The sequence below is a fragment of the Fictibacillus sp. 26RED30 genome (assembly GCF_015903845.1).
GTDB classification, from domain to species: Bacteria; Bacillota; Bacilli; order Bacillales; family Fictibacillaceae; genus Fictibacillus; species Fictibacillus phosphorivorans.
This window is the reverse complement of the sequence record NZ_JACZDV010000001.1, coordinates 633,400-864,085: the sequence shown is the minus strand read 5'-3', so window position 1 is coordinate 864,085 and position 230,686 is coordinate 633,400. Positions and strand designations below refer to the sequence as shown.

229 protein-coding genes, 2 tRNA genes, 1 other RNA gene, 1 pseudogene, 1 riboswitch and 8 other annotated features (2 of these 242 running past the window's edge) are annotated in these 230,686 nt (G+C 39.9%); of the genes and pseudogenes, 22 read left to right on the top strand and 211 right to left on the bottom strand.

Annotated features, from left to right (window positions below):
- The 3 genes from IHV11_RS04280 to sigK form a co-directional block, all read right to left on the bottom strand.
- On the bottom strand, nucleotides 1–1,642 hold the 5' portion of the coding sequence (locus IHV11_RS04280; protein ID WP_197193796.1) for a M3 family oligoendopeptidase. It extends 140 nt beyond the left edge of the window; only the first 1,642 of its 1,782 coding nucleotides appear in the window; the start codon lies at nucleotides 1,640–1,642; the stop codon falls past the left edge of the window.
- A gap of 291 nt (nucleotides 1,643–1,933) precedes the next feature.
- Nucleotides 1,934–2,215, bottom strand: coding sequence for an alpha/beta-type small acid-soluble spore protein (locus tag IHV11_RS04275; protein WP_197191426.1), 282 nt, complete (start codon nucleotides 2,213–2,215; stop codon nucleotides 1,934–1,936).
- Between the two features lie 87 nt (nucleotides 2,216–2,302).
- Nucleotides 2,303–3,010: an RNA polymerase sporulation sigma factor SigK gene (gene sigK / locus IHV11_RS04270; protein WP_066237772.1), complete on the bottom strand. Its 708-nt coding sequence runs from the start codon at nucleotides 3,008–3,010 to the stop codon at nucleotides 2,303–2,305.
- Nucleotides 3,011–3,186: 176 nt separating this feature from the next.
- Between sigK and IHV11_RS04265 the strand changes: the two genes are divergently transcribed.
- Both IHV11_RS04265 and IHV11_RS04260 read left to right on the top strand, forming a co-directional pair.
- Nucleotides 3,187–3,516, top strand: coding sequence for an aminotransferase yhxA (locus IHV11_RS04265; protein WP_370568621.1), 330 nt, complete (start codon nucleotides 3,187–3,189; stop codon nucleotides 3,514–3,516).
- A 12-nt stretch (nucleotides 3,517–3,528) separates the two neighbouring features.
- On the top strand, nucleotides 3,529–3,927 hold the full coding sequence (locus tag IHV11_RS04260; protein WP_197133361.1) for a DUF350 domain-containing protein: 399 nt from the start codon (nucleotides 3,529–3,531) through the stop codon (nucleotides 3,925–3,927).
- A 30-nt stretch (nucleotides 3,928–3,957) separates the two neighbouring features.
- On the opposite strand, the gene IHV11_RS04255 is transcribed toward IHV11_RS04260, so the two are convergent.
- Complete coding sequence (locus IHV11_RS04255; protein ID WP_231620187.1) at nucleotides 3,958–4,404, bottom strand: RNA helicase; 447 nt, start codon at nucleotides 4,402–4,404, stop codon at nucleotides 3,958–3,960.
- 82 nt (nucleotides 4,405–4,486) lie between these two features.
- On the opposite strand from IHV11_RS04255, the gene IHV11_RS04250 reads away from it, so the two are divergent.
- Complete coding sequence (locus IHV11_RS04250) at nucleotides 4,487–5,728, top strand: glutathionylspermidine synthase family protein (protein WP_197193794.1); 1,242 nt, start codon at nucleotides 4,487–4,489, stop codon at nucleotides 5,726–5,728.
- Nucleotides 5,729–5,756: 28 nt separating this feature from the next.
- Here IHV11_RS04250 and IHV11_RS04245 read toward each other — a convergent pair whose 3' ends face one another.
- Nucleotides 5,757–5,909: a YrzI family small protein gene (locus IHV11_RS04245; protein ID WP_137788799.1), complete on the bottom strand. Its 153-nt coding sequence runs from the start codon at nucleotides 5,907–5,909 to the stop codon at nucleotides 5,757–5,759.
- A gap of 518 nt (nucleotides 5,910–6,427) precedes the next feature.
- On the opposite strand from IHV11_RS04245, the gene menA reads away from it, so the two are divergent.
- Nucleotides 6,428–7,318, top strand: a complete 891-nt coding sequence (gene menA, locus IHV11_RS04240) for a 1,4-dihydroxy-2-naphthoate octaprenyltransferase (RefSeq protein ID WP_197193793.1) — start codon at nucleotides 6,428–6,430, stop codon at nucleotides 7,316–7,318.
- A gap of 39 nt (nucleotides 7,319–7,357) precedes the next feature.
- On the opposite strand, the gene IHV11_RS04235 is transcribed toward menA, so the two are convergent.
- The 27 genes from IHV11_RS04235 to IHV11_RS04105 all read right to left on the bottom strand — a co-directional run bounded on the left by IHV11_RS04235 (nucleotide 7,358) and on the right by IHV11_RS04105 (nucleotide 33,286).
- Nucleotides 7,358–8,149 carry a glucose-1-dehydrogenase gene (locus IHV11_RS04235; RefSeq protein WP_197193792.1) on the bottom strand — a complete coding sequence of 264 codons (792 nt, stop codon included), beginning with the start codon at nucleotides 8,147–8,149 and terminating at the stop codon, nucleotides 7,358–7,360.
- A gap of 14 nt (nucleotides 8,150–8,163) precedes the next feature.
- On the bottom strand, nucleotides 8,164–9,018 hold the full coding sequence (locus IHV11_RS04230) for a GRP family sugar transporter (protein ID WP_197193791.1): 855 nt from the start codon (nucleotides 9,016–9,018) through the stop codon (nucleotides 8,164–8,166).
- A 291-nt stretch (nucleotides 9,019–9,309) separates the two neighbouring features.
- A complete protein-coding gene (locus tag IHV11_RS04225) occupies nucleotides 9,310–9,546 on the bottom strand; it encodes a YrhC family protein (protein WP_191751792.1) in 237 nt (78 codons plus the stop codon).
- A 447-nt stretch (nucleotides 9,547–9,993) separates the two neighbouring features.
- Nucleotides 9,994–11,127, bottom strand: coding sequence for a bifunctional cystathionine gamma-lyase/homocysteine desulfhydrase (locus IHV11_RS04220; RefSeq protein ID WP_197193790.1), 1,134 nt, complete (start codon nucleotides 11,125–11,127; stop codon nucleotides 9,994–9,996).
- A 2-nt stretch (nucleotides 11,128–11,129) separates the two neighbouring features.
- A complete protein-coding gene (locus tag IHV11_RS04215) occupies nucleotides 11,130–12,053 on the bottom strand; it encodes a PLP-dependent cysteine synthase family protein (RefSeq protein WP_197193789.1) in 924 nt (307 codons plus the stop codon).
- Nucleotides 12,054–12,065: 12 nt separating this feature from the next.
- Nucleotides 12,066–12,533 carry an S-ribosylhomocysteine lyase gene (locus tag IHV11_RS04210; protein WP_197133381.1) on the bottom strand — a complete coding sequence of 156 codons (468 nt, stop codon included), beginning with the start codon at nucleotides 12,531–12,533 and terminating at the stop codon, nucleotides 12,066–12,068.
- Nucleotides 12,530–13,234: a 5'-methylthioadenosine/S-adenosylhomocysteine nucleosidase gene (mtnN, locus tag IHV11_RS04205; RefSeq protein WP_197193788.1), complete on the bottom strand. Its 705-nt coding sequence runs from the start codon at nucleotides 13,232–13,234 to the stop codon at nucleotides 12,530–12,532. Before mtnN ends, IHV11_RS04210 begins: the two co-directional genes overlap by 4 nt.
- A 15-nt stretch (nucleotides 13,235–13,249) precedes the next feature.
- Nucleotides 13,250–13,888: a class I SAM-dependent methyltransferase gene (locus tag IHV11_RS04200; RefSeq protein WP_197193787.1), complete on the bottom strand. Its 639-nt coding sequence runs from the start codon at nucleotides 13,886–13,888 to the stop codon at nucleotides 13,250–13,252.
- Between the two features lie 676 nt (nucleotides 13,889–14,564).
- A complete protein-coding gene (locus IHV11_RS04195) occupies nucleotides 14,565–15,200 on the bottom strand; it encodes a YrrS family protein (protein WP_197193786.1) in 636 nt (211 codons plus the stop codon).
- Between the two features lie 95 nt (nucleotides 15,201–15,295).
- Nucleotides 15,296–17,041 (bottom strand): peptidoglycan D,D-transpeptidase FtsI family protein, encoded by a 1,746-nt coding sequence (locus IHV11_RS04190; RefSeq protein ID WP_197193785.1) that lies wholly within the window; start codon nucleotides 17,039–17,041, stop codon nucleotides 15,296–15,298.
- Nucleotides 17,042–17,147: 106 nt separating this feature from the next.
- A complete protein-coding gene (greA, locus tag IHV11_RS04185; protein WP_144698889.1) occupies nucleotides 17,148–17,624 on the bottom strand; it encodes a transcription elongation factor GreA in 477 nt (158 codons plus the stop codon).
- Between the two features lie 151 nt (nucleotides 17,625–17,775).
- A complete protein-coding gene (gene udk / locus IHV11_RS04180; protein ID WP_153237761.1) occupies nucleotides 17,776–18,417 on the bottom strand; it encodes a uridine kinase in 642 nt (213 codons plus the stop codon).
- A 30-nt stretch (nucleotides 18,418–18,447) separates the two neighbouring features.
- Nucleotides 18,448–19,092 (bottom strand): O-methyltransferase, encoded by a 645-nt coding sequence (locus tag IHV11_RS04175; RefSeq protein ID WP_231618308.1) that lies wholly within the window; start codon nucleotides 19,090–19,092, stop codon nucleotides 18,448–18,450.
- A 187-nt stretch (nucleotides 19,093–19,279) separates the two neighbouring features.
- Nucleotides 19,280–20,416, bottom strand: a complete 1,137-nt coding sequence (gene mltG, locus IHV11_RS04170; RefSeq protein WP_197193784.1) for an endolytic transglycosylase MltG — start codon at nucleotides 20,414–20,416, stop codon at nucleotides 19,280–19,282.
- 119 nt (nucleotides 20,417–20,535) lie between these two features.
- Nucleotides 20,536–20,835 carry a DUF1292 domain-containing protein gene (locus tag IHV11_RS04165; RefSeq protein ID WP_197133401.1) on the bottom strand — a complete coding sequence of 100 codons (300 nt, stop codon included), beginning with the start codon at nucleotides 20,833–20,835 and terminating at the stop codon, nucleotides 20,536–20,538.
- A 22-nt stretch (nucleotides 20,836–20,857) separates the two neighbouring features.
- Nucleotides 20,858–21,277: a Holliday junction resolvase RuvX gene (gene ruvX / locus IHV11_RS04160; RefSeq protein WP_197193783.1), complete on the bottom strand. Its 420-nt coding sequence runs from the start codon at nucleotides 21,275–21,277 to the stop codon at nucleotides 20,858–20,860.
- A gap of 1 nt (nucleotide 21,278) precedes the next feature.
- Nucleotides 21,279–21,554 carry an IreB family regulatory phosphoprotein gene (locus tag IHV11_RS04155; protein WP_144698881.1) on the bottom strand — a complete coding sequence of 92 codons (276 nt, stop codon included), beginning with the start codon at nucleotides 21,552–21,554 and terminating at the stop codon, nucleotides 21,279–21,281.
- A gap of 78 nt (nucleotides 21,555–21,632) precedes the next feature.
- Nucleotides 21,633–24,269, bottom strand: a complete 2,637-nt coding sequence (alaS, locus tag IHV11_RS04150) for an alanine--tRNA ligase (RefSeq protein ID WP_197193782.1) — start codon at nucleotides 24,267–24,269, stop codon at nucleotides 21,633–21,635.
- 446 nt (nucleotides 24,270–24,715) lie between these two features.
- Nucleotides 24,716–24,937, bottom strand: a binding site (T-box leader).
- 39 nt (nucleotides 24,938–24,976) lie between these two features.
- Nucleotides 24,977–26,050, bottom strand: coding sequence for an AI-2E family transporter (locus IHV11_RS04145; RefSeq protein WP_197133407.1), 1,074 nt, complete (start codon nucleotides 26,048–26,050; stop codon nucleotides 24,977–24,979).
- Nucleotides 26,051–26,106: 56 nt separating this feature from the next.
- A complete protein-coding gene (locus tag IHV11_RS04140) occupies nucleotides 26,107–26,286 on the bottom strand; it encodes a hypothetical protein (RefSeq protein WP_066396448.1) in 180 nt (59 codons plus the stop codon).
- Nucleotides 26,287–26,321: 35 nt separating this feature from the next.
- Complete coding sequence (locus IHV11_RS04135; protein WP_066240196.1) at nucleotides 26,322–26,519, bottom strand: hypothetical protein; 198 nt, start codon at nucleotides 26,517–26,519, stop codon at nucleotides 26,322–26,324.
- A gap of 145 nt (nucleotides 26,520–26,664) precedes the next feature.
- Complete coding sequence (gene recD2, locus IHV11_RS04130) at nucleotides 26,665–28,995, bottom strand: SF1B family DNA helicase RecD2 (RefSeq protein WP_197193781.1); 2,331 nt, start codon at nucleotides 28,993–28,995, stop codon at nucleotides 26,665–26,667.
- Nucleotides 28,996–29,007: 12 nt separating this feature from the next.
- On the bottom strand, nucleotides 29,008–29,667 hold the full coding sequence (locus IHV11_RS04125; protein ID WP_197193780.1) for a tetratricopeptide repeat protein: 660 nt from the start codon (nucleotides 29,665–29,667) through the stop codon (nucleotides 29,008–29,010).
- Between the two features lie 234 nt (nucleotides 29,668–29,901).
- On the bottom strand, nucleotides 29,902–31,029 hold the full coding sequence (mnmA, locus tag IHV11_RS04120; RefSeq protein ID WP_197193779.1) for a tRNA 2-thiouridine(34) synthase MnmA: 1,128 nt from the start codon (nucleotides 31,027–31,029) through the stop codon (nucleotides 29,902–29,904).
- 40 nt (nucleotides 31,030–31,069) lie between these two features.
- Nucleotides 31,070–32,209, bottom strand: coding sequence for a cysteine desulfurase family protein (locus tag IHV11_RS04115; RefSeq protein WP_197193778.1), 1,140 nt, complete (start codon nucleotides 32,207–32,209; stop codon nucleotides 31,070–31,072).
- Nucleotides 32,210–32,223: 14 nt separating this feature from the next.
- The gene (cymR, locus tag IHV11_RS04110) at nucleotides 32,224–32,643 is read right to left on the bottom strand and encodes a cysteine metabolism transcriptional regulator CymR (RefSeq protein ID WP_144698865.1); all 420 of its coding nucleotides are present in this window, start codon (nucleotides 32,641–32,643) and stop codon (nucleotides 32,224–32,226) included.
- Nucleotides 32,576–33,286, bottom strand: a complete 711-nt coding sequence (locus IHV11_RS04105) for a YczE/YyaS/YitT family protein (protein ID WP_328084053.1) — start codon at nucleotides 33,284–33,286, stop codon at nucleotides 32,576–32,578. The genes cymR and IHV11_RS04105 overlap by 68 nt, the downstream gene beginning before the upstream one ends.
- Before the next feature lie 155 nt (nucleotides 33,287–33,441).
- Here IHV11_RS04105 and IHV11_RS04100 point away from each other — a divergent pair, with 155 nt between their 5' ends.
- Complete coding sequence (locus tag IHV11_RS04100; protein WP_197193777.1) at nucleotides 33,442–34,776, top strand: AAA family ATPase; 1,335 nt, start codon at nucleotides 33,442–33,444, stop codon at nucleotides 34,774–34,776.
- 124 nt (nucleotides 34,777–34,900) lie between these two features.
- Entirely contained in the window at nucleotides 34,901–35,746 is an 846-nt protein-coding gene (locus tag IHV11_RS04095) for an RsfA family transcriptional regulator (protein WP_197193776.1), read from the top strand.
- Between the two features lie 316 nt (nucleotides 35,747–36,062).
- Here IHV11_RS04095 and IHV11_RS04090 read toward each other — a convergent pair whose 3' ends face one another.
- The 12 genes and pseudogenes from IHV11_RS04090 to IHV11_RS04040 all read right to left on the bottom strand — a co-directional run bounded on the left by IHV11_RS04090 (nucleotide 36,063) and on the right by IHV11_RS04040 (nucleotide 49,888).
- Complete coding sequence (locus IHV11_RS04090) at nucleotides 36,063–36,830, bottom strand: tRNA threonylcarbamoyladenosine dehydratase (protein ID WP_197131234.1); 768 nt, start codon at nucleotides 36,828–36,830, stop codon at nucleotides 36,063–36,065.
- A gap of 117 nt (nucleotides 36,831–36,947) precedes the next feature.
- A non-coding RNA gene (ssrS, locus tag IHV11_RS04085) (6S RNA) lies at nucleotides 36,948–37,128 on the bottom strand.
- A gap of 91 nt (nucleotides 37,129–37,219) precedes the next feature.
- Nucleotides 37,220–38,998 (bottom strand): aspartate--tRNA ligase, encoded by a 1,779-nt coding sequence (gene aspS / locus IHV11_RS04080; protein ID WP_197189507.1) that lies wholly within the window; start codon nucleotides 38,996–38,998, stop codon nucleotides 37,220–37,222.
- 14 nt (nucleotides 38,999–39,012) lie between these two features.
- Nucleotides 39,013–40,281, bottom strand: coding sequence for a histidine--tRNA ligase (gene hisS / locus IHV11_RS04075; RefSeq protein WP_197131238.1), 1,269 nt, complete (start codon nucleotides 40,279–40,281; stop codon nucleotides 39,013–39,015).
- A 32-nt stretch (nucleotides 40,282–40,313) separates the two neighbouring features.
- Nucleotides 40,314–40,439, bottom strand: coding sequence for a hypothetical protein (locus IHV11_RS21340; protein ID WP_255520105.1), 126 nt, complete (start codon nucleotides 40,437–40,439; stop codon nucleotides 40,314–40,316).
- A 146-nt stretch (nucleotides 40,440–40,585) separates the two neighbouring features.
- Nucleotides 40,586–40,818, bottom strand: a binding site (T-box leader).
- A gap of 43 nt (nucleotides 40,819–40,861) precedes the next feature.
- Complete coding sequence (locus tag IHV11_RS04070; protein ID WP_197131240.1) at nucleotides 40,862–41,035, bottom strand: hypothetical protein; 174 nt, start codon at nucleotides 41,033–41,035, stop codon at nucleotides 40,862–40,864.
- A 66-nt stretch (nucleotides 41,036–41,101) separates the two neighbouring features.
- Complete coding sequence (gene dtd, locus IHV11_RS04065; RefSeq protein ID WP_197193775.1) at nucleotides 41,102–41,545, bottom strand: D-aminoacyl-tRNA deacylase; 444 nt, start codon at nucleotides 41,543–41,545, stop codon at nucleotides 41,102–41,104.
- 22 nt (nucleotides 41,546–41,567) lie between these two features.
- Complete coding sequence (locus IHV11_RS04060; protein ID WP_197131245.1) at nucleotides 41,568–43,751, bottom strand: RelA/SpoT family protein; 2,184 nt, start codon at nucleotides 43,749–43,751, stop codon at nucleotides 41,568–41,570.
- A 357-nt stretch (nucleotides 43,752–44,108) separates the two neighbouring features.
- A complete protein-coding gene (locus IHV11_RS04055; protein WP_066239566.1) occupies nucleotides 44,109–44,621 on the bottom strand; it encodes an adenine phosphoribosyltransferase in 513 nt (170 codons plus the stop codon).
- Between the two features lie 20 nt (nucleotides 44,622–44,641).
- A complete protein-coding gene (gene recJ / locus IHV11_RS04050; RefSeq protein ID WP_197193774.1) occupies nucleotides 44,642–46,993 on the bottom strand; it encodes a single-stranded-DNA-specific exonuclease RecJ in 2,352 nt (783 codons plus the stop codon).
- Nucleotides 46,994–47,064: 71 nt separating this feature from the next.
- Nucleotides 47,065–49,279 (bottom strand): annotated as a pseudogene (gene secDF / locus IHV11_RS04045) (protein translocase subunit SecDF).
- Nucleotides 49,280–49,627: 348 nt separating this feature from the next.
- Nucleotides 49,628–49,888, bottom strand: coding sequence for a post-transcriptional regulator (locus tag IHV11_RS04040; protein WP_197189512.1), 261 nt, complete (start codon nucleotides 49,886–49,888; stop codon nucleotides 49,628–49,630).
- Between the two features lie 99 nt (nucleotides 49,889–49,987).
- On the opposite strand from IHV11_RS04040, the gene spoVB reads away from it, so the two are divergent.
- A complete protein-coding gene (gene spoVB / locus IHV11_RS04035; RefSeq protein WP_197193773.1) occupies nucleotides 49,988–51,538 on the top strand; it encodes a stage V sporulation protein B in 1,551 nt (516 codons plus the stop codon).
- A gap of 19 nt (nucleotides 51,539–51,557) precedes the next feature.
- Here spoVB and IHV11_RS04030 read toward each other — a convergent pair whose 3' ends face one another.
- Complete coding sequence (locus tag IHV11_RS04030; protein ID WP_197193772.1) at nucleotides 51,558–52,217, bottom strand: DUF421 domain-containing protein; 660 nt, start codon at nucleotides 52,215–52,217, stop codon at nucleotides 51,558–51,560.
- 196 nt (nucleotides 52,218–52,413) lie between these two features.
- On the opposite strand from IHV11_RS04030, the gene IHV11_RS04025 reads away from it, so the two are divergent.
- Nucleotides 52,414–52,803, top strand: coding sequence for a TIGR04086 family membrane protein (locus tag IHV11_RS04025; RefSeq protein WP_231618360.1), 390 nt, complete (start codon nucleotides 52,414–52,416; stop codon nucleotides 52,801–52,803).
- A gap of 24 nt (nucleotides 52,804–52,827) precedes the next feature.
- Here the strand turns inward: IHV11_RS04025 and yajC are convergent, their stop codons facing one another.
- The 12 genes from yajC to nadB all read right to left on the bottom strand — a co-directional run bounded on the left by yajC (nucleotide 52,828) and on the right by nadB (nucleotide 64,289).
- Nucleotides 52,828–53,097 carry a preprotein translocase subunit YajC gene (yajC, locus tag IHV11_RS04020; protein ID WP_197131260.1) on the bottom strand — a complete coding sequence of 90 codons (270 nt, stop codon included), beginning with the start codon at nucleotides 53,095–53,097 and terminating at the stop codon, nucleotides 52,828–52,830.
- 44 nt (nucleotides 53,098–53,141) lie between these two features.
- Nucleotides 53,142–54,284, bottom strand: a complete 1,143-nt coding sequence (gene tgt / locus IHV11_RS04015) for a tRNA guanosine(34) transglycosylase Tgt (protein ID WP_197193771.1) — start codon at nucleotides 54,282–54,284, stop codon at nucleotides 53,142–53,144.
- Between the two features lie 17 nt (nucleotides 54,285–54,301).
- Nucleotides 54,302–55,330 (bottom strand): tRNA preQ1(34) S-adenosylmethionine ribosyltransferase-isomerase QueA, encoded by a 1,029-nt coding sequence (queA, locus tag IHV11_RS04010; protein WP_197131265.1) that lies wholly within the window; start codon nucleotides 55,328–55,330, stop codon nucleotides 54,302–54,304.
- A gap of 18 nt (nucleotides 55,331–55,348) precedes the next feature.
- The gene (locus IHV11_RS04005; protein ID WP_197193770.1) at nucleotides 55,349–55,540 is read right to left on the bottom strand and encodes a DUF2905 domain-containing protein; all 192 of its coding nucleotides are present in this window, start codon (nucleotides 55,538–55,540) and stop codon (nucleotides 55,349–55,351) included.
- Entirely contained in the window at nucleotides 55,537–56,538 is a 1,002-nt protein-coding gene (ruvB, locus tag IHV11_RS04000; protein ID WP_197193769.1) for a Holliday junction branch migration DNA helicase RuvB, read from the bottom strand. Before ruvB ends, IHV11_RS04005 begins: the two co-directional genes overlap by 4 nt.
- A 14-nt stretch (nucleotides 56,539–56,552) precedes the next feature.
- The gene (gene ruvA, locus IHV11_RS03995; RefSeq protein ID WP_197193768.1) at nucleotides 56,553–57,146 is read right to left on the bottom strand and encodes a Holliday junction branch migration protein RuvA; all 594 of its coding nucleotides are present in this window, start codon (nucleotides 57,144–57,146) and stop codon (nucleotides 56,553–56,555) included.
- 285 nt (nucleotides 57,147–57,431) lie between these two features.
- Nucleotides 57,432–58,019 carry a YhcN/YlaJ family sporulation lipoprotein gene (locus IHV11_RS03990; protein ID WP_197193767.1) on the bottom strand — a complete coding sequence of 196 codons (588 nt, stop codon included), beginning with the start codon at nucleotides 58,017–58,019 and terminating at the stop codon, nucleotides 57,432–57,434.
- Between the two features lie 72 nt (nucleotides 58,020–58,091).
- Nucleotides 58,092–59,027, bottom strand: a complete 936-nt coding sequence (locus IHV11_RS03985) for a phosphotransferase (RefSeq protein WP_197193766.1) — start codon at nucleotides 59,025–59,027, stop codon at nucleotides 58,092–58,094.
- Between the two features lie 37 nt (nucleotides 59,028–59,064).
- Nucleotides 59,065–60,687 carry a LysM peptidoglycan-binding domain-containing protein gene (locus tag IHV11_RS03980; RefSeq protein ID WP_197193765.1) on the bottom strand — a complete coding sequence of 541 codons (1,623 nt, stop codon included), beginning with the start codon at nucleotides 60,685–60,687 and terminating at the stop codon, nucleotides 59,065–59,067.
- Nucleotides 60,688–60,822: 135 nt separating this feature from the next.
- The gene (gene nadA / locus IHV11_RS03975) at nucleotides 60,823–61,920 is read right to left on the bottom strand and encodes a quinolinate synthase NadA (RefSeq protein ID WP_197193764.1); all 1,098 of its coding nucleotides are present in this window, start codon (nucleotides 61,918–61,920) and stop codon (nucleotides 60,823–60,825) included.
- Complete coding sequence (gene nadC / locus IHV11_RS03970; protein ID WP_197194913.1) at nucleotides 61,895–62,755, bottom strand: carboxylating nicotinate-nucleotide diphosphorylase; 861 nt, start codon at nucleotides 62,753–62,755, stop codon at nucleotides 61,895–61,897. Before nadC ends, nadA begins: the two co-directional genes overlap by 26 nt.
- A complete protein-coding gene (gene nadB, locus IHV11_RS03965) occupies nucleotides 62,709–64,289 on the bottom strand; it encodes an L-aspartate oxidase (RefSeq protein ID WP_197193763.1) in 1,581 nt (526 codons plus the stop codon). The genes nadC and nadB overlap by 47 nt, the downstream gene beginning before the upstream one ends.
- 97 nt (nucleotides 64,290–64,386) lie before the next feature.
- Between nadB and IHV11_RS03960 the strand changes: the two genes are divergently transcribed.
- Together IHV11_RS03960 and IHV11_RS03955 are read left to right on the top strand one after the other, a co-directional pair.
- The gene (locus IHV11_RS03960) at nucleotides 64,387–65,538 is read left to right on the top strand and encodes an IscS subfamily cysteine desulfurase (protein WP_197193762.1); all 1,152 of its coding nucleotides are present in this window, start codon (nucleotides 64,387–64,389) and stop codon (nucleotides 65,536–65,538) included.
- Nucleotides 65,535–66,062, top strand: coding sequence for a transcription repressor NadR (locus IHV11_RS03955; RefSeq protein WP_197193761.1), 528 nt, complete (start codon nucleotides 65,535–65,537; stop codon nucleotides 66,060–66,062). The genes IHV11_RS03960 and IHV11_RS03955 overlap by 4 nt, the downstream gene beginning before the upstream one ends.
- A gap of 39 nt (nucleotides 66,063–66,101) precedes the next feature.
- Here the strand turns inward: IHV11_RS03955 and IHV11_RS03950 are convergent, their stop codons facing one another.
- The 20 genes from IHV11_RS03950 to IHV11_RS03855 form a co-directional block, all read right to left on the bottom strand.
- On the bottom strand, nucleotides 66,102–66,548 hold the full coding sequence (locus IHV11_RS03950; RefSeq protein ID WP_137788756.1) for an ACT domain-containing protein: 447 nt from the start codon (nucleotides 66,546–66,548) through the stop codon (nucleotides 66,102–66,104).
- Nucleotides 66,549–66,663: 115 nt separating this feature from the next.
- On the bottom strand, nucleotides 66,664–67,950 hold the full coding sequence (gene obgE / locus IHV11_RS03945; protein WP_197131287.1) for a GTPase ObgE: 1,287 nt from the start codon (nucleotides 67,948–67,950) through the stop codon (nucleotides 66,664–66,666).
- An 18-nt stretch (nucleotides 67,951–67,968) separates the two neighbouring features.
- Nucleotides 67,969–68,505, bottom strand: a complete 537-nt coding sequence (locus tag IHV11_RS03940) for a Spo0B domain-containing protein (protein WP_171005400.1) — start codon at nucleotides 68,503–68,505, stop codon at nucleotides 67,969–67,971.
- A 128-nt stretch (nucleotides 68,506–68,633) separates the two neighbouring features.
- Nucleotides 68,634–68,924, bottom strand: a complete 291-nt coding sequence (gene rpmA / locus IHV11_RS03935) for a 50S ribosomal protein L27 (protein ID WP_066239506.1) — start codon at nucleotides 68,922–68,924, stop codon at nucleotides 68,634–68,636.
- Nucleotides 68,917–69,270: a ribosomal-processing cysteine protease Prp gene (locus tag IHV11_RS03930; RefSeq protein ID WP_137788753.1), complete on the bottom strand. Its 354-nt coding sequence runs from the start codon at nucleotides 69,268–69,270 to the stop codon at nucleotides 68,917–68,919. The genes rpmA and IHV11_RS03930 overlap by 8 nt, the downstream gene beginning before the upstream one ends.
- 5 nt (nucleotides 69,271–69,275) lie before the next feature.
- Nucleotides 69,276–69,584 (bottom strand): 50S ribosomal protein L21, encoded by a 309-nt coding sequence (gene rplU, locus IHV11_RS03925; protein WP_066396525.1) that lies wholly within the window; start codon nucleotides 69,582–69,584, stop codon nucleotides 69,276–69,278.
- A gap of 14 nt (nucleotides 69,585–69,598) precedes the next feature.
- Nucleotides 69,599–69,671 (bottom strand) — a sequence feature (ribosomal protein L21 leader region).
- A 46-nt stretch (nucleotides 69,672–69,717) separates the two neighbouring features.
- A complete protein-coding gene (locus IHV11_RS03920) occupies nucleotides 69,718–71,193 on the bottom strand; it encodes an Rne/Rng family ribonuclease (protein WP_197193760.1) in 1,476 nt (491 codons plus the stop codon).
- A 42-nt stretch (nucleotides 71,194–71,235) separates the two neighbouring features.
- Nucleotides 71,236–72,087 (bottom strand): site-2 protease family protein, encoded by an 852-nt coding sequence (locus IHV11_RS03915; RefSeq protein WP_197193759.1) that lies wholly within the window; start codon nucleotides 72,085–72,087, stop codon nucleotides 71,236–71,238.
- Nucleotides 72,080–72,808, bottom strand: coding sequence for a M23 family metallopeptidase (locus IHV11_RS03910; protein WP_197193758.1), 729 nt, complete (start codon nucleotides 72,806–72,808; stop codon nucleotides 72,080–72,082). The genes IHV11_RS03915 and IHV11_RS03910 overlap by 8 nt, the downstream gene beginning before the upstream one ends.
- Nucleotides 72,809–73,439: 631 nt before the next feature.
- Nucleotides 73,440–74,234 (bottom strand): septum site-determining protein MinD, encoded by a 795-nt coding sequence (gene minD, locus IHV11_RS03905; RefSeq protein WP_197131308.1) that lies wholly within the window; start codon nucleotides 74,232–74,234, stop codon nucleotides 73,440–73,442.
- 15 nt (nucleotides 74,235–74,249) lie between these two features.
- Complete coding sequence (gene minC, locus IHV11_RS03900) at nucleotides 74,250–74,927, bottom strand: septum site-determining protein MinC (protein WP_197131311.1); 678 nt, start codon at nucleotides 74,925–74,927, stop codon at nucleotides 74,250–74,252.
- Nucleotides 74,928–74,990: 63 nt separating this feature from the next.
- A complete protein-coding gene (gene mreD, locus IHV11_RS03895) occupies nucleotides 74,991–75,512 on the bottom strand; it encodes a rod shape-determining protein MreD (protein ID WP_197193757.1) in 522 nt (173 codons plus the stop codon).
- Entirely contained in the window at nucleotides 75,509–76,381 is an 873-nt protein-coding gene (gene mreC / locus IHV11_RS03890) for a rod shape-determining protein MreC (protein ID WP_197189526.1), read from the bottom strand. The genes mreD and mreC overlap by 4 nt, the downstream gene beginning before the upstream one ends.
- Before the next feature lie 14 nt (nucleotides 76,382–76,395).
- Nucleotides 76,396–77,433, bottom strand: coding sequence for a rod shape-determining protein (locus tag IHV11_RS03885; RefSeq protein ID WP_137788747.1), 1,038 nt, complete (start codon nucleotides 77,431–77,433; stop codon nucleotides 76,396–76,398).
- Nucleotides 77,434–77,505: 72 nt separating this feature from the next.
- On the bottom strand, nucleotides 77,506–78,177 hold the full coding sequence (gene radC / locus IHV11_RS03880) for a RadC family protein (RefSeq protein WP_197132108.1): 672 nt from the start codon (nucleotides 78,175–78,177) through the stop codon (nucleotides 77,506–77,508).
- Nucleotides 78,178–78,209: 32 nt separating this feature from the next.
- Nucleotides 78,210–78,800, bottom strand: a complete 591-nt coding sequence (locus IHV11_RS03875) for a Maf family protein (protein ID WP_197193756.1) — start codon at nucleotides 78,798–78,800, stop codon at nucleotides 78,210–78,212.
- A 619-nt stretch (nucleotides 78,801–79,419) separates the two neighbouring features.
- Nucleotides 79,420–80,415 carry a hypothetical protein gene (locus IHV11_RS03870; RefSeq protein ID WP_197131321.1) on the bottom strand — a complete coding sequence of 332 codons (996 nt, stop codon included), beginning with the start codon at nucleotides 80,413–80,415 and terminating at the stop codon, nucleotides 79,420–79,422.
- Between the two features lie 110 nt (nucleotides 80,416–80,525).
- Entirely contained in the window at nucleotides 80,526–82,247 is a 1,722-nt protein-coding gene (locus tag IHV11_RS21125) for a GGDEF domain-containing protein (protein WP_197193755.1), read from the bottom strand.
- A 108-nt stretch (nucleotides 82,248–82,355) separates the two neighbouring features.
- Complete coding sequence (locus IHV11_RS03860; RefSeq protein ID WP_231620185.1) at nucleotides 82,356–83,654, bottom strand: bifunctional folylpolyglutamate synthase/dihydrofolate synthase; 1,299 nt, start codon at nucleotides 83,652–83,654, stop codon at nucleotides 82,356–82,358.
- 75 nt (nucleotides 83,655–83,729) lie between these two features.
- Nucleotides 83,730–86,378 (bottom strand): valine--tRNA ligase, encoded by a 2,649-nt coding sequence (locus tag IHV11_RS03855; protein WP_197193754.1) that lies wholly within the window; start codon nucleotides 86,376–86,378, stop codon nucleotides 83,730–83,732.
- A 265-nt stretch (nucleotides 86,379–86,643) separates the two neighbouring features.
- Nucleotides 86,644–86,866, bottom strand: a binding site (T-box leader).
- Nucleotides 86,867–87,035: 169 nt separating this feature from the next.
- On the opposite strand from IHV11_RS03855, the gene IHV11_RS03850 reads away from it, so the two are divergent.
- Nucleotides 87,036–87,230, top strand: coding sequence for a hypothetical protein (locus IHV11_RS03850; RefSeq protein ID WP_066396554.1), 195 nt, complete (start codon nucleotides 87,036–87,038; stop codon nucleotides 87,228–87,230).
- Nucleotides 87,231–87,538: 308 nt separating this feature from the next.
- On the opposite strand, the gene ysxE is transcribed toward IHV11_RS03850, so the two are convergent.
- The 9 genes from ysxE to hemA form a co-directional block, all read right to left on the bottom strand.
- Nucleotides 87,539–88,612 carry a spore coat protein YsxE gene (gene ysxE / locus IHV11_RS03845; RefSeq protein ID WP_197193753.1) on the bottom strand — a complete coding sequence of 358 codons (1,074 nt, stop codon included), beginning with the start codon at nucleotides 88,610–88,612 and terminating at the stop codon, nucleotides 87,539–87,541.
- A complete protein-coding gene (locus IHV11_RS03840) occupies nucleotides 88,609–89,526 on the bottom strand; it encodes a hypothetical protein (protein ID WP_197193752.1) in 918 nt (305 codons plus the stop codon). Before IHV11_RS03840 ends, ysxE begins: the two co-directional genes overlap by 4 nt.
- A gap of 14 nt (nucleotides 89,527–89,540) precedes the next feature.
- The gene (locus IHV11_RS03835; protein ID WP_197193751.1) at nucleotides 89,541–91,139 is read right to left on the bottom strand and encodes a LysM peptidoglycan-binding domain-containing protein; all 1,599 of its coding nucleotides are present in this window, start codon (nucleotides 91,137–91,139) and stop codon (nucleotides 89,541–89,543) included.
- Nucleotides 91,140–91,284: 145 nt separating this feature from the next.
- A complete protein-coding gene (gene hemL / locus IHV11_RS03830; RefSeq protein ID WP_197193750.1) occupies nucleotides 91,285–92,571 on the bottom strand; it encodes a glutamate-1-semialdehyde 2,1-aminomutase in 1,287 nt (428 codons plus the stop codon).
- Nucleotides 92,572–92,587: 16 nt separating this feature from the next.
- Complete coding sequence (gene hemB, locus IHV11_RS03825; RefSeq protein WP_197193749.1) at nucleotides 92,588–93,559, bottom strand: porphobilinogen synthase; 972 nt, start codon at nucleotides 93,557–93,559, stop codon at nucleotides 92,588–92,590.
- 1 nt (nucleotide 93,560) lies between these two features.
- The gene (locus IHV11_RS03820) at nucleotides 93,561–94,313 is read right to left on the bottom strand and encodes a uroporphyrinogen-III synthase (RefSeq protein WP_197193748.1); all 753 of its coding nucleotides are present in this window, start codon (nucleotides 94,311–94,313) and stop codon (nucleotides 93,561–93,563) included.
- Nucleotides 94,313–95,245: a hydroxymethylbilane synthase gene (hemC, locus tag IHV11_RS03815; protein ID WP_197193747.1), complete on the bottom strand. Its 933-nt coding sequence runs from the start codon at nucleotides 95,243–95,245 to the stop codon at nucleotides 94,313–94,315. The genes IHV11_RS03820 and hemC overlap by 1 nt, the downstream gene beginning before the upstream one ends.
- A gap of 19 nt (nucleotides 95,246–95,264) precedes the next feature.
- Nucleotides 95,265–96,083 carry a cytochrome C assembly family protein gene (locus IHV11_RS03810; protein WP_197131374.1) on the bottom strand — a complete coding sequence of 273 codons (819 nt, stop codon included), beginning with the start codon at nucleotides 96,081–96,083 and terminating at the stop codon, nucleotides 95,265–95,267.
- 38 nt (nucleotides 96,084–96,121) lie between these two features.
- Complete coding sequence (gene hemA / locus IHV11_RS03805; protein WP_197193746.1) at nucleotides 96,122–97,489, bottom strand: glutamyl-tRNA reductase; 1,368 nt, start codon at nucleotides 97,487–97,489, stop codon at nucleotides 96,122–96,124.
- A gap of 234 nt (nucleotides 97,490–97,723) precedes the next feature.
- On the opposite strand from hemA, the gene IHV11_RS03800 reads away from it, so the two are divergent.
- The gene (locus IHV11_RS03800; protein WP_197189532.1) at nucleotides 97,724–98,200 is read left to right on the top strand and encodes a LiaI-LiaF-like domain-containing protein; all 477 of its coding nucleotides are present in this window, start codon (nucleotides 97,724–97,726) and stop codon (nucleotides 98,198–98,200) included.
- Nucleotides 98,201–98,630: 430 nt separating this feature from the next.
- Here the strand turns inward: IHV11_RS03800 and yihA are convergent, their stop codons facing one another.
- From yihA to IHV11_RS03560, 48 genes are all read right to left on the bottom strand, one after another.
- Nucleotides 98,631–99,218: a ribosome biogenesis GTP-binding protein YihA/YsxC gene (gene yihA / locus IHV11_RS03795; RefSeq protein WP_197131383.1), complete on the bottom strand. Its 588-nt coding sequence runs from the start codon at nucleotides 99,216–99,218 to the stop codon at nucleotides 98,631–98,633.
- On the bottom strand, nucleotides 99,215–101,533 hold the full coding sequence (gene lon, locus IHV11_RS03790) for an endopeptidase La (RefSeq protein WP_197189533.1): 2,319 nt from the start codon (nucleotides 101,531–101,533) through the stop codon (nucleotides 99,215–99,217). Before lon ends, yihA begins: the two co-directional genes overlap by 4 nt.
- A 194-nt stretch (nucleotides 101,534–101,727) precedes the next feature.
- Nucleotides 101,728–103,395 carry an ATP-dependent protease LonB gene (gene lonB / locus IHV11_RS03785; RefSeq protein ID WP_197131389.1) on the bottom strand — a complete coding sequence of 556 codons (1,668 nt, stop codon included), beginning with the start codon at nucleotides 103,393–103,395 and terminating at the stop codon, nucleotides 101,728–101,730.
- A 576-nt stretch (nucleotides 103,396–103,971) separates the two neighbouring features.
- Entirely contained in the window at nucleotides 103,972–105,246 is a 1,275-nt protein-coding gene (clpX, locus tag IHV11_RS03780) for an ATP-dependent protease ATP-binding subunit ClpX (RefSeq protein ID WP_197193745.1), read from the bottom strand.
- 331 nt (nucleotides 105,247–105,577) lie between these two features.
- Nucleotides 105,578–106,870 (bottom strand): trigger factor, encoded by a 1,293-nt coding sequence (gene tig / locus IHV11_RS03775; protein WP_197193744.1) that lies wholly within the window; start codon nucleotides 106,868–106,870, stop codon nucleotides 105,578–105,580.
- Between the two features lie 106 nt (nucleotides 106,871–106,976).
- Complete coding sequence (locus IHV11_RS03770; protein WP_197193743.1) at nucleotides 106,977–107,996, bottom strand: tetratricopeptide repeat protein; 1,020 nt, start codon at nucleotides 107,994–107,996, stop codon at nucleotides 106,977–106,979.
- A gap of 235 nt (nucleotides 107,997–108,231) precedes the next feature.
- A complete protein-coding gene (gene ilvA, locus IHV11_RS03765) occupies nucleotides 108,232–109,185 on the bottom strand; it encodes a threonine ammonia-lyase (RefSeq protein WP_197193742.1) in 954 nt (317 codons plus the stop codon).
- A gap of 43 nt (nucleotides 109,186–109,228) precedes the next feature.
- The gene (gene leuD, locus IHV11_RS03760) at nucleotides 109,229–109,822 is read right to left on the bottom strand and encodes a 3-isopropylmalate dehydratase small subunit (RefSeq protein ID WP_197193741.1); all 594 of its coding nucleotides are present in this window, start codon (nucleotides 109,820–109,822) and stop codon (nucleotides 109,229–109,231) included.
- A complete protein-coding gene (gene leuC, locus IHV11_RS03755; RefSeq protein WP_197193740.1) occupies nucleotides 109,809–111,245 on the bottom strand; it encodes a 3-isopropylmalate dehydratase large subunit in 1,437 nt (478 codons plus the stop codon). Before leuC ends, leuD begins: the two co-directional genes overlap by 14 nt.
- A gap of 14 nt (nucleotides 111,246–111,259) precedes the next feature.
- On the bottom strand, nucleotides 111,260–112,354 hold the full coding sequence (leuB, locus tag IHV11_RS03750) for a 3-isopropylmalate dehydrogenase (protein ID WP_197193739.1): 1,095 nt from the start codon (nucleotides 112,352–112,354) through the stop codon (nucleotides 111,260–111,262).
- Nucleotides 112,355–112,372: 18 nt separating this feature from the next.
- Nucleotides 112,373–113,914 (bottom strand): 2-isopropylmalate synthase, encoded by a 1,542-nt coding sequence (locus IHV11_RS03745; RefSeq protein ID WP_197193738.1) that lies wholly within the window; start codon nucleotides 113,912–113,914, stop codon nucleotides 112,373–112,375.
- Nucleotides 113,901–114,926: a ketol-acid reductoisomerase gene (gene ilvC / locus IHV11_RS03740; protein WP_197131416.1), complete on the bottom strand. Its 1,026-nt coding sequence runs from the start codon at nucleotides 114,924–114,926 to the stop codon at nucleotides 113,901–113,903. Before ilvC ends, IHV11_RS03745 begins: the two co-directional genes overlap by 14 nt.
- A gap of 15 nt (nucleotides 114,927–114,941) precedes the next feature.
- Entirely contained in the window at nucleotides 114,942–115,460 is a 519-nt protein-coding gene (gene ilvN / locus IHV11_RS03735) for an acetolactate synthase small subunit (RefSeq protein ID WP_066396617.1), read from the bottom strand.
- On the bottom strand, nucleotides 115,457–117,175 hold the full coding sequence (gene ilvB / locus IHV11_RS03730) for an acetolactate synthase large subunit (RefSeq protein ID WP_197193737.1): 1,719 nt from the start codon (nucleotides 117,173–117,175) through the stop codon (nucleotides 115,457–115,459). Before ilvB ends, ilvN begins: the two co-directional genes overlap by 4 nt.
- 147 nt (nucleotides 117,176–117,322) lie before the next feature.
- Nucleotides 117,323–117,587 (bottom strand) — a binding site (T-box leader).
- 3 nt (nucleotides 117,588–117,590) lie between these two features.
- On the bottom strand, nucleotides 117,591–119,258 hold the full coding sequence (gene ilvD / locus IHV11_RS03725; protein ID WP_197193736.1) for a dihydroxy-acid dehydratase: 1,668 nt from the start codon (nucleotides 119,256–119,258) through the stop codon (nucleotides 117,591–117,593).
- A gap of 24 nt (nucleotides 119,259–119,282) precedes the next feature.
- On the bottom strand, nucleotides 119,283–120,185 hold the full coding sequence (ilvE, locus tag IHV11_RS03720; RefSeq protein ID WP_153237714.1) for a branched-chain-amino-acid transaminase: 903 nt from the start codon (nucleotides 120,183–120,185) through the stop codon (nucleotides 119,283–119,285).
- Nucleotides 120,186–120,772: 587 nt separating this feature from the next.
- Nucleotides 120,773–121,297, bottom strand: coding sequence for a GNAT family N-acetyltransferase (locus tag IHV11_RS03715; protein WP_197193735.1), 525 nt, complete (start codon nucleotides 121,295–121,297; stop codon nucleotides 120,773–120,775).
- Between the two features lie 5 nt (nucleotides 121,298–121,302).
- The gene (locus IHV11_RS03710) at nucleotides 121,303–121,458 is read right to left on the bottom strand and encodes a hypothetical protein (protein WP_197193734.1); all 156 of its coding nucleotides are present in this window, start codon (nucleotides 121,456–121,458) and stop codon (nucleotides 121,303–121,305) included.
- Nucleotides 121,459–121,678: 220 nt separating this feature from the next.
- The gene (locus IHV11_RS03705) at nucleotides 121,679–121,855 is read right to left on the bottom strand and encodes a hypothetical protein (RefSeq protein ID WP_197193733.1); all 177 of its coding nucleotides are present in this window, start codon (nucleotides 121,853–121,855) and stop codon (nucleotides 121,679–121,681) included.
- Nucleotides 121,856–121,866: 11 nt separating this feature from the next.
- Nucleotides 121,867–122,718, bottom strand: a complete 852-nt coding sequence (locus IHV11_RS03700) for a peptidoglycan recognition protein family protein (protein WP_197193732.1) — start codon at nucleotides 122,716–122,718, stop codon at nucleotides 121,867–121,869.
- 19 nt (nucleotides 122,719–122,737) lie between these two features.
- Nucleotides 122,738–122,986 (bottom strand): BhlA/UviB family holin-like peptide, encoded by a 249-nt coding sequence (locus IHV11_RS03695; protein WP_197193731.1) that lies wholly within the window; start codon nucleotides 122,984–122,986, stop codon nucleotides 122,738–122,740.
- A gap of 13 nt (nucleotides 122,987–122,999) precedes the next feature.
- Nucleotides 123,000–124,142 carry a siphovirus ReqiPepy6 Gp37-like family protein gene (locus IHV11_RS03690; protein WP_197193730.1) on the bottom strand — a complete coding sequence of 381 codons (1,143 nt, stop codon included), beginning with the start codon at nucleotides 124,140–124,142 and terminating at the stop codon, nucleotides 123,000–123,002.
- A 14-nt stretch (nucleotides 124,143–124,156) separates the two neighbouring features.
- A complete protein-coding gene (locus IHV11_RS03685; RefSeq protein ID WP_197193729.1) occupies nucleotides 124,157–124,417 on the bottom strand; it encodes a hypothetical protein in 261 nt (86 codons plus the stop codon).
- Nucleotides 124,417–124,725, bottom strand: coding sequence for an XkdW family protein (locus tag IHV11_RS03680; protein WP_197193728.1), 309 nt, complete (start codon nucleotides 124,723–124,725; stop codon nucleotides 124,417–124,419). Before IHV11_RS03680 ends, IHV11_RS03685 begins: the two co-directional genes overlap by 1 nt.
- Nucleotides 124,726–124,736: 11 nt before the next feature.
- Nucleotides 124,737–125,663: a hypothetical protein gene (locus IHV11_RS03675; RefSeq protein WP_197193727.1), complete on the bottom strand. Its 927-nt coding sequence runs from the start codon at nucleotides 125,661–125,663 to the stop codon at nucleotides 124,737–124,739.
- 13 nt (nucleotides 125,664–125,676) lie between these two features.
- On the bottom strand, nucleotides 125,677–126,501 hold the full coding sequence (locus IHV11_RS03670; protein WP_370568619.1) for a phage tail family protein: 825 nt from the start codon (nucleotides 126,499–126,501) through the stop codon (nucleotides 125,677–125,679).
- A gap of 37 nt (nucleotides 126,502–126,538) precedes the next feature.
- Nucleotides 126,539–128,605 carry a phage tail protein gene (locus IHV11_RS03665; RefSeq protein ID WP_197193726.1) on the bottom strand — a complete coding sequence of 689 codons (2,067 nt, stop codon included), beginning with the start codon at nucleotides 128,603–128,605 and terminating at the stop codon, nucleotides 126,539–126,541.
- Between the two features lie 54 nt (nucleotides 128,606–128,659).
- Entirely contained in the window at nucleotides 128,660–128,932 is a 273-nt protein-coding gene (locus IHV11_RS03660) for a hypothetical protein (RefSeq protein ID WP_197193725.1), read from the bottom strand.
- Between the two features lie 19 nt (nucleotides 128,933–128,951).
- On the bottom strand, nucleotides 128,952–129,260 hold the full coding sequence (locus IHV11_RS03655; RefSeq protein WP_197193724.1) for a hypothetical protein: 309 nt from the start codon (nucleotides 129,258–129,260) through the stop codon (nucleotides 128,952–128,954).
- 82 nt (nucleotides 129,261–129,342) lie between these two features.
- On the bottom strand, nucleotides 129,343–129,759 hold the full coding sequence (locus IHV11_RS03650) for a phage tail tube protein (protein ID WP_197193723.1): 417 nt from the start codon (nucleotides 129,757–129,759) through the stop codon (nucleotides 129,343–129,345).
- Between the two features lie 4 nt (nucleotides 129,760–129,763).
- Nucleotides 129,764–130,150, bottom strand: coding sequence for a DUF3168 domain-containing protein (locus IHV11_RS03645; protein ID WP_197193722.1), 387 nt, complete (start codon nucleotides 130,148–130,150; stop codon nucleotides 129,764–129,766).
- A 15-nt stretch (nucleotides 130,151–130,165) separates the two neighbouring features.
- The gene (locus IHV11_RS03640; protein WP_197193721.1) at nucleotides 130,166–130,507 is read right to left on the bottom strand and encodes an HK97-gp10 family putative phage morphogenesis protein; all 342 of its coding nucleotides are present in this window, start codon (nucleotides 130,505–130,507) and stop codon (nucleotides 130,166–130,168) included.
- The gene (locus tag IHV11_RS03635; protein ID WP_197193720.1) at nucleotides 130,507–130,803 is read right to left on the bottom strand and encodes a phage head completion protein; all 297 of its coding nucleotides are present in this window, start codon (nucleotides 130,801–130,803) and stop codon (nucleotides 130,507–130,509) included. Before IHV11_RS03635 ends, IHV11_RS03640 begins: the two co-directional genes overlap by 1 nt.
- The gene (locus IHV11_RS21450; protein WP_197193719.1) at nucleotides 130,800–131,117 is read right to left on the bottom strand and encodes a phage head-tail connector protein; all 318 of its coding nucleotides are present in this window, start codon (nucleotides 131,115–131,117) and stop codon (nucleotides 130,800–130,802) included. The genes IHV11_RS03635 and IHV11_RS21450 overlap by 4 nt, the downstream gene beginning before the upstream one ends.
- Before the next feature lie 205 nt (nucleotides 131,118–131,322).
- Nucleotides 131,323–132,111 (bottom strand): N4-gp56 family major capsid protein, encoded by a 789-nt coding sequence (locus IHV11_RS03625; protein ID WP_197193718.1) that lies wholly within the window; start codon nucleotides 132,109–132,111, stop codon nucleotides 131,323–131,325.
- A gap of 74 nt (nucleotides 132,112–132,185) precedes the next feature.
- Nucleotides 132,186–132,794, bottom strand: a complete 609-nt coding sequence (locus IHV11_RS03620) for a DUF4355 domain-containing protein (RefSeq protein ID WP_197193717.1) — start codon at nucleotides 132,792–132,794, stop codon at nucleotides 132,186–132,188.
- 230 nt (nucleotides 132,795–133,024) lie between these two features.
- Entirely contained in the window at nucleotides 133,025–134,071 is a 1,047-nt protein-coding gene (locus tag IHV11_RS03615) for a minor capsid protein (protein WP_197193716.1), read from the bottom strand.
- 24 nt (nucleotides 134,072–134,095) lie between these two features.
- Nucleotides 134,096–135,403 (bottom strand): phage portal protein, encoded by a 1,308-nt coding sequence (locus IHV11_RS03610; protein ID WP_197193715.1) that lies wholly within the window; start codon nucleotides 135,401–135,403, stop codon nucleotides 134,096–134,098.
- A gap of 63 nt (nucleotides 135,404–135,466) precedes the next feature.
- A complete protein-coding gene (locus tag IHV11_RS03605; protein ID WP_231620263.1) occupies nucleotides 135,467–136,693 on the bottom strand; it encodes a PBSX family phage terminase large subunit in 1,227 nt (408 codons plus the stop codon).
- 58 nt (nucleotides 136,694–136,751) lie between these two features.
- A complete protein-coding gene (locus tag IHV11_RS03600) occupies nucleotides 136,752–137,330 on the bottom strand; it encodes a GIY-YIG nuclease family protein (protein WP_197193713.1) in 579 nt (192 codons plus the stop codon).
- 340 nt (nucleotides 137,331–137,670) lie between these two features.
- Entirely contained in the window at nucleotides 137,671–138,126 is a 456-nt protein-coding gene (locus IHV11_RS03595; protein ID WP_197193712.1) for a hypothetical protein, read from the bottom strand.
- 66 nt (nucleotides 138,127–138,192) lie between these two features.
- On the bottom strand, nucleotides 138,193–138,372 hold the full coding sequence (locus IHV11_RS03590) for a hypothetical protein (protein WP_197193711.1): 180 nt from the start codon (nucleotides 138,370–138,372) through the stop codon (nucleotides 138,193–138,195).
- A gap of 5 nt (nucleotides 138,373–138,377) precedes the next feature.
- Entirely contained in the window at nucleotides 138,378–139,823 is a 1,446-nt protein-coding gene (locus IHV11_RS03585) for a hypothetical protein (protein ID WP_197193710.1), read from the bottom strand.
- A 387-nt stretch (nucleotides 139,824–140,210) separates the two neighbouring features.
- On the bottom strand, nucleotides 140,211–140,597 hold the full coding sequence (locus IHV11_RS03580; protein WP_197193709.1) for a hypothetical protein: 387 nt from the start codon (nucleotides 140,595–140,597) through the stop codon (nucleotides 140,211–140,213).
- 73 nt (nucleotides 140,598–140,670) lie between these two features.
- The gene (locus tag IHV11_RS03575; RefSeq protein WP_197193708.1) at nucleotides 140,671–141,372 is read right to left on the bottom strand and encodes a BRO family protein; all 702 of its coding nucleotides are present in this window, start codon (nucleotides 141,370–141,372) and stop codon (nucleotides 140,671–140,673) included.
- A 20-nt stretch (nucleotides 141,373–141,392) separates the two neighbouring features.
- Nucleotides 141,393–141,611 (bottom strand): helix-turn-helix domain-containing protein, encoded by a 219-nt coding sequence (locus IHV11_RS03570; protein ID WP_197193707.1) that lies wholly within the window; start codon nucleotides 141,609–141,611, stop codon nucleotides 141,393–141,395.
- A gap of 414 nt (nucleotides 141,612–142,025) precedes the next feature.
- Nucleotides 142,026–143,156, bottom strand: a complete 1,131-nt coding sequence (locus IHV11_RS03565; RefSeq protein ID WP_197193706.1) for an AimR family lysis-lysogeny pheromone receptor — start codon at nucleotides 143,154–143,156, stop codon at nucleotides 142,026–142,028.
- Nucleotides 143,157–143,400: 244 nt separating this feature from the next.
- Nucleotides 143,401–143,766 (bottom strand): hypothetical protein, encoded by a 366-nt coding sequence (locus IHV11_RS03560; protein ID WP_197193705.1) that lies wholly within the window; start codon nucleotides 143,764–143,766, stop codon nucleotides 143,401–143,403.
- Nucleotides 143,767–143,920: 154 nt separating this feature from the next.
- Here IHV11_RS03560 and IHV11_RS03555 point away from each other — a divergent pair, with 154 nt between their 5' ends.
- Nucleotides 143,921–144,142, top strand: a complete 222-nt coding sequence (locus IHV11_RS03555; RefSeq protein WP_231620184.1) for a helix-turn-helix domain-containing protein — start codon at nucleotides 143,921–143,923, stop codon at nucleotides 144,140–144,142.
- A gap of 32 nt (nucleotides 144,143–144,174) precedes the next feature.
- Here the strand turns inward: IHV11_RS03555 and IHV11_RS03550 are convergent, their stop codons facing one another.
- From IHV11_RS03550 to IHV11_RS03440, 23 genes are all read right to left on the bottom strand, one after another.
- On the bottom strand, nucleotides 144,175–144,501 hold the full coding sequence (locus IHV11_RS03550) for a hypothetical protein (RefSeq protein WP_197193704.1): 327 nt from the start codon (nucleotides 144,499–144,501) through the stop codon (nucleotides 144,175–144,177).
- A 128-nt stretch (nucleotides 144,502–144,629) separates the two neighbouring features.
- Complete coding sequence (locus tag IHV11_RS03545; RefSeq protein WP_197193703.1) at nucleotides 144,630–145,205, bottom strand: replication-relaxation family protein; 576 nt, start codon at nucleotides 145,203–145,205, stop codon at nucleotides 144,630–144,632.
- Nucleotides 145,177–146,436, bottom strand: coding sequence for an FtsK/SpoIIIE domain-containing protein (locus tag IHV11_RS03540; protein ID WP_197193702.1), 1,260 nt, complete (start codon nucleotides 146,434–146,436; stop codon nucleotides 145,177–145,179). Before IHV11_RS03540 ends, IHV11_RS03545 begins: the two co-directional genes overlap by 29 nt.
- Nucleotides 146,437–146,986: 550 nt before the next feature.
- Nucleotides 146,987–147,514, bottom strand: a complete 528-nt coding sequence (locus IHV11_RS03535) for a hypothetical protein (protein WP_197193701.1) — start codon at nucleotides 147,512–147,514, stop codon at nucleotides 146,987–146,989.
- Nucleotides 147,504–147,656 carry a hypothetical protein gene (locus IHV11_RS03530; RefSeq protein WP_197193700.1) on the bottom strand — a complete coding sequence of 51 codons (153 nt, stop codon included), beginning with the start codon at nucleotides 147,654–147,656 and terminating at the stop codon, nucleotides 147,504–147,506. Before IHV11_RS03530 ends, IHV11_RS03535 begins: the two co-directional genes overlap by 11 nt.
- Before the next feature lie 106 nt (nucleotides 147,657–147,762).
- Complete coding sequence (locus tag IHV11_RS03525) at nucleotides 147,763–147,909, bottom strand: hypothetical protein (protein ID WP_197193699.1); 147 nt, start codon at nucleotides 147,907–147,909, stop codon at nucleotides 147,763–147,765.
- A 24-nt stretch (nucleotides 147,910–147,933) separates the two neighbouring features.
- Nucleotides 147,934–148,743, bottom strand: coding sequence for a helix-turn-helix domain-containing protein (locus tag IHV11_RS03520; RefSeq protein ID WP_197193698.1), 810 nt, complete (start codon nucleotides 148,741–148,743; stop codon nucleotides 147,934–147,936).
- Between the two features lie 160 nt (nucleotides 148,744–148,903).
- Complete coding sequence (locus IHV11_RS03515) at nucleotides 148,904–149,872, bottom strand: tyrosine-type recombinase/integrase (RefSeq protein ID WP_197193697.1); 969 nt, start codon at nucleotides 149,870–149,872, stop codon at nucleotides 148,904–148,906.
- A 94-nt stretch (nucleotides 149,873–149,966) separates the two neighbouring features.
- A tRNA-Arg gene (locus IHV11_RS03510) sits at nucleotides 149,967–150,043 on the bottom strand.
- Nucleotides 150,044–150,231: 188 nt separating this feature from the next.
- Nucleotides 150,232–150,305: transfer RNA gene (locus IHV11_RS03505), tRNA-Gly, on the bottom strand.
- 81 nt (nucleotides 150,306–150,386) lie between these two features.
- Nucleotides 150,387–150,917: a metallophosphoesterase family protein gene (locus tag IHV11_RS03500; RefSeq protein ID WP_197189543.1), complete on the bottom strand. Its 531-nt coding sequence runs from the start codon at nucleotides 150,915–150,917 to the stop codon at nucleotides 150,387–150,389.
- A complete protein-coding gene (locus tag IHV11_RS03495) occupies nucleotides 150,902–151,510 on the bottom strand; it encodes an XTP/dITP diphosphatase (RefSeq protein ID WP_197193696.1) in 609 nt (202 codons plus the stop codon). Before IHV11_RS03495 ends, IHV11_RS03500 begins: the two co-directional genes overlap by 16 nt.
- 130 nt (nucleotides 151,511–151,640) lie before the next feature.
- Nucleotides 151,641–152,678 (bottom strand): GerMN domain-containing protein, encoded by a 1,038-nt coding sequence (locus IHV11_RS03490; protein WP_137790655.1) that lies wholly within the window; start codon nucleotides 152,676–152,678, stop codon nucleotides 151,641–151,643.
- A gap of 196 nt (nucleotides 152,679–152,874) precedes the next feature.
- Entirely contained in the window at nucleotides 152,875–153,669 is a 795-nt protein-coding gene (racE, locus tag IHV11_RS03485) for a glutamate racemase (protein WP_305069349.1), read from the bottom strand.
- Between the two features lie 213 nt (nucleotides 153,670–153,882).
- Entirely contained in the window at nucleotides 153,883–155,595 is a 1,713-nt protein-coding gene (ptsP, locus tag IHV11_RS03480) for a phosphoenolpyruvate--protein phosphotransferase (protein WP_197193694.1), read from the bottom strand.
- Nucleotides 155,595–155,861, bottom strand: coding sequence for a phosphocarrier protein HPr (locus IHV11_RS03475; protein ID WP_066396644.1), 267 nt, complete (start codon nucleotides 155,859–155,861; stop codon nucleotides 155,595–155,597). The genes ptsP and IHV11_RS03475 overlap by 1 nt, the downstream gene beginning before the upstream one ends.
- 13 nt (nucleotides 155,862–155,874) lie before the next feature.
- On the bottom strand, nucleotides 155,875–157,947 hold the full coding sequence (gene ptsG / locus IHV11_RS03470; protein ID WP_197193693.1) for a glucose-specific PTS transporter subunit IIBC: 2,073 nt from the start codon (nucleotides 157,945–157,947) through the stop codon (nucleotides 155,875–155,877).
- 195 nt (nucleotides 157,948–158,142) lie between these two features.
- Nucleotides 158,143–158,997: a glucose PTS transporter transcription antiterminator GlcT gene (gene glcT / locus IHV11_RS03465; protein ID WP_197189545.1), complete on the bottom strand. Its 855-nt coding sequence runs from the start codon at nucleotides 158,995–158,997 to the stop codon at nucleotides 158,143–158,145.
- A gap of 149 nt (nucleotides 158,998–159,146) precedes the next feature.
- Nucleotides 159,147–159,371, bottom strand: a complete 225-nt coding sequence (locus IHV11_RS03460; protein WP_066243534.1) for a helix-turn-helix domain-containing protein — start codon at nucleotides 159,369–159,371, stop codon at nucleotides 159,147–159,149.
- Nucleotides 159,372–159,526: 155 nt separating this feature from the next.
- Nucleotides 159,527–159,994, bottom strand: coding sequence for an acyl-CoA thioesterase (locus IHV11_RS03455; RefSeq protein ID WP_197193692.1), 468 nt, complete (start codon nucleotides 159,992–159,994; stop codon nucleotides 159,527–159,529).
- Nucleotides 159,995–160,096: 102 nt separating this feature from the next.
- A complete protein-coding gene (sdhB, locus tag IHV11_RS03450; protein ID WP_144698733.1) occupies nucleotides 160,097–160,852 on the bottom strand; it encodes a succinate dehydrogenase iron-sulfur subunit in 756 nt (251 codons plus the stop codon).
- Between the two features lie 2 nt (nucleotides 160,853–160,854).
- Nucleotides 160,855–162,615, bottom strand: coding sequence for a succinate dehydrogenase flavoprotein subunit (gene sdhA / locus IHV11_RS03445; protein WP_066396656.1), 1,761 nt, complete (start codon nucleotides 162,613–162,615; stop codon nucleotides 160,855–160,857).
- A 15-nt stretch (nucleotides 162,616–162,630) separates the two neighbouring features.
- Nucleotides 162,631–163,239: a succinate dehydrogenase cytochrome b558 subunit gene (locus IHV11_RS03440; protein ID WP_197131456.1), complete on the bottom strand. Its 609-nt coding sequence runs from the start codon at nucleotides 163,237–163,239 to the stop codon at nucleotides 162,631–162,633.
- Nucleotides 163,240–163,543: 304 nt separating this feature from the next.
- On the opposite strand from IHV11_RS03440, the gene IHV11_RS03435 reads away from it, so the two are divergent.
- On the top strand, nucleotides 163,544–163,990 hold the full coding sequence (locus tag IHV11_RS03435) for a YslB family protein (protein WP_197189546.1): 447 nt from the start codon (nucleotides 163,544–163,546) through the stop codon (nucleotides 163,988–163,990).
- 40 nt (nucleotides 163,991–164,030) lie between these two features.
- Here the strand turns inward: IHV11_RS03435 and IHV11_RS03430 are convergent, their stop codons facing one another.
- From IHV11_RS03430 to zapA, 14 genes are all read right to left on the bottom strand, one after another.
- Nucleotides 164,031–165,269, bottom strand: a complete 1,239-nt coding sequence (locus IHV11_RS03430; RefSeq protein WP_197132112.1) for an aspartate kinase — start codon at nucleotides 165,267–165,269, stop codon at nucleotides 164,031–164,033.
- Nucleotides 165,270–165,430: 161 nt separating this feature from the next.
- Nucleotides 165,431–165,619: riboswitch (Lysine riboswitch) on the bottom strand.
- A 65-nt stretch (nucleotides 165,620–165,684) separates the two neighbouring features.
- A complete protein-coding gene (gene uvrC / locus IHV11_RS03425; protein ID WP_231620262.1) occupies nucleotides 165,685–167,436 on the bottom strand; it encodes an excinuclease ABC subunit UvrC in 1,752 nt (583 codons plus the stop codon).
- Between the two features lie 214 nt (nucleotides 167,437–167,650).
- Nucleotides 167,651–167,962 carry a thioredoxin gene (gene trxA / locus IHV11_RS03420; protein ID WP_137788705.1) on the bottom strand — a complete coding sequence of 104 codons (312 nt, stop codon included), beginning with the start codon at nucleotides 167,960–167,962 and terminating at the stop codon, nucleotides 167,651–167,653.
- A 114-nt stretch (nucleotides 167,963–168,076) separates the two neighbouring features.
- Nucleotides 168,077–168,673 (bottom strand): histidine phosphatase family protein, encoded by a 597-nt coding sequence (locus IHV11_RS03415; RefSeq protein ID WP_231620181.1) that lies wholly within the window; start codon nucleotides 168,671–168,673, stop codon nucleotides 168,077–168,079.
- Nucleotides 168,674–168,741: 68 nt separating this feature from the next.
- Complete coding sequence (locus tag IHV11_RS03410; protein WP_197189547.1) at nucleotides 168,742–169,713, bottom strand: electron transfer flavoprotein subunit alpha/FixB family protein; 972 nt, start codon at nucleotides 169,711–169,713, stop codon at nucleotides 168,742–168,744.
- Between the two features lie 12 nt (nucleotides 169,714–169,725).
- Nucleotides 169,726–170,496, bottom strand: a complete 771-nt coding sequence (locus tag IHV11_RS03405) for an electron transfer flavoprotein subunit beta/FixA family protein (protein ID WP_197193691.1) — start codon at nucleotides 170,494–170,496, stop codon at nucleotides 169,726–169,728.
- A 14-nt stretch (nucleotides 170,497–170,510) separates the two neighbouring features.
- On the bottom strand, nucleotides 170,511–171,284 hold the full coding sequence (locus tag IHV11_RS03400) for an enoyl-CoA hydratase (RefSeq protein ID WP_197193690.1): 774 nt from the start codon (nucleotides 171,282–171,284) through the stop codon (nucleotides 170,511–170,513).
- 26 nt (nucleotides 171,285–171,310) lie between these two features.
- On the bottom strand, nucleotides 171,311–171,913 hold the full coding sequence (locus IHV11_RS03395; RefSeq protein WP_197131467.1) for a TetR/AcrR family transcriptional regulator: 603 nt from the start codon (nucleotides 171,911–171,913) through the stop codon (nucleotides 171,311–171,313).
- A gap of 204 nt (nucleotides 171,914–172,117) precedes the next feature.
- Entirely contained in the window at nucleotides 172,118–173,809 is a 1,692-nt protein-coding gene (locus tag IHV11_RS03390) for a long-chain-fatty-acid--CoA ligase (protein ID WP_197193689.1), read from the bottom strand.
- Between the two features lie 565 nt (nucleotides 173,810–174,374).
- The gene (locus tag IHV11_RS03385) at nucleotides 174,375–174,779 is read right to left on the bottom strand and encodes a DUF350 domain-containing protein (protein WP_197189549.1); all 405 of its coding nucleotides are present in this window, start codon (nucleotides 174,777–174,779) and stop codon (nucleotides 174,375–174,377) included.
- Nucleotides 174,780–174,822: 43 nt separating this feature from the next.
- Entirely contained in the window at nucleotides 174,823–177,180 is a 2,358-nt protein-coding gene (locus IHV11_RS03380) for an endonuclease MutS2 (protein ID WP_197193688.1), read from the bottom strand.
- A 31-nt stretch (nucleotides 177,181–177,211) separates the two neighbouring features.
- A complete protein-coding gene (gene polX / locus IHV11_RS03375) occupies nucleotides 177,212–178,927 on the bottom strand; it encodes a DNA polymerase/3'-5' exonuclease PolX (RefSeq protein ID WP_197194907.1) in 1,716 nt (571 codons plus the stop codon).
- A gap of 411 nt (nucleotides 178,928–179,338) precedes the next feature.
- The gene (locus IHV11_RS03370) at nucleotides 179,339–179,875 is read right to left on the bottom strand and encodes a CvpA family protein (RefSeq protein WP_197189551.1); all 537 of its coding nucleotides are present in this window, start codon (nucleotides 179,873–179,875) and stop codon (nucleotides 179,339–179,341) included.
- Between the two features lies 1 nt (nucleotide 179,876).
- On the bottom strand, nucleotides 179,877–180,140 hold the full coding sequence (gene zapA, locus IHV11_RS03365; protein ID WP_144698705.1) for a cell division protein ZapA: 264 nt from the start codon (nucleotides 180,138–180,140) through the stop codon (nucleotides 179,877–179,879).
- Nucleotides 180,141–180,296: 156 nt separating this feature from the next.
- On the opposite strand from zapA, the gene rnhC reads away from it, so the two are divergent.
- The gene (rnhC, locus tag IHV11_RS03360) at nucleotides 180,297–181,241 is read left to right on the top strand and encodes a ribonuclease HIII (RefSeq protein WP_197189552.1); all 945 of its coding nucleotides are present in this window, start codon (nucleotides 180,297–180,299) and stop codon (nucleotides 181,239–181,241) included.
- A 287-nt stretch (nucleotides 181,242–181,528) separates the two neighbouring features.
- Here rnhC and pheT read toward each other — a convergent pair whose 3' ends face one another.
- The 3 genes from pheT to IHV11_RS03345 all read right to left on the bottom strand — a co-directional run bounded on the left by pheT (nucleotide 181,529) and on the right by IHV11_RS03345 (nucleotide 186,103).
- On the bottom strand, nucleotides 181,529–183,952 hold the full coding sequence (pheT, locus tag IHV11_RS03355; RefSeq protein ID WP_197193687.1) for a phenylalanine--tRNA ligase subunit beta: 2,424 nt from the start codon (nucleotides 183,950–183,952) through the stop codon (nucleotides 181,529–181,531).
- Between the two features lie 18 nt (nucleotides 183,953–183,970).
- Complete coding sequence (pheS, locus tag IHV11_RS03350) at nucleotides 183,971–185,005, bottom strand: phenylalanine--tRNA ligase subunit alpha (RefSeq protein WP_197131483.1); 1,035 nt, start codon at nucleotides 185,003–185,005, stop codon at nucleotides 183,971–183,973.
- Between the two features lie 42 nt (nucleotides 185,006–185,047).
- Nucleotides 185,048–185,269, bottom strand: a binding site (T-box leader).
- A gap of 66 nt (nucleotides 185,270–185,335) precedes the next feature.
- On the bottom strand, nucleotides 185,336–186,103 hold the full coding sequence (locus IHV11_RS03345; protein ID WP_197193686.1) for a TrmH family RNA methyltransferase: 768 nt from the start codon (nucleotides 186,101–186,103) through the stop codon (nucleotides 185,336–185,338).
- 105 nt (nucleotides 186,104–186,208) lie between these two features.
- On the opposite strand from IHV11_RS03345, the gene sspI reads away from it, so the two are divergent.
- Nucleotides 186,209–186,415 carry a small acid-soluble spore protein SspI gene (sspI, locus tag IHV11_RS03340; RefSeq protein ID WP_066396708.1) on the top strand — a complete coding sequence of 69 codons (207 nt, stop codon included), beginning with the start codon at nucleotides 186,209–186,211 and terminating at the stop codon, nucleotides 186,413–186,415.
- A 52-nt stretch (nucleotides 186,416–186,467) separates the two neighbouring features.
- On the opposite strand, the gene IHV11_RS03335 is transcribed toward sspI, so the two are convergent.
- Both IHV11_RS03335 and IHV11_RS03330 read right to left on the bottom strand, forming a co-directional pair.
- Nucleotides 186,468–186,962, bottom strand: coding sequence for a dUTP diphosphatase (locus IHV11_RS03335; protein ID WP_197193685.1), 495 nt, complete (start codon nucleotides 186,960–186,962; stop codon nucleotides 186,468–186,470).
- A gap of 381 nt (nucleotides 186,963–187,343) precedes the next feature.
- Nucleotides 187,344–187,946 (bottom strand): TVP38/TMEM64 family protein, encoded by a 603-nt coding sequence (locus tag IHV11_RS03330; protein WP_197189555.1) that lies wholly within the window; start codon nucleotides 187,944–187,946, stop codon nucleotides 187,344–187,346.
- A 147-nt stretch (nucleotides 187,947–188,093) separates the two neighbouring features.
- Here IHV11_RS03330 and IHV11_RS03325 point away from each other — a divergent pair, with 147 nt between their 5' ends.
- On the top strand, nucleotides 188,094–189,434 hold the full coding sequence (locus IHV11_RS03325; protein WP_197193684.1) for a cytochrome ubiquinol oxidase subunit I: 1,341 nt from the start codon (nucleotides 188,094–188,096) through the stop codon (nucleotides 189,432–189,434).
- A 16-nt stretch (nucleotides 189,435–189,450) separates the two neighbouring features.
- Nucleotides 189,451–190,476: a cytochrome d ubiquinol oxidase subunit II gene (locus IHV11_RS03320; protein ID WP_197131498.1), complete on the top strand. Its 1,026-nt coding sequence runs from the start codon at nucleotides 189,451–189,453 to the stop codon at nucleotides 190,474–190,476.
- 3 nt (nucleotides 190,477–190,479) lie between these two features.
- On the opposite strand, the gene IHV11_RS03315 is transcribed toward IHV11_RS03320, so the two are convergent.
- The 26 genes from IHV11_RS03315 to IHV11_RS03190 form a co-directional block, all read right to left on the bottom strand.
- Nucleotides 190,480–190,731: a DUF1294 domain-containing protein gene (locus IHV11_RS03315; protein WP_269148762.1), complete on the bottom strand. Its 252-nt coding sequence runs from the start codon at nucleotides 190,729–190,731 to the stop codon at nucleotides 190,480–190,482.
- A gap of 71 nt (nucleotides 190,732–190,802) precedes the next feature.
- A complete protein-coding gene (gene rplT / locus IHV11_RS03310; protein WP_066291543.1) occupies nucleotides 190,803–191,162 on the bottom strand; it encodes a 50S ribosomal protein L20 in 360 nt (119 codons plus the stop codon).
- Nucleotides 191,163–191,200: 38 nt separating this feature from the next.
- Nucleotides 191,201–191,404: a 50S ribosomal protein L35 gene (rpmI, locus tag IHV11_RS03305; RefSeq protein WP_066243622.1), complete on the bottom strand. Its 204-nt coding sequence runs from the start codon at nucleotides 191,402–191,404 to the stop codon at nucleotides 191,201–191,203.
- 24 nt (nucleotides 191,405–191,428) lie between these two features.
- The gene (infC, locus tag IHV11_RS03300) at nucleotides 191,429–191,932 is read right to left on the bottom strand and encodes a translation initiation factor IF-3 (RefSeq protein WP_066396718.1); all 504 of its coding nucleotides are present in this window, start codon (nucleotides 191,930–191,932) and stop codon (nucleotides 191,429–191,431) included.
- 72 nt (nucleotides 191,933–192,004) lie between these two features.
- Nucleotides 192,005–192,149: a sequence feature (ribosomal protein L20 leader region), on the bottom strand.
- Nucleotides 192,150–192,434: 285 nt separating this feature from the next.
- Complete coding sequence (gene thrS, locus IHV11_RS03295; RefSeq protein WP_197131501.1) at nucleotides 192,435–194,345, bottom strand: threonine--tRNA ligase; 1,911 nt, start codon at nucleotides 194,343–194,345, stop codon at nucleotides 192,435–192,437.
- Between the two features lie 64 nt (nucleotides 194,346–194,409).
- Nucleotides 194,410–194,639: a binding site (T-box leader), on the bottom strand.
- Nucleotides 194,640–194,703: 64 nt separating this feature from the next.
- A complete protein-coding gene (gene ytxC / locus IHV11_RS03290; protein ID WP_197193683.1) occupies nucleotides 194,704–195,588 on the bottom strand; it encodes a sporulation protein YtxC in 885 nt (294 codons plus the stop codon).
- Nucleotides 195,589–195,677: 89 nt separating this feature from the next.
- Nucleotides 195,678–196,331 (bottom strand): amino acid ABC transporter permease, encoded by a 654-nt coding sequence (locus IHV11_RS03285; protein ID WP_197131504.1) that lies wholly within the window; start codon nucleotides 196,329–196,331, stop codon nucleotides 195,678–195,680.
- An 18-nt stretch (nucleotides 196,332–196,349) separates the two neighbouring features.
- Nucleotides 196,350–197,141 (bottom strand): basic amino acid ABC transporter substrate-binding protein, encoded by a 792-nt coding sequence (locus tag IHV11_RS03280; RefSeq protein WP_197194906.1) that lies wholly within the window; start codon nucleotides 197,139–197,141, stop codon nucleotides 196,350–196,352.
- A gap of 257 nt (nucleotides 197,142–197,398) precedes the next feature.
- Nucleotides 197,399–198,505 (bottom strand): cyclic dehypoxanthinyl futalosine synthase, encoded by a 1,107-nt coding sequence (gene mqnC, locus IHV11_RS03275; RefSeq protein ID WP_197131506.1) that lies wholly within the window; start codon nucleotides 198,503–198,505, stop codon nucleotides 197,399–197,401.
- Nucleotides 198,506–198,629: 124 nt separating this feature from the next.
- Complete coding sequence (dnaI, locus tag IHV11_RS03270; RefSeq protein WP_197193682.1) at nucleotides 198,630–199,574, bottom strand: primosomal protein DnaI; 945 nt, start codon at nucleotides 199,572–199,574, stop codon at nucleotides 198,630–198,632.
- A gap of 11 nt (nucleotides 199,575–199,585) precedes the next feature.
- Nucleotides 199,586–200,974: a replication initiation and membrane attachment family protein gene (locus tag IHV11_RS03265; protein WP_197193681.1), complete on the bottom strand. Its 1,389-nt coding sequence runs from the start codon at nucleotides 200,972–200,974 to the stop codon at nucleotides 199,586–199,588.
- Nucleotides 200,975–201,129: 155 nt separating this feature from the next.
- Nucleotides 201,130–201,591, bottom strand: a complete 462-nt coding sequence (nrdR, locus tag IHV11_RS03260) for a transcriptional regulator NrdR (protein ID WP_066396742.1) — start codon at nucleotides 201,589–201,591, stop codon at nucleotides 201,130–201,132.
- Nucleotides 201,592–201,663: 72 nt separating this feature from the next.
- Nucleotides 201,664–202,059 (bottom strand): cytosolic protein, encoded by a 396-nt coding sequence (locus tag IHV11_RS03255; protein ID WP_197193680.1) that lies wholly within the window; start codon nucleotides 202,057–202,059, stop codon nucleotides 201,664–201,666.
- Nucleotides 202,060–202,164: 105 nt separating this feature from the next.
- Nucleotides 202,165–202,548: an adenosylmethionine decarboxylase gene (gene speD / locus IHV11_RS03250; protein WP_197193679.1), complete on the bottom strand. Its 384-nt coding sequence runs from the start codon at nucleotides 202,546–202,548 to the stop codon at nucleotides 202,165–202,167.
- 321 nt (nucleotides 202,549–202,869) lie between these two features.
- Nucleotides 202,870–203,910 carry a glyceraldehyde-3-phosphate dehydrogenase gene (locus IHV11_RS03245; protein WP_197131514.1) on the bottom strand — a complete coding sequence of 347 codons (1,041 nt, stop codon included), beginning with the start codon at nucleotides 203,908–203,910 and terminating at the stop codon, nucleotides 202,870–202,872.
- 144 nt (nucleotides 203,911–204,054) lie between these two features.
- A complete protein-coding gene (gene coaE, locus IHV11_RS03240; RefSeq protein ID WP_197193678.1) occupies nucleotides 204,055–204,651 on the bottom strand; it encodes a dephospho-CoA kinase in 597 nt (198 codons plus the stop codon).
- A gap of 16 nt (nucleotides 204,652–204,667) precedes the next feature.
- A complete protein-coding gene (ytaF, locus tag IHV11_RS03235) occupies nucleotides 204,668–205,309 on the bottom strand; it encodes a sporulation membrane protein YtaF (protein WP_197131520.1) in 642 nt (213 codons plus the stop codon).
- A gap of 61 nt (nucleotides 205,310–205,370) precedes the next feature.
- On the bottom strand, nucleotides 205,371–206,192 hold the full coding sequence (gene mutM / locus IHV11_RS03230; RefSeq protein WP_197193677.1) for a DNA-formamidopyrimidine glycosylase: 822 nt from the start codon (nucleotides 206,190–206,192) through the stop codon (nucleotides 205,371–205,373).
- A 59-nt stretch (nucleotides 206,193–206,251) separates the two neighbouring features.
- Nucleotides 206,252–208,894, bottom strand: a complete 2,643-nt coding sequence (polA, locus tag IHV11_RS03225; protein ID WP_197193676.1) for a DNA polymerase I — start codon at nucleotides 208,892–208,894, stop codon at nucleotides 206,252–206,254.
- A gap of 210 nt (nucleotides 208,895–209,104) precedes the next feature.
- Nucleotides 209,105–210,835 (bottom strand): two-component system histidine kinase PnpS, encoded by a 1,731-nt coding sequence (gene pnpS, locus IHV11_RS03220; protein ID WP_197193675.1) that lies wholly within the window; start codon nucleotides 210,833–210,835, stop codon nucleotides 209,105–209,107.
- Complete coding sequence (locus IHV11_RS03215; protein WP_197190328.1) at nucleotides 210,835–211,545, bottom strand: response regulator transcription factor; 711 nt, start codon at nucleotides 211,543–211,545, stop codon at nucleotides 210,835–210,837. The genes pnpS and IHV11_RS03215 overlap by 1 nt, the downstream gene beginning before the upstream one ends.
- Nucleotides 211,546–211,911: 366 nt before the next feature.
- Complete coding sequence (locus tag IHV11_RS03210; protein ID WP_197193674.1) at nucleotides 211,912–212,388, bottom strand: MaoC family dehydratase; 477 nt, start codon at nucleotides 212,386–212,388, stop codon at nucleotides 211,912–211,914.
- A gap of 82 nt (nucleotides 212,389–212,470) precedes the next feature.
- On the bottom strand, nucleotides 212,471–213,409 hold the full coding sequence (gene mdh, locus IHV11_RS03205; RefSeq protein ID WP_066396759.1) for a malate dehydrogenase: 939 nt from the start codon (nucleotides 213,407–213,409) through the stop codon (nucleotides 212,471–212,473).
- Nucleotides 213,410–213,484: 75 nt separating this feature from the next.
- Nucleotides 213,485–214,753 (bottom strand): NADP-dependent isocitrate dehydrogenase, encoded by a 1,269-nt coding sequence (gene icd, locus IHV11_RS03200; RefSeq protein WP_197131549.1) that lies wholly within the window; start codon nucleotides 214,751–214,753, stop codon nucleotides 213,485–213,487.
- A gap of 115 nt (nucleotides 214,754–214,868) precedes the next feature.
- The gene (gene citZ, locus IHV11_RS03195; protein ID WP_197131552.1) at nucleotides 214,869–215,984 is read right to left on the bottom strand and encodes a citrate synthase; all 1,116 of its coding nucleotides are present in this window, start codon (nucleotides 215,982–215,984) and stop codon (nucleotides 214,869–214,871) included.
- A 249-nt stretch (nucleotides 215,985–216,233) separates the two neighbouring features.
- Nucleotides 216,234–216,695, bottom strand: a complete 462-nt coding sequence (locus IHV11_RS03190) for a DUF441 domain-containing protein (RefSeq protein ID WP_197131555.1) — start codon at nucleotides 216,693–216,695, stop codon at nucleotides 216,234–216,236.
- Between the two features lie 54 nt (nucleotides 216,696–216,749).
- On the opposite strand from IHV11_RS03190, the gene ytvI reads away from it, so the two are divergent.
- Nucleotides 216,750–217,868 (top strand): sporulation integral membrane protein YtvI, encoded by a 1,119-nt coding sequence (gene ytvI / locus IHV11_RS03185; protein WP_231620178.1) that lies wholly within the window; start codon nucleotides 216,750–216,752, stop codon nucleotides 217,866–217,868.
- 300 nt (nucleotides 217,869–218,168) lie between these two features.
- Here the strand turns inward: ytvI and IHV11_RS03180 are convergent, their stop codons facing one another.
- The 8 genes from IHV11_RS03180 to dnaE form a co-directional block, all read right to left on the bottom strand.
- Nucleotides 218,169–218,564, bottom strand: a complete 396-nt coding sequence (locus tag IHV11_RS03180; RefSeq protein ID WP_197193672.1) for an FxsA family protein — start codon at nucleotides 218,562–218,564, stop codon at nucleotides 218,169–218,171.
- A 101-nt stretch (nucleotides 218,565–218,665) separates the two neighbouring features.
- Entirely contained in the window at nucleotides 218,666–220,420 is a 1,755-nt protein-coding gene (gene pyk / locus IHV11_RS03175) for a pyruvate kinase (RefSeq protein ID WP_197194905.1), read from the bottom strand.
- 91 nt (nucleotides 220,421–220,511) lie between these two features.
- On the bottom strand, nucleotides 220,512–221,471 hold the full coding sequence (pfkA, locus tag IHV11_RS03170) for a 6-phosphofructokinase (RefSeq protein WP_137788670.1): 960 nt from the start codon (nucleotides 221,469–221,471) through the stop codon (nucleotides 220,512–220,514).
- Nucleotides 221,472–221,589: 118 nt separating this feature from the next.
- Nucleotides 221,590–222,567, bottom strand: coding sequence for an acetyl-CoA carboxylase carboxyl transferase subunit alpha (gene accA / locus IHV11_RS03165; protein ID WP_197131565.1), 978 nt, complete (start codon nucleotides 222,565–222,567; stop codon nucleotides 221,590–221,592).
- 3 nt (nucleotides 222,568–222,570) lie between these two features.
- On the bottom strand, nucleotides 222,571–223,425 hold the full coding sequence (gene accD / locus IHV11_RS03160) for an acetyl-CoA carboxylase, carboxyltransferase subunit beta (RefSeq protein ID WP_197193671.1): 855 nt from the start codon (nucleotides 223,423–223,425) through the stop codon (nucleotides 222,571–222,573).
- 16 nt (nucleotides 223,426–223,441) lie between these two features.
- Nucleotides 223,442–224,092 (bottom strand): FadR/GntR family transcriptional regulator, encoded by a 651-nt coding sequence (locus IHV11_RS03155; protein WP_197193670.1) that lies wholly within the window; start codon nucleotides 224,090–224,092, stop codon nucleotides 223,442–223,444.
- 20 nt (nucleotides 224,093–224,112) lie between these two features.
- Entirely contained in the window at nucleotides 224,113–225,354 is a 1,242-nt protein-coding gene (locus IHV11_RS03150; protein ID WP_066396784.1) for an NAD(P)-dependent malic enzyme, read from the bottom strand.
- Between the two features lie 113 nt (nucleotides 225,355–225,467).
- Nucleotides 225,468–228,851: a DNA polymerase III subunit alpha gene (gene dnaE, locus IHV11_RS03145; protein ID WP_197193669.1), complete on the bottom strand. Its 3,384-nt coding sequence runs from the start codon at nucleotides 228,849–228,851 to the stop codon at nucleotides 225,468–225,470.
- 161 nt (nucleotides 228,852–229,012) lie between these two features.
- Between dnaE and IHV11_RS03140 the strand changes: the two genes are divergently transcribed.
- From IHV11_RS03140 to IHV11_RS03130, 3 genes are all read left to right on the top strand, one after another.
- The gene (locus tag IHV11_RS03140; RefSeq protein ID WP_197131579.1) at nucleotides 229,013–229,345 is read left to right on the top strand and encodes a YtrH family sporulation protein; all 333 of its coding nucleotides are present in this window, start codon (nucleotides 229,013–229,015) and stop codon (nucleotides 229,343–229,345) included.
- Nucleotides 229,345–229,857: a sporulation membrane protein YtrI gene (ytrI, locus tag IHV11_RS03135; protein WP_197131582.1), complete on the top strand. Its 513-nt coding sequence runs from the start codon at nucleotides 229,345–229,347 to the stop codon at nucleotides 229,855–229,857. The genes IHV11_RS03140 and ytrI overlap by 1 nt, the downstream gene beginning before the upstream one ends.
- Before the next feature lie 129 nt (nucleotides 229,858–229,986).
- Nucleotides 229,987–230,172 (top strand): hypothetical protein, encoded by a 186-nt coding sequence (locus IHV11_RS03130; RefSeq protein WP_066396796.1) that lies wholly within the window; start codon nucleotides 229,987–229,989, stop codon nucleotides 230,170–230,172.
- Between the two features lie 47 nt (nucleotides 230,173–230,219).
- Here the strand turns inward: IHV11_RS03130 and IHV11_RS03125 are convergent, their stop codons facing one another.
- A protein-coding gene (locus IHV11_RS03125) for a DHH family phosphoesterase (RefSeq protein WP_197193668.1) crosses the window boundary here: on the bottom strand, nucleotides 230,220–230,686 show its final stretch. The gene runs 481 nt beyond the window's last position; the window shows 467 of its 948 coding nt (coding positions 482–948); its start codon lies off the right edge, out of view; the stop codon is at nucleotides 230,220–230,222.

Below are 230,686 nucleotides of genomic sequence, written 5' to 3'. Positions count from 1 at the left end.
GTAGGAGTGCAATATATTTTTCTTCGAATGAAGGGCCTTCTTCTTTCGCTTTTGCATAGATCCCTGCAGAGAACAGATAACCGAATGTATACGGGAAGTTATAGAACGGTACGTCTGTAATATAGAAATGAAGCTTAGACGCCCAGAAGTAAGGATGATACTCATCGAGTGCACCGTTAAATGCTTCTTTTTGAGCCTCTTCCATCAGTTCACATAGACGTTCAACTGATAACTGACCCGCTTTTCTTTCTTCGTACATTCTCGTTTCAAACAGAAAACGAGCATGAATATTCATAAAGAAGGCTACGGAACGTTGAGCTTTATCTTCTAAAAGCGCAATTTTCTCTTCTTTCGATTTTGCGTTTGAAACTGCTGCATCAGCAACGATCATCTCTGCAAAAGTGGAAGCTGTTTCAGCAACGTTCATCGCATAATTTGTTGCATAGTATGGCATCTCTTTTAACACATCCGTATGGAACGCATGACCAAGCTCATGTGCTAACGTAGAAACATTGCTTGGTGTTCCTGAGAACGTCATAAAGATTCTTGTTTCTTTCTTAGTTGGGAACCCGGTACAAAATCCTCCTGGTCTTTTCCCAGAACGATCTTCTGCTTCAATCCAGCCGTCTAGGAATGCCTTTTCAGAGAAATCAGCCATCTTAGGTGCGAGCGTACGGAAATGCTCTACGATAAATTGAGCCGCTTCGTCATAACTCATCTTGCTGTTTGCAGAAGATAATGGTGCATCAACATCAAACCAGCTTAATTTATCTAGACCTAAAAGTTTAGCTTTTCGATCTAAGTATTTAACGAAGATCTCTTTTTGAGAAGAGATCGCGTTCCACATCGCTGAAAGAGTCTCTTCCTTCATACGATTGATCGCAAGAGGCTCTTTTAATGTTTCTTCCCAGCCTCTGTGCTTATAGATCTCGTTTCTAAATCCTGCAATGTGATTTAGAGAAGCCGCACAAAACTCACCTTCGTGATCCCAAGCTTGAACAAATTTTTCAAACGTATCTTTTCTTACGTTGCGGTCAGGACTTGAAAACTTATTCTCCGCTTGCCCTACAGAGAGTTCTTCTTCCTTTCCATCAATCTCAACTTTGATCGAGATTCTACCCACCACTAGATCGTATAACGTTGACCAAGCATGATAGCCGTCTACAGCTAGATCATTGATCAATGATTCTTCTGAGATACCAAGCTTTTCTTTTGCATTCATTCTTCTCTCGTTCAAAGAGAACGCAATATGTTCGTACTCAGGAAGACTCATCAGATCTTTCCATGCATCTTCAGAGATATCCATTAGCTTTTGATCGATAACTGAACCCACGTTAGAGAATGCTGCGTATACCGATTCTAATCTACCACGAAGAGCCATCGCCTTCTTGTCTTTTACATCTTGAGCGATCAAACAGCCAATGAAAGCTCCAGCAGTTGATAATCTTTCAGAAAAACTTTGTAGCTCTTTGATCAATGATAAGAAAGTTTCGTTTGAAAACGTGAAGGAATCTGCTTTTTTTGCTAATTCTTTCGCTTCGTTCTCCGTCCAATTTATTTCAGCTAATAGTTCTTTCGATTCACTACCACCAGGAAAAACGGAATCAAGTTCCCATGTTTGTCTTAAATCTTGTAATAACATTATTTCTCCCCCATATGTACATATTTCCACTCTTTTCTTATTATAAAAAATATTCAAACAAAAATCGACCATGAAGTTTATTTTTTTGATTTATTTTTTTATGTAAATCTTACGAACATAAAAAATGAAGCTCTCCTTAGCAAGGAGAGCTTCACATTATTCTGCGATTGAAACATAGACAAAATAGGCCAGCATTACTACGAATGATCCATAAAGTACAGCGTCTTGCATAAGAACCCCTCCTGGTTTTTTTCCTATTCTATTCCCTATTTTGTATATCTAAACACCAAGTTATCGTACTTGCTTGCCTAAATTCGCTTTTGCCTGCTGAATGAGTTCTTTTACCATTCTCCCGCCAATCTGTCCGCCTACTTTTCCGGCGTCTTTTGACGTGATCGTACCGTTATATCCTTTTTGCAAGTTCACACCCATGTCTCTTGCTACTTCATACTTCACATCATCTGGTGACTGATCTGAAACGTTGTAACCTGCTTCTCTCATCACTTTCGCTTTTAACCGATCAAGCCCTTCTCTAGCTTCTGGGACGATGGGTTGACGCTTTCTTCTTGCCATATATAAAAACTCCTTTTTTTCTTTAGTTTGTCCGAATAAAAAAATAAAAAGACTGTAATTGTTACCAGTCTTCTTAAAGATAAATAACTATCGTTCTGATTGCTGTCGGCTGCGGTAGAATTCATGAAAAAGCTTCATGAGCGCTCGCTTTTCGATTCTTGAGACATAACTTCTAGAAATCCCTAGCTGTTTTGCGATCTCACGCTGTGTTTTTTCTTTTTGAAGATCGAGTCCAAATCGTCCTACGATCACTTCTTTTTCTCGGTCATCTAATACATGAATGTAGTCGTATATTTTCTTTTTCTGCATCTTTAATTGGATGGCATCAACAACATCTTCAGTTTCCGCTTTTAACACATCGATCAATGTGATCTCATTTCCCTCTTTATCCGTTCCGATCGGGTCATGAAGGGAAACATCTTTCTTCGTTTTCTTTAGAGCTCTTAAATGCATTAAGATCTCGTTCTCTATACACCGAGCTGCATACGTAGCAAGCTTCGTACCCTTTCCTCTCGAATAGCTCTCAATAGCTTTTATCAATCCGATCGTCCCAATTGATATTAAGTCTTCCGTATCTTCACCTGTGTTTTCAAATTTTTTCACGATATGCGCAACAAGCCTTAAGTTGTGCTCGATCAACATGGCTCTAGCATGTTCGTTTCCTTCGGCCATCTCTTTTAAGTACTGCTTTTCTTCATTTTCAGACAGGGGCTGGGGAAATGCATTATTTTTAACGTATGATACAAAAAGCATAACTTCCTTAAAAAAGTAAGCCAACACACCTACTAATGACATGACAGCACCTCCAAGACGATTCTCTATTCCCTTAACAGTATGCGGTGCTGGGCTTGGGTGTGTCTGTACATCTTTAAAAACCTGGGAACCTTTTTATTTTTTAAATCGTACTAGAAATAAATGGTTCAATTATGAAGAAATCCATACTATAATGGAGCATGGAATGAGGTGAAGATATGAATAAAACAAAAAAGCTTATTGCAGGTGTATCCTCTGCATCTGTTGCAGTTATGCTCTCTGGCTGTAACGACCAAGCACAAGATATCCCACCAGAGCCAACTGATACGGAATGCCAAGATTGGGAATGGGATGAAGACGATGGGGTATATGAATGTGATGATACCGGTTCTCGCTATTTCGGTCACTATTACCACGGCGGAAGTTACTACAAAGGAAAGAACAGCTTATTAAAAAGTTCTGCTTATAATCCTACAAAAGTAGTTCGAGTTTCAAAGGCGGTGGATCTGGCTTCGGAGGAAGTAAAGGATTTGGCGGATAAATCATGAGGAGTTGTGAAGATGGAGAACTTATTTCTTAATTTTGCCCTTTATGCGGCAACAGGACTTGGATTACTTTTTGTCGGCTTTATTATATTTGAATTAACAACAAAAACGAAAGAACTTCAATTAATCAGTAAAGGAAATTGCGCAGCTGCTTTATCACTTGGCGGTCGACTTTTTGGCCTTGCTTTTGTCATTGGATCATCGATCGCAAATTCATTGAGCATTGTTGATTTGCTGATTTGGGGATCAGTGGGAATCATCGCTCAGATCGTAGCTTTATTCGTAGCAGAACACCTAGCGATTCGTTCAAGCATCTCAAAAGCAATCGATGCGGATAATAAAGCGGTTGGACTTCTTGTCATGTTTTTAAGTATTTCCGTTGGTTGGGTTATCGCTCAGTGTCTTACATATTAAAAGAAAAAGCATGTGGCATCTGCCACATGCTTAAATTTTATCTCCGACATACATCACATAAACAGCACGGTCTTCATCTATTTCAGCTGAATCACGTAAATACTGTCCATTACCAGGTATATCTACTACGTCTTTTAATAAATAACGGATAACATCCCAATGGCTGTTTAAAGCTTGCGTATGAAGTACAGGCATATCTCCTGAAGAGTTATAAGAGCGGAATTCTAAAAATATTCCTCTTCCTTTATAACTCATTTCCTCTGTAAATCTTCGCGCTGCTCCTACTTCTTTTATGATTAAGATCTCTTCGCTACCTTTCATCTCATTCGATTGAAGCTCGTACTCTTTTCCACCTGTTACAAAAAATTCACAGAGCTGCCGCGCATATTTTTCATCGTTATGCATGTTTTCAGGAATCTTATACGTTAAGAAGGCTTCATATTCGTTGTCTCTTTCGATAAAATAAGTGAGTTCCATTATTTTCATCCTCTTTATAATTTGTTATGTTTATCATACCAGTTTACAGTTCTAAATGTATGTTTTGGAGGTAATCACACGCATGACCTATATAGATAATAGACAAAAATTTTATAATCAGCTACCTGAATTTTGGGCCGATATGTATGGCCAAGAATATGCTTTATACGAACCAGCTGAAATTTCAGAAGACGCTGTAAATGATGCGAAACTGCTTGGCGAAAGAGGCGGTCATATCCTGTTTAAGACCGCTTCCCTCCTGCAATCTGAAAATATTGAAGATGATACCTTGCAGCTTCTAGGTTTCCCAGAGGTTCTTAATTCGTTTCTACGCTATCAAACGCCATTAGCGAAAACGGTAATTGGTAGGATTGATTCGATCGAAACACCTGAAGGACATAAGATAATGGAGTTTAACAGTGATACGCCCACATTTATTTATGAATGTTTTAAGGTGAACGGATTGATCTGTAAACAACACGGATATCGCGATCCTAACGAAGACAAAGAAAAACAATTAAAGGACGCTGTACGCTCCTCCATCTTGAGTGCGTATCGACACTTACAAACAGAGCATGCCCCACATATCGTTTTTACAGCACATGAAGAAAACATCGAAGACAAACAAACTGTTCTTTATTTAAAGAAACTTTCAGGATTTCCTTCTCAGTTTGTCCCTTTAGAAGAATTGGTCATACGAAAAGGAATTGGTTTATTCGATCAAAACGGGAAAAAAATTGATGTTTTATATAGACAAACATTTCCGATCGAGCTTCTTATTCAAGATGTAGATAAAGTAACAAACGAGGATATAGGGTTACAGTTAACACAGCTTGTGGTTCAAAACAAATTGGCTATCATTAATCCACCATCAGCCTTTTTATTACAGAGCAAAGCCATCTTAGCCGTCATATGGGGATTACATGAGGCACGATCTCCTTACTTTTCTAGTGAGGAACACGAATGGATCGAACGCTATTTTTTACCTACTTACCTTGAACCTGATCCATTTTTGAAAAACAAAGAAAAGTATGTGCAAAAGCCCGTTTTTGGTAGAGAAGGAGATACAGTTCGTATTTTTGATGGTGTCGGCAGCATCATTGATCAAGACAAACATCAGAGTTATGACAACTATGTAAGTGTTTATCAAAAGCATGTACCACTTCCTAAGATGGCTTTCCAATCTCATAAAGGTGTTCAAGAAGGCTACCGAATGACAGGTACATTTATCATTAACGGAAAACCAAGCGCTTTTGGATATCGTATTGGAAATGCGATAACCGATAACCTATCTTATTTCTTGCCTTCTTGTATAAAAAAATAGCGCATGCCGAACCGGCACGCGCTACTTTTTACAGCCATGAAGACAAATTATTAGATGCTTTTTCTTTAGCACGATCATAAAGTGTTTTTACTTCCCTATCACGAGCGTAAAGCTCATCAGATCGACTGTTCCTCTTAATAGAAAAGGTAATCGTTACAAAAAACAAATGTAGTGTAAACATATCTTTTTTAGCTCCTTCGTTTCAATCGTATTTTTTCCCTCAGGTTGAATCTTTCTCCGTTAAAAGCCAAGTCAGCAGTGTAATTCCAATCATTATCATTTTCTTCTCCTCCTTTAAGTTGTATAAAAAAACACCGCAGAATAACCCCTGCGGTGTTAAAAAAGCACACAAAAAACCGCAGGCATTCGACCTGCGGTGTCTTTTAAATAAGTTAAATAGACATACTGCTCTGATTGGCGGTCGAACGTAAAAATTTATTCAGTTGGTAGATCGGATCAATGTACATCATCATTTTGTTCAACCTCCTTTTTTATAAATTACTTTACTTAGAAAACCTTACACTATTTACCAAGTTGTGTAAAGAGTTTTTTTATCCTAGATAAGTATATGCATGTGAAATCGAAAGTTCACAAAAATTGGATAGGTTTTCTATAAATAGGCAATACCTACATAAGATAATTATGTGTACACTTTCACAAACTTTTACTATAATTATGAGTGTAAAGGGGGAAACACAAATGATACATCCTAAGGTCATCTTTGCTTCAACACGGCCTTTTTCATTAACAGCATCTGTCATTCCCGTTATCTTCGGGACAATTCTTGCATTGCAGTGGACAAGCATTCATTGGACTACTTTTTTTCTAACACTTATTGGTGCTGTTTTTCTACAGTGCGGAACGAACTTAGTGAACGATTATTTTGATCATGTAAAAGGTGCGGATATTCCTGGTTCGTTGAGCCCATCAGGCGTCATCGACCGAAAAGAGATGACTCCGCGGCAAGTATATATCACAGGACTTATTTTCTTTGGTCTAAGTATTATTGTGGGACTTATTTTAACTGCACTTACCGGCCCTGTTGTTCTTTATTTCGGGATTCCTTCATTACTTGTAGGGTACTTTTACACAGCTACTCGTTATGCGCTTGCTTACAACGGACTAGGTGAGATCGCATCTGGAAGTACGCTAGGTATTCTCGCAGTTGTTGGTTCGTTCTACACACAAACATTAACGTTAAACACAGAAATCTTTTTAGCTGCTATCCCTAACGCTCTTCTTGTTATGGCTATCCTTCATGCTAACAACTTGCGTGATTTCGATACAGATAAGCAGATCGGCAAAACCACTATCGCTGGTTTGATCGGAAGAAAAGCATCACGACTAGAATACTATGTCTTAATGCTTGGTACGTACGTAAGTTTATTAGCTCTTATATTCTTAGACATCTTACCGCTTTGGAGTCTAATCGCGGCGATTACCCTTCCCATCGCGTTAAAAGGGTTAAAGATTGCGATATCCACATGGGATGCTAAAGAGTTAAACAAGGCGCTTGGTTTAACTGCACTTCTTCATATGGCTTTTGGTATTTTACTTTGTTTAGGTACGTTAACTGGAATCCTATTATAAACGTGAAAAAGTCCACTTCTATAAAGTGGACTTTTTCTTTTACCCTTTTCCAGCTTGAAACCCTGGATATAATGTCATTCCGCCATCGGCAATTAGTGTTAGACCTGTAACATAACTTGCTTGGTTTGAGGCTAGCCAAACTGCGGTCGCTGCAATTTCCTCTGGCTCCCCGATATAGCCCATAGGTATTAACTTTAAAACGCCTTCTTTTTGTTTTGGATCTGAAAACTTTTCTGCATTAATCGGTGTATTGATGGCACCCGGCGCAATGCCGTTGATTCGGATACGCTTAGGAGCATATTCAAGTGCGAGGGTTTGTGTCATCAGCTTTATTCCGCCCTTACTTGCTGCGTAATGTACAAAATGTGGCCATGGAATGATCTCATGTACACTCGACATATTGATTATAGCTCCTTGGATGTCATGCTTCAAAAAATAGTCAATCGCTTCTCTACAACCTAAAAATTGACCTGTTAAATTCGTAGATATGACTTTGTTCCAATCCTCTAATGTGAGCTCATGTGAAGGAACTTCATTTTCAATTCCAGCGTTGTTAATCATAATGTCTAGCGACCCAAACTCATTGATTGTTTTCTCAATCAGGTGTTTGATGTCACTTTCTTTTGTTACATCCCCTTGAACAGCAATTGCATTTCCACCGCTATTCTTTATCTCCTTAATCATTTCATTCGTTTCTTTAATCTGTTTATCTGAATGAAAGTTAATGACAACATTAGCTTCTTCTTGTCCGAATCTTAGTGCACATGCTTTACCGATGCCTGTTGCTGCACCTGTGATTATAACCGTTTTTCCTTTTAAATCTGGATACATCCTCTTCAGCTCCTCTATGATTTTGTAAATCCTAACATGACACCACCCGCTATGATAAGTACACAACCTGAGATCACCCAGATGATCTCTTTCTTACTTCTTTTTTCACCTAATAAAAAGATTCCTCCGAGTGTTGATATGATGATACCGGTCTGTGAAAGCGAAAAGCTTGTCGCGATTCCAATCAGAGGCAATGACAGCAGTAAAGTCAGATTACCAGTGCTCCAAATCAGTCCTGTTAAAATATTGCGCACAGAATACTTATTAAACGGTTTATGTTTAAAAGATAAAACGAGCGCGCCAATAAACATCCCTACGGCTTGAGGTAAGATAGCTTGCCATCCGTTTACTTCAAACCATCTGATAATAACGACATATGTAACATATCCGATCGTTGATATAAGAAGGATGGTGAGTCCTTTTTTAAAGTTTTGTTTATCTTTTTGGTCACCTTGTTCACTTCTTCTTGATGTTAATAACGCTCCTGCTATGATTGCACAGATTGCAATGATTCCGATGATAATTTCTGTTGTTGTTTTCCATTCATGAAAAACGATAACACCAAACAATGTTGTTCCGAACAACTGCATACCTGTTGAAAGAGGAACGATTTTAGAAACCCCTAAATAATCAACACTAGCAAATTGGTTTCGCTGTCCGATCACCCAGAAGATCCCTGAAACGATACCGATCGCAAAAACTGTAATATCAAGATCCGGCTGAACGATAAAGAATGCAACAATTGAAAACAGTAGAGCTCCTAATGTCATTCCAAATGTTTGACTGTGAAAATCTCCGCCAAGTTTTTCGCTCACTAAGACGATACTTCCCCAGCAGACTGCTGTAATAAGTGCCCAGATGATACCCACTAACTCCACTTCTTTCTTTAATATAGATTGTTAAAACTTATTATGACCTTCTTCGGCCGTTCTGTATCCATACCCGATTGTTCTAACGGAATAAACTAGTTAAACTAAAACTTCTTTAGGTGACATGAAAGACTGAAGAATTAAGCTTTGTTAACGATTTAGTTCAAGTGATTGCGTAATCGCTTTCTTTTTATGAGGTGTAGCGAGTGAAGACACTTTTTCAAATACGATTAAGAACATAAAAAATACCGCCCCTGCTTAAGGGACGGTACATGAAATTATTTATATGGTTTATTCACTTAATTCTTGTAATTGTGTTTTGCACTTTCTTACAACGTTATACATAAGTGCAGTGAATCCCAAACATGTTGTCGATGCAATACCTAATGTGATGGATTGAACAAAGTTTTTGTCTTCAACAGGAAGTACTAGTCCTAAATAAAAGAACGTGCTAACAGCCAATAAAATAAAACCGAAGCGCTGGTAGTCAGCGATTTTCTTTTGAATGAATTCAGCATTGTTTTTCATAGCGGTGTCTACCTCCTACTCCTAATCTCTATATAAAGGATAACATAGGTAAGACCCTATTCTACCAAGTAGATTTTGACAAAAGCGTGAAGTAAATTTGTCTAAATTGTGATCAAAAATTTGCATCGTATGCCTTAAATGGAAGGTGAATATATCTTTTATTAATTAGAATCAAAATGGTTCAAAGGGCCTCTAAAACTGTTAGCAGTGTACCCTGCGGGGGATTCAAAGTAATAATTCAGCAAAATCTTGAATTATTACTGAAAATTTTGGAATTAATCCGGCGAGTTTACATATTTCTTCAGTTGTAATGTATTTTATACCCCTCACCTATGCAATCGAAAAGGCTTTTTTCATTCTTCCATAGATGTTGACTTATCAACACACGCAAACAAAAAAAGAACAAGTGCCGGTTAAAGCACTTGTTCTACCCTTTGTGTTCCTCATTTAACTTAAAGCATTTTTCAGATCATCGATCAAATCGTCAGCATCTTCAATACCAACAGAGATACGGACCAATCCATCTGTGATTCCTAGTTCTGCTCTACGTTCTGCGGGAATAGATGCATGTGTCATACGAGCAGGAACGGAGATCAAACTCTCAACTGCTCCTAAGCTTTCTGCAAGTGTGAAGTATTTTACCTTTTTCAGAAGTGCATCAGCATTCGCTTGTGAACCAACATCAAAGGATACCATACCACCCAAACCACCAGATTGTTTCTTAGCAATCTCGTGCTGAGGGTGATCTTCTAGTCCTGGGTAATAAATTTTCTCTACCGCTGGGTGAGATTTTAAAAATTCAACGATTTTTTTCGTATTGTTTTCGTGAGCTTCCATACGCAACCCAAGTGTTTTGATACCGCGAATGAGCAACCATGAATCTTGTGGCCCCAGAACGCCGCCTGTTGAGTTTTGTATAAAATGAAGGTCTTCTCCTAGCTTTTCGTCGTTTACCACGACTAGGCCAGCTACAACGTCACTATGGCCGCCGATATATTTCGTTGCAGAGTGAAGAACAATATCTGCACCTAATTCGATCGGATTTTGCCAATATGGTGTGTTAAACGTGTTATCTACCATGAACAGAAGGTTTTTCGCTTTTGCCCAAGAAGCTACAGCTTCAATGTCTGTAACCTTTAATAGTGGATTTGTTGGTGTTTCTACATAGACCGCTTTTGTGTTCGGTTTTAATGCCGCTTCGATCTGTTCAATGTCTGTTGTATCCACGAACGTTGAATCGATTCCAAGACGGTTTAATACCTTCGTCATCACACGATACGTACCGCCGTATACATCATCTGTTAGAATAACATGATCACCAGAATCAAATAACATCATAACAGCTGTAATAGCAGCCATACCAGAACCAAACGCAAACCCGCGTTTGCCTCCTTCTAAGTCTTTAATCAGTTCTTCTAACGCATGTCTTGTAGGATTTCCTGTACGAGAATATTCAAATCCGCTATGCACTCCTACATCTTCTTGCTTGTATGTGCTTACTTGATAGATCGGAAAAGACACAGCTCCTGTTGTCTTATCAGAAGGAATGCCTCCGTGGATCAATTTTGTTTTACGTTTCATTATCAGATGCCTCCTTCATAAATTTTCTTGCTTAAATATCGCTCTGAGCTGTCAGCAAATATCGTGACAATATTTTGTCCTCGTTGTGCTGTTTGTGCTTCAATTAGGGCTGCGTGTAACGCTGCTCCTGAAGAACTTCCGACAAGAAGACCTTCTTTTTTAGCTAGTTCAGCGACTCTTTGGAACGCATCTACATCCATGACTGTATGGATGCTTTTGAAATAGGATGGGTCCATATAGTCGGGCAGAAATTCCATACCGATACCTTCTGTCTTATGAGGTCCGGATTCTCCACCATTTAGAATAGAGCCTTCAGGTTCAACTATAACCGTCTTCACGTTTTCGTTCTTTTCTTTTAAATAGCGAGCTGTACCCATGAACGTACCACCTGTACCCGCCCCGGCTACAAAAACATCTACATGACCATCAAGCGCATCCCAGATTTCTGGACCTAATGTTTTGTAGTAAGTGTTTGGGTTATCCGGATTAGAAAATTGAGAAGGAGAAAAAGAATTCGGAATCTCATTCAGCAATTCCTTTGTTCTTTTTATCGCTCCTTTTATTCCATCGACAGTAGGAGTATGAACGATAGTCGCACCCAATGCTTTCATAAGCTCTTGTTTTTCAATACTAAATTTTTCTGGAATAACAAAGATTACGTTTATACCCTTATTGATCGCAGCAAGAGCTAGACCGATCCCAGTATTTCCTGCTGTAGGCTCGATGATCGTTCCACCTTGCACAAGATCACCTTTAGCTAGGGCTGCATCTAACAGCTCCAAACCTAACCGATCTTTCACACTTCCACCAGGGTTCATGAACTCCAGCTTTGCAAATAAACGAACACCTTCTGGAAGTGAAAACTGAGTGATCTCCATAAGAGGTGTATTACCGATCATCTCATGCACGTTTTTAAAATATTTCATTGAAATCGTCCTCTATTCTCCGAAAACAATATGCCACTCGTCTTTTTTAGCAAGCATCTTGCGCGCGATCTCTTTCGCACCTTCAAGACTATGGTTAGCTGCCCAGCCACATTGTACTTCATTACATGCAGGTACTTCAGTAGCTTCTAATACATCGTGCAACGTCTTTTCTAGAACATCTAAAATCTCATCATAGTTATCATGGTTGATCACAGATAGATAAAAACCAGTCTGACAACCCATAGGGCTGATATCCACTACAGTAGAATGGTGATTTCGAATGTTTTCTGCCATCAAATGTTCAATGGAATGAAGTCCTTCCATCGGCATATGATCTTTGTTCGGCTGACAAAAACGGATGTCATACTTATGGATAATATCTCCGTTAGCACCTGTTGTCGTACCTGCTAAACGGATATATGGCGCGACTACTTTTGTATGATCAAGGTTAAAGCTTTCTACATTCATTTTCTTTGTCATAATGATTTCAGCTCCTCAACAATTTTTTGTACTAATTCTGCCGAGTTCTTAGATGCTGTTTGTAAGAATTGGTCATAAGAAACACGTGCATCTTTTCCTGCAATATCTGATAAAGAGCGGATGATCACAAAAGGAATGTTGAATTGATAACACGTTTGAGCGATAGCTGCGGCTTCCATTTCAGCTGCAAATAGAGCAGGAAACTTGCCTCTGATATCTTCTACCCTAGCATGGTCACTCATAAACGAATCTCCTGAAGCGATCAAACCTTTTGCAACTTGTATGTTTTCTACTCTCGCTCCAGCTCTCTCAGCTACATTCACAAGTTTTTCGTCAGGAAGGTAGTTCGGAGGCATCTGTGGTACTTGACCGTGCTCATAACCAAAGATCGTTGCATCCACATCATGATGGCGCACATCAGTTGAGATGACTACATCACCGACGTTTAGATCCGAATGAAAACCTCCTGCAGATCCCGTGTTCAAAATAGCGTCCGGTCCATAAAGCTGGATCATTAACGTAGTACCGATCGCTGCGTTTACTTTTCCGATTCCTGATTTTAATAACACGACTTCTTGACCACCGAGTAAGCCTTTGTAGAATTCACAACCTGCTAGCTTATTTTCTTCTAGATCTTCTAATTGCTCTCTCAACAGAACAACTTCTTCTTCCATTGCACCGATAATTCCAATTCGCTTCATAATATTCTCCAATGTCTATTTTTTTACCGCTTCCATCAGCCAGACATATTCATTAAGTTTTTTGAACGAAACCCCAAAGTCATGTTTCTTAAATAGATCTTCTAGTACTCCGAGGGTTGTATAATACTCAGTCTGCAAATCTTTTAACAAGTTAAGAAACCCTTGAGATCTTACTTTTTCATGACGCTCTTTTTTATCATCTTCGTGAAGATAAGCGGTATCTGCAAATACAATTTTACCATTCTTTTTAAGCAGCTGGCTATACTGTCCGATTGCAATATCCTTTTCTTCATCTGTTAGGTGGTGGAACGCATAAGTGCTTACGATAGTATCAATCTCTTGATCGAGTTTTGGAAAAGATAAAAAGTCACCATCATAAAGTGTTAGATCTGGATGACGGTCGGACGCTTTTTCACGCATCCCTTTTGACGGCTCAATGCCAATCACTTGTTTACCGCTTTTAAGTAATTTCTCGCTTAAGTTGCCTGTTCCAACTCCGAACTCCAAGACAACATTTCCTGAACGTTGAACAACCGTTTCTAATATTTCATCATATTTATGAAAAACTTCCTTATATTCCTGATCATTTCCTGAAACCGTTTCGTCATAAGAGGAAGACCACTCATCAAACAGATCAATAAATTCTCGTCCCATTTTTCACACTCACCTTTTAATTTATATAATTCCTATCAATATACTATGAATTAAAATCTTACAGGTTCCAAATTATCATAATTACTAAAAATTTTCAAATGAAAAATCTTTTTCTATTGGCAAAAATTACAGATACATTTCGACTTTACGAATGGAGTTAGGTGATGGCCAGCTCTCTGCAGCTGGCATTTGTGCATGGAAAATGGAGTCATGGTGGTCGGCCTGCTGCTAAAAATACACCATCCTATAAAAATGGAGTAACATCACATAAAAAAGAGCAGGCATCACATAAAAATTTTAGGTTATCACATAAAATTTGCCCTTAATCATATAACAATAAATTTCAACTCATAACGTGTACACTCCAAAAAGACACTGCCACCTAAAGTGACAGGGCCTTCTCATTTCGATCCAGCATTCTCTTTAAAGCAGCTCGCTTTCCACATTTCAAACTGCCTGCCTTTATGCTCCTTGCTCTTGCGTCTACAAGTTAAATGCTAGCGGAGTAAGCTCCCTCGTCCCATGCCATGGAAGATGTATTTCAGGTGGTAAGCACGCACCTTGCACTCCAATCAATTTTCAAAGGTGACAAGGAGTTCAAAGCAACAATCTTTTTGAAAAGAGTGTTAAACAAAAAAAAACAACCTGTAATATTAACAGGTTGCTTTTCTTCGTTTTATTGAACAGGTGTCACACTCGTTGGCTGCCATCCTTTTTCAGGAATCCATTGAAGCATAACATCATATTTTTTACCATCGGCTTTCGATTGTACGGTACCTTTTGAAAGATCAGGACCTCCACCATTTCCTAACCAAAAAATGGTCATCTGATCTTGTGGAATGCTGGTCGCATAAGAAAGGGCTTGGACCATCTCGTTCCAGTCTTGTGAACCATCATCATACGTCTTTGTATGAGGTTCTGTTTGTGAAGTTCCGATTGGTTGCCATGGACCTTCAGGACCTCCACCTTCAGGCGTTTCTGATTCTGTCTTTTCTTCTTCTGTTGCTTCTTCATCTGCTTTGTCTTTATCTTCAGCTGATTCTTCTTTATCCTGAGACTCAGAATCCTCATCATTAGCTTTTGACTTTGAATCATCCGTTTCCATCTCAATTGAACGGTTATTGGATTCGTTGTTTTCAGTTGTTTCTTCAGAATTAGATTTGTTCGTGGAAGCTGTTTCGTTATCATCGCCTGAGAAAAGATTAAATGCAACAACAACAATCAGCAAAACAACTAACCCGATTGCTATGTTTAAAAAACGATTTTGTTTTCGTTTTTCTAGTCTTGATTCATAACGTTGGTTTCGTTTCATAATATCCTCCTCAGTAAAATACTTTTTTTATTTTACCACGAGGAGGAGGTGTAGGAACACTATTTCCTATTACTCTTTTTTGATTATCTCTTCCATCAATTTGATTTTTCCATAATTTCAGTTGCGATGTCCCTAAATACAGGAATCGTGCGATTAATGGTATCGTGTTTTAAATCTACGATAACAAGTGCAAAACGGGGTTGACCCGCCGGAAAGTATCCTGCAAACCATTTATTGTTATACCGTTTATCGTCTCCTTTTTGGGCGGTTCCGGATTTTCCTGCAACTTGAAAGGGCAGTGCCTGTAAAGCGTGTGCTGTACCTTTTTCGTTCTTAACTACGTTTAACAGTAAGGATTGAAGTCTCATAATCGTATAAGGAGATAACTTTTCATCTTCTTTCTTGTGTTCTTCAAACTTAATCAGTTCGGTACCATTAGCAAAATTGACACTTTTAGCTGCCTTTACTTCATAACTGACCCCGCCCCTAGCAATCGTTGCCATCATATTTGCCACAGCAAGCGGTGTGATCTTAACATCAAGCTGACCGATGGCAGTTTGTGATACCGCCAAAGTATTTTCGTAGTCAGATACTTTCTTTTTCGAGTTGTAGATCTGACCCGCTTCTTCTTTATAGAAATGTGAGAATGCTTCTAGATGATAGACTTCACCTTGCCATCCATTTTGCGTAAGTAGACCTAACTTTTCTGCATATTTTTTCATATAGTCTGAATCTGTTTTTTGCAATTCATTCGCTAGATCTCCAAACGTTCTATTGCAGCTCTGGGTAAAGCTGTCTTCAATATTTAACAAACCTAGCTGCCTTTCATCTCTCTTACCGTAGATGTTAAGGTTACAATCATACATCTTACCGTTTTGCAGCTTATTCTCTTCAATAGCAGCAGCTGCTGTCACAATTTTAAATACAGAACCAGGAATTTGTTGAGATGTCATATGATCTACATGTTTATAGATAGTCTTACTTGAAAATAAGGGTCTGCTTGACATCGCCAACAGTTCATTGGTTTCAATATCAAGCAAAACAGCTCCGCCTTCTTCAACACCATGAATATCAAGTGCTTTTTCTACCGTTTCCTGCATCTTCTTATCTAGCGTCGTTTTTACGTGAAGAGGATATAGGGGGTTCGATTGCGAACGGAATTTAACATCAAGTCCAAACAACGGATGTCCTTGACGATCCACATGATAGATATATTCTGTTTCTCCTTCCGAAATTAAAAAAGGATCAAACGTATATTGCATTCCGTTCTTACCTGTTTTTGTGCTTATCGTAACCGTGCCTTTTTTTAGTTTATCTTCATACTTTCTTTTGATCAGGTCCGGATCTTGTCCAACCGCTCCAATGATATGATTTGCGAAAGGAGTTGGATTTCGTTTTGTAACAAGCTGAGCGTAGAGTCCAGGAACCTCTAGTTTATTAATCTCATTCATCTGCTCTATACTGATTTCTTCTGAAAGAGAGAGTGCAGATGGTTTCTTTAGATCACTGATTTTTTTTGTAAAGTTACTTGTTGGTATATCCAGTATGCCAGCAATAGAATCAATCGGCCATTTACTCGAGTAAAGATTAGGAAAGACGATGACCTGAGCTGTTACATCTGTTGAAAGCAGCTCACCATTTCGATCAAGAAAATAACCTCTACCATCGTTGATCGTAAAACGGTGTGTACGCTGATCAACACTTTCTTGTATGAGATTCACTTTATTCTTGGAAAAGGAAGTAGTCGAAATCAGCTGTATATCAGCTAACCGATATGTGAGAAAAAGGATAAGGAATAGGAAAAAAAGTGCTACTACCATCGTTCTTTTCTTCGATAACACACACTCACCACCTTACACCTATTCTCACCCAGTCGTTTTGATCCTAAACGGCTGCAAAAAAAGAAGACTTGCATATTTCTGCAAGTCTTCCAATAGGTTGAAACGTTTATTTTACTTCTAATATAACAACACTGATTTCCCCACCAGGCGTTTGAACAGAAACTTTATCTCCCGGTTTTTTACCTAGAAGACTTTTTGCCATCGGAGAATCGTTAGAAATCTTCCCTTCAAACGGATCCGCTTCTGCACTACCTACGATGATGTAAGTTTCTTCGTCACCGTCTGGAAGCTCTTTAAACTTAACTGTTTTCCCGATGGAAACGTTATCAGATTGGTCTTTATTATCTTCAATAATAACAGAATCACGAATCATTTTTTCTAATTGAACGATACGAGCTTCTACAAATGCCTGCTCGTCCTTTGCTGCATCATACTCAGAGTTCTCGGAAAGGTCTCCAAAACTACGAGCTACTTTAATTCGTTCAACAACTTCTTTTCTTCGTTCTGTTTTTAGAAACTCTAGTTCGTTCTCTAACTTCTCTTTACCTTCTAAGGTCATATAGTGTTTTTTCTCGTCTGCCATTGTTTTTTCACTCCTTAAATAATCAGTACCCTTGTTACGTTATATGATAATTCGGCTAGGGTATGTATAAAATATGGGTTATTAGTTGATTGCCAAATGGCTTAAAACTGAAATTTGTCACTGTATACCGAAAAAATGAGGATGATGTTCCTCATTTTTTCAATAATGCTTTGTCTTCCAATATCGTCTTAATCTTTGTTACCATTAAGTCGATCGCTACAAGATTCTGACCGCCTTCTGGGATAATGATATCCGCATATCGTTTCGTTGGCTCTATGAATTGATTATGCATCGGCCGAACCACTGCAGTATATTGATCGATAACAGATTCAAGTGTTCTTCCACGGTCTCGGATATCTCGAACCATCCTTCTAATAATACGAACATCTGCATCCGTGTCTACAAACAGCTTGATGTCCATCAAATCACGTAGTCGTTCGTCTTCAAGGATCAAAATACCTTCCAGTATAATGACATCTTTAGCATCAACTGGGATAATTTTATCACTTCTTGTATGTGCTGTATAGTCGTACACTGGTTTTTCGATGGAATCGTATTTTAGAAGTGAAGAAATGTGCTGGATTAACAGATCATTATCGAAAGCAAGAGGATGATCATAGTTCGTATCCAATCGTTCTTCCATCGATTTTTCTGATTGATCTCTGTAATACGCATCTTGCTCTATGATTAAGATGGATTGGTTAGCAAACTGCCTGTAAATTTCTTTCGCTACCGTCGTCTTACCTGATCCAGATCCACCTGCAACCCCAATCACTATTGGTTTTTGTGCCATTTTGATTACTCCTCCAAACTGCATGTCCCATTAAGAATTTCTAATACTCACCATCATTCCATCTCCAACCGGTAAGATTGAAGACTGATAGTCAGGATGCTGCATCATGTATTCGTTAAAACTTCTAATTTTTTTTACTAGAGAACGAAGTCTTCTACTCTCTAAGCCGCTTTCATCAGCGACATACCCTCTAAAGAGAACATTATCTGTGACGATGATGCCATCAGGAGACAGCATGGAGGAATAATGATCAAAAAAGTTTTGATATTGTCCTTTTGCTGCATCTATAAAAATAAAGTCATATGGGGCATAGTTTTCTACTTGGCTCTGCAATTCATTCGCATCTCCAAATAACAAGGTAATTCTGCTCTCTAGATGAAAGGATCTGACATTATCTTTTGCTATATTGTACCGTTCTTCATCTCTTTCAATACTAATAACTTCAGCATTCTCACATGCAAGAGCCATTCGGATGGCGGAATATCCAATCGCTGTTCCTACTTCTAATATACGTTTCGGTTTTTTTAATCTAACATAAGACAAAAGCGTCTCCATACCTGTTAGATCCATGATCGGCACATTATGCTCTTTCGCGTATTGCTCCATTTTTAGTACTTGTTCAGAGCGCGTTGGAATAATTTTTTCGATATATTGGTTCAATTCTTTTGAGACCAAAGTAACACGCCTCCTTCACACTAACCGGTATATTGTAACATAATCTTTATTTGAAGGCGAGAGTCCTATTTCTTTATGAGTGTTTTCTATGGAATTAAAGATCGTACACTCTTCATAGGCTTTCTTAACAAGTTGATCGTACAGCATAAAAAAAAGAGAATACCTACTAGTATCCTCAGAAACATTCCTAATTATTGTCTTTTTCTTGCCAAACCTTCCATTCGTCTCTGTATTTTTTATATACAGCATTATGTTCGCTTAATGTTTTTGTGTAGATGACTTCGCCGTTGGGTCTTGCATAAAAGAAAAGCTCCTCCATCTTAACAGGTTTCAATGCAGCTTCAATCGCTTTTTCACCAGGTGAAGTGATAGGTCCAATCGGAATACCTTTATAAAGATACGTATTGTACTTTGAATCATACTTTAAATGTTCGTATAAGACTTGCACATCAAAATTCTTTCTTGCGTATTTAACAGTTGGATCGGAGTCTAGTTTCATATCTTTACTTAAGCGATTATAAAAAACACCTGCAATTTTTTTTCGATCTTCTTCACGCTGAGATTCTTCTTCTATAAGAGAGGACAAAGTAATGATTTGAAAAAGGGAATAACCGCTATTCTTTATTTCTGTTTCATGTTTAGTTAAAACAACAGAAGATTGTTCGACCATCTTATCAATCACATCTGTTAGTTCCGGTTTTTTTACATCAAAATCGTAAGTTGCAGGAAACAAAAATCCTTCTAGAGGGTAATAAAGTCCCTCCTTCATCAAATCATCAGGTAAGATCGGGTACTTTTCTTGAAGCTGTTTCAGATAAGATTTATCAGTCATTTTTTTGATAATATCTGCTTCACTATAACCCGTTTTCTGACTGATTAATTTTGCGATCTGTGGAACATTATATCCTTCAGGAATCGTTAATGTTAGAGCTGGCTTCTTAAACATCTTTCCGTCTTTAAGTGCTGAAATAATTTCAGAAAGGTTCATGGAAGGAGTTAGTTCGTAAATGCCCGCTTGAAAGTTGCCTTCTCCTTTAACTCTTGTGTAGAGTCTGAAGAAATCACCGTTGTTGATCAACCCTTTATTTTCAAGCTCTTGCCCTATTTTTGAAGAGGAAGAACCAATTGGAATTTCCACCGTAATTTTTTCATTATTAGCTGAATCGACCGGTCCAATATTTTTATTGTAATAATAATATGCACCTATAGCCACAGCAATGATTAGAGCAACAATTAGAAACAAAATGGATAGAACTATCGTTTTGGTACGCTTTTTACTTTTATTTTCATTTATGTAATTCCCAGATGACTGGAGATGTAACATGATATTTCCCCCTTTCCACCTGTTTAATTATACGTTTACTAGCAGAAATTGTCGAGATTGGCCGTAAAATGGAATAAAAAAAGAAGTTGGTTAGAAAACCAACTTCCGTTTTGTTTCATCTATTGTTCTGTTTCGTACTCGTCATCTTGAAATGTGTTTAGCATTTCTTCAATCATGTCCCATTCTTCATCTGACTCAAGTGGGAATAGAGCAAGATCGTCTTCTTCTCCATTTTCTTCATAACGGAAAGGGAAAACTTCTACTTCATCCGTATCATCATCTTCTGAATCAGCTACAGGAATAGTCACCATGTATGATTTTCCAGTTTGATCCACATCAAATTTGAATAGAACTTCAAATAGATTTTCGTCTCCATTCTCGTCTGGAATAACGATGCGTTCGCGTTCTTCTTTTGCCATAATTGGCTCACCTCTACTTTTCTTATTGTTGGCTGTCCAAATAACCTTGCAGAATGATTGAAGCTGCTAGCTTATCGATCACCTGTTTTCGTTTCTTTCGGCTCACGTCAGCTGAAATCAATGTTCTTTCAGCTGCCATGGTGGTCAGCCTCTCATCCCATAGGATAACCGAAAGACCTGTCAGACTTTCAATATCTTTTGCAAAGTTTTGACAAGCTTCTCCGCTGGGACCGATCGTACCATTCATGTTCTTTGGAAGACCTACTACGATCTTACTGATATCATGCAACTGAATCAGCTCTTGGATCCTTGCATAGTCTTCTTGGGGCTTGTTAGGACGGCGTCGGATCGTTTCGACTCCTTGTGCTGTCCATCCCAATGCATCTGAGACGGCAACACCTATTGTCTTCGTTCCAACATCCAGTCCGATTGTTTTTGTCAAATTAACGACTTCCTTCTTTTTGAGTGGATAGATATGATTTTACAAGCTCCTCAATAAGCTCATCTCGCTCCAGTTTTCTAATCATGCTTCTCGCATCATTATGACGAGGAATATAAGCCGGATCCCCTGAAAGCAAATAACCTACAATCTGATTGATAGGGTTGTATCCTTTATCCTGCAGGGCGTCATAAACAGAAAACAGGACAGTTTCTACATTCGTCTTATAAGCATCTTCTTCGTTGAAGTTAAACTTCATCGTTTTGTCCATTGAACTCACTGGCGAACACCTCTTTCTGAAGATCTCCCTTAAGGGACAAATTAGTTCTTGTCTCTATTGTACATGAAAGATGAAAGCTTAGGAAACGGTTTTGATCAATTCAACTGCAGAATCTATACCTTCTTGCAGCTTTTGGGGATCTTTACCTCCAGCTTGAGCCATATCAGGACGGCCACCACCGCCTCCGCCGCAACGGACAGCCACTTCTTTTACTAGGTTACCTGCATGATAACCTTTTGTCACTAAATCTTTTGTTACTCCCGCTACGATATTTACTTTACCACCGTTTTCCGCACCAAGAATAACTACTCCGCTTTGTAGTTTATTCTTTAAGTCATCTACGATCGAACGCAAACCATTCATATCCATACCGTTCACTTTTTTAGCGATAACAGAAACTCCGTTGATCGTTTGAACCTCATCAACAAGGCTTCCTGCTTCCATGTTTCCAATCTTAGCTGCAAGAGATTCTTTCTCTTTTTGCAACTCACGAATTTGTTCGTTTAATGTGTCTATACGCTGTGGCACGTCCTTAAGATTTGTTTTCAACTTAGCTGCCGTGTCTTTTAATAGCTGGACTTGGCCGTTCATCAAGCGGTACGCGTTCTCACCTGTAACAGCTTCAATACGACGTGTTCCTGCACCGATACCAGACTCTGATACGATCTTAAACAAACCGATCTCTGAAGTGTTATTAACATGACACCCACCGCAAAGCTCAAGACTATAGTCTCCTACTTTTACAACGCGTACCGTTTCACCGTATTTCTCACCGAATAGTGCCATTGCACCCATCGCCTTTGCTTCGGTAATGTTCTTAACCATCTTTTCAACAGGAATGTTACCCCATACTTTTTCGTTAACGATCTCTTCGATCTTCTCAAGCTCTTCTGAAGAAATGCTTCCGAAATGTGTGAAGTCAAAACGCAAACGACCTTCTTGTACAAGAGATCCAGCCTGATTTACGTGCGTTCCTAGCACATCTTTTAATGCTTGGTGAAGAAGGTGAGTAGCCGTATGGTTCTTTACTACTTTTGCACGAATCTCAGGGTCAACCTCGACAGAAACTTCTATATTGTTTTCAAGAACACCTTTTTCAACAACTACGGTATGAAGGTTTTGTCCGTTAGGTGCTTTTTGAACATCCTTCACTCTAAGTAAAAGCTCTTTACCTTTAATCGTTCCTTGGTCAGCGATCTGTCCACCGCTCTCAGCGTAGAATGGTGTCACATCTAGGATGACTTGAGCTTCTTCTCCAGAAGCGACCATCGCCACTCGCTCACCGTTTTGTAGTACTTCTAAAATTTTTGCTTCTCCTGTTAAGCTGTCATAACCTCTGAATTCACTTTTCACGGTGATATCAGAAAGAATTCCACCTTGAACTTGCATGCTGTCTACTTCTTGTCTTGCTGCACGCGCACGTTCACGTTGAGCCTTCATCTCGTTTTCGAAGCCTTCTAAATCTACATCCATTCCGTTTTCAGCTGCATACTCTTGTGTAAGCTCAAATGGGAAACCAAATGTATCGTAAAGCTTGAATGCGTCTTTACCAGAGATGACGCTTCTTCCTTCTTCTTTTTCTTTTGCCATCACATCTTCTAAGATTGCAAGACCTTCGTTGATCGTTTCATGGAAACGCTCTTCTTCCGTCTTGATGACTTTTTGGATGAACGGAACTTTTTCTTTTACTTCCGGGTAGAAGTCTACCATGATGTCTGCAACAGTTGGAACGAGTTCATACATGAACGGCTTGTTGATGTTGATCTTTTTCGCAAAACGAATCGCTCTTCGGATCAAACGTCGAAGGATATACCCTCTTCCCTCATTTGATGGTAGAGCACTATCACCGATCGCAAAACTTACCGTACGTACATGGTCAGCGATTACTTTAAACGCAGTATCGGTTTCTGTACTCAAGCCATAAGACGTATCAGAAAGCTTTTCTGTTTCTTTAATGATCGGCATGAATAGATCTGTTTCAAAGTTCGTCTTCGTGTCTTGGATCACACAAACCATTCTCTCAAGTCCCATACCTGTATCGATGTTCTTCTTAGGAAGTGGCGTATATGTGCCATCCGGGTTGTGGTTGAACTGAGAGAACACCAGGTTCCATACTTCAAGATATCTGTCGTTCTCCCCACCTGGATATAGTTCAGGATCAGATAGATCGTTGCCGTAAGCTTCACCGCGGTCATAGAAGATTTCTGTGTTAGGTCCACTTGGCCCTTCACCGATATCCCAGAAGTTTCCTTCCAAACGAATGATACGCTCTTCAGGTAACCCTACTTGTTTTGTCCAAATATCAAATGCTTCATCGTCTTCTGGGTGGATCGTTACAGAAAGTTTCTCAGGATCAAAGCCGATCCATTTTTCACTCGTTAAGAACTCCCATGCCCAAAGAATAGCTTCCACTTTAAAATAATCACCGATCGAGAAGTTTCCTAACATCTCAAAGAACGTATGGTGCCTTGCAGTGATACCAACATTCTCAATATCGTTCGTACGGATTGATTTTTGTGCGTTTGTGATACGAGGGTTCTCAGGAATCACACGGCCGTCAAAATATTTTTTCAGTGTTGCAACGCCACTGTTGATCCATAAAAGTGTAGGATCCTCATGAGGTACTAAGGAAGCGCTAGGTTCTACACCATGGCCTTTTTCTTGGAAAAAATCAAGGAACATCTGTCTAACTTGAGCTGAAGTCAAATTTTTCATCGTTTTCATTCTCCTTTTTTTAAATAAATATTAAGACTGATTTCGTATTCATTGCTATGAAAGCTAGTTGATTTCCGCTCCAGGTCGCTCGCTTTCCATGGGGCGTGCGGTGAGCCTCCTGCCGCTATGCGCCATTAGGAGTCTCCACCTGTCTAGTTGCAGTGGCTAGCCCCTCGAGGTCAAAAGTTAAACGGTTAAGAAGGCAAAATACGCCTTCATAAACCATTCAACTTTTGCTAGTCGGGGCTGAACGAGCCACTTCCACTTTTCGGACTGACCGCTCGTCCCATAGGAGTCTCGCCACCTTCCGCTGCAATCAACTTGCATAAGAAGGAAAAAAATTCAAAGCAACAATCTTTTATAAGAACTATGAGGTACAAAATCAATTCTAAACCTACAAACTTATGGCATGTGGCAAAATAAAAAACTCCCATCCCTATAAAAAATACAGGGACGAGAGTTTGAATTCACGCGGTACCACCCTGGTTATACGCTTTTAAATAAGCATATCACCTTGATTAAAGCCTTAACGCGGCATAACGGCAGATTTTCCTTCTGCACTCCAGAGTAGCTTTCTGCTTCGCTTCTTCCTAAAACATCTTTCAGCCGATGGATGTTTCTCTCTTTTGGAAGGACTGAAACGTACTTTTCTCTTTCAGCGATTTTTGATCTTCTAGCGTTAGTATACGTTTATTCATTCTTACTTGTCAATCGGATGATGATTGAAGTCGATGTTCCCTGATATGAATGATAATAACTTTAATCACACTGAAGATTGGAACAGCCAAGATCATACCTGGTACACCAGCCAGTTCTCCCCCAAGTAATAATGAAAAAATGATAAATACAGGATGGATGTGCAGATTCTTGCCGACGATAAACGGACCAAGGATGTTACCTTCAATAAACTGCAAAACAAGCATGATGCCAACAGTGATCCATACCATCTTCCAAGAGATTGTTAATGCGATCAACACGACGGGGATCGCTCCTAATATCGGACCAAAGTAAGGGATGATATCCGTTATCGCGATCACCAGTCCTAAAAGAATGGGATACGGCATTCCCACCACCCACAAAGCAACCATTGCTGCAGCTCCTAATATAGCACCTACAAATAACTGTCCTCGGATATATCCTCCAAGTGATTGGTCAATATCTTTTATTAAGTGCTTTCCTTCATAACGGTATTTTCTTGGTGTCAGATACCAGAGAGCTTTTTTCAGCTTTTCAAAATCGTTTAGAAAATAAAACACTAAGAAAGGTACAACGATGATAACAAAGAAATAATCTACAATTTTTCTTAAAGAAAAGATCGCATTGGTCAATACATCCTGTGCGTTGCTTTCCATTTTCACGATATAATTTTCTATTTTAGAATGAACCGAATACGGAAGTGCAGATGTTCCACGGTCCACTTTATACAATAGTTCCTTATAATCCTCAGCAAGAACAGGTACGTTAACTAACAGCTGCTTCATCTGTACGATGAAATAAGGAAACCCTTTTACTGCAGCAAAACCGATACCACCAAAGAAAAGGATGTATATACTTAAGATCGCAACAAAGCGAGGTAATCCTTTTTCATGTACGTATTCCACGACTGGATGGAGTAGATATGTAATTAGAGCAGCAAGAAAAAAAGGCAGAAAGACCCCTTTGATCGCACTCCATAATGGCTCGTAAAGAGGGTAAAGTTTCATCAAGAGAAACAAACATAAAAACAATAATAAAGAAAGGGCAAGCCTATAAACCCACTTCATTCGAATGTCTTTTGTCATCTCTTCACCCTTTTCTTAAAAAACCCCGTCTTTATTTGAGACGGGGTATGCTTTCTTTAATAAATGGCTTTTGCGACCTTTTTACGGATCTTTTTAACACGTCGTGATGTCCAAAGATCACTAAGATCCGAAAGATTATAGTTCATCTTTGACATTCTTGACATCCTCTTATTTCTCATCGCATATGTTGCCGCTCCAATACCAAGTGCGAAAAGAGAACTCATCGTCCTGCTCATGCTAGATCACCTCGACATCAGAGATTTGTTTTCTTTTATGATGTGCTTTCTCTATAAGTCAGATCTTGATCTTCAAATAAATCATCGAGTGATGTTAGAGAGCCGTCTTCTTCCACCTGATGAAGGGACAGTCTTCCTTTAACAATGGAAAGCTCAATAAAACAGTTCCAGCAATAATACTGGTTCACCCCGATTTTACCAATATCTTTTCTACTGCAGTTCGGACATTCCACTTGCTCTCTCTCCTTTAAATTTACTTTTACAAGGGTGTCCTGAATTTGTAGAAAATATACAGAAATCAATATTTGAAGGATCATGACTTTTAGAAACAAAAAAGAAATGTCCGACAAGATGACATCTTACATCTCTCGAACATTTCTAGTTTGTTTCGTTTAGAAGGGAATCATTCATTAAATCTTTTTCCAGTATGGTCTCTTGAAGACGTGAACTAAGTCCCGAGTATCGTTCAGTTTCATCGGATCGTTCAACAGCCCAAGTAAACGCTTCTTGTTCTCCACACAGGATCAGATATTCTTTACTTCTCGTTATTGCTGTATATAATAAGTTCCTTTTTAACATTCGGTAGTAGCTTTTTAAGACAGGTAGAACGACGATCGGATACTCACTGCCCTGCGACTTATGGATCGAACAGCAAAAAGCGTGAGTAAAATGATGAAATTCACTTCTTTTATACGTAACCTCTATCTCATCAAAACTGATGACGATCTGATCTTCTTTATCTGTGTTTTCTCTTGCATAGATAACGGCCACGATTTCACCGATATCACCGTTGAAAACCTGATCTTCGGGTTGATTGACGAGCTGAAGCACCTTATCGCCTTTTCGATAATACACATTTGCAACCTGTAACTGACGTTGTTTTTGTTTCTCTGGGTTAAACAGACGCTGAAGCTCCAGATTTAATCGATCAATTCCGACCGGTCCTTTGTACATTGGGGCTAACACTTGAATATCCCTAGAGCTATATCCTTTTTTAATCGCATTTTCACAAACCTGAAGGATAGCCTGAAACACCTGTTCACCTGAACATGCAAAGAATCGTCTGTCATTCTGAGGAACGAGCAGATCTTGCGGGACTTTTCCATTCTTCATCTCATGAGCTAACCGAATGATGGAAGAACCTTCTGCTTGTCTATAGATATCCACTAACCGAGATTGTGGAACATGCTCTGCTTGCAGAAGATCTTTTAAAACTTGACCAGGGCCAACGGACGGTAATTGATCTTCATCCCCAACAAAAATGATCTGGATGTGAGGTGGCAGAGCTTTTGCTAAAGAATGTGCTAGCCATATATCCACCATCGACATTTCATCGACGATCAGTAATTTCCCATCGATCTGTTCATCTTCATTTTTTTCGAATGTCCCGCCACCCTTCCATCCTAACAAGCGATGGATCGTGTGAGCCGGTATCCCTGTTGACTCTGTCATACGTTTAGCCGCTCGTCCTGTTGGAGCAACGAGTAAAACAGGAAAGGATTCTTTCTTTCCTCGATAATCATCAGGATTCAAACTCACGCCATGGATCTCACTATACAGTTCAACGATTCCTTTAATTACGGTCGTTTTCCCTGTTCCAGGTCCTCCTGTTAAGACCATTAAAGAAGACGTTAAAGCCTTTTTAATCGCCTCTTTTTGACTGTTCGCATATGTCATGTTGAGTCTTTTTTCGAGCGCTGATAGCTCAGACTCCAATTTTGCATCCTCAATGTGATAATCGTTTTTCTGACTATGTAATAATAGGTTCATCTTTTGAGCAAATCCACGCTCTGCAAAATAGAGAGACGGCAAATATACAACGTTCTCTTTTATGATCAATCGCTGCTCTGTCTCCATATCTTGAATCTCTCTAAAAATACTCATCTCATCAACCGTATTCTTTCCATCGGCTAAAAGCTTTCTAACGCCTTCTAACAGTTCGTCCATCGGTAGATAGGAGTGCCCAAGGTCTGTACCTTGATCACGAAGCACGAACTGACAGGCAGCTTGAATTCGTTTTGGATGATTGACTTGCATGCCATTTCCTTTTGCGATTTCATCAGCTCGGTGAAATCCAATTCCAGAAACGTCCTCTATCAGTCGATACGGCTCGTCCTTAATGACCTTTACAGCATCATCTTGATACGTTTGGAAGATCTTCATCGCTAGCTGCGGCCCGATACCATAGGGTTGTACGACCATCATCACTTGATCTAACCCTCGATTCTGCATGAGTGACTTCTGCAAACTTTGAGCTTGCTCTTCTGTTAGCTTTGGAATCTGACTGATGTATTCCGGTGATTCTAAAAGCTTTGTGATCGCATCATTTCCCATGACCTCAACGATATGCTCGGCTGTTTTCTTTCCGATTCCTTTAAACAGATCACTTGAAAGATATTGAATCATGGCCTCTTTTGATTGAGGCATCTCTTTTTGAAACAGTTCAACCTCATATTGCTTACCGTATTTCGGGTGGTCTTTAAATTTTCCATAAAACACATAAAGTTCATCTTCTCTTAGCGGGGGAAGGATGCCTGTTATCATGACTTCTTTTTCATTATAATTTTCGTTCGTCTCTTTCACCCTTATTCTGGCGACTGTATAGAGACTCTCTGTTTGATGATAAACAGTAGAGATCAACGTACCTTTGATAAATTTTGTTATTTCTGACGTCTCATCTTCTAAATGAAAAGAAGGCTGCTGTGCCATAAAGCACCCCCTTTAATGGTTTGTGTTTTTACTTTCTATATTTCGCTTCCCATTCCCTGCCAAATAATGATCAGGCTGAATGTCTAACGCTTTTTGAAAGGCTTTAAGTGCTTCTACGTTTTTGTCAAAATAACTATACGTCACGCCTAAGTTATACCATGCATCGGCATGTGTCTCATCCCGTTCAACTACTTTTTCAAATGTTGTGGATGCCGATTCAATATCGCCTGTTCTCGCTTGACAAAGACCAAACTGAAAAAGTGCTTCATGATCTTGTTCGTTGAGCTCAATAGCTCTCATTAAGTAAGGAAAAGCAAGCTTATTCTCACCGAGTGAAACAAACGACATTCCTGTCATAAAATGAGTGTCACTATCTTGCAGCCCGCCTTTGATGGCTTCTTGAAACAGTTTTGCACTCTTAGAGAATTCTTCCAGATGATAGCAGGCAATACCCGCACCATAGTATGCAGCTACAGCATTTTCATCGAGTGATAGAGCTTTATCAAAAAATTGAATCGCTTTTTCATGTTCATGAACAGCAGAAAGCAGATTTCCGAAGTTAATATAATGTACTGGATTTACTGGATCTGCCTCAATCATAGATTCCAGACTTTTTGCAGCTTCCTCAAACTTTCCTTTTTGTAAATATTCAAGACCCTTTGAAGGTTCCATCTTCATTACCCCCACTTTTAATTTCCTTCAAAAGTATAACAAATGAAGGTAGCTGGCGCATAATTTTTTGTGGATGCTTATATTGGCGCTCGTATTTCTCGGATGGCGCTCGTCCAGCGAGCATTTCATGCCGCTATGACGAGCTCATTATCATATCTTAATTCGTTCAAAAAGAAAAAAACTGGCTTCATTAGGTCATTTGACGTCCTAGTAAGCCAGTTTTTCCACATTATTTTATAGATAGGTGATCGCTTCGTCGTTTTTGTATACCGTATCGATCGTTGCTCCGCCTAGACAAACATCTCCATCGTAAAACACGACTGCTTGTCCAGGTGTGATCGCACGTTGTGCTTCATCAAAGACCACATGCAGCGTTTCATCGTCCATCACATGGACAGTTACACCCATGTCAGGCTGACGATATCTGAACTTCGCCGTACACTTAAAAGTAGCAGGCAGCGGTCTATCAGAAACAAATCCTGCCTTTACCGCTTTTAAGCTGTCAGAATAAAGCTTTTCGTTGTGAAATCCTTGTTCAACATACAATATGTTGTCTTTTAAATTCTTACCGACGACAAACCAAGGATCTCCGCTTCCACCGATTCCAAGACCGTGACGCTGCCCGATCGTATGGTACATCAATCCATCATGCTTGCCCTTCACTTCGCCTTCAAACGTTTGCATCTCACCAGGCTTTGCAGGCAGATACTGACTTAAGAATTCTTTAAAGTCTCTTTCTCCAATAAAGCAAATACCCGTAGAGTCCTTTTTCTTTGCGGTAGCAAGTCCAGCTGCCTCAGCAATTTTACGGATTTCAGGCTTCTTCAACTCACCAATCGGAAACAATACCTTACTTAATTGTTCCTGAGAAAGCTGGTTAAGAAAATAAGTTTGGTCCTTATTCTCATCAACGCCTCGGAGCATTTTTACTTCTCCATCTATTTCAGCCACACGTGCGTAATGACCAGTTGCTACATAATCAGCACCTAAGTTCATGGCATGCTCCAAGAAGGCTTTGAACTTAATCTCCTTGTTGCACATCACATCTGGATTAGGTGTTCGTCCAGCTTTATACTCTTCCAAAAAGTACGTGAATACTTTGTCCCAGTATTCTTTTTCAAAATTCACCGCGTAATATGGAATGCCGACCTGGTTGCAGACCGCAATCACATCGTTGTAATCTTCTGTTGCTGTGCATACGCCATTCTCATCGGTATCATCCCAGTTTTTCATAAAGATCCCGATCACATCGTAGCCTTGCTCTTTCAGTAAAAGTGCGGCAACGGAAGAATCCACACCGCCGCTCATCCCAATAACTACTCGTGTATCTTGAGGTGCCTTTTTGTTTGATTCTGTTTGCATCGTGTCCACCTCATTTCATTCATATGACAAACATTGTAACTTATTTTACTAAACGTTTCACGATTTTTGCTGTCTCAAGAGCAGCATATTCAATATCTTCCAATTTATTACCTAGACCGAAGCTAAAACGAACAGATGATTTTGTGCGTTCATCATCTCCAAACATCGCTTTTAGAACGTGTGAAGGTTCGTGTGAGCCAGCCGTACAAGCTGATCCGCTAGAGGCTGCTATGCCAGCAAGATCTAGATTAACTAAAAGCACTTCGGTCTTCACACCTGGAAAACTTACATTTAGAATGTGAGGCAGAAAATGATCAAGACTTCCGTTTTCTATGAAAGATACCTCTTCTTCTGTCCATATTCTTTTCATCGTATCTCTAAACGTCGTGTATTGACTAAAGCGTTCTTCTCTTTCTTTTTCAGCGATTGAAGCCGCTTTTCGTAAGGCAGCGATTCCTGCTACATTCTCCGTTCCAGCACGACGCTTTCGCTCTTGTTCACCGCCGAAGCCTTGAGGCAGAAAAGGAACTCCTTCTTTTACATATAAAAACCCAGATCCTTTTGGACTGTTGATCTTATGTCCAGAAGCACTTAACAGATCGATGTTCAGTTCATTTACATCGATTGATATTAAGCCATAGGCTTGCACTGCATCAGTATGAAACAAGATCTCTTTTTCCTTCAATAGGCTTCCGATTTCTTTAATGTCTTGTGTTGTCCCTGTTTCATTGTTACAAAACATGATCGAAACAAGGACCGTATCTTCTCTAAGGGATTTCCTAAGTTCTTCTAGAGAAATTCTTCCGTTATCATCAACAGACAAATATGTGACGTCAAAACCTCTTTTTTCAAGCTCCTGACAAGTATGAAGTACAGCATGATGCTCTACTTCTGTCGTAATAACATGCTTCCCTTTTTTCTCTAGAGCAGAGACTGTACCAAGAATAGCAAGGTTATCACTTTCTGTACCGCCGCTTGTGAAAATGATCTCATTACGTGAAGCACCTATAGAAGTTGCAATCATGGTTCTCGCATCATCAAGAGCTTTACGAGTCTGTCTTCCGTATTGATGGATGCTAGAAGGATTCCCAAAATGTTCGGTTAAAAACGGAATCATCTCTTCTATAACTTCAGGATGAACAGGAGAGGTTGCAGCGTGATCTAAATAAACGTTTTTCATTGCTCATTTCCTTCCTATATATAAAACATGTAAGCGTCCTGTGCGCCCTCATCTTCATAGTTTGCCAAATCTTCAAGTGTTGTAGAATCTAATACATCTTTTACAGCATCTCGAATTTTGATCCAAAGATTTCTTTTTGCGGGCTCTTCATCATCCAATACTTCAACGGGAGAGATAGGTCCTTCAAGTACACGAATGATGTCTCCAGCAGTAATCGTGGATGCTTCTTTTGCCAACATATACCCACCATATGCACCGCGGATACTCTTAACAAGTCCTGCATTTCTAAGCGGAGCAATAAGCTGCTCTAAATAATGTTCGGATAGACTATATTCTTTTGCGATTAACTTCAATGCGATCGGACCTTCACCTGATCTCTTTGCTAATGCCATCATGATGGTTAATCCGTACCGACCTTTTGTTGATATCTTCATATTGTTCACTCCGTTCTAAAACAAACTTCACTAATTTTTGGCAATACGGAAGGGTCCTACCCACGATTGCTCCTATCGTTACACAAAAAAGGATCGTTCCAAACGAAACGGGTCCTTTTAACATCCAACCAAAAAACAGAACAACAAATTCCATTAGAAGTCGGATATTTGAAACTTTCATTCCTGATTTTTCTGTAAGAGCGAGCATCAAACTATCTCTTGGTCCTGCACCGCAGTCTGATGAAATATATAGCCCGATACCAAAACCTAAGATTAAGATTCCAATGATTAAGAACATCCATTTCCCAAAATCAGTTACAGGATCATGAAAAAAAGGAAGCCATAAATAAAAGTCAATAAACAAACCAACAGACACCATATTTAAAAAGGCACCTGATTGAGGTTTCTTTTTTGTTAATAAGGATGTAGCTAAGATGACGAAGAATCCCATAATGATCGACCATGTTCCGATCGATAGTCCGAACTGTGCAAACAGTCCGATATGAAGAACGTCCCACGGAGCACTTCCGAGGTCTGCCTTAATCATAAGGGCGATTCCAAAGGCCATAATAAATAATCCAATAAAAAATACAGACCACTGAAACAAAAACTTGTTCCATCTTGAATGCTTTTGGTCTTTCACTATGCAAAATCCTTCCCCTATTAAGTTGTCTCATTTCGTTTGATTCCATAAATCTAAAGCTTATTATAGCATGAAATCATTTCAACTTGCATGATGTACTATTGTATAGTATTGTCATATGACGATTAGAACAAGTGTACGGAAGGATGATTGTAATGGACTTGTTTTCTTATAAAGATGAAAGCTCCCATTCTTTAAAAAGACCTCTTGCTAACCGCATGCGCCCAAGAAAAATAACGGAATTTATCGGTCAGGAGCATATCGCTGGAGAAGGTAAGCTATTAAGACGAGCGATCGAAGCCGATCAGCTCACACCAATGATCTTTTTTGGACCTCCAGGAACGGGCAAAACAACTTTAGCAAAAATCATAGCGAATTCTACATCTGCATGGTTCGAACAACTTAATGCAGTTACATCTGGAGTGGCTGATCTTAAAGTCATCATGGGAGCTGCGAGAGAACGTCTATTATTAGAAGAAAAAAAGACGGTGCTCTTTATCGACGAGATACACCGTTTTAACAAAAGTCAGCAAGACGCTCTCCTTCCATACGTGGAAGACGGATCGGTTATTTTGATTGGCGCAACAACAGAGAGCCCAATGTTTGAGATCAACCCCGCTCTCTTATCAAGGTCTCGGTTGTTTCGCTTTGAACCACTAACAGATGAACATATAGCGAAAGTGATCACGCAAGCTCTTTCTGATAAAGAAAGAGGATATGGCAAGCATCCGATCACCATGGAAAAAGATGCAGTCGATCATATCGTATCTATTTCAAACGGAGATGCAAGAACAGCACTTAATGCGGTGGAGCTTGCTGTGTTAACAACCAAACCAGATAAAGACGGCAACATTGTGATCACACTAGAAATTGCTGAAGAATCTATTCAACAAAGAGTCCTTCAATATGATAAAAAAGGAGACAACCATTATGATACAGTCTCCGCTTTCATTAAAAGCATACGCGGATCAGATCCTGACGCAGCTCTGTATTGGCTTGCGAAAATGATTTATGCTGGCGAGGATCCTCGCTTTATTGCTCGAAGACTGCTCGTTCATGCTGCAGAAGACGTCGGTCTAGCTGATCCAAACGCGTTATTAGTTGCCCATGCTGCTAGTTATGCAGCTGATTTTATTGGCATGCCTGAAGCTCGTATTCCACTTGCAGAAGCCACATTATACCTAGCAACTGCTCCAAAAAGTAATAAAGTGATAACAGGAATCGATAAAGCGCTTGATGCAGTGAAAAAAGAAAAAACAGGACTCGTTCCCATCCATCTTCGTGATGCTCATTATAAAGGAGCAAAACAGCTTCAACATGGCGCGGACTATAAATATCCACATAATTTCGAAGACGGATACGTACCTCAAGAATATCTACCGAAACATCTGCAAGGTAAGACTTTCTATGAGCCCACTGAACGTGGTTTTGAAAAGAATATAAAGAAACGTCTCGACTATTTTAATGATCGTAAGAAAAAAGGAAAGTAAATCTATGAGACTTTATAACTTAGCAAACTAGCAAAAGTTCTTCAGAAGTGTGTATAGGATTCTCTCTGATTGGTAAACATGAAAATATCAAATGAATATTTTTGTAGCTAAGGAGAGGATTACCGTGTCAAAAATCAGACAGGACGCCTGGTCAGAAGAAGACGATCTATTGCTTGCCGAAACGGTCTTACGCCATGTCCGTGAAGGAAGCACACAGTTGCATGCTTTTGAAGAGGTTGGAGATAAATTAGAGCGTACGAGTGCAGCAGTTGGTTTCAGATGGAATGCAATCGTAAGAAAAAAATACGAACAAGCATTAAAGATCGCTAAAAAACAAAGAAAAGAACGTCAGCGTGCACTAGCAAGGTCTCAGCAGCAGCAACAGTCGAAACCTGCAGCTAAGCCAGTACAATCGAATATTGCTCCACAGATGCATGATGATGAAACCTATCATCCTGAAGAGTTCTTCAAAACACCTTTTACGTATGAAAGAAACACAACAGCACCAGCTCCAGTAGCTTCGACACCTGCAGTTTCAGAACAACAGAGTTTTGTTCAGCAACCAGAATCAGAGGCGACAGAAGTTACAAGCTTACAAGGGTCACAACAACATTCATCACCAATTGCCTATAGTCAGCCACAAGCTAGTAATGAAAGTAGTCTTACACTTGATGAAGTCATAGATTTCTTAAGTGGGTTAAAGCGAAACGGTACTTCGAGTGGCAAGCTCGTTCAAGAAAACATGGAACTTCGTCTTCAGATGAACGAGTTGATGCAACAGAACAAAGTGATGAAAGATCAGCTTTCTGTTCTTGAGAAAGAGCACCAAACGGTTCAGGAAGATTATCAAGCATTGATTCAGATCATGGATCGCGCAAGGAAAATGGTATTGTTCCAAGACGAAGATACGAATCCGAACGTTACCTTCCGCATGGACAAGAACGGAAATCTAGAAAAACTAGCAAAATGATAATAGATGACTCATAGGGTTAAGCTTTAATCCCTGTGAGTCATTTTTTTGTGTGGATTTTTGCTTTAAAATCGGATAAATTATTTTATCTCCGGAATTATTTTGTTTATACGTGGATATATTTCAAATTACCCTGTAATTATTTGAGATTACCTCGTAATAATTCGTAGTATTCATTTAAGAAGGACATTTTCTTCGTAACGTCCTACTGAAAAGCACAATTCCCCTCAACCACATTTATAAGTAATAATAAATTTATGAATAGACGAAAAAAAGCCCTGACTATAGATCAGTCAGGACTCTTCTTCAATAAAATTTATCGGACTCTTTCAATCTTAATATTGTTATCTTCAATAATTTTGTTGATCACGTAACCTGCCATATAAAGTCCTGAAACAGATGGAACAAATGCGTTTGAAGATGGCGGCATCTTCGCTTTTCGAATGCCAGGAGCGTTCTCTGGTACGATCTCTTTACGAATTTCTTCGCGGATCTGGATTGGTTTTTCATCTGAGAATACGACTGGAATTCCTTTTGTGATTCCTTCTTTTCTTAGACGCTGGCGAATAACCTTTGCGATCGGGTCATAGCTCGTCTTAGAGATATCAACGATCTGAAGGCGCGTTGGATCCAGTTTGTTCGCAACTCCCATGCTCGAGATAATCGGAATTTTGCGGTTCAAACATTCTTTCATGAGGTGGATCTTATAGGAGATCGTATCAGAAGCATCAACTACAAAATCAAGTCCATATTCAAAGATTTGTTCATACGTTTCTTCCGTATAGAACATCTTAAGAGCGATTACTTCACACTCCGGATTAATAAGCGCGATTCTTTCTTTCATAAGATCCACTTTTGGCTGTCCAACGGTATTTACAAGTGCATGTATTTGACGATTCACGTTCGTGATATCGACATCATCTTTATCGATAAGGATCAAACGTCCAACTCCTGAGCGAGCTAGTGCTTCAGCTGAAAAGGAACCTACTCCCCCGATTCCAAGCACCGCAACAGTTGAGTTTTTTAAGACCTCTATTCCATCTTTTCCAATGGCAAGTTCATTTCTTGAGAACTGATAAAGCATATTTAGCGAAATCTCCTTTCAGACGTGCACATAAAATAAAGAAAATGCATCTTTATCAGCATATCCACTTTTGAAAACAAAATCAATATGGTTACTTGGTTTTTTTCGCACAAAAAAATGAGCCCCAAAAATGCCGTATACCCTTAGTTTTGAACCTGCTCTCGCAGGTGGGTGCCCTGTTTCGCATTTTGTCCGTCCCCTAGCTTTCAGGGCATGGACGCTGTGTGAAAACACAAACTCCCTAATACTTAATGTTGGCTCAAAACTTTCGGGTTGTTAACGGTCACCATAGGACCCATCGCTTAAATTCATACTATCATACGAGTAATTCAAATACAAGACAAAATGTGTCTCTTTTTAAGACGATTCGTATTTTTCTAAATATTCACTTACTTGGTTTCTTGTTTCACTTTAACTGACAGGTGTAGTTCATCAAGCTGTTTTTCATTTACAGCAGATGGTGCATTCGTAAGTAAACATGATGCAGAAGCAGTTTTAGGGAAAGCAATCGTGTCTCTTAAGTTACTTCTACCAGCTAATAACATCACTATACGATCAAGCCCTAGCGCTATTCCACCATGTGGAGGCGTTCCATATTCAAAAGCCTCTAAAAGGAATCCAAACTCCTCACGCGCTGCCTCCTCGGTGAATCCTAATGTTTTAAACATTTTTTCTTGAACATCACGTTGGTAGATACGCTGAGACCCGCCACCTAGCTCATAACCGTTAAGAACTAAGTCGTACGCTTGCGCTCTTACTTCAGCAGGATTGGAATCCATTAAGTGAAGGTCTTCTATCTTCGGCATCGTGAATGGATGGTGCAGCGCCACAAAACGATCTGCATCCTCATCGTATTCCACAAGAGGGAAATCAACGACCCATAAGAAATTGTGTTTTGATTGATCGATCAGATCTAAATCTTTTGCTAGCTTTTGTCTTAACGCACCTAGGCTGTCTGCTACAACGGACGGCTTATCTGCTACAAACAACAACAGATCTCCCTCTTCTGCTTGTAGTGCGTTCGTTAAGTTAGCTGCATCTTCTTCGTTAAAGAACTTTGAAATAGGTCCTTTTAACCCTTCTGCTTCGACTTTCATCCAAGCAAGGCCTTTCGCTCCATATCGAGCAGTGAATTCAGTCAAACCATCAATATCTTTTCTAGAATAATTTGCTGCCTTGCCTTTAACGTTGATCGCTTTAACCTGACCGCCGTTTTCAACCGCTGCTGCAAATACTTTAAATCCAGAATCCTTAACGATTTCTGATACGTTGATAAGCTCTAGGCCGAAACGCGTATCCGGTTTATCTGAACCATAACGATCCATTGCTTCTTTATAAGTCATTCTTGGGAATGGCTTTGGAATCTCTACACCTTTTACTTTTTTAACGAGCCCTGTCATCATCTCTTCCATCATAGCTAAAAGAGGTTCTTGACCCATGAAAGAAGTTTCGATATCGACTTGTGTAAATTCTGGCTGACGGTCTGCGCGCAGATCTTCGTCTCTAAAACAACGAACGATCTGATAGTATTTTTCAAAACCTGAAACCATCAAAAGCTGTTTAAATAATTGTGGAGATTGCGGCAATGCATAGAATTCGCCAGGGTGCACACGGCTTGGTACTAGATAGTCACGCGCTCCTTCAGGTGTGCTCTTCGTAAGCATCGGCGTTTCCATCTCCATAAATTCATCGTTCTCTAGGAAGTTACGGATATAGCGAGTTACTTCATGTCTCATCTTCAACGTTTCCTGCATGATCGGACGGCGAAGATCTAGATAGCGATACTTCAATCGAATGTCTTCTGTAATGTCCATATCTTCGCTGATGGAGAAAGGTGGTGTTTTTGCACTGTTTAAAATCTTAACTTCTTCTCCAGAGATTTCAATCTTACCCGTATTCATAGCTGGGTTTACCGTGCTTGGATCACGCTCAAGCACTTTTCCTGTGATCGTTAAAACATATTCACTTCTTACTTTTTCAGCCGTTTCTAATGCTTCAGATGAAACTTCTGGTGAGAATACGATCTGAACAACTCCAGAACGGTCACGCAGGTCGATAAAGATCAGTCCACCTAAGTCACGTCTTTTTTGTACCCATCCTGTTATTGTTACTTTTTCACCGATATATTGTTCTGTAATCTTTCCGCATTGATGTGTGCGATATTCCATGAGATGTGTCCTCCTTATTTGCCTTGCTTCAAAAATGTGCTCAACTTCTCGATCGCTACTTCTGATTGTTCTCCAGAATCCATATTCTTCACGTTGATGATTCCTTTTGAAAGTTCTTCTTCACCTAAAATAGCTACAAACTTCGCCTTCAATCGGTCAGCTGCTTTAAATTGTGCTTTCATCTTTTTATCTAAATAATCTTTGTCACTCTTTATCCCTGCTTGACGAAGCTGACTTAAGATCGCTACTGATTTTTGTTTCGCTTCATCACCAAGTGCAACAACGTAACAATCTAATTCTTCTTCTGTTTCAAGTGTGACACCTTCTGCTTCAAGTGCTAATAACAAGCGTTCTAAGCTCATCGCAAATCCTATGCTTGGCGTAGCTGGTCCTCCAAGGTCCTCAACAAGACCATTGTATCTGCCGCCCCCACTAAGTGTTGTGATGGCTCCAAACCCTTCAGCCTCACTCATGATCTCGAAAGCAGTATGGTTATAATAATCAAGTCCACGTACGAGTGTTGGATCGATCACATACTCGATGTTCATCGCATCTAAGCTCGTTTTCACTTCTTCAAAATACGTTTTTGATTCTTCGTTTAAGTGTTCAAGAATTGAAGGAGCGCTCTTCATGAGCTCATGATCTCGATCTTTTTTACAATCTAAAATTCTTAAAGGATTCTTCAATAAACGATTTTGGCAATCGGAACAAAATTCCTCGATTCTAGGTTCAAAGTGTGCGATCAAAGCTTCCTTATGAGATTTGCGACTCTCAGCATCACCTAACGTATTCAACACAAGACGGAGCTTATTCAAGCCGAGCTCTTTGTATACCGTCATCGCAAGTGAAATTACCTCTGCATCGATGGCAGGATCGGCGGAACCCATCGCCTCAATACCAAACTGTACAAATTGACGATATCGACCTGCTTGAGGTCTTTCGTATCGAAACATAGGTTGAATGTAAAACAGTTTTACAGGCTGACCTGGTAATCCAAACAATTTATTTTCAACATAAGAGCGAGTTACAGGCGCTGTTCCTTCTGGTCGAAGAGTTAAGCTGCGGTCACCTCGATCATTGAACGTATACATCTCTTTTTGAACGATATCTGTTGAGTCTCCTACACCGCGTTGAAACAGATCAGTGTGCTCAAAGATCGGTGTTCGAATCTCTTTATAATTGAATCGAGCTGATACTTCTTTTGCTTTTTGTTCGATCAGCTGCCATTTTTCTACTTCTCCTGGGAGTATATCTTTTGTTCCCCTTGGAATGTTAATACTCATTTTCTTTCATCCTCCCGTTTTTTGGTTGTTCGTTAAAGATAAAAGGCTGTTCTCTTCTCAATGTTGCTCTTGTAAGTGTTGATTTCCATTACAGGTGCTCGCTTTCCGCGGGGCAGGCGGTGAGCCACATTCGTAAGTTTCACTTTTAAGTGTCTCACCTGCCCACCTGTCCCGCAGGAGTCTCGCACCTTTCACTACAATCAACGAAGTCAGCGAAGATTAAAATAGAAACAACCCTTTAGAAGATAGCCTTTTATAAAAAAACAAATAAAAAAATCCCGTCCCTTATGAAATCAGTCATTTCATAAGGGACGGGATTTTCCCGCGGTGCCACCCTGCTTCGAAGCTATAAAAAGCTTCCTCATTATGCAAGTAACGATTGCCCACGTGTAACTCTACTGAGGTCAAAACTTAACCGTTCGAATTAAAACCTATGAAGTGTCTTTCACTTTATCATCAGGGAGAAATACTTTCAGCCATGGTATCTCATCTCTAACCCTGTGGGGTAAAGCTACTTTTCTTCGTCATCAGTTTTCATTTTGGAATTGTAGATTATCATACTTTTAGATGGGGTGTGATGTCAATAGTTTTCGCGTTTTATTTTTTTCTTTAACTGATTGACTTGATATAGATTCATTCCAAATTCTTCAGCAAGCTCCATATCGTTTGCTGATTTTTCGAGAGAAAGAAAATCATGAAAGCTCAGCTGCTTCCATTGAGGGATCCCTTCTATGCCTTTCCGGTTCTGCCTCATAAAAAAACCTCCACCTTTTTTTGATTTAGTCTTTCCATCAAGGCGGAGGTTTCATTCATGTTCAATTTATATTTTAGAGTCCAAGATTAAGGTTACTGGTCCATCATTCGTAAACGAAACATCCATCATCGCACCGAATACACCTGTCTCCACATGTACTCCTAAGCTTTTAAGCTTGTCGTTAAAATAGTCATACATAGTAATGGCGTGATCAGGTTTAGCGGCGTCCATGAAATTTGGACGTCTTCCCTTTTTTGTATCTCCATATAACGTGAACTGTGAAATAGAAAGGATGCTTCCTTCTGTATCTTTTAATGAATGATTCATCTTTTCATTTTCATCTTCAAATATACGAAGATTTACGATCTTTTCGGCTAAATAATCGGCATCTTTCTCTGTATCTTCATGTGTAACACCAACTAAGAGGACAAGCCCTTTGTCAATTCTGCCCTTAATATCAGAATCGACTAAGACCTTCGCCTCTTTAGCACGCTGTAATACTACTTTCATTGCAGAATCACTTCCTTAAATCCTATTGCATCAATCTTCTAACCGCATATATGTCAGGAATTCTTTTAATTCGTTCGACCACTTTTTGAAGATGACTTACGTTGTGGATCGAGATTGACATACTGATGGTAGCCATCTTGTTGCGATCTGACTTGCCGCTTACTGCTGTAATATTCGTTTTCGTTTCTGCAACTGCATGCAGAACCTCATTTAGAAGGCCACGACGATCAAATCCGTTGATCTCAATGTCCACATTATAATTTTTCGGTTGCTCCAGATTACCTTCCCATTCAACAGGTAAGAGACGTACTTGGGCATCTTCATTGTGTACGTTGACACAATCCTCACGGTGAACAGATACACCACGACCTTTTGTGATATAACCGACAATGTCATCTCCAGGAACTGGATTACAGCATTTAGATAAACGAATCAGCATATTATCGATGCCTTTAACTACGATACCAGAATCTGTTCTTCGCTTTGGTTCAGGTTTTTCAGCAGAATCTCTTATCGCATCAAGCAGCTCGGAATTATCCGGGTCCTGTTCTTTTTTGCGTCTAACCTTATCCGTTAATCGAGTGGCAATCTGTGCAGCCGTAATACCGTTATACCCTACAGCAGCGTACATATCTTCTTCGCCTGCAAAGTTATACTTTTGAGCGACATATTGAATGTTGTCGTTCGTAAAGATGTCTTTCAGATCGTATCCACGATTCTTGATCTCTTTTTCAACAAGCTCTTTGCCTTTTGCGACATTCTCTTCTCTTCTCTCGCGCTTAAACCATTGGCGAATCTTGTTTTTCGCATGAGAGCTCTGTGTGATCTTCAGCCAATCCTGACTCGGTCCGTAGGAATGTTTGCTCGTTAAGATCTCGATAATATCTCCCGTTTTCAAACGATAGTCTAACGTGACCATCTTGCCGTTTACTTTTGCACCAATGCATCTGTTACCAATCTCGGTATGAATGCGGTATGCAAAATCGATTGGAACCGATCCTGACGGCAGCTCATAAACATCTCCCTTTGGAGTGAACACGAACACCATATCAGAAAAAAGGTCGACCTTAAGTGATTCCATAAATTCTTCAGCATCCACAACATCGTTTTGCCATTCTAGAATTTCACGGAACCAAGTTAATTTATTTTCAAATGAGCTAACAGGAGCTTTCGTTGCTCCTTCTTTGTATGCCCAGTGTGCTGCAATCCCGTATTCAGCAACGCGATGCATATCAGACGTTCTGATCTGGACCTCGAGCGGATCGCCTTTTGGTCCGATTACCGTCGTATGAAGGGACTGGTACATATTTGCCTTTGGCATGGCGATATAATCTTTAAATCGGCCAGGCATCGGCTTATAGGCTGTATGAATAATACCAAGAGCTGCATAACAGTCTTTAATATTCTGTACGATGATTCGAACAGCTAAAAGGTCATAGATCTCATTGAACTGCTTTCCTTGTTTAGCCATTTTTCGATAGATGCTATAGATATGTTTCGGTCTTCCAGAGATATCTACCTGAATGTTAACTTCTTTAAGCTTACTCTTCATCTCATCCATCACTTGATGAACATACTCTTCCCGTTCAGCACGCTTTTGCTGCATCAAGTTAACGATTCTGTAGTATTGCTGTGGATTTAGGTATCTTAAAGAAACATCTTCAAGCTCCCACTTTATTGTCGAAATCCCAAGGCGATGGGCAAGCGGAGCGAAGATTTCAAGTGTCTCATTCGCTTTTTGTATCTGCTTTTCTTTTGGCATATGCTTTAATGTGCGCATATTGTGAAGACGGTCTGCCAGCTTGATCAAGATACAACGAATATCTTGTGCCATAGCGACGAACATCTTCCGGTGGTTCTCAGCCTGCTGTTCTTCTTTAGACTTGAATTTGATCTTCTTAAGCTTCGTTACACCATCAACAAGCATTGCCACTTCTTCATTGAACTGAGTGGAAATATCTTTGAGTGTTATCGGTGTATCTTCAACTACATCATGAAGAAACCCTGCTGCTACAGTTACAGGATCCATCTGGAGATTCACCAGAATTGCTGCTACTTCAACAGGATGATGAATATAGGGCTCTCCCGATTTACGGAACTGTCCCTCGTGTGCATTTCTTGCGTATTCATAAGCCTTCGTGATGAAGCTTAAGTCGTCTTTTGAAAGATAGCTCTCCGCTTTTTGCAATACTTCCTCAATCGTCATGGAATCACCTTACGTTGTCATTGTATATTGCTTCTATTATCGTTAAATTGACCCTTCATGTAAAGCAAAAAACGAAATTTGTCGAATGATTGAGCAGATTTTGTGACAGGATTGTAAAAAAAACAATTTTTTAGAGGGTGGTTGATTTCCGCTCCAGGTGCTTCGCTTTCCGCGGGGCAGGCGGTGAGCCCCTTGCCGCTTTGCGCCTTTAAGGGTCTCACCTGACCGCTTGTCCCGCAGGAGTCTTGCACCTTCCGCTCCAATCAAAATTTACAATGAAGAAAAGAATTTATAGCAATCCTTCTTTTAGAAAAATCACTAAAAAAGAGCCCCTTCAAAAGGAACTCTTTCATCGTTTTAGTATTGAGTTAAAGTGAAGATATCATAACCTGAAAGTTTTTTACGGCCATCTAGGTAAGTAAGTTCAATCATGAATGCGATTCCTACAACTACTCCGCCAAGCTCTTCTACAAGCTTGATCGTTGCTTCGATCGTTCCACCTGTTGCGAGTAGGTCGTCTGTGATCAAGACTCTTTGTCCTGGTTTGATCGCGTCTTTATGCATCGTTAATACATCTTTACCATACTCAAGACCGTAATCAACTTTAATTACTTCACGAGGAAGTTTACCTTCTTTACGAACAGGGACAAATCCTAATCCTAACGTGTAAGCGACCGGGCAGCCTACGATAAACCCACGTGCTTCAGGTCCGACGATCACGTCTACCTGTTTTTCTTTTGCATATACAGCAATATCATCCATTGCTTGTTTATATACTGCACCATCAGACATAAGTGAAGTAATATCTTTAAAGCGAATGCCTTCGATTGGGAAATTCTCTACTACTGAAATAAACGGCTTATAATCCATGAATCTTTGCCTCCTGAAAATTACAAACTGGCTTTTGGCCGTGTTTGTTCTGTAAACCAGCTTTTTAAAGAATGATAAGAAGAGTAAACGAGCTGATTTTCAATGTCTGCTTGTTCAAACTTTTTCTGATACGTTTCAGAACTTTCTAATTCTCTTTTGCTAGGTTCTTTGTTAATGAAAATAACACCATCGTCTATTGTAACAAAATCCAGCTCAAAAAACACCTTTGACATGAAATCTATTGTTTCTTTCGACCAGCCTTTCCATTTGGCTAGTTCTGCACCATCCCTTTGGACATTAAAGGTTTTTCTTTTAGCAAGAAACCCATAAAACCATTTGAAGTGTTCTCTGGTCGGTAAAGTCGTGAAAAAGTGTTCTGTACTCTGATGGAATACTGCGTAGATTCTTGAAGGTTCACCGATAGTCTCCAGCCATTCTGAAAAGCGCGTGAGAGAAGGAGGAACATCTAAGAAAACTAAATTCTTTTCTTTAAAATAATCCTCCGGTAGAGTCAATAACTCGTCTTCACCAATCACTTGGTCAGATAGCGCTTCAAAATCTTTATGCTTTACTGTTTCTTCTTCAAACGCGATAAAACATGTTTTCGAGTACGGCAGTCCGATCAACCGTTTTGCAGCATCTTTAAGGCCTCTATAATCAAACAGCTGAAAATGATTTACAGAAAGATCTTCAAGAAGAAGCTGAGGCTTTCTATAGCCGTTCCATTCGTTCAGTTGGATCTGACCCACGATTGAAATCAATGAATATGGCGTCATCTCTTCTAACAAGCTACCTTTTTGAAAACCGATGCAATCTAAAACCGAAAGCTCACCATTGCCCACTTGCAGTTTGAGGTGGTTTGATTGACTCCCAATCTTTTTCATCTCACGGATCGGAACTTCTTCAACCATTACGCGAGGCGATGGATTTCCAACACCGAAAGGAGCTAAAGTACTTAAAAGCTCAACCGTTTCTAGTGAGATCTCATTTAATCTAGCTGTAAGATCAACAGTTGTAACCGGAAGATAATCTTCTGGTTTTAAACAATCCTTAGCTTGCCGGTTTAGCCTCCTTCGTAATTCATCGACATCATGCATAGAAAGGGTCATTCCTGCTGCCATTGGATGTCCACCGAAATGAGGTAGAATGTCTCTAGATCCTGAAAGATTCTCAAACATATCAAACCCTTTGATGCTTCGCGCTGACCCTTTTGCTGTTTCCTTTTCAGGATCTAAACATAGCACGATCGTAGGACGATAAAATTTTTCAACCAATCGTGAAGCAACAATCCCAATAACCCCAGGATTCCAGCCCTCTTTGGCAAGGACTAGCACTTCATTCTCATCAGGAGGATAACTTTCTTCGACCATCGCGATCGCTTCTTTTGTAATCTCGTTTACGATTCCTTGACGTTCCTTGTTTACGGAATCGATCTCTTGTGACAACATGGCTGATTCGTCTCGATCAGTTGAAGTAAACAACTCCACCACCGGCATCGCTGAACCAAGTCTTCCTGCTGCATTCACTCGCGGTCCGATCGCGAATCCTACATCTTCAGCTGTAAGTTCTTTTTCATACAGACCCGCTACTTTTAGCAGTTCTTGCAATCCGATCTTATCCGTTTTCGAGAGTGCTTCTATCCCAAGTTTTGCGATTACCCTATTTTCATCAACAAGCGGAACAAGGTCCGCTATTGTTCCAATGCATGCATAATCAAGCAAATGTAGCGGTGGCTTACCATGAAGGGCTTGTGCTACTTTAAATGCTACACCTACACCTGCGAGTCCAGAGAATGGATAAGTGCAACCTGGTTTCTTAGGATTGATAATGCTATAAGCATCCGGCAATACAGGAGGTGCCTCGTGGTGGTCCGTAATAATGAAGTCTAGCCCGATCTCTTTTGCGATATTTGCTTCATGTACAGCTGAGATTCCTGTATCAACGGTTACAACGAGTGAATAACCATCTTCTTTCGCTTTTCTTAGTGCAGGCTCATTCGGACCATAGCCTTCTGTAAAACGGTTAGGAATGTAATAGTCAAACTGTGCACCGAGTTCTTTCAGTGCATAGTACATTACCGTCGTACTACTTACACCATCAGCATCATAATCGCCAAAAATTAAAATCTTTTCATTAGATTCTATAGCTCTATGTATCCGCTCAACGCTCTCTTTCATGCCATCCATCAAGAAAGGATCATGAAATTGATCAGTATCTATTTTTAAAAATGCTTCTGCTTTTTCTATCGTTTCAATTCCTCTGACAACCAATAGATTCGCGATCAGAAGAGGGATATCTAATTCTTGTGACAACCATTTTGCCTTGTCTTCGGATGGTTCTTGAATCTCCCACCTAGTTCTAGGCTCCAACATAAAAATCACCTCTTAACCTATTCATTATACAAAACAGGATAAGAGGTGACAATTTATGAATGATATTTACTTTAAATTTCTGGCTCCGCTTCAACTGGTCGTGTCTTTTTTGATTTCATCTGTCTTGATTTCATAACGTACCACAACTGAGAAGCGATAAAGATGGAAGAATACGCACCAAATGTTAAACCGATCAGCAAGGCGATCGAGAAGTTTCTGATTGAATCAGCTCCAAAGATCAATAGCGCTACTGCTGCGATAATAACCGTTAGAACGGTATTGATCGAACGACCCAACGTTTCAAAAATACTTCTGTTTACGATTTCTGCCAGTTTTTCTTGTGTTCTTACTTTTTCAAGTCTCATGTTCTCTCGAATCCGGTCAAACGTAACGATCGTGTCGTTAATCGAATAACCAACAATCGTTAGAACTGCTGCAATGAATGGAAGGTCTACTTCTATCCTTAAGATACTGAATATTGCAATGATCATAAAAGCATCATGTAATAAAGCAACTACGGATGCAACAGCCATGCTCCATTCAAAACGGAACGCTACATAGATGATGATACCGACTGAAGCGATCAGCACGGCATAAAAAGCGTTCTGTGCTAATTCACGGCCAACCGTTGGCGTAACCGTACTGATACTTGGTGGTTCACCGTATTTTTCTTCAAAGTGAGTGTTGATCTTCAATACTTCCTCTTTTGACAAAGCACCTTTAAAGGAAACATTTGCTTGATCATTTTTTCCTGCAAGAACGACAGCTTCAGGTTCAAGACCAAGAGACTTAAACTCTTCTTCTACACTTTCATTGGTAAGTGTTTCATTCGCTTGTATATTTACACGCGATCCACTATCAAAATCAATACCTAGCTTCAATCCAGCTGTAAGCAAGAATACAATTCCAATAACAGTAAGGAGAGTCGAGATGATGAAGTAAAGGTTTCTGTTTTTTACAAAGTCGTATTTAAAGCTCACGGATGTCACTCTCCTTTACACCAAACAAACCTGGCTTCTTATCCATTACACGAGACTGTACCCATAACCCTAGAAAAAGCCTTGAGCCGAAAACGGCTGTGATGAAACTTGCCAGAACTGAAATGATTAGAACTAACGCGAATCCTTTTACTGAGCTTGTACCGTATGCGAACAATACAGCAGCTGCAAGGATTGTCGTAATATTTGCATCAAAAATCGTAGTAAATGAACGACGATTTCCGGCTTTAAACGCACTTAATACAGATTTCCCGCTTCTTAGTTCCTCTTTGATCCGTTCATACGTGATGATGTTAGCGTCAACCGCCATACCCACTCCAAGAATAAGAGCTGCGATACCTGGCAGCGTTAATACCCCGTTCATCAGATAGAAGATGGCTAGGATCAACCAAATATAGATAGAAAGCGTAAGGACTGCAATGATTCCTGGTACACGATAGAAAATCAGCATGAATAAAAAGATCACTGCAATTCCGATAAAGCCAGCGAATACCGTTTCATTTAATGCTTTTTCTCCGAATTTCGCTCCAACTGATGTAGAGTACACTTCATCAAGTTTAACGGGTAGAGCACCGGCGTTTAATATTTTCGCTAAACTCTGTGCTTCTTCAACAGAGAACTGACCTGTGATGGTTACATCTTTTTGAGTAAGTTTTTCTCTTACATAAGGTGCAGAAATATACTTTGGCTGTTTTCCAGCAAGTTCTTTCTTCTGTTCTTCTTTAAATGAGTCCCCTTTTTCATAATCTAACCAAATAACCATGATGTTTTCACCTTGCGGCTGACGCTGAAGAACTTCTTCAGTAATCTTAGCGAACTTATCTGCGTCTTTAAGCTTAAGTGAAACAATCGGCTTATTGTTTTGAGACTCAAACGTTTGTTTTGCACCATTTCCTTCTAGATCTGATCCATCTAAAAGCACCTTATCGTCCACATCTCGGAATGTTAACTCAGCTTGTGTAGATAATAGTTCACGTGCTTTGTTCTGATCGGTTACTCCAGCAAGCTGAACACGAATTCTGTTGTCTCCTTCAATTTGAATATCCGGCTCAGAGACACCTAATACGTTGATACGGCTGTTTAATGCTTCAACCGTACTCTTCAATGTTTCCTGTGTAATTTTTTGACCTTTTTTCACAGGTTTTACATCGTAAAGTACTTCAAATCCTCCTTGGAGATCTAGTCCAAGCTTTGTACCTTTTACAATCTTTTCTGTTGTAAGCCCAATGAGTGCTGTGAACATGATAAGCACAACAAAAAAGATGACGATCTTACTCCTTTTTACCACTTCAAGAAACCTCCTTCATGCTGTATCAAAAGACAACACTATGTATAAGTACGAATACTAACCCTTCCCATTATAGCGATTGTTGTTTTTTTCTGTCAATTTGTCCTGTGAATGTTCATAAATAAAACATAATAAACTTAAGTTGTTTTTCGTATCCATTTTTCTTCTGAAAGAAGTTGATTTCGGCTCCATGTTGCACATTTACCATGGAGCGTGCGATTAGTCTCCACGAGTACAGCACCTTACAACTTCAAAGCTGCTATTTTAAACAACGACCTTTCAGAAATACTCCCAAGATAAAACAAGCCTAGGATCAACAAAAAGAACAAGGCTGCCCAAAAGTAAGTTCTACTCTTGGGTCAGCCCCTCTTCTTTATATGAGCGTATCGTTAGCCACGTCATAAAATCATTTAGCGAAAGAGCTAAAATTGTGTCAACCAACGCGTAGAGACGAGGCTCAACTTTCTTTTTCTTTAATTTTGATTGCACACATTCCCATATTTCCTCTTCTGTTACACTTTCATACCCCAAGTAATGAAATTCTTCTTTTTTACTCTGTACCGCTGGCTTCACTTCTCTTTTCCATTCCGAAAAATGTGTATTCTCCATCTATATCTCTCTCCTTTCGAGATGAAACAAGCTGTCATGACTGTTCAATGTACTTGCATATAGTGATATATAAGATTGTCCAAGAAAGGACAGGTAAAGATGACAAAACAAACACTCGTGCAAGGAACGATCCTGCTCATATTAGCAGGACTTGTAACCAAAATACTCGGTTTCGTTAATCGTATCGTCATGGCTCGTGTCATGGGTCACGAAGGTGTTGGCCTTTATATGATGGCAGTCCCTACCTTCTTATTAGCTGTAACTTTAACAAGACTTGGTCTGCCGATCGCCATATCAAAACTTGTTGCAGAAGCAGACGCAACTGGAGATCGTTCTAAAGTAAGAAAAATATTGATCGTATCTTTAGCCATTACTGGAATTTTGAGCATTGTGATCACAATCGCTTTGTTTATCGCAGCTCCGTTATTAGCTGAATACTTCTTTACAGATGATCGTACGATTTGGCCGTTGCTCGCCATCGCACCCGTAGTTCCTGTCATAGCAGTCTCCTCGGTCTTGAGAGGGTATTTTCAAGGTCTGCAGAACATGAGACCGTCTGCTTATTCACAGGTCATCGAACAAGTGGTCAGAATTGCTCTCGTCGCATTATTGACAGGTTTGTTCCTGCCATATGGCGTAGAATACGCGGCAGCTGGCGCGATGATCTCTGTTATTATCGGTGAGCTCGCTTCACTTCTTTATATGTTTTCCATGTTTAAAGTGAAAAAGAAGATGCGCATCCGAAAAGGTTTTTTCAAGCAGTTGAAGCAAGGTCATGAAACGATGAAAGATCTCCTGAACATTGCACTACCAACTACTGGAAGTCAATTGATCGGTTCTGTTTCCTACTTTTTTGAACCCATTGTTGTGGCAAATAGTTTAGCGATTGCTGGTATCACTACAGCTGTGGCCACCGCACAATATGGAGAACTCGCAGGCTATGTTATCCCACTATTGTTTCTGCCAACGTTCATTACGTATTCGCTTTCTATATCTTTAGTACCTGCCATCAGTGAAGCGAACGCACAAAAAAAATACCATTTGATTGAGCATCGCTTGAATCAAGCACTCAGACTCTCGATGTTATCAGGTGGTATTGCGGCTGTAATTATGTATGTATATGCGGTCCCAATCATGGACTTGATGTATGATTCACCTGCATCCGCATCATATGTGAAAATCATGACACCTTTTTTCTTTTTCCTTTACTTCCAAGGTCCATTACAAGCTGTGCTTCAAGCGTTAAATCTTGCACGCTCAGCCATGATCAACAGCCTTATTGGTGCTCTTGTAAAATTAACAGCCATATTCGTTCTAGCTACACGACCTGAGTTCGGAATCATGGGAGCAGCACTCGGAATCGTTATTAGTATAGTAGTGGTTACCTTGCTGCATTTCGCTACAGTGATCAAAGCCATCAGTTACACAATCGTAGTAAAAGATTTTGTCTTATGCTTGCTTTCCATTTTCATTACAGGAGGAGGGGCGGTTTATCTGTATAGGTACATGATGCCTCAATTTTCTCCATTACAAGGTCTGACCATATGTGTATCTGCAACATGCGGAATCTATTTGTTTGTTCTCATATTCTTTAAGCTCCTAGGCAAGGAAGACCTTAAACACATACCTATCATAAAAAAATGGATGTAAAACAGCCTGATCGGCTGTTTTATTTTTTGCTATTTAATTCGTCGACATACAGTGTTCCATCCTCATTAAGTGTACAGAACGAAATATTTTTTATTTCTTTAAAACCTACCTTCTTTAACTCTTGTCTTAACCAAAAGGATGTCTTATCCATCTTTTCAAGATTGTCTTCTAAGATCTTCCCGTCCAAAATGAGAGGCATAATCATTTGAATCGGTGTATTTTCGGATTCCTCATCTTTTTTTATAATGGAAAGCTTACCCGTTGTTTCTAAAATTCCAAATTCAACTTCGTTCAAGCTTCTTATATTGTTTTCACGTAATTGTGTTAATAAATCATCAAAGTTGTAACGCTGCTTTTTCATCTCATGTTCATCCACTTGACCTTCTTTAATAATTAGTGAAGGTTTACCGTCAACGATCTCTCTCATCCTTCTGCTCTTTAAAGAGACGAGGGCTAATATAAGCTGGATACCCAACAAGACAAAAATGGACGCGAGTGAATTCAACATGGGAATCGTAGGATCTTCGATTGAGATAACAGCTAATTCTGCGACCATGATTGAAACAACAAAATCTATGATGGATAATTGTCCCATCTCGCGCTTCCCCATCATTCGAAAGATAACCATGATTAAAAAGTAAATAAAAAGCGTTCTAAATATAACGGTATATAGTTCCACGATTCCCCTCCTTCCATAATACGTTCTCTGATCATTCCATTAGTTAGTGTGGCACAGATATGAAAAAACATGTTACGCAGGTTTTGCCAAATATAAACCAATGGAAACGAAAGGGAAAATGCTTGCTTGTACTTCTATTTTTTTCAGTGTCTGAATAAAGTATATAGAAAGCTTCTAGGGATAAGGAGGATCAAGGATGGGGATTAAACATATGGCTTCTTCTATGGGACGGGGTTTGATTGCAGTTCTACTAATGATCATGCTCTGCAGTTTAGTACTCTCACTATTGTTGCGGTTTACAGGATTGACTGAAGCGTCGTTGAAATGGGTAACAGTGGGTCTTTCTTTTTTATCATTGTTTATAGGTGGAATGATATCTGGAAAGAAAGGACAGAGTAAAGGTTGGTTGTTAGGTGGCGGTACAAGTCTTTTGTTTTCTTTTATTGTTTTTCTTGTTCAATACTTAGGCTACCAAAGTACGTTCAACTCATCTCAGTATATGTATCATGCTCTTTTTCTTTTATTAGCGATCATCGGTGGAATTATGGGAGTAAACTTAAGCAGTCATAAACAAACATATAAATAAGACCCGTATGAACGGGTCTTTTTGTTATAGTGCTGCTTCTTCTTTTACTTCACGGATCGCATTACGATCGAAAGTTAACTTTGCGCCATCGTTCGAACGGATTACAGCGATGTCATCATCGATGCTATCAAGTGTTCCGTGTAATCCACCGATCGTTACAACTTTGTCGCCTTTTTTTAGGTTAGACTGCATCTCACGAACCGCTTTTTGTCTTTTTTGCTGCGGTCTGATCAATAGAAAATAAAAAATCGCAAACATCAAGATAATCGGTAATATTCCTCCAAGGTTTCCCATACTAATTCACCCCTTTCTATAAGTTAAAAATGGATTTGTACATTTTAGAAATTCCGCGCGTTCGGTTTATTAAATCCGTACATTTCAAAGAATTCATTTCTAAAGTCAAGAAGTCTGTCTTCCATGATCGCTTGTCTTACTTGCTTCATTAAGTTTACCAAAAAATAAAGGTTATGGTAACTTGTTAATCGGAAACCAAATGTTTCGTTCGCTTTTACAAGGTGACGAATATAAGCTCTAGAGTATGTTCGGCATACATGACAGTCACACTTTTCGTCGATCGGACGGAAATCGCGTGCATACTTCGCATTACGAACCACTAGCCTTCCTTCACTTGTCATACATGTCCCGTTTCTAGCGATTCGAGTAGGCAGTACACAGTCAAACATGTCAATTCCACGAATCGCTCCATCGATGAGTGAGTCAGGAGAGCCTACGCCCATCAGATAACGAGGTTTGTTTTCTGGAAGATGTGGGGTTGTGAAATCTAAGACACGGTTCATCACATCTTTCGGTTCACCCACTGAAAGACCACCAACGGCATAACCAGGGAAATCAAGCGATACAAGATCTCGCGCACTCTGTTTTCGAAGCTCTTCGTATTCTCCACCTTGCACGATACCAAAAAGGGCTTGATCTTCAGGTCTAGCATGTCCTTTTAAGCATCGTTCAGCCCAACGACTTGTACGTTCTACAGACGCTTTCATGTAATCAAATTCTGCAGGATATGGCGGACACTCATCGAACGCCATCATAATATCAGAACCTAAAGCGTTTTGAATCTCCATTGCTCCTTCAGGGCTTAAGAAAAGCTTTTCACCGCTAAGGTGGTTTCTGAAGTGAACACCCTCTTCTTTAATCTCTCTCAGATCACTTAAAGAAAAGACTTGAAAGCCTCCTGAATCTGTAAGTATCGGACGATCCCAATTCATAAATTTATGAAGTCCACCAGCTTCTTTTACGATATCATGTCCAGGTCGCAACCATAGGTGATACGTATTGCTCAGAATGATCTCTGCTCCAAGTTCTTTTAGTTCTTCTGGACTCATTGTTTTTACTGTTGCTAATGTTCCTACCGGCATGAAGATAGGTGTTTCAAATGTTCCGTGCGGAGTATGAACTTTCCCTAATCTTGCCCCTGATTGTTTGCACGTTTTTATTAATTCATACGTTACTGCTGGTTTCATCTTAAAATATATCCCCCTTAAAGTATAAGCATCGCGTCACCGAAACTGAAAAAGCGATACTTTTCTTCGACGGCTTCATGATATGCTCTTAAAACGAAATCTTTTGAGGCTAATGCGCTCACCAACATGATTAATGTTGATTTTGGAAGATGGAAATTGGTGATCAATCCATCGATCGCTTTAAACGTATAACCAGGATAGATAAAGATATCTGTCCAACCTGAATCTTCTTTAAACTTGCCGTCGAATTTGTTAGCTACCGTTTCAAGTGTTCGTGTACTCGTCGTTCCAACGGTAATAATTCTTCCGCCAGCCTCTTTAACCCCATTTAAAAGTTCAGCTGTTCCTTTTGTTACTTGATAAAATTCTGCATGCATGTCATGTTCTAGAACATTTTCTACACTTACAGGGCGAAACGTACCTAAACCGACGTGAAGAGTAATAAACGTAACATGTACACCCATAGATTTGATCTCTTCGATTAATTCTGTCGTAAAATGCAATCCCGCCGTTGGAGCCGCTGCAGAGCCTTGATGTACAGCGTAGACAGTTTGGTAACGATCCTTCTCCTCTAACTGTTCCTTAATATAGGGCGGAAGTGGCATCTGACCTAGATCATCTAGAAGTTCGTAAAAAATGCCATCATAGATAAACTTTAGCTGTCTACCTCCATGGTCACTCTCACCCGTACAAACTGCTTTTAATCGGCCATCTCCAAATGAAATTTCCGTTCCCGGTTTTATTCTTTTTGCTGGCTTAACTAGTGTTTCCCAAGTATCGTTGCCTTCTTCTTTTAATAGAAGCACTTCAACTTTTCCGCCTGTTTCCGACTTTTGCCCAAAAAGCCTTGCCGGAAGAACACGCGTGTCATTTAAAACGAGACAGTCTCCTGCTTTTAAATAATTTTTTAAATCATAAAAATGCTTATGTTCAAGTGTTTCTTGTGATCTATCTAAGACCATCAGTCGGGAGGAAGTGCGGTTCTCAAGCGGAGTTTGCGCAATTAGTTCCTCAGGCAGATGGAAATCAAAATCATTTACGTTCATCTCATGTATTCCTGCTTTCTATTTAAATCGACCTATGATCATGAAGATCAAGGAAAGTACAACACTAAAGATAATGGACGTCACGATTGGAAAATAGACAGTTGTGTTCCCTTTTTTCCAAACCATATCTCCAGGAAGTTTACCTATATACGTCCCTACTAATCCTATAATAATGAGAACGATTCCTGCAACGATTAACAGTTTGTTCAATCTGCGGAAGCCTCCAGTCCAAAATAATGGTAGGCCTGTTCTGTTACCATTCGTCCGCGTGGAGTACGTTGTAAAAAGCCAATCTGAAGAAGATATGGCTCATATACATCTTCAATCGTCATGGATTCTTCACCTATTGTAGCCGAAATGGTTTCTAGACCTACAGGACCGCCTTTGTACGTGTGAATGATCCCTAGTAATAATTTATGGTCAATATGGTCTAAACCTAAACGGTCTACTTGCAGAAGCTCCAAGGCTTTTTGGCAGATCGGTAAAGAAATCGTATCCTTGCCTTCAACCTGCACAAAATCCCTCACTCGACGTAACAATCGGTTTGCGATCCTCGGCGTACCTCTTGATCTTCTCGCGATTTCTTCAGCTGATAGATCATCTACTCTTACCCCAAAGACATCACCTGTACGCCTTACGATCTCACCCAACTCATCCGGCTTATAATATTCTAGCCTTGCGAGCACGCCGAAACGATCTCGGAGAGGAGCCGATAAAGAACCCGCTCTTGTAGTCGCACCGATCAATGTGAAAGGAGGCAAGTCTAGTCTCACAGACCTTGCAACCTCTCCTTTCCCGATTACGATATCTAAGCAAAAGTCCTCCATTGCCGAATATAAAATCTCTTCTATGGCACGGGACAATCGATGAATTTCATCGATAAATAATACATCACCTGGTTCTAACGAAGTTAGGATTGCTGCCAAGTCCCCAGGCCGTTCAATAGCTGGCCCACTAGTTGTTCTCAAGTTAACTTCCATCTCGTTTGCAATGATCGATGCCAGCGTGGTCTTACCTAAACCAGGTGGCCCGTACAACAATACATGATCAAGAGGTTCGTTGCGAAGTTTTGCAGCTTTAATAAATATCCGCAAATTGTCCTTTACGGAGGTTTGTCCAATATACTCGTCTAATAGTTCAGGGCGCAGGCTTAACTCGATATTTGCTTCATCTTGACGTTCCTCTGAAGAAACAATTCTCTCTTCCATACATCCTCACGTCCTTATGAATTCATTAACTTCTTTAATGCCGCTTTAACATATTCGTTTGCTGACATCTTTTCTTTTTTCAGATCCGGAAGAATTTTTTGGATTTCTTTTCTGCCATATCCTAAGACTGCAAGAGCCTCAAGTGCTTCGTCAAGTTCATCACTCTCTGGTTCCACATCTGCGAATAGTCCATCCGTGAACTCTACATCTGCGAAGATTGAGATCTTACCTTTCAGATCCAAGATCATCTGCCGTGCAGTCTTCTTTCCTACACCGGGAAATTTCGTAAGGAACTTTTCATCTTCCTGTTCGATCGCATTGACGACTTGCTCAGGTTGACCGAAGGCAACGATCGCTAACGCTCCCTTTGGACCGATTCCAGACACGTTCAATAGTTTTAAGAACAAGTCGCGTTCTTTTCTATTCTTAAAACCATAAAGTGCCAGTATATCCTCACGAACATATTGATACGTATATACCGTTTTTTGATCGTTCAATTTATAAATAAAAGGATTTGGACATAAAACTTTATATCCGATTCCATTATTGTTGATAACAATATATTCTGCCGTTATGTAATCTACATTTCCAGAAATGCTTTCAATCAAATTCTTCTCTCCCTAACGCTAAACACGAGCGTATGTTTCTATTGCTTATTGTATCATAGGCTCCCCCTTAATTCCTTATAAAAAGTGAATTTGATTTCTTTAAAAGCATCATATGACATACCTTATTTAAAGGCTGTTTACGAAATTCGATGTTGCTTTTTAAATTTTCCAAGGCTACCCGCTTTCTACGGTGGACCACTATACATACGCTCCACTTAAGTAATTAAATTCACAGTAAAAAAGAACTGTACAAAAGTTAATTTAACTTCTGACAGTTCTTTTATACTAGCGGTTGTTTTCGAAAGGACGTTTTATCGCATTTCCAAGGTCACTGCCGGCATTTACAATATCGTTGCTAATCCCGCGAACATCTGATTCAACTTCCGTGTAAGCACGGCCATCTCGCAGATTGTTATCAACGTCCTCAATGCGGTTAACCATATCTCGATCAGCTACGATCTTCACATCACGATTTGGTGCCAATTTAGAAGTGATCTCTCTAACTTTGTTAGTTAGTTCTGTCTTCTTATTATTATCCGTGTCTATTCCTACAATGACGTTGTTATCCTCAAGAATAACGTGAGCATCGTCTACACCCCGGATGTCGTTGACATTTTTCGCAATTCGCTCAGCAAGTTTACCATCATAATCTTCATGGTAAGTGGCAGTATGATCATTTACATCTCGATCAGCCATATCAGAAATGAATCCCTTACCACGGTCAAGATCACCACGATTATCTCCCTCATTGGAGTAGTATCCAATCGGTCGAACGTCGTTGTCATTCTTATCCTGAGATTCATTTACACCATTACAGCCTACAAGACCTACAGCTAGGATTGTTACAGTAAGTGATTTCCCTAAAAAGTTCAATGGAAAAACCTCCTTTCACCATTAGCTTGGCAGAAGAAGGCTCTAAATAATCTGTTAAATGTAGGATGATCGTTAACTCATCCTCTTCATTATTTTTTCAACAAATTTTTTCCTGTGGGAAAAATCACGCAATGTAAATCTTGTAACGGCATCAATCATTTCCTTGTCCCCCGTTTTAAGGGCCCTATTCCATTCTCGATAGAGATCCGTGGGAAATACAAGACTTATCACAAACCATCTTTTGGTAAACCATTTTAAGAAATCTTCATTCCCTACCTCTTCCATCTTTTCATACGACCAATGCCAAAACGGTAAGATACGATTGGCGTACTGTAACCAGTCAAATGCTTGAGGAACTGCTGCAAAAAGATCAAAATCAATCAGATACGTATCTTTTTCTTTATGTTTCACAAAATTATGCGGAGCAACATCCCCATGTGTGATCTCTTTTTTCTTGTACGCTTTATTCTCTAGCTTTTCAACAGCTTCATGATCAAAGTGGTTTAAACTCCATTCTCCCCACATGATTATTTCTGAAATTAAAGGACGCATCTGATGATTCCAATTTGCTGATCTTGCATGAAATTTAAAAGCATCAAGTCTGTCACTCCACTTTTTAAATAATGAGTATGAAGTCAGCTGTTCATATACGGGATCTGGTATATGCTTTGAAAAAGAATGAAAACGACTTATTGCATCTATCCCCGCTTTAACGTCGTCTTTTTTACCAAAATGAAGACCTTCTCCTTTATAGAATGGCATGATCGCCCAAATATATTTCCCGAATTGAACTGTTTTTTTCTGATTTGGAAATACCGTATAAGTACCCATAATTCTTGGCTTTTGTCCATGATACAGTTTTGAAAGCTTTAATTGCTTGTTACAGGATTCTGATCTGTTAAAACCTTTTAAAACATATTTACCTTGTTTAGTCTTAATCCAGATAACGTTCTCTCGAAAAAAGCCAAAGTCGATCACTTCAAGACCCAGTTCATTCATCTTTTTCAAAAAAAGACGATCCCCTTGGAAATCGTCCCTTACGTCCCTATTCATCTTCTTCCGTTTCTTCCGTAACATTCTCATCTATTTCACGAGATTGTGCTTGTGAATATGGGTTTGGCATACCTTGTTGCATCTGTTGAGGCATCCCAGGCATTCCTGGCATTCCTCCACCCTGCGGCATCATGCCCATCTGACCCATCTGTGGCATTCCGCCGCCTTGTGGCATCATACCCATCTGGCCCATCTGTGGCATTCCTCCACCTTGTGTCATCATACCCATCTGGGTCATTCCCGGCATTCCTCCGCCTTGTGGCATCATACCCATCTGACCCATCTGTGGCATTCCGCCGCCTTGTGGCATCATACCCATCTGACCCATTCCCGGCATTCCTCCGCCTTGTGGCATCATACCCATCTGACCCATCTGTGGCATTCCACCGCCTTGTGGCATCATACCCATCTGACCCATCTGTGGCATTCCTCCACCTTGTGGCATCATACCCATCTGGGTCATTCCCGGCATTCCTCCGCCTTGTGGCATCATACCCATCTGGGTCATTCCCGGCATTCCGCTAAATCCTTGCGGCATACCCATAGGCATCATGCTCATTGAACCTGGCTGCTGCATACCCATTTGCATATCCTGCATACCTTGTTGTTGCCCACCAGGAGTGTATTCTCCTGAAGGCATCTGGTCCATATCAGAATCAGGATATTCACCAAAAGGCATAGATCCTCCTTGCTGCATGCCACCTCCACCTTGTTGCCCACTTTGTGGATATCCGCCACCATAGAGTTGAGGCATTCCACTGAACCCTTGTGGAGGCATCATTCCATATCCCTGTGGCATTTGAGAATAGGTTTGTGGTTTTGGAAACATTGGCGGCATAGAACCATACATGTTCTGCATCATTCCAGATGATTCTTCCATCAAAAATGGATGTTTATTTGGCGCATAGCCATCTTTTCCTGCATAAATCCCATGCTTGCTCGCCACGTTCGGCTGGTTTGCCATATTCGGCATGTTTGCCATGTTTGGTTGATTCGCCATATTTGGCATGTTCGCTATGTTTGGTTGATTTGCCATATTTGGCATGTTCGCTATGTTTGGTTGTTGATTTGGGTACCCCATTGGCACATAATGTCCAAGATTTGACGACTCCACCATCCCTGCAAAGTCCTTGTCATGAATAGGGGCCATGGGCTGCTTCATCGGTGCTTTCATCGGTTGATCTTTTAACATAGGTACATCTTTTTTCATTGGCATATCTTTTTTCATTGGAACATCTTTTTTCATTGGTGCGTCTTTCTTCATTGGTGCATCTTTCTTTTCCATCTTGGTTGGTGCAGGTTTTAATGGCGCCGGCTTCATTGGAGCTGGTTTCTTTTCTTGTTTTATTGGAGCTGGTTTCTTTGGAGCAGGCTTAACCGGTGCCGGCTTCGGAGCCTCTTGTACAGGTGCAACCGGTTTTTCTTTAACCGGTACAATAGGCTGTTCTTTCTTCATACCAGGCATCTTGATCGGGATTTTAATCTTTTCCCCCCGTTCAATTACATCTGTTTTGGAGAAACCCGGATTTACTTTTCTTAATTCATTCACTGGTACATCGTATTTTTCAGCAATTTTGTCGAGTGTGTCCCCTTTTTGCACAATGTGTATTCTCACGCTGCAAAACTCCCTCCTGCCAAATTTCCTTACAGTATATGAACATTTGGGCATATTGCTACATCGTATTAGAAGTGACATTATTCCTTTATCAATTTATGCCTCATAAAAGAAGGTTATGACAGGGGGGAAACACTACATCATTCGGTTCAATGCTGTGATTGCATATTTTTTTGTTTCTTCATCTACCTTGATTACGTTTTCAAGGTTTCCATCAATAATATTTTCTAGCGACCACAGCAGATGTGGCAGATCAATTCGGTTCATCGTTAGGCAAGGACATAGATGAGGGTTTAATGAGACGATTTTCTTGTCACTGAACTGTTGAGCTAACCGGTTTACAAGATTCATTTCAGTTCCTACAGCCCAGCTTGTTCCTGGTTCTGCATGTTTGATCGTCTCAATAATAAAATGTGTAGATCCGTTTAAATCACTAGCTCTCACAACTTCATGCGTACATTCTGGATGAACAATAATTTGGAATTCCGAATGGTTCTCTCTGAAGTCGGCAATCTGTTCTACTGTAAACTTTTCATGGACTGAACAATGCCCCTTCCAAAGAATCACTTTGATTTGGTCGATGTTCGTTCCATCATAAATTAATTTGTTTGAAATTGGATCCCAGATCGCCATATCTTCAAGTGGTATCCCTAGATCAAAAGCAGTGTTTCTCCCAAGATGCTGATCAGGGAGAAAAAGTAATCTCTCTTTTTGATCAAAAGCCCAGCTTACCATCTCTTTAGCATTTGAAGAAGTAACAGTAGCACCACCATTTTTTCCACAGAATGCTTTTATCTCCGCTGTTGAGTTCACATAAGTCAATGGCAGAATCGTATCACCAAAGAGCTTTTGAAGTTCGATCCAAGCTCTTTCTGTTTGATGAATATTCGCCATATCCGCCATAGAACAACCAGCTTTCAAATCTGGAAGAATTACAGTTTGGTTGACAGTGCTCAACATGTCAGCTGTTTCGGCCATAAAATGAACACCACAGAATACGATAAAATCAGCATCTTTGTTCTCTGCTGAAATCTTGGCAAGCTGAAGAGAATCACCTGTAACATCTGCGAATTGAACGATTTCATCTTTTTGATAATGATGGGCTGGGATGAATAAACGCGTGCCTAAACTGCTTTTAATCTCATGAACCCTAGCTTCCATCTCTTCAACTGACATAGAGCTATATCGATCTGGTAATGTATTTGTTTTAGAAAAAGTTTTTAGTAAACTCATGTTTTACAACTCCTTTAACATTCATGCTAATATCCAGTGCTTTATAAGAGTGAGTTAAGTAACCGAGAGAAATATAATCAACACCTGCTCGACTATATTCCTTGATCTCATCGGGTGCAATTCCTCCAGAAGCTTCGGTTATAATACTCGAAGGTACATGCGTAAGTCTTTGTTTAATCTCTTCAGGACTACAGTTATCAAACATGATTATGTCTGCTCCAGCTAAGACCGCTTCGATCACTTGTTCTTCCGTCTCTGTTTCAACTTCTATCTTCACGGTGTGTCCACACTTTTTACGCGCCGTTTCAACCGCTTCCTTAATAGAAGGAAATCCTGCTAAATGGTTATCCTTTAACATTACCGTATCGTACAGCCCGAACCTGTGGTTGTATCCTCCTCCACATCGAACTGCATACTTCTCAAACATCCTAAGACCCGGTGTCGTTTTTCGTGTATCACAAATACGAGTTCCACCTTCACAATAAGAAACTGCTTTAGCTGTTATCGTCGCTATACCTGAGAGCCGCTGCAAAAGGTTCAGGATTACTCTTTCACCAGATAAAACACTTTGTCTTCTACCTGTTATCTCAGCTAACACTGCTCCTGCCTCAAACTGTTCTCCTTCGTTTACGAAAATGCTCGTTTGCACGGTTCTATCTATCAACTCAAACCCTATAGACAAGATTTGTCCACCTGCAAATACACCATTTTCTTTGGCTATAATGGTGGCGGTCACTTCTGTATGATCTTCAAAGAGAGACGCTGACAAGTCTCCAGATCCAATATCTTCAATTAAAAATTCCTGCAACTGTTTTTTCAGCAATAATGGATTCATCATGCCACAAACTCCTTATAATTTTTTTTGAGTCCCACTCTTTTTTCTGGGATGGAAAATCTTTTCGATAATGGCTGCCTCTGCTTTCTTCACGCTTAAGACAACTTGTTACCGTCAACCATGCGATTGTTTGCATATTGAACCTCTTGATAACAGGTAGTGGTTCTTTGATCAGATCAGGTCTCCATGAAGGTAGGTTTAGGGTTTTTGCGACACGCATCAATTCTTTTTTACTTCTGACGATTCCCGCGTATTTATCCATAAGAAGATGAATCTCGCTTTCTTGCAAGAGACCGTCAATCTGTATTGATTTATGTTCAAGATTCTTCTTTCTCTTAAAAGTCGCAGGCTTCATATCCGTTATCTCTGATGAAAGAATACTGTTTGTCACCTTTTTTGCAAATACAGCTCCTTCAAGGAGAGAATTACTCGCTAATCGATTTGCACCATGTACACCTGTATTCGCACACTCTCCAACCGCATAAAGCCCTCTCAACGAGGTCTTACCGCTTTGATCTGTAACGATTCCACCCATCGTAAAATGAGCACCAGGAGATACTGGAATCAGCCCTTTATCTAAATCGATACCAGCATTCTCGCAAAGCATTGTTACTCCAGGAAATTTACTTCTAAAATCTTTAATCGAAGATATATCTAAGAACACCTTCTCACCGTGTTCATGAATCTCTTGAAACAGTCTCCTCGATACGATATCTCTTGGTGCAAGGTCTTTTAACGGATGAATATCCTTCATAAAAGGAACTCCACTTGAATTGATCAATATTCCACCTTGTCCTCGCACCGCTTCAGTAATCAATCCTGCTGGCACTCTATCTGATAAAAGGGTTGGGTGGAATTGAACAAACTCTAAGTCCGAGAGTTCAACACCTGCCCGGTACGCCATGCATAGAACGCTCCCATCCGATCCGAATGCATTAGAAGTCGTTCCATATATCCCTGCATATCCACCACCTGCCAATATGGTATTTTTCGCTTGAAAGATAGTGGTTTGATTTTCATCATCTTTACAAGATACACCGATACATTTATGATCTTGAATAATTAAGTCCACTGCATAATGGTGAGTGACGATCTTAACGTTTTTACTTACTCTTCGTATTAAGGCTTCAATCACTTTCTTACCTGTCTGATCTCCTCCAGCATGAACGATGCGATTCCGATTATGTCCGCCTTCTTTACCTAAGATAAAAGAACCATTCTCGTGTCTGTCAAAGTTCACTCCCCACTCTGTAAGAGTACGAACGACACTTTCGCCTTCTTTCACGAGTTGTTTGACCGCCTCTTGATCATTATGATGGCGCCCTGCCTTTAGCGTATCTAAAAAGTGCTCTGCCCAAGAGTCCTCTTCATCTATTGCTGCAGAAATTCCACCTTGAGCTAAAAACGAATTTGATTTTTCTGCAGAAAACTTTGTGATAACTATCACATTCTTATGCGAACTTAAATATTCAGCAGCCATCAAACCAGCGATTCCTCCGCCGATAATTAGAACATCTGCCTCTTTATGTTTCATATACACAAAACACCTCAACTTTACACGTGTCTTGACACCTATATTTACATAGATTTAAACTAGATACAACTATTTTATTAAAACTGAGGTGGAAACCTTGATATATCTTGATTATGCAGCAACTACACCCCTGTCAGAATCGGCAGTGAATGCTTTTGTTCAAACTTCAAAGATGTATTTTCAAAACACAGAAAGTCTGCACGAGGGGGGCCAAGCAGCTCGTGATCTATTAGAACATGCTCGGTGTTCTTTAGCTGAGTTGTTAAATAAAGAAAGTGAAGGGATCTATTTTACAGGCGGGGGCTCTGATGGCAATTTTCTAGCTATTACTTCATTAGCGAATGGAGCAAACTATAAAGGAAAACACATTATCTCTTCAAATGTAGAACACCCCTCTATTGATTATGTGCTTAGATTTTTAGAGGAAAGTGGTTATGAGATAACAAGAATACCCATACAAAAAAATGGGGAAATCTCGATCCATACACTGCTGTCCTCAATTCGTCCAGATACTATTCTCGTCACCATTCAGCATGTGAACAGTGAAACGGGAATCGTTCAGGATATCAAAGAAATCGGTGAACATTTAAAAAATCGAGGTGTTTTGTTTCACAGTGATTGTGTTCAATCCTTCGGAAAATGGGAAAAAGACTATTTTCATTCTTTGAACATAGATGCTTTTACAATGTCTGCTCACAAGATAAACGGACCAAAGGGAACGGGTGCTGTATATGTATCACCATCTATTCATATAGCTCCTCTTCTTTCAGAAGTCACACATGAACGTGGATTCCGTGCTGGTACTGTTGATCTCCCATCAATCGTCGCATTCGTAACAGCAGCAGAAGAGGCATTCCTTTTACAGCAAGATCGCTATCTGCATGCAATTGACATGCGAAAACAACTAAAATCGTCTATACTTACAGATAGGAACATAATCTTTGAAGACAATGACGACAGCTCTCCATTTATTATTCCAATCCGCGCAAAAGGGATGGAAGGTCAAATCGTGATGCAAGAGCTGGATCGATTAAAAATCGCTGTTTCAACAGGATCAGCATGCAAGAACGGACAGCAAGCACCTTCTAAAACTTTACTGGCCATCGGAAGAACAGAAAGTGAAGCTCATGAATTGGTTAGAATATCGACCAGTCATCAAACCACTTCTGCAGAAATTGCTTTACTTGGAAAAGCTCTTATTGAAATAACAAATACATTCAGATCTGTTAGTGAGGTAATAACAAGATGAGCAACGATAAATTAAAAGGTGAAGACAGACGTTCGCAGCTCATAGCCTGGCTGATGAAAGCTGATAAGCCGCTTAGTGGTTCGATTCTCGCCACTAAAACGAATGTTAGCAGACAGGTTATCGTACAAGACATGTCACTTTTAAAAGCAAGCGGTGAGCCGATCATGGCAACAGCTCAAGGCTATATTTACTTAAAGAACGATTCAAAAAAACAATTCTCTCGTGTGATTGCAGCAAATCATTCTCCAGAAGAAACAACGAGTGAACTAATAACGATTGTGGATTATGGCGTTACAGTTGAAGATGTTACCGTTGAACACCCTGTTTATGGTGATATTAAGGCTTCACTTAAACTCTCCACGCGAAAAGATGTTGAAGATCTGATCAAAAGGCTTAGAGATACGAATGCTAGCCTTCTAAGTGAATTAACAGAAGGCATTCACATGCACACTCTCTCATCAGACTCAGAGGAGAAGCTCGATAAAGTTTGCGGTGCTTTAAAAGAAAAAGGATTCTTATTATAATTTCAAAAAAATCCCTAGCTGTATCAGCCAGGGATTTCTTTATGCGCCGGTTCCTACTACTTCCACTCGTTCTACCGTTTCCATACGGTTCAATGTGCTTAACAAGTCCTTCATATCTCCTTGAAGCATGTTCGTTTCAATCGTCAATGTAATATGTGCACGTCCTTGTAAGGGAATCGTCTGATTAATCGTTAATACGTTGCACCCTTGGGAAGCAACAACTGTTAACAGACTCGACAGGGCACCGGATCTGTCTTCAAGGTGAATGGATAGTGTTATAATTTTCTCTTTAACCATCGTATGAAACGGAAAGATCCCATCGCGGTATTTATAAAATGCACTTCTGCTCAATCCAACTTTTTCTGCAGCTTCTGCGACTGTTTTAACTTTTCCTCGATCTAAGAGAGACTTTGCTTCCAATGCTTTTTGCATAGATTCGGACAACACATCTTCTCTTACCATGTAGTATTGCTGATCATTTTTCATTTAGCTTTCCTCCGGTGACTTTCTTACCTTTATTATAATAGGATATACCTTTCATGTCTATCTCACACGGACATTTGTATAAATAAAGACAGCCTACAGAATAGGCTGCCTTCTTTTAATCGATAAATTCGAACTCATATTTTAGGATTCGAACAACATCACCATGCTCTGCTCCACGATCACGCAATGCTTGGTCTACACCAAGAGTACGCATTTGTCTTGCAAAACGCTTTGTTGCTTCTTCTCGAGAAAAGTCTGTCATCTTGAACAACTTTTCAATCTTCGGACCATTGATAACAAAAACACCTGCAGGGTCACGAGTAATATAGAAGCCAGCATCTTCTTTTTCGTGCTTATATAGAACCCTTTGTTGTTCTCCACCATCATCATGAATAAGAGGGAACTCAGGTGTTACTTCAAGAGTATCTGCTGTTGTGAAAAGCACTTCTCTAATACCTTGACGAGAAATCGCAGAAATTGGGAATACTTTTACGTCTTCTCCCACTTTTTCTTTAAACGTTTCAAGGTTTTCTTCAGCACCTGGAATGTCCATTTTGTTAGCTAGTACAATTTGAGGACGTTCCATTAAACGCATGTTGTACTGATTAAGCTCATCGTTTATTTTCACGAAATCATCATAAGGATCTCGACCTTCCATTCCAGACATGTCGATAACATGTAGGATAACACGTGTTCGTTCGATATGTCTTAAGAATTGATGACCTAGTCCAATTCCTTCGTGAGCACCTTCGATCAAACCTGGAAGGTCAGCCATTACAAAGCTTCTTCCATCCTCTACCGCAACAACTCCTAAGTTAGGAGTGATTGTTGTAAAATGGTACTCAGCAATTTTTGGCTTAGCTGCTGAAACGATCGATAAGAAGGTTGATTTCCCTACACTCGGAAATCCTACTAATCCTACGTCAGCTAAGACTTTCAATTCTAATGTTACTTCTCGTTCTTCACCTGGTTCACCGTTCTCAGCAATTTCTGGAGCCGGGTTTGCAGGAGTTGCAAAACGAGTGTTTCCACGGCCGCCTCGACCGCCTTTAGCGATGATCGCTTGCTGCTGATGATGTACGAGGTCAGCAATTGTCTCTCCTGTATTAGCATCTGTCACGACAGTACCTGGAGGAACTTTAACAATCATATCGTTCGCTTTTTTTCCATGCATGCCCTTAGACATACCATGTTCACCTCGAGGGGCTTTAAAATGACGATTGTAACGGAAGTCCATAAGCGTTCGTAAACCTTCTTCAACTTCAAAGATTACGTTTGCTCCTTTTCCTCCGTCACCACCAGCAGGACCACCGTCTGGAACGTATTTTTCACGGCGAAATGCAACCATTCCGTTTCCGCCGTCACCTGCTTTTAAATAAATCTTGACCTGATCGACAAACATTTCATTCTCCTCCTTCCATTAGGAAGTTAACTGAATATCAAAATAACACTTATTTTCCTGATTATAGCTTTCGATGAGTAACATGCTTTTATGTGTTGAAAAAATATTTCTCAATACTTCATACGTATCCTTCTCATCTGTTAGCATCCCTTGAAAGGTATAACAAACTCGAAGAGCTGCAGGATCAAATGTAACAGTAAGTGAGTATTCATCATAACCCGAAATGGAATTATTCAACACATCACATACTTCTTTCGTCGTATGTAACAATTCCTCTTCAAATAAGCTGAAATCCCCGCTTTCACCATTTACTTTTCCATACAATTTCACCGGATGCTTCAACCAGTTATATGTTAATAAGTACTCCGATAAATTCGGGGTTTTCAGGTTAGAGATTCTTGATTCTTCCCGTGATAGTTCAATAACTTCATTCATAATCTCTTTTGCCCGCTCTGTGCGGCCAAGTGATAGGTTTGCTTTAATAAGCTGTAGCTGGTTTAGCCAGTCATGCCTGGCGTGGCGCAAAAGATCGACAGTTGTCCATTTGTTTGACATCATCGCACTCCTAGCCTTTCCTTTTAATAGGGCTATACCTTACACCAACAAATTTAGCGCAGTACTTAATACTCTCATAAAGCAAAGAAAAAACTCTAACCAATCTGGTTAGAGTTTTCATCTCCCTCTTACGCTTCTTGCGCGATTGGGTAAACACTTACCTTTTTGCGGTCACGGCCATAACGTTCGAAACGTACAACTCCGTCTACCTTAGCAAATAGTGTGTCATCTCCGCCTTTACCTACGTTTGTACCAGGATAGATCTTAGTACCACGTTGACGGTAAAGAATTGAACCACCAGAAACGAATTGTCCATCAGCACGCTTAGCGCCTAGACGCTTAGACTGTGAGTCACGACCATTCTTTGTGCTACCTACCCCTTTTTTAGAGGCAAAGTATTGAAGGTTTAATTTAAGCATTCGTTGCACCTCCTTCATGTTCAGTCAATTTTATATACTCGCTGTATCCTTCTTCAATTGAAGCAAGGGATACAACCATGCCTTCCAAAAGCCACTGTGTTTTTTGATGTATAGAATCATTAAGATTACCCGGTACGGTTAACGTTAGAAAACCACCATCTTCATGAGTAGTTACTTCTGGCTCATAGCCGCAAAGCTTTTCTATCGCATTGATCGTACCGAATGACACCGCTGTAGCTGCTGCGCAAACCAAGTCTTGGCCATGTGGAGCATAATCAGCATGTCCTTCCATCGTAAACGAAAGTATGTCTTGATCGTTGTTCCTGTATATAGAAACTAGAATCATGAGAATTACCCGTTAATTTTTTCAATCACAACTTTTGTGTATGGTTGACGGTGTCCTTGCTTACGACGATAGTTCTTCTTCGCCTTAAACTTGTAGACAACCACTTTTTCGCCACGGCCATGTTTTTCAACTGTTGCCGTAACTGTAGCACCTTCAACTAAAGGAGCTCCTACTTTCAAGCTATCTCCACCTACCATCAATACATCCTCAAATGTTACTGACGCTCCAGCTTCAACATCTAGTTTTTCAACATAGATCGCTTGACCTTCTTCAACTCGAACTTGCTTACCACCAGTTTGAATAATTGCGTACATCAACGTGCACCTCCTCTTATACTCAGACTCGCCATCCCAGGTGTATATAAAATACTTAAAACCTGGTCTGTGCGGTTGGAGCGGGTGCTCCAAACACTAACGAAAAAAGGATACCATGTTTGGCACCCTTATGTCAATGTGAATCTTTTAACATCCTGATTCTTATTTCATCTATTTTTCCTGATTGTCTGACTGCCATTTCTCTGTTTGACGAACCGATAGATACAACCACTTTAATATCATGCTGTTTCTCTAAAAGTTTCAGCTTGTCAGGATTCTTTTTCAGCCATTCAGAAAAGTGTTGTGGCACTTCCATCCATAAAGCCTCGTCATCTTCGTATGTGTATTCTTTCATTATCCGATCCATCTCATAATACAACGTTTCCTGGCGCAGGATATACCCATCCATCATATGGCGATCGAACCTTGTAGCAAGAGTCTCAAGTAATGAAGGCCTTTCTTTTTTTCTAGTCATTTCAAACAAGCCCATTTTCGTAAAACCATGCAAAATCATGGTAGCAGAATCATTCTTTAATGCTTCTCGCATAACCTTGTTGATTTGTTCTTTGTCTTCGTTTGACTGCATCGTTATAAAGTCAATGACGATCATGCCGGCAATATTACGCAAACGAAGCTGTTTCATTATTTCTTTTGCAGCTATCTTATTTGCCTCAACAACAGTCTTAGACCGATCTTTTTTTCCAGTGAATTTACCCGTATTCACATCGATCGCTGTTAACGCTTCTGTCACATTAAAATAAAGCGAAGACCCATTCTTTAACCATACTAACGGAGAAAGTGCTTTTTCAATGTCTGTGTCAATTCCTAATTTACGAAAAAGAGGCTCTTTTTCATTGTACAGTTTAACAGAAAATGGATTTTGAAAGGAAGCCGCATACTCTTTGACATGCTGATACGTTTCATAATCATCAACTATAATTTCTTCTACGTTATGATTTAGCCATCTCTCTAAGAGTGGATAAAAAAATGGAGGTTGCACGATTAGATCAGGTGCTTTTTTACCATCTGAGCATTTTTGTACTTCGTTCAATTGTCTTCTAAGACTTTCAAGCTCTTGATTCATTTCGCGCTCAGGAAAATCTTCGCAACCTGTCCGAATGATCAGACCTTCTTGATTATTTATAACAGAATCTCCCCAGTCTTGTAGCATTGCGCGTTGAGATTCTTTTATCTTTTTGGATATTCCAACGTGAGGAGTGAATGGAAAATAAACGAGCAGATGGCCTGTAAACGAAATCAGGGCTGTTAATTTGGCACCTTTATCTCCAGTCTCTTCTTTAACGACTTGAACAAGTATCGATTCTCCTTCTTTAATAAGGCTTGAGATGGATACTTTCTTTTGTGCCTCACCAGAAAGTTGTTGATAAGCAGGCAAATCGTCTTTATGAAGAAAGCCGTTCTTGCTCGTTCCAATATCTACAAACACAGCTTGCATACCAGGCAAAACCTTTTGAACTTTTCCTTTATAGATGTTTCCTGTTAACGGACTTTTAGTCGGTCTATGGACCGCACATTCTATAAGTTTTTCATTCTCCATTAACGCTGTACGTTTTTCCATTCCTACTGCATTGATTACTACGCGCTGCATCGTTCCATTCACATCTCCCTGTTTTTTGCTCTGTATCCTATTCTAACGAAAAACTTTTCCAATTGCACACTCGGGAGAATGATTATGAAAATAAGCTTCTAAGAGTTGCTTTTCATTGATCGTAATAGGATTAAAATTCTTAATAACAATAGAATGGGAAACACCTTTTACCAAGTGATGAGTGACTTTTGAAAGTGACCATGTTGGAGGTACGATAATCGTACGAGTACCTTTTATGCTTGATTGCTGCATTCTGTTCAGCAAGAACCGTATGAACACATAATGTCTGCTGCGCCATTCAAGAATATGAGCTAAGCCTAGGAAAAGACAGATTACCCAAAGGTTCAAATGCGATGGCTGTAAAGAGAGCTGCCATGCACTGCCTATGACCAACAAAGCACCGGATCCTATTAAAAACTTCTGCTGTGCTTCTTTGAATGGAATCCATTTGGATACTAGAGCAAATAAAACTTTACCACCATCGAGTGGCCATATCGGAAGAAGGTTAAATAAAAATAAGGTAAGATTCAAAATAAAAAACCAATAAAAATCATTCGCAGAGATGAGGTTAGTCTGACTTAAGATATATGCGACTCCGGTAAGCCAAATGTGTTGTAACGGACCAAGAACAGCTACCCAAACCTCTTCGTGAATCGGACGTGTGCCATGTTCTTCAACTACGGCTGCACCTCCAAAAGGGAGAAGATCTATTCTTGAAACTCTCCAATTAAAAAGACGGGCACCAGCAAAATGACCCATCTCATGAATTAGAACGACGAAAAACCAGACGATAATCTCCCTAAAATGCCCCGTATAGACCGCACCGAAAATGACGACCCAAAAGGTGGGATTAATCTTTATTTTTCGTATGAATTCTATTATTATTTTAATCAATATCAATCACCTTGCTAGGATCAATGAAACTCTTGTCTTTTTTTATCGCAAAATAAAATTTACCGGACTTCCCATCCTTACTTCCCGATACTTTACCTAATCGAGTACCGCTTTCTACATAATTATATAGCTTAATGGACTTATCAATTTCCTTTAGGTCTCCATACCACGATTCTTGTTCGTCCGAGTGTTGAATGATTACGGTATAACCCAAGTCATCCTTTTTTCCAGCATAAACAATGTAACCACTTTTGGACGTTTCAACATCTTCCTCTTTGCCCGTTTCAATTACGATTCCCTTACCGTTTGTACTAAACGTCTCATACACCTTTCCATCAGCAGGAACAGCAAATACTTCACTGACTTCTTCCGTTTTCTTTTCTTTCTGCAACTTATCTTTTGGAAATAAAGCTAATGGTTTTCCGAACTTATCTTCATACCAATCTTTTGCTGCAGCAAACTGAAACTCATCTTGATATACATGTTTGATAAAGTTTTGCGCCTGAACCGTATGATCATTATTATGCTTAAATGCGATTCCTACAATTAAAAATAAGATAATGGAAAACATAATCTGCATTAACATAGCATGACGGTTGAATAGAGGATGAGATTTCTCCGGTTCGTCCCTGGATGTGATAACCGAGCTACTTTCTTTTGAGCTGCCGTTCTTAGAAATATTACCGTACTTCTTTCGGATTTCATCTGCTCTATTTTTCATAACCGTTCCTCCATTTTTCTCATATATGTACATCCTATGACTTGTCCGTTGGAGATATGAGTAAATGGTTTAGACGAATGTTGTCTTCAGATAAATTGCCCTTGAGAGTAAGTTGACTTCCGCTCCAGGTTGCGCGCTTTCCATGGGGCGACCGGTGAGCCTCCTGCCGCTTCGCGCCGTTAGGAGTCTCCACCTGACCGCTCGTCCCATAGGAGTCGGCAACCTTCCGCTCCAATCAACTTGCATATGTTGCAAAAGAAGAAACCCCAAAAGCTCCATATACATCTAGATTGAAATGAATGAAGCAACACCACCTTACAAGCTGCTCACAGTTCATGCTAAGAGAAAGCTCTTTCTTGTAAATTGCTCCTTGCACACCTAAGTGTAAGGTGGCCTCATTCAAGAACAAAGCCTGCGGGTTATAACTTTGCTAAAACATCTTTGAAAAATTGATTGGAGTGCAAGGTGCGAGACTCCTGGGGGATCAGCGGGACAGGTGAGACACCTAAGGATACAAAGTGTCGAGGTGGCTCACCGCACGCCCCCCGGAAAGCGAGCATCCTGGAACGGAAATCAACCACTTTAAAAATCTACTGTGAAATAAAAAAAAGCATCAGCTAGAAGCCGATGCTTATTTCATACCTAATAATGTTTTGATCTTTCCAAAGAAACCTTTTTCTTCTTCTAGTGACAGAAGCGGAACAGACTCACCTAAAATTCTTCTCGCAATATTCCGGTATGCGATAGAAGCTTTCGAGTCAGGCTGTAACGCAACTGGTTCACCTTTGTTTGCAGCTTTTATCACGTTCTCATCGTCGATCACGACTCCAAGAAGCTCGATAGAAAGCACGGAAACGATCTCATCAACATCTAACATATCACCGTTCTTAGCCAGATGATTACGAAGACGATTTACAATCAGTTTAGGCGGTTCCATATCCTCTTGTTCTAACAGCCCGATAATGCGATCAGCATCACGCATAGAAGCAGTTTCAGGATTGGTTACTACGATTGATTTATCCGCACCTGCAATGGCATTTTTAAAGCCTTGCTCAATGCCTGCAGGACAATCAATAATGACATAATCGTAATCTTGCTTTAATTCCTGAACGATTGTTTTTACTTGTTCAGGGGTAATGGAAGATTTATCTTTTGTTTGAGCTGCTGGGAGCAGGTACAAACACTCAAAACGCTTATCTTTTATCAATGCTTGTTTAAGTTTGCAGCGTTCTTCTGCTACATCAACAAGATCATAGATGATGCGGTTCTCAAGTCCCATCAATACATCCAAGTTTCTCAACCCGATATCAGTATCTACAAGACATACTTTTTTTCCAGAAAGAGCTAGAGCAGTCCCTAAATTGGCAGAAGTCGTCGTTTTACCGACTCCACCTTTCCCAGACGTTATGACTATTGCTTCTCCCATGCTTCATTCCCCTTTCTATAGCAAACTGTTCAGTTTCGGTCTTAATCGATGAACAGCACTGATTCGATCAATACGAATCTGTTTTTCTTCATTGGATATGTAAGCAAACTCCATCTCATTTCCTAGTTCGGGATAAGAGTCTGGTGCTCTATTAATATGGTGAGCAATCCTAAGTTGCGAAGGCTTCATTACGGATGCTGCAATGATCGCTTCTTCGTTACCTTTCGTGCCGCAGTGAGCGATTCCTTTTAGCGAACCGAGAATATAAATATTCCCTGTCGCCATCACAGTTGCTCCAGGATTTACATCGCCGACCAGAAGCAGGTCTCCTTGTATATCAAGAACCTGACCTGATCTGACGACTTTAGATACAGTAACAACTTGAGCATCTTTTCTCATCTCTTCGGCTTCAGCTTTTGTGATAACATCTGACTCAATATGATCTAGGATAAGATTTTCTTTTTGTTTAAGAACTTCTATTAACTTTTCTTCTTGTTCAGCAGTCAAATAACGGTTTCCTGCTTTTACTTTAACGGAAATTACAGGTCCGCTTAACATTTGGCTGCTTCCGGCGGTTAATTTATCATTAAGCTCCTCGACTAATAGATCGAAGGAACACTTATCATCCAACAATAAAACGAGGCCGTCTTTTGTTCCTTTAATTGTTACGTTGTGCTGGAGTTTTTGTACCATTGCCATTGTTCACCTCAACGTACTAACATTCGACAGCTAGGTCTAAATTCCTCTTTGCAAAAGTTAGTTTTCTTTTAGAGTATCCTTTATTTGGTTCAACTGCTTTACAAACGGATAATAAATGAGTATCGCAAAGAAACCGTTTAAGATGAGGGTAGGCAACAATCTTTTATACAGAAATACATCTAACATCTGAGTACTGATTCCTATAAGACTGTTCAAACCGTATACAAAAAACTCTAATATGGAAACCCCTACTACGGACAGAAGTAAAGTCACGATCAAGTTTCCAAATAAATACCTTGAAAAGATTGATGTAATATAGGCAGTAGCTGCCATAGAGAACAAATAAACACCAATGATGTCTGTATAGAGAAGATCAGTGAGCAAACCAAAAGCAAGTCCGTACAAAAGCCCGTATGTGGTGTTTACATACATGGCAACAAATAAGATTAATACCATTGAAAAACGGGGGACCAGCTGCCAATCCATACTATTATCATGAGGCAAGAAAGCTTGTACTAATGAACTCTCACTAATAAAAGCTAGATAGATAAGAAAAGGAAGAAAGACTTTTTTCATCATTCTTCCTCCTTTTCTCTTAAACTTTCATCCACTGCAGGCATTTCTCGTTCAAGTACCATCACATGATCAATATCATAAAGATCTGCTGAAGGCTTTAAATAAGCAGTTTGTGTCAATCCCACTTCATCTGGTTCAATATCAATTACTTCTCCGATGAGCAGGTTAGGCGGAAAGACATCTCCTAGACCAGAGGTGATAACCTTTTGGCCTTTCTTAATCTTTGCATCTACCGGAATCTTCTTAAACACCAAAGCTTGTTTTTTTGCATCATAACCTTCGATCGTTCCAAAGATGTTCTTCTCACCTTGAACGATAGCAGAGAAACGATTCGTACGATCATTGTCACTGATCAACTGAACGGTTGACTGAAACAAGGAAACATTCGTGACTTTCCCAATAAATCCTTGTGGTGAAATGACTGCCATCTTCGGTTTGATACCATCTTTTTCCCCTTTGTTGATGTAGATAAATTGATTCCACTGATCAGGGGAGCGTCCGATCACAGTACCTTCTCTCACTTTAAAATCGGTAAGATCTTCTTCTTTGTCTAATTGCGCTTTAAGTGTTTCGTTTGTTTTTTTAACTTCCTCATACTGTACATAAAGTTTTGCGTACTCATCTAACCTAGCTTTTAACATTTGATTCTCTTTGTAGAGCTGCTTCATTTCAGCTAAATTCTCAAAGAAACCCGCTAGTGTATTAGCGGGTTTATAGAAAATCGTTTGTGTTAGTCCTGCAGAATCTTTTAAAAACTGTTCAGGTAAGGTTAGGCTTTCCCTTTTTTTCATCGAAAAACCAATCAGAGCTACTAGAATGATAATGCTGACTAGCAGAATGATAAGGCGTTTGTTCGAAAAAAATTGTGGCATGAAAATACACCTACTTACTTGGATTTAGATCTAGAAGTTATACCAGCCTTGGATTTAAAGAGGTGCAGGTTTTCAAGCGCACGGCCAGTTCCAACTGCTACACAATCCAACGCGTTCTCAGCCACAATAACAGGCATCTTCGTCTCTTCACTGATTACTTTATCCAAGTTTCGTAATAAAGCACCGCCACCAGTTAAAACAATACCACGATCCATAATGTCAGCAGCAAGTTCTGGTGGTGTTTTCTCAAGAGTTACTTTAACGGCATCCATAATGCTATTAACAGTATCACGCAACGCACTGGAAACTTCTTCCGCCGTAATCGTAATCGTTTTTGGAAGACCTGTCAACAAATCTCTACCACGGATATCCATATCTTCAATTCCATCCGGCGCACCAGCTGAACCGACTTCTAGCTTAAGAGTTTCAGCCGTTCTTTCACCGATCATAAGATTATAAGTCTTCTTAATATAAGCAATGATTGCATCGTCCATCTCATCACCAGCAATACGGATTGACTGGCTTGTAACGATACCACCTAAAGAGATGATCGCAACTTCAGTCGTTCCTCCACCGATATCAACGACCATGCTGCCTGTTGGTTCCCATACAGGAAGATCAGCACCGATTGCAGCTGCAAAAGGTTCTTCGATCGTGTAAGCTTCACGAGCTCCCGCTTGTTTAGTCGCATCTTCAACCGCACGCTTTTCCACTGCAGTAATTCCTGATGGTACACATACCATGACATAAGGTTTACGTGCAAAAACAGAACGGTTTTTTTGGGCTTGCTGAATAAAGTATTTCATCATTGTAGCTGTTGTTTCAAAATCAGCAATAACTCCATCTTTCATAGGTCGTACGGCAACGATATTACCAGGAGTACGTCCAATCATATTCTTAGCAGCATTACCTACCGCTTCAATTGAACCTGTGTCAGTACGCAAAGCAACAACGGAAGGTTCACGCACAACAACACCCTTGCCCTTCACGTAAACAAGTGTGTTTGCAGTTCCTAAATCAATTCCTAAATCTCTTGAAAATCCACCAAACATTTATGTAGACTCCTTTCATCAAGCAAAACTCATAAGTTTGATTATACGCTAAAAAAGAAACAAAAGACAATGTTAAACATATCCTTTTTCTTTTAAACTTACGTATCTTTGATCACCTATTATGATGTGATCCAACACTTCAATTCCTAACATTTTTCCGCATTCTACTAATCTTTTTGTCACTTCAATATCTTCCCTGCTCGGAGCAGGGTCACCGCTGGGATGATTATGAAAACAGATGATTGAAGCACTTGAGCGTTTGAAGCCTTCTTTAAATACTTCTCGCGGATGTACGATAGACGTATTTAGACTTCCGATAAAAACCGTTTTTTTATAAAGTACTTGATTTTTTGTATTTAAATATAAACAAACGAAGTGTTCTTGCTGTAAAAAACGCAGCTCATCCATCAGATACCTAGCACCATCTTCAGGTGAACGTATCGTGTACCTTTCCTCAAACTGAAGACGGCTGATCCGTTTTCCGATTTCTATGGCAGCCATCAGTTCCACTGCTTTTGCTGATCCTATACCGTTGATCTCTTTCAGTTCACCAATTGTTGCTTCTTTAAGATGCCTTAATCCTTCAAATTGCTGAATGATATGATGGGCAAGCTGGATAGCTGACATTTGCTTCGTACCCGTTCTTAAAAGAATAGCTAACAATTCATAGTTAGAGAGCGCTTCAGGACCATCATTTAAAAGTCTTTCTCGCGGCCGCTCCTGTAATGGGTAATCTTTTATCATAAGCGGCTTCGTTACCACTTACGTCCCCCCTATTATTCAGTCTTCGTGACTGACTCGGTGAATGAAAACCCGAAATCTTTTAGTGATCGAACCACCTTAGAGATCGGTAATCCTACAACATTGAAGTAATCGCCTTCGATTTTCTCAACTATTAGCGATCCTGAGCCTTGGATTCCATAACTGCCAGCTTTATCAAAAGGTTCACCAGTGTTTAAGTACCAATCAATTGTATTTTCATCTAAAGTGTAGAAAGTAACACTTGTCTTAACAGAGAAAATCACTTTTTTTGTTTGATCTATTAAACAGACCCCCGTGTAAACTTCATGTGTTTGACCTGAAAGCATCCTTAACATTTCGGCAGCTTCAATTCGATTCTTAGGTTTGCCAAGACGATTATTTTGATAAGATACGATTGTATCTGCACCTAAGATCACACACTCTGGTTTTTGAGTAAAAATGTCTGCAGCTTTCTGCTCAGCAAGTGATTCTACCAATCGACTTGGAGTAAGGGAATGATCCATTTTTTCTTCAAGTGTACTTGGATACGTTTCAAATGGAAGAAGCGTTAATGACAGAAGTTCATATCTTCGAGGTGAAGCAGAGGCTAATATGAGGCGTTTCATGTAATCACCTTTCATCTAATTCTTTGATGTATAGTTTCGTATAGATTTACAATAGCAAACTTGTAAAAATTAGACAAATCACGCCGAAAAACATACTTCTATTAGTTTTTCGGTTCTTTACTGCATTTTATGAGGGCAAATGATTAAATTCATTGACGAATTCCGACAAAATTCTTAAAAACCTATCGATCAAGATTTTGTTTTACGCTTTCACAATCAATCTTGTTGCAAACTAAAAAAGTATGACTCAACAATCGAGCCATACCCTAAATTCCTTTTGTTTCTTCATTTCTAAGAATGTAACTTTTCTTTTAATGCAAGTTGATCAGAGTGAGGGTTGCCGACTTCTATGGGACGAGCGGTCAATCCTAAAAGTAGAAGTGGCTCGTTAAGGCCTGACAAGCAAAAGTTGAATGGGCTATGAAGGAGCACTTTGCTCATCACAGACCGTATAACCTTTGTGCTCGAGGGGCTAGCCACTGCATCTAGACAGGTGAGTCCCTTAATGACGCAAAGCGGCAAGGCGCTCACCTGTCTCCTCACGGAAAGCGATCAACCCGGAGCGGAAATCAACTACTTTCAAAGAGCAATGAATAAGCAAACAGGCTTTTTATTTTAATTATTTTAATGTTGCAAGCAGCTTCGTATAAGACTGTAAGCTATCCATTACTTTTTGCTGAAAAGCCCAGTTCAGTTCTCCTTTTTTCGAATCCTTTAACGCCAGAAAGGCACCTTCGAGCTGCTTTTCAAAATCTGAAGCTGCTTTCGTTGTACTTTCACTCCACTTGCCCTTCTGCCCTTTTCCATACTCTTTCCACTTGTTAAAATCGTTCAGTGTCCGATCAAGACCTGATCCACTTATGTCTGGCATCTGAGAAAGGGTAAGCGTATTTTGAAGTAGAATCTGACCATTCGTAAAATAGGTTTCATCTAGCTTTGATGGTGTTTTTAATTGATCAAAAGAAAAAGAGAGCGATTTAAAAAGTGGCTTATCCATTTCTTTTTGATAAGCTTCATTAAATTTATCTAATTGATGCTTCTCATTTCCAATGCCTACGATAACAGAATACTTTTCTTCTTCAGCTTTAAAAACAACTGCTGAAAAACCTTTATCTTCTATGGTTTTAACAGCTCCTTCAGCTCGATCTTTTGATGAGAAGACACCCGCTTGAAGTGCTGAAAAATCTAATTTGATCGGCCTGATCGTTACGGATTTACCAGAGTCAGCTACTTTTTCTGTAGCAACTGTTGATGCTTCTGTCACTTTATCTCCAGCTTCCGTGATATCGGAAGAGAATACCGTTAAGACTAATACTCCTAAAATTGTTCCTGTAACGATAGCTCCTATAATCGCTGCAACAATTTGCTTAGGAAAGCCTTTCCCATTATTCGGAACAAGGAAGCTTGTCCTCTTGTTCAACACATGTCCGTTCTTTCTTTTAAAGAAGTTTTCACGTTTCTTAAGAGAAGTTGCCAGAATCGTATATCCGCCTCTGTTCACTTCCTCGATGGCAGCAGCAACCTCATTATGAGCGGGCTGCTCTTTAACAGATGTTTGATCTTCACTATAGTTCTTTTCTTTACCATTGATCAAGATGGATATCTCTTGTTTCATATCATCCGCTCCTCTCTATCATCTACTAAAACATATGCTATTTTTGTTTTAATAGAACAAGAAAAAGATAGGAACACAAAAAAAATCCAGGCGTGAAACTGCCCAGATTTTTATCCGATATAAGCGGCGACTTTATTTCTTCCTTGTTGTTTTGCACCTGTATACATGGCACGATCTGCGTTTCGTACTAATGTAAGTGCATCTTCTCCTTGATGAGGAGCGGTTGCAACCCCGATACTTGCAGTTATGTAGATCGTATGTCTGCATTGGTCGGTGAGGTCATTATGTATATCAAATCCTTGATCAGAAATTACAGAACGAAGCTGTTCAGCTAATTGGATACCCGCTCTATCTCCTGATTCAGGTAGCAAGATAATAAACTCCTCTCCACCATACCTGGCAACTGTTCCTCGATCACCAATAAATTCTTCTAGTCTTCTAGCTAAGAGGATCAATACTTCATTTCCACTTTGGTGACCGTATGTATCATTTACTTTTTTGAAGTGATCAATATCTAATAAGATGATTGAGAACTGCTTCCTAAAATACTCATAATTTTGGTACATTTCGGTAAGAATGCTCTCAAAATATCGATAATTATATAAACCTGTTAAAGGACATTGTTCACTTTTTAACTTTGTGGATTCGTAGTTTCTTGCATTATCGATCGCTACTGCCAAGTAGTTTGCTAAGATTTCAAGGATGATAAGGTGATGCTTCTGAAAAGCGTGTTTTTCTTTAGATGCAAAGGTAATGATACCTACGATTTTTTGATTTCTGATCATAGGCACCGAGAGTACAGACTGTGCTTTTCCTTGAAAGAAAACGTTCGATATCTTACGCCATGGCTTCAATTTGCTATAACGTATACTTTTTCCTGTCGACCATACTCTACCACTAATAGCTTCATGTTTTTTGATAGGTACTGTGGTGAGTATGCCTTCTTCACTTTCATATTGGCGTATGATCTTAAGATTTTCTCCCGCATCCGCATCATATATAAACGCAAAATCAACATTCATAAAACCGATCAGTCTTTCTATAAAAACATCCAATATGTGATTTACCTTTAAGTGTTCAGAAAGCTGCTGGCCGATCTCACTCGCTTTTTGAAGAGCATCGTTAATCTGTTGACTAACATGATAGAGATTAATAATGATAGATAATGAAAGAAATGGTAGGCCAACATAAAAGATTCCAGGACGCCCTAGCTGAGAGTATAGAACAAATAGCATGAGGCCAACAGGAATAGCTAGAACCTCCGAAACGAGGTCCCATACAGCATCACGCTCAAAAAAAGCAACATCTTCTTCGTATAGTACTTTTACGATAAAGTAAAGACCAACATGATTTAAAACCAACCCCGTTAAAACATATGCGACTACAGGAATCAAATTAATAGATTCATCAACTGCAAACGGTCCCACTTCACCTCCAAAGAGATGAAATACCGAGCTCTCGCAGATAATTAGCCATGTAAACATAAGGCTGTTCGCCATATATCTATAATACTCTTTTATGACATGAACCTTTAGAGAGATAAACATGGCTAAAACAGATAATAGCGTCATATATAACGCAACAGTCAGCCCATAGTAAAGAAATACGGCTAGGTTGATTCCAGACATGAAGGAGATGTTCGTATTCATCACTTTGATCGGGAAACAAGAAACAACGATCGCTAAAAAACTTATAATACCAAGGTCGATTACATTGATATCAGGCTGGTTACTCGTCATCTGAACAGCCGTCCAAATAGCGAGTGGGAAAAAGAAAATCCATGCCGCTATAAGAATTATACGTTTTTTTCTATTTACCATACGAGTCGCCACCACCTTGTCCCCCTTCCAAATAAGGAATGTTTAGAATACACAACTTTTTTACTAGGACAAATTCATTATCTTTTATTTTATCAAAAGTTCTAAAAATTACAATAAATGTTATTCCAAATTTGTAAATGTTTTTCTAATTTCTGAAATAAAGTAGAGCGATCCTGTAATGATGAGAATATCATCTTCCTCTAATTGGTCTTTTACATGTTGCAATGCCTCTTTCCAAGAAGAGATGCTATATGAATTTTCCAGAGGGCTTTCTGCCAATAATTGTTCCGCAGAGGCTGCTCTTGGAAAATCAAAGGATGTAAAACACGCTTCGTACACGACACTTACCAAGTCTTGCATCATCGTTGCATACGCCTTATCTTCCAAAGCCGCAAACAAAAGAAAGATTCGCTTAGATCCATAATGATTGATCAGTGTTTGTTTAAGTGCTGCAACACCTTGTTGGTTATGAGCCCCATCAATTATTATATCGGGTGAATGTGATACTTTTTCAAATCTTCCAGCCCAAATTGCTTCGCGAAGTCCATCCATTAACGTAGAGAGCGAAATATTAAACTTGCCAGACCTTGTTAAATGCTTAACAGCTGCCACTGCTAATCCAGCATTTTTAATTTGGTGCGTTCCCATCATAGAAATCTCAAGTTCTATACCTCTAAGAACTTCAGAATCTGTATAGAGAAATCTTTCACCACTATTTGTACTTTCTACGTGTACAACAGAAAAATCACGATCAAGGTAATGGTTCTCTGCATTCATTTCCTTCGCTTTACGATCAATCACTTCACGTGCTTCAGATTGATCTGCTGTTGTTATGACGGGTACACCACGCTTGATGATCCCAGCCTTTTGAAAAGCAATCTCTTTTAACGTTTCACCGAGTATGCCCATATGATCAAAGCCTATGTTTGTAATGAGGCTTAATATCGGTGTTATTACGTTAGTAGAATCGTAAAGACCCCCAAGCCCTGTTTCATATACAACAATATCAGGCTGTTTATCAGCGAAGTAAAGAAGTGAGATTACGGTGATCACTTCAAACTCGGTAGGACTTCCTAGATTGGTTAAAGAAACTTCTTCAACAAGAGGTTTCACGATTCTTGCATAATGAAGCAGTTCTTCGTCTGCAATAGGTACCCTGTTCAATGATACCCTCTCATTGAAAGAAATGAGATAAGGAGATGTGAACGTACCTACAGAATAACCCGCTTTATTCATGATGCTTCTTATATATTCTACAGTTGACCCCTTACCATTCGTGCCTGCAATATGTATACACGTTATCTTCTTTTCGGGGTTGCCTGTTCGTTCTAAAAGCCATTCCACTCGTTTCAGACCGGGTTTTATACCAAATTTCAATAAACTATGAATCCACTCTAGTGCTTCACTGTAAGAATTCAAGTTAATTCCGCCTTTCTAACCATAAAGAAGGCGAATCCCTGCTGAAATAAGGATTCGCCTCATATAGATGATGTGTTAGCTTTGAAGTTCTTTAATACGCGCTAATACGTTATCATATTTCTCTTGATAATCCGCTTCTTTTGCACGCTCTTCTTCTATAACCTTTTCAGGTGCTTTCTTCATAAAGCCTTCATTGCTTAATTTTTTCTGTACGCGCTCTACTTCTTTCGCGTATTTCTCAGCTTCTTTTTCAAGTCTCTTAATTTCTTCATCGATATTTAACAACCCTTCAAGTGGAAGGTACATTTCTAAACCTGTTAAAATCGTACTCATGCTCTTCTCAGGTGCTGAGATCTCATCTGAGATGATAAGTTCACCTGGATTACAGAAACGCACTAAATAATGACGATTTGATTCGAGTGCTGAAAGGATCTCTTTATTCTTTGGTTTGATCTGTAGTTCAACTGGCTTACTCGGAGCAACGTTCATTTCAGAACGGATGTTACGAACTGAACGGATCACTTCTGTAATCAGCGCAAATTCTTTTGCTGCTTCAGGGAAATGAAGATCTTCACGCTTTTCTGGCCAAGAAGCAATAGTGATCGATTCACCTTTATGAGGCAAGTGCTGCCAGATTTCTTCTGTAATGAATGGCATGAAAGGATGAAGCAATCTTAGCGTTTGGTCTAACACATGCGCTAGAACAGAACGAGTCGTTTTCTTCGCTTCTTCATCTTCCCCATAGAGTGGAAGTTTCGCCATTTCGATATACCAGTCACAAAGATCATCCCAGATAAAGTTATAAAGCAGGCGTCCCACTTCTCCAAATTCGTATGCATCGATCAAACGTGTGATATCTTCTGCCGTTTCATTCAATCGCGTTAAAATCCATTGATCAGCTAATGATTTCTTTCCACTTAGATCAATCTCATCGTATTGCATACCATCCATATTCATCAATGCAAAACGAGATGCGTTCCAGATCTTGTTAGCAAAGTTCCAAGTAGACTCTACTTTTTCCCAATAAAAACGAAGGTCGTTTCCTGGTGAACTTCCTGTTGATAAGAAGAAACGCAAAGCATCAGCGCCATACTTCTCGATCACATCCATCGGGTCAACACCGTTCCCGAGTGATTTACTCATCTTTCTTCCTTCGGAGTCACGTACGAGCCCGTGAATCAGCACATCGTTAAACGGCTTTTGTTCCGTAAATTCGATCGATTGGAAGACCATTCTTGAAACCCAGAACGTAATGATATCGTAACCTGTTACGAGTACATTTCCTGGGAAGTAACGCTTGTAATCAGCAGCTTCTTCGTCAGGCCATCCCATCGTTGAGAACGGCCAAAGAGCAGATGAGAACCACGTGTCAAGAACATCTGTATCCTGCTCCCAATTTTCGGGATCTTTCGGCTCCGTTTTACCAACGTAGATCTCTCCCGTTTCTTTATGGAACCATGCTGGGATTCTGTGACCCCACCAAAGTTGACGCGAGATACACCAATCACGAATGTTTTCTATCCAACGCATATACGTATTCTCGAAGCGATCAGGAACAAAGTTTATTTTATCTTCACCTTTTTGAAGCTTGATCGCTTCGTCTGCTAAAGGCTGCATCTTAACAAACCATTGTGTTGAAAGATATGGTTCAACAACCGCTCCACTTCGTTCAGAGTGTCCAACAGAATGAATATGCTCTTCAATCTTGAACAAAATACCTTGCTCTTGAAGATCTTTAACGATCTGCTTTCGACACTCAAATCGGTCGAGTCCTTGGTAAGCACCAGCATTGTCATTCATCTGACCGCCTTCATCCATTACAAGAATACGCTCAAGGTTGTGTCTGTTTCCGATCTCAAAGTCATTTGGATCATGAGCAGGTGTGATTTTTACAGCTCCTGAACCAAATTCCATATCAACATAATCATCTCCAACAATTTCGATCTCACGTCCAACGATTGGGAGGATAGCTTTTTTGCCGATTAGGTGTTGATAACGTTCATCTTTCGGATGAACAGCGATTGCTGTATCACCAAGCATCGTCTCAGGGCGAGTAGTTGCTACTTCGATATGTCCAGATCCATCAGCTAGTGGATACTTCATATGATAGAACGCACCTTGAACATCTTGGTGGATAACTTCAATATCAGAAAGAGCTGTTTTCGTCTTTGGATCCCAGTTAATGATATATTCACCACGGTAGATCAAGCCTTTTTCATAAAGGGTAACAAAAACTTCTTTAACTGCATCAGACAATCCCTCATCTAATGTAAAGCGTTCACGGGAATAATCTAGGCCGAGCCCTAATTTTGCCCATTGATTACGAATAAACTCTGCATACTCTTCTTTCCATTCCCACGACTTCTCTAAAAACTTTTCACGGCCTAAATCGTATCGAGAAATCCCCTCTTCACGAAGCTTTCCTTCTACTTTTGCTTGGGTTGCAATACCAGCATGATCCATCCCAGGCAGCCATAGAACATCGTATCCTTGCATACGTTTTGTACGTGTTAAGATGTCTTGAAGCGTTGTGTCCCATGCATGCCCGAGGTGTAGTTTCCCTGTAACGTTAGGAGGTGGGATTACGATCGTATACGGCTGTTTACCCTCTTCGCTCTTTGCTTCAAAAAATTTACCTTTCAACCAAAAATCATAACGATTTTCTTCTGTAGCCTTCGGATCATATTTCGTTGGCATCGTCAGTTCTTTCTGTTCGTTCGTCATTCTATTCTCCTCCTTTATTTCTATACGCTCTTTTCTAAAGGTTGTTGCTTTTAACTCCTTGCTACTTTTGACAGTTGATTGGAGTGGAAGGTGCGAGACTCCTACGGGACAGGCGGGCAGGTGAGACACTTATACGTGAAACGTACGAATGTGGCTCAGCGCCTGCCCCGTGGAAAGTGAGCAGCCTGGAACGGAAATCAACACTTCCTAAAGCAACTAAGTTTACGAAAACAGCCTTTTTAAAAAACAAAAAAGCCCTTTCGTCAAAAAGGACGAAAGGACTCCGCGGTACCACCTTTATTTACGGCAAGTCTAAATAAACTTGCTGTACACTCATGAATAACGGATGGACCGTCTTCTCCTAATTCGAGTTTCAGAGAAGATGCTCAAGGGCGACTTCCAACTAACATTCCTTAAGGATTCTTTCAGCAGATGAATCCTCTCTCTAAAAGGTGTTATGTTGTACTATTCCCTGTCTACGCGACAATATAGAATCTGAATATATTTTATACAACTTATCTGTTTTTAGTCAATAGTATTACCGTAACTTATAAAAGTTATTCTATGCCTTTGATCGCCCTTTAGTGAAAGCCTGTCTTTCACATTAATTATATTGTTGCATAAATTATAAAAAAATGGGCGAATGGAGGGCTTCTTTTGTCTAGAAAGTATTTTCGAAAAACACGTTTTCCTGGGTGGTTTGTCACACTCAAACAAACAATCGGACAATTGACTGCGCCACTTATTGTCTTTCAGCTTTTAAGGACGATACTATTTCCATCTGCTGTTGATTTTATCATCCTTTTAACCTTAGTGATCCTCCATGTGTGTTTCGCTTATGATGTTCTTTAACATGTATTTTTACAAAGTTTTTTCTCAAATGCTGTTTTCGTATAAATTATTGTAACCTGAAAGTGGTTAATTTCCGCTTCAGGTTGCACGCTTTCCATGGGGCGTGCGGTGAGCCTCCTGCCGCGCTTTTTTGCCTTCATGTCCATTTAACTTTTGACCTCGAGGGGCTAGCCACTGCAAATAGATAGGTGAGATACTTAAAAGTAACACGTACGAATGTGGCTCACCGCGAGCAGCCTGGAACAGAAATCAAAAACTTTCAGGAAGCAGCATAGGTTGCCAAAACAAAAAAAGATCACATATAGTCGTTATATGTGATCTCCTTCATCATTTATGTGAATTTTTGTTGGAATAGAATCTGTTTGCTCTAAAGGTGCAGGTGGGGGAGCCATCATAATCGCATCACAAAAATCCCGGATTTTTTTCATGGCTCTTATTCTGCTCTCAAGCCTATGCACCATTTCAATTTGAGAATAATCGTTCCGTTTCATGCAATAAAGATCCACTGCATTAAAAACAGGTTCAGGATAAGATAAATAACTAATTAATAATCCTCTTTCTTCGTTTAGCAAGGGTACGTGTTTTTCATAAAGGTCTAATAATGATTTTCCTTCTTCTGCAGACCATTCCTTTTGATGAGCTGCTCTTCTAAAATAAACGGCTAAGTCTCTGATCGGTGTATCCAGAACGGCCTTTTCAAAATTGAATAGATGGCCTTCACCTGTTGGGTTAAAGATCAAGTGATTCCTTGAAACCTTACCGTGACAAAGGACGCTCCGGTAGCGTTTTTCTCTTTGACACGTTTCATACCATTCTTTCAATCTTCTTTTCGCTTCTTCTGTCATTCTCATGATCTGATGAAAGTGACTAAGGTAAGTTAGTTCAAAGGGAGACATATACGTTTTCTGTTCTGCTTCTTCCGTAAATCTCTCCATCTCATATTGCCGATTTTCCCATCTGTTCATGAGATACTGATACGAATGTTCTACCACTTCATTTGAAAAGTCTTGCTCCTTCAGTGTTAACGCATGAATCTTTCCTAAGTGATCGATAAGAACTTCATCTTTCGCTCTCTCATTTCTTTCATCAGATGCAAACCATGGCATTAAATAATACGTTCTTGATCCTAATTGAACCGTATAATCACCAAACTTTGTAGGATACAGAGGAACGACCTGATGAAAACCTATCTCAGAAAGACGTTGGATCACATGCGTAAACCAGCTTCTTTCATCCTCTGACATCTCTGCTTCTTTCAGTGCAAATGTACCCCTTTTCGTTATGACCTTCTTAACTCTCCCATGCTGCTCTAACTTCTCGGGAAATAGATCATAATGAAAAAGGACGGGCCCGTAATTTAATGTATCTTTTTCCGTTGTCATAGGGCCACCTTCCTTCTTTTTTCATCAAACCATTCGGTTACTGTTTTGACCAATGTTCGATTTTTTTCCCAGCAATCTTCATATCTTTTCAGGCCATCTATCATTCTTTCTAAGGAGCTGTTATCTAATTGATCTAAGCAATCATACAGTTCCCAAGGCATAACGACCTCAGCTAAAAGTAACAACCCTTGCTCTTGTTCCAAAGAAAAATGCTTATTCACCTCCGTTAACAGCCGTTTTAAAGAAGAAGGTGAGGTTTGTTCCAGCCACTCTACCATAAACTTACGAAGTGGCAGATACCCCTTTACTGGTAAAGATTCACCACCTTGATAAAATAAGAAGTGAAAGATTTTCTTCCCATTTTTTACGCTTAGCTCTTTATCAAGAACAGGTAATGCATGATTTCTCATTCTATTTTTTATAGCACGAGAAAATTCCAATCTTTGCTTACTCTCTTTTATACTCGTAACCATACATTGAAAGTTAGCTTCTAAATACTTTTGAGTAAGCGTCATACAATGATTCAAATCAAAGACAGGAGGTTCGATTTGTTTCAAGAACACCTCTTGATTTTTCACAGACACTGCCGCATTTAGTAATGTGGCGATGAACTGTCCCCAACGTTCAACATCTTCACATCCATACAATGTTTCTGTATGATCATGAACAGTGAGCCACCTGTTTCCATATTTTATGGCAGGTTCACCCGATTTAGTACGAATCATACGATCTGGCACAGCGCCTGAGCCCTTAGAGGACTCATCGCGCCATCTTATGTGCCATCTCATACTCTCGCTCTCACTCCAATAACGGATACGCTTCTCTCCGTAATCAGTCATGATGATATGAGGTTTCTCTTTCCATCGCATCCCATAAAGTTCATATTCCTTTTCTAAGGTGTTGATCAGCTCCATAATAGCACCTCGACTTAACGTGAACTTACTGGGATATATATGATCTGTCCTTCGGTTACTTCACCTTGCTGCAGTTGGTTCATACGCATGAGAGTGTTCAATGAAATATCATATCTCTCACAAATGTGTTCTAGTGAATCTCCACGCTGAAGAATGTACATTTTCATTTTAGAAAAACGATCTTCTTTAGCAGATAGCATCTTTGTTAAATAAAGAGCGTTCTCGTCTCTAGGCTCTTCACGTTCTTTATGCATTTCCATCGACTCTGCTTCTGCCTCATATTCATCGTAACTCGTATCGTAGGATTCATAAGCTGCTTCCTGTTCTTCTGCTCCGTTGTAACTTGCATTCTCGTATTCTTGTTCAGCTTCATAAGATTGTTCACCATACTCATATGAAGGACGCTGTGAAGCATTCTGCTGATATTGATAATTTCCGTATTGATTGGATTGCTGTTGATAAGCATCATACTGTTGATACGTTTCTTGCTGCTGGTAAGCATCATGTTGTTGATTTGTTACTTGTTGCTGGTAAGCATCTTCCTGCTGCTGATACCCACCTTGATTTTGGTACGAAGCTGGTTGCTGATATTCTTCCTGCTGCTGATATGGGTTGTATGAATAAGGTCTGTTCGCATCTTGTTGGTAAGTTTGCTCATATTGAGGATGGTTTGTTTGGGTGCTAGCTTCATCTTCTTGATATGAAGCATCATAGCTCTCATAATCACCTTCTACGTGATCATAGGCATCTGAGTTATTATTTTCTTCCATCTCCTCTACCTCTCCATAAAGCTGTGAATTCTCTTCATCAGAATCCGCCAGTTCATCCATAGATGCAGCATCATTGTTTCTTGTATCGTTCATCGAGAACGCAATAGCTTTTAACGAATCGAATGTAGCTTCCATCGTCCGATCATCTTGTGCTTCAAAATGCGGTTTAAATTCAAACGGTGTTGTCTTTTCAGCACGAACGTCCGCTTCGTTCTCATCAAACCTTGCTGCAAACTCATTAAGGTGTGAAGATTGTGAAGGTACGCCGCCACTTTGACGTGCTTCAAACTGAAAAGGAGTAAAAATATCTTGTTTTTCTTCTTTTTGTACAGACCTTTCTTCTGCGGCACTCGTTCTAACCGCTTCTTTCGGAAGATCGTATGATTGACTTTCCTGACGCTGTTTCTCATCTTTAATCCCGTAAATACAGATCGATGCCGAAAGTTCAAAGCATGTAGAATTCGGAAGTTCATATTCAAACGATTCGACTTCCACTTTTACCTCATTAGAATCCTCTACACGATAAGATGGGATGGTAATATCGACTGGAAAACGATGCACAAGATCTGTCATCCCATCTTCTGCAACGTTCAGTTGTGTAAGAGAGCGGTAAGACATACTCTCAGAGAGCGTATTATGATCTGATACTCCCTCAGTCTGTTCTTGTTTTTCTGACCGGTATCTGCCATTTAAAATCAGGGCTCCCTTGATATAAACCTGTCCGGCTTCCTCTGTAATACGAATCTCAGGATCTAGTGACATCGACAAAACTTCAGCTACTTCCTGTCCCTTCTTTAGCCAAACAGACTCCTCAATGGAGAAACGCAGCTTCGATTGACTCATGCCCTTCTCCTCCTTTCAGGTTGCATATAGTTATACAATATAGGTGTATGAGGGAACAGGACGAAATATGATTTTTATTAGGTAACAGCTTTCTTAAAAAACAAAAATAGCGTCCGCTGAAGTTAGCGGACGCTACAAAAAATGACTATTTTAATTGTGAAAAAGCCTTTCTGAACGCTGCAACTGTTTTATCAATATCTTCTTCTGTATGAGCAGTAGATAAGAATAATCCTTCAAATTGTGAAGGAGGCAGCGAGATACCTTCTTGTAGCATCGTTTTGAAGCAAGCGTTAAAGTGATCCAAGTTGGATTGCTTAGCAGTGTCGTAGTTAATCACATCTTGATTCGTGAAGAAAAAGCCGATCATGCTGCCTGCACGGTTGATCGTATGTGCCACACCATATTGTTCAGCGGCTTCAGAAATTCCAGAAGCTAGTCGATCTCCTAGTTTTTGAAAATATGTGTAACTTTCTTTTGTAAGTTGCGAAAGGGTAGCATACCCGGCAGCCATCGCAAGAGGATTTCCTGATAACGTTCCTGCTTGATAGATCGGTCCGCTCGGCGCGATTTGTTCCATGATCTCTCGTTTTCCACCATAAGCTCCAACAGGTAGACCCCCACCAATTACTTTACCTAGACATGTTAGGTCTGGTGTTACTCCAAAATAACCTTGTGCACATTCATAATCCACTCGGAAGCCTGTCATTACTTCGTCAAAGATTAATAAAGAGCCGTGTTGTTCAGTTATTTTACGAATACCTTCTAAAAATCCTTTTTGTGGAGGGACTACACCCATGTTACCTGCGACTGGTTCTACAATCACACAAGCAATATCTTCTCCAAATTGATTAAATGCGACTTGCAAACTCTCAAGGTCATTGTATGGAACAGTGATCGTGTTCTGTGCGATACCTTCTGGAACCCCAGGAGAATCTGGCAGTCCAAGTGTTGCTACACCAGAGCCTGCTTTGATCAATAAGGAGTCACCGTGTCCGTGGTAGCAGCCTTCAAATTTAACGATCTTACTTCGTCCTGTGTATCCTCGCGCTAAACGAAGTGCACTCATCGTAGCTTCTGTACCTGAGTTAACCATACGTACAACTTCGATCGATGGAACACGATCGATTACAAGCTTTGCAAGCTTCGTTTCCATTTCATTCGGAGCACCAAAACTTGTTCCGAGCTCAGCAGTTTGCTTAAGTGCCTCCACTACTTGATCGTCAGCATGTCCAAGAATTAAGGGTCCCCATGACAATACATAATCGATATATTCGTTACCATCGATATCATAAATCTTTGACCCTTTTCCGCGTTCCATAAATACAGGATCCATTTTTACAGATTTAAATGCACGTACAGGACTGTTAACGCCTCCAGGCATAACTTCTTTCGCTTCTTGAAAAGCAGCTATCGATTTTTCAAAGCTTCTCATACCAACACCTCTTTCCTTATTTTTCATTCAGCCATCTTGCAGCATCTTTGGCAAAATACGTAATAATTAAGTCTGCTCCTGCTCGTTTCATAGAGATCAGTTTCTCAAGTACGATGCTTTTCTCATCTACCCATCCGTTCATAGCAGCTGCTTTAATCATGGAATATTCTCCACTCACGTTGTAAGCCACTAGTGGAAGAGGGTACATGTCTTTTAACTCTCTTAGAATATCTAGGTAAGAAAGAGCTGGTTTTACCATTAAGAAGTCAGCGCCTTCAGCGACGTCTGATTCTGCCTCTCTGAGAGCTTCAAGTCGGTTCGCCGGATCCATCTGATACGTTTTTCTATCACCGAATTGTGGTGTGCTATGAGCTGCATCACGGAACGGACCATAAAAGGATGATGCATATTTAACTGCGTAAGACATGATCGGAACATCATAGAAACCTGCTTCATCAAGCCCTTGTCTGATCGCAGCAACAAAACCATCCATCATGTTTGAAGGTGCGATGATATCTGCTCCAGCTTTCGCCTGTGAGACAGCTGTTTTTGCAAGAAGCGTCAAGGTTTCATCATTCAATACTTCACCATTTTCAATCACACCGCAGTGTCCATGATCTGTAAATTGGCATAAACATGTGTCTGCTATCACAGTAAGTGATGGGGCAACTTCTTTAATTTGTGAGATTGCATTCTGTACAATTCCATTATGATCATAAGCTGAGCTTCCGCATTCGTCTTTTTCTGCAGGTACTCCAAAAACGATAATAGACTGAATACCAAGACTTTCAATTTCTTTTACCTCTTCTTGAAGAAGGTCCAATGATAGATGATACACACCTGGCATGGAAGGTACTTCTTTTTTGACGTTCTCTCCTTCAACAAAGAACAATGGATAGATAAAGTCAGAGACATGAAGATGCGTTTCACGCACTAGTGAACGCATGGATGCTGATTTTCTTAAACGGCGATGACGCTGAAAATTCATATTAACTTCCTCCTTGAAAATAAGAGATGGCACAGTTCACCATATCTTCTGCGGTAAATTGTTTAGGCATTAATACATGATGAAACCCGTATTTTTCTGCAGCACTTTTCGTTGTCGGCCCAACACAGATCACAGGCTTCTTATAGACTTCCTCTGTGTTTAACCCTTTACTTAAGAAGGTTACGGCAGAAGGGCTCATAAAAAACAGGCAATCAGCTTGATACACGAGCGACCAATCTAAATGGTCTTCTGATTCAGTTTTGTAAACAACTAATTCTTCAACAAATGCTGTTTCTTTCAACTCTTCTTTAATAAAAGATGGAGCTAGATTTCCTTTTGGAAATAGAACTCTTTCATGAGCTAAGACGTGGTTTTTTAACGTCTTCACTAGGCTTTCTGCATGATAATGTTCAGGCACAAGAATAGTCGTGATTCCTCTATCTCTTAATGATTCAGCTGTTTTTTCACCAACTGCTGCAAACTTAACACTATTTAGTGAAACGTTATAATCATGAATCAATTGAAAAAAGTAGTCTACTCCATTTTTGCTCGTAAAAACAATCCATTGAAAAGACGACAGATTTTTCAACGTAGACTGTGAATCATCGTTTCTTACACCATTAATAGATACAATAGGAAAAGAAAGAGGGACGCCAGCGTTCTCTTGAATAAGTGAGATCAATGGCTCTGCCTGCTCTTTCGGCCGTGTAACAAGTATTCGCTTACCTGCTAATGGTCCTATAGAAGTATTCATTACGTATTTAAATCCTTTTTCACTGCATCTAGTATTGTTTTCGCACCTAATATCTTTAATTCTTCGGCTAACTCTACACCCACACGGTGCGGGTCCTTGCCTGATTTCATTTCTTTTAATACCGTTTTTCCTTCAGGATCTGCAACAAGACCCGTTAAAGAAACTTCTTGGTTCTCATCCATCGTAGCAAATGCCGCGATTGGAACTTGGCAGCCGCCTTCTAACGTGTTCAGGAAAGAGCGTTCTGCTAAAACTGTGTCAAACGTATAAGCATCGTTCAGTGTAGCTAATAATTCTTTTACTTCAAGATCTTCACTTCTGCACTCAATAGCTAATGAACCTTGTCCTACAGCAGGGAGACACAGGTCAATGTCCAAGTATTCGGTTACAACATCTGTAGACCAACCCATTCTTTCAAGTCCTGCAGCTGCTAGTATGATCGCATCGAACTCACCGGACTTTAATTTGTTAAGACGAGTATCGATATTACCTCGAATAGATTTAATCGTTAGATCTGGACGTCTGTTTAAAACCTGTGCAGCTCTTCTTAGTGAGCTTGTCCCAACAATTGCACCTGCAGGGAGCTCTCTTAACGACGAATACTTTTCAGATATTAGAGCATCTCTCGGATCAACACGTTTAGGAGTACAGCCGATCTCGAGCCCCTCAGGAAGTTCAGAAGGCATATCTTTCATGCTGTGAACGGCAATATCAATCTCTTTATCTAACATCGCTTGTTCGATTTCTTTGACGAATAAACCTTTTCCGCCTACTTTTGAGAGCGTAACATCAAGAATGATATCACCTTTTGTTACGATCTCTTTTACTTCAAACTCAAAAGGCATTCCTGATTTTTTTAATTGATCGATCACCCAATTTGTTTGTGTGATCGCTAATTTACTTCTTCTTGAACCTACTATAATTTTTCTCATGATATGAATCTCCTATTCTTTACTTATACCAAAGGTGAAATTCAGTAAACGTTGACGCTAAAAAGTAGTTGATCAAAACGACTAGGAAGGCAGCAGCGTTCCAAAGCGCTAACGTTTTACCTTGCACACCTCTTCCAACCTTTTGATAGAGGTAAGTACTGTAAACCAAAAGGACAATAAATGACGAGATGACTTTGGCATCAAGAAGTGTAAAGTCACTTATTTTCCAGAATGCCCATACGACTCCCAATATTAGACTAAGCAAGAGCAGCGGCACTCCGATCGTATTCAATCGAAAAGAAAGTTTCTCTAAGTATGATAGACTCCCAAAACGCTGCAGCCTTTTGCTCCATTTCTTTCGCTTCAACATGCCATGCTGTAGCAGGTACATGAACGAGAATATGAAGGAGAGTGAGAATGCTCCATAAGAGATAAAAGCCATCGTTATATGAATGATTAATAATTCTGAGATCAGCTGTTTCTCAATCACTGCACTAGCTTGTCCTGTTGGAGCAAACAAGTGGATCGAGACGAGCAAGAAACCAAGAATGTTCGTAAAAAACACGAGAAAATCAACACGGAAAAACCTGCTCATGACAACTGAGAACGTCACGAGGATCCATGCATAAAAAAACAGGCCTTCCGAGGGTGTTAATATTGGAAACCGTTGATCTTTCAGCATCCTTAACACAAAAAAGACCGTTTGAAGTACCCAGACAATAGAAAGCAACCAGAAAGCAAATCGATTTGCTTTCCGGTTGTTTTGAAGAAAATCTATAAAATAGCCTATGATGCTAAGTGCATATAGAACGATTGTAAGATCATATATCCAATTCATTTTTGCTCACACTCCATGAGCTCGAGGGAAACGAGAGCTTAAGTTCTTACTACAGCCGAAGGAACCACTTCATCTGTTAGTGAAGACTTCTCTTCGACGTTTGCAGCAAATGCTGTTTCCAACTGCTTCTGTTTATCCAAATAATCTTCGAGTCCGAAAATTTCGGTAAATAATTGCAACTGTTCTTCAGCTCCTGGTTCACCAGCCATCTCTTTGGCTCGAGTCACAGGATCACGAAGCAATTGATTCACGATACTCTTCGTATGTTTGCTTAAAATTTTTCTTTCCCGATCCGTAAGATCCGGCAGCTTGCGCTCGATGCTTTGCATGGTTTCAGCTTGAATGTTTAATGCCTTTTCGCGTAATGCAGAAATTAACGGTACTACACCCAGCATTGAAATCCAAGATTGGAAAGCTACAATTTCAGCTTCGATCATAATCTCAATCTTTTCCGCTTCTTTCATTCGTTCAGCAAGATTAGACTCTACGATCCCTTCTAAGTCATCGATATCATAAAGAAAAACACTGTCTAAATCATGAAGCTCAGGATCTAGGTCACGAGGTACTGCAATATCTACCATGAACAATGGAAGACCTTTACGTTTTTTAATAGCAGGTGCGGCCATTTTCTTTGTAATGACAAATTCACTAGCACCCGTGGAAGAAATCACGATATCTGCCTTAATGAGCAAACTTTCAAGATCTTCAAAAGGATATGCTTTACCATGAAACTTTTTAGCTACCTCTTGTGCCTTTTCAAAAGTTCGGTTAATAACAAGTACTTCATTTCCTCCACTCGCATGCAGATGTTTCGCTGTAAGCTCACCCATCTTACCTGCACCAACGATTAAGATGGTTTTATTTTGCAAACCACCAAAGATTTTTTTAGCGAGTTCGACAGCTGCATAGCTAACCGATACCGCATTTTCACCGATATCCGTCTCTGAATGACATCTCTTCGCAAATGTGATCGCTTGTTTCATGAGTTTATTAAATATGGTCCCTGTTGCATCAAGTTTTTGTGATTCTAAGAACCCATCCCTTACTTGACCAAGGATTTGTGTTTCACCGATCACCATAGAATCCAAGCCAGCAGCTACACGAAAAAGATGCTCGACAGCTGCTTCCCCGTCTCTGATGCTCAAGAATGGTGAAAGTTCTTCTTTATCAATTGAAAACCAGTCCGCCAAAAAAGATTTGATGTAGTATCTTCCGGTATGAAGCTGATCGGCAACAGCATAGATCTCAGTACGGTTGCACGTTGAAACGATTACACATTCAAGTATACTTTTTTGTTTTCGGAGTGTAGAGATCGCATCCGTTAATTCAGCGGGCTGAAAAGAAACTTTTTCCCGAATTTCTACGGGTGCCGTTTTGTAATTAAGTCCAACCACTAGAATATGCATGCGCTCACCTCCCTTAATTATGTATGTTCTTTACTAATTATAACATGTCCCAAAATACGGAATATCCAATAATGTGAACAGAATTTAAACGTTTATGCTATGATGTATTTATTATCTTTTTGGTGCGTGTATAGCAGTTTTAGGATAACCATAATTACTAAAACTTAGCACCAATATTAAAAATAACAAAAATCGACCAATTTAGCAAAGGTTTACGTTTAAGATGGAGGCATTATGAAACAAAGAAACACATTCAGCGGCATCATTTTACTCGGAATTGGATTATTCTATTTTGCTAATAGAATGAACATTGAACTGCTACAACCGTATCTCACATGGCCAAGTATACTAATCATCATTGGGGTAGCTCTTCTTTTCCAATCTGGATCCGGAAAAGATTCTTCAAGTATGTTCTCAGGTGTATTCTTGACTGGGCTAGGCGTACATTTTCATGCTGCTACAAAAGTTGCGACATGGCCTGAACCACTTCCTGTTATCGTTTTACTAGCAGGTGTATCATTTCTGATTCAGTATCGAAAAACAAAAGAAGGGCTTATCCCCGGGTTATTGTTATCGCTTTTAGCCCTATGGTTGCTCTTCTTTAAGAGTAATACCCCTTCTGTAGAAAATATATTTGTTAAAGCTGAAGATTTTTGGCCGATTATTTTAATGGTCATCGGGGCTTATCTTATGTTCTTTAAAAAGAAATAGAAACACAAAACCCTCTATGTTTTTAAAAACATAGAGGGTTTTTAGTTCAGGCTGTTTTCACATAAGCAGAAGTACCCTATAGTAGTTGATTTTCGCTCCAGGTTGCACGCTTTCCATGGGGCGAACGGTGAGCCTCCTGTCTAGTTGCAGTGACTAGCCCCTCTAGGTCAAAAGGTAAACAGTCAAGAAGGCAAAGTGCGCCTTCCAAGCCCATTTCCCTTTTGCTTGTCGGGGCTGAACGAGTCACTTCCACTTTTCGGACTGCCGCTTCGCGCCCTTAGGAGTCTCCACCTGACCGCTCGTCCCATAGGAGTCGGCAACCTTCCCCTTCAATCAACTTGCAAAGTAGAGAAAAAGAAAACCTCTAAAGCATCTAAACATGAAACCTTTTAGTATTGAGGCCTTTTGCTGAAAACTTTTATAAGAGTCATTATTTAGATAGATAAGAATTCAGTACGCCCCACGCTTCATCTTTTCCTTGTCCGGTTTCAGATGAGAAGAGTACGATCTTATCGCTCTTGTCCATGTTTAATGTTTCCTTGACTACTTTTTTATGCTTATCCCATTTTCCTTTTGGGATCTTGTCACTTTTCGTAGCGACCACAATAACAGGAAGCTCATGATATTTTAACCAATCGTACATTAAAACATCATCTTTTGATGGAGCATGTCTAAGGTCAACAAGTTGAACAACTGCTTTTAACTGATCGCGTTCAACGAGATACTGCTCAATCATCTTGCCCCAAGCTTCTCTTTCTGTTTTTGACACTTTAGCAAAACCATAGCCAGGTACATCTACAAAATAAAAACTTTCATTTAGGATATAAAAGTTTAACGTCTGAGTTTTCCCAGGTTTTGAAGACGTACGTGCTAAATTTTTTCTGTGAATCATCTTATTAATAAAAGAAGATTTCCCTACATTCGAGCGTCCTGCCAAAGCAATCTCCGGAAGATTGCCTTCCGGATATTGTTTTGGTCCGACTGCCGATATTACGATTTCCGCTGTATTTACTTTCACTTTCTATCACCTGCTAATGCAACTTTTAATACCTCATCTAAATGAGATACGGTTATAAAAGATAATCCCTCTTTAACCGATTGTGGAATATCTTCAATGTCTTTCTCGTTTTCTTTCGGAAGGATGATGGTTTTGATTCCTGCTCGATGCGCACTTAATGATTTTTCTTTCAAACCACCAATTGGCAACACACGTCCTCTGAGCGTAATCTCCCCGGTCATCCCCACATCTTTTCTAACTGGCTTTTTCGTTAGTGCTGATACTAATGCTGTAGCAATGGTTATTCCTGCCGAAGGACCATCCTTTGGTGTTGCTCCTTCAGGAACATGTATATGAATATCTGTTTTTTCATAGAAATCATGGTCGATTCCCAGCTCTTCCACTTTCGTGCGAACGTAGCTTAACGCAGCTTGAGCAGATTCTTTCATAACATCACCTAACTTACCCGTTAAGATCAGTTTGCCCTTACCAGGTGATAGTGCTACCTCGATGGAGAGAGTATCTCCGCCTGCTGTCGTATAAGCTAATCCCGTCGCAGCACCAATTTGGTCTTCAAGTTCTGCTTGACCATAGCGGAAACGGGGCTTACCAAGATAATCTTCAAGGTTTTTAGCAGAAAGTACAACCTTTTTCTTTTCAGATGATACAATTTGCTTCGCTGCTTTTCTGCATAATCCTGCAATTTGCCGCTCAAGATTACGCACACCCGCTTCACGTGTATAATTACGAACCAGCTTTAGAATAGAATCATCCTTGAACTGTATCTGGCTTTTCTTTAATCCATGTTCTTTCAACTGTTTTGGAATCAAGTGATTTTTAGAAATATGCAGCTTTTCAACCTCTGTATAACCAGCGATCGAAATAACTTCCATTCTATCTAATAACGGACCTGGAATTGTTGAAAGCGAGTTTGCTGTCGTAACGAACATGACTTTAGATAGATCGTACGGCTCTTCGATATAATGATCGCTGAAGGTACTATTCTGTTCAGGATCCAGCACTTCGAGCATCGCAGAGGAAGGATCTCCTCTAAAATCACTCGACATCTTATCGATCTCATCAAGCAAGAACACAGGATTTATCGTTCCCGCTTTCTTCATACCTTGAATCAATCGGCCTGGCATCGCACCAACATATGTTCTTCGATGCCCTCTAATCTCAGCTTCGTCTCGCACACCGCCAAGAGAAATTCTCACAAAATTTCTGCCGATTGCACGTGCGATCGACCTTGCTAACGATGTCTTACCAACCCCTGGAGGTCCTACTAAACAAAGGATCGGCCCTTTTAGTGAATTTGTCAGCTTCTGAACAGCAAGATATTCTAAGACTCTATCCTTCACTTTTTCAAGACCATAATGATCTTCATTAAGAACTGTTTCCGCATGTGGAATATCCAGATTATCAATCGTTTCTTGTTTCCAAGGTAGATTAACAAGCCACTCGATATATGTTCTGATAACAGAGCTCTCAGCTGAAGAATTAGGCATCTTTTCATAGCGGTCAAGTTCTTTTTTTGCAAGTTCCATGACCGTCTCAGGCATATCAGAAGATTCAATACGTTCTTTGAGCGTACTCACTTCACCAACTTTGCCTTCTTTATCACCTAGCTCTTTTTGGATCGCTTTCATCTGTTCGCGCAAATAATATTCTTTTTGCGTTTTTTCCATCGCCTTTTTAACGCGTTGACCGATTTTCTTTTCTAGACCTAGCACTTCTTTTTCATTGTTTAAAAGGTCCAGTAAGTGTTCAAGTCTTTCTTTCACATCAAAGATCTCTAGGATTTTTTGCTTTTCTTTGATTTTTAAAGAAAGATGTGAAGAAATAACATCAGCCAAGCGTCCTGGTTCGGTAATATCTTGAACTGAGGCAAGGGTTTCAGGCGTTACTTTTTTCGATAGGTTTATGTATTGTTCGAATTGAGCCAGAACAGCTCTCATAAGAGCTTCCGTTTCGGCTTCTTTCACTTCAATATCATCTGTTAGTTCAACTTCTACTTCTACATGGGTCTTCTCGTCCGTGAACGAAGTAATTTCTCCGCGTTTAATACCTTCGACAAGTACTCTGATCGTGCCATTAGGCAGTTTGAGCATCTGATTTACTTTTGACAACGTTCCTACATGATAAATTTCCTCTTGTGCTGGATCTTCAATAGAAACTTCTTTTTGAGTAGATAGAAAGATCATCTGATCATCAAGCATCACTTTTTCAAGCGCTTGAATAGATTTTTCTCTTCCTACATCTAAATGAAGTACCATTGTTGGATAGACCAACAATCCGCGAAGAGGGAGGAGCGGAAGAACTCGTTTTTCCCCCATTAAAAACACCTCCGAAAACTGCTATGTAATCATTAATTATATGCTTAGTCTTTGTACAATTCTACCGATAATGCTTAACTTTGTCTAATGTAAGCTTCGGATTGTTAGAAAACTCCTAATAAAACGTTCTCCTAGCCTAATAGAAATTTTTTATCATCCTATTTTCCTAACAAAAAGAAACTCCCTACTTCTCCTTATACAGAAGAAGGAGGGGAGTTTAAGGCAGCAGACGCAGGAATAGATTGCTCTTCACCGTCATCTAAAAATGCGTGTTGAAATACTTCTGAAAGTTTTTTTACTGGAATGATCTCTACGTCTTCAATCGTATCGAAAATCTTTTGGTTGTTCTCAAACGGGATAAGAACACGTTTTGCACCTGCATCTTTCGCAGCTAGTATCTTCGCCATCACTCCACCGACTGGTTTCACTTTACCATGTATGCTGATCTCACCTGTCATTGCGATTTCATGATCTATTTTAATGTTGTGAATAGCTGAGTAGATGGAAGATGCGATCGCTATACCTGCTGATGGACCGTCTACCGGGCCACCGCCTGGAAAGTTCACGTGGATATCATACATGGATGCATCTACTCCCATGTAACGAAGTACTGTAATAACGTTTTCCACTGAACCTTTTGCCATACTTTTTCTTCGAATAGACTTCGATTGATTACCGATACTCTCTTCTTCTGCTATTCCTGTTATCGTAATGGAACCTTGTTTCTTTGCAGGAAGTACGGTTGTTTCAATCTCAAGCAGCGCTCCGCTTGTTGGACCGTATACAGCAAGACCATTCACTAAGCCAATCTTTGGTTTGACTCCAATTTTCCTTTCTGGTCTTGGAGCCATTCTACTTGAGTGAGTTACCCACTCTACATCGCTCTTTGTGATGTTTTTTCGTTGTTCGGTGATCGCTAACCCTGCTGCAATTTGAATCATATTAACTGCTTCACGACCATTTCTAGCATATTGGGCCATGTATGATAATGATTCATCATCAATCCCTAACTGAATCTTATCAGCTGCTCTTTTAGCGATCTGCTCAATTTCAGCTGGCTGCAATTCTCTAAAGAACACTTCTAGACACCTAGAACGAATTGCAGGAGGGATTTCTTCCGGCATACGAGTAGTAGCACCAATCATTCGGAAATCTGCAGGCAGACCATTTTGGAAGATATCATGAATATGATGAGGTATGTTCGCATTCTCTTCCGAATAATAAGCACTTTCTAAAAAAACCTTACGATCCTCTAGAACTTTGAGTAACTTGTTCATTTGTATAGGATGAAGTTCACCGATCTCATCTATAAAAAGAACACCGCCATGCGCATTCGTAACAGCCCCTTGCTTCGGCTGAGGAATTCCCGCCTGTCCCATAGCTCCAGCACCTTGGTAGATCGGATCATGCACAGAGCCAATCAATGGATCCGCAATGCCTCGCTCGTCAAAACGAGCAGTCGTAGCATCCAATTCTACGAAAACTGCTGTAGAACGAAAAGGAGATGACTGATTTCGTTTCGCTTCTTCTAATACTAATCGTGCTGCTGCTGTCTTCCCCACTCCTGGAGGGCCGTAAACGATAACATGCTGAGGATTCGGTCCACATAAAGCAGCTTTCAACGCTTTTATTCCATCTTCTTGTCCGATGATATCTTCAAACTTTCCAGGTCGAACACGTTCAGACAGAGGTTCTGATAGGGAGATCGAACGCATTCTTCTAAGCTGCTCCATCTCTTTTCTCGATTCTTTATCCACACTTACTTTTTGAGAACGCTGGTTACGCAGCAAGTTCCAAAAATATAGCCCGATAACAATCCCAAAGAATAATTGAATAAGTAATGCTATGCCAGTCCAGTTCATTGTTTTTCCTCCCGGTACCTATGTAGTGATAATCATAGTATCTCCGAGGAGGTGGTGAACTAAACGGTCAACCTTTTAAAAAGACAATTTTCACATACACTGATAATTTTAAAAGTAGTTGATTTTCGCTCACACTTGCTCGCTTTCCATGGGGCTTTGTCTTTGTCTAGTTGCAGTGACTAGCCCACCGAGGTCAAAAGTTAAACAGTCATGAAGGCATAGTGCGCCTTCCTAGCCCATCCAACTTTTGCTTGTATGGTCTGAACGACCACGCTCAATTTTCGAACTGATCTCTATTCTCTAAAAGATTATCACTTTCAAAGTCATATTCTCCTTTGACAGTTGATTGGAGTGGAGGTTGCGAGACTCCTACGGGACAGGCTGGCAGGTGAGACACTTAAGAGTCAAACGAACGAATGTGGCTCACCGTCTGCCCCGTGGAAAGCGAGCAAACCTGGAACGGAAATCTACACTTCCAAAGGCAACAAAGCTACGAAAAACAGCATTCAGAAAAAAATACTGCTTTAAATTTGGCTTAGCTCAAACAAAAAAGACCAGCATAAGCTGGTCTCAAAATTAAGCACTCTCTTTTGGAGTCTCTTTTGATTGTTCAATAACCGTACCGTCTTCTAACTCAAGAGTTGGTGGTACTTTATCAGAGATCGTTTCTTTCGTCACGATACATTTAACAACATCTTCACGAGAAGGCAACTCAAACATTACGTCAAGCATAACTCCTTCAATGATCGAACGAAGTCCACGCGCACCTGTTTTACGTTCAATGGCTTGAGCAGAAATTTCTCGAAGAGCTTCATCGGTAAATTCTAGCTCGACACCGTCAATATCCAGTAACTTTTGATATTGTTTTACAAGTGCGTTTTTAGGTTTTGTTAAGATTTCAATCAACGCTTCCTCATCAAGAGGATTTAAGTTTGAAATAACCGGTAAACGACCGATAAATTCAGGAATCAAACCAAAGCGAAGTAAATCTTCAGGAAGAACTTTAGACAAGTATTCTCCCGCTTTTAAATCAGCTTGTTTCGTTTCAGAACTGAATCCGATCACTTTCTTACCAAGTCGGCGTTTGATGATTTGTTCGATACCATCAAAGGCTCCACCACAAATGAACAGAATGTTTGTAGTGTCAATTTGGATGAACTCTTGGTGAGGATGCTTTCTTCCTCCTTGTGGCGGTACACTAGCTACTGTACCTTCAAGGATTTTAAGAAGAGCCTGCTGAACGCCTTCACCAGAAACATCTCTTGTGATAGAAGGATTTTCAGATTTACGTGCAATCTTATCGATCTCATCAATATAAATGATTCCCTTTTCTGCTTTTTCTACATCGTAGTCAGCAGATTGGATTAATTTGAGTAGAATGTTCTCAACATCCTCACCAACATATCCAGCTTCTGTTAAAGATGTAGCATCGGCAATAGCAAAAGGTACGTTTAAGATACGAGCCAACGTTTGAGCAAGTAATGTCTTACCACTTCCTGTTGGTCCGATCATTGCGATATTACTTTTCGCCAGTTCTACTTCATCTGATTTTTGAGTTGAATTTATACGTTTGTAATGATTGTAAACGGCTACAGAAAGTGATTTCTTAGCCTTACCTTGACCGATTACGTACTCGTCAAGAATTTTACGAATTTCTACTGGTTTTGGTACTTCTTTTAGTTCTACATCCTCTTCTGTACCTAATTCTTCTTCTACGATTTCTGTACAGAGTTCGATACATTCATCACAAATATATACACCTGGTCCAGCAACCAGTTTTCTTACTTGATCTTGTGTTTTACCACAGAAAGAACATTTTAATTGCCCTTTTTCATCATTAAACTTAAACAATGATATCACCCCTAAAACGAGAATATGGATGAAACGCTTGACTAAAATTCAGATATGTTCTGAAGGAAAGTCTGATTATCTTTTCTACTACTTAAGCATTCCGTTGATTATAATGGATTGTATCACACTTCCATATTAAAACGGAAATAATAACGCTTAATAAATATGTATGGTAACGCTCTATATAAGTATGAACAATACCGCAAGATTTAAAACCTATTTTTCAAATAGGATGTGTATTTTAATAGAAATTTAATATGTATGGCAAAACAAGGCACGATACATAAGGATCGCGCCTTGCTTAGGTTTTATGAACTTATTTAATTAATGATTAAACAGTCTTGCTGTTTTCCAAAAGGAATTCGATTGCTTTACGTACTTTCAAGTCAGCTGCTACTGCATCATTTCCACCTTGCATAGCAAGCATTTGCTTGATTTGTTCTACTTCCATTTGGTACATTTCAGCCATCTTGCTAAGTTCAGCATCGATTTCTTCTTCAGAAACTTCGATGTTTTCAGCTTCAACGATCGCTTCAAGTACTAGGTTAGTACGAACACGCTTCCCAGCATCTTCTTTCATTTGCTCACGAAGTGCTTCTTCGCTTGTACCAGAGAACTGGTAGTAAAGGTCAAGGTTCATACCTTGCATTTGAAGACGTTGGCCAAATTCTTGAACCATACGGTCAAGCTCTGTGTTTACCATTGCTTCAGGGATATCGATTTCTGCATTATCAGAAGCTTTTTCGATAACTGTTTCACGAGTTTTGTTTTCAGCTTCTTGCTTTTTGCTCTCTTCAAGCTTTGTGCGAAGTTCTTTTTTAAGATCTTCTAAAGTTTCAGCATCGCCTTCAGCTTCTTTAGCGAACTCATCATTAAGCTCTGGAAGTTGTTTAGCTTTGATATCGTGGATATTTACTTTGAAAAGAGCAGGCTTACCAGCTAGTTCTTCAGCATGGTATTCTTCAGGGAAGTTTACGTTAACTTCTTTTTCAGCACCAGCTTTTTCACCAACTAATTGCTCTTCAAAACCTGGGATGAAAGATCCAGATCCGATTTCAAGAGAATAGTTTTCAGCTTTTCCACCTTCGAAAGCTTCGCCATCAACGAATCCTTCAAAATCGATGTTTACAGTGTCGCCATTCTCAACTGTTCCATCTTCTTTAACAACAAGTTCAGCTTGTTGTTCTTGTAAAGAAGTAAGTTCGTTTTGAACATCCTCATCTGTAACTTCAGTTTCAGTCTTTTCAACTTCAAGACCTTTGTAATCACCAAGTTTAACTTCTGGTTTTACGATTACTTTAGCTGTGAAAACAAGGTTGCTTCCTTGTTCCATTTTTTCGATGTCAACTTCTGGACGATCGACTGGCTCGATACCAGCTTCTTGTACAGCGTCTCCATATGCTTTTGGCAATAGGATATCTAGAGCGTCTTGGTAAAGAGACTCTACTCCAAAACGTTGTTCAAAAAGTCTACGTGGCATTTTCCCTTTACGGAATCCTGGTACGTTAACTTGCTTTACAACTTTTTTGAACGCTTGATCAAGCGCTGTATCTACTTCAGTTGCCTCAACTTCTACCGTTAAGACACCTTGATTACCTTCTAACTTTTCCCATTTAGCAGTCATTAAATGTTCCCTCCAACATCGGTATTTCCATAACTATCATATAGATTACAACCATTCCATTATAGCATAGACGTTCTGTATTTCAACAAGTTACATCACTTTCTCATTAAGTCTGCATATAAAATCTTTCCAATTCGACGAGAAGCTTTACTGCTCTTTGTAATTCTTCATCTTCTTGATCCGTTTCTTCTTCCATCCCACATAGAATATTCGCTGCCATAACAGCGGCCTCAAACCAAAGTACCTTATTCTCTGGAGTTGGTGAGAAAGGATATAATGCGAGTGAATAATCCTTCCAAACGGCAAGCGCGATCTCGAGCAGTGATGGATTCTCTTGTTCGAGTTCGTCTTTAATCAAAGATTTTACTTCCTTATAAAAGAAATGATCATTTAAATCAGTGAGCTTCGCGATGTCAACTTCAGTGAATTGTCCATATTTCTCTATCCTTACGATTTTGTCTACTTGATTTTCTTTAAGATATTGCAGAATTAAGCTTTTAACAGCCGGATGCTTTTTTTCATCTATTAAAAATGACTCAAACATCGGTACGATCACGTCAGGACCAAGCCGCTTCAACTGTTGTACAGCCATCCACTGCGAGTCTGCCTGATCGCTTTCAAGCATCTCTTTTAATGCTTGAAAGTCAGGATTAGCTGGAGGTGCTGTTGGAAGTTCAGGATCTTTCTTCACTTCAGGAACACCTTCCTGCTCAATTACTTTACGACTGAACTGTAGAAGCTGATAAAACGTTTCAGCTTTGTCTGCAGGAATCTTCTGCTCTTCAAGAACAGCTTCGATCACTGAAACAACGGTTATGTATTCTGATAACTGAACTAATATGCTTAAGTAGATTTGAAGTACATCATAATATTCGCCGATCCCTTCTTTAAGCATACGATCACATCTCTGTTTTGCTTCATGTAATCGACCTAATTCAACCAAGCTTAAAACAAGCCCAAGATTGCCTTGAGCATGCATTGGGTCTGCATGAAGCAATTGTTCAAAACAGGATAAAGATTCATCGTATTTTTTACTTTTTAAAGAATCCATTCCTTTTTCTAAAAGACGTCCATTTAAGTTAGGAAACCGAACGATATTGTTTTTGTTGTTCTTTTCGTTAGTCATCACAACTCTCCGCTTCCATTAATATTTGACTAAAGAATAGCAGTTTCGCCAGGTGAACTCAAGATAACTAAGAAGTTACAAACCTGAATTCCACTTTAACACGCAGTGAGTGAATGCTAAATTTCTTCATTAACGGCTTTTATCGTACCCTTTGTTGCTTTTGTAAGTAGTTTGTTAAGCATAACCAAACCAAAAGGCTTACTCAAAAGATATCTCTTCTAAGCAAGCCTCTTTATTAACTAATTCTTTTCAAGTTCACCTTATCGGCCATCCCTTTATATAATGACCATTTAACGGGGTCTACATTACCGCCACTGATGATGAGCCCAACTTTTTGATCGAGAGCAAGACGGCTGTGGAACATAACTGCCGCCAAACTAGCCGCGCCTGCACCCTCCACGACCACCTTTTCACGTTCAAGCATAAACATCATCGCATATGCGATTTGCTCTTCCGTCACGGTGACCATTTCGTCAACATATTTTGAAATCACAGGAACAGTAATCTCTCCAGGCTTAACAACCGCGATTCCATCTGCGATCGATGTACAGCGAGTTAACGTTTTTCTTGTGGTACCTGTGAAGGCTTGATAGACCGCACTAGCATTCGCCGATTGCACGCCCATTACTCGGACATCAGGTCTGATCGACTTAACCGCTAATGCGATTCCAGCCAATAGACCTCCGCCCCCTACAGGTACAACAATCGTTTTTAATTCAGGTTTTTGCTGAAGCATCTCGAGAGCAACGGTACTTTGTCCAGCGATCACATCGTAATCGTCGAAAGGGTGAACAAACACTCCTCCGCTTTTTTCTTCTTCTCTTTTTGCTGCTTCATATGCCGCCTGATAATTATCACCTTCTAAAACGATATCTGCTCCATACGATTTTACGGCGTCTATCTTGGAAAGCGGTGCATTTTCAGGCATGAAGATCTTAGAGTTTATTCCACGCAGTGAACAGGAAAGCGCCAATCCTTGTGCATGGTTACCAGCTGATGCTGCGATCACACCCCTCGCGCAGTCTAGTTCGTTTAGGGTTGAAACTTTGTAATAAGCTCCTCTTAATTTAAACGAACCCGTTTTCTGAAGGTTCTCTAGCTTCATATACACGTTTCCACCGGTCCATTTGTTCAGCGTTGTGGATTGTTTGAGCGGAGTACGGTGGGCGATTTTTGAGACTTCCTCCAATGCGTGAAATAAACGTTCCGCTGTGATTGTTAAATCCCCATTGTCAGTTCACAATCCTTTCATCTTCATATTTTTTTATGAATGCTTCCTGTTGAAGAGTTACAGATATTTCGTCCCATCCGTTGAGAAGCATCTTTTTCCAGTACGGATCAAATTCAAAGTGGAATACCTCTCCCGTTTCGTTTTCTACCTGTTGTTGCTCAAGGTCTACTCTCAACGTTCGTAAAAGGTTTCCATCTCTTTCATACTGTAAGTTTTGAATCTCTGCTTTAGAGAGTCGAATCGGTAAGATGCCATTTTTCACACAATTGTTAAAGAAGATATCAGCAAAGCTTTCGGCGATAATCACTTGAAATCCGTAATCTTTTAATGCCCAAGGTGCATGTTCTCTGGAGGAACCACAACCAAAATTTTTACCGGTAACTAATATGGATGCTTCTTTTGTTTCGGGTGAGTTAAGTTCAAAGTCTTCGTTTTCTTGTCCATTAGAATGATATCTCCAATCAAAGAACAAAAACTCTCCATAACCTGCTTTATCAATTTTTTTCAAAAATTGCTTTGGAATGATCTGATCTGTATCCACATGATCTCTGTCTAATACTGCAGCACTGCCTAGATGCGTTTTAAACCCCGGCATAACGATCTACCTCCTGTTCTTTTTTAGGAAGTATGGAACGAACATCGGTGAATTTCCCATTTAAAGCTGCAGCTGCAGCCATGATTGGACTGACAAGGTGTGTCCTCGCACCCTTTCCTTGTCTCCCAGCAAAATTACGATTTGAGGTAGATGCACATCTTTCTCCTTCTGGAACAACGTCATCATTCATACCTAAACACATCGAACATCCCGACTCACGCCATTCGAATCCAGCATCTATAAAAATCTGATGAAGCCCAAGGTTCTCCGCTTCTTTTTTTACTGCTTGTGATCCAGGAACTACGATCGCCCGGACTTCGGGGTGTACATTTCTACCTTCAACAACTTTAGAAGCTTGAAGCAGGTCACTAAGTCTTGAATTTGTACAAGATCCAATAAACACGTGCTGCACAGGTATATGCTCTATTTTTTCATTTCCTTTGAAGCCCATGTAATGGAGTGCATTTCGTAATGATTGCTTCTCTTCTATAGAAGAAGAATTTTCGTCTACAGGAATCACTCCGCTGATCGGCAAGCACATCGATGGAGTCGTTCCCCACGTGACCATTGGTTCGATCTCTGAAGCATCAATCTCAATCGTTTGATCAAATCTAGCATTCTCATCACTCGCAAGCTGTCTCCATCTTTTACAACTTTCCAGAAAGTCTTGATTCTTTGGAGCATAGCGCTTACCTGATATATATGAAAAGGTAACTTCATCAGGAGAAACGATCGATGCTTTTGCTCCAGCTTCAATAGACATATTACAAAGAGTCATTCGTTCTTCCATCGAAAATTTCCTAACTGTGCTACCAGAAAATTCAATAATATGACCAGTACCAACATTCGTTCCATATTTCGCGATGAACCATAAGATGACGTCTTTGGCTGTAACACCAAAACCTAACTCTCCTTCAATCTTAACGTTCATCTGTTTAGGTTTATTCTGCCACAACGTTTGTGTAGCAAGAACATGTTCAACTTCGCTCGTGCCAATTCCGAAAGAGAGCGCTCCGAATGCACCGTGTGTGGATGTATGACTATCTCCACACACAATTGTTTTTCCAGGCAGCGTCAGACCCAGCTCTGGCCCTATAACATGAACAATCCCTTGTAATTCAGAGTTCAATCCCTCGAGTTGAATACCGAATTCCGCACAGTTTTTTTCAAGAGTTTGCACTTGCAAGCGTGATGTTTCGTCTTTTATATTGAATCGGTCGACAGTTGGGATATTATGATCCATCGTTGCAAAGCAAAGCTCCGGCTTTCTGACAGTTCTATTTTTTTCTCTTAAACCTGCAAATGCTTGAGGTGATGTCACTTCATGAATGAGGTGCAGATCAATGTAGAGCAGGTCTGGTTTATTTTCCTCTTCTACGACAATATGGCTATCCCAAAGTTTATCTATTATTGTTTTACTCACAGAAATCTACCTCCCTACACATAAACCTCTAGAAGAGTTGCACTCGTTGAATCTTCCAACATTCTAAAATGTATTTGATTGACCATTTCTTTTGTCGTTACTAGCGTTCCGCTTTCTCCAAAGATATCTTGTGTTCGATACCCTGCCTGCAGCGTTTCGAAGACAGCAAGTTCAACAGCCTCCGCTTCTTTCTCAAGTTGGAACGAATGACGAAGCATCATCGCAACACTAAGGATCATACCGATCGGATTCGCTTTCCCGCTTCCTGCGATATCAGGTGCTGATCCATGTATAGGCTCATATAGTCCAGGACCGTTCTCACTAAGAGAAGCAGAAGGCATCATTCCTAACGAACCTGTAAGAACAGAGGCTTCATCAGACAGAATATCTCCGAACATATTTTCAGTAACGACCACATCAAAGCTCGTAGGATTACTGATCATCCGCATAGCAGCATAATCTACCAGCAAGTGTTCTGTTTCGATGTTTGGATACTTTTTAGCTACATCCTCCACGACTTCTCTCCACAACTTGCTCGTTTCAAGAACGTTCGCTTTATCAACTGATGTTACTTTTCTTCTGCGAGAAGAAGCTAACTCATAAGCCTTTTCAACGATTCTCGTTATTTCCTCTCGCGTATACGACAATGTATCTACCGCACATTTCTCATTCCGTTCTTTCGGCTCTGAAAAATAAATCCCACCGGTCAGTTCGCGAACAAATACAAAGTCAGTACCTTTTACCTTATTCGATTTAAGAGGTGATAGATGTTCAAGACCAGGATAAACGTGAACAGGTCTTACGTTTGCATACACGTTCATCGCTTTTCGTAAAGCGAGTAACCCTTGTTCTGGCCGAACACTCCCTTGATCCCATTTTGGACCACCAACCGCTCCGAGCAGAACAGCATCGCTGTCATGGCAAGCTTTTAGTGTGGTATCAGGGAGAGGATTACCTTCCTGGTCAATAGCAGCACCTCCAAATACTTGTTCAATCGTCTCAAATTCATGACCAAACCGCGTCGCTACACCATCTAAAACTTGCAAAGCACCCTTGATCACTTCCGGACCGATCCCGTCTCCTGGCAAAACTGCTATTCTCTTTTTCATCTAACATCCCTCCTAAATTTAGATACTCATCGCTTCATAACTTTTCTTTTCATCTTGAAGCTGAAGCTTATTATAGGCGTGAACATAAGCTTTAGCTGAAGCTTCTAAAACATCTTGCGCCGTTCCGCTTCCGTTTATCTCATGACCATCACTGACGATTTGAACAAACACTTGAGCAAGAGCGTCACGCCCTGCTCCTACTGATTGAATTCTATAATCATTCAGCTTGATTGAAGAAGGAAGCATCTTTCCAAGTGTATTGTAGATCGCTTCGACACTACCTGAACCAGTTGCAGCATCTTGAATCAGTTTTCCGTCTGGAGTCAACAGTCTTAACGTTGCAGTAGGAATCTGATTCGTACCATAGTTTACTTGAATATCTTTTAATTGATATAACGGCACTTCAGGTTGTATTTTATGATCGATGAGTAGAGCGAAAATATCTTCTTCTGTCATCTCTTTTTTCTTGTCAGCAAGTTGTTTAAAATCTTCAAATAGAACCTTAACCTTGTTCTCATCTGGATGAAAACCTAATTTATGCAAATAATCTTTAAACGCGTGACGCCCTGAGTGTTTTCCGAGTACGAGTTGATTGGAAGGAACACCAACAAGCTCTGGTGTGATGATCTCATATGTTGATTTTTCTTTTAACACACCATCTTGATGGATTCCTGACTCGTGAGCAAAAGCATTCTTTCCAACCACAGCCTTATTCGGCGGGACAGCAATTCCTGTCAGCCTGCTTACAAGCTGACTCGTACGGCTGATCTCATTTAACTTAAGGTCAGTTCTTGCCTGATAAAAGTCTTCACGGATCGCTAATGCTACTGCAATCTCTTCTAATGAAGCATTTCCTGCTCTTTCACCAATCCCATTAATCGTGCATTCCACTTGATTCGCACCATGTTCGATCGCAGATAAAGAATTGGCAACAGCCATCCCTAAATCATCGTGGCAGTGAGCAGATAAAATAGCTTTCTCTATGTTCGGAACATTATTTAATAAATAACGAAAGATCTTTCCGTATTCCTCTGGATTCGTAAATCCTACTGTATCCGGTATGTTAATCACCGTTGCACCAGCATCGATCACTTTCTCAACAATACGCGATAAAAATACAAGATCTGACCGACATGCGTCTTCTGCTGACCATTGCACGACAGGGAACTTTTGCCGTGCATATTTGACTGCACCAACCGCCGTCTCAACGACTTGGTCAGGTGTTTTCTTTAACTTGTATGTCATATGAATGGGCGATGTTGCCAGAAAAACGTGCAACCTTGGTTCAGCTGAATCTTTTAGAGCTTCCCATGCATAATCAATATCTGAGGTGTTCGATCTTGCCAAAGCAGTAACCGTTGAATTCTTTACAATAGAAGCTACTTTTTTTACGGCATCTAGATCGCCTTTGGATGCAGCAGGAAAGCCTGCTTCCATAACATCCACACCTAGCAGTTCTAGTCTTTTGGCGATCTCAATTTTTTCTGCCGTGTTTAGATTGACCCCTGCTGTTTGTTCTCCATCACGCAAAGTCGTGTCAAAGATCTCAATTTTTCGCACTAGCAACGGCCTCCTTTTTTTGTTTTGATTTTACGAACGGCATCATTGCTCGAAGTTCCCTCCCTACTTTTTCAATAGGATGGTTCTTCTCTTGATTGTTCACAACATGGAACACAGGTCGATTCGCTTGATTCTCTAAGATCCAACCCTTAGCAAACTCTCCGGATTGAACATCTTTCAGAACGGATTTCATTGATTCTTTTACTCTTTCATCAATGACGCGAGGTCCTGATTGAAAATCCCCCCACTGAGCAGTATCTGAGATTGAATATCTCATCCCCTCTAGACCACCTTCGTACATGAGGTCAACGATCAACTTCAATTCGTGTAAACATTCAAAATAAGCAACTTCTGGCTGATAACCAGCTTCTGTTAGTGTTTCAAATCCTGCTTTGACCAGTGAAGATAACCCACCACACAACACGGCCTGTTCACCAAAAAGGTCTGTTTCCGTTTCTTCTTGGAATGTCGTTTCGAGCACTCCAGCTCTAGCAGAACCAATACCTTTAGCATAACTAAGTGCAGTTTCACGGGCAGTGCCTGTAGCATCTTGATATACCGCGAAAAGCGCTGGAACTCCTTCACCTGATTCAAATGTGCGTCTAACAAGATGACCAGGACCTTTAGGAGCAACTAAAAATACATCCACATCTTGAGGTGGTACCACTTGGTGATAGTGAACGTTGAACCCGTGAGCAAAAACGAGTGCATTGCCCGGAGACAGTTCAGGTAAAATTTCATTTTTGTAAACTTCAGGTTGCCTTTCATCTGGTAATAGAACCATTACGACTTCCGCTAGCCTAGCCGCTTCCCGAACAGGATATACCTCAAATCCATCTTTAACTGCTTCGTCAAATGAACGACCCTCCCGCACACCAACTACAACATCATAGCCGCTATCCTTTAGGTTCAATGCATGAGCATGCCCTTGAGAACCATAACCTACTACCGCTACCTTCTTATTCTTTAATACATCGTTAGAAAGATCGTTTTCGTAATATACTTTTGCCATTATCATCATTCTCCTTTACATAATAGAATAGGGGTGAAGCTCAAGTACTTTCTTTTGTGTTCCGCGGGGTATAGCTGTAACACCGGTCCTTGAAATCTCTTTGATTCCATATGGACGCAGCAGTTCGATCAACGCATCTATCTTTTCTCCATCCCCCGTAACTTCAAGCGTTACGTTTTCGAGTGAAACATCAAGGACGGTTGCTCGAAACGGCTCGATCAGCATTTTGATCTCGCTGCGCGTATCAGGTGTTGTTAGAACTTTGATGAGCGCAAGTTCTCTAGAAACGAGGGCCATGTTTGTCAGATCACGAACTTTTAGAATATTAATCTGCTTATGAAGCTGTTTAACAAGTTGTTCAGCTTTACGATCATCTTCTACCCAAACCGTTAATGTTACTTTTGAAACGGCTGGATCTTCTGTATGTCCAACCGTAATGTTCTCTATGTTGAACTGGCGTTTTGTCAGCAATCCGGTCAAACGATTCAATACACCACTTTCGTTTAGAACCGTTGCTGAAATGATACGTCTCATCCTCTCACTCCAATCATTTCATGTAGTCCTTTTCCTGGAGCGATCATCGGATATACATTCTCATCAGCAGTAACAACACAATCGAGAACAAATGGTTTTTTGGACGCAAGAGCGAACGTCAAAGCTTCTCTTACATCCTTTTCTGTTTCAGCACGTTTGCCATCAATTCCGTAAGCAGATGCTAGCTTGATAAAGTCAGGTTGAATATCTAGCAAAGAGTGAGAGAATCTTTTTTCATAAAAAATTTCTTGCCACTGTCTTACCATCCCGAGGGATTTATTGTTCACAATAACTACGATGACAGGAAGTTCCCAATCTTGAAGAACTCCAAGTTCTTGAAGCGTCATCTGAAAACCACCATCTCCAACAACTGCTATTACCGGAAGCTCTGGCTTTCCAACTTTTGCTCCAATCGCTGCAGGAAATCCGAATCCCATCGTTCCAAGTCCTCCAGACGTTATCCATCTGTTCGATTCTAAAAACGTATAATATTGAGCTGCCCACATCTGATGCTGTCCTACATCAGTAGCTACGATGGCTTCTCCTTTCGTAACTTCATGAAGAACCTGCATTAACTTTTGTGGTTTCAATTCTGATTCATCTGTCTTATACGTAAGAGGAAATTCAGTCTTGTGCTTCGTGAGTTGGATTACCCACTCGTTATAATCTCCTTTATTGCCTCTCGTCTGGTTTAATGCTGAAAGTGTTTCTTTCGCACACCCCACAATAGGAATTTCAGTTGGAACATTTTTTCCGATTTCAGCTGGATCAATATCGATATGAGCAACCACTGCTTTTTTAGCAAAATGATCCAAGTTTCCAGTTAACCTGTCATCAAACCTAGCCCCAACACCAATTAATAGATCGCAGTCATAAAGTGCCATGTTGCTCGCGTATGTTCCATGCATTCCTGCCATCCCTAAGCAAAGTGGGTGTTCAGCTGGAAATCCACCTAGGCCTAAAAGGGTCTGAGCAACCGGTATCTGGTGATATTCCGCGAACGCGACCAACTCTTTTTCAGCACCTGCTGCCAGTACCCCCGCACCAGTTAAGAGGACAGGTCTTTTCGCTTGCAACAAGGCTTCATTCAATCTTTTCACTTGAAGAATATTGGGTTTTAATGTTGGTTGGTAACCCGGAAGATGAATACCCGCAACCTCTTTAACTTCAGCTGTTTTAACCGCAACATCTTTCGGTATATCGATTAAAACAGGTCCTTTTCTTCCAGTGTTGGCTATATGAAAGGCCTCTTTCATAATTCTCGGTAGATCTTCTGCCCGCTGAACTTGATAGTTATGTTTTGTGATCGGCATTGTGATCCCGACGATGTCCGCTTCTTGAAAAGCATCCGTACCGATCACAGTCGTCGCTACCTGCCCCGTGAAGATAACAAGAGGAATAGAATCGATCATCGCATCCGCTATACCTGTAACAAGGTTTGTAGCACCTGGCCCTGATGTTGCTAACACAACGCCTGGCTTCCCCGTTACTCTTGCATAGCCTTGCGCGGCATGAATAGCTCCTTGTTCATGCCTTGTGAGAACATGTTTCATCTCTGATTTGTAGAGTGCATCATAGATTGGAAGTACAGCACCTCCGGGATAACCAAACAGAACTTCAACTTTCTCATCCTGCAACCCTTGAATAAATAGTTCAGCACCAGAGACTAATGAAGTTTCGACTGATTTTTTTTCAGCCACCCAACTGGCCTTCATTTTCATTCCTCCTTTAACTTCGAACCTTTACTTGGTAAAAGATGTTTCGGGAATCAGTTGTTGCTCTTGGAAAATAACCAAAAGAGCAACAACGTCTAAAAAAAAATAAAAAAACTTCTCCACCCAAATGGACAGGTTAATCCTATCCAAAGGGGTGAAAAAGTTTACTTTTCCACGGTACCACCCTAATTCACAATTCATGCTCATATACGCAAGAACTGCCTCAAGACGAAATATTCGTCATTTGATAACAAGCGATAAATCATGGTCTTATCGCTTGGCCCTTCCTACTAAGAAACGTTCAAAAGGACACTCAGGAGGGATGTCCTGGTATTAGGGATAACCGGTTCACAGCAACCACCGGTTCTCTGAGTACCCCACATCTACCATTGTTCTCCGTCATCGTTTTATTGTTTTAAATTTTTAAGATTCCTCCAGTATTAGCTGATGTTACGAGCGCCGCATAGCGTGCGAGGTAGCCTTTTTTGATCTTCGGCTCTGGTTTCACCCAACCTTCTTTTCGTTCTTTTAAGTCTTCTTCCGTTAATAAAACGTGAATCGTTCTATTTACTAGATCAATTAAGATTGGATCACCATTATTCACGAACGCGATAGGTCCGCCTTGTGCCGCTTCTGGCGAGATGTGACCGATAGAGATTCCCCGAGACGCTCCAGAAAATCTGCCATCCGTGATCAGTGCTACTTTCGTACTCAATCCCCTTCCAGCAATAGCTGATGTGGGAGAGAGCATCTCCGGCATACCTGGTCCACCCTTCGGTCCTTCGTATCGAATGACAACGACATGCCCTTCTCTTACTTCACCATTATTAATGCCTTCGATCGCTTCTTCTTGGGATTCATAGACGATCGCCTCTCCTTGAAATGTTTTTATTGAAGGATCAACAGCTCCTACTTTGATCACACAGCCATCCGGCGCAATGTTTCCATAAAGTATTGATAAACCACCTACTGGCGAGTAAGCATTATCTTTCCTACGAATAACATCATCATCAATAATTTCCGCATGCCGGACTCGGTGCTCTAACGTTTCTCTACTTATCGTTAACCGATCGTTATGGATGGCACCTTCCATTCTACAGAGTTCATTGATGATCGCACTGACACCGCCTGCTCTGTGAACATCTTGCATGGAATAATCCGAAGCCGGACTGATCTTTGATAAATATGGAATTCGCTCTGCGATCTCGTTGATTGATGATAAGTCATAATCAATCTCAGCTTCATTTGCGATAGCAAGCATATGAAGAACGGTATTCGTTGAGCCACCCATCGCCATGTCTAATGCAAATGCGTCATCAATTGCTTCTTTCGTGATAATATCTCTTGGTTTTATATTGTTTTTTACAAGATCCATAAGTGACGTTGCAGCCTCTTTGATCAGCTCTCTTCTTTCGTCTGAGGTAGCTACGATTGTTCCGTTACCCGGCAGTGTAATACCTAGCATCTCCATAATGGAATTCATGCTGTTGGCTGTAAACATACCTGAGCATGACCCACAAGTCGGGCAAGCACTCGTTTCAAGTTCTAATAGTTCTTCTCTCGTCATCTTTCCAGCTAAATGAGAACCTACTCCTTCAAATACCGAGGCAAGGGATAAGGATTTTCCTGCCATAGACTTTCCGGCTTCCATTGGACCACCTGAAACAAATACTGCCGGAACATTCGTCCTTACAGCTGCCATTAACATACCAGGCGTGATCTTGTCACAGTTAGGTATGTAGAACACACCGTCGAACCAATGGGCGTTAATAACCGTTTCTGCTGCGTCTGCGATGACCTCTCTGCTTGGAAGGGAATACCTCATACCGATATGCCCCATCGCAATTCCGTCGTCTACGCCGATCGTATTAAACTCGAACGGAATTCCACCAGCTTCTCTAATGGCTTCTTTTACCCATTCACCTACTTTGTTTAGATGCATATGCCCCGGAATAATATCAACATAGGAATTACAAACACCGATAAAAGGTTTATCCATATCCTCTGGTGCAACTCCCGCTGCGTGGAGAAGACTTCTGTGCGGGGCTCTATCGATTCCTTGCTTGATCATATTACTGCGCATATCTGTAACACTCCTATACTTCTTTTATCCAGCTTGAACAGCTTGGTTCGGATACACCTTAACTCCTTCTTCAACTACTTTTTCCCTGAAGGATTTTAAAAGTTTGTTCGTATGTTCACCTGGTGCTCCGTTTCCGATTACTCTTCCATCAACTTTTACTACCGCAATAACTTCAGCTGCAGTTCCAGTTAGAAATACTTCATCTGCCACATAAACATCATGTCTCGTGAATGGCTCTTCAACCATGTTGTATCCTTGTGCTCGTGCGATCTCAACAATCGCGTTTCGAGTAATTCCTTCTAAAGCTCCTAAGTATCCTGGCGGCGTCTTGATCGTATTTCCTTTGATTATGAACACATTATCAGCAGAACCTTCAGCCACGTACCCTTGATCGTTCAGCATCAAAGCTTCACTAACTCCAGCAAGACTAGCCTCGATCTTAACTAAGATGTTGTTTAGGTAGTTTAGCGATTTAACTTTAGGACTTAACACATCCGGACGGTTCCTTCTGCTTGCCACCGTTATGATTTCTAAACCTGTTTCATAAAGTTTTTTAGGAAATAGTGCAAGCTGTTCTGCAATGACAATGACTCCCGGTTGGCCGCATGTAAAAGGGTCCAACCCTAAGTTTCCTTTTCCTCGTGAGATAACTAGTCGAATATAAGCATCACGATATTTGTTTTTCTGGAGCGTTTGAACGATGATGTCTGTTAGTTCTTCTTTAGTGTGTGGAATTGTCAGCATAATGGATTGAGCTGATTCGTATAAACGCTGAAGATGTTCGTCTAGCCGATATACATTTCCGTTATAGACTCGAATACCTTCAAACACCCCATCTCCATATAAAAATCCATGATCGTAAACTGAGACTTTGGCGTCTTCCTTTAATACGTGCTCACCATTAACATAAACCCATTGCTCCTGCATCGTGATCCTCCTTTACGTGTCAATTTGAATTATTTGAATTTTTTAAAAATAATTTAATAATTGTTGACAATATTACGCCCATCTTATTAAAGAATCAACACCGAATTTTCGATATTTCACCGAATTCTGACTTTTCAGTTATTTTGTACACGCTTTCATTCCCATGCCCATAAGGTTTTGAAGCTTTAACGCGTTGCATTGTAAACATTTTTAAAGCGCTTTCATCGAAAATAAAAAAACACGCTTGATATCCTTTAATAGAGGACATCAAGCGTGTCGAAAAGTTGTCATTATGTAAGTATTATGGCGTCCCAGGAGAGATTCGAACTCCCGACCGTACGCAAAACGATTTTTACTAAACGTTGACTAATACGTTAGTTGATTCGGTCAATGTTCGAACTGCGACCGTTTGAAGAAATTCTACCATTATATGTAGGTTTGCGTCAATCCATTCCGAATAAATAAAAAATCGCCTTCCCCGATTTGAACGAGGTGCGTACCTGTCGATAAATGGTCTTTTTACAAAAGGCGGAAGTAAATAAAATATAAAATAAAAAAAGACCTCTGGGGTCAATCTTATGTATGTATTAAGACTCAATTGCTGGAGGGTTATAAATATCAAACCTCATACTAATTCGCATAGTGCGTTTTTTATAACTCTCGTTCCTCACAAAGCCAATATCTTCATAAAGTTTAATTCTCTCCGGGTACGCGTCTAAAGTTATAAAGCGAACACCACAGCTAGCCTCAGCAATTTCAAGCGCCTTAAGTATAGTATGTTGGATAAGGTATTGTCCAAATCCATACTCCTTGAACTCCTTATCTCTACCTAGTCTTGCTATTTTAATTGCAGGTACGTTGGTTAGAGGTAAATCATCACCCTTTTCTTCCTCTGCTAACCTTATTGAGTCGGCACAGATAGAACAAAAGGCGGCTAATCGGCCCTCATAATAAAGAAGGGTAGTGGTATTCATCCCAAGCTCTTGAGAAACGAATGCTTCTTTAACAAGATATTCATTCATTTCCTCATCCCCACAATCAAAATTGGCTAAGTCAGTGAGTTCCTCCTCAGTTAACCTAGCCAATAATAAGGCTTTCGGATTTATTTTCATTTAAACTACCCTTTCCGTTGAACTCCTTCAAACATTTTACGATATTTACTTATTAGTTCCTTTTTTTGAGAAGCGCTAGGTTTGTTTTTAATAATGTCATTCATAACATTTTGTGCATCTTTACCATAAAGAGTCGGAGTAGGTTGTAATTGAGTCGCCATTGGTAAGCCCTCCTTGTTTTTTCCATCCACACTGATCACTCCCTCAATTAATGTGAGAGTATTTTATGCGGATTTCAAAGTTTTATTCCATTACGTGCATCTACTGAGTATTTTACAGTATTTTCCCTACTAGTACAATAGTAAACACACCTTTCAAAATTCCACAAAATTAATTCATTCGAGTTCGGGCCCACCACTAAGGAGAGCCCTATGTTTTACGTTATTTATTCGGATTGTGCTTCGTAAAAAAGTACGCTGTAATTGCGCCGAACCCTCCGACTAATGAGCCGATAATTAAGTTAACGAGTTCGGAGTTCTCCCGAAATAAAACGAGCGCCCCGGTTAATACGACCAGCAGCGCAAATGCGAAAACGTATTCGAATTTAATTCCGTACATACTAACGCCTCCTATCTATTAAGATACGCATTAACCGCAGCCGCTACCTCAAAACGATTCTTACCCGTAAGCATTACGAAAGAGTCCGCTTGTAAGCCGTCTTTCGTTCCACCAACTACGAATACTTCCTTCGCGATTTTTCCGCTCGGTAACGCACCTCTTACGTAAATTGGCGCTTTAATTCGTGATGCTAATAATTCAGCGAATGGGAAATCGGGAAATGCGTTAATAACTACCGCTTTTTCTAACATATCGTCTGCCTCCTTAATGTCTTCCGGTTTTGGTTTCGGTGCTGCCGACGTGATTTCTTTCGTACACTCCTCGTATTCTTTTATGATGTCAGCGAGTAACCCCGCGTAGGTCTTTCCGTATTTCTTTAACGCATTAGTCGGATCAGTTTTACGGTCAGGGTCGAGTTTTTCGTGGCCAATCCACTTTTTCGGTGAGAAACCGAATTTATACGAAACGTAAGCGCAGTACCAAACGTATCTCTTATACGCTTCCTCGAAGTTAATTTTGCCTCCGAAACATAATTCAACGCCTATACCGATATCATTCGAATCATCACCGTACAAAGCGTTGTCTTGTGGCATTTGATAGCGAACGTGATGCGCTCTTTCCGTTTTCCCTGTCGTGGCTGGAACTGATTCGATTATCACCTTATCGTCAATGAACGTGTGTGCAGACGCAGACGTCGGATCATTCGGCGTATTATTAAAGTAATCACGGTTATTTTTCGCTGTAGAACCGGGGTTTCCTGTATCGTGTAGCACACCGAATTTAGGCGTGATAAAAGTACCGGGGCGTCGTTTGCCTTTAGCGATGTAATCTGCTTTAACTTCGTATTTCATTTTAAACGACATTTTAACGCTTCCTTTCGTTTTACTTTAAACGATGTTTGATTTCACGTAGTTCATCGATTACTACGTCGTACTTGTCGGTAAATTTACGTAAAGTTTCCGACCATACAGAACGTTCTTCTTTTATTTCTTCTTTCATTTGGTTTATTTCTGCGCGATATTCTGCTTCTCTCGACTCGTTACGTTTTTCACTACGGAATAAAAGCCAAACAAAAAGGACCGCAAAAGGCCCTTGTGTTAGGAAGAATTTTAGTATTTCTGACTCGCCCACGGACGCCTACCTCCTATCTTTTCATTTCGTTTCCAATCATTCTAAACTCGCTTTTAATTTTATCTATTAAAGTCGGATACGAATTTCCGAAAGTAACTTCTAACTTGAATCCGTCAGATTCGTAAATTTCAGTCACTTCAGTAATTCGAGCATCAAGTGTGACCTTCCATGTACGATTTTGTACTGTCACCGTATCTCCTAAATCCCAATCTTCCTCGTACTTCATAGAATCCGTAGAAAATACTTGTGCATTAAGCGTAAGTTCACGGTTATGTTCCGCAAGTGCTTGTTGACCTCTCTCGGTAAGTCTGGCGTTAATAGTTGCTGCGGGTAATTGTACGCCGTTTTCGTCTTTTTCCTCGACATCGCGCGCATCTACAAACAACTCAGCGCGATCTAATCCCGTTGCTGTGCCGACTATTACGACCCTTCTGGCAGCGCCTTCACCTTGACCGGCGACATATGCAACGTTCTTATATTCGAGGTCTGAATCGATTAGATGCGCCTCTTTTACGTTATCGAATTGCGGACTAAATATAACAGGCGGGTTAACCGTTTGATTTACGGTTAGGTCCCGCCCTACCTTTACGTCAAATATCCACTTTAGTAATGTGAAATCAATCGTAACGTTCCACCCTATACCGGATATGATCGAAATAGCTTCGAGTTCTGCCGGTAACGATGCAAAACGTGATTGCCAATCGACTACAGAACCACGCCCTAAGTCGGTAGCATTTTGTAATTGCGTTATTTTGCGACCAGTTACCGCCGGATTAATAACGTGATTATTAACGTAGTGCTTCATCGCTGATTCTGCGGTAACTTTTACGCTATCATGGTCTTTGTTCGGAGGATCCGTTAATCGTCCGCTAAAAATACCGCCGAGTGTCGTACCTTTAATAACCCACTGCTCCGATTGCTTACTTCCTTCATTTACGGAAATCTCACGGTGTTTTATAATACCGACTTTCGTTTGTGAACCGCCGATAATTATGATATTTCCTTTTTGCAACGTATCAGTATTCCGTTTATGTCGGTTAATTCTTAACTCGAACGCTCCGTACGTATGCCATCGTCTTGTAAACGAAAGAGTTTCGTAGTCGTCGATTTCACCGAGCAACTGGAATGACGAGTCTATTATACGTAAATGTTTCATATTATCACGTCACTTTATTCGAATTTTACGGCTTGCGTTGGTGATGTTTCCGTACGGTAAGAGATCGTTTCATCGTATTCTTGTTGCGTAATCCAACCGTTAGCGAGAGCTTTATCCGTTTCGATTAATGTAAAGTTTTTTGCTGCCGATTGCTCGACTGGTACGTAATATTCTGATGGGACACCTGCGAAACCGTCGCGTGCTGTTAGTCGTTCCGATCCATACAAATAAACCTTCATTGCATATGAATTTGCCTTAAATGTGTAAACTGCCATTATGATAAAATCCCCATTTCTTCTAATACTTGAACTAGTCCGATAAAGTTATCATTGTTCAATTCGTTTTGCGCTTCCAACCGTCTAACTTTAAGTTTTTCTTCTTCAAGTTGTTGTTCTAATGAAACAAACACGGGAACCGGTGTGGTTTTAATTTCTTCCCATGTTAACTCGAGTTCTTCTATAGAGGGACAGACTTCGTTTCTGTTCCATACTTTGATATATGGTCCGTTCCCGTCATCTTGTATTATAACTTCGCGCTCGATAATATCCGGAAATAGCCATTTTAAAGTTTTAAAAAGTTCCAACACAAACCCTCCTATCCTATTTTGATGAATCTTAGCGTTATACCGCCAATAGTCGCCGCTTGATTTCCGTTTTGATATCCGTATATTTCATAAGAATCTCCTGCATAAAGTTCTCCTAAAAATGTCCCTATCAATGGAAAGAAGGAATACGTTGTAGGTGTCGTGCTGTTCGCCACAGTTTTAAATTGTGCGCCATTTCTATATAAAAATAGTTGCACAGCCCACGCGCTTACGATATTTGTGAAATCAACGGTTGCATAGACCATATATCTACCGCTTACTTTCGGCACGAAAATTCCGTTACTATACTCCCCTTGTGAATCAATTACTTCTGGGGGCGTTAATTTAGTGTAAGTCGAAACCGGTAAATTTACTGAAGTAGATTGAACAGCGTTTACATAAGATTGTTTATTAAACGAAACACCTTCTACTAATGAGAGACGCGTACCATCAAAAACCGGGTCTAAATAAGTTGTCGGTCGCTGATCTGTTACCTCTGCTTGTGTAATAAATGTTCGACCCGCTACTATCCTCACCTGCGCGATTGCTATTTCGGTTATAAAAGAATCATTTATTAATGCAGGCGCAACGGGAGATGATGCTGGTGTTCCTTTTTTAATGAAGAGTTTTATAAATCGATTAGCTGCTGTTGTATCACACCTTAAAACGATTCTATCAATCCTGTCGAGGGATGCTTCAGCAGTATCATGTGTTAATTGTAAGTTTGCCGTATTTGTATACATACGCCCCTTAATAAAATAAGTACCGGTTGCAACAGTTGTTTTCATCGTAGTACCATCTGCAGTTACTGCTAATTTCCCGTTTTCCACGTGTAATCCGTCAGGAACGAATTTATTGAAATAATCGGCGTAGTCAGACGCATTATACGTCCTCGTGTCGCCCGTCACCGAATCAAAAAAACGATAAATTTCCGCCAAAGTAAAGCCTCCTTTATATTCCTACGTATCTATTGCGCCAAGTGACGGCAACTATTGCACCTGCATCGCCACTATCAGCCGTATATTCTATTTCGTTTTCTCCGACTTCTAACTGGAAAAAAGTCGAGTTTAAATCGATCCAATTAAATACGTTTGTTTTCGAACCGTTAGTCGCAACGATTTCTACGCGTTTATTACCGAAAGTAGTTTCGATAATTAACTTTTCACCCGCTAGTAAACTACGATTAACCTTCACATACTCACCCGTAGTGTTATTAGATACCTTCGGATTTGTCGCCGGCCCATTAAACTCAATGATTACAGGCGTCGGAACGTCACCGTTATTAGTAAACGTCTGTTTATCGCCTTGCTCGCCCATCTGGGTCGGAAAAGTTAACGGGAACTGAAACAATCCGAGATACGCAGTCATCGGTTCGCTCGTAGTTTCTATATCGAGCCAGAACGGTAGGGGTGCAATTAAGTTAATAAGTACACGCTGAAACTTCGAAGTAGAGTTATCTCCGCCCGTTAAGAATACAGGCGCAGTTTCGACCGTTGCGTTCAGTTCTTTTATACCGCCGTCGTATTCATATCGGAGGATACCTACTCCCAATTTCGGGTTAAACACGCGCGATATTTCCGATCGTTTTGCTGATAAATCCGTCGAGTCCGTTCCGTAAATACCAACCTCTAAAGAGACTGGACGAGGTTCCAATAGAGTGTCTAAATAAGAACTCCCGTCTTGAAAAGGTGCTTTTTCCATTTGAACGTCAGCAGATAATCCACCGGTACCTTCAATTTGAATCAGCTTATAAGGTGGTATTTTACTAAAAACCACGGAATTACCAAAACTATTAATAAAAGTTAATGGCACTTTATAACCCCCATTCCATCGCCGCTTCACGTAATGCTTGTTTTTGCCTACGTGCAATTTCACTAGGCGATAAAGGTCTATTACTGTTAATCGTTAAGTTTTGTGTAAAAGACGACTGATCCCCATGAGATTTAGGCATCATTCTCGCTACTGCATGTGCAAAAGGTTTCATGCGTGATTTATTGGATAGTGGTACGATAGCTTCGTCGCCACCGTTTTCACCAACTCCGACAACCTGACCGTCTTTACTTCCCTTAACAATCGCACCTGTTGCAAACCAATCGACTGAAAACGTTGGTACAGAAATAGCAGGTATTCCACCTTTACCACCGAACATTTGCTTACTTCCAACGTTAACTTTCGGCAACTTCGGTTTCGGTATCGTAATATTCATACCGGAAAATGCGCTTTTTATAGTACCGATAACGCCTAACAACGTACTTTTTGCCGACTCAATCGGACTTGTAATCGCTGACTTAACTCCGTTCCATACGCTCTGTGTCGTAGATTTAATACTATTCCACGCACTTGTTAACGAACTTTTTACGCCATTTGCCACGTTGGATACCGTATTTTTTATTCCGTTCCAAACGCTGGACGCAATACTACTAATTCCGTTCCATGTTGATGATAGGAAAGTCTTAATGCCGTTCCAAACGGTTTGTATTATTACCTTGTAACCATTAAATACTGAAGTGAAATACGATGTAATGCCGTTAAATACCGCCGTAGCAAGAGCTTTTATACCGTTCCAAACCGAACTTAAAAATGATTTTAATCCATTCCACGCCGTTTGAAAAATCGTTTTATATACATTAAAAACAGCCGTAAAATACAGCTTTATTCCGTTAAATACAGCAACTGCGACCGATTTAATTCCTTCCCATACTGAATTGAGGAAAGATTTAATCGCATTCCATGTGTTAATTCCGGCAGCTTTTAACCATTCCCATGCTATACCGATTCCTTTACAGATTTTATCCCAATTTTGGTACAAAAGTACGCCTATCGCGACTATGGCGAGAATCCCAGCGATTATGGCCGCACCAACGCCAATAACTACCCCGAAAGACACTCCAATTGCGGCACCGATCAGCATAATACCAGCGACCAAAGGGGCAATCACCCCGACTACGACCATAATTGCAGCCGAAATCATAGCGAATGAACTTATAAAACTTTTGGTTGTAGGAGATAACCCGTCAAACCATTCCTTTACTGATTGCACGATAGCCCCTAAACTCTTAAGCTTACCGTTTACCGCTTCTAGAATCGGCGTACCAAACGAAGATACTAACGTGTCCCATGTATTCTTAAGCATTGATAGATTGTTTTGGTAAGAATCAGCTTCCCTTGCGCCCTGGCCCATTACTCCAGATGATTGATGTTGCGCAAATGCGACAGAAGCTTTTAACGTTTCCTGTTGGGCGACGGTGAGGTCTTCCCACTTTTTACCGTATTCTTCTTGCGCTTTATCGTTTAGCATCGTTTGGGAAAGGTTAATCATTGCCGTATCTAACGAGTCATATTCGCCTTTCATACCGGCCATAACACGACCTACCGTATCTTCCATCTTTTCATTAGCGAATGCGTTAGCGTCAACGGTACGATCCATCCATTGTTTAGCGACTCCATGCGCGTCTTTTTCCGACAGACCTTTCGACTTTAGCAACGCAACATACTGCATATACGCCGATTTCAATTCGTTCGGATGCTTATTCCACTTCGCACTCATTTCGTCTAAATACTTATCGGTGTCGGCTTTCATTCCGCCCATTACCTGTGAATATTGCGAATCTAACGCTTGCATATCGGCGGTTGTTCCGAGAATGGTTTTCGTCCAATCGACGACTTTATCCGCAGCGAAAGCACCTGCTATTGCGCCACCGATACCGGCAAGTGCGCCCTTCATTCCAGACGCAGCATTTTCGGTAGATTTCTGTGCGCCGTCCATTGCGCTATCGATCTTATTGCCGACGTTTTTCATTTCCGTTTTTATCTTGTTCATAGCGCCCTGGAAATCGCCTATATCAGCGCCTAGAACGACCATTACTTGTTTTTCCGACAACTACGCTCACTCTCCTTTCCGAAAAAAAAATAAGAGCGACGCAATCGCGCACCCTTAATCGAACAAACTATTTAAGTAATCCGTATCTTCACGTTTCTTTTCCTCCGTTACGTGTCCAACGGTCTTGCTTTCGTCTTTAAACATCTTCAGCATTTTACCTTTCCTCGCTGAAGCATAACCGGTCGCTACTGCGTAAGCCGTCATTTCGAAGTATTCACGCTCATCTGCGAGGTGTTGTTCGAGTAGTAACATGAGTTCCGAAAGTGGCATAACGTCAAGGGTTCCGTAAGGTAATTTCAGCTTACCGTACGCGAGTTTTAACGTCATATCCTCGTCTATGAACCCGTTACTTTTTAGAGGGTACGGCTTTCTGACCGAACGCTTTCTGAATCGCATCGCCTAGCTTTTTAGACAGATAATCGATTCCTTCATTTTCTAGGATTTCGTCCATGATGTCGCCTGTACTTTCGAGCGTTAATTCTTTATCTTCCCAACGAAGACCGACGTATAAAATGATACGTAAATCTCCTAAATGTACTTGATCCCCGAATTCAGTAATCGGTTTCCCTAACATTTCTTCAGCTTGAACCATTGAATTAGTACCGAATTTAAGATTTCTCGCTTTATCTGCTTTAATTGCGACTGTTTTACTCATTGTTTTTCCTCCTAGATAAGTAGTTTAATAAATAAAAAAGGAACCCCATTAAAAGGCTCCTCCCTGTTATAAAATTGTTTAATTATACTGCTGGAACGATTGATAACTCTCTGTCACCTGTGAAAGTTACTGAGTATGTTGCAAGATCGTCGTACGGCGCTTCAATCGGGAAGTCTGTAACAAGTGACATACCCTCATATTTCTTTCCAGATGCCGTAACCATTTGAATCTTAACTTTTACTGCATTCATAAAAGCATCTTCTAATTCTGAATATCCTACGTCAGAATCTAATAGTAAGCCTTCGGACTCAATTCCCCACTCTTTAAAGCTATACTCGTTTTCTTTCCAACCGTTAGAATCTTTAGAAGTAGAATCAAGAGTGTCAGCAGATCGGTTTAATGTTGCTCCGCGCTGACCCCCGACTTTCGTCCAAACAGGAACTGCGTCAGTACCCGTATTAACGCTGACAATAAAATCAATACCTTGCTGTTTAGCCATAGGTTTATTCCTCCGTTAAATTAAAGTTTAATTGAACGACCCCGTGAAAAATTAGATTACCTTCGTCTAGTTCTTTGAAGACTTGGACCATATCAATCTGTACTATGTCGAGCGTAAAACCCGTCATAGGTAAATCGAATTCGGTTAAAGAATCAACTACGAAACTATTCATTTCTTTTATTTCTTTGGAGCCGCGATATTTAGACCAACAATGAAGCGTGACCATGTGTGAAGTTCTTTCATGCGTTTTTGTAGACGCATCTACCATCGCTTCTTCACCGATAGCAATGTGCGGATATTCCGGACTTGCCGGTAGGTAATCGTAGACAGGGTAAATGCCTTGCGATAGTTTTGTAAAAATTGCTTTTTGAAGCTCGATTGAAGGGTTCATTAGTAACACCTGCCTCTACAAAATTTCTTTCAATCTTCGTCGGTATTCGATCGAGTATTTGAACGCTGCAGGATATAAGAAAGGGTGAGCCGGCTGTTTTGATGAGCCGAATTCGACGAATAACGAATATTCAGCACCCGAATATATCCGCGCAACATAACCTCCGTCCTCAAACTCTGTCTGAATACTGTTACGAAGATATCCCGTATCTACAGGTGCGTTAAGCTTTGCGTCCCTTTCAATCTTGTAAGCTACTTCTTTAGTAACCGATTTAACTTCCGTCTCTGCCTCTTTAATGATCGAATCCGTATTCGAAAGCCACTTTTCTAACCCGACAATGCCTGATTTCTTAGCCATTAGACTAACTCCAATATCAGAACTGTTTGCCGAGCGTAATTCTTACGGTTGATTAGTTTGAAATGCTCATTTCCGTCAGTAAAACGTATCCCTTCCTCGTTAGGTATTACGTCCCGACTAATCGCTTTTACCGCCTTTTTCTTAATAAACCCCTGTAGTCTTAGCTGAAGTTCTTCGCCTAATGGCGCTACATTTGCGTCAAAAGTCGAGAATGTCGTCCATGCTTCCGTAAAACCGCCTATACCGTCAGACACTTTGGTTAGTTTTTGAACATCGATTTTAGTATCGAATCTCATAGCATCCGTAACCGGTTCGTTGTATTGCTCTGAAGGTAAACGTCGAAGTGTCGAGTGTATTTCGAGAAAACGTCTTCATACGTATACGAAACGCCCTCTATGGACTCGTTCGATATGCCTTCGGATCCTCTTCGGTTGTAATTCTCAACGGTCATTGCTTCGATAGTCCAAACTAGTCCGACCGGTATTTCGTCGAGCTTTAGGTAGCTTTTTACGGAGTCTTCTACGTGGGTTATGAGGATATCAAGGATAGCGTCTTTACTCACATCGCTTGAACTTAGGCCAATTAGCGTCTTTATGTTATCGAGGTACATAATTAATTAGCCTTCTTTTTTGTACGAGGCTTCTTAACCTCTTCTTGTGGCTTTGGTTCCGTCTTTGTTTCTTGTTCTTCAGCTAGTTTCATCTGCGTCATGTGCATCAACATTCCCATAGTGTTCAACTCCTTAAAAATAAAAAGGAGAATAGCCGTTAAGCTACTCCCCTTAAAAATCTTGTTTATTACGCCTTACCTAAATATTAAGTAAGGGTAATTTTGATTGCGCCAGATGCGTCACGTACATGTGCTGCATAATGAGTGTCAGCAGTAATAACTGTAGACTTTGTAAGGATGTTACGATCCATTTCAACAGAAACTTCTTTCTTAAGGTAAACACCTAGAGCGTTAGGCTTAAGAATATAAGCAGTTTTAGCTCCTACGTTATTAGAAACAACTACAGTACACCCGTAGATTTCTCCAACTGAGTTAACTTTGTCACTTTCTTTTACAACGAAGTTAGGATCTTTGCGTAGGTTAGCGAATTCAGCAGGAGAAACGATCAAATATTTCTCTCCTTCAACGTCTTCACCAAACTTTACAAGTGCATCGCCTACAACAGTAGTAGACATTGAAGTAGCCGTAGAAGCGTGAACCATTCCACCAGTAATTGCAGCTAATGCAGCGAATAATTTAGCGTCTAAACCATTTGCTACAGATTTAAGAAGTTGCTTTTCAGCTTCGTCAAGAGGTTGCCCGTAAGCATTTCCAAGAACTTCGTCAGAAAGCTCGATACCTGTTGCAAGTTTAGCAACTGAAAGGTTTGCAGAAGTTTGAGCAAGAAGTGCTGGATTGATCGCTACGCCTTCAGCTACGTCTGCTGCGTCTCCGATGTAAGAGAATTGAGGAACTGAGATAGAACCTCCAGCTTGACCTTCTAAGTTTTGAACGTAAGCAATAGGGAATAATTTAATGTTGTTTCCTAGTTTCGCAGATACACCGTCTGCTAGAATTTGTGCATTTACTACGTTTGCCATTTTTGTCATTGCCATGATTAATAATCTCCTTTTGGTTTATGGTTTTTCGAACATAAAAAAAGCAGATACCTATAACGGCACCTACTTGACTAACCTTTTAATTGGCTATAAAGATCGGGGTTTTTACTCATAAGTTCTGCTCTCTCGGTAACACTCATTTTTAAGAAATCTTGTTGTGTTAAAGCATTTACTTTACCGTTTGAACTTTTAGGAGTATCGCCCTTTAAACGCTCATCAACTGCTTTTTCGATAGCGCTGATCCATGCGTCTTTAAACGATTTGATATTTTGATTTGTTTCGTCTGCCGTTTCACCGATTACAAAACTGGAGAAATTAGTCGGCAGCCCTTCCGTTTGAAGTTGCTTAACTGTTTCAAGTTCGAGTCGTTCGCGTAAAAATTGCTTACGTTCATCTTCGAACTGTTTACGTTCTGCTTCGAATTGCGCCTTTAAGCGTTCTTCTTCGGACATCTTACCGAGCTTTTCGGCTTCTGAACGTTCTTCCTGTATTTTCGCTTCCCATTTAGAATCGCGTGTTTGTATTGCCTTTGTTACCGCCTTATCGATTTGAGATTGAAGTTCCCTTTCTGTTAACTCGAACTTCTTAACCTCTTCCTCTTTAATTGTGTCTTGAGCCTCTACAGTTTCAATCTGACCCTGCTGAATCTCTTGACCTTCCACTTGCTTGATTTCTTCCATTACATTTCCTCCTCTTGCCGTCCTATCAGTTCATTTAAGCCCTGTTAGTCCAGTCTGATTTGTTATATAAGTAGTAGCGCTATTAAGCGCCCTCAATTAATACAGATGGTAGAATTTCCGATTTTGAAGGACAACGTAAAAAAGGTACCGTAAAGGCGTTTAAACCTTCCGATACCTAGTGCATTAGTTAAAGCGTTAACGTTCAATACGGACCATTCTCGTAACCCGTTTTAGATTACGTAGCGCTTTTCCCATTCTTCATACGTCATATTACGGTCTAATTTCTGCGTTTTACCGGTTTCTACGTCTCTTGCAGATCGTGTTTCGTATTCTTTCTTCACGTCGTCAAAGTACGGAATACAAGTCGTTCTACAGAACGGATGAAACGGTGCGAAATTAGTACCGGCTACGCGATCCTTAACGTAATAAATCTTTCCGTCCTGCTTCCGACATACTTCCGATGTTTTACTGTCCAACGTAGAAAGTACCTCGTATCGTTCGAGGTTATTCGCTTCATAACCCTTTGCGGTACCTTCGCCTAGAATGAACGACGACTCTGTTCGTATCACCCTTGAAGCATAAAATAAGTTCGTGTCCATCTTGTCGCGAAGAGTACGAGACATTTTCCTAACGTCCGTACCCTGTATTAACCCTTGCGTTATGACCTGGCGTAAATCATTGACGAGTTTCTCGCGATTGGACCATATACGAGCGCTGAAATGATCGCCTGACCACGGATAATCTAGCGCAAGTCTTACGGCTGATTCGTTTAGTTTCGTAATGACTGACGCTATACCTATTCCGGACTGGATATCGAAGGACGTCCGATAAAATGCGTCCTGGAACGTCTGTCCTAGAAACAACGTCGTTTGGTCCTCGACTTCCTGCGTAATTTGCCATATTCGTAAGTCCAATTCGTCTAGTAACGCTTGAAATCGTGTTACTCTAGCACGCGAAACTAACTCGGAAATCTTATTGAGTATTAACGGATCATCCGTACGCTTAAATTCTTGTTTAAGACGCGCAAGACGGTTCTTATAGTTCTCTAGTTCACCGCTATTTAACTCTTTCTGCGCTTCTTGTAGCGTTACTGCGTTCTCAGTTGCGTATTTTCCGTAGAATTCGTGTAACTGACGCTCGACATCCGTTACGGCCAGCGAGTATTGCTTCTTTAATTCCTTCAGTAAGTCTGTCGTGTTGTCGTATACACGTTTCTCAAGCGCTTCAGATCGTTGTTGCCAGTACGTTTTGCTTTCTAAACCGGGCGCTGTCGCCATATTCGTCAGCTCCTTTTAATAAAATTAGACCTGCCCGATGCTTGAATAATCACCGTTTTCCTTCTCTTGTTTCTTCTTATCAATTTCGTCGAGTGCGTCCTCAATAAAAGAAAGTTGTGCTAATAGAGTTTCTTCTGAAACTATACCGAATAGTTTTTGTGCGAATTCAGCTTCTTCAGTTTTGTTAACTGGTAAATTACGTGTAAATAACATTCCTAGTTCAGTAGCTTCGAAACTTTGCCCCTTCGTATTTAGAATATTTACGACAAGTCTTATTCGTTTAGATAGTGCTTGTTTGAATAAGCGTTCTTTCTGAGATACCAACGTTTCAAGTCCCATAAACTTATACTTGATTGCGATACCGGAAAGATTAGAGCCGAAAGTTTCATCGCTCATATTCGGTACATGAGAAAACTTATGAATGTCTTTTTCTAATCGGTCCTTAAATGATTCAAGCGATTCGTTATCGATTTCCTTAACAAGCCACTCTGCTGTACCTTTTTCGTCAAGTAACATCACACGGTTTTGTTTCATTTCGTTAACGTCTTCCGGTTGTGTTGCGTTCATACCCTTTAGTACCAGGTAAGCATCCGCAAAGTATTCGAGGTCATTAGCACGGTCGGAAACAGCCTTGTCGTATTCGTCAATTAACGGAATTAGTTTTTCGAAATCTCCGATACCTTCTCCGTTATTCCAATAGACTACAACCGGTACTTCTTTAAAGTGATGTTCTTTGCGGTCCTTTTCTACGTATTCCTTTTTACTTTGTTCGTACATAACGATTTCATTAGCCGTATAAACCTCGACGTGTACTACGCTCTCTTTTGAGACGTAATCTTGCACGGAATAATAACGGATAGCAGCGATTAAGGACGGATCAATTTTCGTATCATATACGAGTACCAATTCGTTTACATCGAGTACATCGAACTTGATTTGCGACTCTTCATCCATGTAAAGAAGTTCGGCTGATAGACCTTTGATTCCGGATTGTTTCGAGTGTTCAGCGTTTACGTATTGTTCGTCATTACGTTTAAACACGTCCTGTACTGACTCTAATAGAGATGTATCAGCGCTGGCGTATTGTACCGGCTTACCCATGAAATAACCGACGGTAGTGTTTACGATGTATGACGGAAAAGGGTTAACGACTTTATTGTTCGGTTTATTCGTATCGGTCATCGTCCGATTTGTAATGGCGTGCTTGCCTTCGAAATAGTTTTGTAATTTCTCTAAGCGTGTTAAAGTGCCGGTCTTGTGGTTCTCGATAACAACCTTAAGGAATTCCGGGTTTAGTACCTGCTCAACCGAACTTACTTTAATTAAATTCATTTACGATTCCTCCTATTAAGAAATAGAAAAGAACCCCGTAATAACGAGGTCCCTCTTTTGCGTTTATAAACCGAAGATGCGTTTAGGTAGCGATCCTATCTTGACGTCTAACCGGAATGGTTCGGTAGCGTACCGGAGAGCATCGAGTGTGTGATTAAACTTATCGATAGGCGTGTTCGTGTACTCACCGTCACGGTCTTTCTTATACGCGTAGTTATTCAGTTCTTCCCATACGTTAGTACACGAAGGGTCTACGATAATCTTGTATTGCTGCAGCCAGGTAACGCCGTGAATGATACTGTCTTTACCCTTCCTTACCGGCACCGCCCGTACTCCATAACGTTTAAGGTCGGCGATTGTTCGTGGTTCGGCTGAGTCGCAATATACCTGGAGGCTTAACGCTTCAATACGCTTTAGTTCCGTAGCCATCTGCTCGACGAACATTTCTCTACGGCATACCTCGTCCGTAATATAGATAATCTTCCGTTTCGTATCGATTGACCCCGCGACTATTGCGGTAGGATCCTGTGAAAATCCGAAGTCGATACCCGCGAAACGTTGGCCGGTGTCTACGTTCTTACACGCTAACCGTTCGATGTTGTTGAATACCAACCGGTCGAGTGTCGTGAACTCACCGAGTGCGTATATCTTGTAATACGTCGGATTTGTTAGCTTCGTCCGTTCGATAGTATCGATGTACTCCTGCGGTAAGAAACGGTTATCTTTATACGTAGTCTTTAGGATGAATGTAGTACGGTCATCTACCGGTATGTCACCGGAGAACCATCGCTTGTATATCCAATTCGCTTTACTTGTCGGGTTCAGCATTAAGTACATTTGCTGATTCGGTACCTTCGCACGTAAACGTAAATCCAGTTGGTCGAAGTCTTCCTGGTCTAGTTCCGTCGCTTCCTCTACGATGATGTCCGTAATACCGGATATACTCTTGAGCTTCTCAGGATCATCAACTCCCATAAATTTAAACTCCGATTGATTAGGTAACGTTATCTTTAAATGCGACTGCGATATCTTGCAATAACGAGATAGCCCGATGTTACTGAGTTGCGTAATAAACTCCTGGAATATTGATTCACGCAAAGTTGACGCGACCTTACGGATTACGAGATACTTTCGCTTACTCTTCAGCGCTTTCAATATATTCTTTTGTATAACGAACACCGACTTACCCGACCCGGCTGAACCGTAATAGACGTTATATCTACGGGTATAGTCATCGATGTATTTCCAGTACACGTCATTAAAAGCCGACCGGTGTACGTTTAGATTCATTGTTGGCATAAGTGCGCTCCTTTCTTCGTAAATAAAAAGAACCCGCCGTTAAGCGAGTTCACGATACTGACTGCCATGTATGTCCAACGCGAATCAAGTTAACGGTGGGCCGTGAAACCCCGTACATCTCCGAGATTTCTTGATCGGTAAGTTCCGTCGTAGCAAATAACCGTTTGATTTCACGAACTTTATCCTCGTTTAACTTGGCGTTAGGGTTAGTGCTACCAGTACGGGAGTTATAATTGCATTTAGGTACGTATAAGTCAGCGAATCGGTAGTCTTTCTTACGTCTGCTGGCGCCTTGTTTACGCTTTGCTTCGTCATCTTTTACCACGCCTAATCCGCCAGCCTCACCGCCTATTGACGTATTGTATCCGTAGTTCTGGTCGGTGCTGTTGTACTCTGCAATCCATCCCATTTCAGCCGCATTAAGAGCGTCCATGTCCGTATGCTTTTCAATTACTTCCCACGTAAAAGAATGCCATCCGTGATGTCTAATCGATTGATAAAAGTAAGAGCGTTCATTTCGTTTGAATGCTGCCGCTTTATGTCCGGATTTTCTTTTGCTAAGGGATTGCGTAGTTCTGCCAATGTACACTTTTCCGTCAACCTTGTTAGTCACTTTATAAACGATCATTCGTAATCTCTCCTCTATAAGTTTTTGGGCATGAAAAAAGAGCCGCGCATAATCGCACGACCCTCATTCGCATTTGTATTAAGTTGGATATTTACGTTAAATTTTCAACACTATAAATTAGTTAGTAGACATAACAGTACTTTTAGGAACCACTTATTTTTTTAGATTCCTATTTTCAGCCATATAACTCGATTTAGACCGATTTACACTTCGGGAAATAAACGAAAATTATCCGTTTTTTAGATAAAGTTCGAACTCCCGTTTACACCGGTTTTCTCCGTTTTTCATACGTTGCCGATCAGCGTAAAATAAGGTAAACTATTCGGCCGTCTGGCGCTATTTACTCGCTGTCTTGTTCGTTTTCATCCACGAATTTAATATCGATCGTTAGATCACCGTCGATGTTGATATCGTGATTATCACGCCACACTTCGCGTCTACGGTTCTTTAACCAAAACTGCTGCGCTCGTACGTCCGGCTTGGCGTACTTCTTAACCGATACGATTTCGCCTTTGTGCGATACCGTTTCCTCGGTGTAGTAGTAACCGATAGCGTTCTGATACAGCTTCGATTCTACGTGGTCATTCGTTAGGTCTTTGAAGCCTCGTATGGTCTCGGAAAATTCTTCGCGTTCCTTCATGTAAACCGCCCAAGAATCCGGATTAATGTCGATTATCCTCGCGATATCAACGTCCGTTTTTCCTTCCAGAATCCATTTACGAATGTTCCCGTTATCCAAATGCGGTTGAACGTGCGTATCGAATTTACTCGGCCGTCCTCGTTTCTTTTCTGTCATTTCCGTTCACTCCTTCGTTTATTTTCAAGGCTACCGTCAGGCATGCGATAGCCCCGTTTCAAGCGCCTATAACGGCTTATTTTCGGTCCATTTTGTCAAGACAATCGATAGGTCATCCGACATCGAATACGCCCAGAAAAGCTTTCTAGAGACGGGATGAACCGCCTTAAAAGACGGCTCGATTCCCTGCTCCTTAATGAATTTCATAAGAGGTATTGAAAAGCATCTGTAGATTTTAGGTTCCATGATCGTTACACTCCTTTTTCGTATAACTGTTCGTACTTCTCCGGTGAGTGAATTGTCTTTTCACCTGTCTGAATATTTACCGAAAACACATCGTATATTTTATTTGCGTTTACCTTGTTGACAGTTTCAGGATCTTCGGTTATACTGATTATGTTATAATAAGGGTCAACTCTGTAAACTTTCGTATTTGAAAAAGAAAAATTATTAAAGATAGTCTCTTTGAATACCATTTCACCTGTGTGTTTATTGGCCGTAAACACTTTGCAAGGTGGGTTCTTTAAAAGAGAGTATCTTTCTTTTCTTTCTCTGTTTCTTTCTATCTTTTCATAATCTCTCTTTGAAAAGACGATTCGCTGGTTCCTCTCCAATTTTATCGCCTCATACCGTTCTTTTAACCAATATACTCGATCCTCAATTAAACTGGATATACGGCTTAAAATGCTTAAGTCTAAACTAACCTCTGTATGGGAGTGTAGCCATGATGTGTATTTTCTCAGATTGTTGTCTTTAAGACCGGAATAAACTAATTCATTTACATAATAAGCTTTATCCCCTTGGACATCATAAATTGTTTTAGCGTGTTCTTTAATCCAACTGCTTAATCTTTTATTCTGAGAAACTAGATTCTTATCATCATACAAAATTTCCAAGAATGGTTCTAACGCTTCTAATTCATCTTCTATAGATTGTTCTCGGAAACTCTTGGCTGTACCACTTGGATGTTCTTTGTACCACTCTTTCATAGTTCGCTCGTATATTCTCTGAAGCATTTCTTTGATCTTAGGTTTGGTTTGCCCGGCAGCAAATACTACATCGTCTGATAGATAACCTGACTCCTTCAAATAATCCATTTCCAGAAGGCAATCAACTAATTGATTTTGTTTCCGTGTGAGGAATGTTGATTTATTCGCTTTGAACCAAGTTACGAAAGGACTATTAGCATATTCGTGAACAGTTGTCCATAAACTGCTAGTAACCTCGTCAACTAAAGAGTGAGTATATTCACCTTTTTCGTTGTAACGTTCTATGCCTAAAGAATCTTTCTTAATCGTGTAAATATGCCTTTCGGAGATACCAGTTTCATTTGATACCTTGCGCTTTACTCCAAAATCATCATTAGACAGCGTAGAAATGTCACCTTGTGCACGTAGAATAATAGACTTCATAAGTCTACGCCTGTTAATTAAGTCCGATCTATCAACAATTGATTCCCACGAAGTTCCTTCTTCTGGCTCAAAGGTAAGGACAGCTTCCCAGGCGCTTGCCATGTACTGCTGATACACGTCTTCTTTTTCTACTTTACCTTTAAGTTTGTTAGCTAATTTGCTGGAGTTCATTGCGAGCATCGGTTCAATCACCACTACCCGATGTTCAACAGGATCAACTTCTTTGTTAACACGTACTTCAAATAACTGCTTTACTAATTCTTCTTTTAATAAATTTTTACTCATCAATTACCTCCTGAATTTTAGTAAAAGCACCCACAGGCAGCCTATATCGTGACCACCCTCTCACTTTATACAGATGGTCAGAATGCCGAATTAAAGGGCGGTGCGACACTTTTCTACCGTCTTTTCTTGTACTTCTTCGAATAATCTTTCTATTATTTCTTTTAGCGTAGTCACTTGTATTTACATATTCACGTTTAATCTTTTAGAAGTAATTAAGCTTTTAACAAAGCTTTACGTAACGTCTATTTTTATGATAATAAAAATTGGCGTAATCTTTATTGTTATTAATTCGTTATTATTAAAGATTGTTATTATTATAGTGGACTTAACGGCACTCAATCGAATGGACTTAACGGCACTTGATTAAGTGGACTTAACGGCACTCGGTCACTTTTCCGGAATGTACAACGGCATGTACAGCTTCTTCGTATGTCCGTACCACTTACGCCTCTCCGTCACGAGTAGCCCTTCCGCCTTTAAAATATCGCATAGTCCTTTGATACGACTGCGCTTAATACCGAGATCCCTCTCGATAGCATCCACGGTTGGGTACGCCCACATATACGTATCTTTATCGATTTCACCGTTAACATGAGCGTGTAGGTACCCGAATAATGCGATACAATCACGTGCTGTACGGCCGTCATACTTTACGGTAAGTCCCGGTAAAGTTTTACGATACAAATCGTGTGGGATCGGTGTGTATCCGACCCCGTTTTCCTTTGCGAGTACATACGCTTTCTGGTTAAATGCCTTCGCTTGCTTTTCGTTCATAAATCGGCCCCTCTCGTTTGCTTTTCGATAAATTTTCGCTAAATAAAGTTCGCAAATTAAGGCTTCATTCGGTTCACCCCGCGGCTTTCGATTCGAATAACCTTAGTAGAAACTCTCTGCCCATTTGCGTAAATCTTCGGTGGTAAATAACCCTACCGTTATCCAGTACGTCTTGCTTAATTTCTACGTAGCCCTTATCGGCATATTTGCTGTAAAACACCCAAGTTCCATTTTGATTGAACTGTATTTTTCTCGCAGCCAAGTCTTTATTTAAAGCTGACGCAGACTTGAAACCTAGTTCTTTCGCAATCTCGGTTGCGGTATACGTTTTTGTCACATGCGTAAGTATATTAACGGTTTTCTCGGCTTCCAGTCGCTTACTTTTCTCCTCTTTTAATGCTGAAATTAAACCGATCATGTAATCCGGGTCATTGAGCGTTTTCTCCAAGACGTCATCCGTCATATAGGCACCATGTTTACGAATTGTAGGAAGCACATCCTGTTTTACCCATTTCTTAAAAGCCCTAGCTTCTTGCTTCCGACTAGCAAAAATGATTTCATACAACCCCGATTCATTTATGATGTTCACCTTACCCTGACGACCTATGTTGAACATAGACCGTTCATCTTCTTCTAAACGTTGCAGGGCTTGGGTGACATTTTGAATATCAAGGATTTTACAAACATCACTCGCAACAAACCAAACATCATTTTTGTTAATAACCGTCCTAACTTCATTCCCTGAGTAACTAAACACTTTTTGTAATTCGTTCATTTGAACACTCTCCTTATTTTTTATTTCGTACTCATGAACAGACTGAATGCTGCAATAACATTTTCTTCAGTTAAATTTAGAACTTCTTTGATCTTTTTATCCATGTTCTTTGTTATAGGTTTTTTACCGGTTTCCATTTGAGTTATATAACTTTGATGAACCCCTAACATCTCAGCAAGCTCTTTTTGTGGTAACTCTCGATTTACGCGAATAATCTTCAATAACTTTCCGGTCAACATCGCATCACCTCCCTTCAGTTTTTTGCTCCACACAAAATATACCGAGTGAAACTGTAAAACTGCGCGCGATTTCGTAATAAATAATTACTTTTCTAATGTATACATTGCAGCTAACTGCCATTTCGCGCAGCCTTACACACTGGATAATAAGCCTCAACTTTCTTTTTCGCGCACATTATTTTTAAATAATCACTTATTTCGACGTTTCTTAATCCAAACTCGCGCGGGTATTTAACAAAAAAAAGACGCCTCAATTACTTAGGCGTCCTATCCTGCTTAAAATTGTCACCCTACTGGCGGTTTTGGTCCGGAATTTACGATTACTAATGCAAGTACCGCAGCAAAGTATAAAAACTTTTTCATATAATCACCGCCCTCTTGCGACTTTTAACGTCTTTCGCCAGGACGTGCAGATTACGAGCATCGTAGTTTAGTAACGGCTCTTAACGCTGACTTACGCTCACCTAATCTACATAACTGCTTTTGCGGTAACTGAGCGAAATAAATATCACCTTGAGCCATAAACTCACCGATTGAATTCCAAAGGACGTCAGGATCTCCACTTGCAAGGCCGAGGAAGTATGTAGCGAACGGTCCTGGTTCGTTCTCTTCGTCTAACAACGCTTTGGTAAGTTCGTAATCACCGCTTAAAGCCGCGGCATACGCTTTGTTACCGATAGCAGACGGATTTGTTTCTAGTCCGAAATGAACACGACCAAACTCGATGTTATATAACGCGTATTCTAGTAAGTGATCGGACGCGTTAGTACCTTTCAGCGTGTTATACGCACTTTGTAGATTCGTTAAACACTCCGTTTCTGATTCGAAAAAGTACGACATACCTAACACGTAGAACGCATTTGACCGTAACTTGTCCGCAAATGAACATTGAGTAACGATTCCGGCATAGTACCGAGCTTTCTTGAGGTCGTTACGTTGTAAATAGCCGTGTGAATACATTTCCGCCAGTCGAACCATAAAGCACTCGCGAATGAACGGATCAGGTAACGTCTGTATACGTCCTTCAACCGAGCGAGACAGCTCATACATTGCCGTGTAGCGACCGTCCATAAAAGCACCATAAGCCTCGATAATACGTAACAACACGTTAACCTCATCGTATTTCGTTAGTTTCATGCCACGGGCTGCCTCCGAAAGTTCGGGACCGTTGAGTTTACCGGTTTTCATTGCGTAAATTAACTCGTATACCTCCGCGAATTTTTCAGCGTTTCGGTTCCAGACCGGTACGTTATCGAGTAAGTCACGCAAGAAACGGTTATCACCCGAAATTGCCGAGAATTCTAGCGCTTGTTTGTAGGAATACGGTAATACGATTTCTCCACGCCATTTATACAAAATCTCTTTGTAATCTTCACCGTAAAAATATTGCGCTATCTTCAGCAAACTTACGAACGGCAGCGTAGAGTTTCCGGTAAAATACTTCGATGCGGAGCTGCGATCTAATCCGATAAGGTCAGCGATATCTTTTTGTTTAACACCGTGTATCTCCATTTGGCTTAATATCTGAATACGTACGTCCTTCATCGTTTACCCTCCATTCACGGCTGCGTTCTTGTAACGGTTTACTGGACAACTAACGGCTTGCCGACCGTTCTCTCCCCGATAACTCGCGACGCATTAATCGCTTGGCCAGATGTGCCTTTGCCCTTGACACACCGACATCACGATCACCGAACATTTTTTATTTAACGGCTTGAACCGTAATCACTAGCGATACCAACAAGAAAGCTACGGCAACGATTTGTAAACCTGTTATGACTGTCATTTCCTACAACCCCTTAGTTAGCTTAAGTTCAACTGACATCGGATCTTTCAAAAGAACATTAGATACAAACTCCCATGCGGTCATCGACTCAAGTTGCTGAACCAATTCATACACCGATTTCTTAAAGCTACGAGTCATTTTCAACTTACCGAGATTCATCGAAGGTCCTTCAGCAATTACCACGCTGTACTTTTCAGTGTCCTTAACTTTCACCAAGTAGGCCTCGTTATAATTGTTTTTGTAGATAGCGTAAGAACCAATTTGATACCCTTTGAACGTTTCAGTGTTGTCTTCTGGAAAATCAGATTCCGGCAAAATGAACATTACTTGTACGGACGGGAATTCCGCACTAACAGGGATAAGTGGCATACTTAACATCTCCTTTAAATTTCAAATTACTAATGTGTAATTAGCTTGTACCCTTATATTACTAATTAGTAATTGGAAAGTCAACCCCTATTGACGAAAAAATTTCAAATGTGTAATATGTAATTAGAAAGTATAGATATCGGAGGTAACAAAAATGCCGAAATATACAGCAAAACCCCGTATGAATGAGATACGTAAAGAAAAAGGAATTAACGGAAAAGAACTGGCTCAAATGGCCGGAGTAACAGAACCGACGATCAGTAGATTCGATAGTCAAAAACGATATGACATCGATGTACTGGTTTCGGTAAGTAGAGCATTAGACGTACCAATGCAAGAGCTTTTCACCATAGAACAGAATAAAGACGAAAAATAAGCCCCTCAATTAAGAGGAGCTTTTTATTTTGCCTATATTCCGACTGCTAACGTACCTAGTTGCTTGAGGATCTTAATAAATATCGGTGACATTTGAATTAAGATATAAACTAACGAAACTTTACCGATTCCTTCCCATACTTCGCCCTGATCCCGAAAGAACCCCATAAATAATTTGAATACGATCATTGCGCTGGCCACTGGAAACGAAATCGTAACGACTAAATCTATTAACGGGTCGAATATGTGCGCCATTGCCGCGATTATCTCACCGGCTGCTTTATCGGCTATTCCTGCGGTCGGTATCGCCTGGACCGACTCAGCTGCGAAAGCTTTAGGCGCGAAGACTAACGGTAGCATAGTACCGGTCGCTATCGCTTTCAGATTCGGTTTTTTAGCCGCCTTAGTGTTTTTGTACTCACCGGACATAAACTCGCTAAATTTAATCGTTTCTGTACGTTTGAACACGTTAATCACTCCTCATTTTCTTAACGTAGGTCATCAAATGTATAAACTTCATGCTGCAGACCGCCACACATCTCCTTCAACTGCTTTCTACGGTATTCACTTGTCGTAATCCAAACTAACTCCGGAAATTTACGAAAAAAGTTAGGATCGTTTTGAAAGATACCCGCCACTTCAATCGCCTTGTAACGTTCAATTTTCAATTTGTTTTTATATATTTTTTGTTCGTTATCAACTTCGAGAATGTACGAGATCCCGTTAACCTTAAACAACGCATCACACACGATTCTGTTTTTCTTGTTGTTGGCATCTTCAATCGTTAACTCATTTCGCCAGTAATCCGGACATTGAAAGGCAATGTAAACCTGACTACGCATGATGTAATGGCGTGCTTGAATCGTTTTCTTTCTGATACGTTGGCAACCGATTTTATGGCGTCCTTCAGCGTTTAAATAGTAAATCGTGTCATAACCGTCTCTAAAACTAGATAGATACGGCTTCATTTCGAGTAAAAACCGGTTTGTGCTGCGTACGCTGGTAAACTCGAGTAACGTTTGAATCTGATCGCGATTAAGATAATCCATTTTCTTTAAGTACAAGAGAAGACTTTCCTCGCGGTGTAATCTCGTTTGCATCCGTTTCCCTCGCTTTCAGTACGATATTCGGTTTTATACGTGTTTCTATTTCCGCATTACTCATATAAGGCGTCTGTACGGTCGTACATTTAACGTGTTTGTAGATGGCGCGACCTTTTATCATCGGTAGGTCTTCCGCACCGCCCTGGTCTAATACGGCTAATGAGGCGTTGTTTGAATCGAGTACGAACGTTAGTCGAGTCGGTATATTACGTTTAACATCGATTGGAATCGTACGTGAAGTAGGATATTGCGTGCTGTAAATCGGATAGAAACCGGCTGCTCTCCCTCTACGAGCGATGTCCGTAAGTAATTCAATACAAGCCGGATCCTGAGCGATGTCTGCGCCCTCGTCGATAATTACGAAATGACGATGAGGTATTTTCGCTTCTTTGACGTCTTCAAACCCTTCATCGATAAAGTTCCGGTACATGGCCGTCATATCTTCCTTAACGCTTTCTAAAGCCGTTTTTGCGTCTTCCGGGTTATAACCGACGTATTTAACTTGCTTCAGCTTTTCAAACCTCTTAAATGCCGCCCCTTCTTTGAGATCGATTAACGTAAAGGAAACATTTTTCGGATTATTTAAAACGAGTACCGAAATCAACATCTTCAGAAAGAACGACTTACCGTAACCAGGAGTACCAGCCACAATTAACGAGTACAAGTCGTCGAAATCGTGGTACATAACCTTTCCATTACGTGTATGACCGATAGGAACGGACCATGTACCGGGTTTTAATAACGACGGATCCCAATCGATTTTAGCCGGCATCGGTTCGTTGTATATACGTATCTTTAACATTCCATCGAAAGCGAGTTCGACTTCTTTACGTGGTTTCTTAGCGTTGATAACCGTTTTTAATTGCTTAACCGTACGAACGTCTCTTAGCGCTTTCCAATCGATCGACCGGCTGGTTACGTTTAATCCGTCCTCTAATACGTGAATTTTTTCTTCGACCTTTTTACGATCGAAAGCCAACGGTAATTGGTAAACGTATTCTGTACCGCCTGGTATCCGACGTTTTCTACGTATCCTAATCGGTTTGGGTAAACCGTTATCCTTTCCGACCCAACCGGCGTTAGCAAATATTCGTTGTATTTTAGCAGCATCGTTTAACCCAACGTGCTTCTTAACGTAGCCAACGCCCAGTAACGAAGCCATGAAAGCAGACGTAACAAATTCGAATAGCATCGTAGCACCACTCTCCTTTCGGTATTACGGTGTAATAGTCCCCCGGAATAAGTACGCTTGGAAAACCCGTCTATGCTACGTGATTAATAGATTGTTAGCGTCCTGATTGTCGACTAATCAAGAAACCGAAAGAGTACGTTGTTTAGGACGTTAGACTTAGCCACCAATTAAGCGTGTAATTAAGTCTATTAAAAGGAAAACTTGTCATATTCGTAGAATTTTTAAAAAGGTTCTAATTTTTTTGCGAAATGTTGGAAAAGCACCTTTGATTATTTAGGGAGGGTTTAAATCTAATGGAGTACAATAATAAACGAACAAATTTAAGAAAGTTTCTCGATCTACACGGATGTAGTCAAGAGGATTTAGTGCTCACTTCGAGAGTTTCACGTAACACTATTAGCAAGGCTTGTACTGACAAAGATTACATGCCTAGTTCGGGGGTTATGAAGAAGATTTTGTTAGCGATTCGAAAAATTGATCCTAATGCAAAAGCTAGTGATTTTTGGGACATGTAAAAAAAGCCCATATTACGGGCCTTAAGACTGACTTACTAATACATTTTTTTATTTAGATCCTTTACAAACTTTGCTAAGGCCCTTCTTCGGTACATATCTTGACCCTGATCTATATTAATAGGCGTATCAGGAACATTTATTTCAAAATGAGTACCATCAATAAAAGTAACTTTAGCAAAGTTTAATTCGTCATAATCTAACGTATATTGATTTATAGTTATTAAAACATTTTTAATGTTCCGTATAGAGTAGTAATTAATATCCATTTTATTTTTAATTTCACCTTCAACCAATTCATAGACAGTTACTACATACAATTTAGAATCATCGACGAAATAAACATTAAGTGCGATGCCTTTTTCGGGGTTTAGTACCTCAATCGGCTTTTTAATGTTTGAGAAATTACTTTCAAACGCATAAGCAAATCGAACAACAGGACCGCCATGCCGTTTTTGAAATAATCTCTCCACCATATCCCGATACTTTAGATTAGCACCGGCTTTTGTTAACTCTTCTTCTTTTAACTGTTCTTTAATAATATCCTTTGAATATTTATTCTTCATTTTTTCTACTACCAGTTTTTAATGAGTTGGCTTCTATCGCCTCTTCTCGCTTCTCTTGAGCTAATATTTCCGCAATGTAAGGCGCTAAAGTTCTTGCAAAGTTATCCATGGCCTGTTTACTGGGTCGTTTACGTTTTTCCATTAGTTACATTTCCTTCGCGATTTATTTTTGTTGCTCTAACTCCGCCTCTTTTGCTTTACGCTTCCTAATAATCTCAGCTACGTAAGGGGATATTGTCCTAGCGAAGTTATCTCTCGCTTCCTTCGATGGTATTTTTCTTTTCTCCACTTTTAATCGCCTCCGCTCTTTCCTCATTAAGGATCCGAATAATTATTGGTGTGAGATTTTCCACAAATTTATTTAAGACAGATTGCGGTGGTCGCTTATATTCCATTCATTTCACCTCCTATAAAGAAGGTTAACCAACGTTTTTGCGTGTTAATCTCGCTAGATATTCGTTAGTCTCGCGCGTTGTTGCGTTAATTCCGAATTCCATATCGTAAAGCTCATCGTAATACATCTCGTCCAATTTAGCGTTAACCACCCCGTAATAGTACCCGATAGGTTTCTTACGAATTGCCCCCGACTTTAATTTACCGATCATTTGTTTAAATGCAGAAATAGCCACGTCTAATAAAGCGTTCGTGTCATACGCCTTGTAGTTCGCTATTAACGCCATTCGCCAGTATTCTTCTATTGTCTTAGCGTTGTCCCAAAAACAGCGCACAAGTTTAGTAAACGGTTGTGGGACCGATTCAGAGACATATGTATGATTTAAGTCGTGCTTACGTATTATTTTAGTTTTAGATATTAAGGTTTCTTTAAGTTCAATACCCTTTTCGTTCTTACTCTCACATGCAGTTTCGGACTCAACACGCCTGGACATTTCCGACTGGTCAATCGTTGTAATCACGCATATATCGTAACCCCTACCGCCTTGTTTTCTTATCGTAGGTATTCGGTTAATCACGTTAAGCTCATCGAGTAACTTTAGCGCTCTCCTAACGGTCTTCTCCGACTTATCGATTGCTTTAGCCAACGTAGCAACCTTTAGCCATGAAACGCCTAATACTACGCAGCTATACCGTGATAGAGTCTTAAGTACGGTTACAGCCGTTTTAGTTAATGATGACGCGTTGAAATAAAGATGCTGCCGAACAGCTTCGTTTAAGTCTGCGAGCGTGTTAAACGACTGATGCTCACGATATTGGTCATACGTCCATTCCACGAATACCCCTCCGAATATGACCGGAGAAAAGCAATACCCATTCTTTAAATCACTTGAAACCGTAACAGATTCCATGTAAAATAAAGGCAAGTTCTTTATATGTAGGGATGGGTCGGTGTTAGCGCACCGGCTTTTCTCTGTCTTTTTTTTTATTTTTGTTTTACAAGTAATTACGTAAACTATTAGCCACTTCTTCTTTATCCAGGTGTAAATATCGTGTCGTCACGGCAATATCACTGTGTCCTAACGCTTTAGATATAAGAGCAATGTTCGCACCCTTACCTAATAAGTTCTTCGCAAATCCACGTCTTAACGCATGAGGATTAATATTCTTTAGACCGAAATCCTTAGCGTACTTCCCTAATCTTTTTATGAGGTTGTTGTTTGTTGGACTAGTTGCAATACGTCCACCATTTTTCGTAATAAAAAGTAAATCGTTATTTGTACGCGCTGCTTTTCTTACTAACTCGTTTTGCGTGATTAGAACATCGATCAGCCTCGCGAGTGTATCGTCAAAAGGTAAATGTATAGATTGGTGATTTTTCAGAATCCCGCCATCTATCTTCAATGTTTGAGCGTCAATATCTATGTGTTTTGTTTTTAAATTGGTTAAGGTACCGATACGTATCCCTGTTTGATACATCAATAAAATAGCCGTAGCATCTCGTAACTCTACGAATTTGGTTAGGTCGAGAAAGGACAGCAACATACGAATTTCACGTTCTGTAGCGCCTTCTTTAACGGGGTTGTCCACTTTAATACGGACGTTTCGCCAGTAATTCACGGTTATCCATCCGTTATCAAAACAACGGCTTAGAAACGCTTTAAGGCATTTTAAACGGGTGAGTTTCGTTTGGTTACTAACGTTCATAGACGATAGCCATTCGTATATATGATCGGTGTTTATATCTTCGAGGTTTTTAACTTCGGTTATCTTAGCGAAGTGACTGACGTGTAGTTCGTAGTCATTCATCGTTCGCTCACGTAGTCCTGAAGCGTGCATATGACGCAGAACTATCGATAACGCTTTTTCGAGGGTAAGTGCGGTTGTGTTACGTGTATTTGGTTGGGCGCTGAATACGCCAGTTAAATCGGCTTTAACGTGTAAAGACGGCTTACGTTTAGACACAAAAAACGCCTCCTAATTCGCTAGTTGACCGATTCAATGACCGTATCAATCCAACGTATTAAAAGGCGTTATATCAACGTTTTTAATCGTATTATGGCGTCCCAGGAGAGATTCGAACTCCCGACCGTACGCTTAGAAGGCGTATGCTCTATCCGGCTGAGCTACTGGGACATATGTATTGGAGCCCCTTTCGCATAGTAATGGCGCTTTCCGCAATTACCATGCGCTGCGGGCACACAGTGATTTGTTCCACCCGTCGACTGTGGATACAAATATATTTTTATCATGCATTTTAATTGTAAGATCTGTTAACTTCAGATGTAACTTTTCATGGACCATTTGAACGTGAGAAAAACAAATGGAGCGGGTGATGAGAATCGAACTCACGACCAGAGCTTGGAAGGCTCTTGTTTTACCACTAAACTACACCCGCAGACAATTTAGACCTTGTCGCGACGACATAACTAAATATACATGATATCTAAATTATAGTCAACCCATTTTCTCATCTTTTTTATTTTCTAACTGTTTTTTTTTCAAATGTTCTACTTAACTGATCGATACGTATACCATTGAGTGAATAAAAACTTACCGATATCCTATTATCTTCAATCTCCAACAACGCATATGTCTTTTCAAAAGAACCTCTAGGCAGCCTGATACTCCCAGGATTGATAAAGATCATTCCCTCACGTTCAAAGGCTTCAGCTACGTGTGAATGCCCAAAACAAGCAATTGCTGCACCTGTTTCCTCTGCCCTGTATGCTAGTGAAAGATAAGACATTTTTACATCGTATAAATGACCATGTGTTATATATATACAAGTATCTCCCAACAGCTCAATGGCTTCGTTAGGAAAATCATCGCCTAAATAATCCATATTACCTTTAACCGTTACAAATCCAGACATTTCTTTAGATGATGTCGAAAGCTCTGAATCACCGCAATGAATCATAAGATCTACTTCATTTTGATAGCGGCTCTTTAATGTTTCTAACTCATCTGTTAACCCGTGACTATCACTAACGATTAAGGCTTTTCCCATAAGAGATCCTCCTCATTGATCAGTTTTTTTAGTTTTTCCAAAGCTATTGCTCTATGACTAATTTTTTTTTTTTCTTCTTTTGCTAACTCTGCCATCGAACGATTTAATTGAGGAAGAAAGAAAATCGGATCATACCCGAAACCTTCCGTTCCCTTTTTTTCTCTTAAAATCTGACCTTTACACTCCCCTTTTACAACTAGCGTTTCTTTTTGAGGTCTCGCAAAAGCCAAAGCACATACAAACTGAGCGTTTCTATCGTTATCTTCAACATTCTGAAGTTCTTCTAAGACTTTGTTCATGTTCTCTTCATCACTTTTATGTATACCTGCATACCTAGCTGAATAAACGCCAGGTCGTCCTTCTAAAGCATGGATCTCTAATCCTGAGTCATCCGCGATAACAGGAATATTCATCTGTTTAGAGATGGTTTCAGCTTTTAAAATAGCGTTCTCTTCAAAAGTGACTCCAGTTTCTTCAACGTCAGGACTTCCTTCAATATCGTTTAAAGAGAGAATCTCAACGCCAAGACTTCCTAACATCGATTGAAATTCTTTAGCTTTACCTCTATTTTTCGTTGCAACTAAAATTTTCATGTGGTTTATTCCTCCGATAAAAGTAGATCTTAACATAGTGAATGATTATGTAAATTCCTATTATAAATATGGACAAAACAAAAAAGAGACGAATATCTCGCCTCTTTACTGTATCACAACCTATTTGATTTTAAAATTCACCTGTATTTACTTCTTTAGGTCTTGAAACTGGAGCGGTGAGTTCTTTCCCTTTTTCATTAAAGATCTTTGACTTCCCGTCCACTTTAATCGCTACTTTCTTCACTTCAGATAGTTCTGTAAGAGAAAGAACAATCGAATTTAATACTTCATCTGCAATCATGCTTTCTTCTTTGTTGTCCAGTAAAGCTCCATTGAAGTTTAGTGTAACAACACCATCTTTGACGACAGGTGTACTCAACAGTTTCACATCTGTTCTAAAATCTGTTAGAAGGCTGCTCTCAGCAGATGGGCCATCAATTAGGTGTTCGATCGTTGCTGTTACTTTATCTGTCCCCTCTTTTGCAACTCGACGCGTTACAGGTACATAATACGTTTGATCCTGTGTCTGTGCCAAGAAATAGAGAGTTACGAGTTCACTATTCGTGATATCTGCCACACTGCCATTTTCGAGATTTATCCCGTCAACACGACTCACACCGTCACCAACTGGTGTATTATTAACAGGCATTGAATTTTGGTTCTTTCCTGCGATTTGTATTTTAACTTTCTTAATGTTGTCAAACTGAGTAAGTGTGAATGTAATAGCTTGCAAGATCTTCATTTCATCCGCTGCATTATACTCTGTAAATTCCTTTGAAAAATTTGCCGTAGCTGTCCCCTTTTTGATATTTACCGATAACACTTCTGTATCAGCTGGCAGAACAGCTTGAAAACCGTTAGGAAGCAGATTGCTTACAGGGCCGTCTTTTACAAGATACTGCAATACTTGTTTAGCCGTTTCATCGTTCTTTGGAAGAGCAAGAACTTGCGGAACAACCATCCCGTTGCTGTCGAATAAAAACAGTTGCCGCTTATTCGTTTGCTCTGCACTCGCCGCTTTGTCTTTCTTATCGAGCGACTGACCTTCTTTCACGTAATTCACTTTAGGGGGATCAAGCTCATTTCCTGCTTTCTCTCCCCATAGTCCGCAACCTGATACCAGCAATGAAGCTGATAATATGATAAGCGGTGCTCCTGACTTCATCATTTTGCGCATACTTTCCCTCCTCAAGTGGTTTGTACTACTATGTATACGAGCTATCCTCTCCCGTTAGACCACTTGTACAAAAAATAAAGAAGACTGGCTTTAATTAAATGAAAAGAGCAGAATCCCTAAATGGATTCTGCTCTTTTCACTTCAATATTCTCAATATGAGGTTACCTAAATTCGTGCTCTTTGAAAACTACAACTTAATACATTCTACTTTTTCAATCTTGCGGTCTAGCCAATGGTTAGCGATCTCTAAGAAATGATTGCTCTCTGCTGTAGCTAAGAATCGATGCATCGGTTTAGCATCTTCTGTATTTAAGAGGTTGCTATGGTCGAGGATGACTGAAACTTCACGCGCAGTTTCTGCACCTGAACAGATCAACGTGATATGTTCACCCATCACTTGCTGAATGATTGGTCTTAACAATGGGTAATGAGTGCATCCCAGAATTAACGTATCGATAGAAAGATCCTTAAGTGGATATAAAGTTTCTGAAACTGCACTTAATGTCTCTTCACCAGATAACTTACCTTGTTCAACAAGCGGAACGAACAACGGGCATGCTAAACTTTCTACGATTACATCGTTACGAATCTGTGTTAGCGCCTGTTTATAAGCACCACTATCGACTGTCCCGACTGTCCCTATTACACCGACATGATTATTTTTCGTCGCTTTTAAAGCGGAACGAGCACCTGGATGGATAACTCCTAAGACAGGAATGTCTAACTTTCTCTTCGCTTCTTCTAAAACTGCTGCAGTAGCTGTATTACAGGCGATAACGAGCATCTTAATCTCCTGTTCTAAAAGAAAGTCAATCATTTCCCAAGTATAAGCCCTAACTTCTTCAAATGGTCTCGGGCCATACGGACACCTTTTCGTGTCTCCTAAGTAGATAATCTCTTCTTTTGGTAGCTGTTTCATGATCTCTCTTGCTACCGTTAAACCTCCCACTCCTGAATCAATGACTCCAATGGGTCTATTCAAAAAACATCGCCTCATCTCTATATACATACTGGCGTTAAATCACTGTTTTCTATTCTGCTAATATTTTTATGAAATTGCAAGACCATTCGTTAATGGAATGTTTTAAAAGCGAGCAACCAGGAGCGGAAATCAACCACTCCCGTGTCCAACCCTATTAACTCAACATCTATAGAAAAAGACTATGGAAATTTTCCCCATAGTCTTTTTTTTACTTTAGAAATTTTCTTCTGCAAACTTCACAACGTCTTCCATTGTTTCCATTTGTAGAACTTCATCCATGTGTGCACTGATCTTTTCTTTAGACAGACCGAGAATCTGACTACGAGCAGGAAGTACAGATGTAGCACTCATTGAGAATTCATCGAGACCAAGGCCAAGAAGAATTGGAATTGCGATCGGATCGCCTGCCATCTCTCCACACATACCAGCCCATTTACCTTCTTTATGAGCTGCATCGATAACCATTTTTACTAATCTTAAGATTGCTGGATTGTACGGCTGATACAAGTAAGAAACTTGTTCGTTCATACGATCTGCAGCCATCGTATATTGAATCAAATCGTTTGTACCGATGCTGAAGAAGTCAACTTCTTTAGCAAAAGTATCTGCCATTACGGCTGTTGATGGAATTTCCACCATGATACCTACTTCAATGGATTCTGAAACTTCAATTCCCTCAGAAATGAGCTTTTCTTTTTCCTCTAACAATATAGCTTTAGCAGCACGGAATTCTCCAAGTGTTGCAATCATCGGGAACATGATTTTCAAGTTCCCATATTGGCTTGCGCGAAGAAGTGCTCTAAGTTGAGTACGGAAAATGTCTTGCTCTTCTAAGCAAAGACGAATCGCTCGGAATCCTAAGAAAGGATTTAACTCTTTCGGAAGATTTAAATAAGGAAGTTCCTTATCTCCACCAATATCGAGTGTACGGATGACTACTGGTTTACCTTCCATCTTTTGAAGCACTTCACTATATGCCTTGAACTGCTCTTCTTCAGTAGGAAGTTGATCACGGCCCATGTAAAGGAACTCTGTACGGTATAAACCAACGCCTTCTGCACCGTTCTCTAGAACACCTTTTACATCAGCTGGTGTTCCAATATTAGCCGCAAGCTCAACTTGAACAGAATCGCTTGAGAATGTTTTTTCATTCACTAGCTTTGCCCATTCCGCTTTTTGCTTTTGATATTGTTTTTGTTTTTCTTCATACGTAGCGATTTCATCTTCAGTAGGATTCACGATTACATGTCCATCCAGACCGTCGATAATTACCATTACGCCGTTCTCAACGTTTTCCGTAATTGTCTTCGTTCCTACTACTGCAGGAATTTCCATTGAACGAGACATGATTGCTGAGTGAGAAGTTCTCCCTCCAATGTCAGTTGCAAAACCTTTAACAAAATTACGGTTTAATTGAGCCGTGTCAGAAGGAGTTAAATCTTCTGCTAAGATGACAACCTCTTCTGTAATACTCGCAGGTGTAGTAAACGTCACATTTAACAAGTGTGCTAAAACTCGTTTTGAAACGTCACGAATATCTGCCGCACGCTCTTTCATGTATTCGTTATCCATGGATTCAAACATATTGATGAACATGGATGAAACATCGTCCATTGCTGCTTCAGCGTTAACTTTTTCATTCTCAATCTTTTGTTTTACAGCATCAACTAGTTCTGGATCGCTCAAAACAAGAAGATGGGCAGCAAAAATCGCTGCCTTATCTTCGCCTAACTCTTTGTTCGCTTTTTCTTTTATAACAGAAAGTTCCTCTTTGGAAACGTTAAGCGCTGCTTCAAAACGATCGATCTCACTCGCTGAATCTGAAATCGATTTTCTTTCGATCGTTAATTCAGGATTTTGAAGAACAAACGCTTTTGCGATTGCGATGCCGGCTGATGCTGCAATACCTGAAATTTTTTCAGACATTACTCACCAAGCCCTTCCTTTTTCATTACGTTTTCTAGTGCAGCGATTGCTTCATCTGCATCTGAACCTTCTGCTTTGATCACGATTGAAGATCCTTGTTGGATCCCTAGGCTCATTACGCCCATGATTGATTTTAAGTTAACGCTCTTTCCGTTGTAGTCAAGTGTAATATCTGAGCTGAACTGACCTGCTTGGTTAACTAAAGTTGTTGCTGGACGTGCGTGAATTCCTGATTCGCTAGTTACTTTGAATGTTTTTTCTGCCATGATAATTACCCCTTTATTTTTTGAATGTAATAATATTTTCTTCCTCTATAGCCACAGTTCCTGTTTTTTCGACTGAAACTGTTTCATCCGATAGATTCGTGAAAACAATCGGTGTGATTACGGATGGTGCGTTTTCCTTAACAAAGTTCAGGTCAACCTTTAAAATCTTTTGACCGATCTTAACTCTGTCGCCTTCAGAAACAAAGCTCTCAAAACCTTCACCTTTCAGTTTCACTGTATCGATACCAAAGTGGATGAGAATTTCTTTGCCTGAATCTGACTCAATACCGATGGCATGTTTTGTCGGGAAGATATTCATTATCTTACCATTAACAGGTGAAACCACCAAACCTTCTGCTGGTTCAATCGCAAATCCATCACCCATCATTTTACCTGAGAAAACTTGGTCAGGAACTTCAGTGATCGGAAGTATTTTCCCTTTAATCGGAGAAACAAAACGATCATCATCTGTAGAAATCGATGAAGTTGGTGTAGCGCCAGCATTGTTTGTTTCAACAACTTTTCCTTGTTCAGGCGTTTTCTCTGAATTCTTCGGTTTAGCTACAGTCTTACCACTGATAATATCTTGAATTTCACTCTTAATCGTATCTGAACGAGTTCCAAAGATCGCTTGAATGTTATTACCCATTTCAAGAACGCCAGAAGCTCCGAGTTTTTTCAATCGATCCTTGTCCACTTCCTTAGGATCATTTACAGAAACTCTTAATCGAGTGATACAAGCGTCAAGGTTAGAGATATTGGACTCTCCGCCTAATCCCTCTAAAATATTCGCTGCTAGTGAATCTTTATTGGACGGTCCAACATTCGTTTCAACTTCGTCATCCACGATTTCTCGTCCTGGTGTCTTAAGGTTCCATTTACGGATCGCAAAACGGAAACCAAAGTAATAGATCACTGCAAATACGAGACCTACAGGAATTACTAGCCACCAGTCTGTACGGTTAGGAAGTACTCCGAACAATAAGTAGTCAATTACACCACCAGAGAAAGTCATACCTATTTTAACATTTAAAATGTGCATAACCATAAAAGAAAGACCTGCGAAAATAGCATGAATTCCAAATAATACTGGAGCAACAAATAAGAAAGTAAACTCAAGCGGCTCCGTGATTCCTGTTAAGAAAGAAGTCAACGCAGCAGAACCCATGATACCCGCTACTATTTTCTTTTGTTCAGGTCGTGCTTCGTGATACATAGCTAATGCTGCAGCTGGAAGGCCGAACATCATGAACGGGAACTTACCAGTCATAAAAGTTCCTGCTGTTAATTCAACGTTATCTTTTAATTGTGCAAAGAAGATCGCTTGGTCACCACGAACAAGTCCTTCTGCTGCAGATTTATAAGAGCCGAACTCAAACCAGAACGGCGAGTAGAAAATATGATGTAGTCCAAAAGGAATCAATGAACGTTCGATCACACCAAAGATAAATGCTGCGACCGTCAAGTTCGAATTGATCATGCTTTCAGAGAACGTATTAAGTCCATGCTGTACAGGTGGCCAGATGAACGTCATAACAATACCCAGTGCTAAAGCAGAAACTGCAGTAACAATCGGTACAAAACGTTTTCCAGCAAAGAATCCTAAGTATTGAGGAAGTTCGATGTTATAGAACCTCTTATAAAGATAGGAGGCTAAGATACCGACGATGATACCTCCAAACACTCCCGTCTGAAGTGTTGGAATACCCAGTACGTTCGCAAAAGAAGGATCTTTTCCGATCATATCCGGCGTTACCCCTTCGATAACGCTCATGGTTACGTTCATGATCAAGTAACCAATAATTGCTGCTAATCCTGCTACACCTTCACCGCCTGCAAGACCGACGGCAACACCAACGGCAAACAGTAAGGATAAATTAGCAAAAACAATGTCTCCCGATTTCTCCATTACGTCTGCAACAAGCTGGAACCATGCTGCATCTAATGCAGGTATTCTTTCAATCAACGCTGGGTTTTTAAACGCATTACCAAAGGCAAGCAAGAGACCTGCAGCTGGCAAGATCGCAACCGGCAGCATAAGCGCTTTACCTACGCGTTGAAGAACACCAAATAATTTTTTCCACATAAGAAGTCCTCCTTTTATTATGATAACCCTTCCATTTACTTTCGCATCAAACAAAAAAAGACATAAATAAGAAACATGAGTAAATCCCTAATCAGAATTAATATATCCTAATTAAGCATCTGCTACACTTTTGTTTCTTACTTATGCCTGATCGAATCAGTAACACGTAAAAACGAGTTGTTCTATATTCATTTATCATTTGTCTTCATTGTCATAACGCGAAAGCCTTTGCAAATGCATTGTCAAATATACTGCTTCTGCATGGGGCACGGGTTTTTGTAAGGTATTTTGCATAACCTTAATCAACTTCCACGCCAAATTGTAGCATAAAGGATATTCTTCTTTCAACACTTTTGCTAACTTTTCTTGCTCTTCCATGATATCACCCATAGAGACCCGTTCTATCGCATGCCTTAGATGACGAACAAGACGTAAATAATTGATGCTTTTCGTATCGATCGTAAGGTCTAATGAATGTTGGATCATCTGCATCAAAGTGTTGATGAGCTCTGAGTGTTTCTTTATATCAGTTACACTTTTATTCGTAATAGCACTGTGAATATGAAGTGCAACAAAACCGATCTCCCCTTCAGGAAGATGAATCCCTAACGATTTATTTATGATTTCGATCGCTTCTTCAGCGACAGTATATTCTTTCGGATACAATGTTTGTGTTTCAGTTAAAAATGGGTTTTTGATATCCATATTCTGTTCTAATCGTTTGATTGCAAATGTAATATGGTCGGTTAACGCAACATGTATATGTTCGTTTAACTCATTCTCAAAACGAGTTCGTATGTGAACAATTACATCATTGATCAATTCTACAATCTTTTCATCTATCGAATTTAATAACGTTTTATATTGTTCTTGTTCGTTTTCATCTCTCAATACAAATAACTTGTCCACTTGCTTAGGAAGGATCTCTTCACCTGGTTTCTTGCCGAAGCCGATCCCTTTGCCAATAACAATTCTTTCTTCATCGAAGGAATCAATGGCAATAACCACATTATTATTTAGAACTTTTTTTACTTGCAGGCTTTTGTTCATGAATTTTTTCACCTTTTTCATTTAGGTCCATAAACCACTAACATCATAACTTTCATCATAGCGGAAAACTGTTAGAAAAATCAATTACACTTTTTACCTGCTGCATAATCAAACTGAAAACGGCTTTCACAATGAAAGCCGCTTTCTGACTAAATCTCGAGTTCTCCAAGCCTCAATAACTCTACAACGGCTTGAGAGCGTCCTTTAACCCCAAGCTTTTGCATGGTATTCGAAATATGGTTACGAACTGTTTTCTCACTAATGAATAATTGTTCCGCAATTTCTTTTGTGGTCTTATCTTGAACTAGTAGTTCGAAAACTTCTCTCTCTCTTTTTGTAAGTAGAGGCTTCGGTCGGTAGTGTTTATCTTTCAATGAATTCACCCCTCCTTGCTAGGGTTTAGGAACCGCCAACGAATATTGGAAGTATTTAGTCAACATATAGTATGTAAAGAATCAGATGGGAGTGACTTGGTTCATTTAAAAAGTATGAAGAATATTACGGATAAACCATAAAAAAAAGCCCATTTTCATAGATGGGCTTCTTTAGAAAAATTATTTAGTTGGTTTTTCAGCTCTTCATTCCACTTTACGGGGCGTCCATTTCGTCTTGAAATCTGTACGATAGCACCTCTCCCTGTAAATACAGGAATCTTCTTCTCATTTATGCCTAAATAGTGTATGTCGATGGAAGACGAGCCTACTTCATTTATTTTCACATATACTTTTAATTTTTCATCGTACATGATCTGAGCCAAATAGTCACATTGAAGGTCTGCCACAACTGGAATCTCTTCTGAATCTGGAGCACCCCAGTCAGTCATCAAACCCAGTTCTTTAAACATCGCGATTCGTGATTCTTCCATATAAGTAAAGATATTCGTATTGTTCACGTGGCCAAATCCGTCAATCTCACCAAAACGTACTTGCAATTCGTGATAAAAAGAAAAGCCCTTCTGCCAATCATCCATATTTGATATGTAATCTTGCCTAGCCAATTTCTTTACCGCCTTTCTTATACAGATATTTAATGAATCGCTATTCAGTTATTTGTTTTTAAAAAAAGCTTCTCCCTGATGAGAGAAGCTCTTTATGATACTTTAACGATCACTGCCAAAGAAGTTCTTGAAAGCTTGGAAGCTTGTATCACGGTTTAGTGCAGCGATTGATGTTGTCAAAGGAATTCCTTTAGGACAAGACTGCACACAGTTTTGAGAGTTACCGCACTCTGCAAGCCCTCCGTCATCCATGATCGCGTTCAAGCGCTCTTCTTTATTCATCTCACCAGTTGGGTGAGCATTAAATAAACGAACTTGAGATAAAGGCGCTGGTCCGATAAAGTCCGAGTTCGTATTTACGTTCGGACATGCTTCTAAACAAACACCACAAGTCATACATTTTGAAAGTTCATATGCCCACTGACGCTTAGTCTCAGGCATACGAGGTCCTGGTCCAAGGTCGTACGTGCCATCGATTGGAATCCAAGCTTTAACTCGTTTAAGTGCATCAAACATTCTACTTCTATCGATCGCCAAATCACGGACAACCGGAAATGTTTTCATTGGTTCAAGACGAATCGGCTGTTCTAACTGATCAACAAGCGCCGTACAAGATTGTCTAGGCTTTCCGTTGATCACCATGGAACAAGCTCCACAAACTTCTTCTAAACAACCCATCTCCCAAGTGACGGGAGTCGTAGCTTCCCCTTTAGCGTTAACAGGGTTTCTACGAATTTCCATAAGAGCAGATATTACGTTCATGTTTGGACGATGAGGAATCTCAAACTCTTCTAAATATGGGGCAGTTTCTGGGTTATCCTGTCTTGAGATGACGAATTTCACCATTTTTGTGCTCATTCTTACACCCCTGCCTTCTTCTTAGAATAGTCACGTTTACGTGGCTGGATTAGCGAAACATCTACTTCTTCATACTCGAATTCTGGTCCGTTCGTTGTTGGATTGAATTTCGCTTTTGTTGTTTTTAACCATTGCTCATCATTACGTTCAGGGAAGTCCGGTTTATAATGGGCTCCACGGCTTTCATCACGGTTAAGAGCACCGAGTGTAATAACACGAGCTAGCTGAAGCATGTGCCATAGCTGACGCGTAAATGATGCACCTTGATTGCTCCACTTGGAAGTATCGTTAATATTGATGTTTTTATAACGCTGCATCAATTCTTGAATCTTTTCATCTGTTTGTTTTAACTTATCGTTGTATCTTACAACCGTTACGTTGTCTGTCATCCATTCTCCAAGTTCTTTATGGATCACATAAGCGTTCTCAGTTCCATCCATAGATAGAATATTGTTGTATACTTCTTGGTCTTTTTTCACTTGGTTATCAAATACAGTAGAAGGTACATCCTCAACTGTTTTTTCTAATCCTCTAATGTATCGTACAGCCGACGGACCAGCTTCCATGCCGCCAAAAATAGCTGAAAGCAGCGAGTTAGCTCCTAATCTATTAGCACCATGATACTGATATTCACACTCACCAGCTGCAAAAAGGCCTGGAATGTTCGTCATCTGATCATAATCAACCCACATGCCACCCATTGAATAGTGAACAGCAGGGAAGATTTTCATAGGAACTTTACGTGGGTCATCTCCCATGAACTTTTCGTAGATCTCAATGATTCCACCAAGTTTGATATCAAGCTCTTTAGGATCTTTGTGTGAAAGATCAAGATATACCATGTTCTCACCATTGATTCCTAGCTTCAGATCAACACACACGTGGAAGATTTCACGTGTAGCGATGTCACGAGGAACAAGGTTACCGTATGCTGGATACTTCTCTTCTAGGAAGTACCAAGGCTTTCCGTCTTTATATGTCCAAACACGTCCACCTTCACCACGTGCAGATTCACTCATTAAACGAAGCTTGTCATCGCCAGGTATGGCCGTCGGGTGAATTTGAATGAACTCACCATTCGCATAATAAACACCTTGCTGATAAAGAGCTGATGCTGCTCCACCTGTGTTAATAACAGAGTTAGTCGACTTACCGAAAATGATTCCAGGTCCGCCAGTCGCCATAATAACTGCATCTGCAGGAAAACTTACGATCTCCATCGTTTTCAAGTTTTGTGCGGTGATTCCTCTACATTGTCCTTCGTCATCAATAATGGCAGATAAGAATTCCCATCCTTCATATTTCGTTACTAGACCTGCAACCTCATGACGACGAACTTGCTCATCAAGTGCATACAATAACTGCTGACCCGTTGTAGCACCAGCAAATGCAGTACGATGATGCTGTGTTCCTCCGAAACGACGGAAGTCAAGTAAACCTTCAGGAGTTCTATTAAACATAACACCCATACGGTCCATTAAATGAATGATTCCTGGCGCTGCGTCACACATTGCTTTAACTGGAGGTTGGTTTGCTAAGAAGTCTCCACCGTATACAGAGTCATCAAAATGCTCCCACGGTGAATCTCCTTCACCTTTTGTATTTACAGCACCGTTTATACCACCTTGAGCACAAACAGAATGCGAACGTTTTACTGGAACAACTGAAAAGAGGTCAACGTTCACACCAGCTTCAGCTGCTTTGATCGTAGCCATTAAACCGGCGAGACCTCCGCCAACAACAATTATTTTTTGATTACTCAATTTGTCTCACCCCTTTTAAATAAATGCAAAGATTGTTCTTACGCTAACAATAGCAAGTGCAACAAATACACCCATTGTTACGTATGTTGAAATTTTCTGTGAACGAGGCGAAACTGTAAGGCCCCAGCTGACAAAGAACGACCATAATCCGTTAGCAAAATGGAATACTGCTGATAAAACACCAACAAGATAGAAGACAACCATGAATGGAGAGCTTAAGATGTCTGCCATCATATCAAAGTTTACTTCTTGTCCCAACGCAGCTTGTACACGTGTTTCCCATACATGCCAAGCGATAAAGACTAATGTGATAACGCCTGTTACACGCTGAACGAGGAACATCATATTGCGGAAATAGCCATAGCGGGTAACGTTGTTTTTTGCTTGGAACGTAATGTAAAGCCCATACACGGCATGAAACAAAATAGGTAAGTAGATGACAAACGTTTCTAGGAAAATACGAAAAGGTAAACTTTCCATAAAATGCGCCGCTTTGTTAAACGCTTCAGCATCCCTCGTTGCAAAATGGTTTACAACTAAATGCTGTACGAGAAAAATCCCGATCGGAATTACTCCTAATAATGAATGAATCCTTCTGTTAATAAAATCTCTACTGCCAGCCATTCTCTTGCCCCCTTCAAATTTAGCCTCTCTCTGGCTGCTAATCTTTGTTCCTCTCCACATGTAAGCGTTTTAAGTTTCCTCTTTTAGAGGATGAGTGTTAAACAATTAGCTTAATTAACTAGCAACATGTCCATTTTACTCCCATCGTTTGACACCGTCAAGAAAACGCTAACAACTAAATACGTAAATTTTCTTGATACATCAACGCTTTTGGAGGTTTAAGATTTTCGACAAATACCGATAGTTGCTATAGAGTTTAAACCGCTTTCCCGTTATAATAAAAATTAGAAAGAAGGGATGCAGAATGTTTAAACAAAAGACAAAGGATGATAACACCCCTGTAGAACAGCTTTCTGTTTCAGCTTTTGGGTATGAGATCCTTCGAAGCGATTTGTTGCCTGAACTTCTTGGCAAACAAGAACGAAATATTCTCTATTGGGCAGGAAGACACTTGGCTAGAAAATATCCTTTACATACGATGGAAGAAGTTCACGCTTTTTTTGTTGAAGCAGGCTGGGGCACTCTTGAAATGATCGAAGCTTCGAAAACTGAGATGAATTTCTCTTTAAACTCTCAACTGATCATGCAGCGAATGGAAAACTTCAATCATCAAACGTTCAGCCTAGAAGCAGGCTTCCTCGCTGAACAAGTTCAGCTACAAAAAAAATGCACAACAGAAGCTTTAGAATCTACAAAACGAAACAAAGTTTTTATTACTGTTCAATGGGACAAAAAAGATACGATTGAATAACAAAAGCCGGCGTATTGCCGGCTTTTTTCAATGTTTGGTCCTATGTGTTCTGAACGGGAACACGAGCATCTAGCTCAAACACATCATGCAGCGTTTCTATCGACTTAATCATATCTTCTTGTTTCACGACGGTTGATACTTTAATCTCAGAAGTGCTTACCATTTTTATCATAATATCTTCGTCTGAAAGAGCTTTAAACATTTTAGCGGCAACGCCAGGATTTGAGATCATGCCTGAGCCAACGATTGACACTTTTGCAAGACCTTGTTCATAACTGATCGATTCGAATCCTAATTTCCCTTGATGCGCAGCAAGTACTTCTTGTGTAGCAGATAATGAGTTTGATTCAATCGAGAACGAAATATTCGTTTTTTCTTCATTTAGGACATTCTGAATGATGATGTCTACATTGATGCCGTTCGATGCCAAAATAGTAAACAGTTCCGCTAACGCGTGTATTTCATTGGGAACTGAAGAGACCGTAATTTTTGTTATGTTTCCTTCAAACGCAAGACCTCTAACCATTAAATTTTGTTCCATAGACACTTCCTCCTCAACTAATGTTCCACGTTCTTCACTCATGCTAGACCTTACTTCTAATGTAATACTATAGTTTTTAGCAAACTCAACCGCTCTCGGATGTAAAACGCCAGCACCAAGGTTCGCCATCTCTAACATCTCATCATAAGAGATCGAAGGTAGTTTTCTAGCTGAATCCACTACACGCGGATCCGTCGTATATACACCCGTCACATCGGTATAGATGTCACATCGATCGGCTTTTAAGGCTGCCGCTAGCGCAACGGCTGTTGTATCAGATCCACCTCTACCAAGCGTTGCAATATCCTTTGTTTCAGGAATCAGCCCTTGAAAACCTGCGACAACCACGATATGGCCATCTTTTAATAGAGAAGATACGCGCTCTGAATCGATGTCTAGTATTCTTGCATTTGAAAAGGCATCTTCGGTTTGAATACCCGCTTGCCATCCGGTTAATGATTGAGCTTTATATCCTTCTTGATGCAGAGCCATCGTCAATAAGGCAATCGTAATCTGTTCACCAGTCGTAAGTAGCATATCCATTTCCCGTTTAGAAGGGTTCTGACTGATATCTGTAGCAAGCTTTACGAGTTCATCCGTTGTTTTGCCCATCGCTGAAACCACAACCACGACTTCATTTCCTGCATCTACTTCATGGATGATTCGTTTTGCAACATTTTGTATTCGCTCAACTGAGCCTACACTAGTTCCACCAAATTTTTGAACGATTCTCCCCATATACTCCAATCCCTTCTTGTTGTAAGATTCTATCTCTTTTATTAGAAGACTTTGTTGACGGTGCACGTATACCTTCTTATTTGAAAGTAAATACAAAAAAGCAACAATAAGGAAAAACCCTATTGTTGCTATAATCCGTAGCAAGCCAAGTTTGTTCCCCCTCGTGAGATAGTCCTCCACACAAACCCTGGGGGGACTTGTGTGACAGCTCTGTATTTCTTCAATACAGGTCCAGCATAAAAGGCTAGAAGTCCTTTTACACTTCGGCAAGAATCCCCTTTCCTCCATCATCACTAGAGCTTCTTCTCTTCAGATGGGTTACTATTGGTTCCTGCTCCTCTACCATCACTTCATACGAAGCATGGCATATTTATAAAGTTGGATTTATTTTAACAAAGTTACTCAATAGCTGCAACTACTCATTTGATAAAAATGCTTTTTCAATAAGCTCGGCTACTGGTTTAGGCACACCTGCTGCTTGAATCTCATCAACAGAAGCTTCTTTTAACTTTTTTAACGATCCAAAGTGGCGAAGCAGCATCTTTTTGCGTTTGTCACCGATTCCAGCGATGCTGTCTAATGTTGATTCGAACATGCTTTTAGAGCGAACTTTTCGATGGAAGGAGATCGCGAACCTGTGAACTTCATCTTGAATTCGTTGCAGAAGATAGAATTCCTGACTGTTTCGAGCCAAGTGTATCATTTCAGGAGGATCCCCAATCCAAAGCTGTGAGGTTCTATGCTTTTCATCTTTCGATAGACCTGCTACTGGAATAAATAAGTTAAGCTCGTTCTCTAATACATCTTGAGCCGCAGATATTTGCCCTTTTCCGCCATCGATCAGAATAAGACTAGGAAGCTCTCCTTCTTCCCTCAATAGTCTTGTATATCTTCTGCGAACAACTTCCTTCATGGAAGCATAATCATCTGGACCTTCCACAGATTTGATCTTATATTTTCGATAATCCTTTTTGTACGGTTTTCCGTCAACAAAAACAACCATGGCAGAAACAGGGTCTGTTCCATGAATATTCGAGTTATCGAACGCTTCAATACGATAAGGTGCAGCAATCCCAATTCTCTCACCAAGGTTCTCAACGGCTTTGATCGTTCTCGCCTCATCTTGCTCGATCAGGGCAAATTTCTCGTGAAGAGCTAAAGACGCGTTTTTAGTAGCTAATTCCACAAGCTCTTTCTTTTGTCCTTTTTTCGGCTGCAATACTTTCACTTGAAGAAGTTCGGATACAAGATTAGCATCCACTTCTTGTGGAAGGAGAATCTCTTTAGGAAGAAGGTGATTTTTTTGCAGATAGAACTGACCAATAAAGGTTAGCAAGTCTTCATTCGCTTCTCCATAAAAAGGGAATACCGAAATATCTCTAGCAATCACTTTTCCTTGCCTAATGAAAAAGACTTGTACACACATCCATCCTTTATCGAAATGATAACCAAAAACGTCTCGATCGACTAAATCTGCTGTCATCATCTTTTGCTTCTCCATAACAGCTTCAATGTGCTGTATCTGGTCTCGCAGCTCTTTTGCGCGTTCAAAATTTAATGCTTCAGAGGCTTCGAGCATCTTTTCTGACAACTCATTTTTAACATCCTGATAGCCGCCATTAAGAAATTTCACGATGCCATCTACCATCTGTTTATTTTCTTGTTCTGTAACATCATATACGCAAGGACCTAAACATTGACCGATATGATAATACAAACACACTCTTTTTGGCATCGTATCACATTTACGAAGTGGAAAAATACGGTCTAAAAGCTTTTTCGTTTCTTGGGCAGCATAAGCATTCACAAACGGACCAAAATATTTTCCGCCATCTTTTTTTATCTTCCGTATATATAGAAGTCTTGGTTGTTTTTCAGCAGTGATTTTTAAGTATGGATAGCTCTTATCATCTTTTAGCATAACGTTATAACGAGGGTCATGCTTTTTAATTAAATTCATCTCTAGAACTAATGCTTCCATCTCAGTAGAAGTTACAATGTATTCAAAATCTCTGATCTCACTAACAAGTCTTTGAGTTTTACCATCATGTGTCCCCGAGAAATAAGATTTCACACGATTCTTCAACACTTTCGCCTTACCTACATAAATAACTTTCCCAAACTCATTCTTCATAAGATAGCAACCAGGTTGATCTGGTAGCAACATTAATTTTTGTTTTACAGAAATAGAGGTCAATTTCTTCCCCCCTTCACTCATAGCAGTCTTTTCTACTATCATATCATGTATCAACGTGTTCATAATACTATCGTGATTTCAATACCACATATTTTCATTTATCGACAATATTTCCTAGAAAATATTGAACAGTTTGTAAAATGCACAAAAAAAAGCCCGAGCAACGGGCTTTTTTGGTTAAACCTTATTTATGTTTGTTCAATAGTTCAACTAATGCTTCTTTCGGTTGGAAACCGACAACTTGATCTACCACTTGACCGTCTTTGAATACAAGTAGGGTTGGAATACTCATAACGCCGAATTTTCCAGCTGTTTCTTGGTTTTCATCAACATCAAGCTTAACTACTTTTACTTCTTCCATTTCTTGATCTACTTCTTCAAGAACAGGAGCGATCATTTTACAAGGTCCGCACCAAGGTGCCCAAAAGTCAGCAAGGACTAAACCTTCGTTCGTTTCTGTATTAAATGTTTGATCTGATGCATTAACAATAGCCATTTATTTGGCCCTCCTTTTAAATAACAAAGTGTAAACAAAGTATATCCCACAAATGTAACAGTTGCTAATAGTTTGCTCAACTTTATGGTACCCAAGTTTTTTATTCGACAAACGTTAGATTGTAGCACTCTTTTCTAGATGTCTCTGACAGTTGAATAATTCACAAGTCCAAGCGTTTTCTGCTTTTAGGTTAAAAATAGAAAAAGACGTATTGTTAAGTCCGTACCAGCGATCAGTATCGTCTTGTAGAAGCTCTTTGAAGATCCTTACAAGCAATGCTCCGTGAGTGATGACCAGAACTTTCTCACCCTTATGCTTTTGAACAATATCGTTTAGGGCTGCTTTCCATCTAGAATCGGCATCTTCATTTGATTCTCTCCCTAGATTAAGTTCCATCCAATTTTCTCCCCAACGTTCGACTCGTTCGCTCTCAGTGGTTCCTTCTGTCTCACCGAATGAAATCTCGCGAAGTCTATCATCAGCCAACACGTTTAGGCCCGTTATTCCGCTGATAGCCTCAGCAGTTTTATATGCTCTGAGTAATGGACTGGCATATATAGCATCCCATTTTTCATTCACAAACCGTTCCGCTAAACGTTCAGCTTGATACTTCCCGTTGTCATTAAGCGGGATATCCTTACAGCCTTGAGCTCTTCTTTCAATGTTCCAATCCGTTTCACCGTGACGAATGAATGCAATCGTAGTCATCATACACCTTCCCCGTTCTCAAATTGAAAAAACGTCCAGAAAAACGGACGTTTTCATTCATTTACATTCTATTATACTAACACTTTTTTAAACTCTTCCGTTAATAAAGGAACGACTTCAAACAGGTCACCAACGATTCCATAGTCTGCTACCGAGAAGATGCTAGCTTCGGGATCTTTGTTGATCGCAACGATTACTTTAGAGTTGGACATCCCAGCTAGATGCTGAATGGCTCCCGAGATTCCACAAGCGATATACAGATCAGGTGTTACAACTTTACCGGTTTGACCGATCTGCAATGAATAATCACAATAATCAGCATCACACGCACCACGAGATGCCCCAACTGCTGCTCCAAGTACATCTGCAAGTTCTTGAAGAGGTTTGAAGCCATCTTCAGATTTCACACCGCGACCACCAGCAACGATGATCTTTGCTTCTGCTAGATCTACGCCTGTAGACGCTTTACGAACTACTTCTTTAACAATCGTTCTTAAGTCTTTGATGTCAACAGATACAGATGTTACATCACCGGAGCGAGATTCATCTTTCTCTAATGGTGCGATGTTATTCGGACGAATCGTAACGAATACTAGACCATCTGAGATTAATTTCTTTTCAAAGGCTTTTCCTGAATAAACTGGACGAGTAAACACAGTGTTCTCACCAGCTTGTTCAAGTCCTGTAACATCTGAGATCAGACCAGATTCGAGACGAGCTGCTAGTCGTGGCGAAAGATCTTTTCCTAAAGATGTGTGTCCGAACACGATAGCTTCAGGGCTTTCATCATCGATGATCTGCTTTAACGTTTGGAAATAACCATCTGGAGTATAGTTCGCTAGCTTCTCATGTTCCGCTGTGAGTACACGATCAGCTCCATAGTGAATTAATTCTGCTGCTAACGACTGAACAGAGTCACCACATAATACTGCGAACACTTCTCCGCCGCCAGAAATTTCTTTTGCTGCTGCAATTGCTTCAAATGAAACATTACGTAACGCACCGTCACGGGATTCTGCAAGTACTAAAACTTTTTTTGCCATGATGACTCCTCCTTATATTACCTTCGCTTCATTTCTTAACAGAGATACAAGTTCTTTTACTTGGTCTGGAGTTTCACCTGATAGGATTTTTCCAGCTTCCTTTTTTGGTGGAAGATATACTTCTACCGTTTTTGTTTTCGCTTCTACGTCATCTTCATCAATATCAAGATCATCTAACTCCAATGTTTCAAGAGGCTTCTTCTTTGCTTTCATGATCCCTGGTAACGAAGGATATCGTGGCTCATTCAATCCTTGTTGTGCAGTCACTAATAATGGAAGAGATGTCTCAATCTTCTCAAGATCTCCTTCAACATCGCGTTCGATGTTTACAGTAGTACCGTTCACTTCAATCTTTGTGATGGTTGTTACGTGTGGAATATCTAATAATTCTGCAAGACGCGGTCCAACTTGACCAGTCCCGTTATCAATCGCAACGTTTCCGCCTAGAATAATGTCGTATTCTTTATCTTTAAAGTAAGCTGCCAAAACCGACGAAGTCGTGAATTGATCTTGGCTGTCCAAGTCTTCGTTCGAAATAAGAACCGCTTGATCTGCTCCCATAGCTAGTGCAGTACGAAGCTCTTTTTCAGAATCTTCGTCTCCAACCGTTACAACCGTAACCGTACCACCGTGGGCATCTTTTAATGTAATCGCTTCTTCAATCGCATATTCGTCATATGGATTAATAATGAACTCTGCACTATCTTCAGAAATCTTGTTGTTTGAAACAGAAATTTTTTCCTCTGTATCAAAAGTACGTTTTAAAATTACATAAATGTTCATGGTTACCCTCCTAGTTATCGGTCCTGAAATTCAGGCTTTCTTTTTTCAATAAATGCCGAGATTCCTTCTTGTCCGTCAAAACTTTTAAAAGCTTTCCCAAACAGTTCTCTTTCTTTCTCTGCACCTTTTTCATAGAGTCCATGTCTCGCATAATGCAACAACTCTAAAGTGTACTTAATGGAAACAGCACTCTTCATAGAAAATTCTTCAGCCATTTTGTAAGCCTTTTCAAAAAGCTCTTCTGTTGGATAAGAACTGTTTGCTAAACCAAATGTGACAGCATCTTTTCCAGAGATCGGCTTACTTGAAAGAAGCATCTCGCAAGCTTTAGGTACACCTACAAGCTGTGGCAGTCTTTGAGTTCCAGCAAATCCCGGAACTAGTCCTAGTGTGAGCTCAGGAAGACCAAGTTTCGCATCTTCAGCCACAAGCCTTACGTGGCAGCTCATCGCAAGTTCTAGCCCACCACCAAGCGCAGCTCCATGAATCGCTGCGATTACTGGTTTTGAAAATTGTTCGATCCGGCTAAAAACATCCTGCCCTTTTTTCCCAAGCTCTGCAAAACCTTTTTCATCAGGAACTTCTGTAAACTCTTTGATATCTGCTCCAGCGGAAAAGAAGCGTCCTTCTCCTAAAATAACAACTGCTTTAACAGAGTCATCATTTTCGATCTGATCTAAAGCTTTATCGATTTCTTCAATAACTCCTGTTGATAATGCATTAGCTGGCGCACGATTAAGTTTGATCGTTGCCACTTTATTTTGTTTTTCAATTTGTAAGAATTCCAACTTTGCATTCCCTCCTTTTTTGAATATCAATCATCTGGATGTACAGAGCGAACGGAAAGACCGTTTACAAGCATCTGATGAACCGGGCCAGCAAGAGCAGGAAGATCATATCGATGATCGTTCATTACCCAGTTTGTTGCTGTTTCGTCAATTGTTCCAAAGATCATCTGACGAGCCAATCTGTAATCCATGTTTTTTACAAAAACGCCTTCCTGCATACCATCCTTCAAGATCGAGTCGATTAAATCTAAGTACCTCTTTAATACTTCTCCGATCTTCGCACGAAGTTGCCTGTTTGTCTGCCTTAGTTCTAGCTGTGTTACGATTGATAGTTCAAAGTCAGCAGTCAATTGCTTAAAATGCATCTCAACAAGAATTCTAAGCTTCTCAATCGCTGAATCATTACTTTTCAGCTCGTTTTCTGTTTTTTCGATAAAGGTCCCCATCTTCTCATTAAAAACAGAAACAAGCAGATCTTCTTTATTTTTAAAATATAGATAGATGGTGCCGTCAGCGACACCTGCTTCTTTCGCTATCTTTGAAACTTGGGATTGATGATAGCCGTGTTCTGCGATCACATTTACAGCTGCATCAATGATTTTTTCGTATTTTGGACCTTTACGCTTCATTTCTATCGCCTCTTTTTGTATAACACAATCATCTTTTCAAAAATGAATGATTGTTCATTCATAATTGTAAAACAAATCTTTCTTTTCTGTCAATTTCATTATGTCATTTTTTATATACATTTTACAAGTCTAACTTAAATCTTACGTATTTCATTCCTTGTTTGGTGACACTTTTGCATAGAAAAAGCCGCCAGATGGCAGCTTTCACGAACTTTGCTTTGCTTTTTCACGTTCTTCTTCCAAAAGAACTCTTCTTAAGATCTTACCAACCATCGTCTTTGGCAGCTCTTGTCTAAACTCATAGAGCCTAGGCACTTTAAAGGATGCAAGATGTTCTCGGCAGAATTTATTTAACTCTTCTTCCGTACATTCTGCTCCTTCCTTTAACACAACAAAAGCTTTAACTGTTTCTCCTCTGTATGCATCAGGCACACCGACTACTACAGCTTCTTTTACTTTTTCGTGTTCATATAAAACTTCTTCTACTTCACGAGGATAAATATTAAATCCTCCTGCGATGATCAAGTCTTTTTTCCGATCCACGATATAAAAGTAACCTTTTTCATCCATATAACCCATATCTCCAGTAATCAACCAATCTTCTCTGAATACAGATGCGGTTTCTTCAGGTTGGTTCCAATACCCTTTCATTACTTGAGGTCCTCTTACAGCTAACTCTCCGATCTCACCCGGCTCCGCCCATTCGCCTGTTTCAGCTGAGATGATTGCTGCTTCTGTGTTCGGCCAAGGCAATCCTATACTCCCTCTTACCTGATCGCCATAAATGAGGTTCGCATGTGTAACGGGTGAAGCCTCCGTAAGTCCATACCCTTCAACTAATGAACCTGAGATGACTGCCTGGAATTTTTGTTGCACTTCAAGCGGAAGAGCAGCCGATCCGCTTATACATGCTTGTATGGAGGAAAGATCGTATTTTTTCAGATCTGGATGGTTCAGAAGTGCGATGTACATAGTCGGAGCGCCAGGAAAGAGTGTTGGTCGTTCCTTATGAATCGTCTTCAAAACTTGCACTGGATCAAACCTCGGCAGAATGATCATCTCTGCTCTCGTTATGATGCCAAGATTCATAACACAGGTCATCCCGTAAACATGGAAGAAAGGCAGAGCGCCGAGTATCTTTTCTTTACCTTCCCTATTTTTATACATCCATGTATTGCACTGCAACGCATTCGTGACTAAATTTTTGTGAGTCAGCATCACACCTTTTGCTGGCCCTGTAGTACCTCCAGTATATTGCAGCAGTGCAAGATCCTCATCAGGATCAACCTCTACTTGTGGCTTTACTGGTTGAGAGCGTTTCTGGAGATCTCGAAACGAATGAACTTCATGATTGTAAGTAATATCAACGACTACTGTTGGATTCTGCCTCTTTTGAATAAATGGATAGATCAAATTTTTAGGGAAAGGCAGATAATCCTTCACAGATGTCATGATAATGTGTTCAATGTTCGTATCCCCACGAACGGCTGAAATCCTTCCAAACAAAAGATCTAATCCTACAATGACTTTTGCCCCGCTGTCCGATAATTGATGGCGCAACTCCCTCTCTGTGTAAAGAGGATTCGTCTGCACAACAATTCCCCCTATAAAAAGGGTGCCATAATAGGCGATGACTGCCTGCGGGCAGTTAGGCAGCATGATGGCAACACGATCACCTTTTTTTACACCAAGCGTTGTTAGAGCATGCGCAAAGCGTAAACTGCATTCATGAAGCTCGCCGAATGTTAATGTCTTTCCTAAAAAGTGTACAGCAGTTTTATCTGTTTTTTCTTCTGCTGCTGATTCTAAATACGCGAATAAAGGTTTGCTGTCGTAATCAAGATGTCCCGGAATCTCACTAGGGTAACTGTTGAGCCACCGTCTTTCCACTTGCATCTCCTCCTTTAATTCACGCCTTCCTTCAAAATTTCTATATCTTTATTCCTATTATATTGAAAACGTATACAATTTTATATACTTTTTTAAAAATTATAAATAATTCAATAATACGGTTCTAAAAATAGTTTTTGAGCATAAGGAAACTTAAAAGCTGTTTATTCAGATTCAATGATGTTCTTGGTAGTAGTTGATTTCCGCTCCAGGTTGCACGCTTTCCGCGGGGCAATCGGTGAGCCCCTTGCCGCTTTGCGCCTTTAAGGGTCTCACCTGCCCGCTCGTCCCGCAGGAGTCGGCAACCTTGCGCTGCAATCAACTAGCATAGAAGAAAAATAGAAATAACAAAAACAACATTCATTTTTAAGTAATACTAAGTAAAACAATCATTAAAGATTACTAACAATTACAGAACAGTCTTAAGGAAAACAAAAAACCAGCTCTCCGAATCGAGAACTGGTTTTGAGACTTACGCAAAGAAGAATAAGTAGATAAGTCCTGCCGCAATGAATACTCCGCTTAACACAAACAACACTTTAAATAACGTTTCCATATCTTTTCCCTTCAGCTATTCGATTCCTTCACCGATTACAAATGATAAACCAATTGAGATGATCATTGATATGAAACCAACTGCTCGGTTATCGTTCTCAATCTCTTTATCGATCTGAAACTTTGGGGTTAAGAATTCAAAAATAAAATAACCGATCAAGAGCAGAATGAACCCATAGGCACTCCACGTTATCATCATAAGTATGGAATCATTTTGAGCGATCGAGTAACGAAAGATGTTCGCGATACCGAAAATCTTGCCCCCTGTTGCCATAGCAACGGAAAAGTTTCCTTTCTTGATCTCGACCCAGTTTTTATAACGCGTAACCAGTTCAAACACAGCCAAAAAAACGACTAAACATAGCACGACAACGCTATAGTTTGCTGCTGTTCTAATAAAAGCGTTACTCATAAAATCCATTCAACAATACCCCTTTGTAAACGGCTTGGTTTGATTCACTATACTATTTCAATACAGCGACTGTTACTCCGCCTCCACCTTCACCAGCTGCACCCATACGAGTGGATTTAACATTTCGATGCGTTTTCAACAGCTCTTGAACACCTTTTCTAAGTGCACCTGTCCCTTTACCATGTATGATATATACTTGGTTAAAACCAGCTAGAAGTGCTTCATCCAGATATCGATCCACCTCTAGCATCGCATCTTCATACCTTTTTCCTCTTAGGTCAAGTTCAGGACGAGAAGAATCAGAGTTTCCTGATACTTTTACGAATGAACGCGGTTCAGGTTTCGGTTTACTTTGTTTTACCCACTCTAAATCTTTTTCAGATACATTCATCTTTAGAATTCCAATCTGAACTTGGTATTCGTTGTTGCTTACTTTTTCAACAATATGTCCTTTTTGACCTACTGTAAGTACTCTTACCTCGTCACCTGGAACATACTCTTCCTTTGTAGATACTGCTTTTTGCTTCTTGTTTTTTGCTTTTGATTTCGGGACAGCTTCTTCTAATCTCTTTTTTGCTTCGATCAGTTTATGTTCTTTAATCTGTCCTCCAGATTTTTGAAGTTCACGAATCTCATGGATGATCTCTTCTGCCGTTTCACGTGCTTTTTCAATTGCTTGTTCCGCTTCCTGCTTCGCTTTTTCATACAATCGATCTTTTTCATTCTGAAACAGTTCGAGTTCTCTTTCTAGATCACCCTTAATAGACTCTGCTTCTTTTCTTTTGTTCTCTGCTTCTTCCATCTCTTTTTCTGCGTTTTTACGATTATCTTCTAGAGACTTTATCATATTATCAATCTTGTTCTCATCTTCACTGATCTGAGAACGAGCTGAATCAATGATATCTTGACGAAGCCCAAGTCTTTTAGAGATCTCAAACGCGTTGCTTCGGCCTGGCACTCCTACTAATAATCGATATGTAGGTCTTAACGTCTGCACATCAAATTCTACAGATGCGTTCATAACACCAGGTCGGTTGTATGCATATGCTTTTAACTCACTATAATGGGTTGTAGCTACGACACGTGCTCCCCGCGCAAAAACGAAGTCTAGAATCGAAATAGCAAGGGCAGCCCCTTCTTGAGGATCAGTTCCTGCTCCTAGTTCATCAAAGAGAACGAGTGATTCGAAATCGATCTTGTTTAAGATGTCTACGATGTTAACCATATGTGAAGAGAATGTACTCAATGATTGTTCAATAGACTGTTCATCACCAATGTCAGCATAGATATTCTTAAAGACAGCCATTTCTGATTCTTCTCCAGCAGGTATCTGCAGGCCACATTGCGCCATAAGAGTAAGCAGTCCGATCGTTTTTAGGGTAACTGTTTTACCACCTGTATTCGGACCTGTTATAACGAGTGATTGATACTCACCACCTAACATCACACTTGTTGGAACAACCGTTTCTTGATCGAGCAGAGGATGCCTGCCGCTATTCAGTGATATAAATCCATTGTCATTCATAATCGGACGCGTACATTTTAGCTCATTGGCAAACCTAGCTTTTGCTAGAATAAAATCCATCTCTGCTAAAATATCTACGTTCAACAGAATATCATCAGCATGTTCTGCTACTCCAGCAGTTAGTTCTCTTAAAATCTTCTCGATTTCACGAGCCTCTTTCGCTTTTGCTTCTTTCACTTGATTGTTAACTGTCATAACAGATTGAGGTTCAATGAACAAAGTTGCTCCACTCGCTGATTGATCATGGACCATTCCGCCAAAATTACCTCTGTACTCTTGTTTAACAGGAATAACGAATCGGTCGTTACGAATCGTGATGATGGAGTCAGACAACATTTTTTGATAACTGGATGATCTAACGATTGATTCCAGTTTTTCTCTTACGCGTGTTTCATACGTACGCAACTGCTGACGAATTGCACGAAGTTCAGGGCTAGCGCTATCCATCATATGTCCGTTGTCATCGATACAGCTTTTAATTTCTTGTTCTAGCTCATGAAGAGGAATGATGTTTTCCGCTGCATTCTTAAGAATACGCAGTTCAATTCCATCCTCAACCAAGCCCTCGATAAACCGCTTAAAGCGTCTACCACCATAAAGAGTTGAAGCGATGTCCATCAAATCTTCTTCGTTTAGGAGACTGCCAATCTTTGATCGCTTAACATTTGATGAAACATCAAAGATCCCGCCGAATGGAACTTGTCCTTTTAATCGAAGAACTTTTACCCCTTCATCTGTAGCATCTTGAGCTTCGTTTACTTCTTCAAGAGCTGTAAACGGCATTAGAGAATCTATTTTATTTAGTCCAAGTGAGCAGCTTGCATGCTTTTTTAGACGGTCTATCACTTTTCTTAATTCTAAAACACGTAGCATTTTTTCTTGCATATACTCTTCCCCCTGATCATAGGATCTAGAGCTATCTACGGTTTAAATAGGTTTCGAGTTCTTTTAAAGTCATTGTGTTTAACACATTGCTTTTTTGAATGTAACCATTTCGGGCAACCGCTGCTCCAATCTCCATATGTTTCATCGTGTCTTTATAATGTGCATCTGTATTAATCGCTATCTTAACCCCAAGATCCTGAGCTTTCCTTAACCAGTGTGGAGCAAGATCAAGACGATTCGGATTCGCATTCAACTCAACAGCGGTACCTGTTTCATAAGCAAGCTGCAGCAGTGTTTCAACATCCACGTCATAACCTTCTCTGCGTCCGATCAGACGTCCTGTTGGGTGGGCGATCAAATCAACTTTCTTATGTGTTAACGCCGTCTTTAAACGATCCATGATTTTGCTTTGATCTTGAGAGAACGCAGAATGGATGCTTGCAATGACAAAATCCATTTCTTCTAACAATTCATCATCATAATCAAGTGTACCATCTGGGAGAATATCCATCTCGATTCCAGCGAGTATCTTAAAATCTGTATACTTTTTATTTAACTTATTAATCTCTTGCCGTTGCATACGTACTCTCTCTGGAGTTAGACCGTTCGCTACTCTTAAATATTGAGAATGATCCGTAATCGCCATATATTCATAGCCTTTACTTCGTGCTTCTTCAGCCATTTCTTCGATCGAGAACGCCCCATCGCTCCAAGTAGAATGCAGATGAAGATCGCCTTTTATATCAGATAACTGAATAAGGTCATGACCATCCTTAAATAGCTCTATTTCTTCACCAGTCTCTCTCGCTTCAGGCGGAATCCAACTTAACGAGAAATGAGCATAGAAATCCTGTTCCGTTTCAAACGTAAGAATTTCACCTGTCTCTACATTTTCTACACCATATTCACTGATCTTTTCGCCTCTTGCTTTTGCGAGCTGACGCATTTTAACGTTATGCTCCATCGAGCCTGTAAAATGATGCAGTGTAGTAGCAAACTGAGAGGGTTGGACAATACGAAAGTCTACGGATACAGAAAGCTTCTCATCTAGTACGAGAGAGACCTTCGTATCCCCGCTCGCAATCACATCAATGACTCCATCAAGTTTCAATAATTGCTCTTTTACTTCATTCGGATGTTCACTTGAAATAATAAAATCCAAGTCTTTAATCGTTTCACGGTATCGTCTTAGACTTCCTGCTCTAGAGTATTTCTCAATACTTTTCATTCTTTTTAACTGAGATTCTATTTTCTCTGCGATTGGCAGCATATAGGCAATAGGAAGCCTCTCTGGTCTTTTCCCAAGATCTTTTAAGGATGCTAAGATTTTCTCTTCCGTTTTAGCCCCGAACCCTGCCAATTCTCTTACTTTACCATTTTCACATGCTTCTTTTAGAGATTCAATATTCGTTACACCTAACTCGGAATAAAGTTTAGCGATTTTCTTACCTCCGAGATTTGGAACTTGCAGCAGTGTAATCAATTCAGACGGAACTTTTTCCTGTAGTTCACTTAAAAGATCCGACTCACCCTTATCAATCATTTCAATAATTACAGCAGCTGTACCTTTGCCGATTCCTTTTAGTTTTGAGACATCCCCGATCTCTTCCATCGTTCGCTCATCACTCTCAAGAGCGTTCGCTGCTTTACGATATGCGGAAACTTTAAACGAGTTCTCTCCTAAGATCTCAAGGTACAAAGCAATCTGTTCAAGTGCACGTACTACCTCTTTTTTATTTACCATAATGAGCTCACCTCTATTTCATTGTCATGCTAGTATGATAATGGCTTTAATAATTTGTGTTATTATCCCTATAGCACTCTTGCTTCATCGACCAAAGTTGATTGTAGCGTAAGGTTGCTGACTCCTGCGGGACAGGCGGGCAGTCTGAAAAGTGTAAATGGCTTGTTCAGCCCCGACAAGCAAAAGGTGAATGGATGGATTTGAAGGCGTACTCTGCCTTCTGAGCCATTTAACTTTTGACCTCGAGGGGCTAGCCATTGCAACTAGACAGGTGAGACACTTATACGGGAAGCGTACGAATGTGGCTCACCGCCTGCCCCGCGGAAAGCATGCAACCTGAAGCGGAAAACAACCACTTTCAAGAACAACTGAGTATAAACAACAAAGAAAAAAACTTCTCCGCTTTGGGAGAAGTTATGCCATATGTTTCATCCACATTTCCTTTACGGACTCAGAAAATACGGGGGTGTTTTTGACCATTCCCTGTGCGATCCATGAATTTTCATAATGAGCTTGAAATGCCTCAATTGGAACTAATGTTGCGATATACAATAAAATAAACACGATCAAATAGACTTCTACAAAACCTAATAAACCACCGAGCCATCTGTTGAACGTGTGAAGAATCGGTAAGTTTGCAAGAAAATCGAGCATAGACCCTAAGATCTGTAGGATAATCTTGGTTGCGAAGAACAGAATCGCAAAGGCTATTGCATTATAATAAGCTTGTTCAAGTGATATGCTGTTCATTAAAAAGGAAACAGAACTATCATTTGAAGAAGGGTATGGAATCCACAACTCTAGCTTTGGCGCAAGTTCATCATAATACAGATAAGCAACGATATACGCTGCTATGAATCCGATCAAATGAACAAGCTGCATGATGAAGCCTCTTTTTAAACCGATTAAAAATCCACCTGCTAATACGATAATTAAAATTAAATCCAACATACTAACTTTCCTCTTTTCCAATTCGCTGTTGCAATTTTTTCAGCTCTTCTTTAATCTTTAAATATTCGTTCATTGTATTTACTGCTGTAAGTACAGCTAGTTGTTTCGTGTCGAGAAACCGGTTATGAGATTGAATCTCTCTCATTTTCAAGTCTACTTTATCAGCTACTAAATGAATGTGGCTGGAGGATTCGGTCCCTGCAATTACATATCGTTGTCCATAGATTTCGACCGTCGTACGGTTTTTCTTTTTCTCTTCCGCCACAAAATAACCTCCTTAACATACAAAGGATCATTCATTTAATGAATACTCTAATCTTTATCTTATCAAATATCGTTCATAGTTGAAAATATTTCTGTTCTATTGTAGCGTTTTTTTGATATATTTGGAAATCTCTTCATTTTTAGGAGGATCACTATTATGTCTCACGTTGTTAAAAAAATGACAAATGCAGAAATACTTAAGATGAAAAAAGAACTCACTTCCGTTCTATCAGCTAAAACGCCACCTGGAGCTGTTTTTTCTGCAAAACTCTCAGATTGCACCGTTACAGCTTACCAATCAGGCAAAGTCCTGTTCCAAGGAAAGGGAGCAGAAGCTGCTTCTCAAAAATATTCCGGTGAAGTTGCTATTCCAAAAGAGAAAACCAAAACAGTTAAACCGCCTCATCAGTATGCCCCACCACAGAACGCTGCAGAATTGTCGATGATCGGAAGTGACGAAGTTGGAACAGGAGATTATTTTGGTCCGATGACTGTTGCTGCGGCTTATGTTTCTCGGGAAAATCTAGAACTTGTAAAAGAACTCGGGGTGAAAGATTCTAAGCACTTAAATGACAAACAGATCATTCAGATTGCAAAGGAACTTATTCATACCGTTCCATACTCACTTCTCGTACTGAATAATGAAAAGTATAACGAACTTCAGCAAAAAGGTATGACCCAAGGTAAGATTAAGGCTATCCTTCATAACCGAGCTCTGCAAAATGTAAAAGCAAAAATAGAAGGTGAAGAGATCGAAGGTATATTAGTCGATCAGTTTTGTGAACCTGGTGTTTACTTTAACTACTTAACAAGAGAGAAGAATCTCTTAAAAGAAGGTCTTTATTTTGCCACAAAAGGCGAATCGATTCATCTTTCTGTTGCTGCTGCTTCAATCTTGGCCAGATATAGCTTTTTAAAGGAAATGGATAAGTTAGGGCACCGATTTAATACCGTTATTCCAAAAGGGGCAGGTCCTCACGTGGATGTGAAAGCGGCTGAGCTGGTAGAAAAATATGGAGAGACTGTTTTTGATACGGCAACAAAGAAGCATTTTGCAAATACTCAAAAAGCGCTAAATTTATTACGCAAAAAGAAGATTTAAGGAGCGGAGAGGATGAATTCATAAGGAATCATCCTCTTTTTCGCAGAACGAGCATCCGCTATTGGTTACTAAAAAGTTATAATCACATAAAAAATGCGGTTCATCACATAAAAAATGCGGTTCATCACATAAAAAATGAAGTCCATCACATAAAAATGATCCCTTTTCACATAAAAGTGTCCAGTTCGCATTGACACCATTTTCAAGAACAGCAAAATATGCAAAAACAGCCTAATAATAAAAACAAAAAAACTGGCCATCTCTCGATGAACCAGCTTCTTCAACAATTATTTTCTTAGTTGAGCGCCGAAGCGTTCTTCTAAGCTCTTTAATACGCGGTTATGCGCCGTTACTACTTCTTCATCTGTTAACGTTCGTTCTGGATCAAAATATTTCAGTGAGAATGCAAGTGATTTCTTGCCTTCTTCCATCTTTTCTCCTTCATATAGATCAAAAAGATTCACTTCTTTTAACAGCTCTCCACCTGCAGCTTGAATCACAGTTGTCAAGTCTCCTGCTGGAAGTTGTTGATCTACAACAAGAGCGATATCTCGTGTAATAGATGGATAACGCGGCAATGTTTGATAAACCATCTGATCTGTTTCTTTGTCTAAAAGACTTGTTGCGTTCAACTCGAACACGTACGTATCTTTTACATCCAACTCTTTTTGAAGAGCTGGGTGAAGTTGACCTACAAACCCTACAGAAATACCATCGAGTTTCACGATCGCCGTTCTTCCTGGATGCATGTTTTCTATTTCTCCAGCTTCATACGTGATTCGTTCAGATAGGTTCAATTCACCCATGAGACCTTCTAGAATTCCTTTTAACACATAAAAATCAACAGTCTTTCTCTCTCCTTGCCATAGATGCTCGTTAAATACACCTGTAACAGCGCCTGAAACGAATACATACTCTTCTGGAAGATCCGTTAATACCTCTTGGCGATTGATGAAGACAGATCCCATCTCATAAATAGCGAGATCTTCCATCGAGCGATTTCTGTTGTATTGAAGCACTTCAAGAAGCTGCGGCAATAAGCTCATTCTTAACGTACTGCGTTCTTCACTCATCGGATGTGCAACAGAGATCGGATATACCTTCTCATCACTAAACGAAAAATGAGTAGACTTTGCCGGAGTAGTCAATGCGTAAGTTACAGCTTGATATAGTCCAGCTCCTTCTAGATACGTTCTAATATTACGGCGTTGTGCCTGATTCTTCGTTAGGCCACCAGGACGCGCTTCAGATAAAAGGTACGTAGTTGGGATGCGATCATATCCATAGATACGTCCTACTTCTTCAATCAAATCCGCTTCGATCGTTATGTCTGGTCTTCGCGAAGGAACGTTTACTTCGAACCGTCCGTCCGACTCTTTATATGCAAAACCTAAACGATTAAAGATCGATGCTGTCTGTTCTGATGTGATCTCTGTTCCTAAAAGATTATTCATTCTAGAAACATCCATCTTCACGCTGTAAGAGTTGACTTCGCGCTTACCTGCTTCAACGATTCCTTCAGCAACTTGACCACCAGCAAGATCTGCCATAAGGCTAGCCGCTCTCATTGCTGCAGCGTATACTCGGTTACGATCGATGCCTTTTTCATATCTCGAACTTGCTTCACTGCGTAAACCAAGGTCTTTAGAAGCTGCTCTTACACGACCTGAAGTGAAATAAGCTGCTTCTAAAAGTACGTTTGTTGTGTCAGATTGAACTTCACTCGTAGCTCCGCCCATAACACCTGCTACTGCAATTGGATCTTTACCATTTGTGATTACTAGATGAGATTCTTTAAGCTTACGATCTTGATCGTCAAGCGTTTGAATGTGTTCACCTTCTGCTGCACGACGGATCACAATCTCTTTTGAACCTAATCGGTTATAGTCAAATGCGTGTAGTGGCTGACCATACTCAAGAAGTACGTAGTTTGTGATATCAACAATGTTATTGATCGGACGAATGCCAGATGCCATCAGTCGATTCTGCATCCAAAGCGGAGAAGGACCAATTTTAACATCACGGATGATCATCGCTCCGTAATATGGATTGTCTTCAAGCGACTCGATATGAACAGAAATAAAATCCTCTGCTTTTTCTTCTGTCGTAGTGATCGAAGTGTTTGGAAGTTTCACTTCTTGTTCTAAAATCGCAGCTACTTCATTCGCTACACCGATCACGTTCAGACAGTCAGCACGGTTTGGTGTAAGTCCAAGTTCTAATACATGGTCATTCAAATTTAAGTATTCTAAAGCATCACTTCCAGGCTCTGCGTCACTTGGCATCACAAAGATTCCTGTTGCATATTCTTTTGGTACTAATTTAGTATCTACACCTAACTCTGTAAGTGAACAAATCATTCCGTGAGATTCTTCACCGCGAAGTTTTGCTTTTTTTATTTTAAAGTTACCTGGAAGAACCGCTCCAGGTACAGCAACAGCTACTTTTTGGCCTTGAGCTACGTTTGGTGCACCGCACACGATCTGTGAGACTTCACCTTGACCTACATCTACTTTACAAACTCTAAGCTTGTCAGCGTTAGGGTGCTGGATGCATTCTTCAACATATCCAACAACTACTCCACTGATTCCTTTATTTAGTGACTCGACCATCTCTACTTCAATACCGCTTTTTGTTATCTTATCTGCGAGTTCAGACGGTGAGATTTCTACGTTTACATATTCTTTTAGCCAGTTATAAGAGATTAGCATGTAATTCCCCTCCTCAAGTTATGCATTTTTGAATTGTTTTAAAAACCGGATATCGTTCGCATAGAAATGACGAATATCATCAATTCCATATTTGAGCATCGCGATACGCTCAGGTCCCATACCAAATGCAAAACCTGTGTATTTCTTTGAATCGAACCCTGCCATCTCAAGCACGTTCGGATGAACCATTCCTGCTCCTAATATCTCAATCCAACCTGTTTGTTTACAGATCGAACAGCCTTTTCCGCTGCACTTAAAGCAAGAGATATCCATTTCGACAGATGGTTCTGTAAAAGGGAAGAAACTTGGACGAAGACGAATTTTACGATCTTCACCAAACATTTTTTTAGCGAACGTTTCAAGCACACCTTTTAAGTCACTTAAACGAACATTTTGGTCAACAACTAGCCCTTCGATCTGCATGAACTGATGAGAGTGTGTAGCATCATCATTATCTCTTCTGTAAACCTTACCAGGAGAAATGATTTTCACAGGGCCTTCTCCTTCATGTTTTTCCATCGTACGTGCTTGAACAGGTGAAGTTTGTGTACGAAGAAGGATATCTTCTGTAATAAAGAAAGAGTCCTGCATATCACGCGCAGGGTGTCCTTTTGGCAAGTTTAACGCTTCAAAATTGTAATAATCGGTTTCTACTTCAGGACCTTCAGCGATTGTAAAGCCCATGCTTAAGAAAAGATCTTCAATCTCCGTAACAACAGCTGTTAAAGGATGTGGATTTCCTTTCTTTACAGGTCTACCTGGTAATGAAACATCAATCGTTTCTTTTGAAAGCTTTTCAGCAATTGCTGCATTTTCAAGCTCTGCCTGTTTTTTATCTAATTCCTGCTGGATGCTGTCACGAACTTCGTTAGCATAAGCACCAACAACAGGTCTTTCTTCAGCAGACAATTTCCCCATCCCTTTTAATACTTCAGTAATGGGTCCTTTCTTTCCTAAATAAGCTACCTTAACAGCTTGCAGATCTTTTAGATCCTGGGCTTCTTTGATCTGGCCGATCGCTTCAACTTTTAGAGCTTCTAAACGGTCTTTCACCGTGCAACCCCTCCTAAAAAAATATAAAAAACTCCTCATCCAATAAGGGACGAGGAGTTCGCGGTACCACCCAATTTAACAATGAAAAATACACTGTTCACTTCATTTTAATAACGGCTCTTCACCGGTCAGCCCTACTTAACAGTTCAGGTGACAACTCAGGAGTGAATTCAATAATACCTACCAAAGAAATGCTCACAGTCTAAGACATTTCCTCCCTTTTTGGCGGAATCATTACCTACTTTTCTCCATCTTCGTTTTTAATACTATTCCATTCATCTTTTTCATTATATATGAAAAAATTCTATAATTGCAACGCTATGTCACAAATTACGTTCTATTTCGCTGTAATTCATACAAAAGGATACCTGTTGCTACTGAAACGTTCAGGGACTCCGCACTGCCGAAGATCGGAATTTTCACATTCAATGTTGATTCCTGTTGAAGGATCTCCTGCACACCTGCGCCTTCATTGCCCATGATCAAAGCAAATCCATCTACTTCAGGCGTTTCTCGCATATCTACAGCGTTTTGAAGTGAAGTCGATAATACCGGCAGATCATGTTCCTTACAGCGCTCAATTATCTCCAGAAGGTTCGCTTTCACGATTGGCAGATGAAACAACGATCCTTGCGTTGATCGAACGGTTTTACCATTATAAAGATCCGCTGTACCTTCACCTAAGAATACACCATCGAGGCCCGCGCTATCAGCTGTTCGAATAATCGTACCAAGATTTCCAGGGTCCTGAACACCGTCGATTAAAAGGTAGCGTCCTCCGTTTTTAATGAGTTCTTCAGATCGATCCATCATTTCACAAACGGCAATGATCCCTTGAGGTTTTTCCGTTTCAGAAAGCTGTTTCATTAATTTCGCCGGAACAGACCATAGGCTGAATTTTTCCTTTAACCACTTCTCGTTGATTTCAAAATTTTCTTCAACGATCACATGTTGAAGTTTTGCACCAGACGCGATTGCTTCTTCTATAAGATGTGGACCTTCAAGTAAAAAGGTCCCGGATTTTTCACGTTCTTTTTTGGTATGAAGTTTTTTCCATTGCTTCAAGGAAGCGTTGGATTCTGATTCAATGTGCTTCATTTTCAAGTGTTCTCCTTTAAATCATAAATATTTTACTTTTTTCTCATAAAACATGCTCAAATCGTACACAATAAAAAAAGAAAAAATTAATAGAGGTGCATATCCATGAATCTAGACTTAAGAAAAGCTGTATTGCATAATGTTACTGGCAATAATAAAGAGCAGTTACAAGATACGATCGTAGATGCTATCGAGAGTGGAGAAGAAAAAATGCTTCCTGGTCTTGGTGTTCTTTTTGAAGTAATCTGGAAAAATTCAGATCAGCAAAAGAAGGAAGAAATTTTAAACACACTTTCTGACGGCTTAAAGTAAAACCCGGGTTTCCGGGTTTTTTATTTTTGCTTAATGTTGATTATTTATTTTATTAATAGCCAGTATCTTGGCGTTCATGATTTACTTTATTCTTTGCAAAGTAAGCTTCTTCAATCTCCTCAAAAGAAAAACCGAGCTTCACGCCGAGCCCTAAAAATGTGTCAAAAAACGATTGGAATTCTTCGTTTGATAAAGATTTAGACCCCGATTGATATAGATTTAGAAATAAAGTATTGATATCTATCTTGTCCATTTTCTCGCTAAGATCAACCTCAGTGGTTATCTCTACCTCTTTAAAGCCCAAATCTAATCCTATCGATAAGACAAAATGTAGTCCGTCTACATATTCTTCTAAAATTACTTCTTTTTCAGAAGCAGGACGTTTACTCCAATATTTAAAGCATCTTGTTTCATTCGCTAGTTCACCAAGCTCAACAAGAAATGCTAATCTTCTTTGTTCAAATAATGATGAGTTATCAAGTTTATGTTCTTTTACTATGCGCATATTTAATTTGTTCTGCATCGAAAAGAGTTCTTTAATTTTCATGGTCCATCCCTGCCTTTCATACCTAAGCTATTATAACGTTAACTAGCCCTACATTCGAGGGTGAATTTTTAGTTGTTCTTAATACAAAGAATTCCATATTGAGAAAGACCTGTTAAGATTGGTGCTTTGATTTTATTAAATAACTTCATTTGCAAGTTGGTTGGAGCGGAAGGTGCGTGCCAACTACTTGAGAGTCTAAGGCATGTGACGAGGAAAATTTTCTACTAAGCATTAACGTGTAGACGCAGGAGCAAGAATCCTCTTAAGAGTACAAATGGGGCTCACCGTTCGCCTCATGGAAAGCGAGCAACATGGAGTGGAAATCAACCACTCAAAGAGCACCATCTAATGCAAAAAAATTTCTAAATAAAAAAGCACACCTTATGCAGGCATGCGTTGTTTTTGCTGATCTTCTCTCTCTTCCTCAAAGAACTCACTCCATTTGATCACCCATTCTTTTCTTCTCAATAAATAAAACAATACAGATAACGCGACAATGATAGCTGCAGAAGTAACGAGCGAGAGAGAAAGTAATACCGATCCGAACGAAGAATAGAAAATAGCGATCGGAACGTTTGATATGATACTAGCTTTTGTATACTCTTTGAAATTTGACGAGATCTCAATCAAGCATAGACTCAACAGATGAAAATGCATAAAGGGTATCATTTTTAAAATAGCAATCTGACCTACCGAGAACGGCATTCGTTTACCAATCCACTTTTTTTGCAGTTTTTTTACTTTTTTCATAAGCTTCGGCATGCTTTTCATTCCCCAGTAAAAAAGAACACTCGAGAGCGTAATCCCTATGACTGAATAGAATGCGCCGGCAACTGCACCAAACAAGATTCCTCCTGTAAGACAGATCAGCCCTACCGGTAGAAAGAAGAACTGTCGAAACGCTTGAAGAAGAATGAACAATAAAGGGGCAAAGATTCCACTGAACTTGAGCACCTCGATGAACACACTACTATTGTCTAACACGCACTCATCCCCCCTTTAAGTCAGCATATGACAGAAGACGAGCTCTATATGACAGAATGTTCGTATGCATAAACCATACTTCTTTTTGACACCTTAAAGATAGATTGTTTGCTTACATAGTTCTTAGTTTTTTAGGAGGAGTCCATCATGGATACAGTTGTACTCGCGAGAGCATTCTTTGGAACATCGCTAGGTTTTCATATTATTTTTGCAACCCTTGGTGTTGGTCTTCCCTTGATGATCGTCATCGCAGAAATCATACATCAAGTTAAAGGTGACAACGATTACGCCATTATGGCTAAGCGTTGGACAAAGGCTTTTGCCGTTTTATTGGGTGTTGCCATTCCATCAGGAACGATTGTCGGCGTTCAATTATCTTTGCTCTGGCCTGGGTTTATGGAAATTGTAGGAAAGGTTATTTCCCTTCCCTTTCAGATCGAGATCTTCGCTTTCTTCTTAGAAGCCTTATTCATGTCTATTTACGTATATGCGGCTGACAGGTTACCGAGATATTTCCGTTTGATATCTGTATTTTTTGTTGCACTTGGAGCTGTTGCGTCCGCCATCTTAATTTCAGCCGTTAATACGTGGATGAATACACCGGATGGATTTAAGATCAAACCAGATGGGACGATCTATGATGTCTCCCCTTGGGATGCTTTCTTCAATCCTAGCTTTCTATCCTCTTCCTTTCACGTTGCCATAACCGCTTATATGACCGGCGCTTTTGCCGTTGCTTCTGTAGCAGCATTTAAACTTTTAAAGAAGCGACCAGAGCGCGAACGGGCTTATCACTTGAAAGGGTTGTTCATGTCTCTTACCGTCGCTCTTTTGATGAGCTTTGTCTCTGCCATTTCTGGGCATCATTCCGCCCAAATTTTGCATCAGCATTCTCCTGAAAAACTAGCTGCTGCAGAAGGTCTGTTTGAGACTCAAAGATATGCACCACTCGCAATAGGTGGTTATACAGATCCTAAGACTGAGGAAGTGAAGTACGGGATCGAGATACCTTGGGCTCTAAGCTGGCTTGCTGCTGGCAAGTTTGATACAGAAGTGAAAGGACTGTACGAATTCCCTCGGGAAACATGGCCACCTTTTTATGTACACACGCTCTTTAACTTAATGGTCGGGATCGGAACACTTTTATTAGGTCTTGCAGCAGTGGCTTTAGCCTACTGGTGGTTCTTCGTAAAAAGAAGAGGAAAACCTTTTCCAAAGTGGCTGTTATGGTCTCTTGTTTTATCCGGACCACTTTCTATGCTCGGCATTGAGTTCGGGTGGGTTTTCAGCTGTAGCGGAAGACAACCATGGACCATCTATCGCGTTCAGACGACAGCGGAAGCTGCGACTAAGAATGAAGACCTTGGCGTGCTCTTCCTGTTATTTTTAGGTCTATATGCGCTACTCAGCGTTTTAACCGTTTTAATTTTAACAGCTTATTTCAAACGAAACCCTGTTTCAAAAGATATGGAAAAACTTCAGAGTTAGAAAGGAGGAATGAAGGATGAGCGAAGAAGTTTTAGCGATTCTGATGATGTGGACCTTTATCTTTATCTATAGCATTTTCGGTTCAATCGATTTTGGTGCTGGATTCTGGGCGATGATTTACAACAACCATAAAACGATGGCAGGAAGAATCGCAAATCGTTTCTTGTCTCCCACTTGGGAAATCACAAACACGTTCTTAGTTCTTTTAGTGGTTGCGTTCGTTGGTTTCTTTCCAAAGGGCGCGTACACTCTCGGAACGGTCATGCTCGTTCCAGTTTCTTTGATTCTCTTTTTACTTGCTATCCGAAGTGCATTTATGGTGTTCTCGTATTCCGTTCAAGGATATCGCAGAACGATGTTTATCATCTCGGGTATCTCTGGCCTGCTTATTCCATCCTTGCTAATAGCCGTTCTTCCTATTTCACAAGGGGGATTCATCGCTGTTGATGGTGATACTCAGAGCCTACTGCTATCAAAACTTCTCACAAGTCCAACCCTCTATTTGTATGTGCTTTTCGGGCTTACATCTGAGTTGTATCTTTCTTCGTTGTTTTTAGCAGATTACGCAAGAGTCTCGAAAAAAGAAGATGCCTATAGGTTATATCGGAGCAATGCGATTCTATTAGGACCACTTACGCTACTCGCCGCTCTCTTCACTTTGTTATTTATAACACCAGAATCTCGATGGCTCATCGATAATTTAATGGATCACAAGATCTGGTTTATTCTTTCTTTGATCGCCTTTCTTATTGCATACGCTTCTCTTTGGTGGCCAAAACAAAACCGCCCAGGAATTGGACGGCCGCGTCTTACACTATTAGCAACTGTTTTACAATACGGTCTTGCAAGTGTTGGTTATGGATTAGCTCATCTGCCATATATCGTATATCCTGATTTAACCATCTATGAGGCATTTACCGCACCAGAAACGTTTTATTCCTTAATGATTATGTATATCGTTGGTCTTGCCATCTTAGCACCAGGTTTCTATATTTTCTGGAGATTGTTCTTAAAAGACAAACGATACCTGCAACAGGAATAGTTTCTATATGAACCAGCCTGCTAAAACCGTTATAAACATACTTAAAAGAGGCAGCCCGTAACGAAACGAGGGATGCTTAGTCTTATGACGTAACTTCTTCATAGCAAGCCACATACCGGGTGCTCCACCAATAATAGCAATCAGCCAAAGTCTCGCTTCAGGGGTGCGCCATTCGCCTTTTTTGGCAGATAATTTGTCTCTTTTCATAACATAATAGGCGGCTACGTTTAAAATTATTAAATATATGATTAACACCTTGTTGTTTCCCTTCAGAATGAAAAAAGATCATCTCCATCAAATGAGGAAATGATCTTTTCTTTTTTTACTTAAGCTTTTAGGCTGTCTTTTGCTTTTGAAGCTAATTCAGCGAAAGCTTTTTCGTCTGTAATAGCGATCTCAGAAAGCATCTTACGGTTGATGTCGATACCCGCAAGTTTAAGACCGTGCATTAAACGGCTGTAAGAAAGACCGTTTGTACGAGCAGCAGCATTGATACGAGTGATCCAAAGCTTACGGAAGTCACGCTTCTTTTGACGACGGTCACGGTAAGCGTACATAAGTGATTTGAATACTTGTTGTTGTGCTACTTTAAATAATTTATGTTTGGAACCGAAATAGCCTTTAGCTAGTTTAAGAACTTTCTTACGACGACGACGTGTTACATAGCCACCTTTTACTCTTGGCATATTAAAAACCTCCTATTTTTAAATCGATTGATGAACGATTAACGTTTTTTGTAAGTTAACAATGTGCGGATACGCTTGTAGTCACCGCTGTGAACAAGTTTCGCTTTACGAAGCTTACGCTTAGCTTTAGTTGATTTGTTAGCAAACAAGTGACTAGTATAAGCGCGAGCACGCTTTAATTTACCTGATCCAGTTTTTCTAAAGCGCTTCGCAGCACCTTTATGAGTTTTCATTTTAGGCATAATGGTTATCCTCCCTGGTAAAAATTATTTTTCGGCTTTAGGCGCAAGGATAAGGAACATGCTACGACCTTCCATCTTCGGTTTCGTTTCAACCGTAGAAAGATCTTCACATTCTTTCGCTAACTTTTCCAATACCGTTTTTCCGATTTGAGAATGAGTGATTGCACGTCCACGGAAACGAATACTTGCTTTTACTTTGTCACCTTTTTCAAGGAACTTACGTGCATTTCTAAGCTTTGTATTAAAGTCGTTTTCCTCAATCGTTGGACTTAGACGAATCTCTTTAGTCGTAATGACCTTTTGATTTTTTCGTGCTTCACGATCTTTACGTTGTTGCTCGTATTTAAACTTACCGTAGTCCATGATACGACATACTGGCGGTTTAGCAGTTGCAGCAACGAGTACAAGGTCAAGATTTGCGTTTGTAGCAAGATCCAAAGCTTCTTGTCTAGATTTAATGCCAAGCTGGCTTCCATCAGGACCGATTAAGCGAACCTCACGAGCACGAATACCTTCATTGACAGACATGTCCTTACTAATAGTAAGTCACCTCCAAATTTTTTCAGTGAGTGTTTTAAAACACTCGACTTGTTATTTCTGCAAATAAAAAAAGCGTCGGCGCAACGATCACCCACACATAGTAAACCGGCTATGTACACTTTGACATGCCTGAATATCCATCTACCCATCAACAGCCTTTATTAGCGTCGAGTCAGGTGAGAAGCGGGTGCTTCTGCTTGTTTGATGCTTTTGCTTATTTTATTAACCTTACATACTATAACACATTGGAGATATGCGTGTCAAACAACGAATGTAATAACAGCAACGAAATTAATTTTACTTCGTTTACGAAAGGAATGCAAGAGTTTTTTTATTCGCCTTTTATGTTTTGTTGTTTTACTGTCCACTCTTGAATAATTACTGTCCACTTTCAGTAATATACTGTCCACATTGAGCATTTTACTGTCCACTTTTCATTTCCCTATAAAAAAAGACGGCCAATTCAACATTGGCCGCTCTCTTTAATACCTTATCTCTTTTCGTTAATTTGAGCTAAAATCTTATCTCGGAAATCTTCATAAGAAACTGTCTCTGACTTTTGCTCACCATATTTACGAACGTTAACTGCATTGTCTTCGATCTCTTTATCACCTAGAACTAGCATGTAAGGAATCTTTTTCATCTGAGCTTCACGGATCTTATAGCCCATCTTTTCATTTCTAGTATCGATTTCAACACGAACAGCATGTTTCTTCAGATCTTCTTGTAGCTTATACGCATACTCATTATGAACATCAGATACAGGAATTAGTTTCACTTGAACAGGAGCTAACCAAGTTGGGAACGCTCCAGCAAAGTGCTCAACCAAGATCCCTAGGAAACGGTCGATCGAACCATAGATCGCACGGTGGATAACGACCGGACGAACCTTTTGATTGTTTTCATCTACATACGTTAGATCGAACTTTTCTGGCATTTGGAAGTCTAACTGAATTGTTGCACACTGATGACTTCTCTTCAGAGCATCTTTAATATGGAAGTCAATTTTAGGACCGTAGAACGCTCCATCTCCCTCGTTTAGATGATAGTTCATTCCAAGATCTTCTAGAACGTTTTTCAATGCGCCTTCAGCTTGTTCCCATAAACGGTCATCACCCATAGAATCCTCTGGACGAGTTGAAAGTTCTACGGAATATTCAAATCCAAAAGTGCTGTAGATTTTATCAACTAACTTAAATACGTTCTTGATCTCACTTTCGATCTGCTGTGGTGTTACAAAGATATGCGCATCGTCTTGGCAGAACGTACGAACACGGATCATACCGTTTAGTGCACCACTATATTCGTGACGGTGTACTTGACCGAACTCAGCCATACGTACTGGAAGATCTCTGTATGAATGTAGTTTGTTCTTAAAGATCAGCATGTGACCTGGACAGTTCATCGGCTTCATCGCAAACTTTGTATCATCCACTTCAGAGAAGTACATGTTTTCATGATAATGATCCCAGTGTCCCGATTGTTCCCATAGACGCTGATTCATCATAAATGGAGTACGCACTTCATCATAATCCACTTGGCGTTGAAGTTCGCGAGAGAAATTCTCAAGCTCAGTACGGATTGTTTGACCGTTAGGAAGATAGAACGGCATTCCCGGTGCTTCTTCTGAGAACATGAATAACTCTAGTTCTTTTCCTAGTTTACGGTGATCACGTTTTTGAGCTTCCTCAATAAAGTGAAGATACTCATCAAGATCTTTTTGGCTTAAGAACGCTGAACCATAAATACGTTGAAGCATTTGGTTGTCACTGTCTCCACGCCAGTATGCACCAGAAATGCTCATTAATTTATAGGCTTTGATTTTTCCAGTTGAAGGAACGTGCGGCCCTCGGCAAAGGTCAAAGAATTCACCTTGCTCATAAATCGTAATCTTTTCACCCTCTGGAAGGTCACGAATCAGTTCCAGCTTTAAGTGATCATTCAATTTTTCGTAAATCTCGAGAGCTTCTTCACGACTAACTTCTTTACGTACGATCGGAAGGTTTTCATTTACGATCTTCTTCATTTCTTTTTCGATCGCAGGCAGATCTTCTGGTGTTAAGTTATGAGACATATCTACATCATAGTAGAAGCCGTTATCGATAACTGGTCCAATCCCTAATTTCACGTCTGGGTAAAGGCGCTTAAGTGCTTGAGCTAGTAGATGGGCATTCGAGTGTCTTGTCATTTCAAGACCTTCTTTAGAATCCTGCATTACGATCTCGATCGATGCATCTTCTTCGATAGGACGTGAAAAATCAAATAATTGTCCGTTTACTTTCCCTGCAACTGCTTTTTTCTTTAAACTAGGGCTGATACTCTCTGCTACTTGTTCAGAAGTAACGCCTTTAGGAAATTCCTTGACTGATCCGTCAGGGAACTTAATTGAAATTGACGACATGTAAAACATCTCCTTTTTAGTTCGGGTTCCTCTCTGATTGAAAACAAAAAACACCCGCCCCTATAGAAGGGACGAGTGATTATCTCGTGGTTCCACCCTTGTTCCGACAACTTTTAACAAGCCAATCGGCACTCGGACAGTATAACGGACTGCGGCCGTCAGCGATTACTATAAATTTTCACCGCTGAAGTTCCAAGGTGGTAAAGCACTTTTCCGTGTTAGGAAGCTTTCAGCCTAGACTTCCCTCTCTATGAACCGTAAAAATATGCTTCGTGTCCTTATCAATACAGATTGAATGATAAAATTATACACCTATTATATGCAGTCGTTTTTCAAAAAGCAAGAGGACTCTGTAAGTTTATGACTTTTTTTTACGATAAGACCGATGTTCTCTGTAGGACATCCTCTCAATTGGTGTAATCGTAACCTTTTCCTGAAAGATGTTCTTCACAGTATGAAGCAATGGATGATCGATATCATAAGCATAAATCCTAGCGGAATTTGGAGAGATTCCAACTAACGGACCTAAAAGTCTTTCATCTAGATTCGTTACATTTGTTAGCCGCAGTGCCTTTTCATGGAACATCATCAATTCAGTATGAGTCAATTGATTTTGATGTTCATCAAAAAGAAGAATCTGCTCTTGTTCAAAAATAATTACGATATCTGCTGAAGTAAATGTTCTTTGTTTCGTTAAGCACGTTCTTAATTGCTCGACGAACATTTGGTACTCTAGTTCTAGCTTGTACTCATCGATAGCACATTCAACAATCTTCAACAAAGTTGCTAAATACTCTTTCAGCCTGAATTTAATAAATGATTCAAACTCTAAAAAATCTGTCTTTGCCTCGAGAATCGATTCCCATTGACTTCGGATCAGTTCATTTAAGTCTGGCAGATGTTTGACATCAGGTATACCTTCAATTTCTCCGAGTATGATGCTTTTTGTGATAGATAAGATCTCTTTTTGTTCTGCTGAATCAGTGTAACAAAATGCTTGTTCGATCATTTCCTTCAAACAAATATCCTCTACTTTATTTCGAGTAAATTCCGTTAACACATCCAATATGAACGTTTTCCTCTGATGTATGTGCAGTTCAAGAATTTTTGAAGAAGCTTCAGATAATTTGGCAAAGGAAGGGTTTATTCTATGCTCAGCTGCCATTCTGATCATTTTCTTCAAAACAGCTATACCATCTGATGGGTGTGAAAAAGCAATCGCGACCAAATAAGTCCCCCCCATATAAAATCCTCAATAATACACTATATGGGACGAGGTCCTAAAACATGTTACTTACAAAAGAAAAAACAACCCTTTGGGTAGGGTTGTTCTTAATAAACAAATTTACGCTCGATTCTGGATAAGATAAACGCCATGCCAAGCGTTAAGATTAAGTACATTAAAGCGGCAGTCATGTATGGTTCCCACGGTCGGTAGTATTGGCCCATCATCGCTCTCGCGTAATACATCAATTCTGGCGTAGCAATAATGGAAACTAAAGATGAATCCTTAATTAGTACAATAAATTCGTTGCCTAGAGGCGGTATCATCCTTCTAGACGCTTGTGGAAGAATGACATGTTTCATAGCTTGTACATGATTCATGCCTAGAGAGCGAGCTGCTTCCATCTGCCCTTTATCGATAGATTGAATACCCGCTCTGAAGATCTCCGCAATATATGCAGCAGCGTTAAGCGAAAGAGCTAGTACGCTTGAAATGAACACGTTTGGCGGCTTCATAAAGAGCGGCATAAGTGCTGAATGAATCAACAGAATCTGAACGAGTAATGGAGTGCCTCGAAAAAAACTGATATACCACATGCACGGAAGGTGAATAAAAGGATTCTTTACCATTTTGCCGAGCCCAATAAATAGTCCTAATAGCGTACCAAATAGAATCGCTAAAAATGATAACTGTACCGTCACCCATGTCCCTTTTAAAAACAAAGGCATGTAATCACTGATAATCTGTAAAGAATATTCCATGTAGACCTCCTGAGAATGTTATTGTTTCAGCACATCTACATTTGGTTCTTCACCAAACCATTTTTTATAGATTTCAGCATATTTCCCATCATCGATGACTTTTTTCATCGCTTTGTTGATCTCTTCTTGATGTTCACCATCTTTAGGGAAGATGATTCCGTAAAATTCGCTATCGAAATTTTCTTTATCGCTGATAGTTACTAGTTTTTTATCTGGATTGTTCTTTTCATATTCTTGCACTACGGCGTTATCTGCTACAACAGCTTCTACTTCACCGTTTAAAAGTGCTTGTATCGCTAATACATTGTTTTCATATTTCTTTATGTTTTCACTCTTACCAAACATTTTTTCTAGTGCCTCTTGACCGGTCGTTCCGTTTTGCACACTAACCTTCATGCCCTCTAAGTCCTTTGCACTTTTAATCGACGTTCCTTCTTTCGCTAAAATCATGTTAATCGATTCAAAATATGGTGAGGAAAAATCATAACTTTTCTTACGTTCGTCATTAATCGTAATTGCCGAAATACCCGCATCAACTTCTTCATTCTGAAGAGCGATAAATAAAGGATCCCATCCTTTATTTGTTAATTCATAATCTAGCCCTGCTTCTTTCATCACGGCATCAAGCAGATCTACATCGAATCCTACAATTTTTTCACCATCTAAGGATTCAAAGGGGGCATATGCTGCATCAGTACCAACCGTGAGCTTTTCACCAGAACCGGACCCCGATCCAGAATCAGCACTTCCGCAGGCTACAAGAAACGCAGCAGATAAACCTATTAGTCCCATTTTAAATTTTCGTTTCATTCCCATTTTTATATTTCCCCCTTTATTCTAAATATTCTTATATTATACACAAAATTTTAAATATAAGGAAAATTAAGATAATTATTTTTAATACGAAAGTCACTCATTACCATTGGGATATAAAACAAAAGCCCCGTCTTGTAGTCATTTGTGTCATCTAAATTCGGCTTGTGCCTCTATGACAATCATAAAAGTTAAATCATCCATCCAAATGAACGAAAAAAGCACTCGACATAAATATGCCAAGTGCTTCACTGTTAATTTTGCATAACAAAATCTTTTTCAGCTTTTTCTTCATCTTCAAACACACGAAGTGTTTCATATTTTGTATTTCGTTGAGCAGGAATCTTACCTGCTTCACGAATCAATCGAAGTGTTAAATTCGTGTTTACTTTGTGAGTCGTTCCAGCTGCTGAAACAACGTTCTCTTCCATCATCGTGCTGCCAAAGTCATTGCAGCCATAGTGGAGAGATTTTTTACCAACTTCTGGCCCCATCGTAACCCATGAAGATTGGAAGTTAGGAATGTTATCTAGGAAGATTCGAGAGATCGCAACATTTTTGAGATATTCTCTCGGCGTTGTCTTTTCAGCCTTCATATTTGTGTTATCCGGCTGAAATGTCCAAGAGATGAAAGCCAAGAAACAATCCGTCTCGTCTTGTGCATCACGAACACGCTGTAAATGAAGGGCACGTTCTTCGAATGTTTCTCCAAATCCAATGACCATCGTAGCAGTAGAATGCAAACCAACTTTTTTAGCTGTTTTCATACAGTCGATCCACTCTGTCCACGAGCCTTTAAGTTTGCTAATCTTCTTACGAGTGCGGTCATCTAAAATTTCTGCTCCCCCACCTGGAAGAGAATCAAGTCCAGCTTCTTTCAGTTCTCTGAGCACTTCCTCTAGAGACAGACCAGATACTTCAACCATCTTCCATACTTCTGCTGGTGAAAATGAATGCATCGTGATATCAAAGCGCTTTTTGATCTCTCTTAATAAGTCCGTATAGTAGCTGAATGGCAAGTTAGGATTTGTTCCACCTTGCATTAGAATTTCTGTACCGCCTACATCAACTGTCTCTTGAATCTTTTGGAAGATCACATCATCATCCAACACATAACCTTCACTGCTTCCTGGCGCTCTATAAAATGCGCAGAACCTGCAATATGTATCACAAAAATTTGTATAGTTTACGTTACGGCCAATAACGAATGAGGTGATCGGTTCAGGATGCCACCTTTTCATAATAATATCCGCAACTTCTCCCATGCGTTCTACTTCATCACTTTCATAAAGTTTAACGGCATCTTCTACCGATAAACGTTCGCCATCTAAAGCTTTTTGTAAAATAGATTCTATACTCATCGGTAACCTCCGAATACAATGTCTTAAGATCTTGTCTGTTCTTATCCTATCATATTTTAGTAGAAGAGACAGCTTTGGGTTTTCAAGAAAAAAGCTTCTGCCCTTTAAAAGAGCAGAAACTATATTAATAATCTTCTCTGAAATTTTTATTTCCGCCCATAAAAATCGGAGTACTTAAGTGTTTGATACGCTCCATGATCCTGAGAGCCTTCAGTTCATCGAGTCCGCCTTTTTGGGAATACGATAAGTGCTGCTGCAACATATCATAATCACAGTTAGACGTATAGAGAGTAGGTAGTTTTTCCATCATTCGATATTGAAGGATAACCCCAATAATCTCATCCCTGACCCAATTCGTCATATTTTCAGCCCCAAGATCATCAAGCATAAGTACTGGAACGGTCTTTAATAGTTCCATCTTAGAGTCAAATGTTCCGTCAGAGAGTGAAGATTTCATTTCACGAAGAAATTCTGGTGTATGAATAATCAAAGAGTGAACGCCTTTTTCTGCTAAACCATTCGCGATGGCACCGAGAAGATACGTTTTACCAACGCCAAACTTCCCATAAAAGTAGATCCCTTTTGCTTGCTGACCCGAGCCTGCCATCTGGACAAATTCATAAGCCTTCGAGATCGCATTACGTCTTGTATCATCAATACTATGCTTGTACAAACGATCAAATCTCGCTTCTAGTATCTCTTTCGGTATAAAGTAACTCTTTATCAATGAAGTCATAGATTTCTTTTGCTCATCAATAATCTTTAATTCACAAGGTTTGTATCTAAGTTCTACAGTATGTCTAACTTTTGTTAGTTCAGAACGATACCCTTGCATGAGATTCGGACAGTTATTTAAACCTGGACAATTGCGGCAGGCATTCTGTTCGTTCTTAAAGGTGTAAAAACTGGACAATAATTTTTCCGCATGGACATCTGATATGTCAGGATTCTCTCTTAGAAAACGCATGACTCCTGGGTCTGTAAGCACTTCTTGTTTCATTCGCTCAAATCTTTCTTGAAACTTATCAAAACCCGGCATATTCTTAACAGATTCCTTAATAGATTCCATATTATCCCCCCTTATTTCGAACTATTTAACAAGCTTTCAAGCCACTTACGATTCTCGTCCTCTGTAGCATCAGTGTTTGAATGATCTGTCTGACTAGTGGCCACTTTATCCTGTTTAAGCCAGTCAGGAACAGTTACGTTACTCTTTTTATTACCCTTATTGTAAGAACCTGAATTTACTTTCTTTTCTTGCCATTCTTTATATTTTCGTTTTTCATCGCGTGCTAACGCCATTGCTTCTGTTACCGTTTGTGCTTTTTTTCGAGCCCAATGTGAAGCGATCCGTTCGATCAACCCCTTTGCAAGCTTCATATCATTCTCAGATAAAACATAATCTAAAAGAACATTCGTAACCCCTGGTGTTAAATTCTGATCGATCATACAGTAAGCAACAAGCTTCAAATCTACTTCTGAAGGAGTTGTACCTGAATAATCTTCTAACAAACGATAAGGTGACACTTCTTCAAAGTATTTGATAAGTTCTTCTTCTTTTGTTTGAGGTTGCATGCCATGAAGTGCCTTTAATGGAACCGGCTGCGTTTTTAATGCTAGAACTGGTAGACCTTCTTCATGTTCAAATCGATACCATTTTTGAATTTCTTTCCTTAAGCTCTCTGCAGAAATTTCTCCTGTGGAATAATATACGTTTTGAATCTGCTTACTCATATCCATCGGCTGTAACTGATAGATGTATGCCAGCTTATAGATGGCTTCCTTTAATTTTGGAGTGAGCACCTCTTTAGGTACGATAAATGATGAGATCTGATTCACCATCGCTTCAAAATCAAAGGTAGATTCACTTAGTACAACTTTCCCATGAATGTCTTTTTCCTGTAAAGAGACATCTTTTGGAAGAACATTTTCGTTAATCTCAGCATAACTCTTTGATGACATTTCAGATGGATGCAAAGAAGTAAACACGTCACTGAAAGAAGCGGTCACATCTCTATAATCTGACACATCCATTTGAGAGATATAAAAAGATTCTCTAACTTCATTAAACTTCGCTTTTCCCAATCGATTAAAGAGATATATACTTAAAAAGCCATCTGTAAAAAAAGCGTTCGGCGAAAGCGGGAGTTGAAGCTCATAAATGTACTCCCTAGAGCTATCACCGTCTTTTTTAAACGTCTTCAAAAGACCGATCGCTTCTAGCTTCTTTCTTCCCGATAATATATCTTTTAACGAGAACTGAGTCACGTTCATGAGGTGCTGATGTTTTTGTGTCTGCCGATCCATATTTACTTCGCACCACAATGTCATGTATAAACTATGTGCAAATGCGCCAACCAACGGCTGATATAGCATGGTAAGAACTTTATGATCTATTTCATGCAACATACCCTTGCACTGGACGGAATACGTATCAACGGGCACAACTTCTTGAAAATGTACCGTCATCGTTTTCACCCTTTGTTAAAAAGTCTTAAAAGTAATGTGGCCGACGGATTTTAGTATCGTCAGCCAGAGTACTTTGTACATATAATTTATTCTGAAAAGCAGAATACGGAGTTAGATTGGAATAAAAAGAGCGTTACAGCAGTCTAAGATACGCTTTAACGCTCCTCCTTGTTAATTAGTTCTTTCAATTCCTGTATAAAAACATTAATATCTTTAAATTGACGGTATACAGAGGCAAATCTTACATATGCAACCTCATCTGTTTTAGACAGATGCTCCATCACCTGTTCACCAACAGCTGTACTCGAAACTTCAGATGCACCTGAGTTCCGCAATTCTTTTTCGATACTATCTACTATATTTTCAAGTGTTTCCAAGGGGACTGGCCTTTTTTCGCAAGCTTTAATAAGCCCTCTAAGGATCTTTTCACGGCTGAACTCTTCTCGTTCCCCGCCTTTTTTAACAATGATAAGCGGTGTTTGTTCTACCGTTTCAAATGTAGTAAATCTATAGCTGCAAGATTCACATTCCCTTCTGCGGCGAATGGATCTTCCGCTATGTACAGGTCTTGAATCAAGCACTTTTGTTCCGTTGTGCTGGCAAGTAGGACACCTCATTGTAATCATCCCCAAAAAATTTTCTATTCTCTATCTATCTTAAAGAAAAGGGAGGAATGTGACAAGCTATTCCTACAATTTTTCAGCCATTGACGTCCCAACAAACATTAGTTTTTCTTTTAAGATTTCATAAATATTTACAATAAGTCTTTGATTGTTGCCAAAATTGAAAGGAAGAGCAGATTCTGTTGATACGTTTAAATCTACAGCAGTTCGATTCGCTTTAACTGTTACTACACTAATAACGACAAACGCACTCTTAGGCTGTCTAACTTCAAACGTTACCTCTCCCCTTTCTTCTGAAAAACCTAGCTCATGGAAATTCATGTCTTCATCTAAAATCTGTTTGATCACTTTCATTACTTCAGGTTTATTAGCTTTAAAATAATGGGTTCTAAGTCTTTCGTCCACATGCTGTTCACTCGTTTCTGCATGATTTTCCATTAGATTTTGAAGTTTTCTAAACATAGTAGTCCTCCAAAGCAATATAATTTGTATCCTATTATTCCCTATAATGAGTGAAATAAAAAAGAGGTGTGATTTCTCACACCTCACGTACATTCTGTTTTTAAATTATTGAGCAGTAACTTTTGATTTGGCAACAGAAATTGGACCCATTCCACGAGGAACTTCCAAGTTTTCGCGCTTTTTAGCGCCAAGTGCCTCCGAAATGTAATCAGCAGCTACGTTAGGATCGATTCGATCTCCACACGTATATACATCAATACTTGCATAACCATGCTCAGGAAAACTGTGAATAGTTAGATGAGATTCAGAAATAATAACAACTCCACTTACACCATGTGGAGCAAATTTATGAAAAGCAACCTCACGAATTTCTGCACCTGATTTCAATGCAGCGTCAACGAATGTCTCTTCAATAAATTTCATGTCATTTAGTTTTTCAGAATCACAACCCCATAACTCAGCAATTACGTGTCTTCCCATTGTATCCATTAGCATAGTCCCCCTTTTAAAAATAATCATGCCTTCAAGCATGCGGTATCGAATATCTACCACGGGGGCAAGTTAGTCCAAAGAGGTCCTAACCCTTTAAGTAGCATTCAATGCCTTTGTTTGCTTTATTTGAAGTTCACGAATCATAGTATACTTCTTTTAAAATTTATTTGCAATAACTATGGGCAAATTTTTTTAAGTCAATTTTATATTGTTTTTTAAGGATAAGGATCAATTGAAACATACTAGTTCGTTTAAAAGTAGAAAAGAGCTGGTGTGATATCCAGCTCTCACTCATTTATTTATTTTAACTGACTGTTTTTATGATACTGACACATTTTTTTCTTGTACCGGCATATTCAAAGCAACACTTACATGTTTCGCAAGATCTACTACTCGGCATGAATAACCCCATTCATTGTCATACCAAGCAAGGACCTTTACTTTATTACCGTCCATCACCATAGTTGATAAGCCGTCAATGATTGAAGAGTTTTCATTTCCATTATAATCAATCGATACTAGCGGCAGATCGCTGTACCCTAAGATTCCACGCATTGATCCTTCAGATGCCGATTGTAGAGCATGATTGACTTGGTCTTTAGATACAGGAGTCTTTAACTCCACAACAACGTCAACCAATGAAACGTTAGGTGTTGGAACGCGTAGTGCCATACCATTCAGTTTGCCTTCTAAGTGAGGCAAGACTTTTGCAATAGCTTTTGCAGCACCTGTAGAAGTTGGAATAATAGAAGTGCCACATGCACGTGCACGTCTTAAGTCTTTATGTGGGTTATCAATATTTTTCTGGTCATTCGTATACGCATGTACAGTCGTCATCATTCCGGACTGTACCCCGAACTGATCATCAAGCACTTTAATCACAGGGGCTAAACAGTTCGTCGTGCACGATGCATTAGATATAATATGGTGTTTCGAAGAAATGTAATCGCTATCATTTACTCCCATAACAATTGTAATGTCTTCATCTTTCCCTGGAGCAGTGATAATTACTTTCTTTGCACCTGCTTCAATATGAAGACCAGCAGATTCTTGTGAAACAAATTTCCCAGTTGCTTCTATAACAATATCAACGCCTAACGTTCCCCAAGGAAGTTCACGAGGATCGCGAGAGTTAACTAATTGAACTTTTTTTCCATCAACAAAAAGGGCATCTTCTCCAGCAACAACTTCTCCCGGGTACGTCCCATGTATAGAATCGTACTTAACCATATGAGCAAGAGTCTCTGCAGGATAGCTGGCATTAACAGCTACAACCTCAAATTCATCGTTCTCCATCATTTTGCGGAAGACCATTCTTCCGATTCTCCCCAAGCCATTAATTGCAATTTTTGCTTTCATGAAGCTGCTCCTTCCAATGTGTTATACTCTTTCTTGTATCTATCTGTAATTAGTATATCATATTAACACTTGAAAAGAACATACTTTTATTTAATTTAGGCTGAAAAAGGGCTTATATAGATAAAAACAGACCTGAAATGGTTATCAGGTCTGTTTTTTTGTTTGTTTTAGCAAGGAAAGAACATCATTTTCTAAAGCAGAAAGAGATCCATTATTGTTGATTACTACATCTGCTAATTCCTTTTTTTCTGTGATCGGCATCTGGGAATGGATTCTAGACTTCGCTTGCTTCTCTGAAAAATGATCTCGATTTATCAATCTTTGAAGTTGTATTTCGGGCGTTGCATATACTAACCACGTTCGATCTACCATATGTGTAAGCTTACTCTCAAATAAAAGTGGTATATCCATAACCACTATAGACTCTCCTGAACGTAGATAATCATCTGCTTGCTGTCTCATTTCCTTTCTAACAGCAGGGTGAACAATCTCGTTCAGCATCGTCCTCTTTTCAGTATCGTTAAAAATAATCTCTCCTAATCCTGCTCTGTTTATTGTCTTGTCATCATTTAGTATCTGTTCACCAAAGCAGGCCACGATCTTCTCATATGCTTCTTTCTCTGGCATAACAACTTCTCTAGAAATGATATCAGCATCGACTACAGGAATTCCTTGACCTCTGATGATGTTACTGACTGTTGATTTTCCCGTTGCAATGCCTCCAGTTAATCCAATAATCACAAGTTATCCTCCAGTGTTACATTTTTAATAATCCCATTACGATCAATAAAACGCCTGGCAGAATGGATAATCCCTTCATCCAGTTTGTTTTGTTAAAAAGATATAACCCTAAAACCATACCACCCCATAAGAATAAAGCGCTCATCACCGCAATTGTAATGGTTGTTAATGAAGGAGACAAGTCGATGAGTGCTGCACCTATTCCCGCTCCAAAGGCATCAAGCGATAATGCTATTCCAAGCAGTACAGCTTCTAAGCCCGTAATTGAACCAGACTTATCGATATCTGCCATAACTGGTTTCTTAAGTATGTGTATGACGATTCCCAACGACTTAATTTCAAAAAGCACAATGTTCTTAGGTTCTTTTTCCATGCACTCAACGTTCTCTTTCTCTGGTAAGAAAACCTGCCATAGAGAGTAGATTCCGATTCCGAGAAGAATCACGCCTCCCAATATCTCACCTGTTTTAGGTGAAATAAATTGTTCTAACGTAAATCCAAGCAACATCGAAAGTAAAAAGGTAACAGCTGAACAAATTGCGATGATCATAATGGAGCGAAAAGGAATTTTAATGGATTTCATTCCATACGTTAATCCGGCTCCAAAACTGTCCAGGCTGACGGCTAGTGCCAGTAATACAAATGAGTAAGCCACCATTGTTCCTGTACTCCTTTCAGTTAACGGTAAACGTAGTATATGAAAGGAGTACAGAAATGGTTTATTTTTGACAAGTCTTACAGATGTGAGTTCCTCTACCCGCTACAACTAATCGCTCGATCTCAGTACCACACACACGGCATGCTTCATTTTTTCTGCCATATACAAATAATTTCAGCTGAAAACCGCCTGTCTCACCCACTGCGTTCGTATAGGAACGTATTGAGCTTCCTCCGTGCTTCACAGACTCAGAAAGGATTTCAGTAATCGCTGTTTTCAACTTCTTTAATCGAGGCAGAGTTAGAGAATTAGCTGGTGTCTCTGGATGGATTCCTGCCTGAAACAGTACTTCATCTACATAAATGTTGCCTAAACCAGCCAGAAGAGTCTGATCAAGCAATACCGATTTTATGTTGCGTTTCCGATTAGCAAACAGCTTTTTTAGAAGAGCGGCTGTTAAGGAATCCGAAAGTGGTTCTACACCTAAAGTTTTTAACGGAGCATGACTTCCCTCTGTTCCTTTTGGATACAGATGCATCGTCCCAAATTTTCTCACATCTCGATATCTTAGTTCAGTTCCATCAGAAAACTGAAAAATAACGTGAGTATGCTTATCAGCTGGCTCATCGCTTTGATTCAAGCCATATTTCCCTTCCATCCTAAGGTGAGACACCAATACATCTTCATCAAGATGAAAAATTAAAAATTTCCCTCTTCGATACGCATTTTGAAAGGTTTGACCTTTCAACTTCAAAATGAATTCTTCAGTACCTGGATGTTTAATAATATTTTCCCAGTATATTTTTACATCTGTAATCATTTTTCCTGGTAGGAATTGATTCAGTGTGTTTTTAACATTTTCGACTTCTGGTAACTCAGGCATCCTTTCACCAACCTTATTAGAAAAACAGCACCCTGGATCTATAGGATGCTGTTTCTTTATTATTTTGCTTCGAACCAGGAATCTCCCCAGTTCACATCTACTTTTAAAGGTACATCAAGTTCTACTGCTGATTCCATTACTTCACAAACGATCTCTTCAAGTTTTTGCAGCTCATTTTCTGGTACTTCAAAAATAAGTTCATCATGTACAGTGAGCAGCATTTTAGCTTCAAGTTTCTCGTCAGTTAACCGCTGATCCATATCGACCATCGCTTTTTTAATGATATCTGCAGCAGTTCCTTGAATCGGCGTATTCATAGCTGTTCTCTCCGCGAAACTACGCAGGTTAAAGTTCCTGCTATTAATTTCGGGCAGATAACGTCGTCTATGAAGCAGAGTTGAAACAAAACCATTATGTTTTGCCTCAGAAACGCTGTCCTTCATGTACTGCTGGACACCAGGAAAACTATCCAAATAGGACGCTATAAATTCTCCGGCTTCTTTCCTCGTGATACCTAGGCTTTGTGATAGGCCATAATCACTAATTCCGTATACAATACCAAAGTTAACGGCTTTAGCGTGTCTTCTCATTTCAGATGTAACTTCACTCTCTTCCACATGAAAAACATCCATGGCCGTTTTCGTGTGAACATCCATCTCCAACTTAAAAGCTTCCATTAAGTTTTCATCCTGAGAGATATGAGCCAATACGCGCAGTTCGATCTGTGAATAATCAGCGGCAAGAATCTTCCAGCCAGCCTGTGATGCAACGAAGGCATGTCTGATTTTTCTTCCTGCTTCTAAACGAATAGGGATGTTTTGAAGATTAGGATCGATAGAACTCAGTCTTCCTGTTTGAGCAAGTACCTGATTGAAGCGTGTATGAATCTTACCCGTATCTTCTTTAACTACTTTTAACAGACCTTCAATATAAGTAGACCTTAACTTACCAAGTTGACGATAGATAAGAATCTTGTTAATGATCTCATGCTTGCCTTCTAATTTCTCTAATACATCAACAGAAGTCGAGTAACCTGTCTTAGTTTTCTTAACAGGCGGCAGGTTCAACTTCTCAAATAATATTTCACCTAGTTGTTTAGGCGAGTTAATATTGAAGGATACTCCAGCCAGTTCGTGAATGTCTTTTTCAAGTGTTGTTAACTGTATATCTAGGTCAGCACCCATTTTTTGAAGTGTGTCTGATTTTACTTTAACGCCGAACTCTTCCATCTTAGCTAAAACGAGAGCTAATGGCATCTCTAACTGATAGAACAGATCACTCTGTTCATTTTCTTTTAACTTCTCATCCAAAAGGTCGCTCAATTGAAAGACAGTATGAGCTTTTCTACAGAGGTGCTCAGCGAGGACAGCTTCATCTTCTGGCAGCTTCTTCTTAGCACCTTTACCATATACAGCTTCGTTTACGTCTACATTAGACTTGCCATACTGCTTCGCAACATCTGCTACTTCATCTAACGATTCAGAAGGATTAAGCAGATATGAAGCGAGTTGAATATCAAAATCGATTCCGTTCAACACGATTCCTTGCCCATGTAAGGCAACATGAGCTCTCTTGGCATCAAACATTCTCTTCTTTTGATTGTCGTCTTGCAGCCATTCCTGAAATTCTTCTGATTGATCTGCAAGACTTGAAGGAATATAAAATGTTCCTGCATCATTACTTACAGCGAAACCATGAATTTTAGCTTTATGATAATCTTCAGTAAGCGTTTCTACAATAAGGGATGAAGGGCTTTTTAGCATATCAGCCTCGATTTTGGTTACCGTTTTAAAGTTAAGCTCTTCTTTTTCTTCATCCTGAAGAATTTCTTCATCGCCACCCAATCGTTCGAGCAATGAATTAAATCCTAATTCTTTGAAAAGAGGAAAAACAGAAGACGTTTCATATCCCTCGTAATCCGTCTCATCTAGACCGATTTTAATAGGAGCTTCCTTCGTTATCGTAGCAAGCTCTTTACTCATAATGGCTTGTTCTTTGTTCTCTGTTAACCTCTCTTTAAGCTTAGCACCTGAGATTTCATCAATTGAATCTAGAACTTTTTCGATCGTTCCATATTGTTTGATCAATTTGATCGCAGTCTTTTCTCCGACCCCAGGTACTCCTGGAATATTGTCAGAAGGGTCTCCCATGAGCCCCTTCATATCAATGATTTGGTGCGGCGTAATGCCGTACCGCTCATTCACTTGTTCAACGGTATACGCCTCAACCTCAGTGATTCCTTTTCTTGTTAAGACCACTTCAACATCAGGAGTAACAAGTTGAAGTAAGTCTTTATCACCGGTGAACACTTTCACATCCCAGTTCCCGTCAGCAGCATAAGAAGCAAGTGTTCCAATAATGTCATCTGCTTCATAATTTTCAAGCTCATACCGTTTGATTTTAAATGCATCTAACAACTGTCTGATAAAAGGAAACTGTTCTGACAATTCGGGTGGCGTTTTCTGACGACCGCCTTTATATTCACCAAATGTCTTATGTCGGAATGTCGTTTTCCCTGCATCAAAAGCGACGAGGATATGAGTAGGCTTTTCATCTTCTAAAATTTTCAGAAGCATCTGAGTAAACCCGTATACTGCGTTTGTATAAATACCTTTATCGTTGTTTAAAAGTGGTAGAGCAAAAAAAGCTCTATATGCAATACTATTTCCATCAATAAGTACTAATTTGTTTGTTTTTGCCAAGTCCGTAACCTCCTGAGGACATTTCTTCTATCATCTATTGTATCACGATGACAACCAGAAACAAAAAAGTAGGAATAGAAGAGTTCTTGGCCATAAAAAAGGCGAGAATCCATGAAGGACTCTCGCTAAGGGGGTACTGAAAAAGGATAACTTAATCATAAGATTTAACTGTTAATTAAAGAAAACAAGCGTGTTAAGGAATTGTAAATCTTATAACTCGAACTTCTTTGGAAATAGAATTGTAAACAGAGAACCTTCACCTGGCTTACTTTGAACTTCAATGGTTCCGTGATGGGCTTCTACAAGGTGCTTAACGATCGCAAGCCCTAATCCAGTGCCTCCCGAATTCCTGCTTCTTGCTTTATCCACACGGTAAAAGCGTTCGAATATTCGAGGGATCTCACTTTCCTTGATGCCAATTCCAGTATCTTTAATCAGCAGCCTCACATGATCTTGTAGTTCTTCCACCACTACGTTTACACGACCACCAACAGGCGTGTACGTTAAGCTGTTTGAAACAAGGTTAATGATGATCTGCTTCAATCGAGGTGAATCTCCGTCCATAATGGTTTGGCCAGTAACATCAACGGATAGAATAATGCCTTTCTTTTCAGCTTTAGGCTGAAGAATCTCAAAGGTATCGTTTACTAAAGCACCAAGATCAATAGATTGCGTTTCTAGGTGAAAACCTTGCTCACTTTTAGAAAGGTCTAACAAGTCTTGGATAAGTGCCTGAAGCCTATCACTTTCATTTAACATGATCGTTAAAAATTTATTTCTAAACTCTTCATTTTCACCTGCACCATCTAATAAAGTCTCAGCAAACCCTTTTAAAGAAGTGATCGGCGTTTTGAGTTCATGTGAAACATTAGCCACAAAATCTTTTCTTACTTGCTCGAGTTTCTTAAGCTCTGTTATATCGTGAAATACAAGCACGATCCCTTTTAGCTTACCTCTTGCGTTGAGGACAGGTGCACTATAGACATCGAAATGTTTCGTATCGATGTGAATTGGAATAACCGTGTTTCTTCTAACTTTTTTTTCAGTTAAATACGTTTCTTTGACAATATCCTTAATAGATGTGTAAGGAAACACTTCATAGAAGAGATGACCCGTCCAATAATCCGTATGCTCTTTAAACAGTTCTTTGAACGTTTTGTTTACTAAGTTGATATATCCATTTTTATCAATAAGAATAAGTCCGCTTCCCATATTTTCGATCAATGTTATCAAGCGATCGTGCTGTGATTCTTGGGATTTTGTCATCTTCTCTAGGTTACGGGCTAATACATTTAATGAATAGTTTAACTCACCAATATCTTCCCCAAAATATTCATACGTTCTTGCTTTGAAATTACCTTTAGCAAGCTCTTTCGCAGTCTGAGTAGCCTCTTCTACAGGTCTAACAATCTTATGGATCACTTTGAGGGATACGTACAGAATGATGATAAAGCAGATAAGGAAACCGATCGACATCATGATCCAAATCGATCTCTCTTCAGATTCCGCAGCACCTTCAGGAATTGCAAACTGTATATATCCTGTTTCATCTTTCTTTTTTAACGTATAAAATAATTTACCGTTGTCATTCTTTAGCACAAGATTTTGATCATTCGTTTTTTTATCTTTTGGGTAATACGAAGACATGTTTCTTGGACTGTCTCCGTCAGATGTGTATTTTACATTCCAATCTGAATCAAGTATATAAATCTCACCCTTAAGATCTTCAGAGGCCGTTCTTAATAAGTTCGTTATGGTTGATTTTGATTTTTCAGTCTTAAGAACTTGTTCAATTAGACTTAATTCACCTTTATAAAATTCCATACGCTTATCTTTCACACTATGATGAACGATGTTCCCCATAATGAGAGCTAATAGAATAAAAACCAATAAAATACCGAGCAGGAAAAAGGTAAGTACTCGGTTCTTAAAATCATGCATTATTGAGGCTCCTCTAGCTTATAACCTAATCCCCTTATGGTTTTAATATAAATTGGCTTACGAGTATTATTCTCGATCTTCTCCCTTAAATGACTGATATGAACATCAACAATTCGTGTGTCACCTACAAAATCATAGTTCCATACTGCAGAAAGCAGCTGTTCCCTCGAAAGAACTCGGCTCTTATGTCTAGCAAGGTAAACAAGCAGTTCGAATTCTTTTGGTGTAAGTTCTAGTGCTTTTTCCTTGAAATACGCTTCATAATTTTCTGGGTAAATATCAACTTCTCCAATTTTAAGATGTTCTACTTCTTCTTTTTTCTTTTCTGAGTCCGTATTCGCTGATGATGATCTTCGTAGTATTGCCTTCACCCTTGCAACCACTTCACGTGGACTGAACGGTTTCGTCATATAATCATCTGCACCTAACTCAAGTCCTAACACTTTATCAAACTCATCATCCTTAGCCGTTAACATGAGAATAGGAATATTTAATTTTCTTAGACGGAGTTCTTTACATACTTCTATTCCATCCATTTCCGGCAGCATAAGGTCTAATATGATTAGATTAGGTTCTTCGCTTTCTGCTTTTTCTAATCCACTCTTGCCATCCATTGCCGTAACTACTTGAAATCCTGCTTGTTCTAAGTTAAATTGCAACAATGTTGAGATCGAAATTTCATCTTCTACTACGAGTAACTTTTGGCTCATCATATTCCCACCTTTTTACGACTTGTACAAATTCATCATACTATTTTTTTTATAGTGTGTACAAAAATCGCAAAATTTTCATAGTGGCTTTACATATCCTTAACATTCTCTTTACATTGATAAGGTTTTTTATGTTTATTGTTCAAATTGGGTTAGATAAATCGGATAAAAAATTTTATATACGTAATTAATCGGTAGCTTTACGGATATATGGTTCTTATCTACGGATATAATGGTGTTTACCTCGTATAAAATCCCCTTGTATGCCTCCTATGTACATTTACATCATATTTGTATATTTAAAGAGGACATAGTTAACTTATCAACATTATATGAGCAAAAAAATAAACCTTTCATATGAAAGGTTTAGAAATTTTCCATTGTATTAGATGTAATCGATTTTGGAGCATATGGAGGACAAACGTGTAAATGACTCTTTAACACTTCGATTCCTTCCTCATTCTCTGCTCTAACGTTCATATGCACAATATGCTTTTCTCTATTTACTTCTGTAATTTCAAATAAAAAGGTTAATTTGGAATAATGATAAACGGGTTTAATAAATGTGAAACTTGATTCAACGATCGAACTTCCAGGACCCGGTAAATATTTTGATACTGCTGAAGTGACCATACCCATCAGCATGACTTGTGGCACGACAGGCTTTTTATAAGGTGTCAATGTTGCATAATCGTGTTGGATGAATAGTGGGTTGTTATCGTTCGTTAAGCCTAAATACAATAGAAGATCTTTATCTTCAATTGTTTCTTGCATCTCTAATTTTTCCCCAGCTTGGATCTCGTCTATTTTTCTTCCGAGTTTTCGCTTTTTTCCGATCAGCATTTAAAGACCCCTCTCTAGATGATAACGCTTTCATAAATATCTGGAGAAAAGATTCGGGGATCTGCCCGAATCTCTCACACGCTTATGCTAATACTTTCATAACGGATTTAACAGATTCTGCCGATTGATCAAGCGCTGCTTTCTCCTCTGCCGTCAGCTCAAGTTCAATGATTTCTTCTAGACCGCCACCGCCTAGGATCGTTGGGACGCCAAGACAGATACCATCATAACCATACTCACCCTCTAAAAAGGCGATTGAAGGAAGCACTCTGCGTTGATCTTTAACGATCGCTTCTACCATCTCAACTAAAGAAGCAGCTGGTGCATAATAGGCAGATCCGTTACCTAAGAGATTAACGATTTCTCCTCCACCTTTACGTGTGCGCTCAACAATAGCATCTAAACGCTCTTTAGAGATTAATTTCTCTAACGGGATTCCACCTGCATAAGAGTATCGTACGAGTGGCACCATATCATCTCCATGACCACCAAGAACAAAACCAGTAACATCTTTTACAGATACGTTAAGTTCCATAGCAACAAATGTACGGAAACGTGCTGTATCTAGTATTCCTGATTGTCCGATTACACGGCTTTTAGGAAAACCAGATTCTTTTAATACTGTGTAAGTCATGGCATCAACTGGATTTGTTAAAACGATAATCGTGCAATCCGGAGAATGTTTAACGATCTCCTTCGTTACGCTCTTCATGATTCCAGCGTTTGTGTTTACAAGATCATCACGACTCATACCAGGCTTGCGAGCAATTCCTGCTGTTATAACAACTACATCAGATTCTGCTGTATCTGCATAATCGCTCGTACCTGTAATCGATGCATCAAAACCTTGAACAGGACTTGCTTCCATCATGTCGAGGGCCTTACCTTTTGTAGGGTTTTCCATTTGAGGAATATCAACTAATACTACATCCCCAACTTCTTTTTGTCCTAAGATAAAAGCCGTTGTTGCTCCTGTAAATCCTCCACCAATAACCGAAATCTTTTTTCGTTTGTTAGCCATGTCTTTCCCTCCAGGAACAGTTTAAAAAACATAAAATATGTTGAGAAGACCCCTTATAAAAAGGGGTCAGTTAGATTACATGTTTTTGATTAGTTCGTCAGCAAACTCAGAACATTTAACTTCTGTAGCGCCGTCCATCAAACGTGCAAAGTCGTAAGTAACAACTTTACTTTCGATTGTGTTTTCCATTGAAGAAAGTACTAATTTAGCAGCTTCTCCCCATCCTAGATGTTCAAGCATCAACACACCTGAAAGAATTACAGATGATGGATTTACTTTATCAAGACCAGCATATTTTGGAGCAGTACCATGAGTTGCTTCAAAGATAGCGTGTCCTGTTTCGTAGTTGATGTTTGCACCTGGTGCGATACCGATACCACCAACTTGTGCAGCAAGAGCATCAGAGATGTAATCTCCATTTAAGTTCATTGTAGCTACTACATCAAACTCAGCTGGACGAGTTAAGATCTGTTGTAAGAAGATATCAGCGATAGAGTCTTTAACAATGATCTTACCTGCAGCTTCTGCATCTGCTTGAGCTTTGTTCGCAGCATCTTTTCCGCTTTCTTCAACAATGCGGTCATACTGAGCCCATGTGAATACTTTGTCACCAAACTCAGCTTCAGCTAACTCATAACCCCAGTTCTTGAAAGCACCTTCTGTATATTTCATGATGTTTCCTTTATGAACAAGTGTTACACTCTTGCGTCCTTCGTTGATCGCATATTGAATCGCTGCACGAACTAGACGTTGAGTACCTTCTGAAGAAACCGGTTTAATACCGATACCTGAAGTTTCAGGGAAACGGATTTTGTTAGCACCCATTTCATCTTGTAGGAATTGAATCAACTTTTTCACTTCATCTGATCCACTCGCATACTCGATACCAGCATAGATATCTTCTGTATTCTCACGGAAAATAACCATGTTTGTATCTTCAGGGCGTTTTACTGGTGAAGGCACACCTTTGAAGTATTGAACTGGACGAAGACAAGTAAATAGATCTAACTCTTGTCTAAGTGCAACGTTTAAAGAACGGATTCCTCCGCCTACTGGCGTTGTTAATGGTCCTTTAATCGCAATTATGTAATCGCGAATCACATCAAGCGTTTCTGCAGGAAGCCATTCGCCTGTTTGGTTAAATGCTTTTTCTCCTGCTAATACTTCTTTCCAAACGATCTTTTTCTCACCGTTATATGCTTTTTCAACAGCAGCTTCTAAAACACGTGAAGCAGCAGCCCAAATGTCAGGACCTGTTCCGTCACCTTCGATAAAAGGGATCACCGGTTGATTTGGTACGTTTAATACACCATTGTCGACTGTTATACGTTCTCCGTTTGACATTTCTAAATTCCTCCTAATTCTTGTATTGCATGTACTATACTAGTCTACTAAAAAACATAGGTAAAAGAGAAGAAGAATCCCTTCTCTTTTAAAGATATAACCTATAGTTTTTATATTATCTTTGTTCTAAAGCAACATACTGCTGCATGTCAGGTCCGATATATTCAGCACGAGGGCGGATTAAACGGTTGTTTTCATATTGTTCTAAGATATGTGCAATCCAGCCAGAAACACGGCTGATCGCAAAGATTGGCGTGAATAAGTCATGGTCGATACCTAAGCTGTGATAAACACTAGCAGAATAGAAATCTACGTTTGGCAGCAAGCCTTTCTTCTGCTTAAGCGTATCATCAATCTTTACGCTCATTGTGTACCATTTTTCTTCACCTGTAATCGATGTTAGCTGTTTAGACATTTCACGCAAATGTTTTGCACGTGGATCGCCGTTCTTGTATACACGGTGACCAAAGCCCATGATCTTTTGTTTGTTCTCAATCGCGTTGTCCAAGTAAGATTCTACGTTTGCTTCTTCACCGATCTCAGAAAGCATCTTCATTACTTGTTCGTTTGCTCCACCATGAAGTGGTCCTTTTAAAGCACCGATCGCTGCTGTAATGCCTGAATAGATATCAGAAAGAGTAGCTACACAAACACGTGCAGTGAACGTGGATGCATTTAGCTCATGGTCAGCATGTAGAACTAATGCTTTATTAAAAGCTGTTTCAGAAATTTCATCAGGTTCTTTACCTGTAAGCATATATAGGAAGTTAGCTGCATAGCTAAGTTCTTTTTTAGGAGCAATCGGATCTTTTCCTTCCCTAATACGTGCAAATGCCGTTACAAGTGATGACATCTGTGCTTGAAGACGGATGGCTTTTTTGTAGTTTCCATCTGTAGACATATCCTCTGCTTCTGAATCATACATCGCTAATGTTGACACGATTGTACGCAATACAGTCATAGGATGTGTATTCTTCAAAGGAAGCGATTTCATTTGTTCCAACAATTCTGCGGGCAGCTCACTAGCCTCAGCAAGTTCTGATTTAAAAGATTCTAGTTCAGATTGGGAAGGCAGTTTACCATTCCAAAGCAAGTATACAACTTCCTCAAAAGTTGCATGTTCAGCTAAGTCATCAATGCTATATCCTCTATAGGTTAATACATCGTCAATGATAGAGCTGACAGAAGATGTCGTTGCAACAATTCCTTCTAATCCTCTTGTAGCTGTCATGGCTATCTCTCCTTTTTTTCTGTTATTCTCTCTTCTCCTTTAATTGTTTCACTTTTTAAAAAATAGAAAGAGCTTACATTTTCCATGTAATAAAAAAGCCGGATTCAAGGTTACATTCCCAACTTTTTTAATCTCGAAACTGAGACTTGAAAAATGAAAGACTATTTAAAGGAAATGGGACATACACATCAATTATAAACAATAATCTGATATTTGTGAACGGATATCACTTATTTCGTGCGGAAAGCGTCATGAACCTGAAAACATTCCAACGACTTTCATAGCCATATATGCAATTCCTGCTCCGATCAATGGTCCTACAGCAACTCCTTTAAAAAGAGCGACAGCCAGGATCGTTCCAAAGACCAAAGCAGCAGTAATATGAGGATCATTCTGAAGCAGATGAAGTCCTTTACTTGCGATTACCGCTACGAAAATGCCCGATAATAGAGCAACCCACGCATAATAAGAACGCAATGATTCAGACAACTGTTTAAACCCAATCTCACCAGATGCTATCGGAACTAATACGGCAATTGTAATGATCGTCACACCCCAATTTATCCCTTTTTGCTGTATAACAGAAAACCATTTATCACCCATACCGGTAAATTTTAACACTAACAAAAAGGCGACCGCGACGATTAAAGATTGATTTTTTGCCAATAAGCCAATGATTAATAATCCGAATAAAAACAGTAAAGGTCCCAAAGATTTTCATTCCTTTCTCACTAATTTATATGTACGTAAAGGCAGGTGGAAAATTTGTATGCTGAACTGACACATCGTTTATTGCGTATTGGATTTATTCTATCCCTCGCTGTTGCCCTTATTTTTTCTGGCTATTATGTTTCTGCTATTCTTTATCCTTTCATAGCAGGCGCAATCATAGCACTTATGATCAATCCTTTTGTAGACTTTATTGTAAATCGTTTTAAAGTGAATAGAGCACTTGCTGTCATTCTTTCTATATTAGGACTTTTAGGTGTAATTGTCTTGTTACTAACCTTGCTCATTCAAGAAATGATGACTGGTTTTGCCTATATTGCACATGAGTTACCCGCTTATATTCAAGAATTGGTCTTTTACTTTGAACGATCATTTAAAATGAACGTTCTCCCTTTATATCAAGATTTGCTCTCCATCTATAGCAAGTTGGGAACCGATCAACAAGAAACAGTCATGGATAATATCGAGAAGATTGGAACAGGAATAACCACGAATGCATCGAGTATGACACAAGCCGTGATTAATAGTGTCTCTCTAATGATCGTAAGTCTTCCAACTTTTTTAACGGTTTTTATTTTTTCTCTTCTCGCTGCTTTTTTTATAAGTAAAGACTGGTACCGACTGATAGGGTTTCTTAACGCGCTCTTTCCTGAAAAATTAATCCACACCGTCACAACGGTATATGTAGAACTGAGAAAAGCTTTATTCGGTTTTTTAAAAGCACAATTAACCTTAATCTCTATCACAGCATGTATCGTATTAGTAGGTCTTTTGTTGATGCGAATTGATTATGCAGTTACCATATCTGTTCTGATTGGGGCGATAGATCTGCTTCCATACCTTGGGACAGGTGCTGTCTTTCTGCCATGGATCGCTTATTGTTTCTTAACAGGAAATTATACGCTGACGATCGGACTATCCATTTTGTATGGAGTTGTTGTTATACAAAGACAGATTATGGAACCAAAGCTTTTATCAAAAACGATCGGACTCGATCCTCTTGCTACACTAGTCTCTTTATTTGCTGGGTTTCAGCTTCTTGGGTTTGTTGGCCTTATCATCGGACCTGTTATCCTAGTTGTTATTCGTGCACTCTACGAAGCAAAGTTCTTTCATGAGATCTATCAATTTGTTATGAAGCCTATACACAAATAAAAAGAACGATTGCTGAAAGTGAGCATCGTTCTTTTTGTTTGATTGTTTTCGAATTCATGGATGTATTTGTAAGTAGTTGGTTTCCGCTCCAGGTTGCTCGCTTTCCGCGGGGCAGGCGGTGAGCCCCTTGCCGCTTTGCGCCCTTAAGGGTCTCACCTGACCGCTTGTCCCTCAGGAGTCTCGCACCTTTCACTCCAATCAACCGTCAAAGAAGAGTACATATAGCGACTTGAAAGCAAAAATCTTTTAGAAACTGCCTCATTTGATCTGCTATGTTGACTCTGGCAGTAAATAGTGACTTTACCTTCTTTTTATGAAGTAAAACTGTCCTGATTGCATCTTTTGGAAGAGTTTCGCTTTCATCCACAACTTCACTGGTTTTCTTAGTGGAGGGATAAGTAAGAAGAAACCTATAATGTCAGTTAGAAATCCAGGTGCTAAGAGTAATGCACCACCGACCAGAATACATGCCCCATCAAGAACTGCTTCTCCTGGCATCTGACCGCTCTCGAGCTGCATCTTCACGCGTTGAAGCGTCTCTAACCCTTCTTTTTTTGCCAAATAAGCACCTAATATACCGGTAATAAATATTCCAGCAATCGTTGCAGGAATTCCTATATATTGCCCTGCCAAGATAAACAGAGCTACTTCAATAGCAGGAATAAGAATAAATATAGGTAATAGCTTACGGAACATTTAAATCACCGCTTTCGTTAAACAAATAATAAGCAGATTAAGCCTATGCTATTTTTTACGTATCAAAAAAGAGAAGGTTTCACCCTTCTCTTTTCGTATAATTAGATAACGTTCTTTCTTCCGTCATAAATGTATCCAACAGAAGCATCGATCGTGATCTCTTGGCCATCTTTAAAGATTTCCGTAGCATTTTGTAAGCCAACGATAACCGGAATACTTAGAGATACTCCACATACAGCAGCATGGCTTGTTAATCCGCCTTCTTCTGTAATAACAGCTGATGCTTTTTCAAATGCAGCAATCATATCACGGTCCGTTCCAACTGTTACAAGAATTGCGCCTTCAGTCATCTTTTCCATCGCTTCTTGAGCTGTTTTAGCTACTACTACTTTCCCTGAAGCTGATGATTGTCCGATTCCTTGAGCTTTAGCAAGCACATCACCAATAATGTGAACTTTCATTAAGTTTGTAGATCCAGATTCACCTACTGGTACACCTGCGGTAATCACTACAAGGTTTCCATGTTGAACAGCTTCAGCTTTAATCGCTGAATCAATCGCAATTTGGAACATTTCATCTGTTGTTCCAGCTTTCTCACCTTTTACAGGTGTTACTCCCCAAACAAGTGCAAGCTTACGGCAAACGTCTTCGTTGCTTGTTACAGCGATAATAGGAGCTTTTGGACGATATTTCGAAATCATACGAGCTGTTTGTCCTTTTTCAGTAGCAGTAATAACAGCATCTGCATCAAGGTTAAGAGCTGTAAAGGAAACAGATTGAGAAATCGCGTCTGTAATCGTCGTTTTGCTTTCTTTGCTTCTTGAAGATAATAATGTTTTATAGTTCAAAGAACTTTCAGCACGGCTAGCAATCTTATGCATGGTAAGAACCGCTTCAACTGGATAAGTACCAGCAGCTGTTTCACCTGAAAGCATGATGGCATCTGTTCCGTCAAAGATCGCATTTGCTACGTCACTTGCTTCAGCACGTGTTGGACGCGGGTTACGCTGCATGGAATCTAACATTTGAGTTGCTGTAATAACAGGCTTTCCAAGCTCGTTACACTTTTTAATCAGCATCTTTTGTACAAGAGGTACTTCTTCAGCCGGAATTTCAACACCAAGGTCACCACGTGCTACCATAAGGCCGTCAGAAACAGCAAGGATCTCATCGATATTGTCTACACCTTCTTGGTTCTCGATCTTAGGGATGATTTGAATATGGTTAGCGTTGTGTCGATCTAAGATCTCACGAATTTCAAGAACATCTGTTGCACGACGTACGAATGACGCAGCAATAAAATCAACACCTTGCTCGATACCAAATTCGATATCTTTTGCATCTTTGTCTGTGATACCAGGAAGTTTTACGCTTACGTTAGGTACGTTTACACCTTTTTTATTTTTTAATGTACCAGAGTTTAAGATTTTTGTAGTCAGTTCTTTTTCGCCGATCGCTGTTACTTCAAGTTCGATCAGTCCGTCATCAAGCAGGATTCTTGATCCAACATGTACGTCTTCAACAAGACCTGGATATGTTACAGAGATCTTTTTGTCGTTACCCACTACTTCTTCCATAGAAACGATCAATTCGTTTCCAGCAACAAGTTCAGCTACTCCGCCTTCTAGCATTTGAGTACGGATTTCAGGTCCCTTCGTATCTAAAAGGATCGCAACTGTTTTTCCAAGCTCTTTCGATGCTTCACGAATGTTGATGATTCGTTGACCGTGTTCATCAAAGTCACCGTGAGAGAAATTTAGGCGGGAAACGTTCATCCCAGCATTCATTAATTCTTTTAACTTATCAATACTTTCGCTTGCCGGTCCTATCGTACAAACGATTTTTGTTTTGCGCATCATGTAAATGGCCTCCTGATTTTCTTTTTTCGCAGAAAGGCATCGTAAGGCTTCTGCAGTTAACCCGCAGCCGTACGATGCATTAAGCAGATTATATGGATAATTCTTGTGATAACTTGTACATTTGTCTATCTATCGAATGTTTTCTAGATAATACTTCTGTAATGTCATAATCAACAAGTTTGTTATTTTCAATACCTACTGTACGACCAGCTTTGCCTTCTAATAAGAGTTCAACCGCTTGCGCACCTAGACGGCTTGCTAGTACCCGGTCAAAAGCTGTAGGCGAACCACCGCGTTGAATGTGCCCCAGAACAGTAACCCTTGTTTCGAAGTCTGTAAGCCTTTCGATCTCTTTAGCAACATCCACGCCGCTTCCACAGCCTTCTGCGACAATAATGATACTATGTTTCTTACCGCGCTCGTGTCCTCGTTGCAGCTTTTGTACAACTTGATCCATCTTGTGGTCTTCTTCTGGAATGAGAATCGTCTCAGCTCCATCTGCAAGGCCGGCCCATAGAGCCAAGTCACCAGCGTCACGTCCCATAACTTCAATGATATAAGTACGCTCATGTGAAGTAGCTGTGTCACGAATCTTGTCGATAGCATCGATAATCGTGTTTAATGCTGTATCAAAACCGATTGTGAAGTCTGTACCAGGGATGTCATTGTCGATCGTACCAGGTACACCAATCGTTGGATAACCTTGTTCAGACAATTTCTTAGCACCTTGGAAAGAGCCGTCTCCACCAATAACGACTAATCCTTCGATACCGAATTTTTTTAACTGCTCGATACCTTTTTGTTGTCCTTCTGGTGTTTTGAACTCTAAACAACGTGCTGAATGAAGCATCGTGCCTCCACGATGTATAATATCTCCAACAGATCCTAATTCTAGTTTCTTAATATTCCCCGAAATTAGTCCTGCATAACCATTGTATATCCCATAAACTTCTAAGTCATGGTAGATTCCTTTTCGAACAACCGCCCGAATCGCAGCGTTCATGCCTGGTGAATCGCCACCACTTGTTAGAACTCCTATCCGCTTCATGAAACATTTCACCTCTCTAGTTCTCTCGTCTTATTAAAATATCATGTTCAAATGTTGAACACAATAGACAACAATAGGCAAAAAAATGCGCCTTTCCCTAAGCAGAAAGGCACATTCCCTATTTAACAACAATGGAATCGTTTACAAACCCAAATTGTCCGATTTTTTTATATTTTTCATAGCGTTGATTTATGAGCTCTTCTTGAGACATAGACAACAGAGAATCTAAAGAAGTTTCCAAAACCTGGTCGATCAATTCCGCCTGGTACTTAGCATCTTTATGTGCTCCGCCCTTAACTTCTTCAATAATCTCGTCTATAATTCCTAACTCCTTTAAGTCTGGAGCAGTGATTCTCATCGATTCTGCTGCTTTTTTCGCCATCGAAGCATCTTTCCAAAGAATGGCAGCTGCACCTTCTGGGGAGATAACAGAGTAGGTTGAGTTCTCGAGCATGTGTACATAATTCCCTACACCTAATGCTAATGCTCCACCGCTTCCACCTTCTCCGATCACAACACAAATAACAGGAACAGTTAATCCAGCCATCTCAACTAGGTTACGAGCGATCGCTTCACTCTGCCCTCTTTCCTCAGCTGCTTTTCCTGGATATGCTCCTTTTGTATCAATGAAACAGATAATAGGTCTATTAAACTTCTCCGCTTGTTTCATTAAGCGAAGTGCCTTACGATAGCCTTCTGGATGTGGCATCCCAAAATTACGACGAAGATTTTCTTTCGTATCTTTCCCTCTTTGGTGTCCGATGATCGTTATAGGTAGATTCTTATAAAAAGCTACGCCTCCAACGATCGCTTCATCGTCACCAAAAAGACGGTCTCCATGTAATTCGATGAAATCCGTAAACAGATAGTTAATATAATCAAGGGTGGTTGGGCGTTCAGCATGTCTGGCAATTTGAACTCGATCCCAAGGTTTCATCTCTGAATACGTACTGTTTTCTAGGTTAGACAATTTTTCTTCTAGCCTTTTGATCTCATCAGTTAAATCAATATCTTTTTCATCCATAAATGATTTAAGTTCTGCGATCTTTTTCTCTAGCTCATGTATCGGTCTTTCAAATTCTAGTTCTGCAGCCATGCCTTACACCCTCCCTTCTGTATGAATCTTTAATAGCGTACTCAATGTTTTCTTCATTTCGCTTCTATGAATGACTTTATCTAACTGTCCATGCTTCAATAAAAACTCAGCAGTCTGAAAATCATCTGGTAATTCTTGGCGAATGGTTTGCTCGATGATTCTTCTGCCAGCAAACCCAATCAAGGCTTTAGGTTCAGCAAAATTGTAATCACCAACAGATGCGAAACTTGCGGAAACTCCCCCAGTAGTTGGGTGTGTCATGATAGAGATGAACAGCAACCCTCTGTCACTCAATCGTTTAAGAGCGACACTCGTTTTAGCCATCTGCATCAGGCTTAAAACGCCTTCTTGCATTCTAGCTCCACCTGATGCTGTAAAGATAATAAACGGTGTTTCTTTATCGATCGCGTGCTCGATCGCACGTGTGATCTTCTCACCTACAACAGAACCCATGCTACCCATTCTAAAACGAGAATCCATAACCGCTAATGTTACATCAAGGCTATCTATCTGACCTGCACCTGTAACAACAGCTTCGTTAATTTTGGTTTTCTTTCGGTCGCCTTCAAGTTTCTCCACATAATCAGGAAACTCTAAAGGATTTCCTGAAATCATATCTGCGTCATATTCTGTGAATGTTCCTTCATCAATCAGTGCAGCTATTCGTTCTTGTGATGACATTGGATAATGGTATTGACAACCTTGACATACAAGTAAGTTTTTTCTTAACTCTTTTGTTACCATGATGTGCTTGCATTCTGGACATTTACTCATAATCCCTTCTGGTACGTCTTGTTTAACTTTACCAGTCGGTATCGTGGCATATTTTTTCTTTTTTACAAACAATCCTTTTATCATAAATGAATAACACCACCTATTCGATTGCGTTTAGAGCATCGTTTTGTTTTGATAACAAACTCGTCAGCTTCACAGCATCTTTTGATTGAAGAAGTGTCAGGACTTCCTCACAAAATGCTCGTGACCAGTACGAGTTTGCTCGTTGCAATGAAGACCCATAACCCGTTAGTTCTACATATAAACGATAAAGAAGATGATTGCCGCATGCTTGAATCACAATCTTTTCAAATTGCTTGCAAGCTTCATTAACTTGTTCATGTTCGTTTGGATCCATCTGCTTAATTAGTTGTGTAAGTTTTGAGATGGTCGAAGATTTGCACCTTCGTACTGCAAGCTCTACACAGTCTTTAATAACAATATGCCTTGTTTCCTGAAGGTCGTGTCTAGCTTTATTATCATTCAAGATGAACGAAGCTAGCACTTCGACGAGCCGGTGTCCGGTTGCTTCACGAATAAAGGTCCCTTCGCCTCTTCTTGTCTCAATCAGACCTAAAAGTTCTAGAGATCGCAGTGCTTCGCGAACAGATGATCTTCCAACCTTCAGGCGGTCACTCAGCTCCCTTTCAGAAGGGAGCTTGTCACCCGCTTGAAGACCGTCCTCAACGATAATCGCTTTAATTTGTTTAAGAATTTCTATATATACTTTTTCGGTAGGCTGGACAGACATTCCTCTCTCCTCTACCGGTTTCATTCATCTTTTCCGATGATAGCTAGTTTCTTAGTCTTTTCAGCGATGTCTTCAGGATTCACACGAAGTCTTGCTACTCCCGTTTCCATAGCCGCAGTAGCTACAGCTGCAGCTACAGCAGGTGCTACACGCGGATCGAATGGTGCTGGAATTACATAATCCGCCGTCAATTCTACTGGGTTCACTAGATTTGCGATCGCATGTACCGCTGCAATCTTCATTTCCTCATTGATGTGTGTTGCACGAACATCAAGAGCACCGCGGAAAATACCAGGAAACGCTAACACGTTATTTACTTGGTTAGGAAAATCAGATCGGCCTGTTCCAATGACCATCGCACCTGCTTCACGCGCTTCATGTGGCATGATCTCAGGGTTCGGGTTAGCCATAGCAAAGATGATCGGTTCTGGATTCATGGACTCAACCATTGATTTTGTTAATGCACCTTCTACTGAAACACCGACGAAAACATCTGAGCCGCTGATTACATCAGCAAGTGTTCCTTCTTGTTTCGTACGGTTCGTAAAGTTTGCAACTTCTTTTTTCACAGAGTTCATTCCGAATGGACGACCTTCATAGATCGCACCTTTTGTGTCGCACATGATGATATCTTTCACACCAAAACGATCTAGCAATTTAATAATTGCGATTCCAGCTGCTCCAGCTCCGTTAACAACGACCTTAATCTTAGACATTTCACGTCCTGTTAATTTAAGAGCATTTACAAGTCCCGCTAGCGTAACAATAGCTGTACCATGCTGATCATCATGGAAGATTGGAATATTCGTTTCTTTCTTTAATCGCTCTTCGACTACGAAACAATTCGGTGCTGCAATATCTTCTAAGTTCACACCGCCGAATGTAGGTTCAAGCAATTTCACCGTTTCAACGATCTTGTCCACATCTGTCGTATTCAAGCAGATTGGGAACGCATCAACGCCAGCAAAACTCTTAAATAGTACTGCTTTTCCTTCCATTACAGGAAGTGCAGCTTCTGGCCCGATATTTCCGAGACCTAATACAGCTGTTCCATCAGAAACAACAGCTACTGTGTTACCCTTCATCGTATAGTCATAGACTTTCGTTTTGTCATCATAAATATCTTTACACGGCTCTGCCACACCTGGAGAATATGCTAAGCTTAAATCTTTCGCGTTACGTACAGGTACCTTTGATTTTGATTCTAATTTCCCTTGATGTGTGCGGTGCATGTGTAGTGCTTCTTCTCTTAATGTAGACATTTTTTCATCTCCTAATGATTTTAAATTTAAGGTTGATAAGCCAATTAGGAGGTGGTCAGACCACTAATATTGACTCATCCATTATAACAAAAGTTAACAAGCTGTAAAGGTTTTTAATTTCTTCTAAATACGACATTACCCTCACCAATAACAGATTGCAATTCTAACAACAAGTTTTCGGAAACATTTACTTTTTGTGAAATCTGGACCTTTTGTCTATTCTCTTCATAGATCAAAACAACAGATGTAGAACCTTTTGATTCGTCGAAAATGGTCTTCATCGCATTCAGATGCTGAGACGACTGATGGTCTTTATCTATTTTAATAAATAGGGTCGGCTGCTCATTTGACTTTAGATCTTCGAGCAGTCTGCATTTGTTCACAAGAATCTGCAGTGATTCGTTACGGTGCTCAACACTTCCTTCTATAAACAATTGTTGTCCTTTCTGAAGAAGAGAATGGTACGCTTCATAAACTTTCGGAAAAGCCACAGCCTCTATCTCACCACTTTCATCACTGATCGTCAGGAATGCCATGAGTTCTCCCTTTTTTGTTTTAATCGCTCGTACTTTGTCCACAAGAATACCTAGACGAACGGATGATTTTTTTTCTTTTAACTCATTGATGTTAACCGCTTTCCAGCTGATTAAGGTCGTTCGATATCTTTGCAGCGGATGTGAAGAAAAGAAAAAGCCTAAAGCTTCTTTTTCAAACTTAAGTTTTTCGCTTTCTTGAAAAGATTGAACGGAAACGTAAGAAGGTTTAGGTAAATTAATATCATCATCAAAAAGATACATCTGATTCTTTCGCGAGATTTCCTGAAACTCTTCACCATATTCAATCGCAGTTTCTAATGAAGCTAGCAACACTGCTCTATCTTGTCCCAATTCATCCATTGCTCCAGCAAAAATTAATGATTCGAGTGTACGTTTATTCACAACTTTCTGAGGACATCGTGAACAAATATCGAACAGATCATGAAACGGTTCTTTTTCATTTTCTTCCATCAGCATTCTAATCGCATTGTATCCAACATTTTTAATAGCTAATAACCCGAATGAAATATGAGATCCGTTTGAAATAAAAATTTCGCTGCCTTTTTTTATAGATGGTGGAAGAACAGGTATGCCTCTTTGCTCGGATTCTTTAATATACTGATTTACTTTATCATGATTGCCGATAACACTTGAAAGCAGGGCAGCCATAAAGTGGGCAGGATAGTTTGCTTTTAAGAATGCAAGCTGATAGGCGATGACACTGTATGCAACAGCATGGCTTCTCGGGAACCCGTAATCAGCAAAGCGTACGATCAAGTCATATAGCGCATCTGCAGATTTTTCATCATAGCCTTGCTTTAAACAACCTTCAACAAAGTGTTGTCGCTCCCGAAGAAGAATATCCCGTTTCTTCTTACCTACTGCTCTTCTCAGTAAATCTGCTTCTCCTAGTGTGAAACCAGCCGCTTTTGTTGCAATCTGCATGATCTGTTCTTGATAGACAATTACACCGTACGTGGATTTTAAGATCGGTTCAAGATCAGGATGCATGTAGTGTACGGTCTTCAGACGATGTTTACCCGCGATATAGTCAGGAATATTCTGCATCGGACCCGGCCGGTAGAGAGCATTTACCGCTACGATATCTTCAAACTCTGTCGGCTTAAGCTGCTGAAGAACTTTTCTCATCCCATCAGACTCAAGCTGAAACACACCTGTAGTATCTCCTTTCGCAAGAAGATCAAATGTTTTCACGTCGTCGAATGGTATATCATTTAGATCGATCTTCACATTTTCATTTTCTTCGATCGCCAATAAGATATTTTCAATAAGCGATAAATTCCGCAAGCCCAAAAAGTCCATCTTCAACAGTCCTGCAGCTTCAAGCCATTCCATACTATATTGTGTAAGAGGTATACCGTCATGCCCGGTTTGTAAGGGTACTTTTTGAACAAGTGGAGCTCCCGACAAGACTACACCTGCAGCATGAGTGGATGCGTGTCTCGGTAAACCTTCAAGTGTCATCGCGATCTCAACAAGCTTTCTCACATCCGGCTCTGTTTTGTACGCCTGTTGCAGGCTAGCTGACTCTTTCAATGCATTTTCCAACGTGATCCCAGGTCTTGAAGGAATATTCTTTGCGGTAAGATCGATGAGCGCAGGAGCAAAATCCATCACTCTGCCCGCATCCCTTATAGCAGCTCTTGCTGCTAGGGTACCAAATGTAATAATCTGTGCGACATAATCTGTACCATACTTACGCGCTACGTAGCTTAGTACTTCGTCCCGACGATTATCAGGAAAATCGATATCAATATCGGGCATCGTAACCCGCTCCGGATTTAAGAAACGCTCAAAGATCAACTGATGATGGATTGGGTCAACGTTCGTAATCTGAAGAACGTAAGCTACTAGTGATCCTGCTGCCGAACCCCTTCCTGGCCCTGTAATCATCTTTTCGTCGTGTGCAAATTTCATAAAATCCCAAACGATTAAGAAATAATCTTCAAAGTTCATATTCTTTATGATGTTAAGTTCATATGATAATCGTTCGTTTATTTCAGGTGTTACCGTTTCATAACGCTTCAAAAGTCCTTCATTACAAAGCTCAGTCAGATATTCATAGCTGTTTTTATTTTTTGGTACAGGATATTTGGGCAAAGCAATGCTACCCAGCTCAAGCTCGAGTGAACATCTTTCAGCCAGTTTAACCGTTTCATCTAATGCATCCTCTGCATGAGAAAATACACGTTTCATCTCTAATGGGGATTTAAAATAAAAGTCATCTGTCTGCAGTTTAAATCGATCACGATTGCTTTTCTTTTCGCCTTGTTTGATGCAAAGCAGGATATCATGTGCGTTTGCATCCTCTCTTCTCATATAATACGTTTCATGCATGCAGACAAGTGGAATGAGAGACTTCCTTGAAAGGTTTTGAAGTTGGAGATTAATTGTTTTTTCTATACCTGTATCATGATCTTCTAATCCAAGATAAAAACGATCTTTAAAGCACGTTTTATAAAAGTGAAGAAGCTTATCTAATCGTTGATCGTCAAGATTTTCACGAGTAAGAAATTGCTGAATCTCACCTTCCATACCTGAAGAAACAGCGATAAGGCCTGCTGCATGATTTGAAATTTCTTCATAAGAAAGAGATGACACTTCACCGTCCAGCTTTGTCTGCATAAGCGTTGTGAGTTTTAATAAATTTTCATAGCCTTCTATGTTCATCGCATACAAAAGAAGTTTATTGCCTGAACTTATCTTCTCTTTTGTATCCTCTTGATCACTTCCAACCTCTGCTTCCAATCCAATGATAGGTTTGATGCCAGCTTTTACACATGTAGTATAAAACTTTAAGGCACCATGCATGTTTGATTTATCTGTTAAGGCTAAAGACGTATACCCAAGCTCTTTTGCATACTGAACAAGCTCTTCGATCCGACAAGAGCTTTCAAGAAGCGAGTATTCACTATGTATATGCAGTGGGACAAACCCCATACCATCACTTCCTTTACGCACCTGTTTGCATTCCATTATAGTACAGAAGTTCGTATGTGTTAATGAAACAGTTTTCAACAGCGAGCGGTTATTCATTTTCTATCAAATAAGCATACACTCCACCTATTATCCATACATTGAGTAAGAGGGGAGGTTGTCTCATGGTGCGTGAATTTTTTGCGAATATCATATTAGATTTTGCTATAGCTTTCGGCGTATTGTTGGGTGGAGCGTTAATCGGCGGTCTTGCCGCTTTTCTTGTAGGAAAAGCACCTATATATGAAATGATGGAACTTGCAAAAAGACTTAAAATATGGGCAATCGTCGCTGCTATCGGTGGAACGTTTGATACGATCACGAATTTTGAGCGAAGCTTTGAAAACGGCGCTACTATAGAGATTTTCAAACAATTAACCTATATTTTTGTTGCCATTGCTGGTGCTAATTCTGCCATGCAATTGATTCAATGGCTCAGCCAGGAGAACATTAACTGATGAGGATCCCACCGCTATATCAACGAAAAGGCTACCAGCGTTTTTTTGCTGGGATAGCGATCGGGTTTATTATCGGCTGGGCATTTTTTTTAATACAAGGCGGCTTAGCTCATGAAAGGCTGATTGTAAAAATTGAAAAGCAACGAGTAAAAATTAATGATTTGGAAAAGAAGAACAAGATCTTAACCTCGGATGATGAAAAAGCAAATAAAGAACTCGCCAAGAAGTTTAAGCTTCATGAAGTGAATGCTAGGTTCTCAAACCAGGATTCTTCAAAGTTATCAAATTTAACAAGGCTGCACATAGCAAAAGCAGTTGAAGACGATCTAGAGCATCTAATAGGAGAAGATACAGAAACACTTGCTAAAAGCCATTCCTTACTTGTACAAGCTATTGAAAATAAAACATACCGACTTGATGACGACGAGCAAACTTATGAGGTGAAAATCGATCACTTGTATTTATACACAGGTGTTCTTCGAATCTATATATCAGCTAAAATCAGTGAATGATTATGCATAAATAATGGTCGAAATATTACGTTTTTATGAATCTTTGGGCAAAGAAATGGCAATCCCTCCTTCAATTGTATAAAATATGTGTAAAGAATAATTCTAGAGTGATTATTGGGGGGAAACTACATGATTATCAATCGAAAAGAACTTGCCCGTGAAAAGGTAAAGGAATTACAGAATGGCTTTTCTGCTTTTGCAGAAACGAAAGAAGTAGCAGACCTAATCAAGAGAGAGCTTGCAAAATTAAACTTAAAAGTGCATGAAGATGTAACAGATGTTGGCTCTTGGTTTATCCCTGAAAAAGCTAACTAAATCTATTTCATACTAAAGCATAAAAAGGCCCCCCGATGAGGCCTTTTTTATTTGGATTTATATTCTTTACAGAGGTTTCGAAGTTCAGTTAGTACAGACATCGTTTCGTCTTCTGTATATACGGTTGCTCCTGATGCTCTCGGATGTCCACCACCATTGAATTTAGTTGCGATCTTATTAACTACAGGACCCTTGGACCTTAATCTTACTCTGATCTGATCTGGTTCATCCACAAAAAACACCCACGCTAACAAGCCTTCAACATGTGAAAAAGAATTCACTAAAAGGGATGCTTCACCTGCTGACGTGCCGAACTTTTTCAACGTATCTTTTTTTAAGTGGATATACCCTACGCAATTATCAACAATTGAAAAGTTTTGAAGAACATAACCGTTCAACCTCACAAGTTTCTCAGAAATTTTATATAGATTTTCGTGAATTTCTGATGGCGAGAATCCTGTCTCTAATAACGCCGCTGTATAATGATGAGTCTTCTGAGTCGTATTTGAAAACA

What these genes read in the sequence shown, in the direction of transcription:
- IHV11_RS04275 (WP_197191426.1), bottom strand. Translation starts at nt 2,215, where the DNA reads ATGGCAAGAAGAAAGCGTCAACCCATCGTCCCAGAAGCTAGAGAAGGG.
- sigK (WP_066237772.1), bottom strand. Translation starts at nt 3,010, where the DNA reads ATGTCATTAGTAGGTGTGTTGGCTTACTTTTTTAAGGAAGTTATGCTT.
- IHV11_RS04265 (WP_370568621.1), top strand. Translation starts at nt 3,187, where the DNA reads ATGAATAAAACAAAAAAGCTTATTGCAGGTGTATCCTCTGCATCTGTT.
- IHV11_RS04260 (WP_197133361.1), top strand. Translation starts at nt 3,529, where the DNA reads ATGGAGAACTTATTTCTTAATTTTGCCCTTTATGCGGCAACAGGACTT.
- IHV11_RS04255 (WP_231620187.1), bottom strand. Translation starts at nt 4,404, where the DNA reads ATGGAACTCACTTATTTTATCGAAAGAGACAACGAATATGAAGCCTTC.
- IHV11_RS04250 (WP_197193794.1), top strand. Translation starts at nt 4,487, where the DNA reads ATGACCTATATAGATAATAGACAAAAATTTTATAATCAGCTACCTGAA.
- IHV11_RS04245 (WP_137788799.1), bottom strand. Translation starts at nt 5,909, where the DNA reads ATGTTTACACTACATTTGTTTTTTGTAACGATTACCTTTTCTATTAAG.
- menA (WP_197193793.1), top strand. Translation starts at nt 6,428, where the DNA reads ATGATACATCCTAAGGTCATCTTTGCTTCAACACGGCCTTTTTCATTA.
- IHV11_RS04235 (WP_197193792.1), bottom strand. Translation starts at nt 8,149, where the DNA reads ATGTATCCAGATTTAAAAGGAAAAACGGTTATAATCACAGGTGCAGCA.
- IHV11_RS04225 (WP_191751792.1), bottom strand. Translation starts at nt 9,546, where the DNA reads ATGAAAAACAATGCTGAATTCATTCAAAAGAAAATCGCTGACTACCAG.
- IHV11_RS04220 (WP_197193790.1), bottom strand. Translation starts at nt 11,127, where the DNA reads ATGAAACGTAAAACAAAATTGATCCACGGAGGCATTCCTTCTGATAAG.
- IHV11_RS04215 (WP_197193789.1), bottom strand. Translation starts at nt 12,053, where the DNA reads ATGAAATATTTTAAAAACGTGCATGAGATGATCGGTAATACACCTCTT.
- IHV11_RS04210 (WP_197133381.1), bottom strand. Translation starts at nt 12,533, where the DNA reads ATGACAAAGAAAATGAATGTAGAAAGCTTTAACCTTGATCATACAAAA.
- mtnN (WP_197193788.1), bottom strand. Translation starts at nt 13,234, where the DNA reads ATGAAGCGAATTGGAATTATCGGTGCAATGGAAGAAGAAGTTGTTCTG.
- IHV11_RS04200 (WP_197193787.1), bottom strand. Translation starts at nt 13,888, where the DNA reads ATGGGACGAGAATTTATTGATCTGTTTGATGAGTGGTCTTCCTCTTAT.
- IHV11_RS04195 (WP_197193786.1), bottom strand. Translation starts at nt 15,200, where the DNA reads ATGAAACGAAACCAACGTTATGAATCAAGACTAGAAAAACGAAAACAA.
- greA (WP_144698889.1), bottom strand. Translation starts at nt 17,624, where the DNA reads ATGGCAGACGAGAAAAAACACTATATGACCTTAGAAGGTAAAGAGAAG.
- udk (WP_153237761.1), bottom strand. Translation starts at nt 18,417, where the DNA reads ATGGCACAAAAACCAATAGTGATTGGGGTTGCAGGTGGATCTGGATCA.
- mltG (WP_197193784.1), bottom strand. Translation starts at nt 20,416, where the DNA reads ATGTTACATCTCCAGTCATCTGGGAATTACATAAATGAAAATAAAAGT.
- IHV11_RS04165 (WP_197133401.1), bottom strand. Translation starts at nt 20,835, where the DNA reads ATGGCAAAAGAAGAACGCGAACGCATCGTTATTCCAGACGAGAATGGA.
- alaS (WP_197193782.1), bottom strand. Translation starts at nt 24,269, where the DNA reads ATGAAAAATTTGACTTCAGCTCAAGTTAGACAGATGTTCCTTGATTTT.
- IHV11_RS04145 (WP_197133407.1), bottom strand. Translation starts at nt 26,050, where the DNA reads ATGACAAAAGACATTCGAATGAAGTGGGTTTATAGGCTTGCCCTTTCT.
- IHV11_RS04140 (WP_066396448.1), bottom strand. Translation starts at nt 26,286, where the DNA reads ATGAGCAGGACGATGAGTTCTCTTTTCGCACTTGGTATTGGAGCGGCA.
- recD2 (WP_197193781.1), bottom strand. Translation starts at nt 28,995, where the DNA reads ATGGCACAGCAGCCTTCTTTTCATTTAGAAGATGAGACGTCAGAAATA.
- IHV11_RS04125 (WP_197193780.1), bottom strand. Translation starts at nt 29,667, where the DNA reads ATGGAACCTTCAAAGGGTCTTGAATATTTACAAAAAGGAAAGTTTGAG.
- mnmA (WP_197193779.1), bottom strand. Translation starts at nt 31,029, where the DNA reads ATGCAAACAGAATCAAACAAAAAGGCACCTCAAGATACACGAGTAGTT.
- IHV11_RS04115 (WP_197193778.1), bottom strand. Translation starts at nt 32,209, where the DNA reads ATGAAAAACGTTTATTTAGATCACGCTGCAACCTCTCCTGTTCATCCT.
- cymR (WP_144698865.1), bottom strand. Translation starts at nt 32,643, where the DNA reads ATGAAGATATCAACAAAAGGTCGGTACGGATTAACCATCATGATGGCA.
- IHV11_RS04100 (WP_197193777.1), top strand. Translation starts at nt 33,442, where the DNA reads ATGGACTTGTTTTCTTATAAAGATGAAAGCTCCCATTCTTTAAAAAGA.
- IHV11_RS04090 (WP_197131234.1), bottom strand. Translation starts at nt 36,830, where the DNA reads ATGCTTTATCAGTTCTCAAGAAATGAACTTGCCATTGGAAAAGATGGA.
- aspS (WP_197189507.1), bottom strand. Translation starts at nt 38,998, where the DNA reads ATGGAATATCGCACACATCAATGCGGAAAGATTACAGAACAATATATC.
- hisS (WP_197131238.1), bottom strand. Translation starts at nt 40,281, where the DNA reads ATGAGTATTAACATTCCAAGGGGAACAAAAGATATACTCCCAGGAGAA.
- IHV11_RS04070 (WP_197131240.1), bottom strand. Translation starts at nt 41,035, where the DNA reads ATGAGGCAGAACCGGAAAGGCATAGAAGGGATCCCTCAATGGAAGCAG.
- dtd (WP_197193775.1), bottom strand. Translation starts at nt 41,545, where the DNA reads ATGAAAGTAGTATTACAGCGTGCTAAAGAGGCGAAGGTCTTAGTCGAT.
- IHV11_RS04060 (WP_197131245.1), bottom strand. Translation starts at nt 43,751, where the DNA reads ATGACGATTGAGGAAGTATTGCAAAAAGCGGAGAGCTATCTTTCAAAA.
- IHV11_RS04055 (WP_066239566.1), bottom strand. Translation starts at nt 44,621, where the DNA reads ATGGATTATAAGCCGTTTATTTCAGTAGTAGAGAATTTCCCAATCGAA.
- recJ (WP_197193774.1), bottom strand. Translation starts at nt 46,993, where the DNA reads ATGTTGGAGCCTAGAACTAGGTGGGAGATTCAAGAACCATCCGAAGAC.
- IHV11_RS04040 (WP_197189512.1), bottom strand. Translation starts at nt 49,888, where the DNA reads ATGGAGAATACACATTTTTCGGAATGGAAAAGAGAAGTGAAGCCAGCG.
- spoVB (WP_197193773.1), top strand. Translation starts at nt 49,988, where the DNA reads ATGACAAAACAAACACTCGTGCAAGGAACGATCCTGCTCATATTAGCA.
- IHV11_RS04025 (WP_231618360.1), top strand. Translation starts at nt 52,414, where the DNA reads ATGGGGATTAAACATATGGCTTCTTCTATGGGACGGGGTTTGATTGCA.
- yajC (WP_197131260.1), bottom strand. Translation starts at nt 53,097, where the DNA reads ATGGGAAACCTTGGAGGAATATTACCGATTATCTTGATGTTTGCGATT.
- tgt (WP_197193771.1), bottom strand. Translation starts at nt 54,284, where the DNA reads ATGAAACCAGCAGTAACGTATGAATTAATAAAAACGTGCAAACAATCA.
- queA (WP_197131265.1), bottom strand. Translation starts at nt 55,330, where the DNA reads ATGAACGTAAATGATTTTGATTTCCATCTGCCTGAGGAACTAATTGCG.
- ruvB (WP_197193769.1), bottom strand. Translation starts at nt 56,538, where the DNA reads ATGGAAGAGAGAATTGTTTCTTCAGAGGAACGTCAAGATGAAGCAAAT.
- nadA (WP_197193764.1), bottom strand. Translation starts at nt 61,920, where the DNA reads ATGAGTTTACTAAAAACTTTTTCTAAAACAAATACATTACCAGATCGA.
- nadC (WP_197194913.1), bottom strand. Translation starts at nt 62,755, where the DNA reads ATGAATCCATTATTGCTGAAAAAACAGTTGCAGGAATTTTTAATTGAA.
- nadB (WP_197193763.1), bottom strand. Translation starts at nt 64,289, where the DNA reads ATGAAACATAAAGAGGCAGATGTTCTAATTATCGGCGGAGGAATCGCT.
- IHV11_RS03955 (WP_197193761.1), top strand. Translation starts at nt 65,535, where the DNA reads ATGAGCAACGATAAATTAAAAGGTGAAGACAGACGTTCGCAGCTCATA.
- IHV11_RS03950 (WP_137788756.1), bottom strand. Translation starts at nt 66,548, where the DNA reads ATGAAAAATGATCAGCAATACTACATGGTAAGAGAAGATGTGTTGTCC.
- obgE (WP_197131287.1), bottom strand. Translation starts at nt 67,950, where the DNA reads ATGTTTGTCGATCAGGTCAAGATTTATTTAAAAGCAGGTGACGGCGGA.
- IHV11_RS03940 (WP_171005400.1), bottom strand. Translation starts at nt 68,505, where the DNA reads ATGTCAAACAAATGGACAACTGTCGATCTTTTGCGCCACGCCAGGCAT.
- rpmA (WP_066239506.1), bottom strand. Translation starts at nt 68,924, where the DNA reads ATGCTTAAATTAAACCTTCAATACTTTGCCTCTAAAAAAGGGGTAGGT.
- IHV11_RS03930 (WP_137788753.1), bottom strand. Translation starts at nt 69,270, where the DNA reads ATGATTCTAGTTTCTATATACAGGAACAACGATCAAGACATACTTTCG.
- rplU (WP_066396525.1), bottom strand. Translation starts at nt 69,584, where the DNA reads ATGTACGCAATTATTCAAACTGGTGGTAAGCAAGTTCGAGTTGAAGAA.
- IHV11_RS03920 (WP_197193760.1), bottom strand. Translation starts at nt 71,193, where the DNA reads ATGCAGCGCGTAGTAATCAATGCAGTAGGAATGGAAAAACGTACAGCG.
- IHV11_RS03910 (WP_197193758.1), bottom strand. Translation starts at nt 72,808, where the DNA reads ATGAAAAATAGAGCAGATGAAATCCGAAAGAAGTACGGTAATATTTCT.
- minD (WP_197131308.1), bottom strand. Translation starts at nt 74,234, where the DNA reads ATGGGAGAAGCAATAGTCATAACGTCTGGGAAAGGTGGAGTCGGTAAA.
- minC (WP_197131311.1), bottom strand. Translation starts at nt 74,927, where the DNA reads ATGGTACAAAAACTCCAGCACAACGTAACAATTAAAGGAACAAAAGAC.
- mreD (WP_197193757.1), bottom strand. Translation starts at nt 75,512, where the DNA reads ATGATGAAAAAAGTCTTTCTTCCTTTTCTTATCTATCTAGCTTTTATT.
- mreC (WP_197189526.1), bottom strand. Translation starts at nt 76,381, where the DNA reads ATGCCACAATTTTTTTCGAACAAACGCCTTATCATTCTGCTAGTCAGC.
- IHV11_RS03885 (WP_137788747.1), bottom strand. Translation starts at nt 77,433, where the DNA reads ATGTTTGGTGGATTTTCAAGAGATTTAGGAATTGATTTAGGAACTGCA.
- radC (WP_197132108.1), bottom strand. Translation starts at nt 78,177, where the DNA reads ATGATAAAAGATTACCCATTACAGGAGCGGCCGCGAGAAAGACTTTTA.
- IHV11_RS03875 (WP_197193756.1), bottom strand. Translation starts at nt 78,800, where the DNA reads ATGAAACGCCTCATATTAGCCTCTGCTTCACCTCGAAGATATGAACTT.
- IHV11_RS03870 (WP_197131321.1), bottom strand. Translation starts at nt 80,415, where the DNA reads ATGAAACAAGAGATATCCATCTTGATCAATGGTAAAGAAAAGAACTAT.
- IHV11_RS03855 (WP_197193754.1), bottom strand. Translation starts at nt 86,378, where the DNA reads ATGACGAACGAACAGAAAGAACTGACGATGCCAACGAAATATGATCCG.
- ysxE (WP_197193753.1), bottom strand. Translation starts at nt 88,612, where the DNA reads ATGACAACGGAAAAAGATACATTAAATTACGGGCCCGTCCTTTTTCAT.
- IHV11_RS03840 (WP_197193752.1), bottom strand. Translation starts at nt 89,526, where the DNA reads ATGGAGCTGATCAACACCTTAGAAAAGGAATATGAACTTTATGGGATG.
- IHV11_RS03835 (WP_197193751.1), bottom strand. Translation starts at nt 91,139, where the DNA reads ATGAGTCAATCGAAGCTGCGTTTCTCCATTGAGGAGTCTGTTTGGCTA.
- hemL (WP_197193750.1), bottom strand. Translation starts at nt 92,571, where the DNA reads ATGAGAAGCTTTGAAAAATCGATAGCTGCTTTTCAAGAAGCGAAAGAA.
- hemB (WP_197193749.1), bottom strand. Translation starts at nt 93,559, where the DNA reads ATGAATTTTCAGCGTCATCGCCGTTTAAGAAAATCAGCATCCATGCGT.
- IHV11_RS03820 (WP_197193748.1), bottom strand. Translation starts at nt 94,313, where the DNA reads ATGAATACTTCTATAGGACCATTAGCAGGTAAGCGAATACTTGTTACA.
- hemC (WP_197193747.1), bottom strand. Translation starts at nt 95,245, where the DNA reads ATGAGAAAAATTATAGTAGGTTCAAGAAGAAGTAAATTAGCGATCACA.
- IHV11_RS03810 (WP_197131374.1), bottom strand. Translation starts at nt 96,083, where the DNA reads ATGAATTGGATATATGATCTTACAATCGTTCTATATGCACTTAGCATC.
- hemA (WP_197193746.1), bottom strand. Translation starts at nt 97,489, where the DNA reads ATGCATATTCTAGTGGTTGGACTTAATTACAAAACGGCACCCGTAGAA.
- IHV11_RS03800 (WP_197189532.1), top strand. Translation starts at nt 97,724, where the DNA reads ATGAAACAAAGAAACACATTCAGCGGCATCATTTTACTCGGAATTGGA.
- lon (WP_197189533.1), bottom strand. Translation starts at nt 101,533, where the DNA reads ATGGGGGAAAAACGAGTTCTTCCGCTCCTCCCTCTTCGCGGATTGTTG.
- lonB (WP_197131389.1), bottom strand. Translation starts at nt 103,395, where the DNA reads ATGAACTGGACTGGCATAGCATTACTTATTCAATTATTCTTTGGGATT.
- tig (WP_197193744.1), bottom strand. Translation starts at nt 106,870, where the DNA reads ATGACTGCTAAATGGGAAAAGTTAGAAGGTAATCAAGGTGTCTTAACG.
- IHV11_RS03770 (WP_197193743.1), bottom strand. Translation starts at nt 107,996, where the DNA reads ATGACTAACGAAAAGAACAACAAAAACAATATCGTTCGGTTTCCTAAC.
- leuD (WP_197193741.1), bottom strand. Translation starts at nt 109,822, where the DNA reads ATGCCGGGGTTTAAAACGCATCTAGGCAGTGCTGCAGTATTAGACAGA.
- leuB (WP_197193739.1), bottom strand. Translation starts at nt 112,354, where the DNA reads ATGAAAAAGAGAATAGCAGTTTTGCCAGGAGACGGGATCGGTCCGGAA.
- ilvC (WP_197131416.1), bottom strand. Translation starts at nt 114,926, where the DNA reads ATGGCAAAAGTATATTACGAAAACGATCTTTCTAACGATGTATTAAAG.
- ilvN (WP_066396617.1), bottom strand. Translation starts at nt 115,460, where the DNA reads ATGAGACGTATCATTTCAGCAACGGTTCTAAACGAAAGTGGTGTATTG.
- ilvB (WP_197193737.1), bottom strand. Translation starts at nt 117,175, where the DNA reads ATGAAGGCCAGTTGGGTGGCTGAAAAAAAATCAGTCGAAACTTCATTA.
- ilvD (WP_197193736.1), bottom strand. Translation starts at nt 119,258, where the DNA reads ATGCGCAGTAATATGATCAAGCAAGGAATCGATAGAGCCCCGCACAGA.
- ilvE (WP_153237714.1), bottom strand. Translation starts at nt 120,185, where the DNA reads ATGCAGGAGCAATGGGTTTATGTTAATGGTGAGCACGTATTAAAGGAA.
- IHV11_RS03715 (WP_197193735.1), bottom strand. Translation starts at nt 121,297, where the DNA reads ATGAAAATAAATCCGAAAGCCTTATTATTGGCTAGGTTAACTGAGGAG.
- IHV11_RS03710 (WP_197193734.1), bottom strand. Translation starts at nt 121,458, where the DNA reads ATGGCGACTCAATTACAACCTACTCCGACTCTTTATGGTAAAGATGCA.
- IHV11_RS03705 (WP_197193733.1), bottom strand. Translation starts at nt 121,855, where the DNA reads ATGTACGGAATTAAATTCGAATACGTTTTCGCATTTGCGCTGCTGGTC.
- IHV11_RS03700 (WP_197193732.1), bottom strand. Translation starts at nt 122,718, where the DNA reads ATGTCGTTTAAAATGAAATACGAAGTTAAAGCAGATTACATCGCTAAA.
- IHV11_RS03690 (WP_197193730.1), bottom strand. Translation starts at nt 124,142, where the DNA reads ATGAAACATTTACGTATAATAGACTCGTCATTCCAGTTGCTCGGTGAA.
- IHV11_RS03685 (WP_197193729.1), bottom strand. Translation starts at nt 124,417, where the DNA reads ATGGCAGTTTACACATTTAAGGCAAATTCATATGCAATGAAGGTTTAT.
- IHV11_RS03660 (WP_197193725.1), bottom strand. Translation starts at nt 128,932, where the DNA reads ATGACGTTAAAACTCGCGTACGGTAAGCTGAAATTACCTTACGGAACC.
- IHV11_RS03655 (WP_197193724.1), bottom strand. Translation starts at nt 129,260, where the DNA reads ATGAGTAAAACAGTCGCAATTAAAGCAGATAAAGCGAGAAATCTTAAA.
- IHV11_RS03650 (WP_197193723.1), bottom strand. Translation starts at nt 129,759, where the DNA reads ATGGCTAAACAGCAAGGTATTGATTTTATTGTCAGCGTTAATACGGGT.
- IHV11_RS03645 (WP_197193722.1), bottom strand. Translation starts at nt 130,150, where the DNA reads ATGAACCCTTCAATCGAGCTTCAAAAAGCAATTTTTACAAAACTATCG.
- IHV11_RS03640 (WP_197193721.1), bottom strand. Translation starts at nt 130,507, where the DNA reads ATGGCTAAGAAATCAGGCATTGTCGGGTTAGAAAAGTGGCTTTCGAAT.
- IHV11_RS03635 (WP_197193720.1), bottom strand. Translation starts at nt 130,803, where the DNA reads ATGAGATTCGATACTAAAATCGATGTTCAAAAACTAACCAAAGTGTCT.
- IHV11_RS21450 (WP_197193719.1), bottom strand. Translation starts at nt 131,117, where the DNA reads ATGTACCTCGATAACATAAAGACGCTAATTGGCCTAAGTTCAAGCGAT.
- IHV11_RS03625 (WP_197193718.1), bottom strand. Translation starts at nt 132,111, where the DNA reads ATGGCAATGACAAAAATGGCAAACGTAGTAAATGCACAAATTCTAGCA.
- IHV11_RS03620 (WP_197193717.1), bottom strand. Translation starts at nt 132,794, where the DNA reads ATGGAAGAAATCAAGCAAGTGGAAGGTCAAGAGATTCAGCAGGGTCAG.
- IHV11_RS03615 (WP_197193716.1), bottom strand. Translation starts at nt 134,071, where the DNA reads ATGGCGACAGCGCCCGGTTTAGAAAGCAAAACGTACTGGCAACAACGA.
- IHV11_RS03610 (WP_197193715.1), bottom strand. Translation starts at nt 135,403, where the DNA reads ATGAATTTAATTAAAGTAAGTTCGGTTGAGCAGGTACTAAACCCGGAA.
- IHV11_RS03605 (WP_231620263.1), bottom strand. Translation starts at nt 136,693, where the DNA reads ATGAATCTAAACGTACACCGGTCGGCTTTTAATGACGTGTACTGGAAA.
- IHV11_RS03600 (WP_197193713.1), bottom strand. Translation starts at nt 137,330, where the DNA reads ATGATCGTTTATAAAGTGACTAACAAGGTTGACGGAAAAGTGTACATT.
- IHV11_RS03595 (WP_197193712.1), bottom strand. Translation starts at nt 138,126, where the DNA reads ATGACAGAAAAGAAACGAGGACGGCCGAGTAAATTCGATACGCACGTT.
- IHV11_RS03590 (WP_197193711.1), bottom strand. Translation starts at nt 138,372, where the DNA reads ATGGAACCTAAAATCTACAGATGCTTTTCAATACCTCTTATGAAATTC.
- IHV11_RS03585 (WP_197193710.1), bottom strand. Translation starts at nt 139,823, where the DNA reads ATGAGTAAAAATTTATTAAAAGAAGAATTAGTAAAGCAGTTATTTGAA.
- IHV11_RS03580 (WP_197193709.1), bottom strand. Translation starts at nt 140,597, where the DNA reads ATGAACGAAAAGCAAGCGAAGGCATTTAACCAGAAAGCGTATGTACTC.
- IHV11_RS03575 (WP_197193708.1), bottom strand. Translation starts at nt 141,372, where the DNA reads ATGAACGAATTACAAAAAGTGTTTAGTTACTCAGGGAATGAAGTTAGG.
- IHV11_RS03570 (WP_197193707.1), bottom strand. Translation starts at nt 141,611, where the DNA reads ATGTTGACCGGAAAGTTATTGAAGATTATTCGCGTAAATCGAGAGTTA.
- IHV11_RS03565 (WP_197193706.1), bottom strand. Translation starts at nt 143,156, where the DNA reads ATGAAGGACGTACGTATTCAGATATTAAGCCAAATGGAGATACACGGT.
- IHV11_RS03560 (WP_197193705.1), bottom strand. Translation starts at nt 143,766, where the DNA reads ATGCCACTTATCCCTGTTAGTGCGGAATTCCCGTCCGTACAAGTAATG.
- IHV11_RS03555 (WP_231620184.1), top strand. Translation starts at nt 143,921, where the DNA reads ATGCCGAAATATACAGCAAAACCCCGTATGAATGAGATACGTAAAGAA.
- IHV11_RS03550 (WP_197193704.1), bottom strand. Translation starts at nt 144,501, where the DNA reads ATGCTACCGTTAGTCTTCGCGCCTAAAGCTTTCGCAGCTGAGTCGGTC.
- IHV11_RS03540 (WP_197193702.1), bottom strand. Translation starts at nt 146,436, where the DNA reads ATGCTATTCGAATTTGTTACGTCTGCTTTCATGGCTTCGTTACTGGGC.
- IHV11_RS03535 (WP_197193701.1), bottom strand. Translation starts at nt 147,514, where the DNA reads ATGAAGAATAAATATTCAAAGGATATTATTAAAGAACAGTTAAAAGAA.
- IHV11_RS03530 (WP_197193700.1), bottom strand. Translation starts at nt 147,656, where the DNA reads ATGGAAAAACGTAAACGACCCAGTAAACAGGCCATGGATAACTTTGCA.
- IHV11_RS03525 (WP_197193699.1), bottom strand. Translation starts at nt 147,909, where the DNA reads ATGGAATATAAGCGACCACCGCAATCTGTCTTAAATAAATTTGTGGAA.
- IHV11_RS03500 (WP_197189543.1), bottom strand. Translation starts at nt 150,917, where the DNA reads ATGGGAAAAGCCTTAATCGTTAGTGATAGTCACGGGTTAACAGATGAG.
- IHV11_RS03495 (WP_197193696.1), bottom strand. Translation starts at nt 151,510, where the DNA reads ATGAAAATTTTAGTTGCAACGAAAAATAGAGGTAAAGCTAAAGAATTT.
- IHV11_RS03490 (WP_137790655.1), bottom strand. Translation starts at nt 152,678, where the DNA reads ATGATGAAGTCAGGAGCACCGCTTATCATATTATCAGCTTCATTGCTG.
- ptsP (WP_197193694.1), bottom strand. Translation starts at nt 155,595, where the DNA reads ATGTCTGAAAAAATTTCAGGTATTGCAGCATCAGCCGGCATCGCAATC.
- IHV11_RS03475 (WP_066396644.1), bottom strand. Translation starts at nt 155,861, where the DNA reads ATGGCAGAAAAAACATTCAAAGTAACTAGCGAATCAGGAATTCACGCA.
- ptsG (WP_197193693.1), bottom strand. Translation starts at nt 157,947, where the DNA reads ATGTGGAAAAAATTATTTGGTGTTCTTCAACGCGTAGGTAAAGCGCTT.
- glcT (WP_197189545.1), bottom strand. Translation starts at nt 158,997, where the DNA reads ATGAACAAAAGCCTGCAAGTAAAAAAAGTTCTAAATAATAATGTGGTT.
- sdhB (WP_144698733.1), bottom strand. Translation starts at nt 160,852, where the DNA reads ATGAGCACAAAAATGGTGAAATTCGTCATCTCAAGACAGGATAACCCA.
- IHV11_RS03440 (WP_197131456.1), bottom strand. Translation starts at nt 163,239, where the DNA reads ATGGCTGGCAGTAGAGATTTTATTAACAGAAGGATTCATTCATTATTA.
- IHV11_RS03435 (WP_197189546.1), top strand. Translation starts at nt 163,544, where the DNA reads ATGTTTAAACAAAAGACAAAGGATGATAACACCCCTGTAGAACAGCTT.
- IHV11_RS03430 (WP_197132112.1), bottom strand. Translation starts at nt 165,269, where the DNA reads ATGGGGAGAATCGTTCAAAAATTTGGTGGAACTAGTGTAGGCTCAGTT.
- uvrC (WP_231620262.1), bottom strand. Translation starts at nt 167,436, where the DNA reads ATGTTGCTACCAGATCAACCTGGTTGCTATCTTATGAAGAATGAGTTT.
- trxA (WP_137788705.1), bottom strand. Translation starts at nt 167,962, where the DNA reads ATGGCTATTGTTAATGCATCAGATCAAACATTTAATACAGAAACGAAC.
- IHV11_RS03415 (WP_231620181.1), bottom strand. Translation starts at nt 168,673, where the DNA reads ATGATGACTACGATTGCATTCATTCGTCACGGTGAAACGGATTGGAAC.
- IHV11_RS03410 (WP_197189547.1), bottom strand. Translation starts at nt 169,713, where the DNA reads ATGGCAAAAAAAGTTTTAGTACTTGCAGAATCCCGTGACGGTGCGTTA.
- IHV11_RS03405 (WP_197193691.1), bottom strand. Translation starts at nt 170,496, where the DNA reads ATGAACATTTATGTAATTTTAAAACGTACTTTTGATACAGAGGAAAAA.
- IHV11_RS03395 (WP_197131467.1), bottom strand. Translation starts at nt 171,913, where the DNA reads ATGAAGCGTAAAGGTCCAAAATACGAAAAAATCATTGATGCAGCTGTA.
- IHV11_RS03390 (WP_197193689.1), bottom strand. Translation starts at nt 173,809, where the DNA reads ATGCAAGTGGAAAGACGGTGGCTCAACAGTTACCCTAGTGAGATTCCG.
- IHV11_RS03385 (WP_197189549.1), bottom strand. Translation starts at nt 174,779, where the DNA reads ATGGATTTTATGAGTAACGCTTTTATTAGAACAGCAGCAAACTATAGC.
- IHV11_RS03380 (WP_197193688.1), bottom strand. Translation starts at nt 177,180, where the DNA reads ATGCAAGAAAAAATGCTACGTGTTTTAGAATTAAGAAAAGTGATAGAC.
- IHV11_RS03370 (WP_197189551.1), bottom strand. Translation starts at nt 179,875, where the DNA reads ATGTTGGATTTAATTTTAATTATCGTATTAGCAGGTGGATTTTTAATC.
- rnhC (WP_197189552.1), top strand. Translation starts at nt 180,297, where the DNA reads ATGTCTCACGTTGTTAAAAAAATGACAAATGCAGAAATACTTAAGATG.
- pheT (WP_197193687.1), bottom strand. Translation starts at nt 183,952, where the DNA reads ATGCTAATCTCTTATAACTGGCTAAAAGAATATGTAAACGTAGAAATC.
- IHV11_RS03345 (WP_197193686.1), bottom strand. Translation starts at nt 186,103, where the DNA reads ATGAAGCACATTGAATCAGAATCCAACGCTTCCTTGAAGCAATGGAAA.
- sspI (WP_066396708.1), top strand. Translation starts at nt 186,209, where the DNA reads ATGAATCTAGACTTAAGAAAAGCTGTATTGCATAATGTTACTGGCAAT.
- IHV11_RS03335 (WP_197193685.1), bottom strand. Translation starts at nt 186,962, where the DNA reads ATGAAAATTAAAGAACTCTTTTCGATGCAGAACAAATTAAATATGCGC.
- IHV11_RS03325 (WP_197193684.1), top strand. Translation starts at nt 188,094, where the DNA reads ATGGATACAGTTGTACTCGCGAGAGCATTCTTTGGAACATCGCTAGGT.
- IHV11_RS03320 (WP_197131498.1), top strand. Translation starts at nt 189,451, where the DNA reads ATGAGCGAAGAAGTTTTAGCGATTCTGATGATGTGGACCTTTATCTTT.
- rplT (WP_066291543.1), bottom strand. Translation starts at nt 191,162, where the DNA reads ATGCCAAGAGTAAAAGGTGGCTATGTAACACGTCGTCGTCGTAAGAAA.
- rpmI (WP_066243622.1), bottom strand. Translation starts at nt 191,404, where the DNA reads ATGCCTAAAATGAAAACTCATAAAGGTGCTGCGAAGCGCTTTAGAAAA.
- infC (WP_066396718.1), bottom strand. Translation starts at nt 191,932, where the DNA reads ATGTCTGTCAATGAAGGTATTCGTGCTCGTGAGGTTCGCTTAATCGGT.
- thrS (WP_197131501.1), bottom strand. Translation starts at nt 194,345, where the DNA reads ATGTCGTCAATTTCAATTAAGTTCCCTGACGGATCAGTCAAGGAATTT.
- ytxC (WP_197193683.1), bottom strand. Translation starts at nt 195,588, where the DNA reads ATGGGGGGGACTTATTTGGTCGCGATTGCTTTTTCACACCCATCAGAT.
- IHV11_RS03285 (WP_197131504.1), bottom strand. Translation starts at nt 196,331, where the DNA reads ATGGAATATTCTTTACAGATTATCAGTGATTACATGCCTTTGTTTTTA.
- IHV11_RS03280 (WP_197194906.1), bottom strand. Translation starts at nt 197,141, where the DNA reads ATGAAACGAAAATTTAAAATGGGACTAATAGGTTTATCTGCTGCGTTT.
- mqnC (WP_197131506.1), bottom strand. Translation starts at nt 198,505, where the DNA reads ATGAGTATAGAATCTATTTTACAAAAAGCTTTAGATGGCGAACGTTTA.
- dnaI (WP_197193682.1), bottom strand. Translation starts at nt 199,574, where the DNA reads ATGGAATCTATTAAGGAATCTGTTAAGAATATGCCGGGTTTTGATAAG.
- IHV11_RS03265 (WP_197193681.1), bottom strand. Translation starts at nt 200,974, where the DNA reads ATGACGGTACATTTTCAAGAAGTTGTGCCCGTTGATACGTATTCCGTC.
- nrdR (WP_066396742.1), bottom strand. Translation starts at nt 201,591, where the DNA reads ATGAGGTGTCCTACTTGCCAGCACAACGGAACAAAAGTGCTTGATTCA.
- IHV11_RS03255 (WP_197193680.1), bottom strand. Translation starts at nt 202,059, where the DNA reads ATGTTTAGAAAACTTCAAAATCTAATGGAAAATCATGCAGAAACGAGT.
- speD (WP_197193679.1), bottom strand. Translation starts at nt 202,548, where the DNA reads ATGGATACAATGGGAAGACACGTAATTGCTGAGTTATGGGGTTGTGAT.
- IHV11_RS03245 (WP_197131514.1), bottom strand. Translation starts at nt 203,910, where the DNA reads ATGAAAGCAAAAATTGCAATTAATGGCTTGGGGAGAATCGGAAGAATG.
- ytaF (WP_197131520.1), bottom strand. Translation starts at nt 205,309, where the DNA reads ATGGTGGCTTACTCATTTGTATTACTGGCACTAGCCGTCAGCCTGGAC.
- mutM (WP_197193677.1), bottom strand. Translation starts at nt 206,192, where the DNA reads ATGCCTGAGTTACCAGAAGTCGAAAATGTTAAAAACACACTGAATCAA.
- pnpS (WP_197193675.1), bottom strand. Translation starts at nt 210,835, where the DNA reads ATGCATGATTTTAAGAACCGAGTACTTACCTTTTTCCTGCTCGGTATT.
- IHV11_RS03215 (WP_197190328.1), bottom strand. Translation starts at nt 211,545, where the DNA reads ATGAGCCAAAAGTTACTCGTAGTAGAAGATGAAATTTCGATCTCAACA.
- IHV11_RS03210 (WP_197193674.1), bottom strand. Translation starts at nt 212,388, where the DNA reads ATGCTGATCGGAAAAAAGCGAAAACTCGGAAGAAAAATAGACGAGATC.
- mdh (WP_066396759.1), bottom strand. Translation starts at nt 213,409, where the DNA reads ATGGCTAACAAACGAAAAAAGATTTCGGTTATTGGTGGAGGATTTACA.
- icd (WP_197131549.1), bottom strand. Translation starts at nt 214,753, where the DNA reads ATGTCAAACGGAGAACGTATAACAGTCGACAATGGTGTATTAAACGTA.
- citZ (WP_197131552.1), bottom strand. Translation starts at nt 215,984, where the DNA reads ATGACAGCTACAAGAGGATTAGAAGGAATTGTTGCAACGACATCTTCT.
- IHV11_RS03180 (WP_197193672.1), bottom strand. Translation starts at nt 218,564, where the DNA reads ATGTTCCGTAAGCTATTACCTATATTTATTCTTATTCCTGCTATTGAA.
- pyk (WP_197194905.1), bottom strand. Translation starts at nt 220,420, where the DNA reads ATGCGCAAAACAAAAATCGTTTGTACGATAGGACCGGCAAGCGAAAGT.
- pfkA (WP_137788670.1), bottom strand. Translation starts at nt 221,471, where the DNA reads ATGAAGCGGATAGGAGTTCTAACAAGTGGTGGCGATTCACCAGGCATG.
- accA (WP_197131565.1), bottom strand. Translation starts at nt 222,567, where the DNA reads ATGGCTGCAGAACTAGAATTTGAAAGACCGATACATGAGCTAGAGAAA.
- accD (WP_197193671.1), bottom strand. Translation starts at nt 223,425, where the DNA reads ATGATAAAAGGATTGTTTGTAAAAAAGAAAAAATATGCCACGATACCG.
- IHV11_RS03155 (WP_197193670.1), bottom strand. Translation starts at nt 224,092, where the DNA reads ATGTCTGTCCAGCCTACCGAAAAAGTATATATAGAAATTCTTAAACAA.
- IHV11_RS03150 (WP_066396784.1), bottom strand. Translation starts at nt 225,354, where the DNA reads ATGTCTACATTAAGAGAAGAAGCACTACACATGCACCGCACACATCAA.
- dnaE (WP_197193669.1), bottom strand. Translation starts at nt 228,851, where the DNA reads ATGGGGTTTGTCCCACTGCATATACATAGTGAATACTCGCTTCTTGAA.
- IHV11_RS03140 (WP_197131579.1), top strand. Translation starts at nt 229,013, where the DNA reads ATGGTGCGTGAATTTTTTGCGAATATCATATTAGATTTTGCTATAGCT.
- ytrI (WP_197131582.1), top strand. Translation starts at nt 229,345, where the DNA reads ATGAGGATCCCACCGCTATATCAACGAAAAGGCTACCAGCGTTTTTTT.
- IHV11_RS03130 (WP_066396796.1), top strand. Translation starts at nt 229,987, where the DNA reads ATGATTATCAATCGAAAAGAACTTGCCCGTGAAAAGGTAAAGGAATTA.